The organism is Pseudomonas sp. McL0111, from assembly GCF_052567255.1.
On record NZ_CP199585.1, the window covers coordinates 737,501 to 968,186 of the forward strand.

The window sequence follows — 230,686 nt, forward strand, 5'->3', positions numbered from 1 at the left end:
TTGCTGTTGAAGGTTGGGCCGAACTGCAGGGTGTCGCCGCCGAAGCGCACGTAGAACCCGGCTTTCCACAAGGCCATGCCCGCTTCGAACGGACGCACGATGGCATCACCGTCACGACCGGCAATCTGAATGGCGCCGGCCAGACCGTAGTTGCGGATGTCGATGACGTGCCTGGAACCTTTCAGGCCATGCAGGGCATTTTCGAAATACGGCGCGACTTCGGCCACGCTCTGCACCAGGTTTTCCTTTTGCAGCAGGTCGAGTGCCGCCAGGCCAGCGGCGCAAGCCACCGGGTGCGCCGAGTAGGTGTAGCCGTGCGGGAATTCCACGGCGTATTCCGGAGTCGGCTGATTCATGAAGGTCTGGTAGATCTCGGAGCTGGCAATCACCGCGCCCATCGGGATCGCGCCGTTGGTGATTTGCTTGGCGATGCACATCAAATCCGGGGTCACGCCGAAGCTGTCGGCACCGAACATCGAACCGGTACGGCCGAAACCGGTGATCACTTCGTCGAACACCAGCAGGATGTTGTGCTGATCGCAGATTTCGCGCAGACGCTTCAGATAACCCTGCGGCGGAACCAGCACGCCAGCGGAACCGGCCATCGGTTCAACAAACACTGCGGCGATGTTCGAGGCGTCATGCAGCTCGATCAGTTTCAGTAACTCATCGGCCAGCGCGATACCGCCCTGCTCCGGCATGCCACGGGAAAACGCATTACTTGCCAGCAAGGTGTGCGGCAGGTGATCGACATCCATCATCGACTGCCCGAACAGCTTACGGTTGCCGTTGACGCCGCCGAGGCTGGTGCCGGCAATGTTCACGCCGTGGTAACCACGGGCACGGCCGATCATTTTGGTCTTGGTCGCCTGACCTTTCAGGCGCCAGTAGGCACGGACCATTTTCACCGCGGTATCAGCGCACTCGGAGCCCGAGTCGGTGAAGAACACATGGTTCAGGTTGCCCGGGGTCAGATCGGTGATTTTCTCGGCCAGTTGAAACGACAAAGGATGGCCGTACTGGAAGCCCGGCGAGTAATCGAGAGTGCCCAGTTGTTTCGAGACCGCTTCCTGAATTTCCTTACGCGTATGCCCGGCGCCGCAGGTCCACAGACCGGACAGCGAGTCGTACACCCTGCGGCCTTTGTCGTCGATCAGCCAGCTGCCTTCGGCACCAACGATCAGGCGCGGATCACGCTGAAAGTTGCGGTTGGCGGTGTAAGGCATCCAGTGCGCATCCAGTTTCAATTGGCTGGCCAGTGGCGACTTAGCGTTTTCAGGCATGTTCATCGGGCAAAACCTCGCAGGGCATAAGCATCAGGGAGATAGAAAGCGTTGTTGCAGCTAAATTGCCACGGCGATAAAGTCGGTGAAATCCAACTCTTCTAACGTTCAGTTGGACACCTGCTAAACATTGAGAATAAAAACATGAGCAGCCGCCGTCCCGATCCGCTGGCCCAGGTCAGTGACTTTGATATCCGACTTCTGCGGATTTTTCGCAGCGTGGTGGAATGCGGCGGCTTTTCCGCTGCGGAAACCGTGCTCGGCATCGGTCGCTCGGCCATCAGCCAACAGATGAGCGATCTGGAACAACGCCTTGGCTTGCGCCTGTGCCAACGCGGTCGCGCCGGTTTCTCGCTGACTGAAGAAGGTCGCGAGGTGTATCAATCGGCGTTGCAGCTATTAAGTGCGCTGGAAAGTTTTCGCACCGAGGTCAATGGCCTGCACCAGCATTTGCGCGGCGAGTTGATCATCGGCCTGACCGATAACCTCGTCACCCTGCCCCACATGCGCATCACCCACGCCTTAGCGCAATTGAAGGAACGTGGGCCGGACGTGCAGATCCAGATACGCATGATTGCTCCCAATGAAGTCGAACAAGGCGTGCTCGACGGTCGTCTGCATGTCGGCGTGGTGCCGCAGGCCAGTGCGTTGTCGGGACTGGAATATCAGCCGCTGTACAGCGAACGCTCGCTGCTTTATTGCGCGGTAGGTCATCCGCTGTTTTATGTCGATGACAAGCAACTCGACGACGAACGCCTGAACAGTCAGGACGCAATCGCGCCGACCTTCCGTTTGCCGGCGGATATTCAGGCGCATTATCAAGCGCTCAACTGCACCGCCAGCGCCTCCGACCGTGAAGGCATGGCATTTCTGATTCTCACCGGGCGCTACATCGGTTACCTGCCGGATCACTACGCCAGCCTTTGGGTGCAGCAGGGGCGTTTGCGTGCGCTCAAGGCCAGGACGCGTTTTTATGATTTGAGTCTGGCATCGGTCACGCGCAAGGGGCGGCGCCCTCATTTGGTGCTGGAAAGCTTTCTCGAAAGTTTGGCGGCGACGCGTTGAAAGCAAGATCAAAAGATCGCAGCCTGCGGCAGCTCCTACATTTGACGGTCGTACACGCTGAAAGCTGAGCAAGTGGACAGGTTTTTGCAGAGAAGGATTAACTCCGATCCTTCAACAAGAAGCCTTCAGCCATGCAGCCAGATTCCGAGCCATCAAGCGAACTGATCTACGGCCTCGACGACCGGCCAAAACCGTTCGCCGCCACCCTCGCCGCCCTGCAGCACGTACTTGCCAGTTTCGTTGGCATCATCACCCCGCCACTGGTGATCGGTTCGGCGCTGGGACTGACCGCGCACCTGCCCTACCTGATCAGCATGGCGCTGATGGTTTCCGGCGTCGGCACGTTTATTCAAGCGCGCCGACCGTTTGGCATCGGCGCCGGAATGATCTGCCTGCAAGGCACCAGTTTCGCGTTTCTCGGTGCGGTGCTCTCGGCCGGGTTTCTGGTCAAGCAGCGCGGCGGCAGCCCGGAAGACATTCTGGCGATGATCTTCGGCGTGTGCTTTTTCGGCGCCGTGGTGCAGATCGTCCTCAGTCGTTTCATTGGCCAGTTGCGGCGAGTGGTCACGCCGCTGGTCACCGGTATCGTCATCACACTGATTGGTATCAGCCTGATCAAAGTCGGCATCACTGATCTGGGCGGTGGTTTCAATGCGCCGGACTTCGGCGCACCGGGCAATCTGGCGCTGGGCCTGCTGGTGCTGCTGACGATCATTCTGCTCAACCGCTCGAACACGCCGTGGGTGCGGCTCTCGGCGATCATCATTGGGCTGGTGCTCGGCAGTCTGGCGGCGTGGTTCAGCGGCAAACTGATCCCGCAGCCATTGCCTGACTTGCCGCTGGTAAGTTTTCCGACACCGTTCAAGTTCGGATTCAGCTTCGACTGGACAGCTTTCCTGCCCGTCGCGCTGATTTATCTGATCAGCACCATCGAAACCGTTGGCGACCTTACCGCCAACTGCATGCTCGCTCGCCAACCGATCAGCGGCCCTTCTTATATAAGCCGGCTGCGCGGCGGCGTGCTGGGTGATGGCGTGAGCTGCATGATCGCCGCCACCTTCAGCGCCTTCCCCAATACCACCTTCGCCCAGAACAACGGCGTTATCCAGTTGACCGGCGTCGCCAGCCGCTACGTCGGTCTGTACATCGGCGCGATTCTGTTCTGTCTCGGCCTGTTTCCAATGATCGGCGCCGTGCTGCAACAGATCCCGAAACCGGTGCTCGGCGGCGCCACGCTGGTGATGTTCGGCAGTGTCACAGCCGCCGGGGTGCGGATTCTCGCGCAGTCGCCGCTGGATCGCCGCAGCATGCTGATCATCGCCACTTCGCTCGGTGTCGGCCTGGGCATCGCCGCGCAACCGGACCTGCTGCACCTGCTGCCAAAACTGGTGCAGAACCTGTTCGACTCGGCGATCACCAGCGGTGGCCTGACGGCGATCATCCTCTGTCTGTTGCTGCCGGAAGCGAAAACCGCACCCGCCGAAGCCCCCGCGCCACTGAACAAGGTCGAACAGGCGTAACGGTTTTCTCGCGACAGGACTTGTCGGATGTCTGTGGGTGCGCTATCAACGCATCTGGTTGCACCCACAGACAAACCCGGAAGTGCCTATGACCTTTGAAGTCCCCGCTCATGGCGGCAAGCCCGTCAGCCGCATTCGTCAGAAGAACGAAGAGACCATCATCAAAGCCGCCGAAGACGAGTTCGCCCGTCACGGATTCAAAGGCACCAGCATGAACACCATCGCCACCAAGGCCGGATTGCCCAAGGCGAATCTGCATTACTACTTCACCAACAAACTCGGTTTGTATGTGGCGGTGCTGAGCAACATCATCGAGTTGTGGGACAGCACCTTCAACACCCTCACCGCCGAGGACGATCCGGCCGAAGCGCTGAGCCGCTACATCCGCGCCAAGATGGAGTTTTCCCGTCGTCAGCCGCAGGCTTCGCGGATCTTCGCGATGGAAGTGATCAGCGGCGGCGAATGCCTGACCGAGTATTTCAATCAGGACTATCGCGCCTGGTTCCAGGGTCGGGCGGCGGTGTTTCAAGCGTGGATCGACGCCGGCAAGATGGACCCGGTTGATCCGGTGCACCTGATTTTCCTGCTGTGGGGCAGCACTCAGCATTACGCTGACTTCGCCACGCAGATCTGCCGGGTCAGCGGCCGTACCAAGCTGACCAAGCAGGACATGGAAGACGCCGGCAACAATCTGATCCGCATCATCCTCAAAGGCTGCGGCCTCACTCCTTCTCTATAAGACTTTTATGCCTTTCACCCTCAGCGGCTTTTGCGAGTTTCGCGAAGAGATCAAAAAAAGCCGCTTCATCACCTACGCCGCGCCGATTGGCAGTCCCGCCGAGGCGCAGGCGTTCTTCGAGCAGCACAGCGACTTGAACGCCTCGCACAATTGCTGGGCCTGGAAACTCGGCGATCAATACCGCAGCAACGACGACGGCGAGCCCGGAGGCACTGCCGGGCGACCGATTCTGGCGGCTATCGAGGCGCAGGATTGCGATCAGGTTGCGGTGTTGGTGATCCGTTGGTACGGCGGCATTCAACTGGGCACAGGTGGTTTGGCCCGGGCTTATGGCGGTGGTGCGAACAAGTTGCTGCAAACGGCGGCGAAGATCGAGTTGATCAGCCGAGTGCCGCTGAGTTGTGCTTGCGGGTTTGCTGAATTGGCGCTGGTGAAATTGCGCGTGGCCGAGCTTGGCGGGTTGGTGGTGGAGGAGAGTTTTACGGCCAATGGCGTGGAGTTGCGGTTGGCGGTGGGTGAAGTGCAGATCGAAGTGTTGCAGAAGCAACTGGCGGATCTGAGTCGCGGGCGGATTTTGCTTCAGCGTTAGAAGATCAAAAGATCGCAGCGTGCCGCAGTTCCTACAGGGGAGAGTATTGCAATGTTTGAGCTGCGCAGTGCTGCGATCTTTTGGGGCGGGCCGTGTTTTGCTTATTCCCGGGAGTTGCCCACATCTGCTGTGCACCCGACTGTGGATAACCTGAGCACATACCGCTGTAACCCTTCTGTCACGTGGCTTTGCGCGATTTGTTCATTTTTCGCCCAACTCACATGAATAAAGTTTAATTCTGCGTAAAAACAATCAGTTAGCGCTGTTTATCGCCATTAGAAGATAAGCCCACAGCGCTTATGCCAAGGTTTTCTGATTGCGCACAAATACTGTGGAGCAACCTGTGGATAACCCGTTCATGGCTCGCGCAGTCGCAGGTTCTGCATAGGCCGCACGCGTTTGCTCGTTTTTTGATCAATTGTTGACGGGCAAAACTGGAGCCTGATCAATACCTTTGCTCTCAATTGGTGCCGCACATCAACAGATTTTCACTTCAACAGCTCTGCGCAAGGCTCTGAGATACAAGGCCCGCAACGGTTCCTGACTCAATGGCCAGGAAATTGCTTTATCCACAGGCACAACTCCAAGCAAGTCGAGCCTGAGTCATGCCCATCCCCGATCCAACCCCGCGCCTGCAACTGCGCCACATCAGCAAACGCTACCCCGGATGCCTGGCCAACGACGCCATCGATCTGAGCATCGCGCCGGGGGAAATTCACGCACTGCTCGGTGAGAACGGCGCTGGTAAGAGCACGCTGATGAAGATCATCTACGGCGTGACCCAAGCCGACGCCGGGGAAATGCTCTGGCAGGGCCAACGGGCCAGCATCCGCAATCCAGCGCAGGCGCGGCAGTTGGGGATCGGCATGGTGTTCCAGCACTTCTCGCTGTTTGAAACACTCAGCGTGGCGCAGAACATTGCGCTGGCGATGGGCGCGAAAGCCGGCACACCGAAACAGCTTGAGCCGAAGATTCGCGAAGTCTCGCAACGCTACGGCATGGCGCTGGAACCGGAGCGACTTGTCCACAGCCTGTCGATTGGCGAGCGGCAACGGGTGGAGATCATTCGCTGCCTGATGCAGGACATCCGCCTGCTGATCCTCGATGAACCGACCTCGGTGCTGACGCCGCAAGAGGCCGATGATTTGTTCATTACCCTGCGCCGCCTCGCCAGCGAGGGCTGCAGCATTCTGTTTATCAGCCACAAGCTCGGCGAAGTCCGCGCCTTGTGCCACAGCGCCACAGTTCTGCGCGGCGGGCGGGTCACCGGGCATTGCGTGCCGGCGCAATGCAGCGATCAACAACTGGCGCAAATGATGGTCGGCGAAACCGCTGCCTTGATCGGTGAGTATCCGAAGGCCAGCGGTGGTGCGCCGTTTCTGCAAGTCAGCGGTTTGAGCTGGCACAACCCGGACCCGTTCGGGTGCTCGCTAAGCGACATCGATTTGCAGGTGCGCCGAGGCGAAATCGTCGGCATCGCTGGCGTCGCGGGCAACGGTCAGGATGAGTTGCTGGCACTGCTCAGTGGCGAACAGACCTTGCCGCGCGACAACGCCGCAATCATTCGTTTCGCTGAACAAGCCGTCGCCGATTTGCGCCCGGACGCACGGCGCAAACTGGGCCTGGCTTTTGTTCCCGCCGAACGTCTGGGCCACGGCGCGGTGCCGCAATTGAGCCTGGAGGATAACGCTCTGCTTACGGCTTTCCAACAAGGTTTGGTCAGCAAGGGCCTGATCGAACGCAGCAAAGTCGAAGCCCTCGCCCAGACGATCATCCAGCGTTTCGGGGTGAAAACGCCGGGCACGCACGCTGCTGCGCGCAGTCTGTCGGGCGGCAACTTGCAGAAATTCATTCTCGGTCGGGAAATCCTCCAGCAACCAAAACTACTGGTGGCCGCGCACCCGACCTGGGGCGTGGACGTCGGCGCTGCGGCGACCATCCACCGCGCACTGATTGCCCTGCGCGATGCCGGCGCGGCGATTCTGGTGATCTCCGAAGACCTCGACGAACTGTTCCAGATCAGCGATCGCCTCGGCGCGCTCTGTGGCGGACGCCTGTCGGCGCCGCAAAACACCAGCGACACCCGCCTGACCGATGTCGGCGGCTGGATGGCCGGCCAGTTCGGCCAGCCTCATTCATCGACCCCGGTCTGAAGCCAAGGTTACGGAGCTATGCCCATGCTGCTTTCCCTCGAACCCCGTGGCCAACAATCGCGCCTGATGCTCTGGTGCTCGCCGTTACTGGCGGCGGCGCTGACGCTTGGTTGCGGCTCGCTGCTGTTTATCGCCCTCGGTCATGATCCGCTGCAAACCCTGCACACGTTGCTGATCGCGCCGGTCAGCGATTTGTATGGCGTCTCCGAACTGCTGGTCAAAGCCTTGCCGATTCTGCTTTGCGCGTTGGGCCTGGCGGTGGCGTATCAAGCGCGAATCTGGAACATCGGCGCCGAAGGTCAATTGCTCCTCGGTGCGTTGGCCGGTAGTGCGTTGGCGGTGAACATCATCGACATGCAAAGTCGTTGGGCGTTGGTGTTGATTCTGCTCACCGGCACCCTCGCCGGCGCCGCGTGGGCGGGGCTGACGGCGTGGCTGCGTACGCGCTTTAACGCCAACGAAATCCTCACCAGCATCATGCTCAATTACATCGCGCTGAACCTGCTGTTGTTTTGCGTGCACGGACCGTTGAAGGACCCGGCCGGCTACAACTTTCCCGAGTCGGCGATGTTCGGCGACGCCAGTCGTTTGCCGCTGTTGCTGGAGGATGGCCGTGTGCATGCCGGGGTGTATTTCGCCCTGCTCGCACTGGTCGCGGTGTGGGTGTTGTTGCAGAAAAGCTTTATCGGATTCCAGATCAAGGTGCTCGGGCTGGACAAGCGTGCGGCGGGGTTTGTCGGCTTTCGCGAGAAGCGGCTGATCTGGCTGGCGCTGTTGATCAGCGGTGGATTGGCCGGGCTGGCCGGGGTCTGCGAAGTCACCGGGCCGATTGGCCAACTGGTGCCGCAGGTCTCGCCCGGGTATGGCTATGCGGCGATCACCGTGGCGTTTCTCGGGCGGCTCAATCCGATCGGAATTCTGTTCTCCAGCCTGTTGATGGCGCTGCTGTACATCGGCGGCGAGAGCGCACAAATGACTCTGAATCTGCCGCAAGCGATCACCCAGTTGTTCCAGGGAATGATGCTGTTTTTCCTGCTGGCCTGTGACGTGCTGATCCTTTATCGGCCACGCCTGAATTTGCGCTGGGTGCGCCGCACTCAAGCAACCGCCGTAACCGCTGGAGCGCTGTGATGGATATCGATCTGCTGAGCAATATTTTCTACGCCATGGTGCGTTGCGGCACGCCGCTACTGCTGGTGGCGCTGGGTGAACTGATCTGCGAGAAGAGCGGCGTGCTCAACCTCGGGCAGGAAGGGATGATGCTGTTTGGCGCGGTGATCGGTTTTATCGTCGCCCTCAACAGCGGCAACCTGTGGCTCGGCGTATTGCTGGCGATGCTGGCGGGGATGCTGCTGTCGTCGCTGTTTGCCGTGGTTGCGCTGGTGTTCAATGCCAATCAGGTGGCAACCGGGTTGGCACTGACGATTTTTGGCGTGGGTCTGTCGACGTTTGTCGGTGCGGCTTGGGTCGGTAAACCGCTGGCGGGGTTCGAGCCGTTGGCGATTCCGTATCTGAGTGAAATCCCGCTGATCGGGCGGATGCTGTTTGCCCAGGATCTGCTGGTGTATCTGTCGTTTGCGGTGTTTGCGCTGGTGGCGTGGGTGATTGTGAAAAGCCGTGTCGGGCTGATCATTCAAGCGGTCGGCGAGAATCCTGATGCGGCCAGTGCGATGGGGTTGCCGGTGCTGACCGTGCGCACCCTCGCGGTGCTGTTCGGCGGGGCGATGGCCGGACTGGCCGGGGCTTATTTGTCGCTGGCGTACACGCCGATGTGGGCGGAAAACATGACTGCCGGACGTGGCTGGATTGCGCTGGCGCTGGTGGTGTTTGCCAGTTGGCGGGTGTGGCGTTTGTTGCTCGGGGCTTATCTGTTTGGGCTCGCCAGCATCCTGCATCTGGTGGCGCAGGGGTTGGGGCTGGCGATTCCGTCGAGTCTGCTGGCGATGCTGCCGTATGTCGCGACGATTGTGGTGCTGGTGCTGTTGTCGCGGGATGCGGTGCGGACGCGGTTGTATGCGCCAGTGTCACTGGGGCAACCGTGGCAGGCAGGGCATTAAGAAGAGACCGGACTGGCCTCATCGCGAGCAGGCTCACTCCCACAGTTGACCGCATTCCCCTGTAGGAGTGAGCCTGCTCGCGATAGCTTTCTGACAGGCAACACCTGAGCAACGCCCCACGCGAGTTCAAAGAGCAGGAAAATCAGCAGTAACGCACTGGCCCCGTGCAGCAGTGCATACCCCTGCCAAGCCGCAAACAGAAACCGCGCCACCGCGTCATAACGCCCATAAACCAACTGCGGATCACGAATCCGCAGCACCGCCCAGACACACACCACCGAACCCAACAAATTCGCCATCAACATGTGCATCGGCTCGAACGCCGGCAGCTCACCGGGCAGATTCAGCGTCTGACTGATCGCCATCAAAACCCCATGCAACGCGGCAAAACTCCACGGTGTGGCAAACGCCGCCGTGACGATCAAGTCATACCAGGCACTGCCGCGCACCAGTCGGCGATACTGCGTTGAAGTCCACATCGTCCATGCTCCAGAAATTCAAAGAGCCTGCACGGTAAAGCCTGGAGTATGCTCCAGGGTCAACACCTCTTTTGAGACTCGAAATGCGCATCGGTGAATTAGCCCTGGCCAGCGCCGTCAGCCGCGACACGTTGCGCTTTTATGAGCAACGCGGACTGATCGCCGCACAACGCAGTGCCAACGGCTATCGCGACTATCCACCGGAGATGGTGCAACTGGTGCTCTACATCAAGACTGCGCAGCGCCTGGGTTTTACCCTCGGCGAAATCGGTAACAGTGTCGCCGCATTATGGAACGCGCCCGACCCGGACAACGCCGTGACGCAACTGCTGCGCGACAAGCTGCAACTGATCGAAACCCGCATGAGTGAACTCGACGCCTTGCGCCACGAGTTGCAACAACGGCTCGGTCAGGCCTGTCCATTAAATCCGTGATCCCTCTTATCAAGGAACCCATCATGTCCAAGGCAAAAAACGCACTGATCATCGGTGCTTCCCGGGGCCTGGGCCTCGGTCTGGTCAAGACGCTGCTGGCGGACGGCTGGCAAGTCACCGCCACCGTGCGCAATCCTTCGAACGCCGAGGCTCTGCAAGCGCTGGGCAAGGTGCGCATCGAAAAACTCGACATGGATGATCAACAAGCAGTCATCGCCCTGAGCCAACAGCTCAAAGGTGAAACCTTCGACCTGCTGTTCGTCAACGCCGGGGTCAAAGGGCCTGATGTGCAGACACCGGGCGGCGCGACGCTGGCCGAAGTCGGGCAACTGTTTTTCACCAATGCCGTGGCGCCGATCAATCTGGCCCAGCGTTTTATCGGGCAGATCCGCGATGGCAGCGGCGTGCTGGCGTTCATGAGTTCGGTGCTGGGCAGCGTGACCATGCCGGATGCGCCGGAGCTGGCGCTGTACAAGGCGAGCAAAGCGGCGCTGAACTCGATGACCAACAGTTTCGTCAGCCAGTTGGGCGAACAGAAACTCACCGTGCTGTCGCTGCATCCGGGTTGGGTCAAGACTGACATGGGCGGCGAAGGCGCCGAGATCGATGTCGAGACCAGCACTCGCGGTCTGATCGATCAAGTGAATGCGTATACCGGCAAAGGCGGGCATCACTTCGTCAACTACAAGGGCGAAACCATTCCCTGGTAAACACTGCATAACCCTGTAGGAGTGAGCCTGCTCGCGATAGCGGTCTGCCAGTCATTATTGATATCGACTGACACGCCGTCATCGCGAGCAGGCTCACTCCCACAAGGGTCTAGTGTTGTCTGGTCGGGTTGGGCTTGCCCGCCACTGCGTTTTGAATGAAACTTCGCACCTCGCCTCCCCGGCGACCCTGGATCAGCAGACAGGGCAACACTGAGCTGGCAACCCTGAACCCAATTTTCAGAGGAGCCGGCCACAATGCCTGCCATCCGTACCTGGTTAAAAAATCCCCTCGCCATTTTCACGGCCAACGAGCTCGATGCCCGTGGCGGTCTGGTGCTGCAAGACGGTGTGATCGTCGAAGTGCTTGGCGTCGGTCAACAACCTTCCGCGCCCTGCCAGGAAGTGTTCGATGCCCGCGAGCATGTGATCCTGCCGGGTCTGATCAACACCCATCACCACTTCTACCAAACCCTGACCCGCGCCTGGGCACCCGTGGTCAACCAGCCTTTGTTTCCATGGCTGAAAACCCTGTACCCGGTCTGGGCGCGCCTGACCCCGGAAAAACTCGCCCTCGCCACCAAAGTTGCTTTGGCCGAGCTGCTGCTGTCGGGTTGCACCACCGCCGCCGATCACCATTACCTGTTCCCGGACGGTCTGGAAAACGCCATCGACGTGCAAGTCGATGTCGTCCGTGAACTGGGCATGCGCGCCATGCTTACCCGCGGTTCGATGAGCCTCGGCGAGAAGGACGGCGGTCTGCCGCCGCAGCAAACCGTGCAAGAAGGCCAGGTGATTCTCGACGACAGCCAACGGCTGATTCACGAGTACCACGAGCGTGGCGACGGTGCGCAAATCCAGATCGCGCTGGCGCCGTGCTCGCCGTTCTCGGTGACGCCGGAAATCATGTCGGCCAGCGCCGAACTGGCGAACAAACTCGACGTACGCCTGCACACACACCTCGCAGAAACCCTCGACGAAGAAGACTTCTGCCTGCAGCGTTTTGGCCTGCGCACTGTCGATTATCTGGACAGCGTCGGCTGGCTCGGCCCGCGCACCTGGCTGGCCCACGGCATCCATTTCAACCCGGACGAAATCGCCCGTCTCGGCCAGGCCGGCACCGGCATCTGCCATTGCCCAAGCTCGAACATGCGCCTGGCCTCCGGCATTTGCCCGAGTATCGATCTGACCGATGCCGGTGCATTGTTCGGTCTGGGCGTTGACGGTTCGGCTTCCAACGATGCCTCGAACATGATCCTCGAAGCGCGTCAGGCGCTGTACATCCAGCGTCTGCGTTACGGCGCCGAGAAGATCACCCCGGAGCGCGTGTTGGGCTGGGCGACCAAGGGTTCGGCGAGTCTGTTGGGGCGTACCGACATTGGTCAGTTGGCAGTCGGCAAGCAGGCGGATCTGGCGTTGTTCAAGCTGGATGAGCTGCGCTTCTCGGGTAGCCATGATCCGATTTCGGCGCTGCTGCTGTGCGGCGCGGATCGCGCGGATCGGGTGATGATTGGCGGCAAATGGCGAGTGATTGACGGGCAGGTTGAAGGGCTGGACCTCAAAGGTCTGATCGCCGATCACAGCCAGGCTGCACGCCAGTTGATCGCCGGTACCTGATCCACCACCGATTAAACCTGTGGGAGCTAGCCCTGCTAGCGATTGCGGTGTGCCAGTAAACAGAAATGTTGCTGATATATCGCATCGCTAGCTGGGCTAGCTCCCACAGTGTTTTGTGGTGGGCCTAAAGGCCCAGCAGGGAGAGCATGATAAACGTCGCAAACAGCACGAAATGGGTCATGCCTTCGATGGCATTGGTCTCGCCGTCATTCAGGTTGATCGCACTGACGATCAGCGTGATGAAGATCATCACTGTCTGTACCGGGGTCATCGCCATCTGGAACGGCTGGCCGGTGTAGAGCGCCATCGCCTCCATCACCGGCACGGTAAGGATCACCGTCGACAACGACGCGCCCATGGCGATGTTGACCACCGACTGCATGCGGTTGGCCAGCGCTGCGCGTAATGCCGTCAGAATCTCCGGTGCCGCCGAAATCGCCGCCACCAGAATCGCCGTGATTACCGGCGGTGCGCCCGTCCCTTCCAGTCCCAGGTCGAGGGTCTTGGACATCACTTCGGCCAAGGCGCCGATCACCACCACACCGAACACCAGAATGCCGATCGACAGCCCCAGGCTTACAGGTTTTGGTTCCTGTTCGACCGGCTCTTTCTTGCGGCGTTTATCCGGATAGCTGTAACTGAAAAAGTAGCTGTGCGGCCCGACCTGCATGCGTAAAAACAACGTGTAAAGCACCACCATCGCGCCAATGGTGAACGCCGAATAAATCTTCCAGTCGGCCTCGGGAATGAACTCCGGCACCACCATCGATACGCCCATCGCGGTAAGGATCATCACGCTGTAGCTACGCGCCGAATCGTCGTTGTAGGACTGCTCGCCGTGCTTGATCCCGCCCATCAACGCGGCGAGGCCAAGGATGCCGTTGATGTCGAGCATCACCGCCGAATAGATCGTGTCGCGCACCAGCGTGGGCGAGGCCTCGTTGTTCATCATGATCGCCAGGATCACCACTTCCACCAGCACGGCGGCGAGGGTCAGGATCATCGTGCCGTATGGGTCACCGACTTTTTCCGCAAGAAGTTCGGCCTGATGGGCGACGCGCATCGAAGCGGCGACGATGAAGGCGATCAGCACCAGACCGGAAATCAGCGCGACGACCTGACCGCTGTGAAGCATCCAATGCTCCAGCGGGTAGGCCACGCACGCGGCGATCACGGCCAGCAGCAGAAAGCTTTCTTGCTTGAGGATGTTGAGCATGTCGAGCCTTTTTGCTGAAGGGAGCGAATGAGCTACTGACTGCGGGACGGCGCTAACGTTTCGTTACACCTTAGCGCACCAGTGGATGGCAGTTGATTTCAGCCATGCACTTTTATTGTCCTTCCCGGCCTCATCGCGAGCAGGCTCACTCCCACATTGGATGCGTACTCCTGTGGGAGCGAGCTTGCTCGCGAAAGCCATTACGCGGTTTCGAGCCGTTTGTTGTCCTGTTGGTCAGCAATTTGCATTGCCCCTGCCCACACACAACAAAATGGAGCTCCACTCATGCGTAAACGTCCGCTGCAAAAACTGCTGTGCGTCGCCATCGGTCTGGGCCTCAGCCTGAGCGCCAGTGCTGCCGATCCGTTGAAAGTCGGCTTCGTCTACATCGGCCCTATCGGCGATCACGGCTGGACGTATCAGCATGAGCAGGGGCGCAAGGCACTGGCCGAAAAACTCGGCGACAAGATCACCACCAACTATGTGGAAAACGTCGCCGAGGGTGCCGACGCCGAGCGGGTGATCCGCAACATGGCCAAGGACAATTACGACCTGATCTTCACCACCTCTTTCGGCTACATGAACCCGACCCTGAAAGTCGCCAAACAATTCCCCAAAGTGACCTTCGAACACGCCACCGGCTACAAGCAGGACAAGAACCTCGGCACCTATCTGGCGCGCACTTACGAGGGCCGCTACGTCGGCGGCTTCCTCGCAGCGAAGATGACCAAGACCAAAAAAATCGGCTACGTCGCCTCGTTCCCGATCCCGGAAGTGATCCGCGACATCAACGCTATCCAACTGGCCTTGAACAAGTACAACCCGGGCACCGAGATCAAAGTGGTGTGGGTCAACTCGTGGTTCGATCCGGGCAAAGAAGCCGACGCCGCCAACGCGCTGATCGATCAGGGCGTGGACGTGGTGTTCCAACACACCGACAGCCCGGCGCCGATCCAGGCCGCCGAGCGCCGTGGCGTATACGCGGTGGGTTACGCCTCGGACATGGCGCACTTCGGCCCGAAAGCGGTGCTGACTTCAATCGTCAACGACTGGGCACCGCACTACATTCAGGCGACCCAAAGCGTGATCGACCACACCTGGAAACCTCAGGATTACTGGGGCGGGCTGAAGGAAGGCACGGTTGAACTGCCGATCAGCGATCTGGTGCCGGCGCCGGTGAAAGCCGAGGCCGAGCAGATCATTGCCGACATCAAGAGCGGCGCATTCCAGCCATTCACCGGGCCGATCAAGGATCAGTCCGGCGCCGAGAAAATTCCGGCGGGCGTGAGCGCGACCACGGTAGAACTGGCGTCGATGAACTATTACGTTGAAGGCATGAAGGCCGAGATGCCGAAGTAACTTCGCTCACCACACAACCTCTGTAGGAGCTAGCCTGCTAGCGATAGCGAAGTGTCAGGCAATACATCTGCCGAATGACAGTTCGCAATCGCCAGCAGGCTGGCTCCCACAGTTGGAACTCAAGCGCATTCAAGGATTGTGTATGAATAGCCTTCCGATCATCGACATCGCCCCGCTCTACAGCGACGACCAAAACGCCTGGCCCGCCGTGGCCGCACAAATCGACCTCGCCTGCCGCGAATGGGGTTTCTTCTACATCAAGGGTCACCCGATCAGCACCGAGCGCGTTGCCGCCCTGCTCGACCACACCCAACGCTTCTTCGCCCTGCCTGCTGCCGAAAAACTCAAGATCGACATCACCCAGACCCGCCATCACCGCGGCTACGGCGCCATCGCCACCGAGCAACTCGACCCGAGCAAACCCAGCGACCTCAAGGAAACCTTCGACATGGGCCTGCACCTGCCGGCCGGGCATCCTGACGTCCTCGCGGAAAAACCGTTGCGCGGGCCCAACCGACATCCGTCGCAAACGGGTTGGGAAGCGTTGATGGAGCAGCATTACCTCGACATGCAAGCGCTGGCGCAAACCCTGTTGCGGGCTATGACCATTGCACTGGATATCGAGCGCGACTTTTTCGACAGCCGCTTCAACGACCCGGTCAGCGTACTGCGCATGATCCACTATCCACCGCGCCACACCGCCAGTTCCGCCGAGCAGCAAGGTGCCGGCGCACATACCGATTACGGTTGCATCACCTTGCTCTATCAGGACAGTGCCGGTGGCTTGCAAGTGAAGAACGTCAAAGGCCAGTGGATCGACGCGCCGCCAATTGACGGCACATTCGTGGTCAACCTCGGCGACATGATGGCGCGCTGGAGCAACGACCGTTATCGCTCGACCCCGCACAGGGTTATCAGCCCATTGGGCGTGGATCGGTACTCGATGCCGTTTTCGCCGAACCACACCCGGACACCCGCATCGAATGCCTGCCCGGATGTCAGGACGCACAGCATCCGGCGAAATATCCGATAACCACTTGCGCCGAATTCCTGCTGTCTCGCTTCGCTGATACCTACGCCTATCGGCGGGAACAGGAAGCCGTGTGATCAACCGGCTGGTCAGGTTTTGCCAATTGTTTCAGCGCGCATCTGTAGAATGGCCGCCATTGCACCTGATGAGAATTCAACAATGTACGATTGGCTCAACGCCCTGCCCAAGGCCGAACTGCACCTGCACCTCGAAGGCTCGCTGGAGCCCGAGTTGCTGTTCGCCTTGGCCGAACGCAACAAGATCGCCCTGCCGTGGAGCGACGTCGAAACCCTGCGCAAGGCGTACGCCTTCAACAATCTGCAGGAATTCCTCGACCTGTATTACCGGGGCGCCGATGTATTGCGCACCTCGCAGGATTTCTACGACCTGACCTGGGCGTACCTGCTGCGTTGCAAGGCGCAGAACGTGATTCACACCGAGCCGTTCTTCGACCCGCAGACCCACACCGACCGTGGCATTCCGTTCGAAGTGGTGCTCAACGGCATCGCCGCCGCGCTGAAGGATGGCGAGCAGCAACTGGGCATCACCAGCGGTTTGATCCTGAGCTTCCTGCGCCATTTGAGCGAAGACGAAGCACAGAAAACCCTCGATCAGGCGCTGCCGTTCCGTGATGCGTTTGTTGCTGTCGGCCTGGACAGTTCCGAGATGGGTCACCCGCCGAGCAAGTTCCAGCGCGTATTCGACCGCGCTCGCCACGAAGGCTTCCTGACCGTCGCCCACGCCGGTGAAGAAGGTCCGCCGGAGTACATCTGGGAGGCCATCGACCTGCTGAAAATCCAGCGTATCGACCATGGCGTACGCGCTATCGAAGACGAACGCCTGATGCAGCGGATCATCGACGAGCAGATCCCGCTGACCGTGTGCCCGCTGTCGAACACCAAACTCTGCGTATTCGATCACATGTCGCAGCACAACATTCTCGACATGCTCGAGCGTGGCGTGAAGGTCACGGTGAACTCGGATGACCCGGCGTATTTCGGTGGTTACGTCACCGAGAACTTCCACGCGCTGTATACCGATCTGGGCATGACCCAGGATCAGGCCAAGCGTCTGGCGCAGAACAGCCTGGATGCACGCCTGGTAAAACCTTGAAGATCAACTGAAAACTTGTGGGAGCGGGCTTGCCCGCGATAGCGGATTATCAGACGACATAGATGTTGGATCTGATGGCCACATCGCGGGCAAGCCCGCTCCCACAGGGGTCGGTGTTAACCAATAGTTTCGGTTTCAGTCAGCTCTTCCAGCGTCTTGCCCCGCGTCTCCATCCCGAACAGCCACACCACACCCGCCGCAATTGCAAAACACAACGCCCCCAAGGCGAACACCCCGCCCTGCCCGGTGATCGGGAACACCAGCCCCGTAACCAACGGCCCCAGCAACGACCCCACCCGGCCAATCGCCGAGGCGAAACCCGAGCCGGTCGCACGTGCCGACGTCGGATACAACTCCGGCGTATAGGTGTAGAGCACCGCCCACATGCCGAACAGGAAAAACTGCATCAACAGCCCCGTGCTGATCAGCAACGCAACGTTGCCGCCGAACACCGCGCTCTGTCCGTAGAGAAACGCCATCACCCCACCGCCGAGCAGAGTGACGATGCACACCGGTTTACGTCCCCATCGCTCCACCAGCCAAGCCGCCATCAGAAAACCGGGAATCCCGCCGAGGGAAATCAGCACCGTGTAATACACCGACTGCGTCACAGCGAAACCCGACTGTTGCAGCAAGGCACTGAGCCACGACGTCAGGCCATAAAACCCGAGCAAGGCGAAGAACCACAGGCTCCAGAGCATCGTCGTGCGCTGGCGGTATTGCGGCGACCAGATCTGCTTGAGCGCCGAGAAGAAATTACCCGGTGGCGTCACGGCGCGCGGCAGACGAATCGGCTCCGGCAAATCCGCGACACCGAGTGAAGCCCGGACGCGGCTTTCAATCCTGCTCAACACTTTGTCCGCCGCCTCATGCCGACCAGCCTGCTCCAGCCAGCGCGGCGATTCCGGGATGAAAAAACGGATCGCCAACACGAACACCGCCGGCACTGCCAACACCAGAAAGATGTCGCGCCAGCCAATCAGCGGCAGCAGAAAGTACGACAGCACGCCCGCTGCGACAAAACCGAGCGGCCAGAAGCCGTCCATCAACGCGATGTAGCGCCCACGACGCTTGGCCGGAATCAGCTCAGAGAGCATCGACTGCGCAATGGGGAATTCCATACCCATGCCGATCCCCAGCAAGACGCGGAACAATGTCAGCGTCTCGACCGTCTGCGCCGTCGAGCACAGGTAACTGGCCACGCCCCACAGCACGATGCTCCACTGGAACACCGGTTTGCGTCCAAAGCGGTCGGCGAGCATCCCGGACAGTGACGCGCCCAGCACCATGCCGAAAAAGCTCGAACTGGCCAGCAGCCCCGCCTGGGCGCTGCTCAGACCGAACTCGGTTTTGATCGAGCCAAGCAGGAACGTCATCATCGCCAGGTCCATGGAGTCGAAGAAGAACGCCAAGGCAATAATGATGAAAATGACTCGGTGATAGCCACTGAGCGGTAGCCGTTCCAGCCGCTCGGCCGCGCTGAAGCCTTGTGTCTGCATGCCAAATCCCCCAATCCGCTAAGTCCCTGATCGAGTGTGCGCGATAACGGCATGGCGCTTTTTCTGGATACGACCTGTTCGCACTCACAGACGACGTCGGCTTTGGGGCGGGCTCGCTGAATGCTCTATTACGCCATTTCCAGCTCGGTTTCCTTGGCGAACCGGTGGATTTCCCGTTGCCCGGCCGCCGTAAGCAGCAGCGCTCGAGAATCGTTGGGCAGCGTCAGCCATCCGGACTGCATGAACAATTGCAGCAACGCTGCGCCGAGGGAACCGCCCATGTGCGGGCGACGTTCGCTCCAGTCCGGACAGGCACAAGCCACTTGTGCCTTGCGATGCGCCAGGGCCTGAATGAACACACCGCGATTGGCCAGTTGGGTCGAGCCCTTGAGGGTGATCACCACCCGTTGCTCGACCTGCTCGATCCAGCCTGCATCGAGCAGACGTTGATAAAGATCGGCGGCCAGCGTGCCGCCCAGATGGTCATCGCAAAAACGCGCACGCAACAGTGACGACGGCGCGGCCTGGGGTTTGTTGATCGGTACGGCGCGCTTGAACACTTGGGGGATTTCCCTGGGTGCGCTGGCGATGGTCGCACTGGCAAGGGCTTCGATGGCCGCAGCGACTTCCGGCGCGGCCATTCGGAAGAAACGTTTGCGTCCACGGGATTCGACTTTCAACAGCCCGCCAGTAGCGAGGCGCCCCAGATGTGCGCTGGCCGATGACGGCGACAGCCCTGCCAGCAACGCCAGCTCCTCGGTCTGCCGGGCCGAACCATCCATCAACGCCCACATCATCGCACTGCGCTTGGGATCGGCCAGCAGCGTGGCGATCTGGCTGATGCAAGGTGCATGTTCCATGTATTCACTCCCTGTGGAATCGTATCGTCTACTGCTCGGAGATATCTTGACCAGTAATGAGTCGTCGGCCAACACGCGAAAAACACCGGGGACAGAAGCAAGGCAAGCCGCTGGTGCAGCACGCTGCGCTTCAGCGGGCGCAATGCTTCAGCGACACATTTCCAGCCCCGGAAAATTCGCTTTGAACCTGCTTTGGCCGGTAGTCGGTGCAGGCATCTGGCGGGCGCTAGTATAAGCGGGATGCCCGACGCTTCCTGCGTCAGGGCTGACACGAAGGGTGATAGTTCCTGAGTGAAATTTCGCTAATTGCCTGCGACTAATGATCGACTTTCAGGAAAGAGGGAAATTGACTACTCAGTTCAGCGCATCGGCTGGCGAGCATTTCCCTCAAAAGGTTCACTGGCTTACTCAATTGGGCGCGATGAGCGCACAGCAGATTCAGTGGAGCACGCTCGCAAAGCAGCTCCGGCAGCAACACCTTGAGGCGCCCCGCAAGGACATCGGCGGCGACATCCAGCCAGGATTTGTAGGCAATCCCCGCCCCGGCGACCGCCCATAACCGCACGACATCGGCGTCATCGCTGAAGCGGTCGCCGCTGACGGTCAGGCCAACCTCGCGTTTACCGTCGTGAAAACTCCAATGGTCGTGAACCCGGCTGCCGAGCATGTACAGCAGGCAATTGTGCTGCGCCAGTTGTTCGAGCTGACGCGGTTCGCCATGCCGCGCCAGGTACGCCGGGGATGCGCAGAGCACACGGCGGTTGTGCGCGGCAATCGGCAGCGCGACCAGGCTGGAGTCCTCCGGCTCGCCATAACGCAAAGCGATGTCCACCGGTTGGCGAAACAAGTCGGCGATGCGGTCGCCCAGCAGCAGGCGCACCGTCAATTGCGGATGTTCGCGCTGAAACTCGTCGAGCCAAGGCAGCAACAGGTTGCGACCAAAGTCCGAAGGCGCCGAGAGCTGCAAGATCCCGCTGACCTGATCCTGTGCCGTGGACAGAAATCGCCGCCCCTCATCGAGATTGCTCAACGCGGCCCGGGCATATTCGAGAAAACCTTCGCCCTCGGCGGTCAGACGCAGACTTCGGGTCGAACGCGCCAGTAAACGTGCGCCGAGTTGCTGTTCGATACGCTTCAACGCAGCGCTGGCCACGGCGGCGGACATGTCCATCACCCGTGCTGCCGCCGACAGGCTGCCCAGATCCGCCGCCCGGACAAACAACTGCAGGTCGTCAAAACGCAGCATTCTCAGCCTCGATTATCAAAAAAATATTGAAAGAGACTGCTCTTTTAGCCGGTTTTATCTTGTAGAGAAATAGCCAATCATCTGCCCCATCGAATTCATCCGCCTCTACACCCCACTTCTGGAGTCGAGCATGTCCCAGGCATTCACCGCTATCGCTACCCTGATCGCCAAACCCGGCCAGCAGGACACTCTCGAACAAGGCTTGCGCGCACTGGTTCCACCAAGCCGCGCCGAAGACGGTTGCAGTCAGTACGACCTGCATCGCGACCTGAGCGATCCGCTGACTTTTTATGTGATCGAACACTGGGCCAGCGAAGAAATTCTCCAGCTTCACAACGCCAGCGAACATTTCAAGAACTTCCAGGCCGCTGCCGGGCAGAGCATCGCCCACTTTGAGCTCAAGCGCCTGGGCGCCATTGCCTGAATCCTTCTTCTATATAGCTACGCCAATTTTTTCGGAGCACCACATGAAAGCCATCGCCTATTACGCATCCCTGCCGATCAGCGACGAAAAGTCCCTGCAGGACATCGAACTGCCGGAGCCGGTCGCCGGCCCGCGCGATCTGCTGGTCGAGGTCAAAGCGATTTCGGTCAACCCGGTCGACACAAAAGTGCGGCAGAACGTAGCGCCTGAAAATGGCGCCGCCAAAGTGCTGGGCTGGGACGTGGCAGGTGTGGTCAAGGCTGTCGGCAGCGAAGTGACGTTGTTCAAGGCTGGCGACAAGGTGTTTTACGCCGGCTCGATTGCCCGCGCTGGTGGCAACAGTGAACTGCACGTGGTCGATGAGCGCATCGTCGGTCACATGCCCAAGTCGCTGGGTTTCGCCGAAGCTGCCGCCCTGCCGTTGACCGCGATTACCGCGTGGGAATTGCTCTTCGAGCGCCTGCAAGTGCGCGAAGGCAAAACCGATGAGGGCCAGAGCCTGTTGATCGTCGGCGCTGCCGGTGGGGTCGGTTCGATCCTCACTCAATTGGCCAGCCAGTTGACCGGGCTCAAGGTGATCGGCACCGCTTCCCGCGCTCAAACCCGCGACTGGGTCAGCGAACTGGGCGCCGATCTGGTGATCGATCACAGCCAGCCGCTGAGCGAAGAACTGAAACGTGCCGGGATCGAGAGCGTGACCCATGTCGCCAGCCTGACCCAGACCGATCAGCACCTTGATCAACTGGTCGAAGCACTGGCTCCGCAGGGCAAACTGGCGTTGATCGACGATCCCAAGGCGCTCGATGTGAGCAAGCTCAAGCGCAAGAGCCTGTCGCTGCACTGGGAGTTCATGTACACCCGTTCGTTGTTCGAAACCCCGGACATGATCGAGCAGCACAAACTGCTCAACCGGGTAGCCGAGCTGATTGATGCGGGAACCTTGAAAACCACACTGGGCGAGCACTTTGGCAAAATCAATGCAGCCAACCTGCGTCGGGCGCATGAAATGCTGGAAAGCGGCAAAGCCAAGGGGAAAATTGTATTAGAAAGTTTCTAAGGATTTGACGATCCCAGCCAGCGCCAGCTCCCGCAAGGATTGGCGCTGTTTGGGTGCTTTTTGCCGTCAGTCAGATGCTTGACCGTTGTCACAATTGCGATCGTATTCGGGTCTACAATCGAAACCTCTGCGATACATCTTTTACGTTAGGGAGGTCAGCAATGAAGATCCTGATAAAAGAAGTGGCAAAGTCTCAGTGGCAAGTTCGACTCGATCAACACGCCGTGACGTTCCGCAGTGAAGCCGAGGCTCTGGCTTTCACCCGCACCCTCGAAGCGCGACTTTGCGCTCCCCATCAGATCCCCGACCGCAGCCAGCAACGCGCTGCCGGCTGAGGCTTACGCCTCGGCTTGAGCTTGTGCCAATGCCCGGGCATTTTGCAGACGCCGGGTGAGTAACGCCGCGCTCACCACCAATACACCGCACAGGCTGATGACTATTGCCATCGGCACGGCGGTGCCGTCGTGCAATACCCCAACCAGTGCCGAAGCACCGGCGGCGACGCTGAACTGCATGCAACCGAGTAGCGCCGAAGCGCTGCCGGCACGGCCTCGTTGCCCATTCATCGCGCAGGCTGCGGCGTTGGGGCTGATGCAACCAAGGCTGGCGACACAAATGAACAGTGGAATCAGCAGCGGCCACAATGCCTCAGTGTGCAGAGAGCTGACGGCCAGCAATGTCAGAGCGGCGCCCAGATAAACCCAGACCGCCCGCGCCAGCAGAAACGCCGGACCACGCTTGGCCAACAGTCGCGCGTTGACCTGCGCCACCAGAATGAACCCCGCCGCGTTGGTGCCGAACAGCCAGCCGAAATGCTCGGCCGGCACACCGTAAAGCTTGATGAAGATGAATGGCGAGCCAGCGATGTAGGCAAACATCCCGGCGATGGCGATGCCACCGGTCAGGGCATGGCCCAGATAGACCGGATCAGCCAGCAAGCGACCGTATTGGCGCAAAGCTCCCGACAATGGCTGGCGCGGCATATGCGCCGGCATACTTTCCGGCAAGCCGAGCGCCACAGCCAGACCGGCCAGGGCACTGAACCCGGTCAATACCAGAAAGATCGACTGCCAACCCGTGGTGTTGACCAGCAGACCGCCGAGCATCGGCGCCAGAATCGGTGCCAGGCCCATCACCAGCATCAATTGCGAAAAGACTTTAGCCGAACCCACCGCATCGCACTTGTCGCTGACCACTGCCCGGGAAATCACCATCCCCGCACAACCGCCCAAGGCCTGCACGAAGCGTGCGCCGATCAGCCATTCCAGGTTCGGCGCGTAGGCGCAGGCCAATGACGCAAGGGTGAACAGCGCCAGACCAACGAGCAATGGAATCCGCCGCCCGAAGCGATCCGCTACCGGGCCGTAAGCCAGTTGGCCAATCGAAAGACCGAGAAAATACGCGGCCAGCGTCATCTGCACGTGTTTCTCGTCGGTGCCGAACGCCAGCGCCATGGCCGGAAACGCTGGCAGATAAAAGTCGATCGCCAAAGGACCAAAAGCGGTCAAGGCACCGAGAATCAGAATGGTACGGAAGTTCATCAGGCATCCAGGAGTCGCGTGAGTCGGCAGCCCGACAGTCTAGCCGCGCCGGGACGCCTTGAACATTCCGATAGGTCGCTAACTATTAAAAAATCACTATGTTCCGAGACAAACCTGTGGCGAGGGAGCTTGCTCCCTCACCACAAAGGTTTATGGAGTCAGGCGAGTTTGACGGCGTAGCCTTCCTCACTGATTGCCTCAATCACTTGATCGGCACTCAGCGCACTTTCGACGCCGACCTCTTTCGCCGCCAGATCGACCCGCACGCTGGCGGCCGGGTCTTTCGCCTGCACGGCGTTGGTGATGGCTTTGACGCAGTGACCGCAGGACATGCCTTGAACGTTGAACACTTGCATGGAATGACTCCTTTGAGTGAGGTTGCCAGCACTCTGGAGCTTGCCACGATGGCAAGGTCAAGTTATGAAAGAAACTGCCGGGCTGGCATTCGGCGTCGCGCTCGGCCAAGCTGCGTGCATCAATGACTCGAACTCAGGAGATTCAGCCATGCGCTGGTCAGCTATCAGCCTGTTTGGCTTCCTCAGCCTCTTTGCCGTCCTGCCTCAGGCCAACGCGACCGGCGAGGATTACGCCGTTCTGATCATCTCGCGCGAGCGCCTCGAAGTGGCGACCTCCTGCGAAATCGGCGTGTATATCCAGGACCAGTTTGTCGGGCGCCTGCTGCAAGAGCAGACCACCGCGTTCAACCTGCCCCACGGCACAGTTTCCGTACGTCTGAAACTTGAGCCTGGTCAGGTCAAGGGTTGCGAACCGGGGATGCTGGCACCGCCGGCGCAGGAAATCTCGCTCAAGGCCGGCGACGTGGTGAAGTACCGGATTGCCTTGTCCACAAAAGGCTTGTACCTCAGACCCGCCGCCCTCGAATACTGAACATAGCCAGAACTGTGGGAGCTAGCCTGCTAGCGACGGGATGTGTCAGTCAGCATCAATGCTGAATGACTCACCGCTATCGCCAGCAGGCTGGCTCCCACATTTTTTTTGCCCTGCGACACCTTGCAGATTGGCGCTTGACCTTGCCCGCATGGCAAGGTTGATCCTGTAGGCATCTTCTACAGGGAGTAAGACCGATGTCCGATTCCATCACTTTCGATCTGCCGATAGCCGGCATGACCTGCGCCAGTTGCGCCGGGCGGGTCGAGCGCGCCTTGAGCAAAGTCAGCGGCACCCGTGCCGTCAGTGTCAATCTGGCCACCGAGCAGGCCCGCGTCGAGGCGCCCGGCGACAGCTTGCCGGCGTTGATGGAAGCCGTCGAGCGCGCCGGTTACAGCGTGCCGCAGCAGACTATCGAGTTGAGCATCGAAGGCATGACCTGCGCCTCTTGCGTGGGTCGCGTCGAGCGAGCGCTGAATAAAGTCCCAAGGGTCAAAAGCGTCAGCGTCAACCTCGCCAATGAACGCGCTCACCTCGAATTACTCGGTCAGGTCGATCCACAAACCCTGACCGACGCCGTCAGCAAGGCCGGCTACTCCGCCAGTGTCTGGCAAGCCGAAAATCCGTCAACCGACAACCAGCAACAGCGTCTGCAACGTGAACGCTGGGCGCTGATCTGCGCCATCGCCCTCGCCTTGCCGCTGGTGTTGCCGATGCTGCTGCAACCCTTCGGCATTCACTGGATGCTCCCGGCCTGGGCGCAATTTGCCCTCGCCACGCCAGTGCAATTCATCTTCGGTGCGCGGTTTTACGTGGCCGCGTGGAAAGCGGTACGTGCGGGTGCCGGCAACATGGATTTGCTGGTCGCCCTCGGCACCAGCGCCGGTTATGGCTTGAGCCTGTACGAATGGGCGACCGCCGCCGGGCGCATGCCACATCTGTATTTCGAAGCCTCGGCGGTGGTCATCGCTTTGGTGCTGCTCGGCAAATACCTGGAGAGTCGCGCCAAACGCCAGACCGCCAGCGCCATCCGCGCCCTTGAAGCTCTGCGTCCGGAACGAGCGATTCAGGTGATCGAAGGTCGCGAGCAAGACGTCGCCATCAGTGCGTTGCGCCTGGGCGATCTGGTGCTGGTCAAACCCGGCGAACGCTTCCCTGTGGACGGCGAAGTCCTCGAAGGTCAGAGCCACGCCGATGAAGCACTGATCAGCGGCGAGAGCCTGCCCGTGCCAAAACAACCCGGCGATAAAGTCACCGGCGGCGCGATCAACGGCGAAGGTCGGCTGCTGGTCAGCACCACCGCTCTCGGCGCGGAAAGCGTGCTGGCGCGGATCATTCGTCTGGTGGAAGACGCGCAGGCAGCGAAAGCACCGATTCAGAAACTGGTGGATAAAGTCAGCCAGGTCTTCGTGCCGACCGTGCTGGTGTTGGCCCTCGCCACGCTGATTGGCTGGTGGCTGTACGGCGCACCGCTGGAAACTGCACTGATCAATGCCGTCGCCGTATTAGTGATCGCGTGCCCGTGTGCCCTCGGCCTCGCCACGCCGACTGCGATCATGGCCGGTACCGGCGTCGCCGCGCGCCACGGGATTCTGATCAAGGATGCCGAAGCGCTGGAACGTGCGCATGAAGTCAGCGCTGTGGTCTTCGACAAGACTGGCACTCTGACCTCAGGTACCCCGCGTATCGCCCACTTCACCGCCCTTGATGGCGACGAAGACAACCTGCTGAAACTGGCCGGCGCGCTGCAACGCGGCAGCGAACACCCACTGGCGAAAGCGGTGCTGGACGCGGCTGCCGAACGCAATCTGCAAGTCCCCGACGTCATCGATAGCCAGTCCCTGACCGGACGCGGTATCGCCGGCACGTTAGAGGGCCGCCGATTGGCGCTGGGCAATCGGCGCATGCTCGATGAAAGCACGTTGAGTACGGGCACTCTCGCCGAGTCCGCCAACGCTTGGGAGGCTGAGGGCCGGACATTGTCGTGGCTGATCGAGCAAAGCCCCGAACCGCGCGTCCTCGGCCTGTTCGCCTTCGGCGACACTCTCAAACCCGGCGCGCTGCAAGCGGTGCAACAACTTACCGCACGCGGTATCCACAGCCATCTGCTGACCGGCGACAATCGCGGCAGCGCCAAAGTGGTCGCCGAAGCCTTGGGTATCAGCAGCGTGCACGCCGAAGTGCTGCCCGCCGACAAGGCTGCGACCGTCGCCGAACTGAAAAAAACCGGCGTAGTGGCAATGGTTGGCGACGGCATCAACGACGCCCCCGCGCTGGCCGCTGCGGACATCGGAATCGCCATGGGCGGCGGCACCGACGTCGCCATGCACGCGGCAGGGATTACGCTGATGCGCGGCGATCCACAGCTGGTGCCAGCGGCACTGGAAATCAGCCGCAAGACCTACGCGAAGATCCGCCAAAACCTGTTCTGGGCCTTCGTCTATAACCTGATCGGGATTCCGCTGGCAGCGTTCGGTTTCCTCAACCCGGTGCTGGCGGGCGCTGCGATGGCGCTCTCGAGCGTCAGCGTGGTGAGCAATGCGCTACTGTTGAAAACCTGGAAACCCAAGGATCTGGAGGAGCATCGATGAACATCGGCCAAGCAGCCCGCCAAAGTGGCCTGAGCGCAAAGATGATTCGTTATTACGAGTCGATCGGCCTGCTCAAGGCTGCGCATCGCACCGACAGCGGTTATCGGGTTTACGGCGATGATGATTTGCACACGCTGGCGTTCATCAAGCGTTCGCGGGACTTGGGCTTTTCGCTGGAGGAAGTCGGCAAGCTGCTGACGCTCTGGCAGGATCGCCAGCGGGCCAGCGCCGATGTGAAAGCCCTGGCCCGTCAGCACATCGACGAGCTGAACCAGAAGATCCGCGAACTCGGACAGTTGCGCGACACCTTGCAGGATCTGGTCGAGCACTGTCAGGGCGACCATCGCCCCGACTGCCCGATCCTCAAGGAGCTGGCGTCGGGCTGCTGCGTACAACCCGTCCGCGCCTGATGGCCAACACTTTCACCGTCAGCAGGGTCGCCAACGGAATGCCGTGGAACAGCAATACCACGGCACCCGGCGCCCACCACGCGTAAAACGGCGCGGCGATCAGCATGCCGATGCCGAATCCGGTCATTTGCAGCAGAGTCAGAAAACTGAAGATCGGCAGGCGCAAGTGCTCGGGCTCGCGCTGCAAGCGCGACATCAGACCGACTTCGGAAAACCCGTCGCCCAAGCCCGCCGGCAGTGAAAACAACAGCAGTCCGTAGAGGCTGTGCTGCTGAAACATCAGAATGAAGCCGCAGGACATCAGCATCACGCCGTAGAAAAACCGCCGCTCCAGATTGATGTTTTCCGAGCCACTCATGCGACTGGCGATCCGCGCACCGAGCAGTTTGCCGCTAGCCCATACCGCCAGCATCAGGCCGAGAGTGGTACTCGCCGAGTCCGGTGTCAGCAGCTTCGAGATAATCGGGAACCCGACGTTGTGCGCGGCACTGCCCAGCGTGTCGGCCATCGACACCGCGAGCATCGCGGCCACCACTGGCGCACTGCGCAAGCCTTGAACCAAGGCCGACCATTCGCCTCTTTCGGTATCCGCCCCGGCCTTCGCTTCAGGTGCCTTGAAGCGCAGTGGCAGGATCAGCATGGCTGCCAACAGATAGGTCAGCGCATTCAGAGCGAACACGGTTTCGAAACCAACCCCCGCCACCAGCAATCCCGAGACCAGACTGCCGCCGACCATCGCCGCCGATGACGCCGAGGTGATCCATGCGTTGGTTTTCAGCAATTGGTCGGGCTCGATCAGCCTTGGCAATTGACTGTTGAGGCCGATGGCGAACATCGAATTGCCGAAGCCCAGGCCGAAGGCAATCAGCGGCAAAATCAGCGCCTGCTGGCTGGGCGGCACGATCAGCAACAGACCGAGCACCCCGGCGCGCAATAGATCGAACGCAACCAACGGCAAACGCCCGCTCCAGCGCCGGTAGAACCGGGTGCCGATCAGACTGGCGAATATCCCCCCGCCGACACGACTGGCGAGAAAAATCCCGACGCTCATGGCGCTGTTGCTCAGCAGATAGACGTAGGTGGCCAGCGCAACCATGTTGAGGAAGGCGCCGAAATCGGAGATCAGTCGGGCGGTGATGATCAGATGGGCATTGCGCGAGGCGTTCACATTCAGTCCTTGAGTGTGCGGAGGCCGACTAGATTCCCATACGAATTTCAAGAACACCACAAATCCCTGTGGGAGCTGGCTTGCCAGCGATAGCAATGGTTCAGCCTGGCAAATATGTATTGAATTCACCGGCCTCTTCGCTGGCAAGCCAGCTCCCACAGGGACTTGTGGTTTTCAAAACATGAGGCACAAAAAAACCGGCCGAAGCCGGGTTTCTGTTAGTCGATCACTGCATCCACGGTGGTGGAGGCGGTTCTTCCGACTTGCCGTTGGGCTCGTCGTCAGCCGCACGGATCGCCTGCTTGCGCTCTTCGTCGAGACGCGCCGCTTCGATCTCGCGCAGAATCCCGCCGACATCCGCCAGCTCTTCCGGATCATCGAACTCACCGGTCAGCACGCTGGCCGGGTGCAAGGTGCCGGCTTCGTACAGCGCCCACATTTCCTTCGCGTACTTGGTCTTCTTCAACTCCGGCGCAAAACGACCGAAGTACAGAGCCATGTTGCCGACGTCACGCTCAAGCATGCTGAACGCATGGTTGTTGCCCGCCGCATCAACTGCCTGAGGCAAGTCGATGATGACCGGGCCGGTCGGTGTCAGCAGCACGTTGAACTCGGAAAGGTCACCGTGCACCAGACCGGTACACAACATCAGCACGATCTGCGAAATCAGGAACGCGTGATATTCACGGGCCTGATCCGGTTCCAGCACCACGTCGTTCAGACGCGGCGCGGCATCGCCGTATTCGTCGGCCACCAGTTCCATCAGCAGCACGCCTTCAAGGAAGTCGTACGGCTTGGGCACTCGCACCCCGGCACCCGCCAGACGAAACAGCGCCGCCACTTCGGCGTTCTGCCAGGCATCTTCGGTCTCTTTGCGACCGAACTTCGAGCCCTTGGCCATCGCCCGCGCCTGTCGGCTGTTACGGACCTTGCGACCTTCCTGATACTCGGCCGCCTGGCGGAAACTGCGTTTATTCGCCTCCTTGTAGACCTTCGCGCAACGTAACTCGTTGCCACAGCGCACCACATAAACAGCTGCTTCTTTACCACTCATGAGTGGGCGCAGCACCTCGTCGACCAGACCGTCCTCGATCAGGGGTTCAATGCGTTTTGGAGTCTTCATCAGCTTTTATTGTGGGTCCTTTATTACCAAACACGCGAATGTCACTCGTTATACGGCAATCCTCGCGTCACGGGGAGGGGTTGCCGACCTGTGAACCTGTGGATGCACACACTATGCCGGATTAATCGACGCCATTGAACGCTTGCCGGATCGCTGCGAATCATAGCCGAGCCAGTGCCAATTGTTGGCAACTGGATTGGAGGGCATTTGCGACAGGATCTGACATGCCGATGCATTCCCGGCGGGATTTTGTTCAGCGTTCGATGATGGCGGTGACACCCTGCCCCCCCGCTGCACAGATCGAAATCAACCCTCGCCCCTTCCCCGCCGCGTCCAGCAACTTCGCCATGTTCGCGACAATTCGCCCCCCCGTCGCCGCAAAAGGATGACCCGCCGCCAACGAACTGCCCTTCACATTGAGACGGCTGCGATCAATCGAGCCCAGCGGCGCATCGAGGCCCAGTCGGGTTTTGCAGTATTCAGGATCTTCCCAGGCTTTCAATGTGCATAGCACCTGGGCGGCGAACGCTTCGTGGATTTCGTAGTAATCGAAGTCCTGCAACGTCAGCCCGTTGCGTGCCAGCAAGCGTGGCACGGCATACACCGGGGCCATCAGCAGCCCTTCGGCGCCGTTGACGAAATCCACCGCCGCCGCTTCGCCGTCACGCAGATAAGCGAGGATCGGCAAGCCGCGTTCTTTCGCCCATTCTTCGCTGCCGAGCAGCACCACTGAAGCGCCATCGGTCAGCGGTGTGGAGTTGCCGGCGGTCAGCGTGCCCTTGGCGCTTTTCTCGAAGGCCGGTTTCAGCGTCGCGAGTTTTTCCAGGGTCAGGTCGGGGCGCAAATTGTTGTCGCGGGTCAGGCCGAGGAACGGTGTCATCAGGTCGTTGTGCCAGCCTTCGCTGTAGGAAGCGGCGAGTTTCTGGTGGCTTTCGAGTGCCAGTTGATCCTGGGCTTCGCGGGGGATGCTCCAGGTTTGCGCCATCAGTTCGCAGTGTTGGCCCATCGACAGCCCGGTACGGGGCTCGCCGTTGCGCGGGAATTCCGGGATCAGGTGTTTGGGGCGCAGTTGCAGGAAAGTCTTCAGTTTGTCGCCGGTGGTCTTGGCGCGGTTGGCTTGCAGGAGAATCTTGCGCAGGCCTTCGCTGACGCTGATCGGCGCATCAGAGGTGGTATCCACGCCACCGGCAATGCCGCAATCGATCTGACCGAGGGCGATTTTATTGGCCACCAGCAGCGCGGCTTCCAGACCGGTGCCGCAGGCTTGCTGGATGTCATAAGCCGGTGTGGCCGGTGACAGTCGCGAGCCGAGCACGCATTCGCGGGTCAGATTCATATCCCGTGACAATTTAAGCACCGCACCCGCCACCACTTCGCCAATGCGCAGGCCGTGCAGGTTGTAGCGTTCGATCAGGCCTTCGAGGGCGGCGGTGAGCATCACCTGATTGCTGGCGGTGGCGTACGGCCCGTTGGAGCGGGCAAAAGGGATCCGGTTACCGCCGATGATCGCGACGCGGCGCAGCTGACTCATGAAAAGCTCCTTTTCAAATAATCGAAATTCACCCAAAACCTGTGGGAGCTGGCTTGCCAGCGATAGGGCCAGCACATCCAAAATATTCAGTGGCTGACACTCCGCCATCGCTGGCAAGCCAGCTCCCACAGGTAATACATTCAGCCCAAAGACCTGCTAAATCCCAGAGGCAAACTACTCTGCTGATCAAGCGTAGGCCTTATTGCGTGGATCGAACGATTGATTGCCGTTGGTAGTCCACACTTTGAACCCCATCTTCTGGAGAGCGTTCCATGTCTGACCGCTATATCGACTTCGCCAACTCGTCCATCGGCCATCGTCTGGTCGGGGCATTGGGCCTGCCGTCGCCGGTTCGCCTGGAACGCTGGCAGGCCGGGCGCCTGCGGCCGGTGGAAGGTGCGCTGCTGATCGGCGGCGGGGCGCTGGCGCAACACGTCAGCACTTTCGCCAATCGACTGACCGATGCGATTTACCGCTACGGCGAGCAACCTGCAACCGCCACCGAATGGATTCCCGGCCACGGCCCGAAACTCAAAGCCGTGGTGTTCGATGCCAGTGATCTGCAACACACCGATCAGCTCAAGCAACTGCGCGAATTCTTCCAGCCGCTGATGAAAAACCTCGAATCCAGTGCGCATCTGGTGATTCTTGGCCGCGCGCCGGAAACTCTCAGCGAACCGTTCGCCGCCAGCGCACAACGGGCGCTCGAAGGCTTCTCGCGCTCGCTGGCCAAGGAACTGCGCAGCGGCGGCACGCTGCAATTGATCTACGTCGGTGACGACGCCGAAGATCAACTCGAAGGTCCGCTGCGGTTTTTCCTTTCGCCAAAAAGCGCATTTGTCTCGGGGCAAGTGATTCGCCTGACGTCGTGCGAAACCCCGGTGACCGACTGGACGCGGCCGCTGGCCGGACGCAAGGCGCTGGTGACAGGCGCGGCACGCGGGATCGGCGCCTCCATCGCCGAAACCCTGGCCCGCGATGGTGCCGAGGTGATCCTGCTCGACGTGCCACCGGCCAAGACCGATCTGGAAGCCCTCGCCGCACGTTTGGGCGGACGCAGCATCACCCTCGATATCTGCGCCGAAGACGCAGGTGCGCAACTGATCGAACAGTTGCCGGATGGCCTCGACATTCTGGTGCACAACGCCGGGATCACCCGCGACAAAACCCTCGCCAACATGACCCCGGAATTCTGGGACGCGGTACTGGCGGTCAATCTCAATGCGCCACAAGTGCTGACCAAAGCGCTGCTCGACAGCGGCACCCTGCATGACAACGCGCGAGTGATTTTGCTGGCCTCGATCAGCGGCATTGCCGGTAATCGTGGGCAAACCAACTACGCCGCGAGCAAGGCCGGATTGATCGGTCTGGCGCAAGCGTGGGCGCCGACGTTGCTGGAGCGTGGCATCAGCATTAATGCGGTGGCGCCGGGATTCATCGAAACGCAGATGACCGCGCACATTCCATTCGCCCTGCGTGAAGCCGGGCGACGCATGAGCTCGCTGGGCCAGGGCGGCCTGCCGCAAGACGTCGCCGAAGCCGTCGCCTGGCTGGCGCAACCGGGCACTGGCGCGTTTACCGGGCAGGCGCTGCGGGTCTGTGGACAAAGTGTTCTGGGGGCCTAGGCATGAGCATCGAATGGCACACGCTGGATCGCGAACCGAGTCTGCCCGGCTTGTATGTGCAGGCCGCCACGCGCCGCAAGATCACCGGCACCACCCTGCCCGACAGCGGTTTGCGCTGCTGGGTCGATATCGACGGCAAACGTCTGGCGAACTATCGCAAGGTCTGCGGGTTTACCGATGACGGTCTGCTGCCACCGACTTATCCGCACGTCCTGGCGTTTGCCTTGCAGATGCAGTTGCTCACGGCGAAGGAGTTTCCGTTTCCGCTGCTGGGGCTGATTCATCTGAGCAATCGCATTCGTGTGTTGCGACCGCTGGGCGGGATCACGCGGGCGCAGGTCAGCGTCCGCGTGCACAACCTGCAACCGCACCCGAAAGGCGCGACGTTCGATCTGCTGACCACGCTGGATGATCAGCTCGGGCCGTTGTGGGAAGCAGAGAGCCAGATGCTCTGTCGCGGGGTCAAACTCGACGGCGAGCCGGTCGAGCAAACCTGGGAACCGTCGCTATCGCTGAGCGAAGTAGCGCACTGGAAGGCTCCGGCGGACATTGGCCGGCAATACGCCAAGGTTGCCGGGGACTACAACCCGATTCACCTGAGTGCAGCCAGCGCGAAACTGTTCGGCTTTCCCACGGCCATCGCCCACGGGTTGTGGAACAAGGCGCGCACGCTCGCGGCGCTGGGCGAGCATCTGCCTAAAGCCAATCTTGAAATCTTTGTGCAATTCCGCAAACCGGTGCGGTTGCCGAGTGAGGTGACGTTGCTGGCGAGTGCGCCGGGGTCGAGTGGTGAACTGCGATTGATCGGTGCCGGGGATCTTGAGCATATGGTCGGGCAGTGGCAGCCAATTGCCTGAGCAACCTTAGCGGGCCTGTAAATTGTGTATATATCACTTAAGTTTTTCCGCACTGCGCGCCCTTCCCCGCAAAAAAACCAGCCTTGATTTTCAAGGCTTTTTTTTGCGCTTCTATATCTTGGGTATTAGTCGTTAGGCACTGCGCAACGCCTTATATATAAAGGCGTTAATACCAACTTGAGAATGGCGTGAACCCGGCCCCGGGACTGAGATTGGCACCACGGACGAGGCATCGGCGACGAAAGATCGGCGGGCCATCGAAGGCAACGAACGTTGCGTCAGGTGCAGGAATCTCAATCATGAAAATTCAAGTGTGGTGCAAATCGGCAACAGCTTTGGCATTGATCCTTTCCCTCGGCCTCGCCGCCGGTTGCAGCAGTGGCGGTGGCGGTCATCACAGCAGCTCCGGCAGCAGCTCGACTCCGGCAGCAGGAACCGGCGGCACTGGCGGAACAAGTGGCACTGGTGGCACCGGAGGCACAGGTGATACCGCGGGTACCGGTGGAACTGGTGGTACTGGTGGCACTGGCGGCACTGGAGGTACCGGCGGAACAACCGATCCAACCAACCCGACTGGGCCTACCGACCCCACTGGCCCGACCACACCAACCACACCTACTCCACTGGTAACGACCACATTGATACAGGATGTCGGCAAAACCGTCAGCGGTGTCGGCGACGGCGTTGGTCAGGTAGGCGACTCACTGAGCACCGTGCCGGTTGTAGGTGGTGTCGTACAAAGTGCAGTCAACACCACCGGTAACGTGGTCAGCACATTGGGTGACGGTGTGGCCAACGGCATCGGCAAACTGGGCACCACCGATAATGGCCTGGGCGTGACCGCTTCGGCAGTCGGCGGCGTGGTGACAGATGTCGGCAACGGGGTTTCCGACCTCAGCGGCAAACTTGCTACCGCTACCACTAGCGTTCCAGTGGTGGGCGGCGTGGTCACCAAAGTCGCACCGTTACTCGAAGGTGTCGGCGAAAAAGTCACCATGCTTGGCGACACCCTCAGTACTGCAACCACTACCGGGCCTCTGGGCTCAGTGACCAAAAGCGTCGGCAACGGTCTGGTGCCGGTGATTGCGATGGTTGAAAGCACCACCGACAAAGTCGGTGATGCCACAGGCCTGGGTGATCCACTCAAAGGCGTGATCCAGAAAGTCGGCGATACCGTCAACGGTGTGGGCGACAAAGTCACCGATGTCGGCAATGGCAACGCGCTGACCAATACTCTTGGCGGTGCCCTGAGCAATGCCGGCACAGCAGTCGGTAAAGCGGGCGGTCTGGTGTCCAACGGCACGAGTACAGGTAGTGGCCTGGGTGGCGGTCTCGGCGGCGGCCTGGGTGGTACTGGCCTGCTGCAAACCGTCGGCGGCGCAGTGGTCAACGTCAGTTCAGGCCTGAACGCCGGCAACACCAATGGCGTGGTGAGTGCAGGTGGTGTCGCAGGCGTATCGGCGGGCAATGTGGTTGCCTCGCTCAACACAGTTCTTGGTGGTTCCGGCACACCGATCACTGGCTCGACTGCACCGCTGGCAGCATTGGGTAATAGCTTGGGCGGTGCGCTCAACCCAGCCACCAGCGCGGTTACCAGCCTGACTCAAAACGTCGGTGCCGCAACCGGCCTCGGTACACCTGTCGCTGGCCTCACCGGTCAGGTTGGCGCCGCAGTCGGTGGTCTGGGCGGAGCAATAGCCGCAACGAATAATCCAGTAGGCACTGCGGTCGGTGGTCTCGTCAGCAACGTCGGCGGCACTGTTGCATCGGTCGGTGGTCTGGTCAACGGCGGCACCGGTACCGGCACAGGCGCAACAGGTGGTCTGGGCGGAGTACTTGGTGGTCTGACCGGCGCTCTTGGAGGCAACAAACGCTAAATTGCACCTGGCCGATTCGACGGCCTCACCTACAGCGCCTACGCTTGGTTGAGGGCGGAAGACTCCCACGAGTTTTCCGCTTTTTTTCTTGGGAAAAAAGACAGCCTCGAGCTGCGACCTGACCATGGAGTGTCCTATGCGCGTATTGGCATCCCTGCTGTGCCTCAGCCTCAGTTCCGCCGCCCTCGCCGACACCCTGCCCAGTTTCCTCAACAGCAACGAAACCATCCGCAATCTGCCGGTGCCGAACCTGCCGGCCGACGCCTATCGCCCGAACGTGGCGCCGTTGCAAGTCCCTGACCCCGGCGCAGCCGCCGCGCAACCGTTGATGATGGCGACCAAAATCAAGCTCAAGACGGTGCAGATCGAAGGCGGGACAATCTATCCGCTGAACGAACTGGCGGACAATTTCAAACCGCTGATCGGCCATGAAACCAGCCTCGCCGACCTGATCGAAGCCACTCGCAATATCACCCGTCGCTACCAGCAAGACGGCTATCTGCTGTCCTACGCCTTCCTGCCACAACAGAAATTCGATGACGGCGTGGCACGCGTGGTGCTGGTCGAAGGTTATGTGCGTGATGTGCAGATGCAGGGCGATGTTGGCCGGGTGAAAAGCCTGCTCGACAAACTGGCGGCGAAGATCCAGGCCGAACGCCCGCTGACGCGCAAGACGTTCGAGCGCTATACCACGCTGATGACGCGTATTCCCGGCGTAACGATTCAGGCCCAGGTGCCGCCACCGGGCACCACCGACGGCGCCACTACGCTAGTCGCCCAGGCCAGCCGCAAACCGTTCACCAGCACGCTGAGCACCACCGAGGACAACCGCAACGGCACCCAGGCGCTGCTCGGTGTCAGCAGCAACTCGCAGACTTCGATGGGCGAACAGCTAAGCCTCAGCGGCCTGTTTCCGCCAGGGGACGACAAAGAGCATTACTACCGTCTGGACTACAACCAGTTCCTTGATGCCGAAGGTACACAACTGGCGTTGTCCGCCTCACGCTACCGCGCCGACCCGGGCACTAACGTCCAGCTCGACAACGGCCTGGAGCTCAAACCGCACCGCGAAAACGACCGTTACTCGATCGGCGTCAGCCTGCCGCTGATTGCCTCATCCACCGAACTGCTCAACGTCGGTACGCGCTTGTATGCGGTCAACGACAAGACCCGCTACAACGTCATCGGCTACCCGCTCAGCGTCGAAGAACGCACCGACATCCGCGCCCTCGCCTTCGAAAGCGACTGGCGCAAGGTTGATGCCCGGCAATTGCGGATTATCAGCGGCGGGATCTATCAAGGCCTCGACAGCATGGGGGCGAAGACCAACAACAGCGCGATTGACCTCAACTTCTTCCGCGTGCGCCTGTCCGGTGTGCAGAGCGACAAGTTCTTCGACAACTGGCAAGGCGTGCTCTCGGGCGCGCTGTACTGGACCGACGACACGTTGCCCGACAGCGAACGCGCGGTGTTCGGCGGACAGAATTTCGGTCGCGGCTACCCCGACGATCAGGCTTCAGGCGACAAGGGTTGGGGGGTGGCTTACGAGGTCAACTACAGCTTCAATCGTGACGGCAGTTGGGTGCGCATCCTGCAACCGTATGTGGTGCTGGATCGTTCGAAATCCTGGTTCAACAAACTGCCGATTCAAGACAGCGACCTGTCCTCGGCAGCCGTCGGCTTGAGATTTGGCGATGCCAAGTATTACAACATCGCACTGGAAGCGGCGAAGCCGATGTCCGACGAAGCACTGGACACCCTCAATCGCCGTCCGCGTTACAGCATCAGTTTCAGTTATCAGTTGTAGGGTGTCAGACAGCTCCCACAGGGTCACAGAGATTCCTGTGGGAGCTGGCTTGCCAGCGATGAACGATAACGCGGTCTCAACGTCGATCAGAACGCGTAACGCACTTTCGCCGTGAAGCTGTCGGAGTCAAAACCGGTCGACGTCACATAGTTATACGAACCGCCAACGCTCCAGGCGCCCATGCGGTAATTCGCACCCAGGCCCAGTTCATAGCTGTCACGTACCGGCGTGGTGCCACGGCTGGTGAACGAATCGCCACCCAGTACAAACGATGACGTGGTCGCGACCTTGTCACCAATGAAGTCATGCCAGGCCATCAGTTTTGCCTCTGGCTCAAGACTGCCGGCGCCAACGTCGAATGCCGCCGCCAGGCGCGCACCCACCCCCATCTCACCGACTTCATAACGCTGGCTGCCGACATTCAGTGAAGCCGAACTGCCCTTCTCGCGATACGAATCCATGCCTACGTTTGCGTAACGGGCACCGACCTGCGGTTCAAGCACAACATCAGGCGCCAGTCGCAGGCTGTAACCCGCCAGTGCACTCACACCAAAAACGTCACTGTCGTAATCACCCTTGGCGCGGGTACCGGCGATGTAGCGTTTCGACTCGTTGTCGTTCCAGCCGTACATCAACGACGAATCGACAAACCAGTTGTCATGCACCCAGTTGCTGTAAACCGTCAGCGCATGGCCGGTCACTTTGGTTTTGCTGCCGAGATCGGATTTCACATCGGTATCGAGGTAGCTGTACGCCAGACCCAGGGTTGTATCGGCGTTCAACTGGCCATCGGCACCGACCGCGATCCCGTGGCTGTCGGCGTCATAACCGGCAACGCCACGGCGCTCATCCTGATTCGCGTCGCTGCTCAGCGCTTGCAGCCAGACACCTTTTCCCGGTGAGCCTGCGGTCGAGCGTGCACGGCTGGAACGATCATTGATGACACCCGAGACCAGCGTCTGACTGTTGGTGGCCGCGCGAAGCACACCACGGCTGACATCGGGGCTGAGTGTCTCGGAAAGACGCGCAAGTTCAGCATCGGTGGAAGCATTGGCGAACGCCTGGAACACCGGGTCCTGCTCGTCAATCCGCGACATCACACTGGAAAAACGCCCCACCGCCGTCGCGGCGTTACGACTGCCACCAACCGCCAGAGTGTTGTCGGCCAGCACTTGATCGGACTTGGCCGTGACCACCGTCGTGATGTCATTGCCTGCCACACCGAAACTCTTCACATCGAGCAGTGCGGAAGTAGAGGTCACAGTCAGATTGCTGCCGCCAATCAGATTCCCCGAACTGATCAAGGTGTAACGCGTACCGCCCGGGGACACCCGGAAGTCGCTGGAACGTGCCAACAATCGTAACTGCGCACCCGGCGCAATGTCGGTGGTGCCGGTTACTTTCAACACCGGCAATGCCGGATTGGTGTCGTTGCCCAGGTACATCTCCAGCACGGAATTGGATTCTTCCATGTCGAAGTCGCCGATGATCGTGGTGTGCGGTCGCACCAGGGTCAGCGTGCCTTCTTCAATCGTGACGTAGCCGGACTTGATGATCGAACCGTCGAAGGTGGCATCGCCATCGATCTTCACGCCGGACAGCCCGAGGATGTCGCCCCTCACCGTTCCGCCGAAAAAGTCGAAGTAGCTTTGGCCATCATCGACCTGAATGGCCGCCTTACCGCCCTCGATCAGACCGGTCAGTTGGTAAATGGAGAAGGGGTTGCCAGTCGCCGGTTGGCCACTGACGTGTACACCGATGGACTCGCCGGAAATCGTGCCGTAGTTGCTGAGCATTAAGCTGTTCGAGCCGGACGATCGATCAAAAGTCACTCCCTCGATGGTGAGAGCCTCGGCATCGGCACCGCTGGCTCGAATGGTACCGGCATTGTAAATCCCGCCCTTGAGCGTGGCACCGTCAAGAAACACGCCCAATGCATCCGTGCCGTTGGCGGTGACAGTGCCTGTATTACTGATCCCGTTCGTGTGGGAGTGCACCACCATCACACCGGTGGCGGTAGCGCCACTGACATCGATCAGACCGTCATTCATAACCGAACTGCCCAGCGTACTTCCCAGGATGGAAATACCCGTCGAGCTGCCGGTTGCTGCCAACCCATGAACCGAAATCGAGCCGGCGTTGATCAGACCCAGCGTGATATTGCTGTCCACTACACCGGACGCGCCGATATTCAGCCCCACACCATTCGTGGCGCCATCGATACGGATGCTGTCGTTGTTACGCAATTGCCGCGCTCTCAGCCCCATGAACTGCGCGCCATAAGTCAGGCCTGGAGCCGCAACAGGCGTAGCGTTCAAATTGCCGTGCAGGTCGACCAGATTGGTTGTGTTAAGCAGATTGCTGTTCAACGGAGCGCTGCTGATGTCGTAATTGAAATCAGCCAAAGCGGTTGAAGAGTCAAGAGCGGCGGCAGTAATGGAAAGCGCCAGCAACGAGCGGCGCAAGCGAGCAGTGTTCAATGAGATTCCCTTCCGAAACATAAAAGCAGTTTCAGCAGGGTCACATGTCAATCAGGCATCCCTACCGTCCCGCCAGAGTCATCAAGTGCGGGCGCGGGGAATTTACACGAGCCATCATTTCGACACCATTAAAATGTCAAAGAGATGGCGTCAGATATTGGTTTATTTGAAAAAGGGAAATTGCCATCGCTGGCAGGCCAGCTCCCACAAGGATTTGAGTGATCAGATCGAAATTGGTCGGCTGTCAGGTCGCCATCGCGAGCAGGCTCACTCCTACAGAAAAACAAGTCAACCTGCCCACCGCGTTGCTTTTAACCACTCACAGGATGAGCGTTAGCTCGGCTGTGCTCTTGATCTTGATCTGCAAGGTCCGTCGGCAGGCTGAGTGGAGGGATTCATTCGGGGGTGGGCGCGAAGCGCCGTTCGACGAAGTCGAACAGATCGAGAGGAGGTGCAGCGCAGCAAACCGTAGGCGATCCCCCCGGATGAGTCCCGGAGCGAAGGAACCCGAGCCACAGCGAGGGCCGAACGCCAGGACAAAGCCTTTTTGGTTACTTTTTCGGCGCCTGGAAAAAGTGACCCGCCGTAAGGGCGGAACCCTAATCAGCCATCACCCAAAAAACGGATAAACATAACGATCACCCAACCCGATGATCCTTAACCTTGGGAAACAAATTATCCAGAGTCTCCAACAACCGAACGTGATAAATCGGCTTGCGAAACAGATCCAGCACCTGCAACCGCAACATGTCACTCACATCCTCCATATCCGCATGCCCTGACGTCACGATCACCGGCAAATGCTGACGCGAAGTATGCTCACGCAACCGCTTGATCAACGACATGCCACTTTCTTCCGGCATCCGCAGATCAGTAATCACCAATGCGATATCAGGATTGCGCGTCAGATGGTGCAAGGCGAGCTTCACCGAAGTCGCAGTGAAACAGGTGAAGCCCTCACCCTCCAGCAACTCTGCCAGCTCCAGCAACGCGTCCTCTTCATCGTCAACCAGAAGCAACTGTTGGCGGGGTATCGAGGAAGCAGTCATGGGCAATACCTGAAAACTGAGAGTGGAACCGAGTGTAGCCGGACATTCGTCATGCGCGACCGAATGCGCTCAAGGCGTCTGCACCGGAGCCGTCTGCGCGGTGCCACCCAACGCCACCAGAATGTTGTTGAAAATCCCCAGCACCTTGGCGCCCACCGGCGTCACGAATATCACCACCACGACCGCCACCATCGCCACCACAATCGCGTACTCGATGGCCGACGCGGCTTCGGTGCTCGCCATGAACAACCGTGCACGCAACATCAGGTATTCAAAGAGCATGGAAGTTCTCCTTCGTACCGGTCTTCACCCCGGCAGCAGAAATCCAATGACCCGGGCAATGCCTGCGCGCGCTTTTCAGCGACCGCAAACAGGCATTGACGGAAGGGATGGATGATTCGGTTTAAGGCAGCGTCGGTCTGGTGACCGCCGTACCACCTAGAGCGGTCAGGACGTTGTTGAAGATGCCCAGAACCTTGTTGCCGACCGGTGTCACGAACACCACGACGACCACCGCGACCATCGCCACCACAATTGCGTACTCAATCGCCGATGCGCCTTCGTCACTCTTGAGGAAAAGCCGAACCCGGGCCACTAAATAGTCAAGAATCATACGAAACATACGTCTACTCCTTCGCGCCTCTGGCGCCGATGTAACGCTACAGCGGCAAGGTTCCACCGTGCTATCAAAGCATTGTCAACAAACCCCCGGTCAACAACTGTAAGAACGGATTAATCACAAAGAATTAATCCATTGGTGACTCGCAATGATTCAACTGTTAATTGGCCAAGACCCATACTTTAGTGAGTTATTTTCCTGTCAGTAATGGCGTTTTGGTGCGGATCAGCTAGCTTGGAAATAGCGAAATAGTTGCATGTTCATAGCTGCCCGCTTGCGAAATTCTCTCGTCAGGAAATGCGGTAGTCAGTGCAGCAGGAAAGGGAGAGCCGTCATGAACAGTCGCGTCACCATGGGTCTTGCAGCGGTACTTCTGCTTGGGGCAATTTTTGTCGGTTACTGGGGGCTGGTACTCAGTCGCCAACCGACGGTACCTGTTGCCCAGGCACCTGCCGCGCCGATCACCAGCGTTGATAAAACCATTGCCACCGCCGAAGACCAGACCCGCCAACCGGTGGTTGTACTGATCCACGACGTGCAGCCCTTCACCCCTCTTACCGCCGCCGATGTCGCCGTGGAAAAACTGCGCAATGCGCCCGCCGGCAGTTTGAGCAACGTCGATCAGGCCGTTGGCCGCAAACCCTGGCGGCACCTGAGTGCCGGCACCTGGCTCAACGACGAAAGCTTCGAGGCCGGTGGCGCACTGGCACGGATGATTCACAGCGATGAACGTGCGCTTACCGTAGCGGTTGACGAAGTGATCGGCGCAGCCGGGCAACTGATTCCCGGTGACTACGTCGATGTGCTGTTGTACCTGCGTCAGGACGCCAGCAACTTGCAGCAGTCAGCACAGATTGTCGTGCCCGCCATGCGTGTCCTCGGTGTCGGCGACCAATACGGCCTGACCAACGATGGTCAGCCCGCCACACCGGCCCTGAGCGGCGACGACAAGATCAAACAGGATCAACGCCGGGTCGCCGCGCGCACCGTGGTGCTGGCGGTGCCCGAGCAACTACTGAGCCGGATGATGCTCGCCACCCAGGTCGGCACCTTGCGCCTGGCGGTACGCAGCAGCGACGAGCAGCGTCTGGCCAAGTACTGGGCGGGTGAAAACCAGTCGCCAACCCATCTGGACAATGCCAACAGCCAGCTCTTCCAGTTTACTCAACTGGCCTTGGGCAGCGGCCCGAAAGCGCCGCCCACTGGAGGTGGCGTGCGGCGGGCGATGGAAGTGATTCGCGGCAATCAGATTTCCCAACAAACCCCATGACTGAGCAAGGATTCAAGTGCATGCAGAGTCGATTCCGGCCGACATTAAAACCTGTGCTCCGGGCCTTGATACTGATGGGACTGTCGATCAACGCTGCTTTTGCGGCCACCGGCAATTGCTCGGCACTCGGTCGCATGTCGCCAGTGATCGAGATTGGCCAGGGCTTCCAACAGGACATTCAATCGCCGGTGCCGATCACCCGTGTGGCGATTGGCGATCCGAAAATCGCCGACGTGCACGACACCGGCAGTTCGTCGTTTCTGCTGACGGGCGTTGCGCCCGGCGCGACCAGCCTGATGGTCTGGACTTCATGCTCAAGTGAGCCACGTCAGAGCATGGTGTTTGTTCAGGGCGCCGCCACCGCCGCCATGACCAACCTCGGCCGGGTTCCTTCGGATGACCCGACGTTGCCGTCGCAAGTACAGACCGACATCCGCTTCGTCGAAGTCAGTCGCACCAAACTCAAGGAAGCCACCGCTTCGCTGATCGGTGCCCGGGGCAACTTCCTGTTCGGCTCCCCCGGCACACTGCCGCCCATCAACGGTGTTCCACAGCCACGATTGCCGGTGGACAACTCGCTGTTCAACTTTTCGTGGATTGGCGGCAAGACCATGGCGATCATCAATGCGCTGGAAACCAGCGGCTTCGCCTACACCCTCGCGCGGCCAAGCCTGGTGGCCCTGAACGGACAGAGTGCAAGCTTCCTGGCCGGTGGTGAAATCCCGATTCCGGTACCCAGTTCCGGCAGTGACAACGTGTCCATCGAGTACAAGGAGTTCGGCATTCGCCTGACACTGACGCCGACCGTCATCAGTCACGATCGCATCTCGTTGAAGGTCGCACCGGAAGTCAGCGAACTCGACTACAGCAACGCCGTGCAGATCGCCGGCACCACCGTGCCGGCGCTGACCATCCGCCGTACTGACACCAGCGTTTCGCTGGCCGACGGCGAAAGTTTTGTCATCAGCGGATTGATCAGCACCACCAACAGTTCTGAGGTAAACAAGTTTCCGGGGCTGGGGGATATTCCGGTGCTCGGGGCATTCTTCAAGGGTTCGCAGATCAAGCGCGAAGAGCGCGAGCTGCTGATGATCGTCACTCCGCATCTGGTGCAGCCACTGGCAGCCGACGCACAACTGCCGTCGCTGCCGGGCGAAAAACTGCGCAACTACGACCCGAATTTCTATCGCATGTTCTTCCTCGAAAACGGCAACTTCGACAAGCGTAGCGGGCTGTCCCAATGAGCCAGAACCTGAGCCAGACGTTTCTTGCGATCACCCGCAACAGCACCGATCTGGAATGGCTGCAAAGCGCTCTGGCGCCGCTCGGCCAAGTGGTCAGCGCCGGCGGTGGCAGCCTCGACGAATTGCTCGCGCTGGTCGACGTGACATTCGCCAGTCTGGTGTTCGTCGGCCTCGACCGCGAGCATGTTGTCGCCCAGAGCGCACTGATCGAAGGTGCGCTGGAAGCCAAACCGATGCTGGCGATCGTCGCCCTCGGCGACGGCATGGACAATCAGCTGGTGTTGAATGCGATGCGTGCCGGCGCACGGGACTTCGTCGCCTATGGCTCACGCTCCAGCGAAGTCGCCGGGCTGGTGCGCCGCCTGAGCAAACGCCTGCCACCCGTCGCATCCAACACGCAGTTGGGCGGCCTGACCGTGATGTACGGCGTACAGAGCGGCTCGGACGGCGCGTTGCTGGCCAATCACATGGCGCTGACCGTGCAGAAAAGCGGCCAGCAAACCCTGCTGCTCGACCTGGGATTACCGCGCGGCGATAGCCTTGCCTTGCTGGGATTGGAGAGTTCGTTCCACTTCGGCGATGCCTTGCGCCACCTGCGGCGCCTCGACACCACACTGATCGACAGCGCCTTCACCAGCGCCGAAGCCGGTCTGCGGATTCTCGCTTATGCGAGCAATGACGAGCCGCTGGAAAGCACCAGCGCCGCCGAACTGTTCATGCTCCTCAGCGCGTTGCGCCAGCACTTCCAGCACATAGTGGTGAACCTCACCGGACAGAGCGACAGCGAAGCGCTGCGCACCTTTGTCAGCCACTGCGACAAGCTGCTGTGGTACACCGATCAGAATGTTCTGAACTGCCGGCGCAACCTCGCCGTGCTCAATCAGTGGCGCGAGAAAGGCATGAAACTCGATCACGCGCGCCTGCTGATCGACCGCTACCTGAGCAACGTCGCGCCGAATTCGGAAACCCTCGGCAAGACCTTCAACCTCGAAGTCATCGCCGTACTGGCGGCCAACGCCGAAGTGCGTTTGAACGCACAGAACCAAGGCGTGAGCCTGTTCGAACTGGCGCCCCGCGAGAAACTCACACAGAGCCTGCGTGCCCTCGGTGAACGCTTGGCCAAACGCTCCGAAGGCCTGGCCAAACCGAAAGCCACCTGGTTCGACCGCTTGCGAGGCACCTCATGAGCGCAGAAAAACTCTTTGGTGCAGCGCAACGTTCAGCGGTCGGCAACACAGACCACGAAGGCCTGAAACTGGTGCTGCACCGCTACATCATCGACGCCATCGAAGAGTCCGGGAAAAACCTGCTGGAAGGTTCGCGCCAGCTTCTGGCGCAATTTGTTACCGACAAAGTCGCCGAATACATCGCCCGTCTGCATCTGGCCATTTCACGCTATGAAATGGAGAGACTGGCCGAAGAAATCGTCGACGAGCTTACCGGTTTCGGCCCGCTGGAAGTATTGCTGCGCGATCAGTCGGTCACCGAAATTCTGGTCAACGGCCCGCATCGGGTGTTCATCGAGCGCGACGGTGTGCTGCATCAGAGCGACCTGCGCTTTATCGATGCACACCACGTCGAACGGGTCATGCAGCGGATTCTTGCACCACTCGGCCGGCGGCTCGACGAGTCTTCACCAATGGTCGATGCGCGCCTGCCCGACGGCAGCCGGGTCAACGCAATCATTCCGCCGATTGCCCTCGATGGCCCATGCCTGTCGATTCGAAAGTTTCGCAAGGACATGCTCAAAAGCAGCGACCTGATGGCGATGCAAACCATCGATCTGGGGATTTTCGAGTTCTTTCAGGATGCCGTCGGCAAGCGCTGCAACATCCTCATCAGCGGCGGTACCGGCACCGGCAAAACCACGTTGCTGAACATCCTCAGCCAATTGATCAATCCCCATGAACGTCTGGTGACCATCGAAGACGTTGCCGAATTGCAGCTCGGTCACCCGCACGTCGTGCGTCTGGAAACCCGGCCGCCGAATGCCGAAGGTCACGGCGAAGTGAAGGCCAGCGACCTGATCCGCAACGCCCTGCGGATGCGTCCCGACCGGATCATCCTCGGCGAGATTCGCGGCGTCGAAGTGGTCGACGTGCTCACCGCAATGAACACCGGCCACGACGGTTCGATGAGCACCGTACACGCCAACAACGCGCAGGATGCACTGCTGCGTCTGGAAACACTGGTGGGCCTGACCGGCCGCGCCATCGCCGAGCGAACTCTGCGCCAGATGATCTGCGCAGCACTCGACGTGATCATCCAGCTGACGCGCATGCCCGATGGCCGCCGCTGCGTCAGCGAAGTGGTGGAAGTGGTCGGTATTCGCGAAGACGTCTACGTCACCAACACGCTGTTCCGCCTCGACCGTCGTACCGGTTTTGGCTTCCTGCGGGAAGCGGTCAACCCGGCCGGTGACAAGTTGCGGCACGACGCACATCTGGGCTGACGGCATGGGGCATTCATCATGATTGGTCCGGTCATTCTCATCATCATTTGCCTGATCCTGCTGGGGCTGTCGATCCGCCTGTTTCTGCACGGTGTCCACAAGACCGCCAACGAGCGCGTACTCAACCGACTGGCCGCCGGCCAACCGCAACTGGTGGCGGAGAAGACCAGATGGGTAGGCCTGGAACGGATGTTTCTGCGCGCCGGACTGGGCCGCCCGACCGAACGCTTCGGACTTTGGCTAAGCCTGTGGGCCGTGGCCATCGGCCTCGGTTATCTGCTGTTCGAATGGGTCGGTTTGATCACCATGGTGCTGGCGCCGCCGCTGATTTTGCGGCTGTATATTTCCTTGCTGTATCGACGCCGGTTGAAACGCATGATCGAGCAACTGCCGCAGTTACTAGACCACACCGTGCGCAGTCTGAAGTCCGGGCGCACCCTGAGCGACGCGGTCATGGGCGGCATCGAAACAAGCGACGATCCACTGAAAGCAGCCATGGGCCGAATTCAGCGCAACGTGCAACTGGGGGTCAATCTGCCAGACGCCGTCAGCGACTTTGCCGAGCTTTATGAACAGGACGAACTGCGTATGTTTGCCCTCGGTCTGAAGGTCAACCATCGCTATGGCGGCAACGCCAGTGAGCTGCTGGAAAACCTGATCAAACTGATCCGCGAACGCGATCAGGGCGCCCGCCAACTGGCCGCGATGACCGGTGAAACACGGATGACCGCGTGGGTGCTCGGCGCTCTGCCCGTGATCGTTGTGAGCTACTTCATGCTGACCAATCCCGGCTACATGCTCGGCATGTGGCACGACTCGGGCGGCCAGACCATGTTGATCATCGCGGTGGTGTTGCAGGTGCTCGGATGCCTGGCGCTATGGCGCATGTTGCGGAGTGTCTGAATGGTCTATCTCGCCGCCCTCATGTTATTGCTTGGTGCCCTGTTGCTGGTGGTCAACCACCTGCTGACCGAACGGCGCCGGGTGCGTCAGGTGAACCAGCGGTTGCAGGGCCACCTGGTGCGCGAAAACCGCTTCGGCAACTGGTTGCGCGCATTAGGCGGCAGCCGCTTCGGCCAGCGTTCGGTGAGCATCGACAGCGAAACCCAGACCCTGCTCAGCCGCCTCGGCTGGCGCCGCGCCAGCGAACGTTCACTGTACGCCGCGTTTCAGATCGGCACTCCGCTGCTGACTTTGGGTTTGGCGATATTTCTGCAAGAAGTGTTCTTCCCGCAGGCGGCGCATCCCTGGCTGATGCCGATGCTCGCCGCCGGCGCCGGTTACCTGCTGCCCAAAAGACTGCTGGCCTACGCTGCGGGGCGTCGGCAAAAAATTATCGCGGTGGAAATCTCAACGTTCATCCCGCTGCTGCGCATCCTGTTCGAGTCGGGTATGGCGGTCGAACAAGCCTTGCGCGTGCTCAGCATCGAAGCGCAGAAACTGCTGCCGGAACTGACCAGCGAACTGCGCCTGATCCTCGCCCGTGTCGATTCGGGTCTGGAGCTTGGCCAGGAACTCAACAAAGCCTCGGTGATGCTCGCCGTAGAGGAATTCACTGACACCTGCGTGATCCTCCAGCAACTGATTCAACAGGGCGGCGGCGCGATGAAGTCGCTGCTGGCGCTCAAGCAACTGCTCGATGATCGGCGCCTGACACGGTTGCAGGAATACGTTTCGAAAATGTCGGCAAAGATGTCCGTGGTGATGATGCTGTTTTTGTTTCCAGCCTTGCTGATCGTATTGGCCGGCCCCGGCTTTACTGCAATTACCCGAGCGTTCGCAAACTGACGTGGCTCATGGAGAGCGTTTGATGAAAGTACTGATTGTTTTGGCAAGTCTGTTGATGCTTGGCGGTTGCGCCACAGGTGACCAGGCGCCGTGGACGAGCATGTTGTCACCGTCCAGTTGCAGCAAGATGACTTCGGAACAGGAACTGGCCCTGAACCTGGCCGACGACCTGGCCAACGACGGCAAACTGCACGCCAGCCTGGCCAACCTGCAAAGCCTGCCGGACAACCTCAGCGAAGTACGCCTGCGCAAAGCCAAGGTCTATCGCCTGCTCGGCCGCAGCGAAGCCGAACCACTCTATCGCAGCCTGCTCAATACCTGCCTGACTGCCGAGGCCGAACATGGCCTTGGCCAACTCTATGCCGCTCGTGGCGACAACGGCCAGGCCCAGGCGCACCTGCAACGCGCCGCACGACTGGCACCGACCGATGAGAAGATCCGCAACGACCTGGGCCTGGTCTACCTCAATCAACTGCGCCTCGAAGATGCCCGTTTCGAATTCCTCACCGCCATCGAGCTGAAGCAAAACAACCAATTGGCGACGCTCAATCTGGTGTCGTTGCTGCTGTATCAAAACAACTGGCAACAGGCCGGGGAAATCGTCAGCCGTTCAAAACTGACCCCGGAGCAATTCACCGAAGCCCAGGAACGTGCAGAAAAACTCAAGGCCCCGGTGCCGGCCAAACCGGTACACGGTAATCAGGTAGCCGTAGTCGCAGATCCGCAACCGTCGACGATCAAATAAGGAGACCGCCATGAACGCCCTTAAAGGCCTGTGCTATCTGAGTTTGCTGAGCCTGCCATTGAGCGCGATGGCCATCGACGCGGGACCCGCATCCGCGCAGCAACAGGAAACCGAAGGCTGGCTGGTCCTGCAAAGCCGCAACAAAGTCGCCTCGCCAAAACCACAAGCGTCCACCGCGACCGAACGGGAACTGGCAATGCAGCGCTGGTTGAAAAAATACAAATACGAAATCCCGGACTTCTACGACCCGGATGCGGGCGGGAAGATCGAGACCAAGAATTAGCTGAAGCATTCGCGAGCAAGCTCGCTCCCACAGGAGAATGCATTGCAACTGTGGGCGCGGGCTTGCTCGCGAAGAACGATGACGCGATAAACCCGCCGATCAGATCTGTGGATCAACCCGATCCAGCGCCCGATTCACCGCCAGCTCGGCCAGCATGACAACCTGCTGAATCGCCAGCGCCGTGCTGCGCTGCAACCCACTCAACTCACCAGCGAAATTACTCGCCAGAGCACTGGCAGAGGCCAACGATTCGTAAGCGTGGGCGAGCAGGGTTTCGGTATCGATGTTGGGTGCGACCATGAACATCGTGCTGGGATTGCTGCGTTTTTCTACATCTGGGCTCAGATAGAAATCGAGCGCGCGCTTGATCGCTTCGCGGTCTTTGATGAGCTCTTCGGCGCGGGTGATGTCGGGGGATGGGATTATGGAATCGAGGGGTGGATCGGGGATCAGTTTGTCCATGAAAACTCCTACTTGGCTGAGGAGCCATCTTTTGTCGTTTCCACACAACAAAAGGTGGCAGCTGTACGCAGGGTGGAAAACCGATAGTAGGCAACCGGCCAGACCGAAGTCTGCCCACGCACAGCCGCCGCGACACAGTTTGCAGACGAAAGAAGACGCCGACAATGATTACGGTAACGATGCAATGCAACTACTTGATACAGGTTTCCACACCCGGCCGCTGAATTGGCAGCGACAGCCAAAGACTAGAGAGCAGACGTCCGACGGACAACCTGAAAACCTTGTGGGAAGGTTCTGTAATTTATCCACACGCTTAAACATTAAAAATTGAAATACGCCCATGTAGGAGCTGCCGAAGGTTCGGGCCGCGATCGGACGATCTTTTGATCTGTTTTTAAGAGCAAGATCAAAAGATCCCAGCCTTCGGCAGCTCCTACATGGGAGTTGAGTGCTTTCGGCCAGAAATTGGTCGGCTGTCAGGCCGCCATCGCTGGCAAGCCAGCTCCCACAGGATTCGCGTACAGCCGCAGCGTTGCTCTTCACCACTCAACAGGATGAGCGTTAGCTCGGCTGCAGCTCTTGATCTGAGAGCGCCCGTCGGCAGGCTGAGTGGAGGGATTCATCCGGGGGTGGGCGCGAAGCGCCGTTCGACGAAGTCGAACAGATCGAGAGGAGGTGCAGCGCAGCAAACCGTAGGCGATCCCCCCGGATGAATCCCGGAGCGAAGGAACCCCGAGCCCCAGCGAGCGGGCCGAACGCCAGGGCACAGACCTTTGGTTACTTTGGGGCGTTTGCCAAAGTGACCCGCCGTAAGGGCGGAACCCTAATCAGCCCCACCCGCAGCAACGGATAAACACCCAAACCCCAAAAACCCTCAGTGCGCCGTAACCCGCTGCCGAGCCGCCGAAGCCCCAGGCGACAACGCAAGCGCCAACTGCGTCCGGTTATGCATATGCGTCAACCGCAAAACCTGCGACACATAAAGCTTCACTGTGTTCTCGGTAATCCCCAACTCACAGGCAATCTGATAATTGGTCTGCCCCTTCCCCACCAACCGCGCCACATCCAGCTGCCGCGGCGACAACTGATGAAAAATCTCCGGCATATCCTGCTGCTCAGTCTGAGGCGCATCACCCCCCATCACATCCCGAACAATGACCGAAGGACTACGCCGCACCCTGTCCAGATCCTGATAAATGTCATCAATCGACTCGGAAAGAAACTGCAACTTCTGATTCAAATGCCCCAACTGAACATTCTTGTGCCGCTCCTGCAACGCCACTTCCTGACGCTGCACACCTTCGAGCAACTCATCCAGATCAATCGGCTTCTGATAGTAATCGGCAATCCCGGCACGCAATGCCTTGATCACATCCTGCTTGTCGGCGCGACCGGTGAGCATGATCGCTTCGAACACCCGGCGCTTGCCGCAAATCCGTTGCAGCTCCTGCACCAGTTGAATGCCATCCAGACCCGGCATGTGCAGATCGCACAGCACCAGCCCGATCTCGAGATCTTCGCTGAAACGCTCGATAGCCTCCTGGCTGGACTCGCACGGAACACAGCGATAACCGCTGCTTTCGAGGAACTCGCACAACTCCTCGACGATCAAGGGTTGATCATCGACTACGAGGACTTTTACCGCAGATGTAGGCTTGTTCACGTGCCACTCCATGCTTAGGCCAAAGCTGACCGTTCCTGTACTGCCAGCCTTTGGCTGTATAACCCGCTCACTTTGAAAGTAGACGCACTTTCCGACTATGTACATAGGACTAGTGGCGCCTGGCGACTAGTGGATCCAATGTATCGAAAGCAATACACCCGCCAGCACGAACGGTGCAAATGGCAGCTTTTTTGACACTCCAGGTTCCAGATATCGAAGATGTTCTCTAAGTCGTTGACTCATATGCAGCCAGAGTCTTGGCGCCAGCAGCCACCAGAGCAAACTCGCGACACCCGCGCCGATAAACGCGCACAGAACAAACAGACCGTCCGTCGCAAGGCCCATAGCTGTCATTAATTTCACATCACCGGCGCCCATTCGGCCCATGAAAAACCCCGGCAGTGTCAGCGCCAACGCAATCAGACAAGCCCAGCCGCCCTCCCGCGCAGGAGCACCGAGCCAGGTAGTACCGGTCCACAGCAAATACGCCAGCGCGAGTGCGCCAGCGCCGAAGGTCAACAGGTTGGAAATTCGCCGTTGGCGGGCATCTTGCGCCGCACACAGGGCCAGCCAGGTCAGGAGGATAAAGCTCTGCATCCGGTAAAAACCGTCCGTTTTTGCTGAATGATTCTATGCTGAGAGTACGCAGTGACTGTCAGGGTAGACGCACTCATGAAAACCGGCTTTCGGAAGTCGCAAAAAGGTGCGGTAGCGATTGAGTTCGCACTGGTGTTCGTCATCTTTTTTGCAGTGTTTTACGGCTTGGTCAGCTACAGCTTGCCATTCGTGATGATGCAATCGTTCAACGAAGCCACATCTGAAGCGATACGCCGCAGCGTGGCGGTCGACCCGACGATCCCCAACTATTCAACCGTGGTGGTGAGCACCGCGAACGCCGCCCTGACCCAGCAATTGTCGTGGGTGCCGCCAGTGTTCAATCTGGTGATCGGCACAGACACCAGCGCGGTATTCGCCACGGGTGGTACCAACGGCCCGAACGGCACATTGACCGTGACGGTGAACTACCCGGTCAGCAAACTGAATCAGGTCATACCGTTTCTGGTACTGCCGGGAATCGGTAGCGTGCCCAGCCTGCCCACCACCCTGACCGCCACGTCGAGCCTGCAATTTTGACGGCGGGGGACAACCTCTTCGGGCGCCTGCTCAAACGCACGCCCACTGCGGCATTCGACCTGCCCGACGCACTCGGTTCGCCGCCAGTGGGGTTGAGCATTTTCATGGACAGCGACGGCGGCGTCCTGCAAATGGCCGGCCCTTTGCGGCATCTGTTGGTGCAACAGAAGCCACACGGTCAGCCCTTGCCGCTGAACACCTATTTACGCCCTCACAGCACACTGGCCATTCACGGTCGCCCGCTGGACTGGCAAGGGCAAATGCTCGATCTGGATTTTCCCTGCCTCGGCGAGCAGACCTTGCACCTGCGCGGCTGGGTGTTGCCCTCGGGCAATGGCTGGTTGTTGCAATTGCTCGATATAAGTGACCTGCTGCTCGAACGCCAGCAATCACGCCATCGTGAAGCCTGCCAATTGATCGCCGGGCAGATCAGCGAGCAACTGCGCGCTTGCAGCCAGAGTCGCTTGCCGGTGGTGGTCAGTGAACAATTGCAGGTGCTCGCCCAGCGCTGGCATATCCCGTGTATCGCCCTCGCGCTGCTCGATGAAGAGGAACAAGGCTGGCAGATTTATCGCCAGTTCCGCGCCCACGATGCACCGGCCTTGTGGCATGACGGCCAGCAACTGGGCACGCCACTCGACAGTCTGAACGGCAGCGCGCCGCAACGTGTAGGCGCGCATCATGGTCTTGATGAGCACACACGGGTACAGAGCCTGTTCGGCAGCTCCGACGGTTTTGCCGTGCCTTACAGCGATGATCGCGGTGTGGTGGCCTGGTTGCTGTGTGGTTTTTACCCGGCGGATCAGGCCATGTCGTATCTGGCTGATCGCGACTGGATGCTGCTCGGCGGTGCGCTGGCCGGGCCGCTGCTCGCACGCTTGCGCGAGCAACAGCATCATCAGCAAATGGAGCGTCTGGAGTCGCTGCAGTTTCTGCTCGACACCGGTTGGTGGGAAATCCTCGCCACGGGCGAGCACATTCAGTTGGCACCGTCGCTGACCACAGCCCTGCACCAGCAATCCTCAACCCTGACACTCGAAGACTGGCTGGCGCTGATCCACCCCGCCGACCGCGAAGAGCTGCGCAGCCGCTTGCATGCCCTGCAACAACACGGCGAAACCCTGAACCTGTGCGTGCGCCTGCACCAATCTTCGTCAGAGCAAGCACTGGCGTGGTATCGCGTTCAGGGACAAGTCGCCGGCTCAGGCAGTCAACGGCGACTCGTCGGCTTCATGCTCGACATCAGCGACATCAAGAACCAGCAGCAACTCGCCGCCGCTGCCCATGCGCGTCTCGATAATCTGATCGCCAGTTCGCCGGCAGTAATTTATGTGCAGCATTACGTCGAGGGTGCATTGCTCCCGACATTCTTCAGCGCCAGCCTGCAACCATTACTCGGCTGGAGCCTCGCCGATTGCGCTGCCGGCGCGCTGGTGCAGATGATCCACCCGGATGACCGCGATCTGTATTTCGAACGCACTCGCCAATTACTGCGCGAAGGCTCGGTGCGCGCACGTTATCGGCTGCGCGACAGTTCCGGGGCTTATCACTGGCTGCTTGATGAGGCCCGATTGTTACGCAACGACCTCGGCATCCCGGTGGAAGCGGTCGGCCTGTGGCTGGACGTCACCGAAGCAACGCTGGCCGCCGAACAGGTCAAGCAGAGCGAAGAACGCTATCGGATTCTGGTGGAAGATTCGCCGGCGATGATTTGTCGTTATCGCCCGGACCTGACCCTGACCTTCGGCAACAAACCGTTGGCGACTTATCTGGAATGCACTGCCGAAGAATTACCGGGGGTCGATCTGGGCAGCTGGATGTCCGATGAGCAGCGCGCCGCGTTCGTGCAGCGCCTGTCGTTGCTGACGCCTGAGTTGCCGGTGAGCACTGCGGAAATCAGCCTGCAATTGCCGGGGCGTGAACATGCGTGGTGGGTCTGGTCGGATCGCGGCGTGTTTGACGAACAGGGGCAACTGATCGAAGTGCAAGCGGTCGGCCGCGACAACACCGAAGTGCGCCGCTCGCAGCAACAACTCACGCAAAGCGCAAAAATGGCCACCCTCGGCGAGATGGCCACCGGTCTGGCCCACGAGATCAATCAGCCGCTGAACGTGATGCGCATGGCCATCGTCAACGTGCTCAAGCGCCTGGGCAACGGCGATGTGCAGATCGATTACCTGACCGACAAACTCAATCGCATCGACGCCCAGGTGCAGCGCGCGGCGAAAGTGGTCGATCACATGCGCGTGTTCGGGCGGCGTTCGGAGATCGAGCAGCAACTGTTCAACCCGGCCTCAGCCATCGAAGGCACGCTGTCGTTGCTGGCCGAAGGCATGCGCGGCAAAGGCGTGGATCTGCGCATCAGTGAGACCGGGTTTGCGGTGCAGGTGCGTGGTTATGTCGATCAGCTGGAGCAGGTGTTGATCAACCTGATGGTCAACGCCCGTGATGCGCTGCTCGGCAAACGCGAGAAGGACTCGACGTTCAAGCCATGGATATCGATCTACGCCGAGCGCGATGAGCTGAAGGTGCGGCTGTGGGTCGAGGACAATGGCGGCGGCATCGACCCGCGTTTGCTGGAGCGGATTTTTGAGCCGTTCTTCACCACCAAACCGGTGGGCGTCGGCACGGGGTTAGGGCTGTCGGTGAGCTATGGGATCATCGAGAACATGGGCGGATTGTTGAGCGTGCGCAATTCGGTGGAAGGCGCACGCTTCTGCATCGAATTGCCCATCGCGCCGGACGCTTAGATAACCAGATAAGCCTTGCCGGTCTGGCCGCAGGTCATGTTGGCGCCGACATCGACGTCCATCAGGTTGATACCCAGCAGATTGAGCAGATTGTTCAGCAACGGGTCGAGTAATGGGCTCAACAGGTTGGTGATCAGCGGCTGAAGAATCGTCGTGACTGCGCTGATCAAACCCGCCACGCCGGCCACGATGGACCCCAACGGATTGCTGCCCAGCGGTTTGTAAACAATCAGATTGATCCCCGCCAGCGTGTTTGCGAGGCTATTGACGATATTGCTGCTGGGGGCGGCAGAGATCACGCTCGGCGGCAGTTTGAGATTGGCCGGCGTAGCGAATGGGGTGCTGCTGGAATACACCAGGTCCTGAGTGTTTTGCGCGACGCTGGTATTGACCATGATCGCAATGCCCCCGGCGCCGTATTGAACATGCGTGGACTCATCGCAACTGCCGATCCCCAGAATCTTGTGACAGGTCACCGTGCCGAGATCGACCAGCGGCAGCGGTGTGACTGTCGGCTCGGCAACCGAAGAAAAGGCGTTGGTCGGGTCGATCTTGCCGACCTTGAGGTCGGCGATTGAGGTGATGGTGTGGGCTGTCAGGCTTTTGGTGCCGGTGGTTGCGGTCGTCGGGCAACTGTAATCGGTCACGTAGCTGATGGCGCCACCGGCATCCAGAGCGATGTCGATTTCCGGGGACGGCAGCAACAGTGGATCAAGTTGTTCGCAACCGGCACCGAGCAGGCAACCGACCGAGTTCAGCGTGGCGACCAGGTTCAGGCTCAGCAATGCGTTCAGGGTTGGAGTCAATGTGCCGACCAGTCCGAGTACGGCGTTGACCAGCCCGGTCACGCCGGTCAGCACTGGCAGGTTCACCGAAAGCAGCGTGCGAATCTGCGCCGTGCGCACATAGATCTGATTCGGCCCGGTGGGGTTGGCCTTGGCCAATGCCGGATCACCAATCGCGGAGAACTGCGGCGGCTCGATCACTTTGACCCGCACCGTCACATTCGCCAGCCCCAGCACGTTGATCGGTAACGTCGCCGCCACTGCGCTTTTGCTGTTGGCCAACTGGATGACACCCTGAATCAGTTGCAGCAATTGCAGGTTGGCATCCAGCCCCGCCGCTGTGGTGCCGGTCTGCAATTGCAGAATGTCACCGAGCTTGATCGGCGCCGCGTTGATCGCAGCTATTTGCAGATTGCCCAGCGCGGTCATCACATCTGCCGTCGCGCCGTTGAGTTGCACCACCGTCGCCGCTGCCTGAATCAGTTGCGTTACCGTGGCCTGGGTGTTGAGCAACTGGGTGTAATTGCCGGCGGCCACGTTGAGATTGATCGCCAGTTGGTTCAAGTAACTGAGCAGATTGACATCGGTATTGAGCAGCCCGTTCCAGCCCAGCGCCGAGAGGTTGACGCCGCCGCCGAGCAGCCCGGAAAAAACCGAGTTGAGAATGCTTGATTGAGCCGTGCTGATGTTCACCAGCGTACTGCGGATGTTCAATTGTGCGACCGTCGGTTGCGGCTTGCCCGCGACAGCAAAAGCGTTGAGCGTGGTGTTGAGACTGACCGGCGCGCCAGTGAATAACGCCTGCACACCGCCGGCAAAACTGGTGGTCACCGTACGACTGGCGACGACTTTTACGGCTACCGCCTGGGTCGCATCGACGGTAAAACTGCGCAGCCCGGTGGCCGCTGTCACTAACGTGCCGCAGGTGGTGACGAGGGTATTGTTGGTATCGACGGTAAAGCCATTGCGCACCGCACTTTGGCCTACATAAGTGGCGGCGGTCAGGCCGGGCAGGCAATTACCGCCGCGACTGATGGCTTCCAGTGCGGCGTTATCCACCACACGCTGCAACTTGCGCTGTTCAAGGTACAGCCGACCGGTATCGACCACCAGCAGCATCAACACCACCGCCAGACTTAGGGTGGCGGCCGCCATCAAGCCGATAGCCCCGCGTTGCCGGGTCGGGCTATTGAACTGCGAACGAGGCGACATGGCGCACTCCTTTGCCGGCGCACTGCCGAGCGCTACCTCCATTGGTGAGATTGAGTGTAGACGGGGCTGGTGGCTACGCGCCATTTGATGCTGCGCAAAACCCTGTGGGAGCGAGCTTGCTCGCGAAGGCGTCGTGTCAGCTAAATCCATATTGAATGACACAGCGCTTTCGCGAGCAAGCTCGCTCCCACAAGGGATGTTTGTCAGGCAAAAAAATGGGAGCCTCTTGGGCTCCCATTCCGTAAACAAACCTAGCGCGGTGGATAGTTGGAGAGGATGCGCGTCACGGTTTCGCGGATGGCGTTGCTGCGGTCGGTCGGGTTCGGCGTGCTGCTGAGCATTTGTTCATCGCTGCCGCGCCACACCAGTTTGCCGTCCTTGCCGTCGAGCAGGTCGATCTGAATGGTCGCGACCTTGTAGGTGATGTTGCGGGTTTCGTTGTACATCGGCGCGCCCCAATAACCGTTCCACGGGCCGCCCCAGCCGCCGCCGTAGTTGGTGGTCACTTGCTGCTGGCGATCCTCGACAATCAAGTAAGTCTGCACACTCAAATCACCCTTGGCGCCCGCAGCGGCGGGACGCAGGCCACGTTGATCAAGCTGATCGGTGACGGCCTGACGGATGCGTTGCTCGGTCAGGTCACTCTTGATCCGTGGATCATCGGGGCGATATTGCAGGGCGGGATCTTTCCAGCTCCAGTTGCGATAAGCGGCAAAGTCGCGGCTGGCATCGAAGTCATGATTGACCTGATTGGCCGCACAAGCGCTGAGCAGTGCAGCCATGGCGATTAAAGCGAGACGGCGGAACATGGGGTTTCTCCGGTTGAAGACATGAACCTGCGGCAGCTTCATTTGCATGAAACTAACCCGGAGGATACGCCGACATGGCCTTTTCCACAGCCTGCCGAATCGCATCGGTGCGATCGATTTCGCTGCCCTTGTTGCCGGTTTCGGCGCTGGCACTCCAGACCGGCTGCCCGGTACCGGCATCAAACAGATCTACCTGCACCACCACAACCTGCTCCTGATAAGTACGCACCACGGGCACGCTGTTGTACATCCCGTAACCCCGGCCATAACGGTCATAGCCGCTGTATCCGCCGTAGTAGCCGGAGTCGTCCTGGACCTGACGCAAACGGGTTTCCAGACGCAGATTGGCGCTGACCAACAGATCGGCCGGGCGATTGTCATGCAACGGACGCAAGCCGCGCTGGTCGAGGGCATTGCTCACCGCTTCGGCCACTTGCGCCGAATCCGCCCATGCCGTGCCCGGCGGCAGTTGTCCGTTGAGCCAGGCCCAACTGCGGTAGCGGCCATAGTCGCGTGGTGGCGCCGGATACGCACTGCGGTCAAAAGTGTTGGCCGCTTGCGGCGGAGCCGGCGGCAATGGCAGCGACTGCGCCACATACGGGTTGCTGCCCTCACAGGCGGCCAGCCCCAGACAGATCAGCAGTAACCCGGATTGAGCTTTCATGTGGTGCTCCGATCAGACCGGCCGACAGATCCAGTGCAAATAACGCCCAAGTCCGGCGAAGCTTGGGTGACGACGATGAGCAAGTTCCATCTCCAGCAAATCCACGAGTTCGGCGCGGGCCTGGAATTCCACTGGCATGTAGTCGTGGAAAACCCGTATCCCGCTCTGACTTTCGACCTGCCACATTCCTTCGAGTTGCGTCGCCAGTTCCCGCGGATCAAGCGGCATCTGCGGGGTCAGGCTCTGCTTCTCACCGGCCATGTCGTTCTTGCGCATTTTCTTGAAATGGCCTTTGAGCAGGTTGCGGTAGATCAGCGCATCACGGTTGTAGAACGCCAGCGACAGCCAGCCGCCGGGCTTGGTCAGTTGATGCAGGACCGGCAGGATCGCGTGGGGTTCGGCCAGCCATTCGAGCACGGCGTGGCAGATCACCAGATCGTACGGTTCGGTGAGCTGGCCGAGCAGTTCCTGCCAGGGCGCCTGAATGAACGTTGCGGTTTGCCCGGCTTCGGCGAAGCGCTGGCGTGCGCCTTCAAGCATCGGTTCGGCTGGCTCGCTGAAGGTCACGTCGTGCCCGCGTTCGGCCAGCCACAGCGACATGTGGCCCAGACCGCCGCCTATATCCAGCACGCGCAACGGCCGATCCGGCAGTGCCTCGGCAAGGTCGGCCTGCAATACCGCAAGGCGAATGGCACCCTTGGCGCCGCCGTAGATTTTTTCGGCGAAACGCGTCGCCAACTGATCGAAATGACGGTCGCTCATCAACTGAATCTCCGTTCACTGTCGGCGAGTTTGCTGCGCACCACTTCATTCATGTCCAGCCCCAGTTCGCTGCACAGCAGCAACAGATACAGAACGATGTCGCCGACTTCTTGCCCGGCATGCGCCAATTTGTCTGCGGGCAACTGGCGCGACTGGTCTTCGGTCAGCCACTGGAAGATCTCCACCAGCTCGGACATTTCCACGCTGGCAGCCATGGCCAGGTTTTTCGGGCTGTGAAATTGCCGCCAGTCATTGCGGTCGCGAATGGCATGCAGGCGTTCGGTCAGTTCAACAAGGTTCATCGGGCTCTCCTGAAGGGGTATAGCTTCGGGGGGAAGCCAGCCGAAGGCAAGGGTCGCCGAGGTTCTTTTATGGGCCAGTGCAAACCCTCTATAGTTGCAGGGAACTCGGCCAGCATTGTTGCGGCCCAAGGCTCAGCTCTTTCATCAGGATGCACACATGCAGGTAGAAAGCTTTTTCGAATGGCTCGGGCAGGCGCTCGGTTCGGTCATCCGTTTTATCGTCGACGGGCTCAGCGGACTGTTCAGCATTCTGAGCCACGCGGGCGGCAATTTTGTCGACGGACTGGCCAAGACGTTGGGCATGGACACGTCGATCATCAGCATCATCGCGCTGATCGTCGGGCTGATGCTGTTGTGGTCGGCGATCCGCGCCTTTATGAATGCTTCGATCATTGCCGGGATCATCTGGCTGTTGCTGGGGTTGTGGTTGTTGAGCTGGATTATTCACTGACACCACCATTCACTGTGGGAGCGAGCCTGCTCGCGAAAGCATCGTGTCAGTCAATTGAAATTTGAATGACACACCGCCTTCGCGAGCAGGCTCTCTCCCACTATTGAACCGCTGCGTGGCTCGGATCTGCCGCTACAATCCCCGCTCTCCCAAGGAGCCCGCATGTCCAACCTGATCGCCGACTGGCGCGACCGCCCGACTCACCGTCGGGTCTGGGCGCTTGCCGCCCCCATGATTCTTTCCAATATTTCTGTGCCGCTGGTGGCGCTGGTCGACAGCACCGTCATCGGTCACTTGCCGCACGCCCATCAGTTGGGCGCGGTGGCGGTCGGCGCCAGTCTGTATACCTTTCTCGCTTGGGCTATGGGCTTTCTACGGATGGGCACCACGGGCTTCGCCGCCCAGGCTGCCGGGCGCAGCGACGGTGCGGCGTTGCGGCAGATTCTGTTGCAAGGTCTGCTGCTGGCGATGGGACTGGCGCTGGTGCTCGGCACTTTGGGCGTGCCGCTGAGCGGGGTCGCGCTGCACTTCATGCAGCCGTCGGCAGAGCTTGATCAACTGACTCGCGACTTTTTCCACACGCGCCTGTTCGGCTTGCCCGCCGCGCTGGCCAGTTATGCATTGGTCGGCTGGTTTCTCGGCACCCAGAACGCCCGGGCACCGCTGGCGATTCTGCTGACCACCAACCTGATCAACATCGTTCTCAATCTGTGGTTTGTCCTCGGGCTGGACTGGGGCGTGGTCGGTTCGGCGCGTGCCTCGGTGATTGCCGAGTGGAGCGGCGCCCTCCTTGGCCTCTTGCTGACGCGCAAGGCCTTGCGCGCCTATCCGGGGCACATCGCCTGGGCCGCGCTGAAGCTGTGGCAGAGCTGGCGCCCGTTACTGGCGGTCAACCGCGACATCTTCATCCGCAGCCTCGCACTGCAATCGGTGTTTTTCCTGATCACCGTACAAGGTGCGCGGCTGGGTGATGCCACGGTCGCGGCCAATGCGCTGCTGCTCAACGGTCTGCTGCTGACCGCCCATGCGCTGGATGGTCTGGCTCACGCGGTCGAAGCGTTGTGCGGGCATGCCATCGGTGCGCGTGATCGTCTGGCCTTGCGCCGTTCCCTGGTTGTCGCCGGTGGCTGGTCGCTGCTGGCAAGTCTGGGGTTTGCCGCGCTGTTTTTGTTCGCCGGGCATCTGTTCATCGAGATGCAGACCGACATCCAGAGCGTGCGCGATACCGCGTTCATCTACCTGCCATATCTGGCCGTGCTGCCATTGATCGCGGTGTGGAGCTACTTGCTCGACGGTCTGTTCATCGGCGCCACCCGCGCCCGGGAAATGCGTAACGGCATGCTGCTGACGGTAATGCTGCTGGCGCCGTTCGCCTGGGTGCTGCAAGGGCTGGGCAACCACGGTTTGTGGATAACTTTCCTGCTGTTCATGGTGTTGCGCAGCCTGACCCTCGGCGCACTGGCCCTATGGCTGCGGCGCAACGACGGCTGGTTCAGCGGTGGCGTTCACTGAGTCAGGCGTGTGCCTGACGAACGACACCACCTGATCGAGCACTGGCGCCAGCCGCCGCAGCGGACGCGACAGGGTCGCGACCAGCGTCACATGACTGGGGCGCGAGTAATACAGGTCCTGCACGGGCACCCCGTATTCGCGCAATTTGCGCGCGAGGCCGCCGGTATTGCGTACCGGATTGACCAGATCATCCTCATTCGCCGCGATCAGCAAGGCCGGTGGCGCGCCGCGACTGACGTGGTTGATCGGCTGCGATTGCGGCGGAGAATCCGGCCAGAAAAACACCGGACGCACATCGGGATTCTTGATCGGCAGAAAATCGTAAGGCCCGGCCAGACCGATCCAACCGCTGATATCCGCCGGAGACATGCCAACCGCGCGCAGTAAATCCGCATCCAGCGCCAGCATCGCCGCGTTGTAGGCGCCGGAACTATGGCCCATCAAGTACAGGCGCTGCGGGTTGCCGGAATATTCGCGGATGTGCGCCTTGGTCCACGCCACGGCCCGGGCGCCATCTTCGAGAAACAGCGGATAACGAACCTGCGGATACAACCGATAATCCGCCAGCACCGCATAAATCCCCCGCGACGCCAGCGCCTCGCCGACAAAGGTGTAGTCCTCGCGAGCGCCACTGTTCCAGCTCCCGCCGTAGAAAAACACCACCACGGGCGCATCCTTCAGCGGATGGCGCGGCACGTAGACATCGAGCTTCTGCCGAGGATCTTCGCCATAGGCAATCCCGGCGGTTTTATCGAAAGTGCTGTCAGGCGTCAGCGCATTAAGGATTTTCACTGGCGAGCAGGCACTGACGCCGAGCAGCAAAAGCCCACCGAACACTGCCCCGAACCATTGCCGCAACGCGCCCGCCATAGGTGTCTGTTCTCTATTTCAAGGGTGATTGTTCTGCCAGTGTCGACGCAAATGCTCGAGTCGTTCTTGCTGGGTCAGACCGTCCGGCGTTTGCACCAGCAACGCCCGGGGATGCTGCAAGCGTAGCCATAACCAGTCATCCAGCACTGTCCTTTCGCTGAAACCCAGCGCCAGACCTTGTTGAGCATGTGAGGACATTCGCGTGAAGTCGGTTCCCATCGATTGGCACCAGCACCAGATATGTCGCTCCAGCACACAGGCTTGCAGGCGTTCACGTTGACGCCGGGTAAGACTTTCTTCGATGCCGAGCGGCTCGACTGTCCGCTGCGGATTGCGCAGTTGCTGCCAGCCCTGGCTGCCAATGGACCGGTCGCTCCAGGTGCCGCCGAACCAGCGCAACTGATGGATCGGGCCGAGCCAGCGACTCAACTGTTCGGCATCGCAGGCATCGAAGAAATAGCTCGCGGTCTGACGATTGTAGTAACCGAGCAAGGCGCGGTGATTGAGTCCGAATGAGACCGTGAGCATGCGCCGCAAATGTTTCAGCAATGACTGCGCCGGGACCTGGCTGCCGAGCAACAAGCCGCGCCAGGTGTGCGGATCGCTCAGACACAGTGCTGCCAATGCCGGGCAACCGCGCAAATCGACAAGTAACGGACCATTTTCACTGACCGGCTGAAACTCGGTTGCATCGAACAGCCGCCAACAAGCCACATCGGCAAAGGTTTGATGCAATGCGCTCAAGGCTTGCGGGGCTTCGGGAGCATCGAGCAACAGCCATTGCGCGTCTAGTTCGTGCGCCGCGCGGCTCATGCTGCGCCGCTCTGATCCAGCGCCGCGAGCAGTCGGCAGCTGCAAACCGCTTCCGCGCAATGGCTGTAACTGCCGCCACCAGGTAGCAGGCACAGCAGCAATAGCGGTTCGGCAGACGTGAGCCATTGTGCAAAACCGGCGCTTGCCAGCGGGTCGGGAAGCTCATGCTCCTGGTGATCGTCAATATCTTCAATGACCGCAGACTCTTGCAATACACCGCTGATCACTGGCTGATCGGGATCACCCTCAAGGAAACTCACCACCACCTCGACGCCTTCTTGCAGCGACGTCAGCGGCGTATCGGTCAGCGTCGGCGCGAGGGGCAGCCAGCAATGGCTGGCTGCGGCACCTTCGCCCTGATACAACCAGTCGAACTGCACCGCCACGGGCCGCGATTGATCGGGACGCGGCTCGTCGACTGTCACCACCCAGGCACGTTGCAGGCTGTGCATGCGCGGCCGTGCACAAGTGCTGGCCGGCAACATTGTCGGCATCTGCCCGGCGCCACAGATCCGGTTGCTGTAAGACGGCTCAAGGGACAGATCGGCGCGATGTTCGACCCGGTTCAACAGCCAGTTGCGGTTGCATTCGGCAAGCGGATGACCGGTCAACGAAAGCCACTGACCGCTGCGCAAGTTCGACAAATCTGTGTGCCCATCAGCCGTGGGGGCCTTGCTGACCGTCGATGCATCCATCTGCAATTTCCAGCGGCGAATGGCCGGGGAGTCGCCCGCACGCTCGAAGTTCGCCACATCGGCCCTCGGCATGCGGGCCGGATCATCGACGAAGACCAGGCAATGGCCGTCGCGGCCATGCTCGAAGTAATAGTGGATATGCGACTGCGCACACAGACGCTGGACAAACTGCAGATCGGACTCGCGGTATTGGGTACAAAAGGTGCGCAATGGATAGTCATCCAGCAGATCAAACCGCCGTTGCGCCTCGACAATCCCGTGCTCCTTTAGCACCTGCAGCAGAATCTGCGGCACCGAACGGCCGCTGAAAATCCGCTGGCTGAAGCGCAGCTCCAGGCAACTCAACTTCGGCGCCAACCGCACACGACACAAGCGCGAACCAAGACCATGCTCATGCTGGACAAGGCTGTGCAACTGCCCGTTCAGACCGTTTTGTGGCAAGCCGAACTGGAGGAACGCCGAGCGGTACAGCAGGCCGTCAAGATCCAGATGCGGGTCGTTGATCAACAGATCGATATCAAATGCAAAGGGCTCGCTGATGCCCTCGCTGCCGGTAAAGGCCAGCACCTCGAAGGAGTCGGGCTGACCCGCTACATCGAGACGAAACGACGGCTCGTTGACGGAATCGAACATGGGCAGATCTCTACAGGAGGGGCGGCCGAGGATTCTCGCCGAGAGGCATGGCCGAGTAGAGTGCCCAAGTACAACTTAGGAAATGACCTACGCGAAAAGCAGACCACTTCGCCAGACTTGCCAGCAAGTCAGGTCGTTTCGCAGGAAAAAACAGAAATGTCGCACCGGGTTGTCCGAAATTTCCGCAGTGTGCGGAACAATTTCAGACAACCCGATTCGGCATAGACCGTGCCTCAGGAAGACAGGTAGGAGGAGCGGGTCAGGCCCAGGCGCAACGCATCGAGGAACTGGGTGCGCTCGCTAGGGCTGATGCGGGCACTGGCGCACTTGTCGCGGTAGTGAGTCATCAGTTCTTCAGGCGACAAGTGCACGTAACGCAGCATGTCTTCGATGGTGTCATGGGTCTCGATACCGGCGTGGTACACGCTGCCGTCGGCGTTCTGGTAGATGTTCACCGAGTCGGTGTCACCGAACAGGTTGTGCATGTCGCCAAGGATTTCCTGATAGGCGCCGACCAGGAACACGCCCAGCAGATAGTCCTCGCCTTCATTCAAACCATGTACCGGCAGACTGGTTTCGATGCTCTGCTCGTCGACGTACTGGTTGATCTTGCCGTCGGAGTCGCAGGTCAGATCCTGCAACACCGCACGGCGCAGCGGCTCTTCGTCGAGACGATGCAGCGGGATGATCGGCAGTACCTGATCGATCGCCCAGGTGTCCGGCAGGCTCTGGAATACCGAGAAGTTGCAGATGTACTTGTCGGCCAGTTTGTCGTTGAGTTCGTCGAGCACCTGACGGTGCGAACGCTGACGCGCCTTCAACGAGTTGTGCAAGCGGCGGCAAACAGCGAAGTAGCACTGCTCGGCCAATGCTTTCTCGGCCAGGGTCAGTTTGCCGTCGGCGTACTGCGAAGCCACGTCGCTCATGTAGTGAGTGGCGCGCCAGTAGGTTTCGGTGACCATTTCAATGTCGGTCGGACCCAGCAGGTCCACCAGCCACTGCACGGTTTCCGGCAGGTTTTCCTTGTTCTCGATCTGCGGCACGTCGTCGTTGTGTTTCTCGACGTCGGTCACCTGCACCACCAGCATGGCGTGGTGCGCGGTCAGCGAACGGCCGCTCTCGGAGAAGATGTGCGGGTGCGGCAGGCTCTGCGCATCGCAGAACTCCTTGAGCATCCCGACCACGACACCGGCGTAATCGTCCATGTCGTAGTTGATCGAACTGGCGTTACGCGAGTGCGTACCGTCGTAGTCCACGCCCAGACCGCCACCCACGTCGATGTGATCGACCGGCAGACCGAGGTTGCGCAGTTCGCCGTAGTAACGGATCGCTTCCTTGAAGCCGTGCTGATAGTCGGCCAGGTTGGCGATCTGCGAGCCCATGTGGAAGTGCAGCAGGCGGATGCCCTGATCCAGACCGGCAGCGCGGAAACGCTCGACCACCGACAGCAACTGCGCCGCCGACAGACCGAACTTGGATTTCTCGCCACCGGTATCCGCCCACTTCGACGATGCCAGCGACGACAGACGCACGCGCAGGCCGACCTGTGGCTTGACCTTCAGCGAGGCAGCTTCTTCGATCACCAGACCGACTTCGGATTCTTTCTCGATCACGATGAACACGTTGTGGCCGAGTTTCTGCCCCATCAGTGCCAGACGGATGAACTCGCGGTCCTTGTAGCCGTTGCAGACAATGGTGCCGCCCTTCGGCGCCAGTGCCAGCACTGCCAGCAGTTCAGGCTTGGAGCCGGCTTCCAGACCGATCGAAACGTCGCGGGTGGCGATGATGTTCTCGATCACTGCTTCCTGCTGGTTGACCTTGATCGGGTACAGCGCGGTGTACTTGCTCTGGTATTCCAGACGCTCGATATTCGCATCGAACGCGCCGGTCAGTTGGCGGACACGGTCTTGCAGGATGTCGGGGAAACGCACCAGCAATGGCAAGGACAAGCCGCTTTTGCGCAGCTGGTCAACTTGCTCGAACAGGTCGATAGGCGAGCTGCTCGGACCGTTCGGACGAACTTCGACGCGACCGGCTTCATTGATCGCGAAATATCCGGCCCCCCAATGGCGAATCCCGTAAACACTGCGGCTGTCCGCAACTGTCCATTGGCTGCCATCGTCTTTACGTGTGCGTCGTACGGACATCGAAGTCCCCTATAAAGAAGTCATAGTGCGTCGCCTGATCTCAGGCCGGCGCAGTCTAAAGAATGAAAATGACGGTTCGTCAGCGGGGCGGTAGACCGCGCTGACAGCGTTGAGTTTAGAAACCGGTCATGAACAGGCTCTGTGAAAACCATGGAGACGACGCCGGATGTGCAACTGTGCAGAGCCGGATCAAGCCGCAGGTGGTTTTCACAGAGGCTGCTAGCCGCCGGACTTCTTCGCTTTGAAACCGAATTTGATCAGCTCAGCCAAGAGTAGCTCGACATGATCGCCCTGGATTTCGATGATCCCGTCTTTCAGCGCCCCGCCAGTGCCACAACGTTTCTTCAACGTTGTCGCCAGCTCCTTGAGCGGCTCCTCGGCCAGCGGCACGCCGGTGATGGTGGTCACCGTCTTGCCGCCACGACCCTTGCTCTCGCGACGTACGCGGGCAATGCCGTCTCCGGCAGGGATCACGGTTTGTTTGCAGATACAGGCGTCCACCGGTTTACTGCATTCCGGGCAATGACGACCTGCGTCGGTGGAAAATACCAGGCCACCAAGGGCGGCGAAGGATGCGGCTTTTTTGGCCACCGGCAATCCTCTTGGGAGGACAAAGACTGATCGCAACCTTGGGCAAGGTTATCGACCGCGAAGCCCCACTCAGGCAGGGGCAGCGCTACTGCACCGGACACATTGTCCAGGCGCAGCTTGAAAAGGTCGCGCAGTGTAACGGCAAAAAGCGCAATTGCTAAGAGCCAATCAGCGCCAATTTATGCCTTCTTTGCGACGTCGCTTTGCTGAGCCTTGAGATAGCGCTTCAGGGCTGCCAGAGAGTCCGGGCAATAAGGCTTCTGCTCGATTTCCAGCATGACCTGTTCGACGGGAATAAAGCGTGCTTCGAGCACCTCTTCCGGTTGCAGGATCAACGGCCCGTCCCACACCGCAGAAAACGCTGAACACCATAGGCGATTGCCGGTGTCTTCGAAAAAGAAATGGTCATGAGCGGTCAGCTCAACGCCACTGACGCCCAGTTCCTCTTCCAGCTCACGGGCCGCCGACTCGGCGTAGGTTTCAGTGGCCATCACCATGCCACCCGCCGCGACATCCCAGTAACCGGGATATATCGCCTTGCTCAACGTGCGCCGATGCACGCAAAGCTCACCGGCAGAGTTGAACAGCATGATGTAAGTGCCGCGGCCGATCAGCCCGCGTTCGCGCAAATCGGAGCGCACCAGAGCGCCGAGCAGGTTGTCCTGCTCGTCGACCCAGGCGATGTGTTCGGCATCCGAGGCGGCACGGTGCGCCGCCTCTTTGGCGTTTTGGCTCATGTATCAGCCCTGATTGAGCAGTTGACGCAAATCGATCACTGCCGCGTTAGCCCGGGAAATGTAGTTGGCCATGACCAGCGAGTGGTTGGCCAGCACGCCGAAGCCGCTGCCGTTGAGGATCATCGGACTCCAGACCGGTTCCTGCGAGGCTTCCAGCTCACGAATGATCTGGCGCACGCTGACCGTGGCGTTCTTCTTCGCCAGTACATCGGCGAAGTCGACTTCGATGGCACGCAGCAAGTGCGACAGAGCCCAGGCCTGACCACGAGCTTCATAGAAGACGTTGTCAATTTGCATCCACGGAGTCTCGACGACTTCTTCGTCAACCTGCGGCACTTCACCAACGGCTGGCACTTCAGTCTTCAGCGCCGTGTTGAGCTTGACCCGGCCGACACTCGCCGACAGGCGTTGCGACAGCGAGCCGAGACGGGTACCGACGTCGCCCAGCCAGTTGTTGAGGTTGTCGGCGCGTGCATAGAACAGTGCGTTTTTCTGCGTAGGATCAGACAGACGCGCCTGATAACGGCTCAGGGAGTTGATACCTTCCTGATACTCCGACTCGGTGGACGGCAGAATCCAGCTCTTGTTATCGAAGTTGAAACGCGGCTCGGCCTTGGCCAGATCAGCGTCTTCAGCCGATTGCGACTGCGAGCGGGCAAAGTCTTTGCGCAATGCGCGGGTCAGGTCACGCACCTGCACCAGCACGCCGTATTCCCAGCTCGGCATGTTGTCCATCCACAAGCCCGGCGGGAAGCGGTCGTTGGAAATGTAGCCGCCCGGTTTGTCCAGCAGCGTGCCAGCGACAGTCTTCAGGGTTTCGACGGTGGTGTAGCCGACGACCATCTGCTTGCCTTCTTTCTCGGCAGCGAGCTGGGCGTTTTGCGCAACCGGGAACAATGCCGGTTCTTCGCTCCAGTACCAGCCAAGACCGATGGTCACCAGCAGGTAAATGCCGACCAATGTCGCCAGCGCACGGCTGAACAAAAGCCCGCCCACATAGCTGCGAGCGGCCGACTTGGGCTCGGCGGCACGTTCAGGCGCGCTGCCCGCGCGGTTCTTCCAGTCCAGCATGGCGATATCCTTTCAATCACTTGGGTTCAACGGTTCGACCACAACCATACAACAACGTGCCGAGGCCGGGCACCCGCCATTCAATAGAAGCAGCAAATCGATGATTCCGCATTCATCCGTGATGACTCTAGGGGATTCCCTGAGTCTGCGCTCCGACAAAGTCGAATCACATCAATCAATCGAAGATTGTCCCTTGCAACCCACTGACCCGCGCCGAGCCTCGATGAAACGTCTTCGAGCATGACCATGTCCCCGGCTCACGGGGACATCCACGACGACAAGGTCAAAAACAAAACCAGTCGGTCAGAAACTGAATTGTGTCGCACCGCAGATTATTGATGCATGACACTCGTGTAAGGGAAAAGAGGTGCTAGCATAGAGCCACCAGTCGATCTCAGCATGCAGCCTAACTAGTAGTCAGGATATGACCGAGCCAGAAGACCCCAGCCGTGAGCGTCTCAAGCACCACTTTGCCCAGCGGGTAATTCATCAGGCACGTCAGATTCTTGAGATATGGCAGCGCCTGCAACGCAGTGAGTGGTCCACCGCCGACCTCGCCGAACTGAGCGAGGCCAACCTGCGCCTGCTGCGTTTTGCCGAGCGTTTCGAACAGCCCGAGCACACGCATCTGGCCCGCCACATCAGCCAGTCGCTGGAGGCGGTGGACGCCAATCGCGGACGCCTGAGCAGCGGCCTGATTACTGACCTCAATCGTTTGATGCAACGCCTGTCCCGCACCGGCCTGCGTCATGGCGACCAACTCGACCAGACCTTTCTGCCGCCCCTGCGCAAACCGATTTACGTGATGCTGCAAGACCACGACCGTGCCGAACGGCTGGCCAAGCAGTTGGAGTTCTTCGGCCTTTCGGCGCAGGCGCTGGACAGTGTCGCGGCGTTTCGTTCGTCGATGGTCGAGCGCTTGCCTGCCGCCATCGTGATGGACGTCGACTTCAGCGGTGCCGGCATCGGCCTGAAACTGGCAGCCGAAGCCCAAGTGGGTCTGGAAGAACCACTACCGCTGCTGTTTTTCAGCCTGCACGAAACCGACACCCCGACCCGTCTCGCCGCAGTGCGCGCCGGTGGCCAGGAATTCCTCACCGGCACCCTCGAAGCTTCGAGCCTGCTGGAGAAGATCGAAGTCCTGACCTGCGTCGCCCAGTACGAACCTTATAAAGTGCTGATCATTGATGACTCTCGCGCCCAGGCCTTGCACACCGAACGCCTGCTCAACAGCGCCGGGATTGTCACCCGCACCTTGATCGAACCGATTCAGGCGATGGCCGAGCTGGCGGATTTTCAGCCGGACCTGATCATCCTCGACATGTACATGCCGGCCTGCACCGGTACTGAACTGGCCAAGGTGATCCGCCACAACGACCGCTATGTCAGCGTGCCGATCATTTATCTGTCGGCCGAAGACGATCTGGACAAGCAGCTCGACGCCATGAGCGAAGGCGGTGACGACTTCCTGACCAAGCCGATCAAACCGCGACACCTTATTACCACTGTGCGCAACCGCGCCGCCCGCGCCCGCAATCTGAAAGCGCGGATGGTCCGTGACAGCCTCACCGGCCTCTACAACCACACGCATATTCTGCAATTGCTCGAAGACTGCTCGTTCCGCGCCCGTCGCGAGAACAAGCCGTTGAGCTTTGCCATGCTCGACATCGACCACTTCAAACGGGTCAACGACAGCCACGGTCATCCGATGGGCGACCGGGTGATCAAGAGCCTCGCGCTGTTCCTCAAGCAGCGCTTGCGCAAGACCGACTTCATCGGCCGTTACGGCGGCGAAGAGTTCGCCATCGTCATGCCTGACACTGATATAGATGCCGCGCACAAAGTGCTCGACGAAATCCGTCAGCGCTTTGCCGAAATCCACTATCCGGCCCAGCCGCAGGATTTGTGGTGCACCTTCAGTGCCGGCGTGGTGGAAATGCGCGATGACTGCGACAGCCTGATGATGGCCAGCCAGGCTGACGAGGCGCTGTACCGCGCGAAGGATGGTGGACGCAATCGGGTGCAGACCGCGCGCGACTCAAAGCAAAGTGCCACTTTTTCATCGGATTCCACTGATTCGGTCATAACCCTGTAACAGAACCGCAATAAATTCAGGCGCTTACCATTTCTGCCGTTGGTAGCCGTCATGCGCCTGAAGTTGCTCACCAATCTCAATACTCTCCTGCTGGTCGCCGTCTGCGTGGCCCTCGGCGCCACATTGTGGTGGTCGCAAAAAGCCCTGGAGCGCCCGTATCTGTTGATGGAGCGTTACCTGGGGCTGTCGCAGCAATTTCAGAATGACGTGGCACGCAACGTCGAGGATTACCTCACCAGCGGCGACGCTCTGCGCCTGAGCAGCGCCAGCCAGGCCATCGATGGCTTGCAAAAGGAACTCGGCGAGCTGCCGCCAGCCCTCGCTGACACTTTGCGCCCGAGCCTTTCCGGCCTCGAAGACTTCAGCAAGACCGACCTGCTGGCCGCCGGCAAACTCGCCGGCGATCCACAGGCGTTGCTGTTGCAGGCCGAGCGCGAATTGAGCGCCAGTCTCGACCAGCTCAGCACTTACGCCAACGGCAATGCCACCTACCTGACGCCACTGCTCGCCGCCTCGCAACACCTTGGGAAGCTGTCGCTGGCGCGGGACAAACTGGTCAGCAGCGGCCGTAGCGAATTGGCCGCCGACGTTGAGCGCGAAGTGACCAACATCCGCGCTCAAGCCCAAGTGATTGATGCCCTGCCCTTGCTCGGCGTGGTCGCCAGCAATGAATCAAGCAGCGATGATTTCGCCGCGATGATGGGCATCGAAAGCACGGAAAAAACCGCCGCCGAAGATGCAGGTGTCGGCCTCAAGCGTGAACTCAACAGTTTGCTCGGGCGTTACCCGGCGGAGCTGGCACGCACTCGTGAGCAGATCGAGAAACGCACCGAGCTGAGCACCGCCACCCACCTGAAAATCGCCGCCGTGCAGCAAGCCATCGCTGGCCTGGAACCGGTGGTGCGCGCCCAGCACGGGCAGATCCAAAGCGAAGTGCGACTGATGCAAGGCCTGATGATCGGCCTGATTCTGTTGATCGCGCTGCTGATCGACACCTTGCAGCGACGTCTGGCCCGTACCCTGACTAACCTCGCACCAGCGCTGTCGACCTGGGCCGAGGGTGATTTCAGTCGTGACATTCATCTGGGCAAGACCAACCGCGAACTGCATGACATCGAAGCTTCGCTCAATCGTCTGCGTGCTTATCTGGTGGATCTGGTCGGGACCATTCGCGGCAATGCCGAACAAGTGGCGGGCAGCAGCCGCACCCTCGCCGAACTGAGCAACGACTTGCACAGCGGTGCCGAGCATCAGGCCGGTGATACCGCACTGATCCGCGATTCTCTCGGTGAGCTTGAGGCAACCATTCAGCAAGTGGCCGGCGACGCGCGGCAAGCGGCCGATGCCAGCCGCCACGCCGGGCTGGCCGTCGAGCACGGGCAAACCGTGATCGGCCAGAGCCTCACCGGGCTGCACGCACTGGTGGGCGAGGTGCAAGGCAATGCGCAGATGATCGAGCATCTGGCCGAAGAGTCAGCGACCATCGGCGGCGTGCTGACGGTGATCCGCTCGATTGCCGACCAGACCAATCTGCTGGCATTGAACGCGGCTATCGAAGCGGCTCGCGCCGGGGAAATGGGTCGGGGATTTGCGGTAGTCGCCGAAGAGGTTCGCTCACTCGCACAGCGCACGGCGGGTGCGACCGCAGAAATCCAGACGCTGATTGCCGGCCTGCAAACCGCGGCTCGGCAGTCAGTGGAGGGCATGCGCGCCCAGGTCGAACACGCCGAAGCCACGGCCAATCAGGCGCAAGCGGCGGACGGCGCGCTGGATAAAATCGTCGGCGCGATTCAGACCATTTCCGATACGGCGATTCGTATTGCCGATGTCACTGCCCAGCAAAGTGGCGCGGTCAGTGAGATTCGTGATCACAGCGAGCGGATTCACCAATTGGGTGGGGATAACTTGCTGCGTATCGGCCAGGGTCGTGAACAGGGAGAGAATCTGCTGGTATTGGGCGGGCAACTGCATACCGCCGTTCAGGCCTTCCGCGTCTGACAAGTCGCCTTCGCGAGCGAGCTCGCTCCCACATTGGAATGCATACCCCTGTGGGAGCGAGCTTGCTCGCGAATGCGATAGTCCCGACACTTCAAATGACCGGATTTAATTGCTTGGTCACATATTTCGCGCAAACATCGGCCATCGTGCTGGCTATTGCATAGAACTGGACAGTCACAAAGTCTTTGCGGCATAGTCGCCGGGTTCTGAACATTGCTCACCCATAACAAGGACAACGCAGATGGCAACGCTACTGGTGCTGCACGGCCCCAACCTGAACCTGCTCGGCACCCGTGAACCGGGTACCTATGGGTCGACGACCCTGGCGCAGATCAATCAGGACCTGGAACGCCGCGCCCGCGATGCCGGTCATCATCTGCTGTACCTGCAAAGCAACGCCGAGTATGAATTGATCGACCGTATCCACGCCGCCCGCGATGAAGGTGTGGACTTCATTCTGATCAATCCAGCAGCTTTTACGCATACAAGTGTCGCATTACGTGACGCGCTGCTGGCGGTGAGCATCCCATTCATCGAAGTGCATTTGTCCAACGTGCACAAACGCGAACCTTTCCGCCATCACTCTTACTTCTCCGACGTAGCGGTGGGAGTGATCTGCGGCCTTGGCGCCAGCGGTTATCGACTGGCCCTGGAGGCTGCACTAGAGCAGCTTGAACACCAAGCTATACGCCCCTGACCGACCCTTGGGAGTTGATGATTCATGGATATCCGTAAAGTTAAGAAACTGATCGAATTGCTGGAAGAGTCCGGCATCGACGAGCTCGAGATCAAGGAAGGCGAAGAGTCCGTACGTATCAGCCGCCACAGCAAGACCCCGGCTCAGCAGTACTACGCTCCTGCGCCAATGCAAGCTCCGGCCGCCGCGCCTGTCGCTGCTCCGGCTGCTGCCGCTGCACCTGCCGCGCCTGCCGCTCCAGTGCTGAATGGCACCGTTGCCCGCTCGCCGATGGTAGGTACGTTCTACCGTAAATCTTCGCCAACCTCGCCGTCCTTCGTTGAAGTCGGCCAGACAGTGAAGAAAGGCGACACTCTGTGCATCGTCGAAGCCATGAAGATGATGAACCACATCGAAGCTGAAACCAGCGGTGTGATCGAATCCATCCTCGTCGAAGACGGCCAGCCGGTTGAGTACGACCAACCGCTGTTCACCATCGTTTGAACTGCGGAGAGCCTTTGATGACTGCGAAGTTGGAAAAAGTTCTGATCGCTAACCGCGGTGAGATCGCCCTGCGGATTCTGCGTGCCTGCAAAGAGATGGGCATCAAGACCGTCGCCGTTTACTCCAAGGCCGACAAAGAGCTGATGCACCTGGGTCTGGCAGACGAATCCGTCTGCATCGGCCCGGCTTCTGCCGCGCACTCTTATCTGCACATCCCGGCCATCATTGCAGCAGCTGAAGTGACTGGCGCTACCGCCATTCACCCGGGCTACGGCTTCCTCGCGGAAAACGCCGACTTTGCCGAACAGGTCGAGAATTCCGGTTTCGCGTTCATCGGCCCGAAAGCCGACACCATTCGCCTGATGGGCGACAAGGTATCGGCCAAGCACGCGATGATCGAAGCTGGCGTTCCAACCGTTCCCGGTTCCGACGGCCCACTGCCGGAAGACGAAGAAACGGCACTGCGCATTGGCCGTGAAGTTGGCTACCCGGTGATCATCAAAGCCGCTGGCGGCGGTGGTGGTCGCGGTATGCGCGTTGTGCATAAAGAAGAAGACCTGATCGCCTTCGCCAAGCTGACCCGCACCGAAGCCGGTGCAGCGTTCGGCAACCCGATGGTCTATCTGGAAAAATTCCTGACCAATCCGCGTCACGTGGAAGTTCAGGTGCTTTCCGATGGCCAGGGTCATGCGATCCATCTGGGCGACCGCGATTGCTCGCTGCAACGCCGCCACCAGAAAGTTCTCGAAGAAGCGCCGGCACCGGGCATCGACGAGAAGGCTCGCCAGGAAGTTCTGGCGCGCTGCGTCAAGGCTTGCATCGATATCGGTTACCGTGGCGCCGGCACTTTCGAGTTCCTGTACGAGAACGGTAGTTTCTACTTCATCGAAATGAACACCCGTGTTCAGGTGGAGCACCCGGTTTCGGAAATGGTCACTGGTATCGACATCGTCAAGGAGATGCTCAGCATCGCCGCTGGCAACAAGCTGTCGTTCACTCAGGATGACGTAGTTATCCGCGGTCACTCGCTGGAATGCCGGATCAACGCTGAAGACCCGAAAACCTTCATGCCGAGCCCGGGCACGGTCAAGCATTTCCACGCTCCAGGCGGCAACGGCGTTCGCGTCGATTCGCACCTGTACAGCGGTTATGCGGTTCCACCGAACTACGACTCGCTGATCGGCAAGCTGATCACTTACGGCGCAACCCGCGAAGAAGCCATGGCACGCATGCGTAACGCCCTGGACGAAATCGTGGTTGACGGGATCAAGACCAACATCCCGCTGCACCGTGATCTGGTTCGTGACGAAGGCTTCTGCAAAGGGGGCGTGAACATTCACTACCTCGAGCACAAGCTGGCTGGCGAGAAGCACTAAGCTTCAACCCGCACCAGACAAAGCCGCCTTCGGGCGGCTTTGTTGTTTCTGAAAGCAAAGTCAAAAGATCGCAGCCTTCGGCAGCTCCCACAGGGGATCTCATTCCAATGCAGGAGCTGCCGAAGGCTGCGATCTTTTGATCTTCAACCATGTTCGTGTTCTGCGCCGCGCTCGCGTAAACTTGCGCGCTTCTCGCAGGCCGCTAGGCTGCAATCAATATTTTTCAAAGGTGCCCGCCATGCCTTGGCTGCAAGTACGACTCGCCATCAGCCCGGAACAAGCCGAAACCTACGAAGACGCTTTCCTTGAAGTGGGCGCCGTATCGGTGACCTTCATGGACGCCGAAGATCAGCCGATCTTCGAGCCGGAACTCAACACCACCCCACTGTGGTCGCACACGCACCTGCTGGCCCTGTTCGAAGGTGGCACCGAAGCCGCCAGCGTACTGGCCCATCTGGAACTGCTGACCGGCAGCCCGCTGCCCGAGCATCACAGCGAAGTCATTGAAGACCAGGACTGGGAACGCAGCTGGATGGATGGCTTCCAGCCAATGCAGTTCGGCCAGCGCCTGTGGATCGTGCCGAGCTGGCACGCCGCACCGGAGCCTGACGCGGTCAATTTGCTGCTGGACCCGGGCCTGGCGTTCGGCACCGGCACGCACCCGACCACCGCGCTGTGCCTGGAATGGCTCGACGACCAGGATCTGAAAGACTGCAACGTGCTCGATTTCGGCTGCGGCTCGGGAATTCTCGCTATCGCCGCGCTGCTGCTCGGCGCAAAACAAGCGGTCGGCACCGACATCGACGTGCAAGCACTGGAAGCTTCGCGCGATAACGCCGGACGCAACGGCATTGCCGACGAACTGTTCCCGCTGTACCTGCCGGAAGATCTGCCGCAGGTCAAAGCCGATGTACTGGTCGCCAATATTCTGGCCGGCCCGCTGGTTTCGCTGGCTCCGCAGTTGTCGAGTCTGGTCAGGTCGGGCGGCCGTCTGGCGCTGTCGGGCATCCTTGCCGAGCAAGGTGATGAAGTCGCCGCCGCTTATGCTCAGGACTTCGATCTGGACCCGATTGCCAATCGCGATGGCTGGGTGCGCATCACCGGGCGTCGGCGCTAGAATGACCGCCTGCATAATCCGGATCGCCGCATGACCGACAGTTTCGTCACCCAGTGCCCGCATTGCCAAACCAGCTTCCGCGTCAGCCATGCTCAATTGAGCGTGGCCCGCGGGGTGGTTCGCTGCGGCTCCTGCCTGCAAGTGTTCAACGCCGCCAAACAGCTGCTTGAACAACACGCTGGCAAGGACGCGGTTGTTCCGGTGGCGCCAGCCATCGTCGAGCCGTCGCCGGTGATCGAACCGCCGCCGGTCATCGTCGAACCGCCGGTACCAGCGCCTCGCGCCATCAGCCAAAAACAATGGAGCGCCACCGAACTGGATCTGGACAGCCTGGATCTGGACGAAGAACTCGCTCGCCTCGAACAACGGGAAATCCAGCCGACTACCGAGTTTGGCCGTCAGCGCGAAGACTCCTTGAGCGCCCGACGCGACAGCCCCGACGGCGATGACCCGGTTTGGCGCGACAGCCTGTTCAGCGAGCGCGCCGATCAGCACACGCCGGAGACAGAACCGGAAATCGACGAAATCGAACCGGCAGACAGTCACCGTACCGAGCCGTCACTGACGCTCGAACCGGTGGATCTGGACGACGAACCGCCGATCCCGCAACTCCGCCTGCACGACCCGATTGATCCCGCCGCTCGCCGCGAACGCCTGTCCGCCAGCGCGGAACCCGACGACGATTTGCCGCCCATCGAAGCACCACGCAAAAAGCGTGAACGCGCAGAACCGGGAGTTCGCGCCGAAGTCCTGCAGGACCTGACTGACGACCCGTTGCAACTCGACTGGCAGAAACGCCGCTCGCCATGGGGCCGTCGCCTGCTCTGGATGACGCTGGTGTTGCTGGCCGCTGCCGGTCTCGCCGGGCAATACATCGCTTATCACTTCGACGAACTGGCGCGCCAGGACCAGTACCGCCCGTGGTTTCAGGAGTTTTGCCCGCAGATCGGCTGCACGGTGCCGTCCAAGGTGGACATCGCCAAAATCAAAAGCAGCAATCTGGTGGTGCGTAGTCATCCTGAGTTCAGCGGTGCACTGGTAGTGGATGCGATCATTTATAACCGCGCCACGTTCTCCCAGCCGTTTCCGCTGCTGGAACTGCGCTTCGCCGACCTTAACGGCAAGCTGATCGCCAGTCGTCGCTTCAAACCCGGCGAATACCTCAGCGGCGATCTCGAAGGACTGGCAGAAATGCCGCAGCAGACGCCGATCCACATCGCTCTGGACATCCTTGACCCAGGCCCAAAAGCGGTGAATTACAGCCTGAGCTTCCACTCGCCCGAGTGAGCCGCCGCAGCGTTTCAGGTTTGACGGCAGTTTTCTGACTTTGCATCCGGCAACCAAACCGCTGGCAATAACAGAATAACTGTTCAGATTTTGTTCAATTCAGCCTTTATCCAGTCATCGAGAGCGGGTATCATGCCAACCCTTTTTCGAACTCTCATGATCCGGCCCCACTTCAGGGAAGTCCTATGTCGGCGGTACGCATCGGCCCATACATATTGCAGAACGGCTTGATTCTCGCCCCGATGGCGGGGGTCACCGATCAGCCCTTTCGTCAGCTGTGCAAGCGTTTGGGCGCAGGGCTTGTAGTCTCGGAAATGGTCACCAGTGACATGAGCCTGTGGAATACCCGCAAGTCGCGCATGCGCATGATCCACGAAGGCGATCCTGAACCCCGTTCGGTGCAGATTGCCGGTGGCGATGCGCAGATGCTGGCGGATGCAGCACGGGCCAACGTCGAACTGGGCGCACAGATTATTGATATCAACATGGGTTGTCCGGCGAAAAAAGTCTGCAACAAGGCTGCCGGTTCCGCGCTGTTGAAAGATGAAGCACTGGTCACCGAGATCCTGCACGCCGTCGTGGCGGCAGTTGATGTGCCGGTGACCTTGAAGATCCGCACTGGCTGGGATCGCGACAACAAGAACGGCCTGAACGTGGCGAAGATCGCTGAGCAGGCCGGCATTACAGCGCTGGCGGTGCATGGCCGTACCCGCGCCGATCTGTACACCGGTGAAGCCGAGTACGACACGATTGCCGCGATCAAGCAGGCCGTGTCGATACCGGTGTTTGCCAATGGCGATATTGATTCGCCGGAAAAGGCCCGTTACGTGCTCGACGCGACCGGTGCCGATGGCCTGTTGGTAGGCCGGGCCGCTCAAGGGCGGCCGTGGATTTTTCGCGAGATCGATCACTTCCTGCGCACTGGCGAGAAATTGCCGGCGCCGGAGCTGGTCGAGGTGGAACGCATTCTGCTGGAACATCTGGCCGCCCTTCACACTTTCTATGGGGATGTGATGGGCGTGCGCATTGCGCGCAAGCATGTGGGCTGGTATCTCGCAACCTTGCCGGGCGCCAGGGAGTTTCGCGCCCACTTCAATCGTTTGGATGGTACGGAAACACAATGCGCCAACGTTCGGGAGTTCTTCGCCGAGCGTTACAAGAGCCTGACAGGGGACGAAAAAGGGGTGGCCGCATGACGATGATGACCGAGACTTTAGTGAGTGGAACAACACCCGTGAGCGACAACGTGAATTTGAAACAGCACCTCAATACCCCGAGCGAAGAAGGCCAGACCCTTCGCGGGAGTGTCGAGAAGGCGCTGCACAATTATTTCGCCCACCTTGAGGGCGCGTCCGTCACGGACGTGTACAACCTGGTGCTCTCCGAAGTCGAGGCTCCCCTGCTCGAAAGCGTGATGAACTACGTCAAGGGCAACCAGACCAAGGCCAGCGAGCTGCTCGGACTCAACCGAGGCACGCTGCGCAAGAAACTCAAGCAGTACGATCTGCTGTAAGCATTCAATCAAACCAGAAAGGCGCCCGCGTAAAAAACGGTCGCCTTTTTTGCTGACTTCCTTTGCTTTTGATGGAAATTGAGATGACCGACCAGACTACCCGCCTGCCGATCCGCCGCGCCTTGATCAGCGTTTCCGACAAGACCGGGATCCTCGAATTCGCCAAGGAGCTGGAAGCTCTTGGCGTCGAGATCCTCTCCACCGGCGGAACGTTCAAGCTGCTGCAAGACAACGGCGTCGCCGCAGTGGAAGTCGCGGATTACACCGGTTTCGCAGAAATGATGGACGGTCGGGTGAAAACCCTGCACCCGAAAATCCACGGCGGCATCCTCGGTCGTCGCGGTATCGACGACGCAATCATGAACGAACACGGCATCAAGCCGATCGATCTGGTAGCGGTCAACCTGTACCCGTTCGAAGCCACCATCAACAAGCTAGGTTGCGACCTGCCGACCGCCATCGAGAACATCGATATCGGCGGCCCGACCATGGTGCGTTCGGCAGCGAAAAACCATAAAGACGTGGCCATCGTAGTGAATGCCGGCGACTACGCCAGCGTCCTCGAAGGTCTCAAGGCCGGCGGCCTGACCTACGCTCAGCGTTTCGACCTGATGCTCAAGGCCTTCGAACACACCGCTGCCTACGACGGCATGATCGCCAACTACATGGGCACCGTGAACCAGGCTGCTGACACCCTCAGCACCGAAGGTCGCAGCGAATTCCCGCGCACCTTCAACAGCCAGTTCATCAAGGCCCAGGAAATGCGCTACGGCGAGAACCCGCACCAGAGCGCGGCGTTCTACGTTGAAGCCAAGCCAGCTGAAGTCGGCATCGCCACCGCGACCCAACTGCAAGGCAAAGAGCTGTCGTACAACAACGTGGCCGACACCGACGCCGCGCTGGAATGCGTGAAGAGCTTCGTCAAGCCAGCCTGCGTGATCGTCAAGCACGCCAACCCGTGCGGCGTGGCCGTTAGCCCGGACGCCGAAGGCGGTATCCGTCAGGCCTACGAACTGGCCTACGCCACCGACACCGAGTCGGCGTTCGGCGGCATCATCGCTTTCAACCGTGAACTGGATGCCGAGACCGCCAAGGCGATCGTCGAGCGTCAGTTCGTTGAAGTGATCATTGCTCCAAGCGTCAGCGAAGAAGCTCGCGCTATCGTCGCCGCCAAAGCCAACGTGCGTCTGCTGTCGTGCGGTGAATGGTCGGCTGATCGCGCCGCTGCCTGGGATTACAAGCGCGTCAACGGTGGTCTGCTGGTACAGAGCCGCGACATCGGCATGATCGGCAGCGAAGACCTGAAAGTCGTGACCAAGCGCGCTCCGACCGAACAGGAAATCAACGACCTGATCTTCGCCTGGAAAGTCGCCAAGTACGTCAAGTCCAACGCCATCGTCTACGCCAAGAACCGCCAGACCATCGGTGTCGGCGCTGGCCAGATGAGCCGCGTGAACTCGGCGCGTATCGCCGCGATCAAGGCTGAACACGCTGGCCTGCAAGTAGCCGGCTCGGTAATGGCATCGGACGCGTTCTTCCCGTTCCGCGACGGTCTGGACAACGCGGCCAAGGTCGGTATCACTGCGGTGATCCAGCCGGGCGGTTCGATGCGTGACGCAGAAGTCATCGCTGCAGCTGACGAAGCCGGCATCGCCATGGTGTTCACCGGCATGCGCCACTTCCGCCACTAAGTACACGATCCTGTGGGAGCTGGCCTGCCAGCGATTGCATCCCCTCGGTCTGATTGATGAACCGAGTCGCCTGCATCGCCGGCAGGCCAGCTCCCACAGAAAAGCAGCTCAGTGCTGCCTTCAGAATTAGCGTCATCCGAGGTTTTTGAAATGAATGTTTTGATCATTGGCAGCGGTGGCCGTGAACACGCCCTGGCCTGGAAAGTAGCCCAGGACCCACGCGTGCAGAAGGTTTTTGTTGCCCCGGGCAACGCCGGTACTGCGATTGAAGCCAAGTGCGAGAACGTCGCCATCGACGTGCTGGCCCTTGAGCAGCTTGCAGACTTCGCCGAGAAAAACGTTTCCCTGACCATCGTCGGCCCGGAAGTGCCGCTGGTGGCTGGCGTCGTCGACCTGTTCCGTACCCGTGGCCTCGACTGCTTTGGTCCGACCGCTGGCGCTGCGCAGCTGGAAGGCTCGAAAGCATTCACCAAGGATTTCCTGGCTCGCCACAAGATCCCGACTGCCGACTACCAGAACTTCACCGAGATCGAGCCGGCCCTGGCTTATCTGCGTGAAAAAGGCGCACCAATCGTGATCAAGGCCGATGGCCTGGCGGCTGGTAAAGGCGTGATCGTTGCCATGACCCTGGCCGAAGCCGAAGACGCCGTGCGCGACATGCTCGCTGGCAATGCTTTCGGTGACGCCGGTTCGCGCGTGGTAATCGAAGAATTCCTCGACGGCGAAGAAGCGTCCTTCATCGTCATGGTCGACGGCAAGAACGTGCTGCCGATGGCCACCAGCCAGGATCACAAACGTGTTGGCGACGGCGACAGCGGCCCGAACACTGGCGGCATGGGTGCTTACTCCCCTGCTCCGGTAGTCACCGCCGACGTGCACAAACGCGTGATGGATCTGGTGATCTGGCCGACCGTACGCGGCATGGCCGAGGAAGGCAACGTCTACACTGGCTTCCTGTACGCCGGGCTGATGATCGACAAGGCCGGCAATCCGAAAGTCATCGAGTTCAACTGCCGCTTCGGCGATCCTGAGACCCAACCAGTGATGCTGCGTCTGCAGTCGAGCCTGGTGTTGCTGGTCGAAGCCGCACTGGCGCAGGCGCTGGACAAGGTTGAAGCGCAATGGGACCCGCGTCCGAGCGTCGGCATCGTGCTGGCTGCCGGCGGTTACCCGGGCGACTACGCCAAGGGCGCTGCGATCAACGGTCTGGATGCTGCGGCAACTCTGGAAGGCAAAGTCTTCCACGCTGGCACCGCACTGAAGGATGGCCAGGTCGTGACGGCCGGTGGCCGGGTGCTGTGCGCCACGGCCATGGGCGCCAGCGTCGGCGAAGCTCAGCAGCAAGCCTATAAGCTTGCAGCGGCGATTGACTGGGAAGGCTGCTTCTATCGCAAGGACATTGGCTACCGCGCCATTGCCCGCGAACGTGGCGAAACTCAGGAATAAGCGACCTGTCTGCTCCGGCGGGTACTGTTAGTGCCTGCCGGGCTGTTCCGACGCTGCGCATCGTTATATTCTGGCATCAATCTACGAAGGGATTTCGCCGTGCGCTGGCTCAGGATTGCCATAAGCTTCACCGTCACGCTGTTGACCTTGCTCTGCATGCTCCCGGCCCAAGCCGCGCAAGGCAGTGGCTGGTCAGTATTGCTCGACGATCAAGGCTCCCTGCAACTGAGCGATATCCGCTCCACCCGCTACACCAATCAATTCAGCCCCATCGAACTTGACCGCCTGACCGCGGCCGAGCCCGACGGCGCATTGTGGCTGCGTTTCAAACTGGCGCCCGGCAAGCACGAACAAGTGCTGCGAGTATTCGCTCCGGACCTGTCACAACTCAATCTCTACGTGCTGGACGGCGACAAGCTGATCGAGCAGCGCACCACCGGCACCAGCCAGCCTCAGGCCGAGCGACCACTGCCCAGCAGCGACTTCATGCTGGCGCTGCCCCAAAGCGACAAACCCCTCGACGTCTATCTGCGGATGGTTTCCGAGCACCAGTTGCGCCCACATGTTGCCCTGCAATCGGCGGTAATGAGCGCGGCCAATCAAAACCAGACGCTGATCTACGGCCTGCTGTTCGGTTGTCTCGCCATGCTGATCCTGCACAGCCTGGTGCGTTACGCCTATACCCGTTCGCGCAGCAGTCTGTGGCTGGCGGTCTGTGAAGGCTTGCTGGGACTGAGTCTGTTGCTGCTGCTCAATCTCGCAGGCCCATGGCTGCCGAACTGGCATGCGATTCAGACTCCCGGCGCCTATCTGGCACTGCTGCTGACCGCCCCCGCCGGTCTGATGTTCGCTTACCGCTTCTTCGCCCCGCTCGGCCCGCATCTGCTGAACAAACTGTTACTGGGCGATATTCTGTTCATCGTGATTTGCAGCCTGTTGCTGTTGTTCGTCAACACTCTGCCACTGAACCTGATCACTTACGGTCTGGTAGCCCTCGCCGGCCTGAGCATGTTGCTGGTCGCGTTCTATCACTGGCAAAAAGGCTATCGCCCGGCGCGCGCCTTCGTTGCCGCGATGGTGGTGTTCAACATCGGCACACTGATCATTTTGCCGGCCCTGCTGGGATTGACCCTGGTCGCGCCGCAAGGCCTGATCATGACCCTGATGGCGTTCATCTGCGTCAGCGGCGTGCTGATGAGCATTGCCTTGGGCGAGCGTCAGCGCAGCATCACTGAAAGCCGCTTCAGCATCAGTCGCGACCTCGCCGCGAGCAATGCCGAGATCAACGCCAAAGCCGAATTCCTCGCCAAGATCAGCCATGAAATCCGCACGCCGATGAATGGCGTACTGGGCATGACCGAATTGCTGCTGGGCACGCCACTGTCGGTCAAACAACGCGACTACGTGCAGACGATTCACAGCGCCGGCAACGAATTGCTGAGCCTGATCAACGAAATTCTCGACATCTCGAAACTGGAATCCGGGCAGATCGAACTCGATGATGTGCAGTTCGACCTCAACGCATTGATCGACGACTGCCTGAGCATCTACCGCGCCAAAGCCGAACAACAGAACGTCGAACTGATCAGTTTCATCCAGCCGCAAGTTCCGCGCGTCATCAGCGGTGACCCGACACGTCTTCGCCAGACTCTGCTCAGTCTGCTGGAAAACGCCCTGAAGAAAACCGACGAAGGTGAAGTGCTGATCGTCGTCGCCCTCGATGAACGCAGCACCAAACCGCGCCTGCGGATCGCGGTGCAGGACAGCGGCCAGCCAATGGAGCCGGAAGAACGTGATGCACTGATGCACGCCGAACTGCACAGCAAACACTTCCTCTCCGCCAACCGCCTGGGTGGCAATCTCGGTCTGGTGATTGCTCGCCAACTGATCCGCCTGATGCACGGCGAATTCGGCATCAAGAGCGGCGCCAATCAGGGCAGCACGTTGTGGCTGACTTTGCCGCTGGACCCCGACCGTCTCGAACACCCGACCTCAGATCTCGACAGCCCGCTGCAAGGCGCTCGCGTATTGGTGGTGGACGACAACGACACTTGCCGCAAAGTGCTGGTGCAGCAATGCAGCGCCTGGGGCCTCAACGTCAGCGCCGTGCCATCGGGCAAGGAAGCACTGGCGCTGCTGCGGACCAAGGCGCATCTGCGTGACTACTTCGATGTGGTGTTGCTCGATCAGAACATGCCCGGCATGACCGGCATGCAACTGGCGGCGAAGATCAAGGAAGACCCGAGCCTGAACCACGACATCCTGCTGATCATGCTCACCGGCATCAGCAATGCGCCGAGCAAGATCATTGCGCGCAACTCGGGGATCAAACGGATTCTGGCCAAACCGGTGGCCGGCTATACGCTCAAGACCACCCTCGCCGACGAACTGAATCAGCGCAACAAAGGTCAGGTAGTGTTCCAGCCGCAAGTGATCACCCCGGCCACCGCGGCGAAAGTACCGAGCGACTTCCGCATCCTCGTTGCCGAAGACAACACGATCTCCACCAAAGTGATTCGCGGCATGCTCGGCAAACTGAACCTGCAACCGGATACCGCGAGCAACGGCGAAGAAGCCCTGCAAGCGATGAAGGCCCAGCGTTACGATCTGGTGCTGATGGATTGCGAAATGCCGATCCTCGATGGCTTCTCCGCCACCCAGCAACTACGTGCGTGGGAAGTCAGCAATCAGCGCATCCGTACGCCGATTGTGGCGCTTACCGCGCACATCCTTGCCGAGCATAAGGAACGCGCACGTCAGGCCGGCATGGATGGGCACATGGCCAAACCGGTGGAGTTGTCGCAACTGCGCGAGCTGATCGAACACTGGGTGGCCCAGCGTGATCAGCAGAATCGTACGGCCTCGACTTTCTGAGGAATCGCTTGAAAGTGACTCAAGTGCTCCAAATCAATTCACCGGCGCCTCGCTCTCAATGACCACCGCCACATTGGCCTCGAGTTTGCCCTGAACTTTCAGGGCAATGGCTTTACGTACCGGACCGTAGATGACTTCGGCCAGCTGCGCCTGATCGTAACGCATGCAAATGCTGCCCTGCATATCCGAAGCCCGATATAACTGAGCGAATGGATTAGGGCCGACTTCCAGATGGGATTGAAACTCGAGATACACACTGGTGAGCGAATTTGGCGATTGCGCCAGAACCACCAGCAAACGCGTATTGCTCAATGCTCCTACGGCCTCGAGCGACGCACCAACATGATCGCCCTGCAGATGCTTGCGAAGCATATCGATTGCCGGGTCCGCGCCCGGCACAGCTGCCAGCCGCTTCACCGCCGCCGCGATGGTTTGTCCTTCGTTCAAATTGCCATTGCCCATCGCCGCATTGATCCAGTCGACTGCTGACTCAGAACTGTCCTGGGGAGGACGCCATGTATTTTGCGCTCTTGAATGCCGTACCCAAAAATCATCCAGTACTTGCAAACAAGCGTCATACCAGTTGCGAGCCGGATTGCGCTGCACTTTCTTGTTAGCTACTAGCTGCGCCAATAACAACGAATTTATAACGTCTGTACCCATCGCAAGTCGATCAGCGTCCGAAACGATCACAACTGCACGACCGACCACCACAAAAGAATAATTACAATCCATTTAACCTCCTTGATTTTCAAGGGACGGCGAATAGTCGACCGCCCCAGTCTGGATCAATCAGATTTCGTAATCTTCGATTTTTTTCTCAACATTAAGACCCAGCTTGCCCTTGACACTTTCGCGAGCCTGATTGGCAACAAATTCGTTTTTGGCAAACATTGTTTCACCACGGTAAAGTTTGACATCACGAACGTCTACATCGGCAAACAGCACTTTGGTCGAAGTATTCTTACGCAGGAAACGCACTGCGCCCACCGCCATGATTGCCTCGCCATTCACTTCGGTACAGGTGCCGGCGGCCAGTCCACCTACACCGTTTTGCAGCAGGTTTCTTTCATAAACAGTCAACGCCGTATCGCGTTGCTTCAATGCAGCAATGGCGTCGCCCGCTACCTTGAGCATCAGCGCACTGGTTGGACCAGGCAAGGCGACACCGGCGACCACCGAAGCCAGAATTTCGAGAACCAGCTTGTCCATACGGACACTGGTTCCGGCGACATGCAAATCGCCGTAAAACTTGGACACCGGGGTCCAACCACAATTGGTCATCACTTGTCGAAACAGCTCGTAGTTCTCCTTGCCCTCATGTTGATTCGGGAACTTCTTATTGGCTACGAGGCTGGCAAACAAAAAGGCGTTCTGCGCATCCGCACGATTCTCGGCATTGAGATTACTCGTAAAAGACAGAATTCCCTCGCCAACAATAGAACCTTTGCCCGGAGCTTCAACATCGGCACCGGAAATCATAAGACCACGAGATCGAATGACATTGGACGCATCAATCTCGTACGACTCAATATTTTCAATACAAGTAGCAACGTAACTGTCGCGAATAGATTGATTATGCATAACAACTCCCTGATTAAATTTACTCGCAAGTTCCTCATGAACCTGACAATATCAACTTTAACCAAAATAGCCACTTCCAACAAACTGAAAGCTGTAACATTATCCCCACTTCCATCAACTAACAAAACAAGCTAAACGACTAACACAAGTACAATCGAACGTAAAAAAGATGTTTGAAAGGCTTCCCACGGGTAGCTGATCGACTGATAGACTCCGCCTCAACTCTCCTGTTGCGAGTTTTCACCATGCTCCACGTGTTATTCAGCGTTTACCTGAAGATGCTAGTGCTCTACAGCCCGTTCTTCGTGCTGTCTTGCTTCATTAGCCTGACCCGTGGCTACTCGCGTAAAGAGCAACGGCGCCTGGCCTGGAAAGTGGCGATTGCGACACTGGTGTCCAGTGTCCTGCTCTATCTGTTCGGACGCGTGATTTTCGACGTCTTCGGGATTACGGCGGATGCTTTTCGCATCGGCGCTGGCAGCGTGCTGTTCATATCGGCATTGGGCATGGCTCAAGGTAAACCTGCGGTACAGAGTGACAATGTGCAGCAAGACGTCACTATCGTGCCTCTGACCATTCCACTGACTGTCGGCCCCGGCACCATCGGTGCGCTGCTGGTGATGGGCGTAAGCCAGCCGCACTGGGACGACAAACTCACCGCGATCATGAGCATCGCCCTGGCCAGTTTGACTGTCGGGGTGGTGCTGTACCTGTCCAATCACATCGAACGCATTCTTGGCGATCAAGGCTTGCAGATCGTCAGCCGGTTGATGGGACTGTTTGTTTGCGCATTGGCGGCGCAGATCATCTTTACCGGGGTGAAGGGGTACCTGGTGTCCTGAGGGTAAAAAGGCTACGGATGATCAGATCCGCAGCCTTTTAGCTAATTCGTCCGAAGTCGAATCGATGCTTTACGCCTCGACAGACAACGAGATCAGCGCACCAAAGTCACTCGGGGTGTTCTCCTGCAACGCCGCCATTAACTCATCCAGATAGAGTGTCACTTCGAGATCGCCAGACAACGGGATACTGAATACCACCTGTTTTTGCGACGCCACGTTGATCGTTCCGGCATTGCGCAGGATGATGCTGCGCCCCGTGTCGGGGTCCGTCAGCAGCAGGTGCCCAGCCTCCAGCGTGACCAGCCACCGTTCCATCGGCGCCAGTTTGAGCATTAGATAACTTCGTACCGCATCGGGAAAATCAAAATCGACAATCAGGCAATCAAGCCGTGCCCAGGTTTCCTGAGTGATCGAAAAATCCGCCCCGTCCTTCGCATACCTGAGTATCAGCGTGTCTACACCGTCCGGAATCGGCGCAATCCTGCCTAGTGACTGACCGCTTTCAATCACTAATGTATTGGCTACTCGACTGACTTTTTCCACAGTCATCCATACATCGCTGAGCAATCCATCATCGCTGCGGTTGCTGAAAAGCTGCTGGCTCACCGAGTCATGCAACAACAAGGTTTGACCGTTCGCGACTCCCAGATAGCCAGGCAAGGCATTGCTTGGTGCCGTGGCATGGAGCAGGCGGCCGGCGCTGACGTCATACCATGAACAAAGATCATCAATCCGGTCCATAAACAGAAACGGAGCAGAACGCTGGCCTGTCAGCAGTTGCGCCAGCTTCTGCTCCCGCACCTCACGTGAATCCACACTTTCGAAAAACTCATTTTCCACACCGACAATTCGCGGTGGCTTGCCTTCGAACAGATCGAACAATACGTGGTCATGTGTTTTTGCACGCAAACCGGACGCGTGGGGTACTGCCCAGGCAAAGGTCCGTTGCGGCAACACCCTCTGCATAGTCGGGATCAAGTCAGCCCGGAACAGACGGGTACCCGCGCCGAATGCTTCAGACAGACTGTCTCGCCCCATGAACGCTTGTCGATAGATTCGGCCCGAAGATGAATCCAGCAGCCACACGGCCTTGTGGTCCTGAGTCGGCCTCAATAGCGTCAAAGCCTTTCCTGCCGTATCGGCGACAAGGAATTGCTGACCCAGGCACACGACATACAGAAATGTATTGCCCGACGTATCACCTATGCCCCCCACCTCCACATTCTCGGAAGACCATTTCCCGGCAGTGTTCAGGACAGCATCCCACCAACTCAATCTGGCGCTTGAATAGTACCGACGGGCGAACTGCCAGTCTTTGCTTAGACCGGCCAGACGCGACTCACCCAAAGCATTCATGTGAAACACCATGCCCCCTTCGGCAATAACAATGTACTGCTGACCCAAGCGGTTGATTAGCTGCACCCTGAGTGGCACGATTTTTTCTGCATAAGTCACAGGTATCTGATGTTGCGCACCGATGTGTTGTCGATAAAGGAGGTGATGGCTGAGGCTACGGAACAGAACCGTGTCATCTTCTGACTGTTGCGGATCCAGCAGCTCCCAATCGAAGACATCGGCCAAATCGTCCCCTGTGTCGAGAATCGGTCGAAAGACCTTGCCGTCGCTGCTACGTACCCAGACCCTGTGGAACTCTTTCAAGTCCCAGTCCATGTAATCGACGGTAATGAATCTGGACAACCCGGCACCCACAGCGCGCTCGTCATCAACACCTGGCACGGCTGGAAGCAACAAGTACCATTCGAGAAAATCGGCAACGGAGATCGACCCGCGTCGAATGTCGCGACCTTCCTGATAGCTGAGATAGCCGGACACGGAAGTAACCGAAAGCTCATCCTCTCCAATCAGATAAGTCATTTTCAGAAACCGGTTTTCGTCTAGCTCGATGCGTCGAATCACACGCAATTGGCCGTCAGGCAACTGCTGAACATCGCTAATCCAGGCCTTCAACTCTGTACGGATCAAACGGTACACGCGCTTGATCTGCCCGGTAATAACGTCCACTCGCCAGACCAACGCCTCTGAAGGACAGTAGTAATAAACATGCTGGCCAATCCTGGGTCCCATGCAAATGTCCGCCGCATACTTCGGCTCCAGCCCGCGAACCAACAGGAAAGAATCTTCACTCCGGTCGTACCAGGCGGTAGTGCGCACGCCGGTCAGAGCGTCGTGGTAATTGCGAATCACCGTTGGGCCCTCCGTCAGATGGCTGGAACGTGCGAGCTCACGCACCCGCTGGCGTGTCACCGAGCCATCTTCATCCGGGCCGGCCTCCAGCTCAGTGAGCAACAGAGTTTCGTTGGCCCAGTCCACCTGATACGAGTGCCCGTCGAGTTGCAGAAACACAACATTCTTGCCAGGCACCTGTACATTTATCGAGCCTAGTTGCAGGAGGTCGCCCTCAATTTTCACGGCTCTTTTATTCAACCAGGCTGCGCGTATTGACCAGCTCATCGCTTCGCCAGTCGAGACTTGCAAACGCAAAGACTTGACGCCCTCGGCCAGGGTTACCGAACAGTGTCCGCCGAGTGCATCAATTTCGTAAGAAAGGTGACCGTGCACTTCGCGCGGCAAGGTCGGTACATGAAGAAAACGGTGTTGCCTGCCCAGCACCACGCTGATCGTGGTTGCCACGTAATTGGGCACCATTTTTTCGATAATGTATTCGGTGGGAAACTTGTAAAAGGTGAACCAGAATTGCCGCTTGCCATGACGGTCGTGCTCAAGTGCCAATGCCGTTTCCAGGTCTTCGCGCAGCGTCGTCGAAAAAGGCAATCCGCCAAACTCATAGGCCAGGAAGCAATCCGGCAGGCTCGGCAACACAACACTTTCAACGTTCAGTTTGTCACTGAAGGCAAACTCTGCCGGCAGATCGAGCGTCTCTCGAATACTGAATGCGTGGTCGCGATCCGGGTCGATTCTGGGTGGATGCAAATCAGAGTAGTTGTCTGCGCCGAAGATTTTCTGACTGCCAAAGGTGATGAACCCGTCGCGCAGATCCAGTTGTGAATAAACGGCATGAGGGTTGGCAAAGAAGGTATCGCCCCTTACCGAATAGCCTTCAGAACGATACGCCTTGTGCACCTCATTCAAATATTTGCCAATCTGCACTGCACGCTCGGTTCTTGCGCTGAAACCTTCGACCAGTGCACCGATGCCGATAGCCAGTCCGCCCAGAATGACGCTCGCCCCGCCAAGAAACGCAGCGGCCGTACCAGCACCAGCAAGACCTGCGCCAAACGCTCCGGCACCCAATGCGAGACCCGCAGTATCGAAAGCCAACTGGGTAGCGAACACCGCGCGCTGGGTGTCATTTTCAGCATTGACCAACAGATAAATGTCGAAGCCAATGCTCACCCATTGGAGAAGATTCCCCACACCTTCATTCAATACGCTACCCAACGCGTTGCCCACCATCGCCCGGGTTGTGTTGGCCACGCGCAGACTGTCGGTGAACACATGACGCACCAGCCCCAGCAATTGCGCCGCGTCGACCACGAGTCCGTGGGCCAGTTGCGCGTAGGTGAGATAACCGTGGATACGCACCGCAGACGTCAACGCCGTCGAACCATCGGCGCTCTCCGCGCCCTTGAGCCCAAACAGCAACGCCTGAATGGCAAAACCGGTATTGAGTGTGTGAACCGCGCCGACATCGGTCGGGTCGATCACGGGCGAGCCCGCACGTCTGCCGGATAACTTCTCAAAGAAATCGCTCAGATAAGATTTGATCCCGGACAAGCGTTTGTCATCGGTCAACACCGTGCGCGTCTGTTGCAGATCCTTCGCGTTGACCAGCGTGATTTCACTGCCCCCTTGTGCGGCGGGCTTCAGGGACTCGAACACTGGAACGAAGTCGCGGGTCAGTTGGTGTTGTTCATGCAACCGATCGGTGGCGCCTTTGATGATCTGCGTCCACTTGCGGGCATCCATACTGGCGAATGCCTGACCAAGACGCGCGTTCTCCGACAGCGACCGCAGTCGCAGCTGCGAATGATGACGCCAGGGTTCTACAGGCGTCCCGCCAGCAACGGGCTCATTGCTCAGCAGGTTTCCAACGCTGACTTTGGACGGCAAGACCGTGTCGGCAATGCTCACGCCGTCGAGGTCGACGACGTCAAAAGTCGCATTGGAATCCTCTGTGACGCCATACAGTCTGGCTACCGCCTCTTCCTGAAAAAAACCCTGCAGCCCCTTTTGCAGTTCATCTATTCGACTGAACGCATACAGACCGAAGTTGGGATCGTAGAATCGATAGGATGTTTCACCTTGCACCGCGACCTTGCTCACCAGCATCGAGTGGTTATCGGTGTTGAGCAGCAAACTGCCGGCACTGTCTTTTGCGCTCAACGCCTGCATCACTGTCTCCAGATTCGCCGCCGGCCTTTTTTCGCCGAATTGCGCCATCGGGATGCCACGCAGCTCATCCAGAACATGAAGTAATGCGTGGGTTTCAGCTGTGTCGGGGGCGATGTTGGCAAGCGCCAGTTTGCCTATCAGAGTGCGCTCTGCAGCGACGCCTTTTTCCAGCGCTGCCGCCATGGCCAACGCCAATGGATAACAGCGCCGCCCCGGGTCACCCAGACCCTGTATCAGCAGCCCTTGTGGAAATTGTTTGGCTGAGCTGGCCCCGGCCAGGAAAAACCGCTCACGTACCGCATTGCCTCGCGTGAGAATCGACGCCCGTTGTTCTTTTTTAGCCACGGTTTCTACCTGGCTGACGTGTTCCTGCCATTGCCGTACGCTCATGGGTTTGGCAAATGCTTGCGCCTTCAGAGCCCGGGAGTTTTCCCCACCAGCGTCGATTTTCGAAGCACTGAACTCAAGCGGCGCCGCAGAACGTTTGAGCAACGTTTGTTCGATCGCGTCATAGCGTGCGAACAACCCCAGATCACTGGTATGTTCGGCAAGATCAACGGTGGTCTTCCAGGCGGCAGCGAATCCCTCCTGATCCAGCGTCGACGCTCCAAACAGACCGCCGAACATCACACGGTGCAGCGGACTCAACTGATCAACAGGCAACTTGCCAGACGCGATACGCGCCAACGCTTCGTTCAAGTTGCCCAGCGACTCGGCACCAGTCGATGGCGGCAGTTCGACGTTCAATTGTTGCCGAATCTGCTGACGTGTTTCGAAATCGATCGAGAACGGTGCATCGAGCGCAATATCGCCGGTCAATCTGTCATTCATCGCACGAACGAACGGTTCACCCAGACTATCCAGCAGTTGCTGCAGCACCGATGTCAGCAATACTGGCTTGCCTTCGATAACCGGCCAGCCCTGTTTGAACGTCAGGGTCTGAGCTCTGAGCAACTCATCCACGTTGCCCAGATAATGGTTTTTGTAGGCGTCATCCGCAATTCTGCTTGTTTCCAGCTCGAACCAGTCGGGCTCGGTCCTGGCGTTGTCCTTCCAGCTATGGTGGGTCTCCTCTTCAGTTGCCATATTGAAACCGTCACGCAGATCAACTCGGTCACTGAATTGTTGAAGAGCACCAGCAATCGCTTCTGCTTTGACGAAATCATTCAAACCCTGGGAAACGGCCGTCGGACCACTCATGGCAATAGCCGAATCGGCGCCGAACTTGATGCCGTCGGCATCGTAATCAGTCACGGCCTTTAGAATGTGCTGTCGAGCGACCCACTCGTCAGGGCCGTACATCTTCTTCATCTCGTCAATGATCAAACCGGAAAATGCTGCAGAATCTATCAATGAAATGTTTTTACTGCGGGCCAACTCCACCACTCGATCCAGAAATGCATAGTTATTGCGGATTTTCCCGATGATTCCGACAAGTGCCGCAGACCCGGCATGGCTACTTAACATGGCATTGGAAAGACCATTGAAAGGGCTTGCGTTTAAAGCGGCATTATTCTTGTTTCCTGCACGCAAACCATGTTCAGAAACCACGACCTCATTGAACGGCGCAAAAATATCCTGGAGCGAAGATACCGTCCTGGCGAAGTTTGTTAATACGTTCCTGACCTGTTCCGGTACTTTATGGCGAAAATCAGCATGCGACAGCCTTCGACTAGGTAGTATCTGCGGATTCTGATCGAGCAAAACTTGCATAATCCCCATGCGAGTTTCGAGATCAAAACCGGAGATATCTATGCCACCGATCTTTGCATGCAACGAAGGCAACAGATCAGCGTCAAGATAAGTACCACTTTCAAAAAGCAGCGCCTGCAACCGGGTAATATCCGAAGCGGCTGCAAGATTGCCGCGAAAAGACAGCTCGCGCTCATAAATATCGAACAATGGCTGATTGGATAATTCGGCACGGATATTCCGAAGTGCAATGCCCTTCGCACCCACATTTTCAATCGACTGTAGGTTTTTCACCTTCAGCATGTTAAGCGCAGCCTCATCTTGGCCATAAGCACTGACCAACAGGTCGATCCTTGCCTGGTCGGCACTACCACCTGCTGCAATAGCTTTTTGAATATATTCGAACATTTGCTGACGGAGCGCGCGGGCCCGCTCAACGTAAAGATTGCCAAGCGTTCCAGGCTTCATCGATGCGTGTTGAGAGGCCGCTATCGCTCCCTGAGCCTTGGCCGATTCAACGATGACCTTGTTGGTTTCATGCGCGAGTAACCCATCACTGTCGTACCAGAGATTCAGACGATACCCATCAGAGTCAGTCATCTGTTTCCAGACATTGATGTAATCCGCCTGAATGTTTCCAATACCCCCACCCACCCAGGCAAAGTGTAACTTTCGCGCAACCGGTTTGCCGGGGGATAGAAGTTGCACGACACCGGATAACCGAGCGTGGTAGTTCGCAAGTTCTCCACTGAGTTTTTTTAGTTTCACATCGGGCGCACCCGAACCAATCGATTCCACGAGCTCCTTGAGCAATCTGACCGCTGTCAGTTGTTCTGACCAATCCGACGCTACGACCGCGCCATCGTAATAACGCAACATCTGCTCTCGAGACGTGCCATCAGGAAAACTCCCTGTAATGGACGCCAGATCCGTTCGTTCAAAAACTGCTGAAAACTCACTGCCCACCGTCAATCCATGGTTCTTGCTATTCAACTGAATATCCTTTTCTCACGCGATCAAATTTGCCGAGACGGCCTTCGCTATCACGATGTTTAAAGCAACTAAAATTTTGAAAGTCGCAATTGATCGCCCTATTGCAATGCAGCAATCAATTGCGCCAACTTACAAACGTACAAAACCCACCCGGCAAACTTTCGCCCACGCTTCAGGACGGTACTGCATGCAGTAACTGCTCGAGTGTCGTCCCGGTCTGGACATTCGGAAAACTCCGCAGCCACTGCACCAATCTGGAAACCGGATAGGAATTTCGCCCTTCAAACCCGAGGAAGACCTCACCGCGCAGTACCGGATCGGTGGAACAAGCTTCGCGAAAAATCAGGCTGTGCTGGCGATCAGGATCGACGATCAGCAAATGCTCACCGGCAAACGACAGTTGTAGTTTTTCCGGTTTATCCAGCGCCCAGATCAGCTTGCCAGGGATCGCCGGGGTCTCCCCCAGCCCGTGCCGGCAATCAACGATGACCGAGTCCAGTCGCAACCACATCGCCCTGGATAGATGATATGTCACGCCTCCCTGTCCCAATCGCAGGACTAGACGGGACACGTCATCAGCGATCATCGGCAACAGGTCGCCGACCTTGTTCTGCCCTTCGACCACCAATACGTCGGCGTCGCGCCGCACATATTCAAAATGACCAATGCTGCGCATACCGGGATAGGCATATACATTCTTTTCTAGCCGCTCATGCAATAAGACATCGGTGCGCCGGGTACCCAGCAATTCACACTCGCCTGACAGATGGCTGCCAGTCACCCGTATCAGGCGTGCGTTCGCCACGTCATACCATTGCAAGGTGCCAGGTGCAGACTCCACCGAGATAAATCCGCCGTGTTCGGCGGTGTCCAGCAATGCCCGCAATGCCTCGAGCAGATGCTCTGCATGTGCGATCGTCCATTGATGGTTGACCCCGATGATTCTTTCCGTCTCCTTAGACCGAAGTTCCAGCAACACACCGTTGACCGTCGTCCCTCGCAACCCGGCCCCCGCATTCGTTACATTGGAGAATAACCAGTCAGCCCATTCAACCTGAGGCGTCGGCAAAGCGTCGGACAGCAACAGTTGGGTACCCACGCCAAACGCCGGAACGAGCCGCTGACGGTCGAGAAACTCCTGACTCCAGATCTCACCGCTTGAAAGATCGAACAGCCATACAGCCTGGTTGTCCGGTGTGCAGCCCAACAAGCGCAGCGCCTTGTTGTGTCCCGGGTCGCAGAGCAACAAGCGGTTATCCACAAACCAGGCCCCGAGGTAACCGTCACCCAGCGCATTGTGCAAACCGAGGATGGCAAAACTGTCGGCCGTGAACTGCGAGGAAATCGACTCCAGCGCCAGCCACCAATGTGTCCGACCCTTGATCCAGCGCTCACTCAGCCCTCCAAGACGCACGTCTCCCTGGGCGGTCAGGTTGAAGAATAATCCATCTTCGGTAAGCGCCAGGTAGCCGCTCTCAACCGTGACTACATCCTTGAGACCGACGGGCTGAACCCACTGATGGGCCCACTGCGAGGGCCAGCGTTCGCCACCGTCGGTCACGGTTCTTTGCAACCTGCACAGGCTTTGCGCAAGGCGATCGTAGATGAAGAACAGATCGCCTTCGTTACCTGCCGGCATGAGCATCAGATCACTCAGATTCTTGATCGAGTCGGGCCAGCCACGGGCATGTCTGGAGGAGCTGAATGGATGAATACACAAACGATCCCGGCTGCGAATCCAGACCATGTCGCGCTTGTCAGCATCAAACATCCAACAGACTGATACGTATGATGCCGGCAGCCAGTCCACCGTTGTCGTACCTGCCTGTTCCGGCATCGGCGACAGTGTCAGGTAATCACCGAGCACGGCCTGCCAGCTTTCCAGTATCTGATTGGCAAATACTTTTTCCCCCAGCTCCCGGGCCATGTCACGAGTGACCGACGTGAGAAGCAGTTGCCCCTCATGAATCAAGTAATTGAATTGCGTTACGGAACTGTCGTGGTCGACCCATTGCTGCTCTATATGAATCACCCCGGCGGCGTCCACTTCAATTCGCCGGACACTGCACTCGCCACGCTTGAGTACCAGCCGGTAACGACACTTGAGCAGACCGCTGACGGCTTCGACCTGCCAGACGAGAAAGTTTTTTGGCTCATAAAAGTAAGCAAAACCACCGCTCACTGCTGCCAATAACAGCTCATCGCTCGCAAGCACTTCTTCGTTGCGGATGTACAGAAACCGGTCTTCAGCAGCGTCATACCAAGCGGTGGTATAGCGCGGCTGTCCCTGCGGTTCGAACGGGATCAAAAAGTGATGTGTCGGCGTGTACGGCAACACCAGTCGATGCTCCTGAACCAGCGACTTGTAATGTTTGAGCAGCGACAGCTGGTTTTCTCCGGACGGAGCAGTCTTTTCGAGGACGACCAATTGGCGACGGGCATGATCGACACTGAACAGTTGCTGATCAGCCAGCCTGATCAATACTTCACGAGTACCTTTGCCCGAGAACGACACTTTCGCACCACCAATGACCAGTGTGCCGTCGGCGTTTAACAGAACATCTCGCTCACCAGCCCAGTTCGCCACCAGCACCCAGCGACACCGCCGCAAACTCGGAGCATAAAGTTCAACATCGGCCCCTCGATTGAGCATCACCGTGCAAGACGCGCCAGCACCCTGGACCCTGTAGGAAACCTTGTCCCGCCAGACAGCCGGTACATCAGGTACCACCAGCAGGCGCTCCAATGCATCCAGTTCAACCTCGATAACAGTTGCCCGATAAGATGGCGCCAGTCGATGAAGGATGTAGTGAGAGGGGAAGGAGTAGAACGAAAAGAGGAATTTCAATTGTCCATCTCGATCTTTCGATTCCAGCCTGCGGGCCGTATCGAATCCGGTGTCGTGACGCAACGTCGCGAACGGTAATGCCTTGTACTCATAGCTGTAGCACGTTTGCGGGGTACACGGCAGCACGACGGCTTGCCCGCCGGGCGGCTCGAATTTAATGCTGCCAGGCAAGCCGAGCTCGCGTTGGATACTGAGCGCCTGCTGATAATCCGGATTGAAATCCGGCACCCCGAAATGGTCACGCAGCCGATACAGTTTCGGACTGTCGAGCATGACCGTAGAGTTTTTGAAATCGAGTTTCTGCACAATCAGAGAGGGGTGCGCGACCCAGCCACCGGAAGCGTCATCGAAGTGATATCCAATGCCACGATAGGCCCGCTCAAGGTCGTCGAAAAACAGCCCCACTGCCTGCGCTTCTTCGGCGATTCTGGCAAAACCCTGGGCCAGTGCTGCTACACCGATAGCCAGTCCGCCAAGGATTACTCCGGCCCCGCCCAACACCGCACCGGCAGTCGCGGCACCCGCCGTCGCAGCGCCCAGACCACCGGCCGTCAGCGCGAGACTGGCGGTGTCGAATGCCAACTGGGTGCCAAACTGCGCCTTTTCGACCTCGTTGTCCGCTGCTGCCAATTGATAGATATCAAAGCCTACGTTCGCCAGTCCCAACACCGCCCCGACACCCTCGTTGGCAACATGCCCCAATGCTTCGCTGACCACCGGCGCGCAGGTGCGGGCAATGATTTTTTCTTCGCCAAGCCCAGTGCGAACCAGACTCACCAGACCCGCCACATCCATGACATTGCCATGCGCCAGTTGTGCATAGTTGACGTAGGCATGCAGGCGTACCGCGAGGGTCAATGTACGGTCCTCGCCTTCACGTTCACGCAGGGCATTCATCACTGCCTGAATCGTGAATCCCGTGTTGAGAGTGTGCACGCTGCCGACCTCGAATGGACCCGTTCTCGGTTTGCCGGCAAGCCTCAAAAACAGTTCCGTCAGGTAATTTTTGATTCGCAGCAGGCGATGGTCACGGCTGACCACCTGCACCAGGTGCTCCGGCTGCAACGAATCAATCATTGAAATCCGGTAGTCGCCACTGGAGGTTATCTCGAGCGTTTCAAACAAAGGCACCAAAGGCGATACCGACGTATGCGCCGCCTGCAACCCATCCGAAACATGAGCGATTTGCTGCCCCCACCAAAGGCTGTCCAGCTCCAGCAAACTGCGCCCCAGATGAGCATTACTGACCAGCGATTGTCCTCGCGCGCGGTTAAGCCGCATGCGCTCCGCCATTCCCGGCACCAGGGCGTCGGACTCCAGCAATTGCGCCACTTTGAATCCGTTGGACAAACTCCAGCCGGATACGCGTTCACCCTGCAGCTCAATCAGATCGAACGTCGGGTGGGTGTCACTACCATAGGCCGCGTAGTGTCTGGCCATGTCCTGCTGCTCGAAAAAGTGCGCCAGGGCCCGGTGGAACATGGCCGGTTTTTCGAACTCGAACACACCAAAATTAGGGTCGTAGAAATGATAAGTCGCGCGCTCGTCACTGAAGGTTTTGGCCACCAGCATGGCGTGATTGTCCGAATTGAGCATCAGCGTGCGAGTGCTGTCGTAGGCTTGCAAAGTGGCGGTGATTTGCTCAACGCCCATCCGCCCCAGCGGCGTCCCGACCTCCTGCAATTGCACGCCACGCAATTCCTCCAGTGCATCCAGGAACACGGCCGAGTCTTGCTGCTGCGGATCAATGGTCGCCAGATAGAAACGCTCACGCAATCGATGTGAAGCCGAGATGCCCTTTTCAAGCGCCGCACTCATTACCAGTGCCAGCGGGTAACAGCGGCCGCCAGCCGTATCACCGAAGCCCTGCAGCAACAGATCCTGAGGCACCAGCTTTACGCTACTGGCCTCGAACTGATCCAACACCTGGCCGACCCGTTCGATGACCTGCTCACGGTGTTCAAGCGTGGCGACCTGTTGAATGAGCGCAACATGGCGACCCCATTGAAACAGTGTGTGCGCCCGGCCAAGTGCAGCCTTCTTCAGCGTCAATGCGCTTTCTGACGACGACGCAAGTCCATCGATAGGACTCGCAAGGCCTGCCAGGAATGCCGGCGTCCGACGCTGATAGAGATGTCGTTCTATGGCCGCATACCGACCAGACGCGCCTAGCTCGCCGACACTGTTTGCGAGATTATCGAGCTCGGCAGCAAATTGCGCGAAGCTCTGGTTATCGAGTGAATGCGTCCCCAACAACTGGCCCAGCAATACCCTCTGTAGAGCGCTGATCTGGACAATGTGCAGAGAACCATCGGCAACTCGGCTCAGCAGTTCATCCAGCGGCAAATCCTCGGTGGAAGCATCACCGAGCGACGCCGGAGCTTGCAAACCGGGAGGCTGAGCCTTGATGGCTTGACGCTCATCGAAACCGAGCGGCGGTGTCGCTTCGAAATCGAGCGGTCCGTTATGACCTCGCCTCATCGCTGCGACAAAGGGCTCACCGAGCCCGTCGATCATTACTTGCAAGATCTCGGTCAACAGCACTGCCCGACCCTCGATCACCGGCCAGCCTTCCTCGAACAGTACTGTTGATTGTGTAAGCAACGGTGCGATGTCACCGCTGTACCGCGTGGTGTATTGCCCCTCCTGCCAACGCTTTTGTTCGTTGCTGACCCACTGCTGCTGATCGGTTTCGTTGTCTTTCCAGGAATGGTCCTGCTCTTCCTCGGTCATGCGATTGACCGTCCAGAGCGGCGTAATGGCTGCGTCCGTACGCAGGGCTTCGGCGTCTCTGGGGGTAAAGTGCTGACGCTCATAATCCGCCAGGCCATCACGCATCGCACCGGGACCGGTCAGGTAGATAGTCCATTCACTTTGCGGGCGAATGCCATCACCGAAATAGCCAGCGACCGCTCCAGACAGATAGCTGGCGGCCACATCCTCTTCCATGGACAACTCAGCGAAGGGGCCGATATTTTTTTCAAGCACCTCGCGCGACAGCAGCGACATGGCGTCGGCGTCATGCAATGCAATACCGCGTTTCGCTGCCAGTCGAGCGGTGTCATCGATCACTTGATAATTGAAACGATAACGCTCGATCACGGTTTTCAGCATCGCCGACCCGGAATGCGCCATCAAATAGGCATTGCTCAGCGAATTTTGCTCCGCCACAGCGCGCAGCGCCTGAGGGCGGGCCAGACGCTCTGCCGGCGCCTGAAATACCTGTCCCAGCGCTGGCTGGTTTTTGGCAAATATTTCAAGTGCGCCCCTGTGTTCTTGAGGAATCTGCGCCAGGTAATCCTTGTATTGACCACGCAGCGCCTGACGGCCGGGCATCCAGTGCGGATTGTGATCCAGCAGCAGTTGCAAAACACCCAGTCGCGCGTCGCCGCCAAATTCGCTGATATCGACATCGCCCAGGGTCTTGACCAGTGGCGGCAGGTTATCGACATCGGCATAACTGCCGCCCTCACCGAACAGGGCTTCGACTCGCACGACATCGGATGCCGCAGCCAGATTGCCGCTCAGCCTGGTCTCGCGATCATAAACAGCCTGCAATGTCAGCGGCTCGCTCACGCCATGAAGGTCGCGCAACTGTAGATCCCCACCTGCCAGCTCCAACAGACTGCGATGGTTTTGCTCAATCTGTTGTTCCAGCTGCGCGGCGTCCTGACCATAAGCCCGGCTCAGTAAATCCACCCGGGCTTCATCAGCCGACCGTCCCTTGTCCACTGCAGCATTGATGTGCATGAACATCTGTTGCTTCAAAGCAATCGCTCGCTCTTCGTAAAGAGCGCCCAATTCCGACTCCGAAGTGCTGGTGACACCGCCATGCAACATCGCATCAGCCTTCGCCGCCTCTACGATTGACTTATTGGCTTGCCACACCAATAACGCATCACTGTCATACCAGAGATTAAGTTGGTAACCCTGCCCGTTGAGTACTTGCTTCCACAGATTGATGTAGTCGCGCTGAATCGCCCCCATGCCACCACCAAGCCAGACGAAGTGCAGACTCTTCGGAACTTGTGTCGCAATGGCCTTATTGAAGGCGATACTATTTTGAAGTCGCGTTTCAAACGCTTCGACCTGATTGCGGATCTGCGCCAGACCGCTGATCCCGGAGAGAACCTTATCAACGCCCCGGCGTACACGGCTTGTATCGACTAGTTGCCCCAGCGCTTGTCTCAACAGGGCCAATGGCTCGATCAACCGATGGGAATCGAGTGAGCCAATACAGGCAAAGTAATAGCGCAGAACCACTTGATATGAATCGCTGTCTCGATGAAGTAACAATGCTTGCTCAAGATCTGCCTGCTTGAACAAGCTTATAAAGTTGACGTAGCCACTAGCGTTTCGACGATCTGCATCCTGCATGACAGTTGATTCCCTTTATCCTGACAACACCACGGGTAACCGCGGCACCTACACGCAAGACAAAGCTAACAACTGGAGGATTCGACATCAAACAAGAACACTTTCAACAAGTGTCAAACAACATATAAAAAAACAATCGACAAATGCTGCAACAGCTATCAACAGTAACTAATAATTTCAGATTAAAACATGCTGTTTGGCGAAGAGGCGCAAACACACAACTCCAACTCGAAGACACCCAAGCGAAGATTCAAAATAAATCAGACCGAATGTAAGCAGTGAAATAGTTCCGACGTGACAGAGACAGAGATCCCACAAACGCCGTCGACAAATCCGATGCGGCCAAATCCGGACCATGACAGTCCGGCAGGCCGATGGCGGCCCTTGAGGCCGCCATCAATCACGACTGCGGTTTTTCGCCGTACCAGCGCGGCGTGTACACCCATTCGCCACCGTCAGGCTTGGCGAAAGTGCACGTGGTCGAGGAACCGATCAGCACCATCGTGCGCATGTCCACCTGATCCGGCGTCAGTTGGCCCAGCGTAGTCACGCGCAAGGTCTGCCCCGGACGCCCGATGTCACGCCCAAGCACCACCGGCGTTGCGCCTGTGCGATGCCGCGCAACGATCTCTAGCGCCTGGCCCAATTGCCATGGCCGAGCGCGCGAGATCGGGTTGTAGAAGGCCAGCGCCAGATCGGCTTCGGAGGCCAGATCCAGACGTTTTTCGATGATCGACCATGGTTTGAGGTTGTCCGACAGCGACATCACGCAGAAGTCATGACCCAGCGGCGCACCCGCCTGGGCGGCGGTAGCGAGCGAAGCCGAAACACCCGGCAGAATTTCCAGATCGACGCTGTGCCAGGCCGGATCGGTGGATTCGTGCAATGCCTCAAGCACCGCCGCCGCCATGGCGAACACGCCGGGATCACCAGACGAAACGACGATCACCGAACGCCCTGCGGCCGCCAGCCGGAAGGCGTGACGGGCACGCTGCATCTCTTCGCGATTGTCGGTGCAATGCTGCACCTGATCGTCGCGGAAAGGACCGGCCATTTTCACGTAGGTTTCATAGCCGAGCACATCGGTGGCCCGCGCCAGTTCGGCTTTCACCGCTGGCACCATCAGTTCAGCAGCGCCCGGACCGAGGCCAATCACCGCCAGACGACCACGCGCACGACCGATTTGCGATACGTCGAGCGGTTGTTCGGCAACGGCGATCGCCAAGCCATTTGTCTCGACGATTGATGCCTGCGGCAGTGCCTGACGAGCCAGTGCAGCGAGGTCATTTTGCGCCGCGACAAATCGCAGCGGCACGTCCAACTCAAGCGCGGCTTCACGCAAATTTGCAGAGGCCATGTCAGTGTCGGCCGCCACCAGACAGGCAAGCGATTGCACCACAACTCGCGCTTGCTGCAAGGCTGCACGAATGGCATTCGGCAGATCCGCCACCTCGGCGCTCACCGCAACCGCAACACTGCGCGGGTAGATCAACAATTCGTTGGCACTCGCCTCGCGCTCGGCGCTGCCGACGTGGATCGAGCGCTGCGCCTGTGGATCTTCCGGCAACTGCGCCTGAGCCAGCCACGGCGCCGCGCCTTCGATGCGCACGCTGTGCCCGGCCAGCAGATCGGAAACGAAGCGCTTGCCCGATTCGAGATCGCCGAGGGTGTAACCTGCGGGAGGATTGAGCAGGCAGGTGCCGAAGCGCAATTCACCGCTGGTGGTGATCGCGGCGGCAACCTGCAACGCGTCACCGATTTCCCGGGCCATGACGTTTACCCCGCCCAGTCCGCCAAGCAACGGCACCACCGCGCTGCCGTCTTCGGCAACGGCCAGCACGGGTGGCTCGGCACCTTTTTCCAGCAACAGCGGCGCCAGTGTGCGGATGACGATGCCGGCCGCGCACAGGGCAATGATCGGCGTGTCTTGCAGATACAACTCGCGCAGAGTCGTACCGAATTCCTGATAGCTGCGATCAGCGCCCTCGACCCGACCGGCGAGGCCGTGGATCAACGCAGCGGGGTACACCTGCTGAATGCATCGTGCAGTAGCCAGGCTGCCCTGGCCGAGGATGACGATAGCGGGAATGGATTGAGTCATCAGCCCTGCCACCGTTCGCCCGGGACAATGATCAGCGAGAAGTACGGCGAGGACATCGGTTCGACCTGATCCAGCGGCACGATCTTCTGGTTGGCCATGGTCGCGCGTTCGACATACAGCGCACGCTCGGCCAGGCCGAGTTCTTCCAGCACCTGACGCACCTTGGGAAAGTTACGTCCCAGCTTCATGATGACTGCGGCGTCGGCATCCGCCAGACGTCGTTTCAGATCGTCATGCGGCAACACGCCCGAAAGCACTGACAGGCTCTGGTTGCGATACACCAGCGGCGCACCCAGCACCGAAGCGCCCCCGAGCATCGAGCACACGCCCGGTACCACTTGCGCTTCGTAGCGCGTCGAGAGGCGGTCGTGCAGATACATGTAGGAACCGTAGAAGAACGGATCTCCTTCACAGATCACCGCCACGTCGCGACCAGCATCCAGATGCGCAGCCACTTCTTCGGCAGCGTCATCGTAGAAATCGCTGATCACCTGTTCGTAGGACAATGGCGCCGGCAGCACTTCGGTGGTTACCGGATACACCAGCGGCAGCAGGTTCTGCGCGTCTTGCAGGTGCGCTTCGATAATGCCGAAGGCGTTGCCCTTTTTGCCCTTGGCAACGAAGTACGCCACTACCGGCGATTCGCGCAGCAGGCGCAGCGCCTTGACGGTAATCAGTTCCGGATCACCGGGGCCGACGCCGAGGCCGATCAAACGTCCTTTGGCCTGCATCATTCGATCTCCGTGGCGAGCGCATTCACAGCGGCGGCAGCCATGGCGCTACCGCCGAGCCGGCCCTGCATGATCACGAAAGGCACGCCACGGCTGTCAGCCGCCAGCGCTGCCTTGGACTCCGCCGCGCCGACGAAACCGACCGGAAAACCGAGGATCAATGCCGGTTTCGGAGCGCCGGCGTCGAGCATTTCCAGCAAATAGAACAGTGCGGTCGGCGCGTTGCCGATCACCACGACACTGCCTTCCAGATGTGGGCGCCACAGTTCCAGCGCAGCGGCGGAACGCGTGTTGCCCAGCTCACGGGCGAGGTCCGGCACGCTCTCGTCGCGCAGGGTGCAGATCACCTGATTGTCAGCCGGCAAGCGCGTACGGGTCACGCCTTCGGAGACCATCCGTGCATCACACAGAATCGGCGCGCCGGCAGCCAGCGCATCACGCCCGGCCTTGCCCGCACCTTCGGAGAATTGCAGACCGTCAATGGCATCGACCATGCCGCAGGCGTGGATCACCCGCACCGCAAGTTTTTCCAGGTCGGCGGGAATTCGCGACAGGTTGGCTTCAGCGCGAATGATCGCGAAGGAGTTGCGATAGATCTCCTGACCGTCGCGGATGTAATCAAGCATCAAGGGGGCTCCGTGAGCGGGCGTCGAGCAGGGTCGCGACCGCTTCAATAGTCAGATTGTGTGCATGCAACGCGCCGAAACCCGGCTGCGCGGCATCGCGAAAATAGAGGTCGTAACGGCCGGGACTGACCGCCAGCAACGTCACCGGGGCACGGTGCGCGGCAGCGCAGGAACGCGAGCAGCCGGACAGGTGCACGCTTTGGCCTGTTTGCAGCAATGTCGCCAGATGACGCGCATCTTGTTTGGTATCGGCCAGGCCTTTGCCGCAGCCACTGGAACCGGTGCAGGCGATCAGGCGTGAGAGCGGTTCGGCGGCTTGAGTCAGCAGCTTGAGTTGTTCCAGCCCATTCAGCACTGCGGCTGCGTCGCTGGTCTTCACGTTCGGCAGCAACAGACTCTGCCATGGCGTGAAGCGCAGGCTGCCGTCGCCGAACTGCAGCGCCAGTTGCGCGGCACCACGCAGCATCGATGGATCAAGACGACCGAGCGGCGGCACTGCGCCAACGTACAGCAGACCTTCTGTGTTTTGCGGATGAGCGCCGATGTGCAAATCGTCTGCCGCCGAAGTGCGCTGCCAACCACTGACTGCTTTTACCGGCACGCGCGCGCGCAACTGTTCAAGAAACGCCAGCCTCGGCAATTCATCGAGTAAATGGCGCATCCGCGCCTGCTCCGGGCGAGCAAGATCAAGGAATAATTCCAGCACCGCGACCACCAATGCATGGGCATCTTCCAGTGTAACGGCGCCCAGTGCTCGATCCGTCGGGCAACCCGCCAGACCAAACCCCAGCAATACCTCACCGTCACGTTCGAACGCCGACAACCACAGGTCATGCGGATGTTCGAGCATCGCCAGCGCTTCGCCGCCATCCAGTTGCACGGCGAACTTGGCGCTCAACTCATGGAACCGAGGGTGACTTTGCAGGGTGTCGAGGATTTGCTCGGCGAGCGCGCGGGTATCGAAAAGCATCTGCCGGTCGAGCCCGGCAGTCGGGCTGAGCATCAGGTTACGCACATCATCGCCTGCCACCGTTCGCGGCCCGAGTCCGGCAGCCAGCAGGCTGTCGATCAACGCTGCGGACTGCTCGCCGATGCCCCGAATCTGCAGATTGGCGCGGTTGGTGGCCTCGATCGCGCCACCGGCAAAGCGCTCGGCGGCATCGGCCACTGCGCCGGCCTGATCAGCGGTGATCGAACCACCATTGAGCTTGATCCGACAGATACCGCCGTCCAGTGCCTGGACGATACGCAACAACCCCGGACAGGCCGAGGGGCGTAAAGCGGTGGACATCGGGCGTTCGTTCAAGGGATGACCGGCTGGCTGGCAGCGCTGTGAGGAGCGAAAGGTCGCCATTATGCCTGCTTTGCCCGAGTGCATGAAAATGCCTGCCGGTCGGAATCTGTGATCCGGGAGGTTGCGAAGCACAACGACCTCATCCCCACAGCACAAGTTACAACTCAATATCGTCAAAGCTGAAGAGGACGTCTTTCAGTGCTGCCTTCACACTGGATTGACGCGCATCCATCACGCGACGGGAAATCACTACTTTTCGGGCCAGGACATCCAGTTGATTCATTGCTTGCGATATATCCCAAAAAAAGTATTCGGTGTTCATACTCATCTTCATGAACCTGACGTTAGTAACCACCACTTCCAGGTCACCCTTTGCGTTGTAACTGACCGGCATTATCTTGAAGTCGAACGCTTTGCCACTTACCCCTTTGATTTTTCGCAGCAAATCTGCATCGTTTTCAAGTGCCTTCAATCCAAGACTGACGCCGTCGATCTGCTCACGAGTCAGAAGAGGACTTGCCAGCGTCGACCATATATCCCGAACGCTGCCGCGGAACTGTGCCTGTACATACTCGATCGGAGGGTAATCGCGGCTCCAGCCATGGGACCAGAGTACGTCGGTAAAAAAATCGGTCCAGCGCCCGGGCTGGGTTTCACTGTTATACGTAATATCCGCGTGATGCTGCGCCAGACAAGTACAATTCAATACGAACTGATAATCCTCATACAACTGTTCTTGAACCCAAACCAATAAAACATCGCCTACAAGGGTTGCATTATGAACCATATCACTCCTCCTTAAATTAAAATCCATATTAGTTATATTAACCACGCAAAGATCAAAACCATCACCTGCGTACAAGTAATCGATTCAAGAGACTATCGAACCAAGAACCAAACTAACAAACAACATCAAACAACAATAAAATTTTCAACCACATTAGATTTCAACAGCCGATCTTGTTCAGGAATGCGCTGCGCCAGACAACAGAAGCCGCGCTATCATGCGGCCCTTGAACATGAGTACGAGATAAGGAACGGCATGGCACCCTGGCTGACGGTTGTGGGAATTGGTGAAGACGGCTTCAAGGGCCTGGGCAAAAATGCCCGGCATGCCCTGCTGCGCGCCTCGCGAATCATCGGCGGCCAGCGCCAACTGGACTTGCTGCCGGTATGCATTCGCGGCGAACGCCAGCTGTGGCCAAGCCCGTTTTCGCTCGCGCCGGTACTTGAATACCGTGGCGAAGCGGTATGTGTACTGGCCAGCGGTGATCCGATGTTTTATGGCGTCGGTGCCAGTCTTTCCCGACAAGTGCCGGGCGCCGAAATGCTGATTCTGCCCGTAGCGTCCTCCTGCTCCCTGGCCGCCGCACGCATGGGCTGGCCGTTGCAGGATGTGACGATTCTGTCGCTGGTGGCCCGACCACTGGCAGCGCTCAACGCCCAGTTATTCGGCGGCGTCCGGTTATTGCTGCTGAGTAATGATGGGCACAGTCCCGCCGCAGTCGCAGCGCTGCTACGTGATCGAGGTTTTGGTGGCAGTCGAATCAGCGTTCTGGAGCATTTGGGTGGCGCTGCCGAGCGGCGTATCGACAGCACCGCCAATGAGTGGGACGCCACCGAAGTTGCCGACCTCAACATGATCGCCATCGAATGCCGGGCCGACGTGGACGCACCGCGCCTGTCACGTCTGGCCGGGCTGCCCGACAGCGCTTTCAAGCATGATGGCCAACTGACCAAACGCGACGTGCGTGCCATCACCCTCGCCCGTCTCGCACCGACTCCCGGTGAACTGCTGTGGGACGTCGGCGCTGGCAGCGGCTCGATTGGTATCGAATGGATGCGCGCGCATCCGGGTTGCCGCGCACTGGCAATTGAAGCCGACGACGGTCGTCAGCAGTTGATTGAGCACAACCGCGACGCATTGGGCGTTCCCGGTCTGCAACTGATTCGCGGCAGCGCACCGCAGGCGCTCGCCGGGCTGGAGCGCCCGGACGCGATTTTCATTGGCGGCGGCGTGACCCGTGAAGGCGTGCTCGACACTTGCTGGGCGCAGCTCAAGCCCGGCGGCCGACTGGTCGCCAACGCCGTGACCCTGCAAAGCGAAACCACTCTGATGAACTGGCGCGAACGCCACGGCGGTGAACTGACGCGCATTCATGTTGCGCAGGCGCAGCCGCTGGGCGAGTTCGACACCTGGCGTCAGGCGTTGCCGATCACCTTGCTGGATCTGGTCAAACCCCTCGATGCGTGACGAAACCGCTGAACAACCCGCCCCGCTGCGCAGCGGCCTGACCACGGGCAGTTGCGCCACCGCCACCAGCCTCGCCGCCGCACGCCTGTTGCTCGCAGGCACCCCGGCGGATGCGGTGCAGATCGTCTTGCCCAAGGGCAAACAAGTACAGATGCGTCTGGAGTTCTGCCGGTTGACCGACGACGGTGCCGAGGCAGGGACGATCAAGGACGCCGGTGATGACCCTGACGTAACCCACGGCGCACTGCTCTATTCGCGAGTGCGGTTGAATGCCGAGCCGGGGATTCATTTCAACGCCGGTCTGGGTGTCGGCACCGTGACCCGACCGGGGCTGGTGCTGGGTGTCGGTGAGCCGGCGATCAACCCGGTGCCACGCAAAATGATCAGCGACCACCTGCGCCTGCTCGCCGAAGAAACCGGCTATGCCGGTGGTTTCGAAGTCACAGTCAACGTGGAGGGCGGTGAAGCGCTGGCATTGAAAACCATGAACCCGCGCCTGGGCATTCTCGGCGGCCTGTCGATTCTGGGCACCAGCGGCATCGTCCGGCCGTTTTCCTGCGCGGCTTACATCGCCTCGATCCATCAGGGTATCGACGTCGCTAAAACCAACGGTTATCTGCACATCGCCGCGTGCACCGGCAATGCCAGCGAAGACACCATGCGTGGGGTCTATAACCTGCCGGAAATCGCCCTGATCGAGATGGGCGACTTCGTCGGCGCGGTGCTCAAACATTTGCGCAAAGTGCCTGTGGATAAACTCAGTCTGTGTGGCGGGTTTGGCAAGATCAGCAAACTCGCGGCCGGACATATGGATCTGCACAGCCGCCATTCGAGCATCGACCTGCCGCAACTTGCCGAATGGGCAGCGGCAATTGGCGCTGACGAGCATTTACAGCAGGCCATTCGTGAGGCCAACACCAGCCAGCAGGCACTGGCCATGGCCAGTGCGGCGGGCATCGCCCTCGGTGACGAGGTCTGTCGCCACGCCCTGAATTTTGCTCGCAGCGTGGTCCCGGCGCAGGTGCAGGTCGAGGTCTTTGCGATTGATCGACAGGGTGGCATCGTCGGCCATGCCGGAGGTTTTGCATGAAGCGGATTCTATTGCTCGGCGGTGTGACCGAAGCATTGGCCATCGCCCGCACGCTTGGGCCGGAACACATTTACAGCCTCGCCGGAGTTGGTCGGGTGCCGACTGATCTGACCTGTCAGGTGCGGGTCGGCGGTTACGGTGGCGCCGAAGGTCTGGCGCGATTCATCCGTGATGAACGCATCGACCTGCTGCTCGACGCCACTCACCCCTACGCCGCACAAATCAGCCAGAACGCCGCCAGCGCCGCGCACCTCACCGGAATCCCCTGCTGGGCCCTGCGCCGACCGGCGTGGCAAGCACAGGCCGGCGACGACTGGCGTGAAGTCAGCGACTGGGCTGAACTGATCAACGCTCTCAAGCCGTTCCGCCGACCGCTCTTCACCCTCGGTCGCGAACCGCTGCAACACCTGAACGAAATCCCCGCCGATCAGTTCTGGACCCTGCGCGCCCTCGACGTTTACCCCGGCAACGAACGCTGCGAAGTCATCGGCGCCCGGGGGCCGTTTCTGCTGGAGGATGAACGCGCACTGTTCGAACGCCGACAGATCGACGTGCTGATCAGCAAAAACAGCGGCAGCACTGCGACCGAGCCGAAACTGGAAGTGGCCCGCGAACGCGGGGTGCCCGTCATTATCTTGAAGCGCCCGGTATTGGCGGCGGTTGATCAGGAGTTTGGATCAATTGGGGAAGTCATCGCCGCACTGGCGAGCGGTCGTCAATCCTGAAACGTCGAAACCTTGATTCCGCTTTCGCGGGCAAGCCCGCTCCCACAATGATCTATGCAGTACATAGAATTTGTGTACACCGCAAAACCTGTGGGAGCGGGTTTGCCCGCGAAGGCGTCCGCATTGCCTGTCTATGAGTAGAGTCCTACAACTAGATCAGACGCTACCCACCGCAACATAAAGAATCACCGACTTTTTGTGTCAATTGCCTGGTTTACTCTCACGGCCTTTGAGTCCAAGGGCGCACATTTCCTAATGACCGAACAATTCACGCGTTTCGACGCTGCCGAATTTCTGAAAACACCCGAAGACATGGCTGCTTATCTGGACGCTTGCTTTGACGAAGACGGCGGTGATGGAGTCCTTATCCGTGCAGCACTCAATGACATAGCCCGAGCTAAAGGCATGACCCAAGTGGCGCGTGATGCAGGTCTAGGTCGCGAAAGTCTTTACAAAGCACTTGGCAGCACTGGCAATCCTGAATTCGCAACTATCATGAAAGTCATGAAAGCACTGGGTTTGAGATTGCATGCCGTCGCGATTTGATTGATCTGCGACACCAAACCGCACGACGCTTTTTTACTTATCGGCCCTGATCAGGCTAAATAGCCGCGCCTGATCGCCCACCCAATGGATCTGTCCCATGAACCGACAACGGCTAGCATTTGCCTGGATCGCCTGCTTTGCAGTGCTGTTCAACATGCTCGCCATGCCGATGACGGGAGCGATGGCGCAGGCGGCCACATCACCGGCAGAACAATTGCTGTGGAGCAGTTTCTGCACCGGCAGCGGGACGAAGCTGGTGGCGATCAACATCGGCATCACCGATCAGAAAGCCCCGTCAAACGACACCCATTCCAACATGCAGCATTGCTGGTGCTGCTCGGGTTCAGCGCCATTGGTGGCGTTGCCGGGGCATGTGCCGCAGCTGTATTTCGCTCGATTTGAAAGCAATCACAGTGTCGCGCCCGCCTCACTGGAAACGCCCACACCGCGCCAGCAATGGCCCAGCCTCAACCCCCGCGCCTCGCCTCTGGTTTGATTTGTTCTCGCAATTGACCTGCGTTTCAAATCGTTCTGGAGAACTGCCATGTTGAAAAAACTCATCGTCCTCGCTGCGTTGCTGCTGCCTGTGGGCTTCGCCCATGCCCACGAATACAAGGCCGGCGAGCTGGAAATCGCCCACCCGTGGTCGCAGGAGCTACCGCCCAATGCGCCGACCGTTGCTGCCTACTTCGTCATTGAAAATCCGGGTAAAACCGACGACCGCCTGCTCAGTGTCGACTCGCCGATCTCCGGCGAAGCGCAGTTGCACGAGCATGTGATGCAGGGTGACCTGATGAAGATGCAACAGGTGCCGAGCGTCGTGGTTCCTGCTGGCGGCAAGGTGACGTTCGCGCCGATGGCCTACCACGTGATGCTGCTTGATCTGAAGGATCGCAGCCTGCTCAGCGACGGCAAACGCTTCCCGCTGACCCTGCACTTCGAGAAGGCCGGGAATGTCATCGTGGAAGTCTCGGTGCAGAAGAAACCTGCGCAAGCCGCCCAGGCGCACGATCACGCTCAATAACCGATCCGGCTGACCCCGCCCGTGCGCCCGCAAAGCGCCAGGGCATCCGGCCGATACCGCCAGACAGAGACGCTGACTCGCGGTAGCTGGATCGCCCTGTTCGCCATGTTGATGATCTTCATCGGCCCGCTGATTTCTCAGTCGATGCCGATGGGCCAACACGCCTCGACTTCCATGCCGATGAGCATGGACATGTCGATGGACATGCCGGGCATGGATCATGGAGGGCATGACGCCAAGCCCTCCGCCGAACACTGCCCGCCGCAATCCTCGCAGCATGTGCTGTGGGAAAAATGCGGTTATTGCAGTCTGTTGTTCAACTGCCCGGCGCTGACCGGCGGCGGTACTTTCGCCAGCTTCAGCATCGCCCACGTAAACACCTTTACCCCACCCTCCCCGCACTTGGGCCATGCTCGGCAAACCTTCTTCCCCGGCGCCCGCACCCGCGCCCCGCCCATCCCAGCGTAAGCATCCACCTCTGATTGCACACGGTTGAGAAGACAGCTTCAGGCTGCCGGCCGTGTCGTTTACGACTGTTTGATGGAAATTGTCATGTCCAGGTTTTCTGTTGTCCCACGCTCGGGCTCTGCCCAGGCGACCTTTGCCCTGAACGAATCGCGCATTCGTTTCTCGCACGCGACTGCCGTCCTTTGCGGCGTACTGCTGTCCCCGCTGGTACTGGCCGATGAACACGCCGGCCACAATGAAGAACTGAGTCCGACGGTGATCACCGCCATCGCGCCGAGTTCGCCACTGACCATCGTCACCAATCCGAAGGACCCACGCCAACCGGTGCCGGCCAGCGATGGCGGCGATTATCTGAAAACCATTCCCGGCTTCGCCTTGGTACGCAACGGTGGCACCAATGGCGATCCGGTGCTGCGCGGGATGTTCGGCTCGCGGCTGAATATCCTCACCAACGGCAGCATGTTGCTCGGCGCCTGCCCGGGGCGAATGGACGCGCCGACCTCGTACATTTCACCGGAAACCTACGACAAACTGACGGTGATCAAAGGCCCGCAAACCGTGCTCTGGGGCCCGGGCGCATCAGCCGGCACGGTGTTGTTCGACCGTGAACCGGAAAGCTTCGGCGAGCTCGGCACCCGGGTGAACGCCAGTGTATTGGCCGGCTCCAACGGCCGCTTCGACAAGGTCGTCGATGCCGCTGCCGGTGGCCCGTTGGGTTACGTGCGAGTGATCGGCAACACCGCGCACTCCGACGATTATCGCGACGGCAACAACGACACCGTTCCTTCGCGCTACGACAAATGGAACGGCGACATCGCAGTCGGCTGGACCCCGGACGCCGATACGCTGATCGAGTTGACCGCTGGCAAGGGCGATGGCGAAGCGCGTTATGCCGGGCGCGGCATGGACGGCTCGCAGTTCCTGCGCGAAAGCCTCGGCCTGCGTTTCGAGAAATCCAACATCACCGATGTACTGGAGAAACTCGAAGCGCAGGTCTACTACAACTACGCCGACCATGTGATGGACAACTACACCCTGCGCACCCCGTCCGGCACCGGAATGATGTCGGGGCCGATGGCGTCCAACGTCGACCGCCGCACCCTCGGCGCGCGGATCAAAGCGACCTGGCGCTGGGCCGATATCCAGTTGATCACCGGCCTCGACGCGCAGACCAACGAGCATCGCCAGCGCAGCGGCATGGGCATCGACACCTACAAGGATCAGCCGTACACCAAGGACGCCGACTTCCATAACTACGGCGTGTTCAGCGAAATGACCTGGTACGCCGCTGACCGTGATCGCCTGATCACGGGTGCGCGAGTCGATCGCGCTTCGGCCAAGGATTACCGGCAGACCACCGGTTCCGGAATGATGTCTGCGCCGAACCCGACCGCCGACGACACCCGCGCCGACACTCTGCCAAGTGGCTTCGTGCGTTACGAACATGATCTGGCGGACAGCCCGACCACGCTCTACGCCGGTCTCGGCCACGTGCAGCGTTTCCCGGATTACTGGGAACTGTTTTCGCCGAAGTCAGGCCCTGCCGGGTCGCTGAATGCTTTCGACTCGATCAAACCGGAAAAGACCACCCAGTTCGATTTCGGCGTGAACTACAAGAGCGCCGATCTCGAAGCCTGGGCCTCGGGCTACATCGGTGTAGTGCGCGATTACATCCTGTTCGACTACACGCCAACCATGATGGGCATGAGCACTTCGCGCGCTGAAAACATCGACGCACGCATCATGGGCGGCGAACTCGGTGCCGCCTACAACCTCACCAGTAACTGGAAAGCCGACGCGACCCTGGCCTACGCCTGGGGCAAGAACAGCAGCGACGGCAAAGCCCTGCCGCAAATGCCGCCGCTGGATGCACGTTTCGGCCTGACCTACAGCGAAGACAACTGGAGCGCCGGCGCCTTGTGGCGGGTGGTCGCCGCGCAAAACCGTATCGACCAGAACAAGGGCAACGTGGTCGGCAAGGACTACGACAAGAGCGGCGGCTTTGGCGTGTTCTCGCTCAACGGTGCCTATCGCATCAACAAGAACTGGAAGGTCAGTACCGGCGTCGACAACCTGTTCGGCAAGGCTTACGCCGAGCACCTGAACCTGGCGGGCAACGCCGGTTTCGGCTACCCGGCCAACGACCCGCAAGCGATCAATGAACCGGGGCGCACGCTCTGGACCAAGGTCGATATGAGTTTCTAAAAGCATCGCCAGCAGGCTGGCTCCCACCAGGATCAATACCTTCCATGTGGGAGCCAGCCTGCTGGCGATCGGTTGCGCAGCAACCGCAAAAGACAACTAAAAGATCCAAGCCAAGCGGAGCAAACGTGATGCAAAAGCCCAAAGCGAATTTCTACAACCTGGCGTGGCGCTGGCATTTTTATGCCGGGCTGTTCGTTGCGCCATTCATGGTGATGCTGGCCCTGACCGGCACCGTCTATCTGTTCAAACCGCAACTCGATCAACTGATGTACAGCAGCCTGCTCAACGTCCCCGCCGGACATCACACAGTGCCGGCCGACGACTTGCTGCAACGGGTGAAAAACGCTTATCCACAAGGCCAGATCACCCAGTACCTGCCGCCCGTGGAAGCCGGACGCAGTACGCAATTCGTGGTGAAGAATGCCGGTCATGAACTGAACGTGTTCATCGATCCGTACCACGGCGACATCCTCGGCGAGCAAGATGCCAAGCAGAATCTGCAAGCCATCGCCCGGGCGATTCACGGCGAGTTGATGATCGGCACCGTCGGTGACCGGCTCATCGAACTCGCCGCTGGTTGGGGTGTGGTGTTGGTGGTGTCCGGAGTATTTCTCTGGTGGCCACGCGGTCAGGCCGCGGGGATTCTCTGGCCGCGCCTGAACAGTCGCGGGCGCGTGTTGTGGCGTGATCTGCACGCGGTCACCGGGTTCTGGGGCGCAGCGTTGTTGCTGGTGATGTTGCTCAGCGGCATGACCTGGACCGGATTCTGGGGCAAGCAATACGCGCAGGTGTGGAACGTGTTCCCGGCAGCGATGTGGAACAACGTGCCGACCTCCGACGTCGAGGCCGGCAGCCTGAATAACGCCGCTCGCCAGACTGTGCCATGGGCGATGGAAAACACGCCGATGCCGATGTCCGGCGATCACGCCGAACACATGGCTCACGGCGGTGCGCACTCCGGCCCTGCGGCACCTACCATCAGCCTGCAAGATGTGCAGAACATCGCCACTGAGCGCAAGGTCGAGCGCGGTTACAGCATCACTCTGCCGACCACCGCCACCGGCGTGTTCACCATCGCAGTGTTTGCCGATGACCCACGCAACGACGCCACCCTGCACGTCGATCAGTACACCGGCAAAGTGCTCGCCGACGTGCGTTTCGAACAGTACGGCGCCGTTGCCCGGGCCACGGAAATCGGCGTGATGCTGCACGAAGGCAAGATGTTCGGCACGCTGAACCAGATCATCGTGCTGTTGATCTGCCTGATGATTCTGCTCAGCGCCGTCAGTGGTGTGGTGATCTGGTGGAAGCGTCGCCCGCAAGGCAAATTCGGCGTACCACCGCTGCGACATGATCTGCCGAAATGGAAAACCGGCGTGCTGATCATGCTCGCGCTGGCAGTGATTTTTCCGCTGGTGGGCGCTTCGCTGGTGGTCGTCTGGTTGCTGGATCGACTGCTGTTGTCGCGTCTGGGCAAACAACATGAATCCGCCTCAACTTCGTCATGAGACAGGCGAGATGCGCTATCTAGAGGGCTCTATAAACTGCCGGGCTTATAATCCGGTATTTTTTAGTGTTACTGTATAACGCTAGCTTGCCATTCTGCCCGCAGCCAAAAGCCGCGGGCTTTTCTTTTGAAGAAGTGATGCATCGCCCGAATGAACAAGTACCTCTTGTCCAGCCTTTGCCTGTTCGCCGTGAACACCGCGCAAGCCGAAACGGTTCCTCTGACGCTGCCCACCGGCACCATCAGCGCGCAGGCCGTCGATGATGAAACCGTCAGTCTGACCACGCCGACCACCGCCGGCTCGCGCCTGAACCTGACCGCGATGGAAACCCCGGCCAGCGTCGAAAGCCTCAGCGGCGAGCAAGTCCGTGCCCGTGGTGATCGCAGCGTGCAGGACGCGGTATCGCGCAGCACCGGCATCAGCCGCACCGGTACGCCGGGCGATGGCGGTACATCGTTGCAGGCACGCGGTTTTACCGGGCAGAGTTCGGTGATGCAGTTGTATGACGGCAATCGCATGTACACCGGCATGGGCACAGTGACTTTCCCGGTCGACACCTGGTCGGTAGAGCGCGTCGATGTACTGCGCGGTCCTGCCTCGGTGCTGTACGGCGAAGGCGCGACCGGCGCGGTGGTCAACGTGATCCCGAAGAAGCCGTTCAGCGGCGAGATCGAAAACCATCTACGAGTTGGTTACGGCTCCTATGACAGCCAGCAACAGGCGTTCGACAGCGGCGGTTCGCTGACCGACACCCTGAGCTATCGACTCAATCTCAATCGCCTGCGCAGCAATGGCTGGATTGATCGCGGTGACTCTTCCAGCGACTTCATCAGCGCGGCTTTGCGCTGGCAAGCCACCGACGATCTGGCGTTCACCCTGGCCCATGATTATGGCGATCAGCGCCCGCAGAACTACTTCGGCACGCCGCTGATCAACGACCATCTCAAGGACAGCCTGCGCGACAAGAATTACAACGTGCGCGACGACAAGCAGCACTACAACGATCAATGGACGCGCCTGACCAGCGACTGGCAGATCAACGACGCCGTCAGCGCCAGCAACGAGCTGTACTACCTCAAGGCGCAACGGCGCTGGCAGAACGCCGAGAACTACAACTTTGATCGCGATAGCCAGCAGCTCAGCCGCAGCGGTTACTTCGGTATCGGTCATCAGCAGGAACAGGTCGGCGACCGTCAGACCTTCACCTTCAAGCACTCGCTGTTCGGCCTCGACAGCCAGACCGTGACCGGTGTCGAGTACAACCGCATCCGTTTCCAGCTCGACAGCAACTCGCCGTTCAACGACGTGCTGCCCAACGGCCAGCCGCTGGATCTGAATCACCCGCAACCGGGGTATTTCGAGAGTGCCAATCCGTATCGCGATCAGTTCGACAGCAGCACAAAACAGATGTCGGTGTTCGCTGAAAACCGTACGCAACTGAGTGAGCGCTGGTCGCTGGTCACCGGCGTGCGACGTGATTATGTGCATGTGGATCGCACCGATCTGACCGACAACAACCAGAGCGACAAGACCCTCACTGGCAACAACTGGAAGGCCGGGCTGGTGTTTGCGCTTACACCACAGACTTCGTTCTACGGTCAGGTGGCGACCAGCACCGATGGCGTCGGCGGCCTGATTTCCCTGAGCCCGAGCCAGCAACAATATGATTTGTCGACGGCGCGTCAGACTGAAATCGGCATGAAGCAATTGTTCTGGGATCAGCGCGGCGAGTTCACGCTGGCGGCGTATCGCATCGTCAAAAAGAAGCTGCTGACTGATGACCCGGGCAACCCGACGCTCAAGCAACAGGTCGGCCAGCAATCGTCCAACGGCCTCGAAGCCAGCCTCGATCTGCAACTGCCGCACGCCTGGCAACTGCAAGCCAACGCGGCAATCGTCAAAGCCAAATACGATGATTTTTCCGCAGTAGTGAACGGCCAGACCCTGTCGTACAACGGCAATCGCCCGGTGGACGTGCCACGCCGCACGGCCAATCTGTGGCTGAACAAAGCCATCACCGATGACCTGAAGGCCCGCGCCGGGGTGCGTTATGTCGACGCGCGTTATGCCGACATGGCCAACCGCAACGAGCTGCCGAGTTACACCGTGGTCGATGCAACGCTGTCGTGGAAAGCCTTGCGCAACACCACGCTGGGTTTGCAGGTGAACAATCTGTTTGACCGCCAGTACGCGCAAAGCCAATACAATGAGGGCCAGCAATGGATGCTCGGAGAACCGCGCTCGTTCTTCGTCACGGCTGATTACACCTTTTGATCCTCTGGCCTCTTCGCGGGCAAGCCCGCTCCCACAGGGATTGCGCAAAACCTGTGGGAGCGGGCTTGCCCGCGAAGGCGTCATCAGCAGCAACAGAAATTTCAGAGTAGAAGCATGACCTCGCTGACCCTCACCAACCTCACCTGGTCCCCACTGGGCCACGGCCACTGCCATCACCAGTTCCAGCTGCGTGATGCATCGTTGCACGTGGCTGCCGGTGAGTTTGTCGGGCTGATCGGGCCCAACGGCAGCGGCAAGACCAGTCTGTTGCGCTGTGCCTACCGCTTCAGTCAGCCGGCAAACGGCGAGGTCAAACTCGATCATTACAACGTCTGGAAACAGTCCTCACGCTGGTGCGCGCAACGTATCGCGGTGGTGTTGCAGGAGTTTCCCGACGCCTTCGGTCTGACCGTCGAAGAAGTCGTCGCCATGGGCCGCACACCGCACAAAGGCCTGTTCGACGGCGACACTCTTGAAGACCGCAACCTCGCCACCCAGGCGCTTAAATCTGTCGGTCTCGACGGCTTCGAAGACCACGCCTTCGCCACCCTTTCCGGCGGGGAAAAACAGCGAGTGATTCTCGCCCGCGCCCTGACCCAGCAACCGCAACTGTTGATCCTCGACGAGCCGACCAACCACCTCGACCCGCGCTATCAACTGGAGCTGCTGCAACTGGTCAAACGCCTGAAAACCGGCACCCTCGCCAGCATCCATGACCTGAACCTGGCCGCCGCCTTCTGTGACCGTTTGTACGTGATCAATCACGGGCAAATCGTCGCCAGCGGCACCCCGCAACAAGTGCTGACCCGCGAAATGTTGCGCGAGGTCTTCGGCGTCGATGCATTGATCGACTCACATCCCCTCCACGGCTACCCGCGAATCACCTGGATAACCCGACCATGACTGTGCGTTCCCTGCTGTGCTTCGTTCTGTTGCTGGGCAGCGCCCAGGCGTTTGCCGAAGCCACGAAATACCCGCTGACCATCCAAAGCTGCAACCGCGAAGTGACCTTCAAGGAAGCACCGAAACATGCGGTCAGCCACGACATCAACATGACGCAGATGATGCTCGCCCTCGGCCTCAAATCGCGTATGGCCGGCTACAGCGGCGTGAGTGGCTGGAAGTCGGTGACGCCTGAAATGCAATCGCTGCTCGACGGCTTGCCAGAGCTGGCGGCGAAATATCCGTCGGTGGAAACCCTGCTCAATGCCAACGTCGATTTCTTCTTCGCCGGTTGGGATTACGGCATGCGCGTGGGCGGCGATCTCACGCCGCAAACCCTGCAACCGCTGGGCATCAATGTGTATGAGCTGACCGAATCCTGCGCCTTCGTGATGAGGCGCCCGGCCGCCACGCTCGAAGACACTTACAACGACCTGCGTAACCTCGGCAAAATCTTCGACGTACAGGATCGCGCCAACGCGCTGATCGCCGACATGCAGGCGCAAGTTGCCGAGGTGCGCAAAGACCTGCCCGCCGACAAGCCACGGGTGTTTCTGTATGACAGCGGCGAAGACCGCGCCATGACTTCAGGCCGCCTCGGCATGCCGCAAGCGCTGATTGATGCAGCGGGCGGGCGCAACATTCTCGACGACGTCGAAGCGAGCTGGACGCGGGTCAACTGGGAAACCGTGGTCGAGCACAATCCGCAGGTGATCGTGATCGTCGACTACAGCGAAATCACTGCCGAGCAGAAGATCCGGTTCCTGCTCGACAACAAGGCTCTGCAATCGGTGGACGCGATCAAGAACCAGCGCTTTATCGTCATCCCTTACGTGCAGGCCACGCCCGGGATCGACAATGTGCTGGCAGTGGAAACCCTGGCCAAAGGATTCCACGGCGAATGATCGACCGTCGCTATGCCCTTCTGCTGATCGCTCTCGGCGCCGTGTTGCTGGTGTCGTGCGTGGTGTCGCTCGGCTTCGGTCCGGCGCGAGTGCCGGTGGACGTGGTGTGGCGGATTCTGTTGCACAAGCTGCTCGGTCTCGGCGAGGTGAACTGGAGCGCCGGGCAGGAACATATCGTCTGGCTGATCCGCGTGCCGCGCATGTTGCTCGGTGCCTTGGTCGGCGCCGGATTGGCATTGATCGGCGCAGTGCTGCAAGCGGTGACGCGTAACCCGTTGGCCGATCCGCACCTGCTCGGCGTGACCTCCGGCGCCACCCTCGGCGCGGTGATCGTGGTGCTGCATGTCGGCCAGATCATCGGTCTGCTGACCTTGCCGATTGCAGCGTTTATCGGCGCGTTGCTGAGCATGCTGATGGTGTTGATGATCGCCAATCGTCACGGCCGGCTCGACAGTGATCGTCTGTTGCTGTGCGGTGTGGCGGTGTCGTTCGTGATGATGGCGATTGCCAATCTGTTGCTGTTCATGGGCGATCACCGGGCAAGCTCGGCGGTGATGTTCTGGATGCTCGGCGGCCTCGGCCTGGCGCGTTGGGAGCTACTGGCGATTCCTGCCGCCAGCGTGTTGCTGGGCCTGATTCTGCTGGTGGGCATGGCACGTCCGTTGAACGCGCTGATGGCTGGCGAGCAGACCGCCGTGACCCTCGGCCTGAATGCCCGTGCGGTGCGGTTGCGCGTATTTGTGATTGCATCACTGATGACCGGGGTGCTGGTCTCGATCAGCGGCTCGATCGGTTTTGTCGGGTTGATGGTGCCGCACATCGCGCGGCGACTGGTCGGCGCCGAGCATCGTCGATTGCTGCCGGCGTGCGTGCTGCTCGGCAGCATATTTCTGGTCTGGGTCGATGTCGCCGCACGCACAATGATTGCCCCCGAAGACCTGCCTATCGGCGTCGCCACCGCCGCAATCGGCGGCCTGTTCTTCATCGGCCTGATGCGCCGCCGCTGATCTCTGTCCCGCAAACAACATAAACCCTGTGGGAGCGGGCTTGCCCGCGAAGACGGCGGCAGATCAAACATCTTCCGTGACTGACTCACCGCTTTCGCGGGCAAGCCCGCTCCCACAGGGGGCAGTGCGGCTCATGGCATCTGCGCCCCAATCTGGCGCATGCCAGTGCACCAGCGCATGCAATGCGTCCTCTCGTGGTGCGCTGCAAAATGCAGCGACCGCTCTAACACGACATTTTCCTGCCCAAAGCCGACCCGGCACACCGCTTGCTATAGACCCTTCAGTCGTCCGCATCTGCCAACCATAAAAAACTTTAACGTTCATGGAGATCGCACAATGAAGCGTCGCAGTTTGATCAAGGCTTTCACACTCACGGCATCCATTGCCGCTATGGGCATGACCTGGACTGTCCAGGCTGCCGAAACCATCAAGGTGGGTATTCTGCATTCGTTGTCCGGGACCATGGCGATCTCCGAAACATCGCTCAAAGACATGGCACTGATGACCATCGACGAGATCAACGCCAAGGGCGGCGTCAACGGCAAGATGCTCGAGCCGGTGGTGGTCGACCCGGCGTCGAACTGGCCGTTGTTCGCGGAAAAGGGCCGGCAGTTGCTGACTCAGGACAAGGTCGCTGTGGTGTTTGGTTGCTGGACGTCGGTGTCGCGTAAATCGGTGTTGCCGGTGTTCGAAGAACTCAACGGCTTGCTGTTCTACCCGGTGCAATACGAAGGCGAAGAGATGTCGCCGAACGTGTTCTACACCGGCGCCGCGCCTAACCAACAGGCGATCCCGGCGGTTGAATACCTGATGAGTGAAGAAGGCGGCAGCGCCAAGCGCTACTTCCTGCTCGGCACCGACTACGTCTACCCGCGCACCACCAACAAGATCCTGCGCTCGTTCCTGCATTCCAAAGGCGTGGCCGACAAGGACATCGAAGAGGTCTACACGCCGTTCGGTCACAGCGACTATCAAACCATTGTCGCCAACATCAAGAAATTCTCGGCTGGCGGCAAGACTGCGGTGATCTCCACGGTCAACGGCGACTCCAACGTGCCATTCTATAAAGAGCTGGCCAACCAGGGTCTGAAAGCCACCGACGTTCCGGTGGTCGCGTTCTCCGTGGGCGAAGAAGAACTGCGTGGCATCGACACCAAACCGCTGGTGGGCAACCTCGCGGCATGGAACTACTTCGAGTCGGTCGATAACCCGACCAACAAGAAATTCGTCGCTGACTGGAAAGCCTACGCGAAGAAACACAACCTGCCGGGCGCTGACAAAGCGGTGACCAACGACCCGATGGAAGCCACTTACGTCGGCATCCACATGTGGGCGCAAGCGGCCGAGAAAGCCAAATCCACCGACGTCGACAAAGTCCGCGAAGCCCTCGCCGGCCAGACCTTTGCCGCGCCGTCGGGTTACACCCTGACCATGGACAAGACCAATCACCACCTGCACAAACCAGTGATGATCGGCGAGATCCAGGCGGACGGTCAGTTCAACGTGGTGTGGCAGACCGAAGGCCCGATCCGCGCCCAGCCGTGGAGCCCGTTTATCGATGGCAACGACAAGAAGCCGGATTATGCGGTGAAGAGCAACTGAGCCATTGGGTGTCGGGCCCGATGAACTCTGTGGCCCGACCAAATCCCCTGTAGGGGCGAGCCTTTGTGGTGAGGGGATTTATCCCCGTTCGGCTGCGTAGCAGTCGCGAAACCGGTCGACGCGATCTATCTGATAAACCGCGAACGCTGGGTTTGGGGCTGCTTTGCAACCCATCGGGGATAAATCCCCTCGCCACAAAGCTCACTCCCCCAATGTCCGCGTCAAGGCGACTGATTATGCCCACTGCCCTCTACCGCTTCATCCTCGCCATCGCGCTGCTCCTGCCGATGGCCTCCCACGCCGGCGACGCCGAAGACTTCGTCGCGGCCAATCCCATGCAACAAGCCAAACTGTTGGAAGCCTGGGCCGCGCAGCCCGATCCGGCCCGTGTCGAACTGATCAACGCTCTGCAACAAGGCGAATTGACCATCGACGGCCAGCCAAAAGTCCTGCGTCTGAACAACCGCCTGCGGGGTCTAATCGACACCGCCATGGCCAGCCAGCAACTGCTCGACGCCGACGCCAAAATCCGTCTGAATGCCGCGCAGCAATTGCAGAAAAGCGCGAAACCCGCGCAGCTGAAATTCCTCGACCAGCAACTCGCTGGCGAAAAAGATGAAAGCGTCCACGCTGCTCTGAGCCTGGCGCTGGCCAATCTGCAACTGGTCGATACCGACCCGGCCGTGCGTCTGGCTGCCGTGCGTCTGCTCGGTGAAACCGGTGATCCGCTGGCCCGCACCCGCCTCGAAAATCTGCTGCAACCCGGCGTCGAAGCCGATGACAACGTGCGCACTGCCGCCGAAACCAGCCTGGCCCAGGTCAAGCGCAAACTGCTGATCGGCGAAATACTCGGTCAGGCATTCAGCGGCATGTCCCTCGGTTCGATCCTGCTGCTCGCGGCACTCGGTCTGGCAATCACTTTCGGCCTGCTCGGCGTGATCAACATGGCCCACGGCGAGATGCTGATGCTCGGCGCTTACTCGACCTATGTGGTGCAGTTGATGTTCCAGCGTTATGCACCGCAGGCCATCGAGTTCTATCCGCTGATCGCGCTGCCGGTGGCATTTTTCGTCACGGCCGCCATCGGCATGGCGCTGGAGCGCACGGTGATTCGCCATCTCTATGGCCGACCGCTGGAAACCCTTCTCGCCACCTGGGGCATCAGCCTGATGCTGATTCAACTGGTGCGGCTGGTGTTCGGTGCGCAGAACGTTGAAGTAGCCAACCCGGCGTGGTTGTCCGGCGGGATTCAGGTGTTGCCGAACCTGGTGCTGCCGTACAACCGCATCGTGATCATCGCTTTCGCCTTGTTTGTGGTCGTCCTCACCTGGCTGCTGCTGAACAAAACCCGCCTCGGCCTCAACGTCCGCGCCGTCACCCAGAACCGCAACATGGCCGCCTGCTGCGGCGTGCCGACCGGGCGCGTGGACATGCTCGCCTTCGGCCTCGGTTCGGGTATCGCCGGACTTGGCGGTGTGGCGCTGAGTCAGATCGGCAACGTCGGCCCGGACCTCGGGCAGAGCTACATCATCGACTCGTTCCTGGTGGTGGTACTCGGCGGCGTCGGTCAACTGGCCGGCAGCGTGCTCGCCGCGTTCGGCCTCGGTATCGCCAACAAGATTCTTGAACCGCAGATCGGTGCGGTGCTCGGCAAAATCCTGATCCTCGCGCTGATCATTCTGTTTATCCAGAAACGTCCGCAAGGCCTCTTCGCATTGAAAGGACGGGTGATCGACTGATGAACCAGCCTCTACTCGTTACGGCCACGCAAAAGGCCGGCCCGAAAATAACCATAGCCGTCGGCGCGGTAATTCTCGCGCTGCTGATCGCCCTGCCGCTGCTGTCTCTCTTGCCCGCCGACAATTCCCTGCAAGTCTCGGCCTACACCCTGACGCTGGTCGGCAAGATTCTTTGCTACGCCATCGTCGCACTGGCGCTGGATCTGGTCTGGGGTTACGCCGGCCTGTTGTCCCTCGGCCACGGTCTGTTCTTCGCCCTCGGCGGTTATGCGATGGGCATGTACTTGATGCGTCAGGCTGCCGGCGATGGCTTGCCGGCGTTCATGACCTTTCTGTCGTGGACTGAATTGCCGTGGTACTGGAGCGGCACCAGCAGTTTTGTCTGGTCTATGTGCCTGGTGGTGTTGGCGCCGGGATTGCTGGCGTTGGTGTTCGGTTTCTTCGCCTTCCGTTCACGGATCAAAGGCGTGTATTTCTCGATCATGACCCAGGCCCTGACCTTCGCCGGCATGCTCCTGTTTTTCCGCAACGAAACCGGCTTCGGCGGCAACAACGGCTTCACCAACTTCCGCACGATTCTCGGCTTTGGCATCACTGAACCGGGGACTCGTGCGGTGCTGTTTCTGGCGACCGTACTGTTGTTGGTGGCGAGCCTGTACATCGGCTGGCGTCTGGCGCGCAGCAAGTTCGGCCGAGTGCTGACCGCGCTGCGTGACGCGGAAAACCGCCTGATGTTCTGCGGCTACGACCCACGTGGTTTCAAGCTGTTCGTCTGGGTATTGAGCGCAGTGTTGTGCGGCCTCGCGGGGGCGCTGTACGTGCCGCAAGTGGGGATTATCAATCCCAGCGAAATGTCACCGACCAACTCTATCGAAGCGGCGGTCTGGGTCGCTCTAGGAGGGCGCGGCACGCTGATCGGGCCGTTACTCGGTGCCGGCGTAGTCAACGGCATGAAGAGCTGGTTCACCGTGGCCTTCCCCGAATACTGGCTGTTCTTCCTCGGCGCGCTGTTCATCGTCGTGACCCTGTACCTGCCCAAAGGCGTGATCGGCCTGCTGAAGAAACGAGGTGAATCATGAGAGTCACTGCGAGCGCTGAATTCATGCTTGAGCCGGCGTTTTTCCCGGTCGAACCGAACAAAGACGCCGGCACCAGCCGCGACTCGATTGGCCTCGGCCAACGCGTCGGCCCGGGCCTCGACACGCGCCACGGCACGATCCTGACCCTGGAAGACATCAGCGTCAGCTTCGACGGTTTCAAGGCACTGAATGATCTGAACCTGTACATCGGCGTCGGCGAACTGCGCTGCATCATCGGCCCCAACGGCGCGGGCAAGACCACGCTGATGGACGTGATCACCGGTAAGACCCGGCCCAGTCACGGCAAGGCCTGGTTCGGCGAGACGCTCGACTTGACGCAGATGAGCGAGGTGCAGATTGCTCAGGCCGGCATCGGCCGCAAGTTTCAGAAGCCCGCCGTATTCGAAGCCCTTAGCGTGTTTGAAAATCTCGAACTGGCGCAGAAAACCGACAAGTCGGTGTGGGCCAGTTTGCGCGCACGGCTGAGCGGCGAGCAGAAGGATCGCATCAGCGAGGTGCTGGAAACCATTCGCCTGACCAGCTCGGTCAATCGCCCTGCGGGATTGTTGTCCCACGGGCAGAAGCAGTTTCTGGAAATAGGCATGTTGCTGATGCAAGACCCGCAATTGCTGCTGCTCGACGAACCGGTGGCGGGCATGACCGACGCCGAAACCGAGTTCACCGCTGAACTGTTCAAGAGCCTCGCCGGCAAGCACTCGCTGATGGTGGTCGAGCACGACATGGGCTTCGTCGGCTCGATTGCCGACCACGTCACCGTGCTGCATCAGGGCAGCGTGCTGGCGGAAGGGTCGCTGGAACAGGTGCAGGAAAACGAACGGGTGATCGAGGTCTACCTCGGCCGCTAAGGCTTACGACCTCGGTCACTGTGGGAGCTGGCTTGCCAGCGATAGCGGTGGGTCAATCGACATCATTGCCGGATGTGCCGCCCCCATCGCTGGCAAGCCAGCTCCCACAGGGTTCTGTGTGAAATTCAAGGAATCTGAACATGCTGCAAGTCGACAAGCTGCACCAATACTACGGCGGTAGCCACATCCTGCGCGGCCTGAGCTTTGACGTGAAGGTCGGCGAAGTCACCTGCCTGCTGGGCCGTAACGGCGTGGGCAAGACCACTCTGCTCAAGTGCCTGATGGGCCTGTTGCCGGCCAAGGAAGGTGTGGTCAATTGGGAAGGCAAACCGATCACCGGGTTCAAGCCGCACCAGCGCGTTCACGCCGGTATCGCCTATGTGCCGCAGGGCCGCGAGATCTTCGGGCGCCTGACCGTGGAAGAAAATCTGCTGATGGGTCTGTCACGTTTTCCCGGCAGCGAAGCGAAAGAAGTTCCAAGTTTCATCTACGAACTGTTCCCGGTGCTGCTACAAATGAAGCAGCGGCGCGGCGGCGATCTGTCCGGTGGTCAACAACAGCAGTTGGCAATTGGCCGCGCATTGGCCAGCCGCCCGCGCTTGCTGATCCTCGACGAACCCACCGAAGGCATTCAGCCATCGGTGATCAAGGAGATCGGCGCAGTGATCAAGAAGCTTGCAGCCCGAGGCGACATGGCGATTCTGCTGGTGGAGCAGTTTTACGACTTTGCTGCCGAACTGGCCGATCAATATCTGGTGATGTCCCGGGGCGAAATCGTCCAGCAGGGGCGCGGAGAAAACATGGAAGCCGAGGGTGTGCGTGGGCTGGTGACAATCTAAGACGACGGTTTAATCTGTAGCCTGCTAACGATAATTAAAAAACATGAATTTACCTTTGAACACTGCCCTGTTTACCCCGAGCTGGCACGCCGAGCTGGAACTCGCCTACGCGCGTTTCGGCGATTGCACGCGCCCGGTTCTGCGTCGCCATCGCGGCCCGCTGCGCGTGCAAAAACATCTGTACGCCGAAGGGCCGCAAGTCTGCCAGCACATCATCGTCCACCCGCCGGGCGGGATTGCCGGCGGCGACCGGCTCGACATCAGCGCTCGCGTCGAAAGCGATGCCTGGGCACAGATCACCAGCCCCGGCGCCGCCAAGTGGTATCGCGCAGCCGGGCCGGCGTATCAGAAGCTGGATTTGAAAGTCGCCGCTGGCGCGACCCTCGAATGGCTGCCGCAGGAAACCATCGTTTACAGCGCTGCTCAGGCGGAACTGACGACTTCGATTGATCTGGAAGGCGATGCCCGGCTGTTTTACTGGGACGTTGTCGCGCTGGGACGACCGGCCAGTGGTGAGCGATTCGACCTCGGGCATTTTCAGTCGCACCTGGATATCCGCCGCGATGGCCGCTTGCTGTGGCATGAACGCCAGCGCATCGTCGGCGATGACGGTTTGCTCGATTCGCCGATTGGTCTGGATGGAAAACCGGTGTTTGCAACGCTGCTGGTGACCGGTGAAATTGATGCAGATCTGCTGGAGCGCTGCCGCTCGTTGAGCCATGAGGTGCGCGGCGACCTGACCCAGTTGCCGGGACTTTTGATCGCCCGTTGCCTGGCCAGTGAAGCGTTGCTCGCCCGTGCCTGGCTGATCGATTTATGGCGCCTGCTGCGCCCGGCGTTGCTTGGCCGCGAAGCCATGTCCCCACGAATCTGGAACACCTGAAATGCAATTCTCTGTAGGAGTGAGCCTGCTCGCGATGACGGCGTGTCAGTCGACACACGTGCCGAATATCAGTCCGATATCGCGAGCAGGCTCACTCCTACAAAGGGATGTGTTTACAGCGCCGAATACATTTTTTATCTGCCCTGATGGATACCCACAATGGATCTGACCCCACGCGAAAAAGACAAGCTGCTGATCTTCACCGCCGGCCTGGTTGCCGAGCGGCGTTTGGCCCGTGGCGTGAAACTCAATTACCCGGAAGCCATGGCCTACATCTCGGCGGCGCTGCTCGAAGGCGCCCGTGACGGCCAGACCGTCGCCGATCTGATGCACTACGGCACCACCCTGCTCAGCCGTGAACAAGTGATGGAAGGCATCCCGGAAATGATCCCGGAGATTCAGGTCGAAGCGACGTTTCCCGACGGCACCAAACTGGTCACCGTCCACCAACCGATCGTCTGAGGCCGCGCCATGACTTACATCATTCGCGATGCACTGCACGCCGATCTGCCGGCGATCCGCGACATCTACAACGACGCCGTGCTCAACACCACGGCGATCTGGAACGAAGCCCCGGTCGACCTCGGCAATCGTCAGGCGTGGTTCAGCGCCCGCCAGTCTCAGGCCTACCCGATTCTGGTGATCGTCGATGCCGACAATGGCGTGCTCGGCTACGCTTCATTTGGTGACTGGCGACCGTTCGACGGCTTTCGTCACACCGTCGAACACTCGGTCTACGTGCGCAGCGATCAGCGCGGCAACGGTCTCGGCCCGCAACTGATGAGTGTGCTGATCGAACGGGCAAAAAGCTGCGACAAGCATGTGATGGTCGCCGCCATCGAAAGCGGTAATGCCGCCTCGATCCGCCTGCATGAGCGCGCCGGTTTTGTCATCAGCGGACAGATGCCGCAGGTGGGCACCAAGTTCGGCCGCTGGCTCGACCTGACCTTCATGCAACTGACCCTCAATCCTGGCGCGGAGCCGCCGAACGCCAACAAGGAGTGAACTTCGATGAACGTCGCCCAACTGCGCCGCGTCAATGCTGAAAGTTTTGCCCACTATCGTCAGGGCCTGATCGATCTGCTGCTCGACGCGGTGGGTTATGGCGCCAGCGTCGGCTTCATGGCCGACCTTGATGCCGCTCAGGCCCGCGCGTATTTCGATGAGGTTCAGGACAACCTGAACAAGGGCAACGTGCTGCTGTGGGTGGTGGTCAAGGACGAAGAAGTACAAGCCAGTGCGCAATTGGGCTTGTGCCAGAAGGCCAACGGCCTGAACCGCGCCGAAGTGCAGAAGCTGCTGGTGCGTGAACAGGCGCGGCGGCGCGGCTTGGGTCAGCAATTGATGAGTGCGCTGGAACTGTCTGCCCGCCAGTACAAGCGCGGCATGCTTTACCTCGACACCGAGGCCGGCTCCCCCGCCGAAGACTTCTACAAGGCCCTGGGTTACACCCGCGCCGGGGAAATCCCCGACTACGCTTGCGACCCGAGCGGCACTTACCGGGCCACCGCCCTCTACTACAAGATTCTGCAAGGAGCCCAGTGATGATTCCCGGTGAATACCAGATCCAGCCCGGCGACATCGAACTCAACGTCGGCCGCCGCACTGTCAGCCTGAAAGTGGCCAACAGCGGTGACCGGCCGATTCAGGTCGGTTCGCACTATCACTTTTTCGAGACCAACGACGCCCTGACCTTCGACCGCGCCGCCAGCCGTGGCATGCGCCTGAACATTGCGGCCGGCACCGCCGTGCGCTTCGAGCCGGGGCAAAGCCGCGAAGTCGAACTGGTGGATTACGCCGGGCATCGCCGGGTGTTCGGCTTTGCCGGGCGGGTCATGGGCGACCTCGACTGACCCGCACAACCGTGTGGCGAGGGGATTTATCCCCGTTCGGCCGCGCAGTCGCCCAACAGTCACCGCCTTCTACCTGACAAACCTCATTTGCTGAATGGCGGGTGCTTCGCACCCGAACGGGGATAAATCCCCTCGCCACAATAAATTTGTGCAAGGAAATGAAATGAAGATTTCCCGTCAAGCTTACGCCGACATGTTCGGCCCGACCGTCGGTGACAAGGTGCGCCTGGCCGACACCGAGCTGTGGATCGAAGTCGAAAAAGACTTCACCACCTACGGCGAAGAAGTGAAATTCGGTGGCGGCAAAGTCATCCGCGACGGTCAGGGCCAAAGCCAACTGCTCGCCGCCGAGGTGGTCGACACGCTGATCACCAACGCGCTGATCATCGACCACTGGGGCATCGTCAAAGCCGACGTCGGCCTCAAGGACGGACGCATTGCCGCCATCGGCAAGGCCGGCAACCCGGACGTGCAACCCAATGTGAATATCGCCATCGGCGCCAGCACCGAAGTGATTGCCGGCGAAGGCATGATCCTCACTGCCGGCGGCATCGACACGCACATTCACTTCATCTGCCCGCAGCAGATCGAAGAAGCGCTGATGAGCGGCGTGACTACCATGATCGGCGGCGGCACTGGCCCGGCCACCGGCACCAACGCGACCACCTGCACTTCGGGCCCGTGGCATCTGGCGCGGATGCTCCAGGCCGCCGACGCGTTCCCGATGAACATCGGCCTGACTGGCAAGGGCAACGCCAGCCTGCCAGAGCCGTTGATCGAGCAGGTCAAGGCCGGCGCTATCGGCCTCAAGCTGCATGAAGACTGGGGCACCACCCCGGCGAGCATCGACAATTGCCTTAGCGTCGCCGACCAGTACGACGTGCAGGTGGCGATCCACACCGACACCCTCAACGAGTCGGGGTTCGTCGAAACCACCCTCGGCGCGTTCAAGGGCCGCACCATCCACACCTATCACACCGAAGGTGCCGGTGGCGGCCACGCGCCGGACATCATCAAGGCCTGCGGTTTTGCCAACGTGCTGCCAAGTTCGACCAACCCGACGCGGCCGTTCACACGCAACACCATCGACGAACACCTCGACATGCTGATGGTCTGCCACCACCTCGACCCGAGCATCGCCGAAGACGTTGCCTTCGCTGAAAGCCGCATCCGCCGCGAAACCATTGCTGCCGAAGACATCCTCCATGACCTCGGTGCGTTCTCGATGATCAGCTCCGACAGTCAGGCCATGGGCCGCGTTGGCGAAGTCATCACCCGCACCTGGCAGACCGCCGACAAGATGAAAAAGCAGCGCGGCCCGCTGCCTCAGGATGGCGAAGGCAACGACAACTTCCGCGCCAAACGCTACATCGCCAAGTACACCATCAACCCGGCGATCACTCATGGCATCAGCCATGAAGTCGGTTCGATCGAAGTCGGCAAATGGGCGGATCTGGTGCTCTGGCGTCCGGCGTTTTTCGGCGTCAAACCGACGTTGATCCTCAAGGGCGGAGCGATTGCCGCAAGCCTGATGGGCGACGCCAACGCCTCGATCCCGACCCCGCAACCGGTGCACTACCGCCCGATGTTCGCCAGTTACGGCGGCTCGTTGCACGCCACCAGCCTGACGTTTATCAGTCAGGCGGCGCAGGAGGCCGGGTTGCCCGAAGCGCTGGGGCTGAAAAAGAAAATCGCCGTGGTCAAAGGCTGCCGCGAGGTGCAGAAGACCGATTTGATTCACAACGACTATCTGCCGAACATCGACGTCGATCCGCAGACCTATCAGGTCAAGGCAGACGGCGTGCTGCTGTGGTGCGAGCCGGCGGAAACCTTGCCGATGGCGCAACGCTATTTTCTGTTCTGATTACAGCAGTGGATGGGTGAGGGAGCTTGCTCCCTCACCCACAGATTCATTCACATCAATGGTCATGTAATTCCCGCCAAAGAGACTAGTATTCGAGTCGCCACCTCACGATTCACGTCCAGGTAACCACTCATGGGCCTTTCCGAGTTCATCGTGTCCAACGCTGACCTTATCGTCGACGATTGGGAACAATTTGCTCAAACCATCACCCCCGCTGCCGATTTCCTCGACAGCCCGGCGTTGCGCGATCACGCCCGCGCAATCCTGCTGGCCGCCGCCCGCGACATGCACAAACCGCAGACGCCCGGCGAGCAAGCCGCCAAGGCCCGCGGCGAGGGCCCGGAAAAGACCCCAAGCCTCGACGAAGCCGGCGCCAGTCATGGTGAACTGCGCCATACCGTGGGTTTTGATCTGGTGCAGATGACCTCGGAGTTCCGTCATTTGCGCGCCTGCGTGATTCGCCGCTGGGTCGCCAGTCTGACGTCACCGGACATGGCTTGCTTCCAGGAAATGATCCGCTTCAACGAAGCCATTGATGAAGCCCTCGCCGAATCGACCGCAGCGTATGCCGAGCAGGTCAATCGCTCGCGGGATATCTTCCTCGCGATCCTCGGCCACGACCTGCGTGCGCCGCTGCAAGCGGTGAGCATGTCGACGGAAATTCTCCTGCGCAAAGCCGCACTCGAAGGTGATGCGCTGACCTGCGCGATCAGCATCAAGCGCGGTGCAAGGCATATGGCGGCGATGGTCAGCGATTTGCTGGAGCTGGTGCGCAGCCGTCTCGGCAAGAGTCTGCCTATTGATCCGGCGCCGATGGACTTGACCATTGCTGCCCGCAAAGCCATTGCGCTGGCCAGTGCGGCACATCCGGCGCGCGATCCGACGCTGACGATCACCGGGGATACCCGTGGTGTGTGGGATGCGGGCCGTCTGGATCAGTTGCTGCAAAACCTGATCGGCAATGCCTTGCAGCATGGCTCGAACCAGCGTGCCGTTGCATTGACTCTGCGGGGCGAGCCCGACAGTGTGCGGCTCACGGTGCATAACGATGGGGCGCCGATCCCCGAGGAAAGTCTGGGGACGATTTTCGATCCGCTGGTGCGCAGCGCCAATGAAGAACTCGGCCAGCCGACGACCAGCCTGGGTCTGGGCCTGTTTATCGTCAGGGAAGTGGTGAATGCCCATGGCGGGACGATTGAAGTCAGCTCGAACGCGACTGACGGGACACTGTTTAGCGTGGTGTTGCCGAGAAAGGCTTAGCAGGAAAACCAGGGGGGAATCCATCGCTGGCAGGCCAGCTCCCACAGGAACGTCGTCGAATGCAGAATGGGTGAACGACGCTAAACCTTGTGGGAGCTGGCTTGCCAGCGATGAGGCCAGCAAATACAACCGAGAAACTACTCGACGACCAGTCGCCCCAGCCGCTGCTTGAGCATCTGGTTTTCAGCCCGCAGTTCTTGCACTTCTTCCAGCAGATTCAGCGCCAGCGCCACACCTTCCCACTCCAGCTCCAGATCGCGCCGCAGCTTGGCGGCGCGTTTGGCCAGGGCCAGTTCGTAGTCGGTGAAGCGCCACTCCCACAGGAACGTCGTCGAATGCAGAATGGGTGAACGACGCTAAACCTTGTGGGAGCTGGCTTGCCAGCGATGAGGCCAGCAAATACAACCGAGAAACTACTCGACGACCAGTCGCCCCAGCCGCTGCTTGAGCATCTGGTTTTCAGCCCGCAGTTCTTGCACTTCTTCCAGCAGATTCAGCGCCAGCGCCACACCTTCCCACTCCAGCTCCAGATCGCGCCGCAGCTTGGCGGCGCGTTTGGCCAGGGCCAGTTCGTAGTCGGTGAAGCGCCATTCCCGGGGCAGCGCGCCCTGAGGTTCGAGGATGCCGTGCTCGACGATTTCGATCACGTAGACGTCCGACAAATCGGCCGCCTCACAGAATTCTGCCATGTCCAGTTGAACGATCAGGGGGCTGCTCATAGGGGCTACTCCGTCGTCTGATTCAGAAGTTCTCTCGCGGATTGAAGGCGGCTTTCTTCGCCAGTTCCTGCCACAGCGCCTTGACCTCATCGTCAGCGGCTTTCGGCATCACGGCCTTGAGCTGCACGAACAGGTAACCGCGCTCACCGGCCTTGTTCTGCAAGCCATGACCCTTGGCACGCATGCGCTGGCCGTTCTGGCTGCCGGCCGGGACCTTGAGATTGATCTTGCCGGTCAGCGTCGGCACCGCCACTTCGGTGCCCAGCGCCAGCTCCCACGGTGCCAGTGGCAACGTGATGATCAGGTTCTCGCCTTCAACATCGAATTTCGGGTGCGGCGCAAACCGAATGGTCAGGTACAGATCGCCATTCGCTCCACCACCGATGCCCGGCGCGCCCTGGCCTTTGAGGCGAATACGCTCGCCGTCGGTGACACCGGCCGGAATCTTCACGTTCAGGCTCTTGCTGGTGTTGCTGACGTGCTGGCCTGCCGCGTTGTATTGCGGCACCTGGAAGCTGACTTTTTTCGATTCGTTCGAAAGCGTCTCTTCAAGGAAGATCGGCAGTTCCATTTCCACGTCTTGTCCCCGCCGCCCTGCGCTACGCGATTGCCGACCATCGCCGCCACCGAAACCGGGGCCGCGATTGCCGAAGATCGAACTGAAAAAGTCCGAGAAGTCACCGGTGTCCTGGCCACCGCCACCACCGCCAAAACCACCACGGCTCTGCCAGCCCGGCGGCCCCTGGAACGGCTGACCGTGCTGACCATAGCGGCGCAGCTCGTCGTATTCGGCACGTTTATCGGCGCTTTTCAGCGCTTCATAGGCTTCCGAGGCATCCTTGAACTTGGCCTCGGCGTCTTTTTCCTTGCTGACATCGGGGTGGTACTTGCGCGCCAGCTTGCGATAGGCGGCCTTGATCGCCTTGTCGTCAGCTGTCGGCTCCACGCCGAGTATCTTGTAATAGTCTTTGAAGTCCATTGAAGGAGTCACCATCCGTTATCGGTTTCGCGCCTTGGCCAGCATGCGCCGATTCGCGCAAGCCGGGTTGACCGATCTCATGTTTGTGACCGGGTGGCGCAGCAGAAGTTTATCGGCAGTGGACGGCGGTTCTTGCGACCGCCGGTATGTCTGCCGGCCCATGCCAGCAAGTTTGGGGCGAAAGCCGGAGTTTCAAGCAAGCTTAGTCGCGAAATAGCAGATGATCGGCCTTCGAATCTGTCGCGCTCTGACATACACTGCGCGGCCGTTTTTTTGACCGGAACCGAAAGACATGAAAGACGCCTCTCCAGCCCGTGCCTGCGGCATCGACTTCGGCACGTCCAACTCCACTGTCGGCTGGCTGCGCCCCGGCGTGGAAACGATGATCGCGCTGGAAGACGACAAGATCACCCTGCCGTCGGTGGTGTTCTTCAACATCGAAGAACGCCGTCCGGTGTACGGCCGTCTGGCGCTGCACGAGTACCTGGAAGGCTACGAAGGCCGGCTGATGCGCTCGCTGAAGAGCCTGCTGGGTTCCAAGCTGATCAAGCACGACACCAGCGTTCTCGGCACCGCGATGCCGTTCAAGGACTTGCTCGGTCTGTTCATCGGCCAACTGAAGAACCGCGCCGAAGCTACCGCCGGTCGGGAGTTCGAGGAAGTGGTACTCGGTCGTCCGGTGTTCTTCGTCGATGACGATGAACTGGCGGACCAGGAGGCCGAAAACACCCTGGTCGACGTGGCCCGCGCCATCGGCTTCAAGGAAGTGTCGTTCCAGTACGAACCGATTGCCGCCGCATTCGACTACGAGTCGACCATCGAAAAGGAAGAACTGGTACTGATCGTCGACATCGGTGGTGGTACTTCCGACTTCTCGCTGGTGCGCCTGTCGCCTGAGCGCCGCCAGCATGACAACCGTCACGATGACATCCTCGCCACCGGCGGTGTGCACATCGGCGGTACCGACTTCGACAAACAACTGAGCCTGCAAGGCCTGATGCCGCTGTTCGGTTACGGCAGCCGCATGAAAAGCGGCGCCTACATGCCGACCAGCCACCACATGAACCTGGCGACCTGGCACACCATCAACTCGGTGTACTCGCAGAAGTCGAGCCTGGCACTGGGCAGCATGCGTTACGACATCGAGGACACTGGCGGTATCGACCGTCTGTTCAAGCTGATCGAGCAGCGCGCCGGCCACTGGCTGGCGATGGAAGTCGAAGAAACCAAGATCCAGTTGACCCACAGCGACAGCCGCCATGTGCCGCTAGACCGGATCGAAGCCGGGTTGAGCGTGGAACTGACCCGTGCCCTGTTCGAATCGGCCATCGACGCACTGCTGGAGCGGGTACGCGGCAGCGTCACACAGATGCTGAGCGACGCCAACGTGGCGGTGGATCAAGTCGATACGGTGTTCTTCACCGGCGGTTCGAGCGGCATCCCGGCGCTGCGCAACGGCGTCTCGGCCATGCTGCCGAACGCCCGGCATGTCGAAGGCAACATCTTCGGCAGCATCGGCAGCGGTCTGGCGATTGAAGCGATGAAGCGCTACGGCTCGATGGCCTGAATCCAAAGTTTATGGTTGATAAGCTTTTGTGGTGAGGGGATTTATCCCCGTTGGCCTGCGCAGCAGGCCCTGCTGTTAAAGAGCGGGGGCCGCTTCGCGCCCCAACGGGGATAAATCCCCTCGCCACAAGTAGATCACCTGCCAAAAAGACTGACTACACCATCCCGCCCAGCTTCAACTCGCTCTTCAGATATGCGTAATAAATCGGCCCTGCCACCACTCCCGGCAGGCCGAACGCGGCCTCGAACACCAGCATCGCCAGCAGCAACTCCCACGACTTGGCACTGATCTGCCCGCCGACGATGCGCGCGTTGAGGAAGTATTCGAGCTTGTGGATAAAGATCAGATAACCCAGCGCCGCCACCGCCACCCAGATCGACAGCGACAGGCCGACGATGGTGATCAGCGTGTTCGACATCAGGTTGCCGATCACTGGCAGCAGACCGAGCAGGAAGGTCAGCACGATCAGGGTCTTGGTCAGCGGCAGCTTGATGCCGAACATCGGCAGGATCACCGCGAGGAAGATCGCGGTGAAGAAGGTGTTGAGCAGGGAAATCTTGATCTGGGCGAAGACGATGTTGCGGAACGCTTGCACCAGCAGGTGCAGTCGATCAAACAGCGCAGCGGCCAGTGGTTTGCGTTTGGTCAGGTCCGGCACCCGCTGCAAGGCGATGATCGCCCCCAGCACCATGCCGATCAGCAGCGTGACGAACATGTGCGCCGCGTCCTTGCCCACCAGTTGCAGGTCGGACAGGTGCTTGCTCAGCCATTCACCGATAGCCACGCGAAATTCGGCGGCACTGGCCGGTAGATAGGCGTCAAGAAATGGCGGCAATTGCCCGCGAGCGCGATCAACCACGCCCATGAATTTGTCGAGGGATGCCCCGGGGTTTTCTGCTTCGTGCAGCAGGAAACTGATGGCTCCGGCGAAGATCAACGCCAGCACACTCACCACCAGCGTGCCGAGCAGCGCCACCGCCAGCCAGCGCGCGCGCCGGCCTTCGATCAGCCGTTGCAGTTGCGGGGTGAGCATATTGACCAGCTCGTACACCAGCAATCCGGCCAACAGACTGGGCAACAACCGCAGAGGCAGCACCAACAGCAAACCACCGAAAATGATGATGCAACTGACCCAGAACACTACATGACGCTCAGAAAACGTTGGCATACAGCCTCAAAACGAACGGCGTAAAAGGATTGGCAGTCTGCCAGCGATCCGGGGTGAGCACTAGGAATTGTGCTGGTCGACCTTGGTCGCATGCTTGAGTCGAAGAATGGCTGACCTTTCGGGCCCATCGCTGGCAAGCCAGCTACCACAGGGATTGCGTCGTGCACAAAATCTGCGAACTTGCCAAAACCCTGTGGGAGCGGGCTTGCCCGCGATGAGGCCCGTCCGGTCACCACAGGGACGAGGTGATTACTTTTTCTTCAGGCAATCACTCATGAACGTCTTGCGCGCATCGCCGGCCAGGGCTTTGGTTTTCGCGTCGGCGTTACAGGTTTTCATTTTTTCCTGCTGCGGGGTCAGGACCTTGGCATCGTTCGCCGCAGGTGCTGCCTTCAGGCAAGTGCTCATGAAGGTCTTGCGCTCGTCGCCCTTGAGGCTCTTGGCGCTAGCGTCGGCATTGCAGGTGGTCATTTTGTTTTGTTGCGCCGTGGCGGCGAAACCCTGGGAACACAGGAGCAGACCGATCATCAACAAAGGGACACGCAACATCTTCATGGAGTTTTCTCCTTGTCGCCGCACCGATGGATGCGGCCTCTGCTGGAGTGTAGCCAAATCTTGTTACACCTTCCTGCCTTCGAGATGGCTGCGTCGATACTGCTCAGGCGTACACCCGGCCTGACGCGCAAACATGGCGATAAACGCCGAGCCGCTGCTGTAACCCAGATCAAAAGCGATTTCCTGCACGCTGCGCGGTGTTTCCAGCAACTCGATGGCCGCGAGGTAGCGTAGACGCTGGCGCCATTCGCCGAAACTCATCCCCAGTTCGCGCACAAACTGCCGAGCCAAAGTGCGCTCGCTGACATGCACCTGCGCCGCCCAATACGCCAGTGGCTGGTTGTCGCCGGGCTCGGCCTGCAACGCTTCGAGAATCGCCAGCAAGCCGGGATTGCTCGCGTACGGCAGATAACATTCATGCACCGGCGCCTGTTGCAGTTGATCGACCAGCACCTGGGCCAATCGTTGATCGGCGTCGAGTTCGGGGATCTTCACGTCGCGGGCGGCGAAGTCCTTGAGAATCGCCTTGAGGATATCGCTGATCGCCAGTGTGCAGGCCCGCGCCGGCAAATTTGCACACACCTTGGGATCAAGGCACACCGCCCGATAATTGACCGGTTGATGGCTGTAGAAACTGTGCTCGATCTGCGGTGGCACCCACACCGCGTATTGCGGCGGCGACATGAAGCGGCTGCCGTCGACGTCCATATGCAGCACGCCGTGCGCCGCGTACTCAAGCGTGCCCCACGGATGGCGGTGCGGTGCGGCGAATTCGTGGGCATTGAAGTCGGCATAGCGGAAGTACACCGCCGATGGCAGCTCGCTGAAATCCAGCAGATCGATGTGTTTACTGTTCATGCTGTCCGGTTTCAGAGGCAGGTTGTCCGGTTCGAAGTATAGGGCTGTATCCAGACAAGGGATAATCACGCTTCATCAACGTACTGGTTTCAACTCATGCAATACGCGTTTCCCCTGCTGGCGATTTTTATCTGGGCCGGCAACACGGTGATCAACAAACTGGCAGTCGGGGCGATTTTCCCCGCCGAGATCGGTTTCTACCGCTGGCTGCTCGCCGGTCTGCTGTTCACGCCGTTCATGCTCAAATCCGTGATCGCCCACTGGCCGCAGATCCGCCCGAACCTCGGCAAGATCTTCGTGCTCGGCGTGCTCGGCATGGCGGTGTATCAAAGCCTCGCTTATTTCGCCGCGACCCTGACCACCGCCACCAACATGGGCATCATCCTGTCGCTGATGCCGCTGATGTCGCTGGCCATGGCGATCATCAGCCTCGGCCAGCGCCTGACTGCCGGCGCATTGGTTGGCGCAGTGCTGTCGTTTGCCGGCGTGCTGGTGGTGGTGTCGTCCGGCAGCCTCGGTGCGCTGCTGCAACACGGGGTCAATCTGGGTGATGCGATGATGCTGATCGCGACCCTGGCCTACGCGATCTATAGCACCTTGCTGAAAAAATGGCAGCTGCGCCTGCCGCCGCTGGTGCTCCTGTATTTGCAGGTATTGGTGGCGATTGTGGTGTTGTTTCCGCTGTTTGCCGCTTCAGAGAAAACCGGTTTGACCGCGCAGAACATTCCGCTGGTGCTGTATGCGTGCCTGCTGGCTTCGATGGTTGCGCCGCTGGCGTGGATGCAGGCCGTGGTGCGACTGGGGCCGAGCCGGACGACGCTGTTTTTCAATCTGCTGCCGGTGATTACCGCGCTGATTGCGGCGGCGGTGCTGCATGAGCAGTTGGCGATGTATCACCTGGTTGGCGGGTTGCTGACATTGGGCGGGGTGATTTTGTCGGAGCGCTGGACGACGGTGTTGGGCCGCAAGCTCAGCGTGGCCTGATCGGGCCTCATCGCTGGCAAGCCAGCTCCCACAGGTTTTGTGTCGAACACAGGTTTTGTGAACAACCTGAATTTCTGTGGGAGCTGGCTTGCCAGCGATGAACGATAACTCAGTTCAGCGGTTAAACGCCCTCAGCCTCCAGCCGCGCCGCATGCTCGACAAACAGCTGCACCGGATCTGCCCCCTTCCCCACCAGCCCCAGTGACTGATTGACGATGTCGAAGTGATCCATTGGATAGTCGTCGCCAATCACCGTGCCCAGATGCGAGCTGTAGCGCCCGACCATCCCGTCGCACTGCCCCGGCTCACGCACGAACGTTCGGGCAAATAACCGACAACTGCGATTGGTCCCGTCAAACAGATTCCCACCCCGATCAGTCTTGCCCGGCTGTAACGTCCCCGACCACGAGTAATAACGTACCCCATTGACCTCTTCCGGCCCCTGCCCGCCCCACGTCTCGGGCAAGCCCTGTGGATAACGCTGATTGAACAGCGCCACGCCTTCAGTCGTCAGCGATTGATGTGAGGCATGAATGTCCGCTACAAATTTCGGTCCGTGATAACCGGTTTCCATCACGCCCATCAGCCAGCCGATAAAACGCAGCAGCACTTCAAGGATTCGCCCTTTTGCGCTGTTTGCCGGGTAGTGTTTTTCCAGGTGATCGGCCAGTTCCGAACCGTGATTCGGCCCGGCCACCGAGGTCACCGACGCCACTAGATCTGGACGCTTGGCCGCCGCGTAACGTGCAGTCAGCGAGCCCTGGCTATGGCCGATCAGGTTGACCTTGGCGGCGCCGGTCTCGCGCAGAATCTCGTCGATCCGCGCCAGCAATTGCTCGCCACGGACTTCGGTCGAATTGAGCGGCGCCACCTGCACCGCGATCACCGTTGCACCGGTTCGGCGCAACGCCTTGATGATTCCGTACCAATACGGATACAGCACCAGCCGCACAAACCCGAGCATGCCCGGCACCAGCACCAGCGGATAACGTGTCGACATGGGCAAACATCCTTGTGGTCGGTAAGTGGATGCAAGGCGTGCAAAACGCCCGCCAAGCATCCCCGCTGAACATGACAACTCGATGAGCAGTCTAGATCAGCGCTGTTTCGGCACTCCGGGCAGCACCGCCCCTGCGCATAGGCGTAAAACCGATAAAACTTTTTGCGTCGCCCGAGACTCACAACTTGGGTAAGCGATCACGCCTGTAGAGCGTGGCGCCCATTGGATTAGCCTCCTGGAGATCGAAATGAGCGACGACCTGCATTTATCAGATGTCAAAACCCTGCGTGAACGCGCTCGGCAACACGTCGAAAACGGCGCGGTGACCGAAAGCTACAGCGCCAACCGTGAGGAGGTGCTGCGCTTGCTGAATGAGTCGCTGGCCACCGAACTGGTTTGCGTGCTGCGTTACAAGCGTCACTACTTCATGGCCAACGGCCTGAAAGCCAACGTGGCCGCTGACGAATTCCTCGAACACGCGACCCAGGAAGCCGAGCACGCCGACCGTCTGGCCGAGCGCATCGTCCAACTGGGCGGCGAGCCTGAATTCAATCCGGACATGCTGTCGAAAATGTCCCACGCCCAATATGTGGCCGGGAACACCTTGAAAGAAATGGTTTACGAGGACCTGGTTGCCGAGCGGATTGCGATCGACAGCTACCGCGAGATCATTCAGTACATCGGCGACAAAGACTCGACTACCCGACGCATCTTCGAAGACATCCTGGCGCAGGAAGAAGAGCATGCCGATGACATGGCGGACATTCTGAAAGACTTGTAACCCGCTCAATATCGCTATCGCGAGCAGGCTCACTCCCACAGGATTTGCGCTGTACCTGTAGGAGTGAGCCTGCTCGCGATTGCCCTTATTTTGTAGGTTTGACGGTTACCGGTGCCTTGCCCGCCTTCATCTGTTCCAGCAACGGCGCACACTGATTCGGCTCGCCGCCGCTCGGTGCCACCAGCGCCAGCAACCCGGCCGCCGGTGCCGCAATCACCCCCAGCGCCACCATCCCCGCGCCACGCAGCAGCAACGGCACCGCCTTGACCCCGGCGTCCGGCTTGATGAACTTGCCGCGTACATACAGCGGCGAACGCAACGAAATCAGACGCCAGCCCTTGGATTCCGGGGTCACCGTCAGATCCAGTTGCTCGGTCGCCATGTTCGCCGTGCCATCGATATAGATGATCGCGTTCTCGGTATCGAACACAAACAGCCGCGTCGACGCCAGACCGGTCTTGATATCGAAGTCCGCCGCCGCGCAGTTGATCTTCACTTCCTTGTCGCCAAAGATTTTGCCGACCACGTAGTTACCGACGTTGAGCCCCGCCAGCTCCATCAGCTCGCGGCTGATCGCACCGTCGTTGATGATCATTTTCAGCGTGCCGTTGGCACCACCGAGCAACTTCGCCACCGAGTTGCCGCGACCGCTGATATCGGCGTCGCCATTCAGCTCGCCGAAACTGGTTTTCATCGGTTCGAAGGTCGGGAACAGTTCCTTGAGTTTGAACTTGCGCGCCGTCAGTTTCGCGCGGCCTTCCAGCGGCTCAGTGCGGCCATTAAGGCGAATCTGCGCATCCAGATTGCCTCCGGCCACGCCGAAGCGCAGCGGCTCAAGGCTGAGTTCGCCGTCATTGAGTTTCAGGTGGGTATAGAGGTCGGTGAACGGCAGCTTCTCGCTGTGGACGATGCGCTTGCCGGTGAACTCGACATCGGCGTCCATCTCGCGCCAGCGGTCAGTCTTGAACTCTTCCACCGGCAGCACTTTGTCCGCCGGCTGCTTGCTCTCGCCGCCGCGAGCCTTTTGCTTGTCATTCGAGTCAGCGCCGATCAACGGTGCGAGGTCGGCGAACAACAGTTGATTGGAGAGCAATGCGCCACTGAGTTTTGGCCGTGGCTGACTGGCGACGTAGGACAGATCACCATGAATGTCGCTGCTGCCGATCTTGCCGTTGAACTGCTCATAACGGAATTGCGCGCCTGCGGGATCATGCAGCTTGGCGATCAGGTGACCGTCGGTGGCGTACGGCGGCGTGTCCGGCAGGGTCACGCCGGTCAGCGGGTAGAGATTGCCGAGGCTGGCGCCGGCCAGCTTCAGGCGCAGATCGAGCGCGCCAAGGTTCATCGGATCGGTCAGGGTGCCGGCGAGTTCGATACTGGTCGCGCCGATCTTCGCTTGCGCCTGCAACGGGAACGGCTTGCTCGCATCCTGCAACGCCAATAGCCCGCCGATCTTGCCCTGCGCGGTGAGGTTCTGGCCGTGGTATTGGCCTTTGACCTTGAGTCCAAACGCATAATCCTGCGGCGCGCCACCTTTGTCCTGCGCGGTCTTCGCGGCTTTTTCGCCGACGATTTCGCTGAACGGAATCGGTTTGCCCAGCGGATCGATCAGCACATCAAGGTTGGTCTTGAGCGTCTGGTCATCAAGGGTGACGTGGCCCTTGTCGAACTTGATCGCGCCGATATCCACCACCCAGCTCGACGGTTCGGCATTCGGGTCCTTGGGATCGAACTTGAAGGTCCAGTTGGCGCGGCCATCGGCCAGACGCTGCAGGTCGGCGTTCGGCTCCGTCAGGTCGATACGTGGAATCACCACGCGTTGCGCCAGCAAAGCCAGCGGCGATATACGCAGTTCGACGCGCTTGAGGCTGACCATCTGCGGTTTTTTCGACCAGTCCGGATTACCCAGGCTCAAATCCTCGGCGACCACATGGGGCCACGGCACCCACGCACGCCAGCCGCCCTCGTCCGGCTCGCGCTGCCAGATCACCGCGAGGTTGCCATTAATGGCGAACGGTCGATGCAGTTCTTCCGAGACTTTGGCGTTGAGCGGCGGTTTGATCCGGTTCCAGTCGAAGAACACGATGACCAGCACCAGCACGGCCAGCAGAAGAATGAGGGTGGCGAAGGTCCAGCTGAAGATTTTCCCGGTGCGCGTCATGCACAAAGCTCCTGATGACGACCGCACGCCGACATCGCGACGCACAGCTGAAACGGCGGGCCAATGCGGCCCTCTTGAAGTCTACGACTGGCAAACAGTCCGCAGGTTTAATCGAATCGAAGATTCTGGCGCAAAAAATCGGGCAAATACTGACCGATCAGTCGAACAGCGTTACCGGCCCCCGCACTTTTGCGAGGCGCAAGTGAGTCGAAAATACCCACCTCGGTGCAAAACCGCCCGCCTGAAAGGCGCGATCTAGAGCCTCCCGCGAGAACAATCAATTCTGTTGATTATTACCATTGTGTTTATGAACTTTTATATCGACTTATCGAGAGTAGCATTGCCCTCGTACCCACTTTATCGCCCTCCCAAGGAGCAACCCATCATGAAACGCCAATTACTGCTCAGCCTTACCCTGTCGATGCTAGCCAGCACTGCTTTCGCCCTGCCAGCTGCCGACCAAGCCACTCCACAAGTCAAATCGAACCACTCGGTGTTCAGCCAGACCGTAGCTGCTGACGGTGGCGACCGCACTCCACAAGGTCAAACCCTGGCCGAAGGCGGTAACGATCGCCTGAAAGAAAAAGGCCTGATCACTCAGGATGGCTACGACAAAACCCCACAAGGTCAATTTGTAGCTGAAGGTGGCCGTGATCGCCTGGAAGAAAAAGGTCTGGTGCAAGACGGTTCCGATCGCACCCCACAAGGTCAGACTCTGGCTTCTGACGGCAGCGACCGCACCCCACAAGGCCAAACTCTGGCATCCGACGGTAGCGACCGCACCCCACAAGGCCAAACCCTGGCTTCCGACGGTAGCGACCGTACTCCACAAGGCCAAACCCTTGCTGAAGGTGGTGGTGACCGTGTGATCGAACGCAACAGCGCTTTGAGCTAAGCCCATGGCGGCCTGGAAAAAAAGCCCAATCAGCAGATTGGGCTTTTGACTTTTCAGCCTTCGTATAGATAGAAGAAAGCGTATTTCCCCGCAACATTCCCCCACTGCCGTTCGACGCCGATAAAGCCGATTTGCTAGAGTGCGGCGCTTGTCTTGCCTAAGAAAACGCCCAAGCGATGCTGCCCCGCGCCGAACAGAAACAACAGACCCGTAACGCCCTGATGGACGCTGCCCGCCATCTGATGGAGAGCGGCCGAGGATTCGGCAGCCTGAGCCTGCGTGAAGTCAGCAAAACCGCCGGCATCGTGCCGACCGGTTTCTACCGGCATTTCACCGATATGGATGAACTCGGCCTGGTGCTGGTCAGTGAAGTCGGCCAGACCTTCCGCGAAACCATCCGCCTGGTACGCCACAACGAATTTGTCATGGGCGGCATCATTGATGCGTCGGTGCGAATCTTCCTCGACGTGGTCAGCGCCAACCGTTCGCAATTCCTGTTCCTCGCTCGCGAGCAGTACGGCGGCTCGCTGCCGGTGCGACTGGCGATTGGTCGTTTGCGTGAAAACATCAGTTCCGACCTCGCCGCCGATCTATCGCTGATGCCCAAACTTCAGCATCTGGATATCGCCGGCCTGAGCGTGATGGCCGATCTGATCGTCAAATCGGTGTTCGCCACCCTGCCGGACATCATCGACCCGCCCGCCGAAGCGCTGCCCGAACATCTGACGCCCCAGGCGAAGATCACCCAGCAATTGCGCTTTATCTTTATCGGGCTCAAGCACTGGCAAGGGCTGGGCAGTACCGAGTAATCCCCTCTTCCCAAACACCTAGAACTCCCTGTGGGAGCGAGCTTGCTCGCGAAAGCGGCGTGTCATTCAGCAATGATGTTGATTGATACAGCGCTTTCGCGAGCAAGCTCGCTCCCACATTGGTCATGCGTCAAAGCCTCTATTTGGTGCATGTAAAAATCTTCACGCACCAAACCATCGCAAAATTCCGCAACATCTTGAAACATCCACTACGCTCCGACAGGGATTTCCTACATCTCGTCCGATTGGCAAGCCCCTTGCTCTAGCCTGAGTATTGTCCACTGCTGGAAGTTTTCCGATGCTGGTGATTCATCGCAGAATCGACCCTCAACCCGTCTGGGTCGCCGAGTTGCACCTGACCTTCGAAGCACGGAGCAAAAGCCGTTTGCGCTGTTTCAGTGCTGACAGTGAAGACGTCGGGTTGTTTTTGGAGCGCGGTCAGCCTCCGCTGTATGACGGAGAATTCTTACAGGCTGAAGACGGACGTATCGTCCGGGTCTGCGCCCGCCCCGAACAACTGCTGCACGTCACCTGCGCCAACTCCTTCGAACTGACCCGCGCTGCCTATCACCTCGGCAACCGCCACGTTGCCCTGCAAGTCGGTGACGGCTGGCTGCGACTGCTCGACGATTACGTGCTCAAAGCCATGCTTGAACAGCTCGGTGCGCACGTCGAAGCCATCGAAGCCCCGTTCCAGCCGGAACACGGCGCCTACGGCGGCGGCCATCACCATTCGCGGCACGGCGACGAGGACTTCAACTACGCGCCGAAACTGCACCAGTTCGGCGTGCGTCTGTGAATCCGGCCTGGGCGCTGTTGCGCCTGGCCAGTCCGCAGTTGCCGATTGGCGGCTACAGCTATTCGCAAGGTCTGGAAATGGCTGTGGATAACGGCCGAGTGAACAATGCAGACGCCGCCCGCCGCTGGATCAGCGATCAGTTGCTGCTCAACCTCGCCCGCTTCGAAGCACCTTTGCTGCTCGCTCATTGTCAGGCGGCGGCGGATGAGAACTGGGAAGAACTGCGGCAAATCTGCGAAAGCCATCGTGCCAGCCGTGAGACCCGGGAGCTACATCTGGAAAGTCGGCAAATGGGCTACTCGTTGCAGCAGTTGCTCAACGGTTTGCCAGAGCTCGACGCAGCGGCCCGCAGCTTTCTTGAACAATCCGCCGAGCCACATCTGGCCCTCGGCTGGGCACTGGCCGCCCGCGCTTGGCAAATCAGCCCGCAAGATGCCCTCGCCGCATGGCTGTGGAGCTGGCTGGAAAACCAGCTCGCGGTCCTGATGAAAACCCTGCCGCTGGGCCAACAAGCCGCCCAACGCCTGACCAGCGAATTGCTGCCGCTGCTGCAACAGGCTCAGCAGGACGCAACCCGCATCAACCCCGAACACATTGGCAGCGCCGCATTCGGCCTGTCCTTGGCGTGTATGGCCCACGAGCGCCAATACAGCCGTCTGTTCCGTTCCTAGGGCCTTTCATTTTGGAGAATCACATGAACGCACAACCTCTGCGCGTCGGCATCGGTGGCCCGGTCGGGTCCGGCAAAACCGCGTTGACCCTGGCCCTGTGCCTGGCGCTGCGCGAGCGCTACAACCTGGCCGTGGTCACCAACGACATCTACACCCGCGAAGACGCTGACTTTCTGGTGCGCAACGAAGCGTTGGCGCCGGAACGCATCATTGGCGTGGAAACCGGTGGCTGCCCGCACACGGCGATCCGCGAAGACGCCTCGATCAACCTCGAAGCGGTGGATCAATTAAATCGGCGTTTCCCAGGGCTGGATCTGATTCTGGTGGAGTCCGGTGGCGACAACCTCTCGGCGACCTTCAGCCCGGAACTATCCGACCTGACCATCTACGTGATCGACGTTTCCGCTGGCGACAAGCTGCCACGCAAGGGCGGGCCGGGGATCTGCAAATCCGATCTGTTGGTGATCAACAAGATCGACCTCGCGCCGCTGGTCGGTGCCTCGCTGGAAATGATGGATAGCGACACCAAGCGCATGCGCAACGGCAAGCCCTTCGTGTTCAGCAACCAGAAAACCGGCCAGGGCCTTGAAGAAATCATCGCCTTCATCGAACGCCAGGGCTTGCTCAACGCAGCCTGACTTATTGACCAACAAGGAAGCTTATCCATGACACTCAAACGCATTTTTGGCGCTCTCGCGCTGCTCCTGACTCCGGCACTGGCCTTCGCGCACCCGGGGCATGGCGACAGTGGCCTGGTGGCAGGTATCAGCCACCCGATTGGCGGTCTCGACCACTTGCTGGCGATGGTCGCCGTTGGCCTGTGGGCCGCGCAGCAAAAAGGTGCCGCGCGCTGGGCGCTGCCATGCACGTTTGTCGGCACCATGTTGATCGGCGGCATGCTCGGCTTTGAAGGGCTGCAATTGCCGGCGCTGGAGAGCGGGATCGCGGCATCGGTATTGGCGCTGGGTCTGGCGGTAGCGCTGGCGGTGCGTCCGCCGCTGGTGATGGCGGTGGCGGCGACCGCGCTGTTTGCGCTGTTCCATGGCGTGGCGCATGGTCTGGAATTGCCAGACATGTCGAGCCCTTGGGCGTATGCCGCAGGGTTCGTGATGGCGACTGCTGCGCTGCATGCGGCGGGTTATGGCGTGGTGCGCGTGTTGCCTCAGGCAGCGGCGCCGCTGGTGCGTCTGGCGGGTGCAGCGTCGGCAGTGACTGGCGCGTGGTTGCTCGCCGGTTGATCTCGATTGTTCAGACTTGCCCCTTCGCGAGCAAGCTCGCTCCCACATTGGAATGTACCCTCCTGCAAGAGTGAACTTGCTCCCACATTGGAATGTACCCTCCTGCAAGAGTGAACTTGCTCCCACATTGGAATGTACCCTCCTGCAAGAGTGAACTTGCTCCCACATTGGAATGCACCCTCCTGCAAGAGTGAACTTGCTCCCACATTGGAATGCACCCTCTTGCAAGAGTGAACTTGCTCCCACATTGGAATGCATACTTCTGTGGGAGCGAGCTTGCTCGCGAAGGCGTCTGATCAGACTCCGCGTCTCTCAAGCCATCCTCTCTGCTACCATGTCGCGCAATCGCCCCAGCCGTGACGACGTCCGCCCATGCCCCATGCTTCTCGCTCCAAATCCCTGCCTGAATTGACCGCCCTGTTCGGCGAAGTGCAACAGCACTTTGTGAACGTGATCGTGCCGCTCTGGCAAGGCCCGGGCTGGAATGCCGACATGGCGCTGCCCTACGAGGCGCTCGACGCCGCGCACCAACCATTGCCACCGCAACGCTATCGGGCGATGGCCTGCGCACGGCAGTTGTATCTGTTCTCCAGCCTGATCGGGGTTGTGGATAACGCCGAAGTCCGCGCCGCTGCACTGTTCCGCTCGTTGCAACGGCACTTCCACGATGCGGAGCACGGCGGCTGGTTTTACAGCATCGATCCGCAGGGCAAACCGCTGGATCAGCGCAAGGATCTCTACACCCACGCTTTCATCCTGTTCGCCTGTGCCCATTACTGGGAAAAGTCCGGCGAACCGCTGGTGGAATCGACCCTCAACGCGGCTTTCGAAGTTATCGCTCGACGCTTCGCCACTGGCGACGGTCTCTACGAATCCTGCCTTGAGCGCGACTGGGCAACGTTGCAAACCGGCCCGCTGCAAAACCCGTTGATGCATCTGGCCGAAGCGTTGCTCGCGACGCTTTCAGTGCGTCCAGACGCCACGGTGCAGCAAGCGCTCAGCGACTTATGCACAGCCATGCACAAACGCTTCGTCGATCCGCAGCACGGCGTGTTGATGGAGAAACCGCTGGGCGCTGTGGATAACTGGTATGAGCCGGGGCATCAGTTCGAATGGTATTTCTTGCTCGAATCGTCGCCATTGTTGCGCGGTTCGAAGCTGCATGCGGCGCTGGATCGCGCGTTTGAGTTCACCGAGCAGTTCGGCGTGGAACAGCCATCCGGCGCGGTGCGAGCGATGCTGGATCTGCAACTGGACAGACGCCCGAAAGATTCGACCCAACGCATCTGGGCTCAGGCTGAATACCTGCGAGCGCTGACTTTGCGCGCCGACAGCGAAACCGTGGTGCTGCGCCAGTTGCAGGCGTTGCAGCAGCGCTTCCTGCACGCAGGTGGCTGGTATGAATGCCGGGATGAAGCGGGTGAAGTAAGCCGCAAGGATATGCCGTCGACCACGCCTTATCATCTTGCGACCTGCTACAGCGGCCTGGCCGAATATCTGCGCTGACTGCTTGAACTCGTGACGAGGGGATTTATCCCCGTTGGGTTGCGCAGCAGCCCCGCTTTTTGGGGTCGCTTCGCGGCCCAACGGGGATAAATCCCCTCGCCACAAAATCACCTCGCCACAGATTCAAAGTTGAATCAGGCAATCCACTTCTTGTCCCCGGTAAAGCTGATCGTCAGCCAGCGCGCCGCATCAGGTTTACCGAGTTTCAGAGAAATCTCCTCGCGCAACGCGTCCAGCTGCCCGATGTTTTCCAGCCGGTAATCCACCGGCAACACCACATGAATCTCGATAAACCGTGCCCGCCCATGCTTCTGCACATAGGACACGTAGTCGTCGAAACCATGCTCGACCTTCGCCGCCTCCATCACCTGGCGCACTTGATCATCGAGCTTGTCCGGAGCAATCCCCAGTACATCACGCAGCGCCGGGCGCAGAATCTTGAACGCTGGCGGCAACATGGTCAGCGCCAGCACGATCAGGATCAACGGATCGACATAAGCCGCCCACTGATCAAAGCCCTGGGCCTTGAGCAACAGCGCCGCAAGGAAACTTATCAACAGACCGACCGACAGCATCGCGTCCACCAGCCAACTGATGTTGTCGAACTGGATCAGGCTGGACTTGAGCTTGCGATTGCGCCGCCGCACGTAGAAGAAGTAAGCGAACTCGACGACGGTAAACACCGCCGCATAAATGATCACCAGTCCCAGCTCGATCTCGCGACCGCCGTTGATGATGCCGAACACACCGTTGAGAAACGCATAGATGGCGATCAGCAGCAGGAAACTGCCTTCGATCAACAGCACCATCGGCTCCAGATGCCAGAAACCGAACTGAAAGCGCTGATTGCTTTCCTTGGCGATCAGCTTGGCAGTGATCAGCATCAGGACTTTGATGAAAGTTGCGATCAGCGAGAAAAAACCATCGAACAGGATGGATTGCGAACCAGAAATAAAACCGGTGACGATCCCGGCGATCGACACCGCGAACATCAGAATGGTTGATTGTTTGAGCAGCGACTGCTCACCTCGGTTACTCACTTTGACTCCTCGAAAAACCCGAAAACCGCAGGGCACGGTGGGGTTGTTGAGAGAGGAGTTTACCTTATAGCCCTGTTTTGGCCGATTTGACCTAATCGCCAGCAGGCTGGCTCCCACAGTCGAACTCATTCCAATGTGGGAGCCAGCCTGCTGGCGATTAGCTTCAGCGCGGTGTCAGGCCTTGTTACGCTCGATGGCAAACCCGGCCCAGGTCTGGCTCACCGGCATCAGTTCCAGACTGTTGATGTTGATGTGCGCCGGCGCATTCATCACCCAGAAGATGGTGTCAGCAATGTCCTGCGGCTGGATCGGCTCGGCGCCCGCGTAAGTAGCGTCATAGCGTGCCTGATCACCGGCAAAGCGCACCAGCGAGAACTCGCTTTCACACAGGCCCGGTTCGATGTTGCTGACCCGCACGCCGGTGCCCTGCAAATCGCAGCGCAGGTTCAGCGAGAATTGTTTGACGAAGGCCTTGGTCGCACCATAGATGTGGCTGCCCGGGTATGGATAGTTACCAGCGATGGAACCCAGGTTGACGATGCCGGCGCCACGGCCATGGGCGATCAGCCGTGGCAGCAGCAGGCGAGTGGCGTACATCAGGCCTTTGACGTTGGTGTCGACCATGGTGTCCCAGTCGTCGAGGTCGCATTTCGGCGCAGGATCGACGCCCAGCGCCAGCCCGGCATTGTTGATCAGGCCCCGCAGCTTGGCGAAGGATGGCGGCAGATTGTCAATCGCCTCTTCCATCGCCTTGCGATCACGCACATCGAGCACCAGGCCGTGCACTTCGGTCTGCTTCGACAGCTCGGCGCACAGCGCATTGAGGCGTTCTTCACGACGACCGGTCAGCACCAGTTTCCAGCCAGCCTCGGCAAAACGACGGGCACAGGCTTCACCAAAACCGGATGTAGCGCCGGTGATAAACAGGGTGTTGGACATCGTGTTCTCCTTGCTTCGGCCGCAGGGGCAGCCCTTGGAATGGACAGTCAGCAGGCAGCATGCCCGGCCCGGCATTCACGGGCAACTCCCTTGAGCTGTACAAAAATCGACCAACTGTACCAACACCATAGCCACCGTGGCCTGTAGCCATGTGCGCGCATGTTATCCACAGTCCCTTCCACAGTTTCCGGGGGCAAGTGGAAAAGCGCAAAGCCGCGCCACACAAGGCTTTGCGGGCGAAATAGAAAGTTTTTTGCTTGACCCTGAACTGGCACATGTGCGGGACAAGGCATTTTGCACGACCGGGCGGTCACCACAGTGATTGCGCGAGGCCAGCAATTACGGCGCTTAGCGCAGTCTTTCCAGAGTTTAATCACAGACTTATCCACAGGCTTGATGACTGGAAATCGCCTGCTTCAGACAGCCCAGAAAAAGGTTGACAACTATGTCTGTCGCTCCTGCGAAAACGCCTGATCAAAAAATAATCACACCGCTACAAGCCACGGTTTAAAAGGCCTCCAGCCAGCTACTCCCACGTTATTCACAGCCAGCTCCACAGCAAACGGGGACAAGTCAAAACTGTGGAAAAACAGCCATTTGCAGCGTCTATATGTCGCGCTTTGACAGGTTGGTGAATTTGTTTTCCACAATTCTGAAAATTGCACAGATCCATGTAGGAGTGAGCCTGCTCGCGATTGCGGTTGTTCATTCAACTCTGAAGCTGACTGATACAACGCGATCGCGAGCAGGCTCACTCCCACAAGGAATTTAGCTCAGCCCTGAATGTAAAAAAGCCCCGGGACTCGCGTCACCGGGGCTCAATGTATCTGTGGAAAACTCAGTGCCCGCCCAGATAAGCGTTACGCACCTCCTCGTTCACCAGCAACTCCTTGCCGGTACCGGTCAGGCGAATTTCACCGTTGACCATCACATACGCCCGGTCAGACAGTTTCAGCGCATGGTTGGCGTTCTGCTCGACCAGAAAAATGGTCATGCCGGTTTTCGCCAGTTCACGCAGGGTCGCGAAGATCTGTTTCACCACGATCGGCGCCAGGCCCAGGCTCGGTTCATCGAGCAGCAACAGCTTGGGCCGGCTCATCAGCGCCCGGGCGATAGCGAGCATCTGCTGTTCGCCACCGGACATGGTCATCGCCCGCTGGGTGCGCCGCTCTTCGAGCCGCGGAAACAGCTCGAACATGCGCTGCATGTCTTCCTTGGCGTACTTGTCGCCAATCGGGATGGTGCCCATCAGCAGGTTTTCCTCGACGGTCATGTCGGGGAATACCCGCCGCCCTTCAGGCGACTGCGCAATGCCGTTGGAGGCGATGTAGTGCGAAGACTTCTGGGTGATATCCACACCCTGATAGAGAATCTGCCCGCTCGCCGCCCGTGGCTGACCGAAAATCGACATCAGCAATGTCGACTTGCCGGCACCGTTGGAGCCGATCAGGCTGACGGTTTCACCTTCGTTGATCTGCAGTGAAACACCCTTGAGGGCCTGAATCGGCCCGTAGAACACGTCCAGATCCTTCAATTCGAGGATGGGTTGGCTCATAGCACCACTTCCTCTTCATCCGCGCCCAGATAGGCGGCAATCACTTTTGGATCGTGCCGGATAGCTTCAGGGCCACCCTCGGCGATGACGATGCCGTGGTCCAGCACCACGATGTGGTCGGAAATGCTCATTACCATGCCCATGTCGTGTTCGATCAGCACCACGGTCAGATCGTGTTCGTCGCGCAGCAGACGGATCATCGCGCTCAGCGCTTCGGTTTCCTGAGGGTTGAGGCCGGCAGCCGGCTCGTCGAGGCAGATGATCTGCGGCCGCGTGCACATGGCCCGGGCAATCTCCAGACGCCGTTGCTGGCCGTAAGACAGTTCACCGGCGAGCCGGTTGGCGCAGTCCACCAGATCGACCACTTCGAGCCAGTAGAACGCGCAGTCCAGCGCATCGCTTTCAGCCTTGCGGTAACCCTTGGTATTGAGGATGCCGGCGAGCATGTTGCGGTTGACCCACATGTGCTGGGCCACCAGCAGGTTTTCCAGCACCGACATTTCCTTGAACAGGCGAATGTTCTGGAAGGTACGGGCCAGACCTGCACGGTTTACCAAATGCGTGCCACCGAACATTTTGTAGTACAGACGGCTGAGGAAGCTTTTCGGCGAGACGAAATCGGTCGGTTTGAACGATTCGCCGAGCAACTGGATGACGTTGGTCTGCTGCCCGCGCACATTGAGTTCAATCTTGCCGCCCGAGGCTTTGTAGAAGCCGGTCAGGCAGTTGAACACCGTGGTCTTGCCGGCGCCGTTAGGGCCGATCAGGGCGAAGATCGAGTTGCGTTTGACGTTGAGGCTGACATCGCTCAGCGCCTTGATCCCGCCAAAATGCATCATCAACTTTTCAACAGAGAGTACGACTTCACTCATGGCGCAGTCCTCTCATAGTGAATGGCACCTTTGCGTGGTTTGACCCCGGTGCGGCTGATGCGGATCAGCCCTCGTGGTCGCCAGATCATCATCAACACCATGAGGATGCCGAACAGCAGCACGCGATATTCGGCGAAGCCGCGCAGCAGTTCCGGGGCGACAGTCAGCACAAACGCCGCAATCACAACGCCGATGGTCGAACCCATGCCGCCGAGTACAACGATGGCGAGAATCAGCGCCGACTCGAAGAAGGTGAACGAGGTCGGGTTGACGAAGCCTTGATAAGTGGCGAAAAACACCCCGGCCAGACCCGCTGTGGACGCACCGATGGTGAACGCCGACAGCTTGACCAATACGTGATTGAGGCCCATCGAGCGGCAGGCGATTTCATCTTCACGCAAGGCTTCCCAGGCGCGACCAACCGGCATCTTCACCAGACGATGCTTGATGTACAGCACGGCCAGCACCACCAGGAACAACACCGCGTAGATGAAGTAATACTTCACGTCCGGGTTATAGGCGATGCCAAAGAACTCGTGAAACGGCACCCCGCCATCCTTCGCCCGCTTGCCGAACTCCAGACCGAAGAACGTCGGCAGTGGCGCTGGCATGCCGTTCGGGCCACCGGTCAAGGACAGCCAGTTGTTGAGGATCAACCGGATGATTTCACCGAAGCCGAGGGTCACGATGGCCAGATAGTCACCGTGCAGGCGCAGCACCGGGAACCCGAGGATGCACCCGGCCAATCCGGCCGTGATCGCCGCCAGCGGCAGTACCGTCCAGAAGCCCAGCCCGAGGTATTGATAACCGAGCGCCAGACCGTAGGCACCGATGGCGTAGAACGCCACGTAACCAAGGTCGAGAAGGCCGGCCAGACCGACCACGATGTTCAGACCCAACCCCAACAGCACGTAAATCAACCCGAGGATGACCACGCCCAGCAGGTAGGAGTTGGAAAAGAACGGCACCGCGATTGCCAGCACAATCAGCAGCGGGATGATCCAGCGCAGGCTTGATTTGTGATCGGCGGGCAGCACATGCACGCCGGAACCGGTGCTCTCGAATCCGTCGAGAATCTTCAGGCCACGTGGCGTTTGCAGGAACAGGCTGAGTAAAAACCGGCCAATCATGACGATGCCGATGATCCACGCCACGCGGGTCGGTTGAAGGTTGAAGCTGTAACCCTCAAGCACGACGCCGACAATCGGGCCGAAGACGATCAGGGCAATCAGGCCGGCAAGGATCGACTCAACCAGGCTTTTTTTGACATCAATGGTTTTTTTGGTGGTTGAAGACATCGTTTACACCTTCGACACAAGAGGACGGCCCAGCAGGCCCTGAGGCCGGAAGACCAGAACAAGTACGAGCAGCGAGAAGCTGAACACGTCTTTGTAGTCGGAGTTGACCAGGCCCGAGAACAGCGACTCGGAGATCCCGAGGATGATCCCGCCAAGCATCGCCCCAGGCAGGGAGCCGATGCCGCCGAGCACCGCAGCGGTGAACGCCTTGATGCCGATGACGAAGCCTGCGTAGAAGTCGAACGTGCCGTAGTTCATGGTGATCAGCACGCCGGCCAGCGCTGCCATGGCTGCACCGATGATGAACACATAGGAAATCACCCGGTCGGTGTTGATCCCGAGGATCGAGGCCATCTTGCGGTCTTGCTGGGTAGCGCGGCACATGCGGCCGAGCTTGGTGTACTTGATCACGTAGGTCAGCAGGCCCATGCCGAGGAATGCGGCGACCAGAATGAAGATCTTGGTGTAGGTGAGCTGGACGAAACCGGTACCGATATCGATGCGCCAGGCACCGGTGAGCAGCGTTGGAACACCCTGTTGGCGGGCGCCCTGGCTGATCTGGGCATAGTTTTGCAGAATCAGGGAGATACCGATGGCGCTGATCAGCGGAGCCAGTCGGGTGGAGTTGCGCAGTGGTCGGTAAGCGATGCGTTCGATGACCCAGCCATACACCCCGGTGACGATGATGGTGAAGACCAGCGTGCCGAGCATCAACAGCGGGAAGGATTCAATACCGAAGTAAGCCAGCAGAGCCAGACTGATTGCCGCGAGGTAAGCGGAAATCATGTAAACCTCGCCGTGGGCGAAGTTGATCATGCCGATGATGCCATAGACCATTGTGTAGCCGATGGCGATCAGGCCATAGACCGACCCGAGAGTCAGACCATTGACCAGTTGCTGCAGGAAAATACCATCCATAACGCAATCTCACGCAATGAGAGCCTGCACACCGCAGGGCATGCGGCTCTTCTAAGGAAAATACAGATTTACGTCGGAGCAATGTCAGCCACGATCAGAAAGGCCCGCCACGATCCCTGTGGGAGCTGGCTTGCCAGCGATAGCGGTAGATCATTCAACAAAGTTGTCGATTGTCCGGCCGTCATCGCGGGCAAGCCCGCTCCCACAGGGATATGTAGCGTTCAACTGATCGCGTCAGCCCTTACTTCTGTTTTTCCAGCTGGTGGTATTTGCCGGTCGCGTCCCACTGGTAAACCACGTAGTCGGAGACTTTCAGGTCGCCTTTGGCGTCCCAGGTCTTCTCGCCCATCACGGTTTTAACCGGGTTGGCTTTCAGCCATTTGGCAGCGTCTTCGCCCTTGTTCGACTTGGCGCCGTTGAAGCCGGCAGCCAGGGCCTGGATCGAAGCGTAGGCGTACAGGGTGTAGCCTTCAGGCTCGGTGCCAGCCTTGCGGAATGCGTCCACTACAGTCTTGCTTTCCGGCAGCAGGCGCGGGTCGGCGCCGAAGGTCATCAGCACGCCGTCGACGTATTGCGGGCCACCAGCGGTGGTCACCAGTTCGTCGGTCACGATGCCGTCATCGGACATGAATTTCACGTCTTTCAGGCCTTCGGTACGCAGTTGTTTAACCAGTGGACCGGCTTCCGGGTGCAGGCCGCCGAAGTAGACCACGTCGGCACCTGCCGCACGGATTTTGGTGACCAGAGCGCTGAAGTCTTTCTCGCCACGGGTCAGACCTTCGTAGATCACCGGGGTCACGCCACGCTTGATCAACTGGGCCTTGGTTGCATCCGCCAGGCCTTGGCCGTAGGTGTCCTTGTCGTGGATGACCGCGACTTTCTTGCCCTTGAGCACGTCGACGATGTAGTCGCCGGCCACAATGCCTTGCTGGTCGTCACGTCCGCACATACGGAACATTGCGCTCAGACCGCGCTCGGTGACCTGCGGATTGGTCGAACCCGGGGTGATCGCGATGATCCCGGCTTCGTCGTAGATTTCCGACGCTGGAATGGTGGAAGAAGAGCAGAAGTGACCGACCACGCCGGCAACTTTCTGGTTGGTGAGGTCCTTGGCAACCGTCACCGCCTGTTTCGGTTCGCAGGCGTCATCGCCCTTGACCAGTACGATTTTTTCCCCGTTGACGCCGCCTGCCGCGTTGACCGCATCAGCCGCTGCCTGTGCACCCTTCATGTACTGCTCGCCAAATGCCGCGTTGGCGCCAGTCATTGGACCCGCTACACCGATTTTGACATCAGCCTGAGCAAACGCAGAAACACCCAACGCAGCAGCTACTGCGAGGGCCAGAAAGCCTTTCTTGTAAAACGTCTGGGACATGAGGTGGTGCTCCAAGGTTTTTTTTAGTTGGCACTGCGACTTCATTTCACTGAGTGCTCAGAGCAAGCGCCGTGCCATCGGTTTTTTATTCTTCAAAAAGTCGCTGCCTTGTTGTTATTTCGACTGTTTCGATCCCATTTTTATTGGGCGTGCAACCGTCTAAACCGCGGAAGGTGAAACCGTTTATTTTTTCAGGCGCAACCCGCTTGCGCCATCATTGCAACCGCGGCACCAAACGACGTGCAACCAGCCTGTAACAGCCCGCGTCACCGAACTGCACACTGCTGGTGCGGGACTGCTACAACCCGCACCATTACAGGCTAGTCGCTGCATCGAAAAGCGTCGCCTCCGGCAACATATTTCAACACTCAGATGACGATCCGCAGGCACTGGCCCGCGTGATACAGCGAGAACCCGGCCTCGTACAGGCAACTGCGCAAGCCCACGCCCGCCAGGGGCTGCATCGGTGCAAGCGGAATCGGCAAAGCCTGAGGATCGCCGTTACACAGATAGTCGGCGAAGGCTTTGCCGACCACGGTGCCAGTGGTCACGCCGCGCCCGTTGTAGCCGGTGACGGCCACTATTCCGGGGGCCGGTTCGAACAGCCGCATCAGGTGATCGGGGGTAAAAGCAATGCGCCCGGTCCAGGTGCATTCCCATTCGACGGGTTTCAGATTGGGGAAGTAATGCTGCTGCACCCGGTCAGCCCAGGCCTTGAGAAACCACACCGGTTTCTGATTGCCGTTGCCGAGACTGCCCAGCAACAGCCGACCTTCTTTATCGCGACGGATGCTGCTGAGCACTTGCCGGGTATCCCACGAGCCCTGCCCGCCCGGCAGAATTTCCTGCGCAGCGTCTTCGGTCAGCGGCACCGAGGCGACCTGATAGTAATAACCCGGGAAGAAGTTGCGTTTGAGTTCGGTCCAGTCGCCTTCGGTGTAGGCGTTCGACGCGATGACCACTTTCTCGGCGAGCACTGCACCGTGCTCGGTCTGCACCGACCATTGCTGGCCCTGGCGTTCCAGTCGGGTGACCGGGGAATGGTCGAACATCTGCCCGCCGAGCGCTTTGACCGCATTGGCCAGCCCGGTGGTGTAGGCCATCGGATTGAGCGTTCCGGCGCGGCGATCAAGCAACGCAGCAGCGATCTTTTGCGTGCCGGTGGCTTGTTCGCAAGCCTTGCCGGTCAGTAGCTCGACCGGCGCACCGCGGCGTTTCCATTGTTCTTCGCGACTGCGCAGATCGGCCTTGCCCTTGGCGTTGTGCGCCATATGCAGCGTGCCTTCGCGGCGCAACTGGCAATCGATCTTGTACTTGTCCACAAGGCTGAACACCAGCGCCGGCGCCGCCCCGAGCATGCGATTGAGCTGACTGCCGACCGCTTCGCCGAATCCGGCTTCGATCTCGTCGGGCGGAATCCACATCCCGGCGTTCACCAGCCCGACGTTGCGCCCGGAACCGCCGTGCCCAGCTCGATGAGCCTCCAGCACGCAGACGCTTTTACCCTGTTCCAGCAAATGCGCCGCCGCCGACAACCCGGTGAACCCGGCGCCGATCACGCAGACATCAACTTTGACCTCGCCCCTGAGCGCCGCGTTATCGGGCCTTTGCGGCGTCAGTTTTTCCCACAGACATTCTTCGCGTAACGGCATTGCCAGACTCCAACAGAAACCTAACAAACACACAGTTCAAAGCAGGAGAGCTCTTGTGGCGAGGGGATTTATCCCCGTCGGGTCGCGCAGCGGCCCTGAAAACCTCAACAGCGACGACTGCTGCGCAGCCGAACGGGGATAAATCCCCTCACCACAAAAGCCCGCTCCAACATGGGTTCTCCATCGACGATGGGATCAGTCGAACGTAATACCCTGGGCCAACGGCAGTTCCAGCGAGTAGTTCACCGTATTGGTCTGCCGACGCATGTATCCACGCCACGCATCGGAGCCCGACTCACGGCCGCCGCCAGTCTCTTTCTCGCCACCAAACGCGCCGCCGATCTCTGCGCCGCTCGGGCCGATGTTGACGTTGGCGATGCCACAGTCACTGCCGATTGCCGACATGAACTGCTCGGCCTCGCGCACGTCAGTGGTGAAGATGCACGACGACAGGCCTTGCGGTACCGCGTTGTTCAACCGCAGCGCTTCCTGGAAGTCGCTGTAACCGACCACGTACAGAATCGGTGCGAATGTCTCGCTGCACACCACGTCGCTCTGTTCAGGCATTTCAACGATGGCCGGCGAAACGTAGTAGGCGTTAGGGAATTGATCTTCGAGTTGACGCTTGCCACCGAACACCCGGCCGCCCTCGCTCAATGCCTGCTCCAGCGCATCCTGCATGTTTTCGAAGCTGTGCTTGTCGATCAGTGGACCGACCAGATTGCCTTCCAGCGGATGGCCGATACGCACTTTCGCGTAGGCAGCCTTGAGGCGAGTGACGATCTCTTCCTTCACCGACTCATGCGCAATCAGCCGACGCAGCGTGGTGCAACGCTGACCGGCAGTGCCGACGGCGCTGAACAGAATGGCGCGTACCGCCATGTCCAGATCGGCGCTTGGGCCGAGGATCATCGCGTTGTTACCGCCCAGTTCGAGAATGCTGCGGGCAAAACGTGCGGCGACTTTCGGTGCCACTTCGCGACCCATACGGGTGCTGCCAGTGGCACTGATCAACGCCACACGCGGGTCATCGACCAGTGCTTCGCCAGCGTCGCGGCCGCCGATAATCACTTGGCAAAGGTTTGCCGGAGCATCGGTGAAGTTCTTCACCACGCGATCAAACAATGCCTGACAGGCCAGCGCGGTCAGCGGGGTTTTCTCCGACGGTTTCCACACCACCGGGTTGCCGCAGACCAGCGCCAGCGTGGTGTTCCATGCCCACACCGCCACCGGAAAGTTGAAGGCGCTGATCACGCCGACCACGCCCAGCGGGTGCCAGGTTTCACGCATGTGGTGACCCGGACGCTCGGAGGCGATGGTCAAACCGTACAGTTGACGGGAAAGACCGACGGCGAAGTCGCAGATATCGATCATCTCCTGCACTTCACCGAGACCTTCCTGCGTGATCTTGCCGGCCTCCCAGGAAACCAGTTCACCGAGATCGGTCTTGTACTCGCGCAGCACTTCACCAAACTGACGCACCAGCTCGCCGCGACGCGGGGCCGGTACTTTGCGCCATTGTTCGAACGCATGATCTGCGCGACTGATGTGTTGCTCGACTTCGGCCGGGCCTTCCCAGTTCACGGCGGCAATGCGGCTGCCATCGATGGGCGAATGCACCGGCACTTTGCCGTTCTGATAAAGGGCCGGGTTCACACCAAGACGATCAAGCAATGCGGCAACCATGGGTCACTCCTCAAGCAAAAAACTGAATGTGTGCGGCCGCTTTTTCACGACCGGGCAGGCCTTTAGTTGTAGCGTCCCAAGGGCAAGGCAACAAACGACCTTTACGCGAGATATCATTCCGTTTATTCATGCTGAGCATAGAAAGACAAGAAAAAGGGCTTACCCATGCTGAACAAACGCCACTTGCCGTCGATCACCGCGTTGCAGTGCTTCGAGGCCGTGACCCGGCACCTGAGTTTCACCCGGGCCGCCGAAGAACTGAACCTGACCCAGAGCGCCGTCAGCAAGCAGGTCGCGCAGCTGGAGGAATTGTTGCAGCACTTGTTATTCCTGCGGGTGCGCCGTCGCTTGCAGATGACCCCGGCTGGCGATTTGTACCTGGTGGAAGTGCGAAAAATTCTCACGCAGGTGGAAATGTCCACGCATTACCTGCGTTCCTACGGCGGCGAGACGGAAGTCCTGCGCGTATCAACGCCCTCGACCTTCGGCGCCCGCTGGCTGGTGCCGCGCCTCAAAGGCTGGCGCCTGCGCCATCCGTCGATCCATCTCGATCTGTGCAACGAACAGGAAGCCGATGACCTGCTGCAAGGTCGCAGTGATCTGGCGTTCTATTTCGGCCAGGGATCACGTCCCGGCACCGAATGCCTGAAGCTGTTCGGCGAAGAGCTGGTGCCGGTATGCGCACCGGGCAGCCTGCCAGACCAGCCGTTCACCGACCCGACGCAACTGACGGATCTGGTGCTGCTGCAAAACGCCTCACGCCCGCAGGCTTGGCATGACTGGTTTGACAGTCAGGGCTACCAGACCGAACACAGCTACCACGGCCCGCGTTTCGAGACCTTTTATATGTGCATCCGCGCCGCGCAAGTGGGTTGCGGCGTGGCGCTGTTACCACGGTTTCTGGTGGAGGAAGAACTGGCCGACGGCAAACTGGTCATTCCCTGGCAGCATGCAATGCCCAGCAGCGACGCCTATTACCTGGCGTATCCGGAACATGCGGCGGAAGTGCCGAAGGTGCGGGACTTCGTCAAATGGATGCTGGAGCAGATCGATACCCCGGATCAGCAACTCTAACCCCTGTGGCGAGGGGATTTATCCCCGTTCGGCTGCGCAGCAGTCGTCGCTCTCAAGATTTCCGGGGCCGCTGCGCGACCCAACGGGGATAAATCCCCTCGCCACAATTGACCTCATCGATCGCAGAAATTGCTGGCAATCCCCACCATTGATATGCGCCACTAGCACCATTGATTGATACCGCGCCCTGTCGCGGCGTACCTGGAGACCCGTTTATGAGCGAGAGTGTGTTTGCCGATCGCATCGTGCAGAACCTGCTCGACACCGACTTCTACAAACTGACGATGATGCAGGCGGTGCTGCACAACTACCCCAACGTCGAAGTCGAATGGGAGTTCCGTTGCCGTAACGCCGAGGATCTGCGTCCGTATCTGGCGGAAATCCGCTATCAGGTCGAACGCCTCGCCGATTTGAGCCTGAGCGCTGATCAACTAAGTTTTCTCGAGCGCATCAGCTTCCTCAAACCGGACTTCCTGCGCTTTCTCGGCCTGTTCCGTTTCAACATGCGCTACCTGCACACCGGTATCGAAAACGGCGAGCTGTTCATCCGTCTGCGTGGGCCGTGGTTGCATGTGATCCTCTACGAAGTGCCGCTGCTGGCGATTGTCAGCGAAGTGCGCAACCGCTATCGCTACCGCGAAACCGTTCTGGAGCAGGCCCGCGAGCAGCTCTATCGCAAGTTCGACTGGCTGACGGCCAATGCCTCGGCGGATGAACTGGCGGAATTGCAGGTGGCCGATTTCGGCACCCGTCGCCGGTTTTCGTACCGGGTACAGGAAGAAGTGGTCAACGTGCTCAAGCACGATTTCCCCGGGCGTTTTGTCGGCACCAGCAACGTGCACCTGTCCCGCGAGCTGGACATGAAACCGCTGGGCACCATGGCCCATGAATGGATCATGGCGCACCAGCAACTCGGCCCGCGCCTGATCGACAGCCAGATCGCCGCGCTCGACTGCTGGGTTCGTGAATATCGCGGCCTGCTGGGCATCGCGCTCACCGACTGCATCACCACCGATGCGTTCCTCGGCGATTTCGATCTGTTCTTCGCCAAGCTGTTCGACGGTTTGCGCCACGACTCCGGGGACCCGGTGGCCTGGGGCGAAAAATGCATCGCGCATTATCACAAGCTCGGCATCGACCCGATGAGCAAGACCCTGGTGTTCTCCGACAGCCTGACCCTGCCCAGGTCGCTGGAAATATTCCGCGCACTGCACGACCGGATCAACGTGAGCTTTGGCATCGGTACCAACCTGACCTGTGACATTCCGGGTGTTGAACCGATGAGCATCGTGCTTAAAATGACCGCCTGCAACGGCCAACCGGTGGCGAAGATCTCCGACGAGCCCGGCAAGACCCACTGCAAAGATCCGAATTTCGTCGCTTACTTGCGACACGTTTTCCAGGTTCCTGCCGTTTCCAGTCTATCTAGCAAGGAGTGAATTCATGCAAGCCGTACAGCGTGAGATTGCTGAACAGCTCAAGGTGCAACCGCCGTTTGCCGACTACAAGGCCCTTGAGGCTGAAGTCGCCCGGCGTATCACTTTTATCCAGGATTGCCTGGTCAATTCCGGGCTCAAGACGCTGGTGCTGGGCATCAGTGGCGGTGTCGATTCGCTGACCGCCGGCCTGTTGGCCCAGCGCGCCATGCGTGAGTTGCGCGACCAAACCGGCGACAGCAGCTACAAGTTCATCGCCGTGCGCCTGCCGTACGAAACCCAGTTCGATGAACACGACGCCCAGGCCTCGGTGGATTTCATCGCCCCGGACGAGCGCCACACCGTCAACATTGGCCCGGCGGTGAAATCCCTGGCGGGTGAAGTCGCGGCGTTCGAAGGCAAGCATGCGGTGTCGGTGGATTTCGTCCTCGGCAATACCAAGGCGCGGATGCGCATGGTTGCTCAGTACACCATCGCCGGCGCGGCGCATGGCCTGGTGATCGGCACCGACCACGCGGCGGAAGCGGTGATGGGTTTCTTCACCAAGTTCGGTGACGGTGCCTGCGACCTCGCGCCACTCAGCGGTCTGGTGAAAAATCAGGTGAGAGCGATTGCCCGCAGCTTCGGCGCCCCGGAATCACTGGTGGAAAAGATCCCGACTGCGGATCTGGAAGACCTGTCACCGGGTAAACCGGACGAAGCCTCCCACGGCGTGACCTACGCCGAGATCGACGCGTTCCTACACGGCGAGCCGGTGCGTCAGGAAGCGTTCGACATCATCGTTGCGACGTATAACAAGACGCATCACAAGCGTGTGATGCCGTTTGCGCCTTGATCGGTGATTGAATGAAAAAGCCCGCTGAGGAGTGATCCTCAGCGGGCTTTTCTTTGGCCGACACATCGGTTGATGCTGATGGCCTCTTCGCGGGCAAGCCACGCTCCCACAGGGTTTCAGGTGTTCACAAAATTGTGCCTGACAAAGAACCCGTGGGAGCGTGGCTTGCTCGCGAAGAACGATGACGCGGTGTGCCTGATTACTTGACTGTAATCGTGCCTTTCATCATCGAGATGTGGCCCGGGAACGAGCAGAAGAAGCCGTAGCCGCCGTCTGCAATCTTCGCCACGTCGAAGGTCAGCGAATCGGTTTCCTTGGCGCCGATGATCTTGGTGTGAGCGATGATGCGTGCGTCACCTTCCGGCAGGTAATTCTTGTCGATACCGGCGGCCAGGCCAGCGGTAGCGATTGGCTGCATGTCAGCTTCTTTGCTGATCACCAGGTTATGGCCCATGACGTTCTTCGGAAGGTTGCCGGAGTGGGTCAGCTCAACGGTGAAAGTCTTGCAGCTCTTGTCGATCACGATATCCTTGGTGTTGAAGGACATCTGATCGGTGGAGTCAACGGTGGTTTTGCACTCGGCAGCCATCAATTGGCTGCTGGCCAGCGCCAGCAGGGATACCGCAACAACTTTGGAAAACATGGTGAATCTCCAAGGCAGGGTTAACAAAAACACTAATGGTGGAAAGACTGCCTGAAATCTTCGCAAGTTCCTATGACTTGAGTCAAAAATTGTATACAACTTTCAGGCTATGACACTCATCGAAACAATCTACCGGCCAAATCGTCAGCTCGACCCTATGATCGGCGCATCCCATTGATACGGAGTGCCTGTCATGTTCTTTAACGGTTTTATGTGCAGTCTGCTCGCCGCCTACGCCTGTGGTGCCAGCGGCACCTGTGAAACGCCAAAGAGCGAAGCCTGACCTTTAATCAAGGCCTGCCAGCCGTTACCCTGTCGGTCTGATCGACCCAGGAGCAAGGCATGTCTTTAACATCCGTTTGTGTATTTTGCGGCGCCAACGCCGGCACTGATCCGGCTTACACCGAGGCCGCCATTGCCCTCGGCCGCGCCTTGGCCGAACGCAAGCTGACGCTGGTCTACGGCGGTGGCGCCGTGGGTCTGATGGGCATTGTCGCCGACGCCGCACTGGCTGCCGGCGGCGAAGTGATCGGGATCATTCCGCAAAGCCTGATGGACAAGGAAATCGGCCACAAAAACCTGACCCGCCTCGAAGTGGTCGATGGCATGCACGCGCGCAAGGCACGCATGGCTGAACTCAGCGATGCGTTCATCGCCCTGCCCGGCGGCCTCGGCACGCTGGAAGAACTGTTTGAAGTCTGGACCTGGGGCCAACTCGGTTACCACGGAAAACCGCTGGGTTTGCTGGAAGTGAATGGTTTTTACAGCAAACTCACGGCTTTTCTCGACCATATCGTCGGCGAAGGCTTCGTTCGCGCGCCACACCGTGACATGCTGCAAGTGAGCGAATCGCCGCAGACGCTGCTGGACTCTCTCGACAATTGGCGGCCAACCGTCACGCCGAAGTGGGTCGATCAAAAACCCGGCTAACGGCCGAGCACCGATACAGGGCAGAATACGCGCCGCTCAACCTCACCTTCGACCCAAGAGGATCGCCCATGGCCAAACCCAATTACTCCTTCGCCAAACGTCAACGAGACCTGGCAAAGGAGCAGAAGAAAGAGGAAAAGCTTCAGCGCAAGAAACAAATGGCTGAAGAAACGGCACTGAACCCTGATGGTGAAGTGGCGGCAGATGATGAAACTGAAGTTGATACCGATGTAGAAGCACCGAAAGATCAGGCACCTGACGCCTGAGCCCCACCGGGTTTGATCATCGAATCAGGCCCAGCGGATTTGTGACAGGGCTGGCAGTTTCACTGCCGGCCCTCACTAATCCTTCAGCAACTCCCCATTTCCTGAGGCATCACGGTGACCCGTACTTCGGGATCGTGAGACCCGCCCCCCAGAATCACCCCACGCAACGGCGACACATCGGAAAAATCCCGGCCCCAGGCCAGGGTGATGTGTTCCAGTGCCGGTTGCACATTGTTGGTCGGATCGAAATCCACCCAGCCCAGCACCGGACAAAACACCGAAACCCACGCATGCGACGCATCGGCGCCGATCAACCGTGGCTGGCCCGGTGGCGGCTGGGTCAACAGATAGCCGCTGATGTAGCGCGCCGCCAGCCCTCGCGAGCGCACGCAGGCGAGCATCAAATGGGCGAAGTCCTGACAAACCCCACGCCGACGCTCCAGCACCTCGACCAGCGGCGTCGCCACTTGCGTCGCCTCGGCATCGAAGGTGAACTCGCTGAAGATTTTCTGCATCAATTCCTGTACCCCGAGCAGCAAAGGCTTGCCCGGCGGGAAGCAGCTTTCGGAGAACTCGACGAAGCTGCCCTTCAAATGCACGTACGGCGACTGGAAACGGTAGCGGCACGCCTCCAGCAGTTCGGCCGATAGCGGCTGACTGGAATAGGTCAACGCGTCACGCGTCAGCTCCCAGGCCGGCGACAGATTGAAATCCAGCAGCGGTCGCGCCAGCACCTCGACTGTGAGCCGGGCGTTGACCTGCAATTCATCGTGGGGACGCTCGAACGCCAAGCGCGTCTGCGGATTACCGAACACATCCTGCTCATCGCGTCGTGCGGTCGGCTCCGGGCTGATCAGTAATTGCTGCTCGGTACAGCGCTGCCAGGCGCACTCTCGCGGCCACAGATGCGCCAGTTGCTGCGCCAGCGAAACCGGGCTGTCGTAGTGATAACAAGTGTCGTGGAGGATCTGGTAACGGGCGCTCATCAGACCGACACCGTGCGCTGGCTAACATCATCCACATGCGCGAAATGCCGCAGTGCCAGCCGATCCGACACTTGACTGCTGGCATCGGCGATCTCTTGCAGCAGATCCGCCAACCCATCAAGCGCCGAACGAACGCTCGCCTCGCCGAACAGCGGGTTCTCCAGGCAACCCAGATCGAAACGCGCGAGCCGCTCGACCAGTTGCGGCAAGCCGGCCTCCCGAGGCACGCCGAAATCATCGTTCAAACGCTTCAACGTGCGCGTCACCAGTTTCAGCTGGAACAACACCGCGTGCGGGTTTTGCTCATCCAGCAACAACAGATCCAGCACCGGAATCAACTGTGCCACCGCCAGATAACGCGAGCGGTAGGTGATGCTGCTGTTACCCAGTTCCAGCAACCACTCCAGCCCGGCCTGATCGAACGCGCCAGCTCCGCGCAAAAATGCCGCGAGACTGCCACTGAGGAATTGCAGGCGCTCGATACGGCGACCGATCATCAGAAAACGCCAGCCTTCGTCGCGGGTCATGTCGTCCAGGGCAAACCCCGACAATGCCGCCAGCGACATCACCAGCCGGTTGAGGAAATCCAGCAACTCGCCGAAATCAGGTTCTTCGGTGTCCAGTTCCATCGCTTCGCGTTGCAACTCCACCAGCGCCTGCCAGTTTTCCCGGGAGAGTTTGCCGCGCACTTGCGAAGCAGCCCACTGCAATCGCTGCAAGTTCGAGCGCAGGCTGAACGACCAGTCTTCGCCCAGCAGCGCGGCGAGCAAACGCTCCGGCAACTCGCCCTCGTCCGGCAGCAGCATCAAGCGCTCACCGAGATCGACGGCAGCCTGCAAGGCTTGCGGATCATCGCCATCGACATAACGTGCAAGCATGATTCGCAGCAGCCGCGCACTGTCATCGCAGCGCTCGCAGTAACGCCCGAACCAGAACAGGTTTTCCACTACCCGCGACGGCAAATACGGGTCACGCCGAACCAGGTCGTGCACACCGACATTGCGCTGGGTCTTCCATTGTTCGCCGCTCGGCGCACGTTCACCGAGCACCCAAGTGTCTTTGCTCGCGCCACCGCGCTGCATCGACACTACTTCTGCATCCGCTTCGGCGGCGACCCGGGTCAAACCACCGGGCAGCACCCGATAGCCATCGTGGCTGGCCACGGCGTACACACGCATGCCGATCGCCCGTGGTTGCAGTTGCCCGTCCTCAGCCTGCCAGACTGGCGCCTGAGACAACTGCGCGAGTTCTTGCGCAACATAGGCGTAAGGCCGCGCCTGCATGCGCGCGGCGAGTTCCTGACGCTGTTTTTCACTCAGATCACGACCGAACACAGGCGCAAAGCTTTGCGAGGGAAATGCCGGTTTGATCAACAGTTCAGGCAGTTTTTCCAGCGCCTGAGCCAGCACTGGCGCTTCGCCGCACCACCAGGTGGCGATGGACGGCAGAATCAACTCCTCACCGAACAGGTACTGATTGATCTTCGGCAGAAAGCCCAGCAACCCCGGCGACTCCAGCACACCGCTGCCCAGCGCATTGGTCACCAGCACCCGCCCCTGACGCACGGCTTCGAGCAATCCGGGAACGCCCAGCGCCGAGTCTGTGCGCAACTCCAGCGGATCGCAGAAGTCATCGTCGAGCCGGCGCATGATCGCGTGTACCCGGCGCAGACCGCTGAGGGTTTTCAGGTACACGGTCGCATTGCGCACCGTCAGATCGCCGCCCTCGACCAGCGGATAGCCCAGTTGTCGCGCCAGATACAGATGCTCGAAATAGCTTTCGTTGAAACGGCCCGGCGTCAGCAGTACCACCAGTGGCGCGTCTTCATCGTGCGGTGCCTGACGGGCGAGGGTTTCCTGCAAGGTGCGGAAGAATCCGGCCAGATGTTGCACCTTCAGATCGCGGTACAACTCGGGAAACGCCCGGGAAACGATGGTGCGGTTTTCCAGCGCATAACCCGCACCGGATGGCGCCTGAGTCCGATCCGCCGTAACCCACCAGCGCCCGTCCGGAGTCCGCGCCAGATCCACTGCATACAAATGCAGAAAGGCGCCTTCGGGTGGCGAAATCCCCTGGCAGGGCCAGAGAAAATTGTTGTGACCAAATACCAGCTCTGCCGGCAACAGGCCTTCGCTGATCAGCTTCTGCGGGCCGTACAGATCCGCCAGCACCGCGTTGAGCAGTCGTGCCCGCTGGGCAATGCCCGCCGATAATTGCTGCCACTCGTCCGCCGCAATCACATGTGGCAACAGGTCCAGTTCCCACGGGCGGTCAGCGCCCTTGGGGTCGGCATAGACGTTGTAAGTGATGCCGTTTTCCTGAATCTGCCGAGCCAGCAATGCCTGGCGCTGCACCAGTTGCGCCGGGGTGCTGCGCTGCAATTGGTCGAACAACCGGCGCCAGTGCGGGCGTACGGCACCGCTGTCGTCGAGCAGTTCGTGATAGGTGCCCGCCGTGAGCGGGTAACGGTCTAGCAGGTCAGGCATGGAAAGCTCGGCAGACAGCAGGGAACGGTCAGACTAACGCAGGCACATGACGCCCGGATATACGAAAAATCCGAGCGTCGCGTAGGACCTAAAAGCGTCGCAAATCGATTGTCATCGGTAGCTCGTCGTTGATTTCCACAATGGGTATAGGAAGTTTCCCCGGCGTGTGTCCGATACGGAAAAAACGCGCCATCCGCCGACTCTCGGCTTCATTGGCGTTCACCGGCAAGGTCTCGTAATTGCGCCCGCCCGGATGCGCGACGTGGTACTGACAGCCGCCCAGCGAGCGCTCCATCCAGGTATCGAGCAGGTCGAACACCAGCGGTGCGTGTACCGGGATGGTCGGTTGCAGACAGTTGGCCGGTTGCCAGGCGCGAAAGCGCACGCCGGCAACGAACTCGCCAACTCGCCCGGTGGGTTGCAGCGGCACCGCGACGCCATTGCAGGTCAGCAAATAGCGTTGCGGCGGCAGGCCGTTGAGCTTGACCTGCAAACGCTCCAGCGACGAATCGACGTAACGCACCGTCCCACCTGCCGTGCCCTCCTCGCCCAGCACATGCCAGGGCTCCAGCGCCTGACGCAGTTCCAGTTCGATACCGTTGACCGCGTAGTCGCCGACCTTGGGAAAACGAAACTCCAGATGCGCCGCGAACCACTCGGCGCGCAGTGGATAACCGGCGCTGTTGAGTTCGACGATGACGTCGGCAAAGTCCTGTTCGATAAAGTGCGGCAGCATGAAGCGATCGTGCAGTTCGGTACCCCAACGCACCAGCTTCGACGGCGCGTAAGGCTCGCGCCAGAAACGTGCGACCAACGCCCGCAGCAACAATTGCTGCGCGAGGCTCATGCGCGCATGCGGTGGCATTTCAAAGGCGCGCAACTCCAGCAACCCGAGACGGCCGGTGGCACCGTCCGGCGAATACAGTTTGTCGATGCAGAATTCGGCGCGGTGCGTATTGCCGGTGACGTCGATCAGCAGATTGCGCAGCAATCGATCCACCAGCCACGGCGCGCACTCCTCGCCCGGTTCCGGCATCTGCGCAAAGGCGATTTCCAGTTCATACAAGGCATCGTTGCGCGCCTCATCGACTCGCGGCGCTTGCGATGTCGGGCCGATGAACAAACCGGAAAACAGGTACGACAGCGACGGATGGTTGTGCCAATAGCTGATCAGACTGCGCAGCAGATCCGGGCGGCGCAAAAACGGTGAGTCGGCCGGCGTCGCGCCACCGAGCACAAAATGGTTGCCGCCACCCGTGCCGGTATGTCGTCCATCGATCATGAATTTTTCGGTGGTCAGTCGATTTTGTCGCGCCTGCTCATAGAGAAACTCGGTGCGTTCGACCAGCTCATCCCAGGTCGCAGACGGCTGCACGTTGACCTCGATCACTCCCGGGTCCGGGGTAATGCGGAAGTTGCTGATTCGCGGATCACTCGGCGGCTCGTAACCTTCCAGCAGCACCGGGCAATGCAGTTCTTCAGCTGTGGCCTCGATGGCAGCCACCAGCTCCAGATAATCCTCGACCCGCTCCAGCGGCGGCATGAACAGGTACAAACGGCCGTCCCGCGCTTCGGCGCAGAACGCGGTGCGGGTCAGCCAGTCGGCGGACTCGTCGACCTTCGGCACGCGCTCGTCCACAGGCGCTGCGTCATCGTGCTTGCCCAGTTGCGCGGCGTCCGGCAGCTCGGCGAAATCCTGATTCGGATCGACCGGGTGGATAAACGGATACTCGGCTGCCTTGACCCAAGGCTGCGAGCCCAGCGGCAGGCGATAACCCAGCGGCGAATCACCGGGCACCAACCGGCAATGTTCATCACGCAGATACCAGCGCCCGCTCTGCCATTGATCGCCCTTGGCGGTGCGTGCCAGCGGCAGCACCTGACCGATCACTTTATCCAGGCCCTGACTGAAGACCTTGCGCAGGCGTGCACGCTCCAGCGGTTCTTCGAGACGCGAGTCTTCGGCGCTGACATTGCTCGGCAACGCGCCCTCACGCCAGAGGTAATAGAAATTGTCTTCGTAGGCGGGAAACACAAAGCGTGTAGGTAACTTCAGGCGTTCGGCGACACTCGCCAGAAAGCGTCCGGCCATTGCTCCATCGATTCCATAATCCTGCTGCTCATCGGCGATCAACGCGCTGTTCTGCCAGATCGGCACACCGTCGCGCCGCCAGTAGCAGTTGAGCGACCAGCGCGGTAGCTGCTCGCCGGGGTACCACTTGCCCTGCCCGAAATGCACAAGCCCCTTGGGCGCGTAATGCTTGCGCATGCGCTGGAACAGTTCGGCGGAGAGTCGGCGCTTGTCCGGCCCGAGGGCGGCGGTGTTCCATTCGGCGCCATCAGGGTCGTCGATGGAGACGAAGGTCGGCTCGCCGCCCATGGTCAGGCGTACATCGCCTTCCAGCAGGTCGGCATCGATCTGCCGGCCCAGCGCCTGAATCGCCAGCCATTGCTCCTCGGTGTAGGGCTGAGTGACGCGTGGCGCCTCCCAGATCCGCTCCACCGACATTTCGTGGGTGAACTGGCATTCGCAAGGTTCAACCAAGCCGCTGATCGGCGCCGCCGAGGACGGATCGGGACTACAGGCCAACGGGATATGCCCTTCACCGGCAAACAGCCCGGAGGTGGCGTCGAGGCCGATCCAGCCGGCACCCGGCAGATAGACCTCGCACCACGCATGCAGATCGGTGAAGTCGACGTCGGTGCCGGACGGACCGTCGAGGCTTTTGACGTCGGCGGTCAGTTGAATCAGATAACCGGAGACGAAGCGCGCCGCCAGCCCGAGGTTGCGCAGCAGTTGCACCAGCAACCACGCCGAATCGCGGCAGGAACCGGAAGCGTGTTCCAGCGTGTGCTCGGGGGTTTGCACCCCGGGCTCCATGCGGATCAGGTAACCGATGTCTTCGCTCAAGCGCTGATTGAGCGCCACCAGAAAGTCCACCGCCGGCAGCGGCGTGCGGTCGATGGCGTCCAGATAAGCTTTGAACTTTGGTGTCAGCGGCAGCGTTTCGAGGTACGGCGCCAACTCCTTGCGCTCATCGGCGGCGTAGGCGAAGGGAATTTTCTCGGCGTAGGGCTCGAGGAAAAAGTCGAATGGGTTGAACACCGCCATCTCGGCCAGTAGATCGACCTCAATGCGTAGTTCGTCGGTTTTTTCCGGAAACACCAGCCGCGCCAGATAATTGCCCTGCGGGTCTTGCTGCCAGTTGATGAAATGCTGCTCGGGCGAGACTTTCAGCGCATACGACAGAATCCGCGTGCGGCTGTGGGCGGCCGGGCGCAGGCGAACGATCTGCGGGCCGAGTTCGACAGCGCGGTCGTAGCGGTAATGCGTGACGTGATGCAATGCGACATGAATCGACACGGCGTGCCTCCTGCGAGCCCTAAGCGTATTCGAAAGCGCGCAAGACTTATGCCATGCAGAGGCTTGGGCGCTTTCCCGGAATGCTTAAGGCAGTACAGCACCAAAACCGCGCAGTGCGGGGAAATGGTTTGGCACAGTTGCACGCAAATGTTGCGGCCTGCTGTTTGAGGGTTACCTGCGCTGGCCCCTTCGCTGGCAAGCCAGCTCCCACAGTAATCTTCAGTGTGTCTGGTTTTGTGAGCGACAAATAACCCTGTGGGAGCGGGCTTGCCCGCGAAGGGGCCAATGGCATCAACACATTCCCCAAGCCTGGAAACGCAAAACGCCAACCCTAAGGTTGGCGTTCTGTTTACATCACCCGCTATTTAGCGCGGAACGACTGGCTTGCGCGTCGGTTTCGGGCCTTTGCCCTTCGCCGCGTCCTTGCGTTCCTTGGCCGCCTGCTGGTTACGGGCGAATGCCGCAGCCTTGGCTTGCTCACGCTTGTCCCAAGGATTACCACCATCACTGGCACGCGGTGGCAGACCGGTGTGCTGAGTGAGAATCTTGGTGGTCTTCTCTTTACCTTCTTTCGCCACTTTGTGGCTACCGGCCGGTGTCGAGTTCTTGCGACGGGCGCTCTGGTAGCTGTCGGTGCTCGGCTGGTGCGCCGGGATCAGTTGATCCTTACCCGAACCGATCAGGTCGCTACGACCCATGCGCTCCAGGGCTTCGCGCAGGATCGGCCAGCCTTTCGGATCGTGATAGCGCAGGAACGCCTTGTGCAGACGACGCTGGTCTTCACTCTTGACGATGGTTACCGCGTCACTCTTGTAGGTGACCTTGCGCAGCGGGTTCTTGCCCGAGTGATACATCGCGGTGGCGGTGGCCATCGGCGACGGGTAGAACGCCTGCACCTGATCGGCGCGGAAGCCGTTGCCCTTGAGCCACAAGGCCAGGTTCATCATGTCTTCATCGGTGGTGCCCGGGTGGGCGGCGATGAAGTAAGGAATCAGGTACTGCTCCTTGCCTGCTTCCTTGGTGTACTTCTCGAACATGCGCTTGAACTTGTCATAGCTGCCGATGCCCGGTTTCATCATCTGGTTGAGCGGACCTTCCTCGGTGTGTTCCGGGGCGATCTTCAGGTAACCACCGACGTGGTGGGTCACTAGCTCTTTGACGTACTCCGGCGACTCGACCGCGAGGTCGTAACGCAGGCCGGAAGCAATCAGGATTTTCTTCACACCCGGCAGCGCACGGGCACTGCGGTACAGTTGAATCAGCGACGAGTGGTCGGTGTTCAGGTTCGGACAGATGCCCGGGAATACGCAGGACGGCTTGCGGCACGCGGATTCGATTTCCGGCGTTTTGCAGGCGATACGGTACATGTTCGCGGTCGGGCCGCCGAGGTCGGAGATGACGCCGGTGAAACCTGGCACCTTGTCGCGGATCTCTTCGATTTCGCGAATGATCGACTCTTCGGAACGGTTTTGGATGATCCGGCCTTCGTGCTCGGTGATCGAGCAGAAAGTGCAGCCACCGAAGCAGCCACGCATGATATTCACCGAGAAGCGGATCATGTCGTAGGCCGGAATCTTTTCCTTGCCGTACGCAGGATGCGGAACACGTGCGTAAGGCATGCCGAACACGTAGTCCATTTCTTCGGTGGTCATCGGAATCGGCGGCGGGTTGAACCAGACGTCGACTTCGCCATGCTTCTGCACCAGCGCACGGGCGTTGCCCGGGTTGGTTTCGAGGTGCAGCACGCGGTTGGCGTGGGCATACAGAACCGCATCGCCACGAACCTTTTCAACCGACGGCAGACGAATCACAGTCTTGTCGCGGGTCATTCTCGGGCTGGCCAGGATCTGCACGACCTTGGCTTCCTCCGGATCGTCAACCGGACCCTTTTCCTGCTCGATGGCGCAGGCCTGAGTGTCCTGGGTGTTTACGTACGGGTTGATGATCTTGTCGACTTTGCCCGGACGGTCGATACGCGTGGAATCGACTTCATACCAGCCTTGCGGCGTGTCGCGACGAATGAACGCGGTACCGCGCACATCGGTGATGTCTTCGATCTTGTGACCGTAGGACAGACGCTGAGCGACTTCGACGATTGCGCGTTCGGCGTTGCCGTACAGCAGAATGTCGGCGCTGGCGTCGATCAGGATCGAGTTACGCACGCGATCCTGCCAGTAGTCGTAGTGCGCGATGCGGCGCAACGAGGCTTCGATGCCGCCGAGCACGATGGGTACGTGCTTGTAGGCTTCCTTGCAGCGCTGGCTGTAAACCAGACTCGCGCGGTCCGGACGCTTGCCGGCCATACCGCCCGGTGTGTAAGCGTCGTCGGAACGGATTTTCTTGTCCGCGGTGTAGCGGTTGATCATCGAGTCCATGTTGCCGGCCGCGACGCCGAAGAACAGGTTCGGCTCGCCGAGCTTCATGAAATCGTCTTTGGACTGCCAGTTAGGCTGGGCAATGATCCCGACGCGGAAGCCCTGGGACTCCAGCAGCCGGCCGATGATCGCCATGCCGAACGACGGGTGATCGACGTAGGCATCACCGGTGACGATGATGATGTCGCAGGAATCCCAGCCAAGCTGATCCATCTCCTCCCTGCTCATTGGCAGGAATGGCGCTGGCCCGAAACATTCGGCCCAGTACTTTGGATAGTCAAATAACGGCTTGGCTGCTTGCATGTCGATAACCGGTGTTGGCTTTCATTGAATTTCGCGGGCGCGGAATATAGCACAAATTTTGACCAATTCCGACGGCTATGGTCGGAAATTGCGCCGATCCCATTCGCGAGCAAGCTCGCTCCCACAGGAGACCGCATTCCAATGTGGGAGCGAGCTTGCTCGCGAAGGCGTCAGATCAGTCGATGAGCAGATTACTCGTCATCGTCGAAGTTGTAGCTGCCCGGCGCAAGGTTCTCGAATCGGGTGTATTTACCGATGAACGCCAGACGGATAAAGCCGATTGGCCCGTTCCGCTGCTTGCCGATGATGATCTCGGCAATGCCTTTGTGCTCGGTCTCCGGGTGATATACCTCGTCCCGGTACACGAACATGATGACGTCGGCATCCTGCTCGATCGCTCCGGATTCCCGGAGGTCAGAGTTGATTGGCCGCTTGTTCGGTCGTTGCTCCAGGGAACGGTTGAGCTGGGACAGTGCAACCACCGGGCAGTTGAATTCCTTGGCCAGGGCTTTCAAGGAACGCGAGATTTCGGAAATCTCGTTGGTCCGGTTGTCGCCGCCGGAACCTGGAATCTGCATCAATTGCAGGTAGTCGATCATGATCAGGCCGATGTCACCGTGCTCACGCGCCAGACGCCGGGTACGCGCACGCATTTCCGACGGACTGATGCCGGCGGTATCGTCGATGAACAGCTTGCGGTCATTGAGCAGATTGACCGCCGACGTCAGGCGCGGCCAGTCGTCGTCTTCCAGTTGGCCGGAACGCACCTTGGTCTGGTCGATGCGTCCGAGGGAAGAAAGCATACGCATGATCAACGATTCGCCTGGCATCTCGAGGGAATACACCAGCACCGCTTTGTCGCTGCGCAGTACGGCGTTTTCCACCAGGTTCATGGCGAAGGTGGTTTTACCCATCGATGGACGGCCGGCGACGATGATCAGGTCGGACGGTTGCAAGCCGCTGGTTTTCTCGTCGAGGTCGGTGTAACCGGTGGACAGACCGGTGATGGCGTTGTCGGTGTTGAACAAGGTGTCGATGCGGTCGATGGCCTTGGTCAACAACTCATTCACGCCCACCGGACCGCCGGTTTTCGGACGCGCCTCGGCAATCGCGAAGATCTGCCGCTCGGCTTCGTCGAGAATTTCCTCGGCGGTGCGGCCTTCCGGATTGAAAGCGCTGTCGGCGATCTCCGTGCTGATGCCGATCAGTTGGCGCAGCGTCGCACGCTGGCGGACGATTTGCGCATAGGCCTTGATGTTGGCGACGGACGGCGTGTTTTTCGCCAGTTCACCAAGGTAACCGAGGCCGCCGACCTGGGACGTCTGACCTTCCTTGTCCAGTTGCTCGGACAGGGTGACGACGTCGATCGGCATGTTCTGATCGGCCAGTTTGGCGATCGCGCGGAAAATCAGGCGGTGGTCATGTCGATAGAAATCGCCGTCGGAGACTTGATCGAGCACGCGTTCCCAGGCGTTGTTGTCCAGCATCAGACCACCGAGTACAGCCTGTTCGGCCTCGATGGAATGCGGTGGCACCTTGAGGGACGCGGTTTGCAGATCGTATTGCTCAGGAGCAGAGATATCGTTCATGGCCACTTGGTTTGATCAGGAAAAAACAGGGATTACAGAAAGACAAAGGGCACGACCTGTAAACAGGATCGTGCCCGATGTTAACCGTCTGACGGGCAAGCCGCCAGCCGATCAGGTGTTACTTAAGCTGCTACCACGACAACGCGTACGGTGGCTTCAACTTCGGCGTGCAGATGCACAGCCACGTCGAATTCACCTACGTTGCGGATGGTGCCGTTCGGCAGACGAACTTCGCTTTTCGCAACTTCAACGCCGGAGGCGGTCAGTGCGTCAGCGATGTCGTGAGTACCGATCGAACCGAACAGCTTGCCTTCGTCGCCAGCGGTGGCAGTGATAGTCACTTCCAGCTCGGCCAGTTGGGCAGCACGGCTTTCAGCCGATGCTTTACGGTCTGCGGCAGCTTTTTCCAGCTCAGCACGACGCTCTTCGAACGCAGCCAGGTTGGCAGCGGTCGCAGCGGTAGCTTTGCCGAAAGGCAGCAGGTAGTTACGGCCGTAACCGGCCTTAACGTTTACTTTGTCGCCCAGGTTGCCCAGATTGGCGATTTTTTCCAGAAGGATCAGTTGCATGTGGAAATCCTCTAACTTTTAACCTTCACCGTTCGCGTTATCGGTGTCTTTCGACACATGACGACCGCGAAAATCAATCAGGCTGTCGACAATGGCCAGGACCACTAGCAACGGATAGATCAGCTGCATGAACAGCAACAGCGTTACGTACAACCCCACCAGCCAGAAACCGGCCAGTCGCTTCTGCCCGACCAGCCCGTGAATCAGGGCCAGTCCGGCGAACACCAGCGGTACACTGCACAACGGCGTCAACATGGCCATCTGTGCACCGAGATTCGGGCCCAGAAGCATCAACGCCAGCAGTAACATCGCCGGCCCCAGCGGGATTCGGATGGCGCGAAACTCGCGACCAAAACCACCCGGGTTGTACAACAACGCCTGCCAATAACGCCCGACAATCAGGCTCAGCACGCTGACGATCTGCAACAGTGCCGCAATCAGTCCGGTCAGAACCGGTGCTATCAGGGACGCGAAACGCGCTTGCTCATCGACCGACAATTGCTTGTAGGTTTCACCAAGAAGCGCTGGCATGACCTTTATCAAGGCCTGCGCGAGCATCTCGATCTGGGCCGCAAACGCGCCCCCGAGCACCACTGAAAACACCAGTCCCACCGCCACGCTGACCAGCAGCGTGCGAACCCAGGACTCGCTTGCGCGCAATACCAACGCAAGCCCCGAAGAACCCAGCAGCACCAGAAGTGCCCGTGGGTCATCGGCATACAACCACCAGATCAATGCCGGCAGCAGTCCCAGAGAGAGAACGCCAAGGGCGTCCTTCAATCCGCGCCGCAGAAGCACAAAGCTCCCGGCGGCAGCACCCAACCAATACAACAACGGCAATGTTGCACATCCAGCCACTACAAGAGTGGCCTGCATGCGGCCGCGCATGATGAACTCAGCTAAGGCACGCATGCATTCAATCCTTTGCTACTTGTCGACTGCCCGGTCTCAGCGGCCGTGGCTGTCGGTGTAGGCCAGCAGGGCCAGGAAGCGGGCGCGCTTGATAGCGGTGGCCAGCTGACGCTGATAACGAGCTTTGGTACCGGTGATGCGGCTTGGAACGATTTTGCCGGTCTCGGATACGTAGGCTTTCAGAGTGTTGAGATCTTTGTAATCGATCTCTTTCACGTCTTCAGCGGTGAAGCGGCAGAATTTACGACGACGGAAGAAACGTGCCATTTGATAGGCTCCTTAAAAGGTCCGTGGATTACTCGTCAGCGTTATCGCTGTTGTCGCTGTCATCACTATCAGCGCTTTCGGCGCCTTCGTGCTCAGGACGGTCGCGACGCTCACGGCGCTCACTGCGGTTTTCTTCAGCCTTGAGCATCTCGGATTGGCCGGTAACGGCTTCTTCGCGACGGATGACCAGGTTACGGATCACTGCATCGTTGTAGCGGAAGTTGTCTTCCAGCTCGGCCAGAGCCTTGCCAGTGCATTCAACGTTCAGCATCACGTAGTGAGCCTTGTGAACATTGTTGATTGCGTAGGCCAGTTGACGACGGCCCCAATCTTCCAGACGGTGGATTTTGCCGCCGTCTTCTTCGATCAGCTTGGTGTAACGCTCAACCATGCCGCCGACTTGCTCGCTTTGATCCGGGTGGACCAAAAAGATGATTTCGTAATGACGCATGAATGCTCCTTACGGGTTGTAGCCTGCCGTTCAAAAACGGTCAGACAAGGAGTGAATGACACTTATGGACTTGCTGGCGATGGGCACCTCGGTGCCTGCCGTCACAGCAAGGGGCGCAATTGTAGAGAAGGGACTGCGGAGGCGCAAGGCAATTGGTGATTATTTGAACAACACCAGACTTCGCCCTGACACATGACACTGTGGGAGCGAGCCTGCTCGCGATTGGCCTCCACATTCAGCAATGATGCTGAATGTTACTGCGCCATCGCGAGCAAGCTCGCTCCCACATTTGAATCGCGTTCGGGTCAGGACTTCTTGGCAGAAGCCTTGGCTTTCGCACCGCGCTGACGCTGCGCTTCGAACAGGCACACGCCAGTTGCCACGGAAACGTTGAGGCTGCTGACGCTACCGGCCATCGGCAGGTTCACCAGATAGTCGCAATGTTCACGAGTCAGGCGACGCATGCCTTTGCCTTCAGCGCCCATGATCAGGATGGTCGGGCCAGTCAGGTCCTGGTCATAGATGCTGACCTCGGCCTCACCCGCCGTGCCGACAACCCACAAACCGCGTTGCTGGAGTTTTTCCAGGGTGCGCGCCAGGTTGGTCACCGCCACCAACGGAATCACTTCCGCCGCGCCGCAAGCCACCTTACGCACGACTGGCGTCAGGGTAGCGGATTTGTCTTTCGGCACGATCACTGCCAGCGCACCGGCAGCATCCGCCGAACGCAGGCAAGCGCCGAGGTTGTGCGGGTCGGTCACACCGTCGAGCACCAACAGCAACGGTGCACCTTCGGTACGATCGAGCAATTCGTCGAGCATTGCCTCGCCCCAGACCTGGCTCGGACTTACATCCGCCACCACGCCCTGATGCACGCCTTCAACCCAGGCATCCATTTCGCGACGTTCGGCCTGACCGACCTGGACACGATTCTCGTTGGCCAGTTCGATCAAGGTCTGCACGCGCGGATCGTTGCGGCTTTCAGCCAGCCAGATCTGCTTGACGCGTTTCGGGTGATGACGCAGCAACGCTTCTACTGCGTGAACGCCGTAGATTTTTTCCAACTGACTCATGACTTCGCCTTCGGTTTACGTGCCCCGCCACTTTTGGCTGGAGCAGAACCCGCTTTTGGCGGGCCTTTACGGTGTTTGCTCGGTTTTGCTGGCTTGCTGCCGGAGGCCTTTTCAGGCGCCGACCGCCCGGTCTTTCCCCCAGGCGCCGCTTTACCACCGCTTTTGGCATCGGCCAGCAAGGCCTTCTTCATTTCGCGGCTTTTACGCAGCTCGGCGTTTTTTGCCACGGCATCGCTCGGGCGGTAAGCCTCGGGAGCTTTTTCCTTGGCAGGACGACGACCAGCGGCTTTTGCCGGCGCCGGCTCTGCTGCAGATTTCGCTGCGGTTTTCGCCGCAGGTGCCGAGGTTTCAGCGCCGCGCTTTTTACGACCGATTGGCGCGCTGATGGTCTTTTCAGCCATCTCGAAGTCGATCTTGCGTTCGTCGAGATCGACACGCATGACCCGCACTTCAACGGTATCGCCAAGACGGAAGCTACGACCGGTACGCTCACCGGCCAGGCGGTGATGCACAGGATCGAAGTGGTAGTAGTCGCCCGGCAGCGCGGTGACGTGCACCAGACCTTCGACATAAATGTCGGTCAGCTCGACGAACAGACCAAAACCGGTCACGGCAGTGATCACACCCGGGAACGACTCGCCCACGCGATCTTTCATGAACTCGCACTTGAGCCAGTTCACTACGTCGCGGGTCGCTTCGTCGGCACGGCGCTCGCTCATCGAGCACTGCTCGCCGAGCTGCTCCAGCGCCGCTTCGTCGTACGGATAGATACGCGCTTTCGGAATGGTCATCGCGCCGGCACGACGAACGTGCGGGGTGTCCTGTTTCGAATGGATCACGCTGCGGATTGCGCGGTGCGTGAGCAAGTCCGGGTAACGACGGATCGGCGAGGTGAAGTGGGTATAGGCTTCGTAATTCAGGCCGAAGTGGCCGTCGTTTTCAGCGCTGTACACCGCTTGGCTCAACGAACGCAGCATGACGGTCTGGATCAGATGGAAATCCGGACGGTCCTTGATGCTCGCCAGCAGTGCCTGATAGTCCTTCGGCGACGGGCCATCCTTGCCTTTATGCAGGGACAGACCAAGCTCACCAAGGAAGGCGCGCAGTTTTTCCAGACGCTCCGGCGGCGGACCGGCGTGAACGCGGTACAGCGCAGGGATTTCGTGCTTTTTCAGGAACTCTGCGGTGGCCACGTTGGCCGCCAGCATGCATTCCTCGATCAGCTTGTGCGCGTCGTTACGGGTGGTCGGGCGGATTTCGGCAATCTTGCGCTCGGTACCGAAGATGATTCGGGTTTCCTGCGTTTCGAAATCGATCGCGCCACGCACGTGACGAGCGGCCAGCAACACTTTGTACAGCGCATAGAGCTGCTTGAGGTGCGGCACGACGTCGGTGTATTCGCCACGCAATTTGCGCGCTTCGGTGGCTTTCGGTGTTTCCAGCATCGCACTGACCTTGTTGTAGGTCAGACGAGCGTGGGAATGGATCACCGCTTCATAGAAGCAGTAGTCAGTCATTTCGCCGGATTTGGAGATGGTCATCTCGCAAACCATGGCCAGACGATCAACCTGCGGGTTCAGCGAGCACAGGCCGTTGGACAGTTGCTCAGGCAACATCGGCACTACGCGCTCGGGGAAGTACACCGAGTTGCCGCGAACCTGAGCCTCGTTGTCCAGCGCCGAACCGATTTTCACGTAGCTGGAGACGTCGGCAATCGCCACGTACAACTTCCAGCCGCCGGAGAACAGGCGCAGTTTGCCTGGCTTGGCTTCGCAGTAGACCGCGTCATCGAAGTCGCGGGCATCTTCGCCGTCGATGGTGACGAACGGCAGATGACGCAGGTCGATGCGCTTCTCTTTGTCTTTGTCTTCGACTTCCGGCTTCAGCTTGGCCGCTTCTTTCAGAACGGCCTCAGGCCAAACGTGCGGGATATCGTAGGTGCGCAGGGCAACGTCGATTTCCATGCCCGGCGCCATGTAATTGCCGACAACTTCGACAATATCGCCCTGAGGCTGGAAGCGCGGGGTCGGCCAGTGAGTGATCTTCACTTCAACGAATTGGCCGATCTGGGCATTGGCGTTGCGGCCCGGGGTGACCAGCACTTCTTGCTGGATCTTCGGGTTGTCGGCAACGACGAAACCGATGCCGCCCTCTTCAAAGTAGCGACCAACAATGGTTTCGTGGGCACGGGACACGACTTCGACGATCACGCCTTCACGGCGACCGCGACGGTCAAGACCGGAAACCCGCGCCAGTGCACGGTCACCGTCAAACACCAGACGCATTTGCGCCGGGCTCATGAACAGGTCGTCGGAACCGTCGTCCGGCACCAGGAAACCGAAGCCGTCACGGTGACCGCTGATGCGGCCGAGGATCAGGTCGAGTTTATCCACCGGCGCGTACGTACCACGGCGAGTGTAAATAAGCTGAGCGTCGCGCTCCATGGCACGCAGGCGGCGGCGCAGGGCTTCGACCTGGTCTTCTGTGGTCAGACCAAATTCTTCGACCAGTTGCTCGCGGGCAGCTGGCGAACCCCGATCAGCAAGGTGCTGAAGGATCAGTTCGCGGCTGGGAATAGGGTTTTCATATTTTTCCGCTTCACGAGCGGCCTCGGGATCGAGGGACTGCCAATCGGCCATTAGAGAGTTTTCACCTTGTCTATATGCGGGTTAGTTTGGCATAGGCGCCATCAAACGGGAAATTTCAGACTATAAAGGCCCATCTAAAGCTCTGTATCGACGTTTCACAGCCGTTTTAAAGACCGCTGGTAAAAAAAATCATTTTTTTGCGCGACGGGGGTTTACAGTTAAAAACACGCTCCGTATAGTGCGCGCCATCGACGACGCACAAACGTTGCCGATGCTGCCCAGATGGTGAAATTGGTAGACACGCCAGCTTCAGGTGCTGGTGACCTTACGGTCGTGGAAGTTCGAGTCTTCTTCTGGGCACCAATTTAGAGTTTGAGACTAGATCAGTTTCAAGACTCACACAAAACCCGCGAAAGCGGGTTTTTTGCATTCTAAGGAACGCTTTTGTTAAAACTGATTTATTAATATTAAATCAGGGGTTTACAGATCAAAAAGCGCTCCGTATAGTGCGCCACATCAACAGCGGCAACGCTAGCGATGAATGCCCAGATGGTGAAATTGGTAGACACGCCAGCTTCAGGTGCTGGTGACCTTACGGTCGTGGAAGTTCGAGTCTTCTTCTGGGCACCAATTCAAATTCAAGGTTACGACCCTGGATTTCACAAAAACCCGCGAAAGCGGGTTTTTGCGTTTCTGCCTTCCAGAAACTCAAAGACCCCCCATCTCCTGTGGCACAGTCCATCACTAACAAATCCCGACCCTCCTTGGGGCGCATCTGAGAAACAATATCGTTTATCATTGTTGCAAGTTTTTGCAATGCGACAGTGAGGAACCCTGCGAATGATGTTTCGAAATACCCTGCGCCGCGGCTTGACCTTCACCCTGCTCGGCCTGGCACTCGCCACTCCCCTCTCCCAGGCTGCCGATACGGTTTCCCTGACTCTCTACAACGGTCAGCACAAGGAAGTCGGCGACGCGATCGCCAAAGCCTTCGAAGCCAAGACCGGTATTCACGTCAACGTACGTAAAGGCAGCAGCAATCAGCTCGCCAGTCAGATCGTCGAAGAAGGCGACCGCTCCCCTGCCGACGTGATCTACACCGAAGAATCCCCGCCCCTGAACAAACTCGGCGAACAGGGTCTGCTGGCCAAGGCCGATGATGCGACGCTCGCCGTTCTGCCGAAGGAATATGTCGCCGGCAATGGCACCTGGATCGGCGTGACTGCGCGGGTTCGCGTGGTCGCTTTCAACCCGAAACTGGTCGACGAAAAAGATCTGCCGAAATCGGTCTTGGAATTCTCCGATCCAAAATGGCAAGGCAAGGTCGGTTTCGTACCCACCAGCGGTGCCTTTCAGGAACAAGCAGTAGCGATCATCAAGATGCACGGGCGTGATGCCGCCGAAGAATGGCTGACCGGCCTGCGCGCCTTCGGCAAAACCTACAGCAACAACATGGTTGCGCTCAAAGCAGTGGAAAACGGCGAAGTCGCCACCGTACTGGTGAACAATTATTACTGGTTCGCCCTGCAACGCGAGAAAGGCAAACTGGACTCCAAACTGCATTACTTCACCGGCGGCGACGTCGGCGGGCTGATCACCGTGTCCAGTGCTGCGGTGCTGAAATCCAGCAAACACCCGAAAGAAGCTCAGCAATTCCTCGCCTACATGGCCAGCGAAGAAGGCCAGCGCGTGATCACTCAGACCACCGCCGAATATCCGCTACACAAAGGCATGGAATCGGATCGCGGGCTCAAGCCGTTCAGCGAACTGGAAGCACCGAAAGTCACTCCAGCCGACCTCGGCAATGCCGAAGAAGCGCTGGATCTGGAACGTGAAGTTGGCTTGAACTGATGACGGCATCGTTATCCGCCCCCGCCAAGCGCGGGGGTTACCTGCCACGGCGCAAGCGACCGTCGATCTGGCTGATACTCCCGGTTTTGCTACTGGTGGTATTGAGCCTGTTGCCGCTGGTCTACGTCGGATTGAAAGCCTGGCAGGCCGGCTGGGCCGAAGCGCTGCACTTGTTGTGGCGCCCGTATGTGTTCGGCCTGCTGCGCAACACGCTCGCCTTGATGGTTGGCGTAACGCTGACGTGCGGCGTGATCGGCCTGTCGCTGGCCTGGTTGCTGGAACGCAGCAATCTGCCGGGACGGCGCCTGTGGGGCGTGATTCTGTGCCTGCCGTTCGCGGTGCCGGCGTTCGTCAGCAGCTTCACCTGGGTGTCGTTGAGCGCACAGTTCGAAGGCCTCGGCGGGGCGATTCTGGTGATGAGCCTGTCGAAGTACCCGCTGATCTTTTTGCCGGTTGCGGCGACCCTGCGCAATCTCGACCCGTCTCTTGAAGAGTCGGCACGTACCTTGGGGCAGAACCGCTGGGGCGTGTTCTTCCGCGTCACCCTGCCCCTGCTCTGGCCATCGTTGCTGGCCGGCTCGCTGCTGATTGCCCTGCACATGCTGGTGGAATTCGGCGCACTGTCGATCATCGGCCTGCAAACCTTCACTACCGCGATCTACCAGCAATTCGAACTGGAATTCAGCAACGCCAACGCGGCGATGCTGTCTGCCGTGTTGCTGGCGCTGTGTCTTGTGTTGCTATGGCTGGAGCTGCGGGTTCGCGGCAAAGGTCGTCATGTGCGGATTGGCCAAGGCGCGGCGCGTCGGGCCGAACAAGTGAAGCTGGGGCAATGGGCGCCTGCCGGTCAGCTGTATTGCCTGACGCTGGCGATTATCGGCAGCGGGATTCCGCTGGGCATGCTGGCGTACTGGCTGGCGGTGGGTTCGTCCGCAGCGTTCCCGGTCGCAGCGATTACCGAAGCATTGCTGTCGTCGCTGGCGCTGTCGCTGGGTGGGGCGGCGCTGTGTCTGGTGCTGGCGGTGCCGGTCGGCTTGCTGGTGGTTCGCTACAAAGGACAACTGGCGATCTGGGCTGAGCGCTTGCCGTACCTGCTGCATGCACTGCCAGGATTGGTGATTGCGCTGACGCTGGTGTATTTCGCCCTGCATTACGTTCCGGTGCTGTATCAGACTTCGGCGCTGTTGCTGATCGCTTATGCGCTGCTGTTTTTGCCTTTGGCTCAGGCGCCGATTCGTACGGCACTGAACAAGGCCGCACCGCAACTGGAAGAGGCTGCGCGCACGCTTGGCGCTTCGTCGTTCACCGCGTTTTGCCGAGTGACGCTGCCGATTATCTTCCCGGCACTGGGGGCTGCGTTTGCGCTGGTGTTCCTCGATGCAATGAAGGAGCTGACCGCGACGCTGCTGCTGAGTCCGACCGGGCTGAACACGCTGGCGACCGAGGTTTGGGCGCATACCGCGAACGTCGAGTTTGCGGCGGCGGCGCCTTATGCGGCATTGTTGATTGTGGTGTCGGGGTTGCCGGTTTATCTGCTTACAACGCGGATGTATCTGAGTCGCTGAGAGCGCTTTCGCGAGCAGGCTCGCTCCCACATGAGACCGCGGTCAAAAGTGGGAGCGAGCCTGCTCGCGAAGAGGCCAGCCGAGACCATATCAGGCCCGGAACTGCCCCAAGCTTGCTTTCAACTGCGCCGCCAAGCCATCCAGCACCTTGCCGCTGGCCGTGGTTTCCACCACCGCCTGAGCGGCTTTCTCGGCCTGCGCATGAATCGTCTGAACCCGCCCACGTACCGCCTGCGCCCCTTGCGCCTGATGCGCTGCAGCCTGAGTCGCCAGACCAATCGCCGCATGCACCTGCTCGACCGACGCCTGCACCGATTGCTGCAACCGCGCACTGTCACGCAACACCAGCAAACCTTCACTGGCCTGACGCCCGGCCTGCCCGATGGCCTCAACCGCTTCACGCGCGCCCTGTTGTAACGCGACGATGTGCGCCTGAATATCGCCCGTAGAGCTTTGCGTCTTGCTCGCCAGCGCTCGTACTTCGTCCGCGACTACCGCGAAGCCACGCCCGGTTTCACCCGCCCTCGCCGCCTCAATGGCTGCGTTGAGCGCCAGCAGGTTGGTTTGCTCGGCGATGCCGTGAATCACCGTCAGCACCACTTCAATCTGCTCACTTTGCTGCGCCAACCGCTCGATGACTTTCGACCCGGTATCGACCTGCCCGGCCAGCGCCTCGATCAGGCTGCCAACCTTGGCTGACGTGCGAGTGTTCTCGTCGGTGGCCTGACGAATATCGACCACCTGCTTCAGCGCAGCCTGCATCGCATGACTTTCCGACTGCGCCTCGTCCGCCATTTGCGAGAGTGCACGCAGGCTTTCCGCGACTTCATCACGCTGCATCCCGGCCGCCGCATCGGCGCCGGCATTGCGCAGGGTCATGGCGCCGATTTCCACACCGGTACGCTGCGCCACATCACCCGCCTCACGCACAATCGGCTGCAACTTATCCACGAAGCGATTGACCGCCGAGGCCATGTCGCCGATCTCGTCCTTGCTGTTGATTTGCACACGCTTGGTCAGGTCGCCCTCGCCCGCCGCGAGATCGTCCATTGCTGCGTTGAGCATCTTCAAGCGATTGACTACGCGATGGCCGAGCACCACCGCCAGCAACAGCAATACGCCGCAACCGACCAGCGCCAGACCCATGCCGATCCGCCAGCGCAATGTCGCCGCCGCATCCTGCACAGTGCTGGTGGTATTGGCCTTCATTTCGGCGGCCGTAGATTGCGCCGATTGCAGGCGCGCGCGCATCGCCGTGGCGCTGTCGGCAGCTGCACCCTTGAGGCTGTCGCCGACCAGTTGATCGCTGCTGGCAATCAATGCCGAGAAGCGCTGATCGAGCGCCGCCAAATCGGTTTCCACCGAAGCCGTGGAAACGCCCATCAGCACTTTGCCGATTTCCACGCCATTGGGATTGATCGAGGCTTCGAGGTAGTAGACCGAGGGATCGTGCTTCGCCGCATCCAGCACTTTATCCAACGCGCGCTCGCCCTGACCCTTTTCCAGTAGGGCCTTGTTGATCGGGTTTTCGCGATTGAGATAGCGCGTCAGATGTTGCCCGGTGGCGTCGTCGTAGACCACGAACAACACGTTGGGATTACGCTGGGCGCGTCGAGCGAATTCGGACAGGGTCGGAACGTCGCTGTCCCACATGGCGCGGGGCGCGACCGAGGCCAGCAACTGGGCCATGTCATTGGCCGAGTCCTTGAGGTCTTTTTCCAGAGTCGCCCGCAGTTGCGCCTGCTCGTCTTTCAAACGCGAGGACAGGCCAGCAGTAAGGCGCTGCCGCGTACTCGACGACAAACTGTCGAGGCTCGACGTGACTTCACGCCCGGCCTGCTCCAGTTCGCCCGAGAGCTTCTGGCTGTCAGCGCCCAGGCGAGTGCCGAGATCGGCTTCCAGTGCGGTGACCGTGCTCCTTGTCAGGGCAACGGCTACCAGCACCTGCACCAAAAGGGCGATACCAAGGGTAACGAATACGGGGCGCAATAAACGGCTTTGTAACAGTGAGAGAACGGCCGACACTGTGAATACCTCTACTTCTGACGCCATTAATTTGATGGCACTCTTGTAGGAAGATTCACAGCAAAGGTCATGCCGTCCAACAGGCATAAACGACAAAGGCCCCGATTAAGGGGCCTTTGTTTTTTACATCAACGACTTATCAAGCAAACGGATGGCGCAGAACGATGGTTTCGTTGCGATCCGGGCCCGTCGAAATAATGTCGATCGGCGCGCCGATCAACTCTTCAACGCGTTTGATGTAGGCACGAGCGTTAGCTGGCAGCTCTTCCAGGGTCTTGGCGCCGACGGTCGATTCGGTCCAGCCTGGCACTTCTTCGTACACAGGCTGCAGGCCCACGTAGCTGTCAGCGTCAGTCGGAGCGACGTCCTTGCCTTCTGCATCTTTGTAGCCGACGCAGATGTTGATGGTTTTCAGACCATCGAGTACGTCCAGCTTGGTCAGGCAGATGCCCGAGATGCTGTTCACATCGATAGCGCGACGCAGGATAACTGCGTCGAACCAGCCGCAACGACGTGCGCGGCCGGTAGTAGCGCCGAACTCGTGACCTTGTTTGGCCAGGTGCGCGCCGACTTCGTCGAACAGCTCAGTCGGGAATGGACCCGAACCTACGCGAGTGGTGTAAGCCTTGGTGATGCCGAGGATGTAATCCAGGAACATCGGGCCAACACCCGAACCGGTAGCAACGCCGCCAGCGGTGGTGTTGGAGCTGGTCACGTACGGGTAGGTACCGTGATCGATGTCCAGCAGGGAACCCTGGGCACCTTCGAACATGATGTCTTTGCCAGCGCGACGCAGGTCGTGCAGCTCGGCAGTCACGTCCAGCATCAGCGGCTTGAGCAGCTCTGCGTATTCCTTGCACTCGGCCAGGGTCTTGTCGTAGTCGATGGCTGGCTCTTTGTAATAACCGACCAGCATGAAGTTGTGGTATTCCACCAATTCACGCAGCTTGTCTTCAAAGCGCGGCATGTTGAGCAGATCGCCAACACGCAGGCCACGACGTGCAACCTTGTCTTCGTACGCCGGGCCGATGCCGCGACCGGTAGTACCGATCTTCAGCTCGCCACGGGCCTTTTCACGGGCCTGGTCCAGCGCTACGTGGAAGGACAGGATCAGCGGGCAGGACGGGCTGATACGCAGGCGCTCACGCACCGGTACGCCTTTCTCTTCCAGCTTGGTGATCTCGCGCAGCAGGGCGTCAGGTGCAACCACCACGCCGTTACCGATCAGGCACTGCACGCCTTCGCGCAGCACGCCCGACGGAATCAGGTGCAAGACGGTTTTTTCGCCGTCGATCACCAGGGTGTGACCAGCGTTGTGGCCACCCTGGTAGCGCACTACGGCGGCAGCATGTTCGGTCAGCAGATCAACGATCTTGCCTTTGCCCTCATCACCCCATTGGGTGCCCAGGACTACGACATTCTTACCCATAACACTTGTCCTCATTCGCGCAAACTTGGTGCCGGCGATGGCCGGCAGGAAAACTCAAGAAGCCAGTGGCGATACTTGCCAAAGCCCGTTCTGCTGAATCAATTGCCGGTCGCAGTCCGCATCACGGGCGGCGGCCAAAGGTTGTCCAGGCAAAGCCTGAACGACACGCTGACCCTCACTGCGCAACTGGCAAACCTGCTGCCAGAGTGCCGCATCCGTACTGTCAGGCATCCAGATACCGCCAGACGGTAGCTCGATCTCAGCACGCCCCAGGGTCACCAGGGTTTTCAAATCGGTAGAGAAGCCGGTCGCCGGACGAGCGCGACCGAAGTCGGCGCCGATGTCGTCGTAGCGACCGCCCTGAGCGATGGACTGACCAACGCCCGGCACAAACACCGCGAACACCACACCGGTGTGGTAGTGGTAGCCGCGCAACTCGCCCAGATCAAAGTACAGCGGCAGCGCCGGGAAGCGCGCCGACAGACGCTCGGCGATTGCCAGCAAATCTTCCAGTGCCGCCAGTACCGGCGCCGGCGCATTGGCCAGACGCTCGCGGGCAGCGCTCAACACTTCACGCCCGCCACACAGGTCAACCAGCGCACGCAGCATGCCGGACAGATCGGCCGGCAGGCCTTCGGTCAAGGTAATGACCTCGTCGATAGCCTTGCGTTGCAACGCGTCGAACAACTGCTGCTCGACTTCGCCCGACAGACCGGCCGCCTGGGCCAGACTACGGTAGATGCCGACGTGCCCCAGATCCATGTGCACATCCGGCACATCGGCCAGTTGCAGCATGGCCAGCATCAGGCTGATCACTTCAACGTCGCTGGTCGGACTGGCGTCGCCGTACAACTCGGCACCCAACTGAATCGGGCTGCGCGAGGACGACAAGGCACGCGGCTGAGCGTGCAGCACGCTGCCGGCGTAGCACAGACGGCTCGGCCCTTCGCGACGCAGGGTGTGCGCATCAATGCGCGCCACTTGCGGCGTGATGTCGGCACGGAAACCCATCTGCCGGCCCGATTGCGGGTCGATGACCTTGAAGGTACGCAGATCCAGGTCCTGGCCCGCGCCGGTCAGCAGGGATTCCAGGTACTCGATATGGGGAGTCACGACAAACTCGTAACCCCAGCTCTGGAACAGATCCAACACCTGACGACGCGCAACTTCAATGCGCGCCGCTTCCGGTGGCAGTACTTCTTCGATGCCATCTGGCAGCAGCCAGCGGTCTACCGTTGCCATTACGCCATTCCCCTTTGATCCGGGCGGCCAGCACTAGGGCGAGCCTTGAGTGAAGCAGAAAATGATCGGTCCGTTCAAAACGCACGCGCATGAACGACGCAGCGAAAGGCCTGTTACCGGCTTCGCCCATCACTTTCCTCGAAAAACTGTCGGGCCATTCAACCCGATGCCTGCAACAAAAAACAGCAATCAAACGTGCAGACGCAAAAAAGCCGGGAATTTCCCGGCTGCCGCATCATACACACGTTTTCCCAAAGGATCACCCCGCCCGAGGTTTTAGCCGCCGGGCGGAATGATTCAGGTCAACGCTGCATCAAGGCTTGGACTTTTCCAGGTAACGGAAGAAGTCGCTGCTTGGGTCGAGGACCATGACGTCGGTTTTGTTCGCGAAGCTTTCACGGTAGGCACGCAGGCTACGGTAGAAACCGTAGAACTCCTGATCCTGGCCGTAGGCCTTGGAGTAGATCGCAGCGGCCTGGGCATCACCATCACCGCGAACCTCTTCAGATTCACGATAGGCTTCAGCCAGCAGCACGCGGCGTTGACGATCGGCGTCGGCACGGATGCCTTCTGCCAGCTCGTTACCCTTGGCGCGGTGCTCGCGAGCTTCACGCTCACGCTCGGTGCTCATACGCTCGAACACGCTGCGGTTAACTTCTTTCGGCAAATCGATAGCCTTGACCCGGACATCGACAACTTCGATACCCAGCTCTTTTTCTGCCATCGAGTTCAGCGAAGCGGTGATGTCAGCCATCAGCGCATCACGCTCACCCGACACAACTTCGTGCAGGGTGCGCTTGCCGAACTGGTCACGCAGGCCCGATTCCAGACGACGCGACAAGCGCTCGTCGGCAATCTGCTTGAGGCCGGAAGTCGCGGTGTAGAAGCGCTCGGCATCTTTCACGCGCCACTTGGCGTAGGCATCGACCATCACGGCTTTCTTTTCCAGGGTCAGGAAGCGCTGTGTCGGTGCATCCAGCGTCATCAGACGTGCGTCAAATTTACGCACCTGGTTAACGTAAGGCACTTTCACATGCAGACCCGGCTGAACATCCGCCTGAACCACACGACCGAATTGCAGCAACACCGCACGCTCGGTCTGAGCCACGATGTAGAAGCAGTTCCAGCCAACCAGTAACACAACGACGCCAACAATCAGGGCGATCAGCGATTTATTGCTCATCAGCGGGTCTCCCTTGTGCGCGTCTGCGGCAGGTCAGTGACATGCGGCGCGACGTCCGTGTTGTTGCTGGCAGCGGCCGAACCGGTTACCGGCGCATTGCCGCCCGAACCGTTCTGGATCATTTTGTCCAACGGCAGGTACAACAGGTTGCTCTGGCCGTTTTTGTTGCCGGTCACGAGAACCTTGCTGGTGTTGCTGAAGACTTCCTGCATGGTGTCCAGATACAGACGCTGGCGGGTGACTTCAGGTGCCTTGCGATACTCGGCGACCAGTTTGGTGAAGCGATCAGCCTCACCCTTGGCGCGCGAGACGGTTTCGTCACGGTAGCCGTTGGCATCTTCAATGATGCGCTGGGCCTGACCACGGGCTTCCGGCACGACGCCGTTGGCGTAGGTTTCAGCCTGGTTGCGCGAACGCTGCTCGTCTTCACGGGCGCGGATCACGTCATCAAAGGCTTCCTGTACTTCACGCGGTGCAGCGGCGTTCTGTACGTTGACCTGAGTAACGGTGATACCGGTGCGATAAGTGTCGAGGAAGCGTTGCAGACGCTCCTTGATTTCGCTGGCCATCAGCTCACGACCTTCGGTCAGCACCTGGTCCATGGCGGTAGAACCCACCACGTGGCGCAGCGCACTGTCGGTCGCATGTTGCAGGCTGATTTCCGGCTGGTCGACGTTCAGCACGAAGTCCTGCAGGTTGCTGATCTTGTACTGCACGGTCAGCGGCACTTCGACGATGTTCTCGTCTTCGGTCAGCATCTGGCCCTGCTTGGTGTACGCACGCTCACGCGTTACGTTTTCCATGTACTTCTTGTCGATCGGCGGGAAGTAGATGTTCAGACCCGGGCCGACAGTCTCGTAGTACTTACCGAAGCGCAGCACTACGGCTTGCTCCTGCTCGTCCACTACGTATACCGCGCTGTACAGCCAGACAGCCGCCAGCACAACGAGGACGATGCCGAGCAGGCCGCCGAAGCCACCACTGCTCTTGCCCGAACCACCGCCGTCATCACCACGTTTCTTACCACCACCGAACAACCCGTTCAGGCTTTCCTGCAGCTTTCGGAAGGCCTCGTCGAGATCTGGTGGCCCCTTGCGGTCGCCGTTATTGCGGCGCTTGCCACCCCAAGGATCCTGATTGTTCGAGTTGCCACCCGGCTCATTCCAAGCCATAGCGCTCTCCATCTGATAAAGCAAAGACGCACCCACGGCGCGCCGACCAATGCTACAGAATGCCTGCCGTTGCGGCACAACCGCTTTTTCAGGCTTTTATTGCAAAGTGTGTTGCTCGATGAATTCCATCGGCTGCAATCCTTCGCGGCTTACCAGTCGATTCAACTCGATCCGGGGCAAACGAACGGCCAGCAAACTGATGCCTTCTTCGTCGTGCTCTTCTTTCTGTACCGCACCGAGTTCGAAAAACTGCGCACGCAGTCGAGCGAATCGTTGCGGCAAGCGCAATGTCCCTACAAACAAATCACTGCCCAGCAACTCGGCGATGGCTTGTTCAAGCAATTCCAGACCGCTGCCATCCTTCGCCGACAACCAGACCCGTTGCGGTTTGCCATCGGCATCACGCTGGATTTGTGGCTCAACGCCTTCAAGCAAATCGAGTTTGTTGTATACCTCGAGGATCGGCAAGTCCTGGGCTCCAATCTCGCCCAGCACCACCATCACCTGCTCGATCTGCAACATGCGATCCGGTTCGGCCGCATCGATCACGTGCAACAGCAGGTCGGAATTGCTCGACTCTTCGAGCGTAGACCGAAATGCCTCGACCAGCTTGTGCGGCAAGTGGCGAATGAACCCCACGGTGTCCGCCAGGACAATCGGCCCAAGGTCGTCAATGTCGAGACGGCGCAGGGTCGGGTCCAGCGTGGCGAACAACTGGTCAGCCGCGTACACGTCGGACTTGGTCACGTTATTGAACAGCGTGGATTTGCCGGCGTTGGTATAGCCCACCAGAGACACGGTAGGAATATCCGCACGGGAACGACCGCGACGCGATTGCTCGCGCTGGCTGCGCACTTTTTCCAGGCGACCCTTGATCTGACGCAGGCGAACCCGCAACAGACGACGGTCGGTTTCCAGCTGGGTTTCACCCGGACCACGCATGCCGATACCGCCACCTTGACGCTCAAGGTGAGTCCAGCCACGAACCAGCCGGGTGCTCATGTGATCAAGCTGAGCCAGTTCTACCTGGAGCTTGCCCTCATGGGTACGGGCGCGTTGGGCGAAAATATCGAGAATCAGACCGGTACGGTCGATCACGCGACACTCGAAAACACGTTCGAGGTTACGTTCCTGACTGGGCGTGAGGATGTGATTGAAAATCACCAGATCGGCCTTTTCGGCATGGACCAGATCGCGAAGTTCTTCGACCTTGCCGCTGCCGATCAGGAATTTGGCGGTTGGCCGATGACGCGGTACGTTAAAAAACGCAACGGTCTCGGCACCCGCCGAATTAGCCAGTTCCTGAAACTCCTGCGGATCTTCGCGCGCCTCAGGGTCCTGTCCATCCAAGTGAACGAGGATTACTCGCTCACCACCACCGTGGCGCTCAAAGAACAAAGGAGACTCCTATCAGGCGTTACCTGGCTCAGCGTCCGCTTGTTCGCCATCAGCTGCGCTTGGCAGACGAATTGGACGAACTGGAACGACTGTCGAGATAGCGTGCTTGTAAACCATCTGGCTGACGGTGTTTTTCAGCAGGATAACGAACTGGTCGAACGACTCGATCGTGCCTTGCAGTTTGATACCGTTGACCAGATAGATGGAAACCCCAACTTTCTCTTTACGTAAAGTATTCAAGTAAGGGTCTTGTAGCGAATGCCCTTTTGACATGTGCCGCACTCCTTTAAGGATTCAATAATAAAAATAGGTAAACAGATGGCTTTGGCCGTCACACCCCCAAGGATAGACGGCAATTGCAAGGACTCAGCTCAATATGGAGATGGTCCCAAGGTATTTCAAGGCGCGTGACAGATTGTCGCTGTCCAGGCTGTCGAGCCAGTGTAAGTCTGCCCAACTGCGCAGCCAGGTGAACTGGCGCTTCGCCAATTGGCGCGTGGCAATGATGCCGCGCTCCTGCATTTCGGCTGACGTCAGCTTGCCATCCAGATATTCCCAGACTTGGCGGTAGCCTACCGCACGTATAGACGGCAACCCGGGATGCAGGTCACTTCTATTACGCAGGGCTACGACCTCGTCGATGAATCCCTGTTCCAACATAATTGTGAATCTTTGTTTAATGCGCTCATGCAGTACCTGGCGATTTGCCGGAGCAATGGCCAAGTTCGCGACAGTATAGGGCAATTGTTGCTGCCCCGAAGCGGCTGCTTCAGTACTTTGCGCAGATTGTTGCAGGCGCAGGGCGGTCATGCTCTGCCCGCTCACCCGATAGACTTCCAGCGCACGACTCAGACGCTGCGGATCGTTGGGGTGAATGCGCGCCGCCGAGACCGGGTCAATGATCGCCAATTGATCGTGCAGGGCTTGCCAGCCAAGGCGTGCAGCCTCGTCCTCGATCTGCGCCCGCACTTCGGGATCGGCCGCCGGCATCTCTGCCAGACCTTCGACCAAAGCCTTGTAATAGAGCATCGTGCCGCCCACCAGCAGCGGAATATTCCCCCGCGCAGTGACTTCGGCCATCGCTTGCAGCGCATCACGGCGAAAATCGGCGGCCGAATACGCCTCTACCGGATCAAGAATATCGATCAGCGCGTGCGGATGTTCGGCCAGAATTTCTTTGGACGGTTTGGCGGTGCCGATGTCCATGCCGCGATAGACCAGCGCCGAATCGACGCTGATCAGCTCACAGGGCAGCACTTTGGTCAGTTCGATGGCCAGATCGGTCTTGCCCGCAGCGGTCGGGCCCATCAGAAAAATCGCTGGAGGAAGCTGGCTCATCAACGACCGCGCAGGAACAGTTTGTCCAGATCGTCCAGGCCCAGTTGGGTCCAGGTCGGTCGGCCATGGTTGCATTGACCGCTGCGCTCGGTGTTTTCCATGTCGCGCAGCAGGCCGTTCATTTCCGGCAGGGCCAGGCGCCGGTTGGCGCGAATTGCGCCGTGGCAGGCCATGGTGCCGAGCAGTTCGTTCAGGTGGGCCTGAATCCGGTCGCTGGTGCCGTATTCCATCAAGTCTGACAAAACATCACCGACCAGCCGATTGGCTTCGGCTTGCTTGAGCAACGCCGGAATCTGGCGGATGGCCAGGGTTTCCGGACCCAGACGCTGCAACTCAAAGCCCAGGCGCTGGAACCATGCCGCGTGCTCCTCGGCACAATCGGCCTCACGCTGACTGACTGCCAGCGATTCCGGCACCAGCAACGGCTGGCCGCTCAGACCTTCGCTGGCCATGGCGATTTTCAGACGCTCATACATGATCCGCTCGTGGGCGGCATGCATGTCCACCAGCACCAGACCCTGAGCGTTCTCGGACAGAATGTAGATGCCCTTGAGCTGCGCCAGTGCATAACCGAGTGGCGGAATGTCTTCCTGCCCGGCCGGCAGCGCATTGGCGTTGGCTTCCGGCAGTGGCGCGAAGAACTCGCGATACGCAGCTTGAGCCTCAGCGGCCGGCGGCATGCCCGACTGCGGGCGCGGCGAGTATTGATACTGATAGCTGCCGCCAGCGCTGGCACCCGACGAGGTATTGAACGCCGGTTGCGCCTGCGGCTGCTCCAGCAGGGCATTGGCCGCCAGACGCATTTCACCTTGCGGACCGAATTCGCCGGCATCGATGCCGGTTGGGCGGACGATGGCAGTGGTGACAGAGCCGGCCAGCTGATCTTCCGGACGCACATCGCCCAGCGCCCGATGCAGCGTTCCGTAAAGGAAGTCGTGCACCATGCGCCCGTCACGGAAGCGCACTTCGTGTTTGGTCGGGTGAACGTTGACGTCCACCGCCGACGGATCAACTTCGAAAAACAGTGCAAACGTCGGATGACGGCCATTGAACAGCACGTCGCGATACGCCTGACGCACCGCGTGGGCCACCAGTTTGTCGCGCACCGCCCGGCCATTCACAAAGAAATACTGCAAATCCGCCTGACTGCGGTTGAACGTCGGCAAACCGACCCAGCCCCACAGGTGCAGGCCATTGCGCTCTATCTCGATCGGCAGCGCCTGTTCAAGAAAACCAGCCCCGCAAATCGCCGCCACACGCCGGGCACGGGCCGCGTCATCGTGGGCTTCGTGCAGGCTGAGGATAGTCTTGCCGTTGTGGCGCAGATGGAAAGCCACGTCGAAACGTGCCAGCGCCAGACGCTTGATCACTTCTTGCAGATGATCGAATTCGGTTTTTTCAGTCTTGAGAAACTTGCGTCGCGCCGGGGTATTGAAGAACAGGTCGCGCACTTCCACCGAGGTACCGACCGGATGCGCAGCCGGTTGCACCCGGGGCGCCATATCGCGGCCTTCGGTCTCGACCTGCCACGCCTGATCGGCATCACGGGTACGCGAAGTCAGGGTCAGACGCGCCACGGAGCTGATCGACGCCAGCGCCTCACCGCGGAAACCGAGGCTCATCACCTGTTCGAGGTCTTCCAGATTGCGAATCTTGCTGGTGGCGTGGCGGGCCAGCGCCAACGGCAGGTCGTCGGCGGAAATGCCGCTGCCATCGTCACGCACCCGCAGCAGCTTGACGCCGCCTTGCTCGACATCGACGTCGATGCGTTTGGCACCGGAATCGAGGCTGTTTTCCAACAGTTCCTTGATCACCGACGCCGGGCGCTCGACCACTTCACCGGCGGCGATCTGGTTCGCCAGCCGAGGGCTGAGCAGTTCGATACGGGCCGTGTTCAGCACTTGATTCATTCTTTGGACGCCAGTTCGGTGCCAGGAATGGTCAGGTGCTGACCGATCTTCAGCTCATCACTGCTGAGATTGTTGGCGCTGCGCAGCGTGGCCGCCGAGACCTGATAACGCACGGCGATCATCGCCAGCGTCTCACCCGGGCTTACCCGGTGATCACGTGGGCCCTGGGCGATCTTGCCCGAATCACGCAACCAGGCAATGTAAGTGCCCGGTGGCGGGTTCTGCTGGAAGAACTGGCGCACGCCACTGCTGATCGAACGCGCCAGCGCTTGCTGGTGGCTCGATGCCGAGAGTTTCGACGCTTCGTTGGCATTCGAGATAAACCCGGTTTCAACGAGGATCGACGGAATGTCCGGCGACTTCAACACCATGAAGCCCGCCTGTTCCACGCGCTGTTTGTGCAGCGGGGTCACGCGACCAATGTTGGTCAGGACTTTCTGGCCAACGTTGAGGCTGGAGGTCAGCGACGCGGTCATCGACAGGTCGAGCAGTACGCCAGCGAGCATGCGGTCCTTGTCATCGAGGCTGACGTTGCCGGCACCACCGATCAAGTCGGAACGGTTTTCGCTGTCGGCCAACCAACGCGCGGTTTCCGAGGTCGCGCCACGATCAGACAGGGCAAACACCGAGGCACCGAACGCAGCCGCCGATGGCGCGGCGTCGGCGTGGATCGACACGAACAGATCCGCGCCCTTCTTGCGGGCGATTTCGGTACGGCCACGCAGCGGGATGAAGTAGTCGCCGGTACGCGTCAGTTCGGCGCGGAAGCCTTTCATGCCGTTGACCTGACGCTGCAATTCGCGAGCGATCTGCAGCACCACGTCTTTCTCACGCTGACCACGCGAACCCGATGCGCCCGGGTCTTCGCCACCGTGACCGGCGTCGATCACCACAATGATGTCGCGCTTGCCGGCCGGGGCTGGTGGCAGCTTGATCGCAGGTTCTGTCGGGGTGACCGGCACCGCAGGCAGGGTCGCGACCGACGGCGTCGGCGCAGGCGGCGGTGCGGCATCAGCGGCGTTGTCGAACAGATCGACCACCAGACGGTTGCCATACTGCGCGTTCGGCGCCAGCGAGAAGCTTTTCGGGGTGACGGCTTTTTTCAGGTCGATGACCACCCGCAGGTCGGTCGGCGTGCGCTGAGCAGAGCGCATCGCGGTGATCGGCGTGTTCGCCGTCGAGACTTTCAGCGGCGCCCCGAGGGTCGCGCCGTTGATGTCGATCACCAGCCGATCCGGAGCGGTCAGGGTGAAAACGCTGTGCTGCACCGGGCCGCTCAGGTCGAAGACCAGTCGCGTGTTATCCGGTGCCCGCCACAGGCGCACGCTGTTGACCTTTGTATCGGCCACAGCGTTGACGGTCACTGCCATCAACATCAGTCCAGCGGCAGCCACCAACGCGCGAAAGCGCATACCTAACCCCATCATTTAATTGGATTCCAATGCCAAAGCGGCACACCAGGCCTCGCCACGCGAGCTCTGGGACAAAATTTTCAGCGAACGCCCGCTGTCTTGCGGGCTAATGGTAATGGTCAGGTCAGGCTTTGGCAAAAAGCCTGCACCTTTATCGGGCCATTCGATCAGGCACAGCGCATCGTCTTCGAAGTAATCGCGGATGCCGAGGTACTCCAGCTCCTCCGGATCGACCAGTCGATACAGGTCGAAGTGGAAGGCGCGGATATCACCGATCTCGTAGGGTTCGACCAACGTGAACGTCGGACTTTTCACTGCGCCGACATGCCCCAGGCCACGAATGATGCCTCGCGACAGGGTGGTTTTGCCCATACCGAGGTTGCCCTCAAGGAAAATCAGGCCATGGCCTTGGGTAACGCCGGCGATCCGTGCGCCAAAGTCGCTCATGGCCTGTTCATCGGCCAGGTACAGGGTTACTTCAGACACGGTGCAAGCTCCTCCAACAACTGACGAATGGCTGGAATCAGATCACTGGCCGCCAGCCCACGGCCGAATTTCCCTTGTTGCGCCCCGGCATTGGCGTGTAGCCAGACCGCCAGACATGCGGCATCGAAGCCGTTCATGTGTTGCGCCAGCAAAGCGCCGACCAATCCTGCCAGCACATCGCCGAGACCCGCAGTCGCCATGGCCGGATGGCCTTGGTGACACAGCGCCAGACGTCCGTCGGGGTGTGCGATCAGACTGCCGGCGCCTTTCAGCACCACCACAGCCGAATATTTTTTGTTCAACGCCCGTGCAGCGGCCGGACGATCCGCCTGAACCTCGGCAGTGCTGATCCCCAACAAACGCGCAGCCTCACCCGGATGCGGCGTGATCACGCAATCCTTCGGCAGACTGACGAAGCCGCTCGCCAGCAGATTCAATGCGTCGGCGTCCCAGACTTGCGGCAACGACGCATTGGCCGCAGCCGACAACAGCGCCCGTCCCCAACTCGCCTGCCCCAGTCCCGGACCTGCGACCAATACCGAAACCTTTTCCAGCAAACCCATCAACTGATTGGCCGATGACGTACCTAGCGCCATGACTTCCGGCACCCGGGCCAGCGCCGCCGGGACATGCTCCGGGCGCGTCGCCAGCGAAACCATGCCCGCGCCGCTGCGCAAAGCGCTTTCAGTACTCAGCAGAATAGCCCCGCCGAAACCATGATCGCCGCCGATCAGCAGCAAATGGCCGAACCGCCCCTTGTGCGCCGTCGGTGCACGAGCGGCCAGGCGCGGCAGGTTCGCTGTCGTGAGGCGTCGGGCACTGACGGGGATTTCGTTGTAGATCTCGGCGCTGGCTTGCAGATCATTGAACACCAACTCGCCGACATGATCTGCCGCCTCGCCAGTGAACAGGCCCAGCTTCAAGCCGATGAAGGTAACCGTGAGATCGGCACGCACTGCGACACCCAGCACATGCCCGGTATCGGCGCACAGCCCGGAAGGGATATCCACCGCTGCCACGGGCAGGCCGCTGGCGTTAAGTTGGTTGATGGCGCTGACGTAAGGCTCGCGCACATCACCGCTAAGGCCGGTGCCGAGCAAGGCATCAAGAACCACGCCGCGCAGTTCGCTGTGTGCGCTCCAGCTCTGTATGGCAACGCCTTCGGTCAGCGCCTGCGCATGGGCCAGCGCCGCGTCACCCTGCAGTCGCTGCGGTTCGCCGACCGCCAGAACCTGCACCGCCCAACCTGCACGCTGTGCCAGCGCAGCCACTAGATAACCGTCGCCTGCGTTGTTGCCGTGGCCGGCGAGCACCGTCAGTTCCTGCGCATCGGGCCATTGCCGCACCAGCGCCCGCCACGTCGCATGCGCTGCGCGCTGCATCAATTCGAAGCCCGGCGTGCCGGCGGCAATCAACCGTGCGTCGAGCGCACGCACCTGCGCGGCGCAGTACAGCGCGTCGGGTAATTCATCTTTCGTGTGCGGCATGCGTCTTCGGGCTCCGATGTCTGGCAGAATTATACGCACCTCAGCTCCGGTTTCTCTCGTCTCATGCCTGCTATTACTACAGACCTCCCCGCCCTCGCCCAATCCATCAAGGATTGGGGCCGCGAGCTGGGCTTTCAGCAAGTCGGCATCAGCGGTCTGGACCTCGCCGAGCATGAACAGCATCTCGAGCGCTGGCTCGAAGCGGGCTACCACGGCGAAATGGATTACATGGGCGCCCATGGCAGCAAACGCTCGCATCCGGAAGAACTCGTGCCGGGCACTTTGCGCGTGGTTTCCCTGCGCATGGACTACCTGCCGGGCGATACCGAAATGGCCAAACGTCTGGCGCAACCGGAAAAAGCTTACGTCTCGCGTTATGCCTTGGGCCGCGATTACCACAAATTGATCCGTAAACGCGTTCAACAATTGGCGGACAAGATTCAGGCCGAGATCGGCCCGTTCGGTTTCCGCGCCTTCGTCGACAGCGCCCCGGTGCTGGAAAAAGCCATCGCCGAACAGGCGGGGCTCGGCTGGATCGGCAAAAACACTCTGGTATTGAACCGCAAGGCTGGCAGCTATTTCTTCCTCAGCGAACTGTTCGTCGATCTGCCGCTGCCAGTGGATGACCCGCACAGCACCGAACACTGCGGCCGCTGCACCGCTTGTCTGGATATCTGCCCGACCAACGCCTTCGTCGGGCCCTACGTGCTGGACGCGCGACGCTGCATTTCTTACCTGACCATCGAACTGAAAAACGCCATCCCCGAAGACCTGCGACCGTTGATCGGCAATCGCGTGTTCGGTTGCGATGACTGCCAGATCGTCTGCCCATGGAACCGTTTCGCCAAGCCATCCGGGGAAAGCGACTTCAAACCGCGCCACAACCTCGACAACGCCGAACTGGCCGAGCTGTTCATGTGGGATGAGGACAAATTCCTCAGCAGCACCGAAGGCTCACCGCTGCGCCGCGCCGGTTACGAGCGCTGGTTGCGCAATCTGGCGGTGGGGCTGGGCAATGCACCGTCGAGCATTCCAGTGCTGGAAGCGCTCAAGTCACGCCGTGATTACCCATCCGAACTGGTCCGCGAGCATGTCAAGTGGGCACTGAAACAACACGGTCAAGCGTAGGGGATCGCGTCAAGGCGCGTCGTTATAGACGAACTTGGGCATTTCCCAGTGGAAGCGGATGGCGAGCAAGCGCAGCAGGAAGCCGCCGAACAGGGTGATCAATATCGCCTGTTCGCTTGGCACGTTCAGATAGAGGCACAGCATGTAGCACCACGCGGCGGCGAACGAGACGCTGGCGTAGAGTTCGCGGCGGAAGATCAGCGGGATGTCGTTGCAGAAGATGTCGCGCAGGATGCCGCCGAAAACCCCGGTGATCACACCGCTGACCGAAGCCACCAGCATGCCGTGGCCCATTTCCAGTGCGGTCATGCAGCCGATCAGGGTGAACGCCACCAGCCCGACGGCGTCGAGCACCAGAAACAGCGAGCGCAGGTGTCGCATCCAGCGTGCAGTGAATACGGTGAACATCGCCGCGACCGAGGTCAGCACCAGGTATTCCGGGTGTTTGACCCAGGTCAGCGGGTAATGCCCGAGCAGCACATCGCGCACCGAACCGCCGCCCAACGCCGTGACGCAGGCGATCAACACCACGCCGAACCAGTCCATGCCACGCCGGCCAGCAGATAGCGCGCCAGTCATGGCTTCAGCGGTAATGGCAATCAGATAGAGCATCAGCAACATGGTGGCGATCCTGGCAGGAAGGCGCGCAGTCTAGCCATTTCGGTGCAGCACCAAAAGAGGGCGGTGCCATTACAGTTTACTCGGTGAACGCGATACCTGTGGCGAGGGGATTTATCCCCGTTCGGCTGCGCAGCAGTCGCAAAACCTGCACACGCGGTCTTTGCGTTGTAATGCAGGGGGATCGCTTCGCAATCCAACGGGGATAAATCCCCTCGCCACAAAAGCCATCACCCACCGAATCCGAACTCAGAACTTGATGAAGTGCTTGCGGTAGTGCTGCAGCTCGGCGATGGATTCGCGGATGTCGTCCAGCGCCAAATGCGTGCTGCCCTTCTTGAAGCTGTCGCGCACATCCGGAGCCCAGCGTGCCGCCAGCTCTTTGAGCGTGGACACGTCGAGGTTGCGGTAGTGGAAGTAGCTTTCCAGGGATTTCATGTGCGTATAAAGGAAGCGGCGATCCTGGCAGATGCTGTTGCCGCAGATCGGCGACTTGCCCTTCGGTACCCACTTCTCGAGAAACGTGATGGTTTCGGCTTCGGCTTCAGCCATGCTCACGCGGCTGTCGCGCACGCGCTGGGTCAGGCCAGAGTTGCCGTGGGTGCGGGTGTTCCACTCGTCCATGCGCGCGAGGACTTCGTCGCTATGGTGAATGGCGATCACCGGGCCTTCGGCCAGGGTGTTCAGGTCACTGTCGGTGACGATAGTGGCCATTTCGATGATGACGTCGTTATCAGGATCAAGACCGGTCATTTCCAGGTCGATCCAGATCAGATTCTGCGGGTTTTGCATATTTCGGCTCCTGAGCAATGCTGCGCAGTTTAGCCTAGGCCGGTGGCCGGGCGTGCTAAACTCGCGGCCGTTTTACCTAATCGCTGCATTATTCATACGGAACACCCATGGCCAAACGCCAACTCAATCGTCGTCAAAACTGGCGCATCGAAAAGATTCAGGGCGAACGCGCTGCACGCGCCGCCAAACGCGAGTCCTCGGCTGTCGAAGCCCTCGAGGGCGGCGATCTGGGCCCGGAACAGACCGGCCTGGTAATCGCTCACTTCGGCGTACAGGTCGAAGTCGAAGCGCTGGATGGCGAACTGGCCGGCCAGGTCTTCCGTTGCCATTTGCGCGCCAACCTGCCCGCGCTGGTGACCGGCGATCAGGTGGTCTGGCGTGCCGGCAATCAGGGCATCGGTGTGATCGTCGCGCAACTGCCGCGCAACACCGAACTCTGTCGCCCGGACAGCCGTGGCCAGCTCAAGCCAGTGGCCGCCAACGTCGACATGATCGTCATCGTCTTCGCGCCGCTGCCCGAGCCGCATGCCAACCTGATCGACCGCTATCTGGTCGCAGCCGAGCACGCCGGCATTCGCCCGTTGCTGCTGCTGAACAAATTCGACCTGATCGACGAGCAGAACGCCCCGGCGCTCAACGCGTTGCTGGCGGTCTATCGCACGCTGGGTTATCCGGTGCTGGAAGTCTCAGCGCACCACGGCAACGGCATGGAACAGCTGCAACAGCAGCTCGACGGGCGCATCAGCGTATTCGTCGGCCAGTCCGGTGTCGGCAAGTCGTCGCTGGTCAACAGCCTGCTGCCGGAAGTCGAAACCCGCGTCGGCCCACTGTCCGAGTTGTCTGGCCAGGGCACTCACACCACCACGACCGCGCGGCTGTTCCACTTCCCGGGCGGCGGCGAACTGATCGACTCCCCGGGTATCCGTGAGTTCGGTCTGGGCCACGTCAGCCGCGCCGACGTTGAAGCCGGTTTCATCGAGTTCAACGACCTGCTCGGCACCTGCCGCTTCCGCGACTGCAAACACGACCGCGAACCGGGTTGTGCATTGCTCAAGGCTTTGGAAGATGGCCGCGTGCAGCAGCAGCGAATGAACAGCTACCGCTCGATCATCGCCAGCTTGCCTGAAAGCAGCTACTAAACAGACGCATCGGCATCCCCGACTCAACGGGGCTGCCGATTGTCGTACGCAGCCCTACAAAATCCCGCTCGCCTTAAACGTCAGATCATTCTGTAGGGTCGATTCCTGCCTGTTTGCAGGACATTTCTATTTCACTCCGCAGGTCTTGTGAGCCCCGTCCAGAGGCCTACATTCGGTTCCTCTTCGCACTTTCGCGATATCGGGGAACCCTCATGCAAACCTACCATTTGTTCATCAGCCACTCGTGGAACTACTCAGACACCCACGACAATCTGGTTCGTCTGCTCACCGCGCATCCGACTTTCACCTTCAAGAATTTTTCGGTGCCACCGCACAATCCAATCGTCGGCGCGCAAACCGACAAGCAGTTGGCAGAAGCCATCGAAAACAAGATTCGCCCTTGCTCAGCGGTGCTGATCATGGCCGGCATGTATTCGACTTACAGCAAGTGGATCAACAAGGAAATCGAGATCGCCAAACGCATGGGCAAGGTGATCATCGCCGTCAAGCCGTTCGGCGCCGAGCGGATTTCCACCGTGGTCCGTGACGCCGCTCACGCCGAGTGCGCATGGAACACCAACAGCATCGTCGCTGCGATTCGACTGCATACGGCGGTGTGATCATGCGTAAAGGTCTGTTTATCGGCATCAACCATTACGAACATGTTTCGCCTCTGAGCGGCTGTAACAACGACGCAATGGCCATGGCTTCGGTACTGGAGCGCCACGCCAACGGCCGCCCGAATTTCAGCAGCAAAGTGCTGACCTCATCCGAAGAACGCCTGACGCTCAACACCATGAAACAGCATATTCAGAGCCTGTTTTCCGGTGATTGCGATGTGGCGCTGCTGTACTTCGCCGGCCATGGTCAGTTCGACACCAGCATCGATGAGGGGCTGCTGATCCCACAGGATTTCAAACATGGCGGCGAAGGCATCCGCATCAGCGATATTTTGCAGTGGGCGGACCAGGCACCGCACATCAAGAACAAGATCATCATTCTCGATTGCTGCCAGTCCGGCGCCGCCGCTGCCATGCGCGGTTTGCGCGGCGGTAACAGCGTGATCGGCGAAGGCATGACCATTCTCACCGCCTGCAAAAAGGAACAGGTCGCCCTCGAAAGCCGTGGCCATGGCGTGTTCACCGATTTGCTGTTGCAAGCGCTGCACGGCGGCGCCGCCAACGTGCTGGGCAAGGTCACGCCGGGCAGCGTGTATTCGTTCGTCGACAATGCGCTGGGTGCGTGGGAACAGCGGCCGGTGTTCAAGACCAACGTTTCGCAGTTCGTGCCACTGCGCGAGGTCGCCCCACTGATCGCCGAGGAAACCCTGCGCAAACTCAAGGACTGGTTCCCCGATCCGGGCTACGTGTTCAGGCTCGATCCGAGCTACGAACCCACCGAAGCCTCGTTCGATCCCGATCACGGCGATATCTTCAAACAACTGCAAATGTGCAACCGCCACAGCCTGATCGAACCAGTGGACGCCGAGCACATGTATTACGCCGCCCTCCACTCCACCGGCTGCCGCCTCACGGCGCTCGGCGCCTATTACCGCGAACTCGCTATCAAAGGACATTTCTGATGCCAGTCTTTATCAGCTACCGCCACATGGATCGCGCCCGGGCCATTGCCATCAACAGCCGCCTGATGCAGGCCAACATCAAAACCTACCTCGACGTGCTGGACGCCGAATCGCAGACCACCGACGACATCACCGGGGTCATCACTCGCAACATCAGTGAATGCACGCACTTGCTCGCGGTGGTCTCGGAGAAGACTGCGCTGTCGTGGTGGGTGCCGTTCGAGATTGGCGAGGCGACCATCACCAATCGGCGGATCTGCTCATTCAAGACCGGGCCGACGGAGTTGCCGCTGTATCTGGATAAATGGCCGAAGTTGAGTAACGAGAAGGATCTGGAGTTCTTCATCGATGCGTATCGCAGCGAAGGGACGACCAAGCGCTCGATGTTGCTGGATTCGGTGACAGGTACTCAGTCGAACCGTAGCGCGAACAAGAGCAATGCAGATCAGTTCCATGAGGCGCTTAAGAATCGGGTTCATCGCGGCTTTTGAAGCCAAGGGCAAACCAACCGATCACTCACAAAAAAGCCGACATCGCTGTCGGCTTTTTCGTAGGTCACTGCCTCGGCGCGGGGGCCGGGGCAGTTGCCGGTGGAGCTGCCGGCGCAGGCGCTGGGGCGGGTGCCGCAGCCCCGGGTGTCGCCGGTTTTGGCGCCGCGTCATCAAACAGATTCAAGCGCTCGCGCAACTCGTGCGCAGGCACCGGCTGCTGATCCGCCGGCAATGCATTCGGATCGACCGGCGTCGCCGGAGCGGCGCCGTTTTCACCTTCAACGGCAGGCTTGGCCGGATCGGCACCCTGCGAACCTTCGATGGCCGCTTGCGCCTTTTTGGTCAGCACGACGATGTCGATACGGCGGTTGACCGGGTTGAACGGGTTCTCCTTGTCGAACAGTGCCGACGAGGCGTAACCCACCACCCGCGCCACTTGCGAGTCCGGATAACTACCTGCCACCAGCGCACGCCGGGCGGCGTTGGCACGGTTGGCCGAAAGCTCCCAGTTGCCGAAATCGCCGCTGCCGGTATACGGTTTGGCATCGGTGTGGCCGCTGATGCTGATCTTGTTCGGCACCGCTTTGATGGTGTCGGCCATGGCCAGCAGGATGTCTTCGAAATACGGCTTCAGACGCGCAGAACCGGAGTCGAACATCGGACGGTTTTCGGCGTCCATGATCTGGATGCGCAAGCCGTTCGGAGTGATCTCGAACAGGATCTGATCCTTGAACTTCTGCAGTTGCGGGTTCTCGTCGACCTTGTTCTGCAATTCCTGCAGCAGCAGTTCCAGACGTTCCTTCTCGACCTGCTCGGCCATGCCTTCGACTTGATCGGTGTCGACCGTGACCTTGTCCGGTTGCGGCTGCGACTTCACCTCAGGGTTGAGGGTGTTTTCCGGTGCGAGGGTCGGTGTACCGCCCAGGTCGATGATGTACGGCGTACCGCTTTCGGAGAAACCGACCGGGTCCTTGAAGTAACCGGCGATGGCGATCTTCTGTTCCGGCGTGGCGGTGGACAGCAGCCACAACACCAGGAAGAACGCCATCATCGCCGTGGCGAAGTCGGCAAACGCGATTTTCCACGCGCCACCGTGATGCCCACCGGCGATGCGCTTGACGCGCTTGATGATTATCGGCTGGTTATTTTCCATGACTTAGCGACCGCGAACTGCTTGTTCCAGCTCGGCGAAGCTTGGACGGTGCGCCGGGTACAGAACCTTGCGCCCGAATTCCACGGCCAGCGATGGCGGCATGCCGGAGGCCGAAGCCACCAGCGAGGCCTTGATGGCTTCGTAGACGTTCAGTTCTTCCTTGGCATCGTGGGCCAGGGAGTGCGCCAGCGGACCGAAGAAACCGTAGGCCGCGAGAATACCGAAGAAGGTACCGACCAGTGCCGCACCCACGTGCAGGCCGATGGACTTCTGATCGCCTTCACCCAGCGAAGCCATGGTCACCACGATACCCAATACCGCCGCGACGATACCGAAACCGGGCATGGCATCGGCGATGCCGTTGACCGCGTGCGATGGATGTTCAAGGTCTTCTTTGAGGCTATAGAGCTCCATGTCGAACAGACCTTCCAGCTCGTGCGGAGCCATGTTGCCGGAGGACATGATGCGCAGGTAATCACAGATGAACGCAGTCATGCGCTCGTCTTTGAGCACGGCCGGGTACTTGGCGAAAATCGGGCTCGCAGCGGCATCCTCAATGTCGCCCTCGATGGCCATCATGCCTTCGCGGCGGCTCTTGTTGAGGATCTCGTAGATCAGGCCCAGCACTTCAAGATAGAAGGTGTGGCTGAAGCGCGAACTGAACATGCTCAGGGATTTCTTGAGCACGTGCATCGTCATGTAGCCGGGGTTGGCCTGCAGGAATGCACCGAGTGCGGCACCACCGATGATCAACACCTCGAAGGGCTGGATCAGGGCGGCAATCTTGCCGTGGGAAAGCACGTATCCGCCGAGCACGCTCGCGAATACGACGATGATGCCGATAATTTTAGCCATAGGTAGGAAAGTACTTATTGAGTCGGGTTCAAGGTCATATTCGGAAGTTAAAAAATCTCTTCTTCTACTTATCGGCAAAACTGCGCCAGACTATAGCCAGTTCAGGCGAAAAGCCAATTTAGCCCGTGCCGGGCGCGTCTACAGCAGATGAAGATCCCGTCCAGACATGGCTAATGAAACGAACGTTCCACACGCAAACCCGACCACACTCGACGGCTGGGTGAAGCTGCTCGACAGCGTTCGACTGCCGGTGCCGCAAGAGGCGCACGACAAAGTCTGTCGGGCGATCCGCGACAATCGCAGCTCGCTGCGCGATATCGCCGACCTGATGCAGGAAAGCCCGGCGCTGGCCTTGAGCATCATCCGTGAGGCCAATCGTCACACCCACGCGAGCATGGCCGAACCTGCGGAAAACCTTGAGGTGGCGATCAATCGCCTGGGCCTCGCCCGCACCGAAGAACTGCTCGCACGCCTGCCGGCCGAACCGCAGATGCAGATCCCCAAGGCCCTGCGCCAACTGCAAATGATCAGCCAGCACGCCACGCAACAGGCCAATGGTTTCTTCGCCAGCCGCCTCGCACGCCTGTGGCAGGACATTCATTGGGGCAGCCTGCTGTTTCTGTCGCCGCTGTGGCCGCTGGCGCTGACCTATCCGAAGTTGCTCGAAGAGTGGGAACTGCGGGTGATTCACAAGGGTGAATCGGCACGCGACGTCGAGAAACAACTGTTCGGAGTACGCCTGCTGAAAATCGCTCAGGCGTTGGTCGAAGTCTGGCGTCTGCCGATCTGGGTGCAACAGGGCTATAAACTGTTGCTCAGCGAACAACGCGAACTGGTCAAAGTGCTGCGCATCGCCCGCGACAGCGAACACCCGTTGCGCCAGCAAAATCGCCTCGATGATGACCCGACCTTGCGCCGCTGGCTCAATCAACCGGCCAACACCGTGCTACTGGCCAACGGTCTGGCGCTGTCGGCGCAACAGGCCTGGGACAGCCCGCACAGTGAACGCTGGCAGTACCTGACCAGCCTTTATCTGCAAATCCCGATGGAAGAGGTGCAGCAACAGTTGCACCAACAGGCTGCCAACAGTGCGCGCCAACACGCCATGCCGGATTTGTGGCACCCGGCGGTTTCGCTGTTGTGGCCGTGGGGCACCCACCGTTTGCCGGCCGGGATGCTTCCGGCGGCGGCGCCGACTGCAGAGGATCTGGCGAAATGGCGCCAACAGTGCGCTGAGTTGCTGGCCGAGCCGAGCCGCTTCACCAACGCCATGTCCCTGACCGTCGCCGCCCGCGACGCGCTGATCGCCAGCGGTATGGGCCGAGTGATGATCCTGATGGCCGACCGCACTCACGCCAATCTGCGCGCGCATCAAACCAGCGGCTTACCGAAAGAGGCGGCGGGACTCAATTTTGTCGTCAGTCAGAGCAAAGTCCTGCAACGCCTGCTCGCGCAACAGGCGCAGGTGCGGATCAGCCCGGAAAACAACGCGCAATTCTCGGCCTTGCTGCCGGCGGGCCTGCGCACGCTGTTCCGTGGCGAGCATGTGTTTCTGCGCTCGCTGGTGAATAACGGGCGAGTGATCATGATCGTCGTAGCCGATCAGGGCGGCGGACCTTTCGCCGACATCACCGTGCAAGCCTTCGGCAAAACCGCGCAGTGCATCGAAAAAGCGCTGCACAGCTTTAGCAGCCGCGGCCAGTGAGGCTGCGCTACAATCCTCCCCTTTGTGCTCTGGAGACCTCACATGTCTGACTTCTCTGGCTTGCCGCTCGTCATCGAACCGAGCGACCTGCTCCCTCGGCTCGAGGCCCGCGATCTGATTCTGGTGGATCTGACCAGCGCTGCCCGCTATACCGAGGGACACATCCCCGGCGCACGTTTCGTCGACCCGAAACGCACTCAGTTGGGGCAAGCGCCCGCGCCGGGTCTGCTGCCGGGCAAAGAAAAACTCGAAGAGCTGTTCGGTGAACTGGGCCATCACAAAGACGCGGTTTACGTCGTTTATGACGACGAAGGTGGCGGCTGGGCCGGGCGTTTCATCTGGCTGCTCGACGTGATCGGTCACGATAAATATCACTACATCGATGGTGGTTTGCCGGCTTGGCTGGCGGAAGGTTCACCGATGTCGATCCAGATTCCCCCGGCAGTCGGCGGCCCGGTGGCCCTGACCCTGCACGATGAGCCAACCGCTACCCGCGAGTATCTGCAAAGCCGTCTCGGCGCTGCGGATCTGGCGATCTGGGATGCACGCGGCCCGCTGGAATACTCCGGCGAGAAAGTGCTGGCGGCCAAGGGTGGCCACATTCCCGGCGCGGTCAATTTCGAATGGACCGCGGGCATGGATCAGGCGCGTCAGTTGCGCATTCGCAGCGACATGCCGCAAATCCTTGAACAACTGGGCATCACCAAGGACAAGGAAATCATTACTCACTGCCAGACCCATCACCGGTCGGGCTTCACTTATCTGGTGGCCAAAGCCCTCGGTTATCCGCGGGTCAAGGGCTACGCCGGTTCCTGGGGCGAATGGGGCAACCACCCTGACACGCCTGTAGAGATTTAAGGTTTTTTAAGGACAACCCATGAAAGATCGTCTGTTTATCATCAGCCAGTACCTGCTGCCTCATCACCTGCTGTCGCGCCTTGCCGGCTGCATTGCCGAGTGCCGCGTGCGCTGGTTCAAGAATGCCTTCACCCAGTGGTTCGCCAAGCGTTATCAGGTGGATATGTCGCAGGCACTGGTCGAAGACCTGACCGCTTACGAGCACTTCAACGCCTTCTTCACTCGTGCATTGAAAGATGGCGCACGTCCGCTGGACCAGACCCCGGGCGCGATCCTCAGCCCGGCCGACGGTGCGGTCAGCCAGCTCGGCCCGATCGAACACGGTCGCGTGTTCCAGGCCAAGGGCCACAGCTTCAGCGTGCTGGAATTGCTCGGCGGCGACGCGGCGAATGCCGCACCGTTCATGGGCGGCGATTTCGCCACCATTTACCTGTCGCCGAAGGATTACCACCGCGTACACATGCCGCTGGCCGGTACCCTGCGCGAGATGGTCTACATCCCGGGCCGGATCTTCTCGGTCAACCAGACCACCGCCGAAAACGTGCCGGAGCTGTTCGCTCGTAACGAGCGTGTGGCGTGCATTTTCGACACAGAGCGCGGGCCGATGGCCGTTGTGCTGGTTGGCGCGATGATCGTCGCTTCGATTGAAACCGTGTGGGCCGGTCTGGTCACGCCACCGAAGCGCGAACTGAAAACCTTCCGCTACGACGAAGCTGCACGTGCGCCGATCCACCTGGAAAAAGGCGCCGAACTGGGCCGCTTCAAGCTGGGTTCGACCGCCGTCGTGCTGTTCGGGCCGGATCAGGTGAAATGGGCTGAAGAACTGGTCGCCGGTTCGCCAGTGCAGATGGGCCAAGGCCTGGCGCTGCCAACAGCCTGATCCACCCGCACTCCCCTTTAGGAGCTGTCGCAGGCTGCGATCTTTTGACTTTGTTTTTGAAGATCAAAAGATCGCAGCCTGCGGCAACTCCTACAGGGATGCAGGCCGAACGCAGCACAGCATTTGCTGCTATGGTTTTTGGCATGAGCCAGACCATCTCCCCTCCGCTTCTTCGCGCCACGACCCCGACTCAATCGCGTCTGTCTTTCTGCGAAGCCACCCCGCGCGACCTCAAGCGCTGGATCGCCGGCCTGCCCAAGGCCAACATCGGCGAAACCGCCCGCCTGTTGTACCAAGGTCTCGGCGAACTCAACCAACTGCTCACGCCCAGCGACAATCGTCTGCATCTGCTGGAACTGCTGCGGCCCGAGGTTTATTTCGTCTGCCAGCATCTGGAACGGCATTTTCTGCATCAGTCGATTATGCTCGACGAGCGCTCGCGCAAGATCAGCAACCTGTGTCAGGCCCTGCAAACTCAACTGGCGGTTGGCTACAAACAGATCGTCCTGCGCATTGCGCCCAAGTACAGCAAGGATCGCGCGTCGCTGCTCAGCCAGGCCTTGCAACGCGCCGCCCATGCCCTCAAAGGTCAGTTGGTGCGCGCCACCCAGCTATACAACCCGGCGCCGGAACACTTGTGGTTTGAATTGCATCAGTTGTATCGCAGCGCCTGCGAACTACAGCTGCAACATCGCCGCGTACACGATGATCTGGCGAGCCTGACCAACGGACTGAGCCTTGAGCAGACTTATCTCGCCGCGCTGTTACTGGGCAGCGCCCGCTGCAATCAATTGCGCCAGAACCAGATCGCCCGACTGGCCGAGGTGCTGGAAGCGTGGAGTGGCTGGCTCATGCTGCATCCCGGCAAAGCGGATGACGGTCTGTTCGCGATCTCGCCGCAACTGGATGCCGGTCCGCGCTATCGCAACATGTTTCGCAGTGAGCAAAAACCCGGCCTGCTGGGGTTCGACCCGCAGCCGCTGGTGAATGCCATTGAAGCGCACCTGCTGCGCCAGGAAACATCGGCGCCACTGCCGGTGCCGGCCGGTTTGAGTCTGGATACCCTGCAGCATCTGCATGCGAGTTGGGGCCAGGCCGCCGAACGCAGTTTTCAACGGACGGTCGGCGACGGCAGCCTCACGGTTTGCGTCGGCATGAGCGCCCTGCACTTCTATCTCGGCGGTGAACGCACGTTCAGCGAACTGCTCAAGCATCCCGGCGCTCGGGCAGCAAATTTCAGCAGCGCAGTGGCCAAGACTGAAAAGGACAGCTGGAGCCAGGCATTCGATGCCGCACCGCAAAACACGTCCGAGCAATTCTTGCCCTATGAGGAAATTCAGTACGAACATCTGGCCGATGACGAAGACAACGCCGACAGCCCGCCGCACTATCCGACCTATACCTTGCCGGTGATCAACCACAGCCCCGGCGGTTATTGCCTGGCGTGGCCGACGGAAGTGCCTGCGGAGTTACAGGCCGGTGAAATGCTCGGGATACAGGACAGCACCCAGCAGGGCTGGAGCATTGCGGTGGTGCGCTGGATTCGTCAGGTGCGCGACGCGGGTACGCAAATGGGCATCGAACTGGTCGCACCGCATGCGCAGCCCTGTGGCTTGCAACTGGTGCGCTCGCGGGATGATCACAGCCATTACTTGCGCGGATTATTGCTGCCGCAGATCAGTGCGATTGATCTGCCGGCGACTTTGCTGGCACCACGTTTGCCGTTTCAGGAAGGCAGTAAAGTGCTGATCAACACCCACGGCGAAGAACGCCGCGCCGGCCTGGATCGGCGGGTGGCGAGTACGCACAGCTTTAATCAGTTTGCTTATCGCCCGCTGGAGTCGACGCAGAATGGCGGGAGCGAGGAGGATTTTGACTCGTTGTGGAAGTCGCTTTGAATATACAGAGAAACCTGTGGCGAGGGAGCTTGCTCCCGCTGGACTGCGCAGCAGGCCCATGCTTTTTAAAAGAGGGGCCGCTTCGCGACCCAGCGGGAGCAAGCTCCCTCGCCACAAAGGCCTACTTCAGTCTCAGAGCTGTCCATCGCGATCGCGGAAGCCCAGCAGATACAGCACGCCATCCAGCCCAAGGGTGGAGATCGCCTGTTTCGCCGACTGTTTGACCAGAGGTTTGGCACGGAACGCCACACCCAGACCGGCAATTGCCAGCATCGGCAAGTCATTCGCGCCATCACCGACCGCGATGGTCTGCTCCAGACGCAAACCTTCCTTATGTGCCAATTCCCTCAGCAGATCAGCCTTGCGCTGCGCATCAACTATCGGCTCGACCGCGACGCCGGTGCACTTGCCATCGACCACTTCCAGCTCGTTGGCGAACACATAGTCGATGCCAAGCTTGGCCTGCAATTGCTTGGCGAAATAGGTGAAGCCGCCCGACAGGATCGCCGTCTTGTAACCCAGACGTTTGAGTTCGGCGAACAAGGTTTCGGCGCCTTCGGTCAGGCGCAGCGAAGCGCCAATCGAATCCAGAACGCTGACATCCAGGCCCTTGAGCAGCGCCAGACGTTCCTTGAAGCTGGCACGGAAATCCAGCTCGCCGGACATCGCCCGCTCGGTGATGGCCGAAACCTGGTCACCTACACCGGCAGCCTTGGCCAGTTCATCGATGACTTCGGCCTCGATCAGCGTCGAGTCCATGTCGAACACCGCCAGACGACGGTTGCGACGGAACAGCGAATCTTCCTGAAAGGCGATGTCGACGTTGAGTTCCTGCGCGACGCTGAGGAATTCGGCACGCAGCGCCTGCGGATCGGCCGCTTCGCCACGCACGGAAAACTCGATGCAGCCCTTGCCCTTGTCGGCCGGAGTGTCCAGCGGCATACGACCCGACAGACGGTCGATGTGGTCGATGTTCAAACCGTATTTGGCGGTAATCGAACTGACCGCCTGCAATTGGCCGGCAGTCACTTTGCGGGTCAGCAGGGTGACGATGTGGCGTTTTTTGCCCTGATTGCCCACCCATTGCTGGTAATCCTCTTCGGACACCGGGGTGAAACGCACCTGCTGATCAAGCTCGTAACCCTTGAACAGGATGTCCTTGAGCACGGATTTGCCTTGCTCGGTGTCGGGGATTTCAACCAGGATGCCGAACGACAGGGTGTCGTGGATCACCGCCTGACCGATATCGAGAATGTTCACGCCACCCTGGGCCAGAACACCGGTAATGGCCGCCGTCAGACCCGGACGGTCGACTCCCGTGATGTTAATCAGGACGATTTCGCGCAACGCGCACCCCCGCAGCTGGAAAAAAACCGCATTCTACCCACTTTCAGTGACCATCGGGCACCGCGAGCGCTTTGCCGGTCTAGGGCCTGTCGCTATACTGCGCGTCAACTTCACGGACAAAAGAGCCGAGCTCAGTGAACCGGCCCACGCCTGTTAAAACCGATAACTTCTTCCTGCTGATCTTCCGTGCACTGCGCCATCGCCGTGTACCGATTGCATTGCGCATTGCCAGTCATAACGTGATCCTGGTCGCCTTGGCGTTGGTCATCTATGCCGGCGTGATGGGCTTGCAGTTCAAGCAGGCCATGCACGAGCAGGCCGATGCGCTGGGCGAAAGCCTGACCACGCAGACCGCCACCTCCGCCACTGAACTGCTGGTGTCCAACGACATCCTCAGCCTCAACGTGCTGCTCAACAACCTGACCAAGAACAAACTGGTGGCCCACGCGGCTATCTATAGCGTGGATAACCGCATCCTCGCCGAATCCGGTCAGCGCCCCAAGCACAGCCTGTTGGGCGAAGCCGAAGGCATGTATGAGAGCAAGATCACTTTCCAGGACGTGACTGCCGGGCAACTGCGCATCAGCCTGGATATGGATCAGTTCCAGCAGCCGATGACCATCAGCCTGCAAAGCATGGGCATCCTCAGTGCGATTCTGTTGGCGCTGTCGCTGGCCCTGAGCCTGCGTCTGGGCCGGCACATCTCCACACCGCTGCTGCAATTGCGCGTCTGGCTGCGCCGGATCGACGAGTACACGCCAGGCATCGAACGTCAGGACGAAATCGGCGATCTGGCACGCCAGCTGCACGCCAGCTACGCCCCGGAACCTGCTCCAGAACCCGAGCCTGAGCCGGAACCCGAGTTCGAAGACGAAGACGCCGATCCGGAGTTCGAAGTGCGCAACCTGCGCGATCCGAGCTTCGATGAGAGCCGTCCGGTAGCGGCGCAAAAACCGGCACCACGCCGCGTGGTCAGCACCGTCGAAGACGATGAGGACGACGACGCGTTTGCCGATCTGCGTGATGAGTCGATGGACCAAGCCCCGCAACCGGTAATCCGCAAGGCTACACCAAGCGTGCCGCAACACACGGCGGTGCTGGCGGTGCAACTGGGCTCGCAAGAGCAACTGCGTCGTTTGCCGCGCGCACGTCTGGATGAGTTGCAGGAGCGTTATCGCGACTGCCTCGAACAGGCTGCTTCGTTGTATCAGGGCGAAATAGAGACGCTGAACGATGGCAGCAGTTTGTTGCTGTTCCACACCGAAGACTGCGGCGACGACTACCTGACCAACGCCATCTGCTGCGGCGAGCTGCTTCGCGCATTGGGCCATCAGTTGCAGATCGAAGTCGCTGACAGCGGCATCACCCTGCAATTGCAGCTGGGTCTGACCCTTGGCGACGAACTGTTTGGCCTGAGCCAGATTGATCTGCTGCTGACCGACTCCGCCCAGGATGCACTGGCGCTGTCGCAGCACAGCCGCAATCTGCTGCTGGTGGAGCGCAAGATCAGCGATGACTCGCTGATTCGCCAGCGTGCACGTATCCGGCCGATTGCCAGCCCTGAGGGTGCTTGCTGCGTCGAACGTTTGATGGAGCCTTATCCGTCGATGCTTGAGCGGCAACTGGCGCGGATGCATGAGCGCCGGGCGTAAGCTTTAGCCCAGCTGTAAAAAAGCCCGCAGACGAGTGATTGTCTGCGGGCTTTTTGTTGCCTGTCCCGGCCTCTTCGCGAGCAGGCTCACTCCCACAATGGCTTGATCGAGCCCCCCTGTGGGAGCGGGCTTGCCCGCGAAGAGGCCCGCAGCCACACAACAGATCTCCAGCCCACCAGATACAACAAAGCCCGCACAAGGCGGGCTCTGTCTTGACTCGATCCAGGCTTAGAAGCGGAACACTTCCATATCGGTTCGAATCGGTGATGCCATCGGAATCTTCGGCTGCTTGTCCGCTTCCACCGCCGGCGCTGCCGGTTTCGGGGCCGACTTGCGCGGTGCCTCAGCCACAGGCGGCTGATTGGCCAATGGCTTGAGCGCTACCGACAATTGCTCGGACAGACGCTGTAACAAAATCCCCTGTGCCTGAACCTGCGAAGCCGTACTACCGGCATGCAGCTCTTGCAGGTGGATGATGCGGTTATCACGTACCTGACCACGACGGTCGATCAAACGCCATTGCGCATCGAGAATCGCCGGTTGTTTCTCGCCGGAATCCAGACGCGTGATGGTCAGCAATACCTGCACATCCGGGTTGAACCCCAAAGTCGCCGGTGCCAGCACTACGCGCTGGCTGTCCAGATGACCGGCAACCTGACGCAGCAGCAACTGATCGATATCCGACGAAAGGCTGCCAGCCCAACGACCATCGGTCGATGCTTGCAGGCTGCCATCGGGTTGACGTTGCAGCAGGGTCTCACGCTGGAGGTAATCGGCTACGACTACCGGGCCCAGCAAAACCGCCATGCCAGCGCTTTGCGCAGGCTGAACCGGACTTCCGCTGTCCAGTTGATACAGCGACACCGGCTGGTGAACGCTGCAACCCGCCAGGCCAAGAACGCCAGCGAGCAACAAAATAAGAGGAAGGCGCAGAGCAGTCATCATCCCGTCCAGGTGGCCGCCACAAGGCTGACCACAGTGAAAATACTCAATAAATATGAAGAACGCTCGGCCACGCCGGCGCTTGAAAGGCCATATCATCCGTGAATATGCGTTCCGACTCCAGCGCCAAAGCGTCGATCTACGCGTTAAATCGTGGATCGAGCTCTCTAGGACGCCTAATTGAGGTTTTCGACGAGCAGCGCATCCACCCGCTGGAAGCCACGCGGGAGTTTATTCCCGCGACGTCCACGCTCACCTTTGTAGTGTTCGAGGTCGTCGGCTTTCAGTGACAAGGTGCGTTTTCCGGCCTGCAACACCAAGGTGGCGCCTTCCGGAATGACCGCGATGTCCGTGACATATTCTTCGCGACTGGCCACACGCTCACCGGAAATACCGATGATCTTGTTGCCTTTGCCCTTACCCAATTGTGGCAGATCGCTGATCTTAAAGATCAGCAGGCGACCTTCGGTCGTGACCGACGCCAGCCAGTTCTGCTCGCGGTCGGTGACCGGACGCGGCGCGATCACCTTGGCGTTGTTCGGCAGGCTCAACAGGGCTTTACCGGCCTTGTTCTTGGCTTGCAGGTCTTCACCCTTGACCACGAAACCGTAACCGGCGTCGGAGGCGATGACGTACAGCGCATCGTCTTCCGGCATCAGCACGCATTCGAACGTCGCACCCGGCGGCGGCGTCAGACGACCGGTCAACGGCTCGCCCTGGCCACGGGCCGACGGCAAGGTATGCGCGGGTACCGAATAACTGCGGCCGGTGGAGTCGATAAATACCGCAAACTGGTTGGAGCGCCCCGCTGCCGAGGTCTTGAAGCCGTCGCCAGCCTTGTATGAAAGGCCGGTGGCGTCGATCTCGTGACCTTTGGCCGAACGAATCCAGCCTTTTTCCGACAGTACGACAGTCACTTTCTCGTTCGGCAGCAGGTCGTGCTCGGTCAAAGCCTTGGCTTCGGTGCGCTCGACGATTGGCGACCGACGGTCATCACCGTAGGTTTCTGCGTCTTTGATCAGCTCGCTGCGAACCAGTTTTTTCAGTTTGGTTTCGCTGCCCAGCAAGGCTTGCAGCTTGGCTTGTTCCTTGAGCAACTCGTCCTGCTCGTCGCGCAGCTTCATTTCTTCCAGTCGCGCCAACTGACGCAGACGGGTGTCGAGAATGTAGTCGGCCTGGATTTCGCTCAGGGCGAAGCGCTCGATCAGCTTGGCTTTCGGGTGTTCCTCGGTGCGGATGATGTGAATCACTTCATCCAGGTTGAGGTAGGCGATCAACAAACCGTCCAACAGGTGCAGGCGACGCTCGACCTTGTCGAGGCGGAATTGCAGGCGGCGACGCACGGTCTGCACGCGGAATTCCAGCCATTCCACCAGCAGCGCACGCAGGTTTTTCAGCTGCGGCTTGCCGTCCAGGCCGATGATGTTGACGTTGACCCGGTAGGTCGACTCCAACTCGGTGCTGGCGAACAGATGCTGCATCAGCGCTTCGTGATCGACGCGGCTATTGACCGGAATGATCACGATCCGGCACGGGTTTTCGTGGTCGGATTCGTCACGCAGATCGGCGATCTGCGGCGCTTTCGACGGTTTGGCCTGCATCAGCGCAGCGATCTGCTCCAGCACTTTGGCCCCGGAGACCTGATGCGGCAGCGCGGTGACAATGATGTCGCCGTCTTCGACGTGGTACACGGCGCGCATGCGCACCGAGCCCTTGCCGGTTTCGTACATTTTCAGCAGGTCGGCGCGGGGCGTGATGATTTCCGCTTCGGTCGGATAATCCGGGCCCTGAATATGTTCGCAAAGCTGTTCAATCGTGGCTTTCGGCTCATCGAGCAGACGCACGCAAGCGCTGGCGACTTCGCGCAGGTTGTGCGGCGGTACGTCGGTGGCCATGCCCACGGCGATGCCGGTGGTGCCGTTGAGCAAGATATTCGGCAGGCGCGCCGGCAAAACCAGCGGTTCCTGCAGGGTACCGTCGAAGTTCGGGCCCCAGTCCGCGGTGCCTTGGCCCAGCTCGCTGAGCAGCACTTCGGAATAACGCGACAGGCGTGCTTCGGTGTAACGCATGGCAGCGAAGGACTTGGGATCATCCGGCGCACCCCAGTTGCCCTGGCCGTCGACCAGCGTGTAGCGATAGCTGAACGGCTGAGCCATCAACACCATCGCTTCATAGCACGCCGAATCGCCGTGCGGGTGGAACTTGCCGAGCACATCGCCGACGGTACGCGCCGACTTCTTGTGCTTGGAATCAGCGTCCAGCCCCAACTCGCTCATCGCATAGATGATGCGCCGCTGTACCGGTTTCAGACCGTCGCCGATATGCGGCAAGGCACGGTCCATGATCACGTACATGGAGTAGTTGAGGTAGGCACTTTCGGTGAAGTCAGCCAGCGATCGGCGTTCTACGCCATCTAAGCTGTCTGCAAGGATGTCGCTCATGCGGGCCTCATCAGTTCGTTGTCTGGCGCAGCAGCATGGTGCCGCCGCGCTGGGTAAATTCAAGTTTGTTCAGGGCGCTCATGCCGAGCAGCACCTGATCGCCATGCAGCCCCGGCGCCACCAGTGCGCGGACGTCCCGCAGCACGATGTCGCCCAGTTGCAGGCGGTCAATTTTTGTACGGTAACCCTGGCTCAGGCCATTGGCCGTGCTCAGGGTCACACCGAAACCTTGTTCCAGCTTCAAGCGCTTGGCCAGTTCTGCCGGGATCGCCACATCAGTCGCGCCGGTGTCGAGCATAAACTCCACCGGTTCGCCGTTGATCTGACCGCTGGCGACAAAATGCCCTTGGGCATTGCCGGCCAGTTTGACTTCGATCACCCCGTCGCGCTGTTCCGAACTGACCACCACGTTCGGATTCTGCTGACGTTCTTCCCACTGGCCGAAAAATCGCGTGGCCAGAAACAGCCCCGCGCACCACGCCAGAATCAACAGTACCCGACCGGCGCGTTTGCCCGGCGGCTGCTGGCTCACGGCCTGGCGCTCCAGCCACCCTCAGGAGCGGCGAAGCGCCAGACAATCGGGCGCTTCTCGCCGTCAGCACGGGCGCCGTCGTTGTTGTCGAGGCCAATCCACGCGCCGTCGGCATCCACCACCAACGCTTCAGCCAAGCCGAAAGCCTGCGAGTAACGTCGCTGTGGCTGCAAGGCCTCGTCGGCGAACGACCAGCACTGTTCGACCTTGGCCGTCACCGCATCGCGGCGGCAGATCTGGTATGCGTTTCGCTCAAGGGTGAACAGCTTGCCGTTGAACAGCGAAAGATCGGCGAAGTCACGAGTCACCGGACGAGCATCGGGAAACTGCGATGGCTGCATTTCGACTCCGGCTTCGCTGAGCAGCACACAACCGCCGTCGCAATCCCAGACCGTTTGTTGACGTTTGATTTTCAGCAGGCCGCGACGCTCACGTTCGGCGGCCAACCAGATCTGGTCGCCCGCCGGATTGACTGTCAGACCTTCGAACAGGGCGTTGAAGTGCAGCAACATGCCGCTGGCTCGCGCTTCGCGGACCAGCATCGGCGAAATCTTCAGCCACGATGCCGTACCTTCCGGCGACACCTGCAACACCGACGCATGGGCTTCACTGACGATGTAGCGGTTGCCGGCGCTGTCGCAGGTGATGCCCTCGAAATCCAGATCGCCACCACGAACGAAGGACGCTGCCCAGGTGCGAGACTTCAACCCCCAAGGCAGCCCGCTGTCCGGCACGGGCGGTGCATCAATGCGCACGGTTTCGGCTTTCCAGACAGGGTCGCGAATGTCGAGGCGGTAAATCTGATCATCGTCTCGGTCAGAGACGGTCCACAGATCCTTGCCACACATCGCCAGCCCGGACAGATTACCGCCGCGCATGCCCTCGACCGGATGCTCGGACAATAGTCGCAGCTCCGGTACCGGCTCGGCCGATACCGTCAGTGAAGTCAGCAGTAACGCCCCCGCCAAGGCCCAGCCAAACCGCATCAGGCCAACACCTCGGCGAGGTTGCCTTTGGATTCGAGCCAGGTCTTGCGGTCACCGGCGCGTTTCTTCGCCAGCAGCATGTCCATCATTTCCGATGTTGCGGCGAAGTCTTCACCGAGCGTCAGTTGCACCAGACGACGGGTGTTCGGGTCCATGGTGGTTTCACGCAACTGCGGCGGGTTCATTTCACCCAGACCTTTGAATCGGGTGACCTGTGGCTTGCCGCGTTTCTTCTCGGCCACCAGACGGTCGAGAATCCCGTCGCGTTCGGCTTCGTCGAGGGCGTAGTAAATCTCTTTGCCGAGGTCGATCCGGTACAGCGGCGGCATCGCCACGTAGACGTGACCGGCCTCGACCAGCGGGCGGAAATGCTGGACGAACAACGCACAGAGCAAGGTCGCAATGTGCAGACCGTCGGAGTCGGCGTCGGCGAGGATGCAGATCTTGCCGTAGCGCAACTGGCTCATGTCCGCCGCGCCCGGATCAACCCCGATGGCCACGGCGATGTTGTGCACTTCCTGACTGGCCAGCACTTCGCTGCCGTCGACTTCCCAGGTGTTGAGGATCTTGCCGCGCAACGGCAGGATCGCCTGGAATTCCTTGTCCCGCGCTTGCTTGGCGGAACCACCAGCGGAATCACCTTCGACCAGGAACAGTTCGGAACGCATCGGGTCCTGCCCGGCGCAGTCAGCCAGTTTGCCCGGTAATGCCGGGCCCTGCGTGACGCGTTTACGCTCGACTTTCTTGCTCGCCTTGAGGCGACGGCCAGCGTTGTTGATCGCCAGTTCCGCCAGCGCCAGACCGGTTTCCGGGTTGGCGTTGAGCCACAGGCTGAAGGCGTCCTTGACCACACCGGAAACAAACGCCGCCGCTTCACGCGACGACAGCCGTTCTTTGGTCTGGCCGGAGAATTGCGGTTCCTGCATTTTCATCGACAGGACGAACGCGATCCGCTCCCAGACGTCTTCCGGTGCCAGCTTCACACCGCGTGGCAGCAGGCTGCGGAATTCGCAGAATTCGCGCATGGCGTCGAGCAAGCCCTGACGCAGACCGTTGACGTGGGTACCGCCCTGCGCGGTCGGGATCAGGTTGACGTAGCTTTCCTGCACCGCGTCGCCACCTTCCGGCAGCCACAACAGCGCCCAGTCCACGGCTTCCTTGTTGCCGGCAAAAACACCGCAGAACGGCTCATTCGGCAGGCGTTCGAATTCACTGACCGCATCTACCAGATACGAGCGCAGGCCGTCTTCGTAATGCCACTCGACTTTTTCGCCAGTGCTTTTGTCTTCAAAGCTGACCAGCAGCCCCGGGCACAACACAGCCTTGGCCTTGAGCACGTGCTTGAGGCGGCTGATGGAGAATTTTGGTGAATCGAAATATTTCGGGTCCGGCGCGAAGTACACGCTGGTGCCGGTGTTGCGCTTGCCGACGGTGCCGACGATTTCCAGTTCCGAGGCTTTATAGCCATCGTTGAAGGTCATCTGGTATTCGTTGCCATCACGCTTGACGCGCACACGGACTTCGGTCGACAAGGCGTTGACCACCGAAATACCCACACCGTGCAGACCGCCGGAGAACTGGTAGTTCTTGTTGGAGAACTTGCCGCCCGCGTGGAGCTTGGTGAGGATCAGTTCGACGCCCGACACACCCTCTTCCGGGTGGATGTCGACCGGCATGCCGCGGCCGTCATCGCTGACTTCCAGCGAGTGGTCGGCGTGCAGGATGACCTGCACCGATTTGGCGTGGCCGGCCAAGGCTTCGTCGACGCTGTTGTCGATGACTTCCTGCGCCAGGTGGTTCGGCCGACTGGTGTCGGTGTACATGCCGGGGCGTTTGCGCACCGGGTCGAGGCCCGAGAGGACTTCGATGGCGTCGGCGTTATAAGAGCTAGCGCTGGGAGTGGCCATAGGGTCTCGTCGTCAGAAATTCATGAAATAGGGGCAAGACTTCACAGTGCGGTGAAGTCGATTGCCTGATACACATCGGCGCCAATGCCGGCAAAACTCAACAACGCCGGCAATTGCCCGGTAAACCCCTGGAAACTATGGTCGCCGCCGGCCTGAATGCGCAAGGCACAGGCCCGGTAATACTGCTGGGCGTGGCGATAGTCCAGTGTTTCATCACCGGTCTGCAACCACACCTGATAACGCTGCGCATCCTGAGGCGCCGGCACTTCCAGTTCGGCTAGGGCCGTTACGTGGTCGTGGGTCAATTCCCAGGTCTCATCGGTATACAGGTTTTTCTGCGTCCCCAGGTATCCGTCGAACATCCGGTGCGGACTGACGGCCGGGTTGACCAGCAGGGCTTTCAGGCCATGGCGCTCGGCCAGGTGAGTCGCATAGTAGCCGCCGAGTGAGCTTCCCACCAGCAGCGGCCGGCCCAGCTCGGTAATCGCCTGTTCCAACTGACCGATGGCTTCCCGCGGATGGTGATGCAGGGCCGGGACACGCAGTTGATCGCTCAAACCCAGCCGTTCCATCACCTCGACCAGCTGACAGGCCTTTTTCGAGGCCGGAGCGCTGTTGAAACCGTGGATATAGAGGATCGAACCGGACATTGGAGCTCCCTGGCTGTCGGCGAAAGAAAGCGGAGTTTACAGGGAGTCAGGGGAATCGTGGGGGTTTGTGCGGACGCCTTCGCAAGCAAGCTCGCTCCCACAGGGGAATGCATTCCAATCAATGTGGGAGCGAGCTTGTTCGCGAAGAGGCCAGTGACGTCTCAGTAGCCGTTGGAACCGTAATCGACGCTGAATTCGAAGTCGGTCACGCGCTCGACACCGGTTTCCAGCCGTCCATCCGGCAACAACCGCAACCAGCGATACCCGGGCGCCTGCTCGCCGACCTTGAAGTCTTCACTGCCCGGTTCGAACTGGATGCAGGTCGATGGCGAGGCAATCAGCCGCACGCCGTTGCGTAATTGGTCGATTTCCTGATGCACATGCCCCCACAGCACCGCTCGGGCCTGTGGAAAACGATCCAGCACCTCAAAAAAAGCTTCCGGATTACGTAAGCCGATCGGTTCCATCCACGCGCAACCGATCGACACCGGATGATGGTGGAAGCACACCAGATGATGACGTTCCGGCGCTTCGCTCAACGAACGCGCGAGCAACTGCAACTGTTCGTCCTGCAAATACCCAGGCACCGAGCCGGGCACTGCCGAGTCGAGCAAGGTCACGCGCCAGTTGCCGATATCGACCACCGACTCCAGCAGCGAACTCTGCACCGCTGCGACCGCCATGATCTGCGGTTCGTCATGGTTGCCGGGAATCCAGCGTGCCGGCGCATCCAGTTGCGCGGTCATCTGGCGAAACAGTTGATACGACTCCAGCGTGCCGTCCTGGGACAAGTCACCCGTGGCGAGGATCAAATCGATCTGCGGTTGCTGCCCGCGCACCAGTTCGATGACCTTTTGCAGGCTGTCGCGGGTGTTCATGCCCAGCAACGAACCGTCCGCTTCGGCGAACAAATGGCTATCGGAGATTTGCACCAGCAACGCCGCGTCGGCGGTGGTCAATGTCGATGCGCTCGGCAAGGCGTTCTCCTGGGCGAATCACGGGATCGGATAAGTCGCGCAATTATGCTGGGCGATCACTGAAAGGGGAAACCCGGGAACCGGACACAGTTCACACTCGCAGCGATACAAACGCTATCGAACCGCCGCGTATTCGTGACCACAAGCCAGGCAATGGCTCAACCACTCCCCGAGAAACAGATTGAGCTGGGCCTTTTCGTCCGGCTGATACATCGAGGCGTTCGGGTAAGGATAGATGCCGCGAAAGCGTCTTGCATGTTCGGCGCTGACCACTTCGGCCATGCGCGCATCGTGATAGACCTGCACTTCGAGTTGCGGCACCGGCAGCCACGGCAGGCTGTGTTCCTGGCGCACCTGCAACGTCGTGGTGTACGGGCAGGCTTGAAGCACTTCAAGGGCCAGCACGCCGAGCATTTGCTCGCCCTGGGTCACGGCGATGCGCCGTGCCTCGGGTTCGTTGCGCATGTCCGGCAGCAGTCGCATCAGGCGCGCATAGTTGGCCTCGCAGGCGGCTTGCAGCCCCACGAGGTCGACCCGATAACGATCGCGCAGCTTGTTTACGACCATAACCCCCTCACTTCGGCGCGGTTCAGCGCCAGCCACTGCAAAGCGATAATGCTCGCCGCGTTGGCAATTCGTCCGTCACGTACGGCCTGCAAGGCATCTTCGAACGCCCAGACCGTGACGCGGATATCTTCTGCCTCTTCCTCCAGCCCGTGCAGGCCGCCAACACCGGAAGTTTCGCAACGCCCCAGATACAAATGCACAAATTCGTTGCTGCCGCCCGGCGACGGGAAATATTTGGTCATCGGCCACAAAGCCTTGATGTCCAGCCCAGCTTCCTCCTGCGCCTCGCGGTGAGCAACTTCTTCCGGTTGTTCATCCTTGTCGATCAGACCAGCGACCAGTTCGACCAGCCATGGATTGTCGGTCTTGCCCATGGCGCCGATGCGAAACTGCTCGATCAGTACCACTTCGTCGCGCTGCGGATCGTAAGGCAGCATGCACACCGCATCGTGACGCAGGAACACTTCACGATTGATCTCGCGACTCATGCCGCCATCGAACAGTTCATGGCGCAGATGAATGCGGTCGAGCTTGTAGAAGCCCTCGTAGCATCGTTCGCGCTTTACGATATCGACGGTGCTCGGCGTGGCATTGGCAAAATCAGTCATGGGCATCCTCTTTACTGCAAATCCATTACGCGGTTGCTTTTGGTGACTTGCAACCTCGACTTCGCGCCATCCTAACGCGCCCGCGATGTTTGATGCAGCCCCTCTTTACCGTCAGCGGGATGGACGGTGGAGGAGAAACCCACTCTAATTAGCTTAGTGGCGAACTGACTGCTTCGGCGAGAGTCGAAGCGGATAACTTTTTGCCTTCCCCTGTTTCAGAAAGGACGCCCATGTCGCTTTTCAAAATTGCCTCCGTGGCTGCCATCGCCCTGACGCTGGGCGCCTGCGCCAACCTGTTCCAGCCCAACTACCGCACGCCGCTGGAAACCACCCGCGACGCTTCGGAAACCCTGAAACCTGGTTGCGCCAACCCTGACTGCCCGCTGGTCAACATCGACACCGTGCACTTCGCGGCAGAGCCTGCGCTGGACGGCGTCATCGAAAGACGCCTGCTGCAAATGACCCGCAGCGAGCCGAATGCCCCCGTCGCGCCAACGCTGGCGGCCTATCGCGAGCAATTCCTGCGCAATGCCGGCCCGCGCAACAGCAGCTACCTGCAAGCGAAAGTACGCGAGCAGCATGACGGCTTGGTGATTGTCGAACTATCGAGTTATCTGGACACTGGCGGCGCGCATGGCACCCCGGGTCGCGGCTTCATCAACTATTCGCGCCAGCAGCACAAAGTGCTGACGCTGTCGGACATGTTGCTGCCGGGTCAGGAAGACGCGTTCTGGAAAGCCGCACAAGTGGCGCACAACAGCTGGTTGATCAGCACCAAGCTCGATCAGGAAGCGGATTTCGTGAAGAGCTGGCCGTTCGTCAAAACCCCGAACGTGGCGCTGACCTACGGTGCCGTGGTCCTCAAGTACGACGTGAGCACCATCGCGCCTTACGCGCTGGGCCACGTCGAACTGAAAATCCCTTACCCGCGCCTGAACGGTATCCTCAAGCCCGAGCTGTTTCCCGGCCGTAACTAAAGGCCCGGCCGAGCACTAACTGCAACAGCCCTGCCAGCACCAGCGCCGGCAGGGTCGCGCCGACATCCGGATACAGATTCGCCAGCAAATGATAGGTGCTGACCCCACCAAGCCAGGCCAGCAGCGCCGGCCAGCGCAATGCGGCCGAGGCCACCTGAGCGCTACGTTTGCGCAGGATGAAGTGATCCACCAGCACCACGCCGAACAACGGCGCAAACACCGAGCCGATCAGCAGCAGGAAATTCTGGTATTGCGCCAGTGGCGCCAGCAGCGCGATCAGGGTGCAGATCACACCGATGGCCAAGGCCAGATGCTCGACTTTCAAGCGCAACAGAATCCCGCTGGAAACCGCCGCCGAGTGAATGTCGGCGAAAGCGTTTTCCGACTCATCGAGCAGAATCAGCAGCAGCGGAATCCCCAGACCGGCGCCAGCCAAAGCCAGCAGCAGCGCATTGACTTCACCGCTCGGCGCGAACGCCAGGGTGTACGCAACGCCGAGGC

The 230,686-nt window shown here is 59.7% G+C and carries 195 protein-coding genes, 2 tRNA genes and 2 pseudogenes (2 of these 199 cut by a window edge); 103 read left to right on the plus strand and 96 right to left on the minus strand.

Features of this window, described 5'->3' with window-relative positions; genetic code table 11:
* Window positions 1-1,289: the 5' portion of an aspartate aminotransferase family protein gene (locus ACTWLJ_RS03445; RefSeq protein ID WP_401216121.1), read on the minus strand. The gene continues 61 nt to the left of window position 1, outside the view; only the first 1,289 of its 1,350 coding nucleotides appear in the window; it begins with the start codon at window positions 1,287-1,289; the stop codon falls past the left edge of the window.
* A 138-nt stretch (window positions 1,290-1,427) separates the two neighbouring features.
* On the opposite strand from ACTWLJ_RS03445, the gene ACTWLJ_RS03450 reads away from it, so the two are divergent.
* The 7 genes from ACTWLJ_RS03450 to ACTWLJ_RS03480 all read left to right on the plus strand — a co-directional run bounded on the left by ACTWLJ_RS03450 (window position 1,428) and on the right by ACTWLJ_RS03480 (window position 9,406).
* On the plus strand, window positions 1,428-2,348 hold the full coding sequence (locus ACTWLJ_RS03450) for a LysR family transcriptional regulator (RefSeq protein ID WP_445179874.1): 921 nt from the start codon (window positions 1,428-1,430) through the stop codon (window positions 2,346-2,348).
* Between the two features lie 131 nt (window positions 2,349-2,479).
* Window positions 2,480-3,868, plus strand: coding sequence for a uracil-xanthine permease family protein (locus ACTWLJ_RS03455; RefSeq protein WP_445179875.1), 1,389 nt, complete (start codon window positions 2,480-2,482; stop codon window positions 3,866-3,868).
* An 88-nt stretch (window positions 3,869-3,956) separates the two neighbouring features.
* A complete protein-coding gene (locus ACTWLJ_RS03460; RefSeq protein WP_445179876.1) occupies window positions 3,957-4,607 on the plus strand; it encodes a TetR/AcrR family transcriptional regulator in 651 nt (216 codons plus the stop codon).
* 7 nt (window positions 4,608-4,614) lie between these two features.
* The gene (locus ACTWLJ_RS03465; RefSeq protein ID WP_445179877.1) at window positions 4,615-5,196 is read left to right on the plus strand and encodes an IMPACT family protein; all 582 of its coding nucleotides are present in this window, start codon (window positions 4,615-4,617) and stop codon (window positions 5,194-5,196) included.
* Between the two features lie 605 nt (window positions 5,197-5,801).
* On the plus strand, window positions 5,802-7,349 hold the full coding sequence (locus ACTWLJ_RS03470) for an ABC transporter ATP-binding protein (protein ID WP_445179878.1): 1,548 nt from the start codon (window positions 5,802-5,804) through the stop codon (window positions 7,347-7,349).
* Window positions 7,350-7,373: 24 nt separating this feature from the next.
* On the plus strand, window positions 7,374-8,480 hold the full coding sequence (locus tag ACTWLJ_RS03475) for an ABC transporter permease (RefSeq protein WP_445179879.1): 1,107 nt from the start codon (window positions 7,374-7,376) through the stop codon (window positions 8,478-8,480).
* Window positions 8,480-9,406, plus strand: coding sequence for an ABC transporter permease (locus ACTWLJ_RS03480; protein WP_401216115.1), 927 nt, complete (start codon window positions 8,480-8,482; stop codon window positions 9,404-9,406). Before ACTWLJ_RS03475 ends, ACTWLJ_RS03480 begins: the two co-directional genes overlap by 1 nt.
* Here ACTWLJ_RS03480 and ACTWLJ_RS03485 read toward each other — a convergent pair.
* Window positions 9,403-9,885 (minus strand): hypothetical protein, encoded by a 483-nt coding sequence (locus ACTWLJ_RS03485; protein WP_445179880.1) that lies wholly within the window; start codon window positions 9,883-9,885, stop codon window positions 9,403-9,405. The genes ACTWLJ_RS03480 and ACTWLJ_RS03485 overlap by 4 nt on opposite strands.
* 83 nt (window positions 9,886-9,968) lie before the next feature.
* Between ACTWLJ_RS03485 and ACTWLJ_RS03490 the strand changes: the two genes are divergently transcribed.
* The 3 genes from ACTWLJ_RS03490 (at window position 9,969) to ACTWLJ_RS03500 (ending at window position 12,643) form a co-directional block, all read left to right on the plus strand.
* Window positions 9,969-10,319 (plus strand): MerR family transcriptional regulator, encoded by a 351-nt coding sequence (locus ACTWLJ_RS03490; protein WP_445179881.1) that lies wholly within the window; start codon window positions 9,969-9,971, stop codon window positions 10,317-10,319.
* Window positions 10,320-10,342: 23 nt separating this feature from the next.
* Window positions 10,343-11,029: an SDR family oxidoreductase gene (locus ACTWLJ_RS03495; protein ID WP_401216112.1), complete on the plus strand. Its 687-nt coding sequence runs from the start codon at window positions 10,343-10,345 to the stop codon at window positions 11,027-11,029.
* Window positions 11,030-11,284: 255 nt separating this feature from the next.
* Window positions 11,285-12,643, plus strand: a complete 1,359-nt coding sequence (locus ACTWLJ_RS03500) for an 8-oxoguanine deaminase (RefSeq protein WP_401216111.1) — start codon at window positions 11,285-11,287, stop codon at window positions 12,641-12,643.
* Window positions 12,644-12,767: 124 nt separating this feature from the next.
* Here the strand turns inward: ACTWLJ_RS03500 and ACTWLJ_RS03505 are convergent, their stop codons facing one another.
* Window positions 12,768-13,859 (minus strand): calcium:proton antiporter, encoded by a 1,092-nt coding sequence (locus tag ACTWLJ_RS03505; protein ID WP_401216110.1) that lies wholly within the window; start codon window positions 13,857-13,859, stop codon window positions 12,768-12,770.
* 285 nt (window positions 13,860-14,144) lie between these two features.
* Between ACTWLJ_RS03505 and ACTWLJ_RS03510 the strand changes: the two genes are divergently transcribed.
* The 3 genes and pseudogenes from ACTWLJ_RS03510 (at window position 14,145) to ACTWLJ_RS03520 (ending at window position 17,361) form a co-directional block, all read left to right on the plus strand.
* Window positions 14,145-15,218 (plus strand): BMP family ABC transporter substrate-binding protein, encoded by a 1,074-nt coding sequence (locus tag ACTWLJ_RS03510; RefSeq protein ID WP_445179882.1) that lies wholly within the window; start codon window positions 14,145-14,147, stop codon window positions 15,216-15,218.
* 142 nt (window positions 15,219-15,360) lie between these two features.
* A pseudogene (locus ACTWLJ_RS03515) lies at window positions 15,361-16,325 on the plus strand (2-oxoglutarate and iron-dependent oxygenase domain-containing protein).
* 82 nt (window positions 16,326-16,407) lie between these two features.
* Complete coding sequence (locus ACTWLJ_RS03520; RefSeq protein WP_084319122.1) at window positions 16,408-17,361, plus strand: adenosine deaminase; 954 nt, start codon at window positions 16,408-16,410, stop codon at window positions 17,359-17,361.
* 116 nt (window positions 17,362-17,477) lie between these two features.
* Here the strand turns inward: ACTWLJ_RS03520 and ACTWLJ_RS03525 are convergent, their stop codons facing one another.
* The 3 genes from ACTWLJ_RS03525 to ACTWLJ_RS03535 form a co-directional block, all read right to left on the minus strand.
* Entirely contained in the window at window positions 17,478-18,860 is a 1,383-nt protein-coding gene (locus ACTWLJ_RS03525) for an MFS transporter (protein ID WP_445179883.1), read from the minus strand.
* A gap of 128 nt (window positions 18,861-18,988) precedes the next feature.
* Window positions 18,989-19,720, minus strand: a complete 732-nt coding sequence (locus tag ACTWLJ_RS03530) for an ArsR/SmtB family transcription factor (RefSeq protein WP_445179884.1) — start codon at window positions 19,718-19,720, stop codon at window positions 18,989-18,991.
* Between the two features lie 316 nt (window positions 19,721-20,036).
* Window positions 20,037-20,966, minus strand: coding sequence for a LysR family transcriptional regulator (locus ACTWLJ_RS03535; protein ID WP_401216104.1), 930 nt, complete (start codon window positions 20,964-20,966; stop codon window positions 20,037-20,039).
* A 130-nt stretch (window positions 20,967-21,096) separates the two neighbouring features.
* Here ACTWLJ_RS03535 and ACTWLJ_RS03540 point away from each other — a divergent pair, with 130 nt between their 5' ends.
* From ACTWLJ_RS03540 to ACTWLJ_RS03550, 3 genes are all read left to right on the plus strand, one after another.
* Window positions 21,097-21,390, plus strand: coding sequence for a putative quinol monooxygenase (locus tag ACTWLJ_RS03540; protein WP_401216103.1), 294 nt, complete (start codon window positions 21,097-21,099; stop codon window positions 21,388-21,390).
* 43 nt (window positions 21,391-21,433) lie between these two features.
* The gene (locus tag ACTWLJ_RS03545) at window positions 21,434-22,447 is read left to right on the plus strand and encodes a zinc-binding alcohol dehydrogenase family protein (protein WP_445179885.1); all 1,014 of its coding nucleotides are present in this window, start codon (window positions 21,434-21,436) and stop codon (window positions 22,445-22,447) included.
* 161 nt (window positions 22,448-22,608) lie between these two features.
* Entirely contained in the window at window positions 22,609-22,782 is a 174-nt protein-coding gene (locus ACTWLJ_RS03550) for a hypothetical protein (protein WP_007914687.1), read from the plus strand.
* Window positions 22,783-22,785: 3 nt separating this feature from the next.
* On the opposite strand, the gene ACTWLJ_RS03555 is transcribed toward ACTWLJ_RS03550, so the two are convergent.
* Together ACTWLJ_RS03555 and ACTWLJ_RS03560 are read right to left on the minus strand one after the other, a co-directional pair.
* Complete coding sequence (locus ACTWLJ_RS03555) at window positions 22,786-23,988, minus strand: multidrug effflux MFS transporter (RefSeq protein ID WP_445179886.1); 1,203 nt, start codon at window positions 23,986-23,988, stop codon at window positions 22,786-22,788.
* Between the two features lie 158 nt (window positions 23,989-24,146).
* Complete coding sequence (locus tag ACTWLJ_RS03560) at window positions 24,147-24,344, minus strand: cation transporter (protein ID WP_401216100.1); 198 nt, start codon at window positions 24,342-24,344, stop codon at window positions 24,147-24,149.
* Between the two features lie 148 nt (window positions 24,345-24,492).
* On the opposite strand from ACTWLJ_RS03560, the gene ACTWLJ_RS03565 reads away from it, so the two are divergent.
* The 3 genes from ACTWLJ_RS03565 (at window position 24,493) to cueR (ending at window position 27,877) form a co-directional block, all read left to right on the plus strand.
* On the plus strand, window positions 24,493-24,876 hold the full coding sequence (locus ACTWLJ_RS03565; protein ID WP_401216099.1) for a hypothetical protein: 384 nt from the start codon (window positions 24,493-24,495) through the stop codon (window positions 24,874-24,876).
* Window positions 24,877-25,073: 197 nt separating this feature from the next.
* Window positions 25,074-27,467: a heavy metal translocating P-type ATPase gene (locus ACTWLJ_RS03570; protein ID WP_445179887.1), complete on the plus strand. Its 2,394-nt coding sequence runs from the start codon at window positions 25,074-25,076 to the stop codon at window positions 27,465-27,467.
* The gene (gene cueR / locus ACTWLJ_RS03575) at window positions 27,464-27,877 is read left to right on the plus strand and encodes a Cu(I)-responsive transcriptional regulator (RefSeq protein WP_445179888.1); all 414 of its coding nucleotides are present in this window, start codon (window positions 27,464-27,466) and stop codon (window positions 27,875-27,877) included. The genes ACTWLJ_RS03570 and cueR overlap by 4 nt, the downstream gene beginning before the upstream one ends.
* Here the strand turns inward: cueR and ACTWLJ_RS03580 are convergent.
* The 3 genes from ACTWLJ_RS03580 to ACTWLJ_RS03590 form a co-directional block, all read right to left on the minus strand.
* Window positions 27,831-29,045: an MFS transporter gene (locus tag ACTWLJ_RS03580; protein WP_445179889.1), complete on the minus strand. Its 1,215-nt coding sequence runs from the start codon at window positions 29,043-29,045 to the stop codon at window positions 27,831-27,833. The genes cueR and ACTWLJ_RS03580 overlap by 47 nt on opposite strands.
* Window positions 29,046-29,271: 226 nt before the next feature.
* Window positions 29,272-30,168 (minus strand): PA4780 family RIO1-like protein kinase, encoded by an 897-nt coding sequence (locus ACTWLJ_RS03585; protein WP_401216095.1) that lies wholly within the window; start codon window positions 30,166-30,168, stop codon window positions 29,272-29,274.
* A gap of 253 nt (window positions 30,169-30,421) precedes the next feature.
* Entirely contained in the window at window positions 30,422-31,699 is a 1,278-nt protein-coding gene (locus ACTWLJ_RS03590) for an acetyl-CoA C-acetyltransferase (protein WP_445179890.1), read from the minus strand.
* Between the two features lie 272 nt (window positions 31,700-31,971).
* Between ACTWLJ_RS03590 and ACTWLJ_RS03595 the strand changes: the two genes are divergently transcribed.
* The 4 genes from ACTWLJ_RS03595 to ACTWLJ_RS03610 all read left to right on the plus strand — a co-directional run bounded on the left by ACTWLJ_RS03595 (window position 31,972) and on the right by ACTWLJ_RS03610 (window position 37,865).
* Window positions 31,972-33,324 (plus strand): 3-oxoacyl-ACP reductase, encoded by a 1,353-nt coding sequence (locus tag ACTWLJ_RS03595; RefSeq protein ID WP_445179891.1) that lies wholly within the window; start codon window positions 31,972-31,974, stop codon window positions 33,322-33,324.
* A 2-nt stretch (window positions 33,325-33,326) separates the two neighbouring features.
* A complete protein-coding gene (locus ACTWLJ_RS03600) occupies window positions 33,327-34,181 on the plus strand; it encodes a MaoC family dehydratase (protein ID WP_445179892.1) in 855 nt (284 codons plus the stop codon).
* Window positions 34,182-34,480: 299 nt separating this feature from the next.
* On the plus strand, window positions 34,481-36,058 hold the full coding sequence (locus ACTWLJ_RS03605) for a collagen-like triple helix repeat-containing protein (protein ID WP_445179893.1): 1,578 nt from the start codon (window positions 34,481-34,483) through the stop codon (window positions 36,056-36,058).
* Between the two features lie 136 nt (window positions 36,059-36,194).
* Window positions 36,195-37,865, plus strand: coding sequence for a ShlB/FhaC/HecB family hemolysin secretion/activation protein (locus tag ACTWLJ_RS03610; RefSeq protein ID WP_445179894.1), 1,671 nt, complete (start codon window positions 36,195-36,197; stop codon window positions 37,863-37,865).
* A gap of 86 nt (window positions 37,866-37,951) precedes the next feature.
* Here the strand turns inward: ACTWLJ_RS03610 and ACTWLJ_RS03615 are convergent, their stop codons facing one another.
* From ACTWLJ_RS03615 to ACTWLJ_RS03630, 4 genes are all read right to left on the minus strand, one after another.
* Window positions 37,952-40,345: an autotransporter outer membrane beta-barrel domain-containing protein gene (locus ACTWLJ_RS03615; protein ID WP_445179895.1), complete on the minus strand. Its 2,394-nt coding sequence runs from the start codon at window positions 40,343-40,345 to the stop codon at window positions 37,952-37,954.
* A gap of 638 nt (window positions 40,346-40,983) precedes the next feature.
* Window positions 40,984-41,394 carry a response regulator gene (locus tag ACTWLJ_RS03620; RefSeq protein ID WP_445179896.1) on the minus strand — a complete coding sequence of 137 codons (411 nt, stop codon included), beginning with the start codon at window positions 41,392-41,394 and terminating at the stop codon, window positions 40,984-40,986.
* Window positions 41,395-41,463: 69 nt separating this feature from the next.
* Window positions 41,464-41,676, minus strand: coding sequence for a Flp family type IVb pilin (locus ACTWLJ_RS03625; protein ID WP_445179897.1), 213 nt, complete (start codon window positions 41,674-41,676; stop codon window positions 41,464-41,466).
* A gap of 121 nt (window positions 41,677-41,797) precedes the next feature.
* On the minus strand, window positions 41,798-42,007 hold the full coding sequence (locus tag ACTWLJ_RS03630) for a Flp family type IVb pilin (RefSeq protein WP_401216124.1): 210 nt from the start codon (window positions 42,005-42,007) through the stop codon (window positions 41,798-41,800).
* 340 nt (window positions 42,008-42,347) lie between these two features.
* Here ACTWLJ_RS03630 and cpaB point away from each other — a divergent pair, with 340 nt between their 5' ends.
* The 8 genes from cpaB to ACTWLJ_RS03670 are packed head-to-tail and all read left to right on the plus strand — an operon-like array spanning window position 42,348 to window position 49,795.
* Window positions 42,348-43,283: a Flp pilus assembly protein CpaB gene (gene cpaB, locus ACTWLJ_RS03635; RefSeq protein ID WP_445179898.1), complete on the plus strand. Its 936-nt coding sequence runs from the start codon at window positions 42,348-42,350 to the stop codon at window positions 43,281-43,283.
* Between the two features lie 20 nt (window positions 43,284-43,303).
* Window positions 43,304-44,527: a type II and III secretion system protein family protein gene (locus ACTWLJ_RS03640; RefSeq protein WP_445179899.1), complete on the plus strand. Its 1,224-nt coding sequence runs from the start codon at window positions 43,304-43,306 to the stop codon at window positions 44,525-44,527.
* Window positions 44,524-45,714, plus strand: coding sequence for an AAA family ATPase (locus ACTWLJ_RS03645; RefSeq protein ID WP_445179900.1), 1,191 nt, complete (start codon window positions 44,524-44,526; stop codon window positions 45,712-45,714). The genes ACTWLJ_RS03640 and ACTWLJ_RS03645 overlap by 4 nt, the downstream gene beginning before the upstream one ends.
* Entirely contained in the window at window positions 45,711-46,979 is a 1,269-nt protein-coding gene (locus tag ACTWLJ_RS03650; RefSeq protein ID WP_401216083.1) for a CpaF family protein, read from the plus strand. Before ACTWLJ_RS03645 ends, ACTWLJ_RS03650 begins: the two co-directional genes overlap by 4 nt.
* 18 nt (window positions 46,980-46,997) lie before the next feature.
* On the plus strand, window positions 46,998-47,882 hold the full coding sequence (locus tag ACTWLJ_RS03655; protein WP_445179901.1) for a type II secretion system F family protein: 885 nt from the start codon (window positions 46,998-47,000) through the stop codon (window positions 47,880-47,882).
* Window positions 47,883-48,767, plus strand: a complete 885-nt coding sequence (locus ACTWLJ_RS03660; RefSeq protein ID WP_401216081.1) for a type II secretion system F family protein — start codon at window positions 47,883-47,885, stop codon at window positions 48,765-48,767.
* Between the two features lie 22 nt (window positions 48,768-48,789).
* A complete protein-coding gene (locus ACTWLJ_RS03665) occupies window positions 48,790-49,512 on the plus strand; it encodes a hypothetical protein (RefSeq protein WP_401216080.1) in 723 nt (240 codons plus the stop codon).
* A gap of 10 nt (window positions 49,513-49,522) precedes the next feature.
* The gene (locus ACTWLJ_RS03670) at window positions 49,523-49,795 is read left to right on the plus strand and encodes a DUF3613 domain-containing protein (RefSeq protein ID WP_401216079.1); all 273 of its coding nucleotides are present in this window, start codon (window positions 49,523-49,525) and stop codon (window positions 49,793-49,795) included.
* Window positions 49,796-49,894: 99 nt separating this feature from the next.
* On the opposite strand, the gene ACTWLJ_RS03675 is transcribed toward ACTWLJ_RS03670, so the two are convergent.
* From ACTWLJ_RS03675 to ACTWLJ_RS03685, 3 genes are all read right to left on the minus strand, one after another.
* Window positions 49,895-50,257, minus strand: a complete 363-nt coding sequence (locus ACTWLJ_RS03675; protein ID WP_445179902.1) for a DUF6124 family protein — start codon at window positions 50,255-50,257, stop codon at window positions 49,895-49,897.
* 874 nt (window positions 50,258-51,131) lie between these two features.
* Window positions 51,132-51,920, minus strand: a complete 789-nt coding sequence (locus ACTWLJ_RS03680; protein ID WP_401216077.1) for a response regulator transcription factor — start codon at window positions 51,918-51,920, stop codon at window positions 51,132-51,134.
* 126 nt (window positions 51,921-52,046) lie between these two features.
* Complete coding sequence (locus tag ACTWLJ_RS03685) at window positions 52,047-52,517, minus strand: prepilin peptidase (protein ID WP_445179903.1); 471 nt, start codon at window positions 52,515-52,517, stop codon at window positions 52,047-52,049.
* Window positions 52,518-52,592: 75 nt separating this feature from the next.
* Here ACTWLJ_RS03685 and ACTWLJ_RS03690 point away from each other — a divergent pair, with 75 nt between their 5' ends.
* Both ACTWLJ_RS03690 and ACTWLJ_RS03695 read left to right on the plus strand, forming a co-directional pair.
* Complete coding sequence (locus ACTWLJ_RS03690) at window positions 52,593-53,054, plus strand: TadE/TadG family type IV pilus assembly protein (RefSeq protein ID WP_445179904.1); 462 nt, start codon at window positions 52,593-52,595, stop codon at window positions 53,052-53,054.
* Window positions 53,051-55,804 carry an ATP-binding protein gene (locus ACTWLJ_RS03695; RefSeq protein WP_445179905.1) on the plus strand — a complete coding sequence of 918 codons (2,754 nt, stop codon included), beginning with the start codon at window positions 53,051-53,053 and terminating at the stop codon, window positions 55,802-55,804. Before ACTWLJ_RS03690 ends, ACTWLJ_RS03695 begins: the two co-directional genes overlap by 4 nt.
* Here the strand turns inward: ACTWLJ_RS03695 and ACTWLJ_RS03700 are convergent.
* The 5 genes from ACTWLJ_RS03700 to ACTWLJ_RS03720 form a co-directional block, all read right to left on the minus strand.
* Complete coding sequence (locus ACTWLJ_RS03700; RefSeq protein ID WP_445179906.1) at window positions 55,801-57,801, minus strand: pilus assembly protein TadG-related protein; 2,001 nt, start codon at window positions 57,799-57,801, stop codon at window positions 55,801-55,803. The genes ACTWLJ_RS03695 and ACTWLJ_RS03700 overlap by 4 nt on opposite strands.
* Window positions 57,802-58,052: 251 nt before the next feature.
* Window positions 58,053-58,610: a DUF4136 domain-containing protein gene (locus ACTWLJ_RS03705; protein WP_401216072.1), complete on the minus strand. Its 558-nt coding sequence runs from the start codon at window positions 58,608-58,610 to the stop codon at window positions 58,053-58,055.
* A 52-nt stretch (window positions 58,611-58,662) separates the two neighbouring features.
* Window positions 58,663-59,274, minus strand: coding sequence for a DUF4136 domain-containing protein (locus ACTWLJ_RS03710; protein WP_445179907.1), 612 nt, complete (start codon window positions 59,272-59,274; stop codon window positions 58,663-58,665).
* A 12-nt stretch (window positions 59,275-59,286) separates the two neighbouring features.
* The gene (locus ACTWLJ_RS03715; protein ID WP_401216070.1) at window positions 59,287-60,036 is read right to left on the minus strand and encodes a methyltransferase domain-containing protein; all 750 of its coding nucleotides are present in this window, start codon (window positions 60,034-60,036) and stop codon (window positions 59,287-59,289) included.
* Complete coding sequence (locus tag ACTWLJ_RS03720; RefSeq protein WP_007951009.1) at window positions 60,036-60,338, minus strand: MazG-like family protein; 303 nt, start codon at window positions 60,336-60,338, stop codon at window positions 60,036-60,038. Before ACTWLJ_RS03720 ends, ACTWLJ_RS03715 begins: the two co-directional genes overlap by 1 nt.
* A 157-nt stretch (window positions 60,339-60,495) precedes the next feature.
* Here ACTWLJ_RS03720 and ACTWLJ_RS03725 point away from each other — a divergent pair, with 157 nt between their 5' ends.
* Window positions 60,496-60,789, plus strand: a complete 294-nt coding sequence (locus ACTWLJ_RS03725) for a hypothetical protein (RefSeq protein WP_401216069.1) — start codon at window positions 60,496-60,498, stop codon at window positions 60,787-60,789.
* 162 nt (window positions 60,790-60,951) lie between these two features.
* Window positions 60,952-62,301 (plus strand): MATE family efflux transporter, encoded by a 1,350-nt coding sequence (locus ACTWLJ_RS03730; RefSeq protein ID WP_445179908.1) that lies wholly within the window; start codon window positions 60,952-60,954, stop codon window positions 62,299-62,301.
* Here the strand turns inward: ACTWLJ_RS03730 and ACTWLJ_RS03735 are convergent.
* The 7 genes from ACTWLJ_RS03735 to ACTWLJ_RS03765 form a co-directional block, all read right to left on the minus strand.
* Window positions 62,254-63,171, minus strand: coding sequence for an alpha/beta hydrolase (locus ACTWLJ_RS03735; protein ID WP_445179909.1), 918 nt, complete (start codon window positions 63,169-63,171; stop codon window positions 62,254-62,256). The genes ACTWLJ_RS03730 and ACTWLJ_RS03735 overlap by 48 nt on opposite strands.
* Window positions 63,172-63,189: 18 nt before the next feature.
* On the minus strand, window positions 63,190-63,984 hold the full coding sequence (locus tag ACTWLJ_RS03740; RefSeq protein ID WP_445179910.1) for a DUF4123 domain-containing protein: 795 nt from the start codon (window positions 63,982-63,984) through the stop codon (window positions 63,190-63,192).
* Entirely contained in the window at window positions 63,981-65,312 is a 1,332-nt protein-coding gene (locus ACTWLJ_RS03745; protein WP_445179911.1) for a type VI secretion system Vgr family protein, read from the minus strand. Before ACTWLJ_RS03745 ends, ACTWLJ_RS03740 begins: the two co-directional genes overlap by 4 nt.
* Before the next feature lie 233 nt (window positions 65,313-65,545).
* A complete protein-coding gene (gene speA, locus ACTWLJ_RS03750; protein ID WP_445179912.1) occupies window positions 65,546-67,459 on the minus strand; it encodes an arginine decarboxylase in 1,914 nt (637 codons plus the stop codon).
* A 219-nt stretch (window positions 67,460-67,678) separates the two neighbouring features.
* Window positions 67,679-68,050, minus strand: a complete 372-nt coding sequence (locus ACTWLJ_RS03755; RefSeq protein WP_445179913.1) for a translation initiation factor Sui1 — start codon at window positions 68,048-68,050, stop codon at window positions 67,679-67,681.
* A 179-nt stretch (window positions 68,051-68,229) separates the two neighbouring features.
* Complete coding sequence (locus tag ACTWLJ_RS03760; RefSeq protein WP_401216062.1) at window positions 68,230-68,787, minus strand: NUDIX hydrolase; 558 nt, start codon at window positions 68,785-68,787, stop codon at window positions 68,230-68,232.
* A gap of 3 nt (window positions 68,788-68,790) precedes the next feature.
* Window positions 68,791-69,858: a DUF2333 family protein gene (locus ACTWLJ_RS03765; protein ID WP_445179914.1), complete on the minus strand. Its 1,068-nt coding sequence runs from the start codon at window positions 69,856-69,858 to the stop codon at window positions 68,791-68,793.
* A 424-nt stretch (window positions 69,859-70,282) separates the two neighbouring features.
* Here ACTWLJ_RS03765 and gcbA point away from each other — a divergent pair, with 424 nt between their 5' ends.
* The 12 genes from gcbA (at window position 70,283) to ACTWLJ_RS03825 (ending at window position 86,435) form a co-directional block, all read left to right on the plus strand.
* Window positions 70,283-71,953: a diguanylate cyclase GcbA gene (gene gcbA / locus ACTWLJ_RS03770; RefSeq protein ID WP_401216060.1), complete on the plus strand. Its 1,671-nt coding sequence runs from the start codon at window positions 70,283-70,285 to the stop codon at window positions 71,951-71,953.
* 51 nt (window positions 71,954-72,004) lie between these two features.
* Window positions 72,005-73,951 carry a methyl-accepting chemotaxis protein gene (locus tag ACTWLJ_RS03775; protein WP_445179915.1) on the plus strand — a complete coding sequence of 649 codons (1,947 nt, stop codon included), beginning with the start codon at window positions 72,005-72,007 and terminating at the stop codon, window positions 73,949-73,951.
* Between the two features lie 241 nt (window positions 73,952-74,192).
* Complete coding sequence (gene aroQ, locus ACTWLJ_RS03780) at window positions 74,193-74,648, plus strand: type II 3-dehydroquinate dehydratase (RefSeq protein WP_445179916.1); 456 nt, start codon at window positions 74,193-74,195, stop codon at window positions 74,646-74,648.
* Window positions 74,649-74,672: 24 nt separating this feature from the next.
* On the plus strand, window positions 74,673-75,131 hold the full coding sequence (gene accB, locus ACTWLJ_RS03785; RefSeq protein WP_445179917.1) for an acetyl-CoA carboxylase biotin carboxyl carrier protein: 459 nt from the start codon (window positions 74,673-74,675) through the stop codon (window positions 75,129-75,131).
* Between the two features lie 17 nt (window positions 75,132-75,148).
* Window positions 75,149-76,507, plus strand: a complete 1,359-nt coding sequence (gene accC, locus ACTWLJ_RS03790) for an acetyl-CoA carboxylase biotin carboxylase subunit (protein ID WP_445179918.1) — start codon at window positions 75,149-75,151, stop codon at window positions 76,505-76,507.
* 238 nt (window positions 76,508-76,745) lie between these two features.
* A complete protein-coding gene (gene prmA, locus ACTWLJ_RS03795) occupies window positions 76,746-77,624 on the plus strand; it encodes a 50S ribosomal protein L11 methyltransferase (RefSeq protein ID WP_445179919.1) in 879 nt (292 codons plus the stop codon).
* A gap of 30 nt (window positions 77,625-77,654) precedes the next feature.
* Window positions 77,655-78,911 carry a DUF3426 domain-containing protein gene (locus ACTWLJ_RS03800; protein ID WP_445179920.1) on the plus strand — a complete coding sequence of 419 codons (1,257 nt, stop codon included), beginning with the start codon at window positions 77,655-77,657 and terminating at the stop codon, window positions 78,909-78,911.
* Between the two features lie 185 nt (window positions 78,912-79,096).
* Window positions 79,097-80,107 (plus strand): tRNA dihydrouridine synthase DusB, encoded by a 1,011-nt coding sequence (dusB, locus tag ACTWLJ_RS03805; RefSeq protein WP_401216056.1) that lies wholly within the window; start codon window positions 79,097-79,099, stop codon window positions 80,105-80,107.
* Complete coding sequence (gene fis / locus ACTWLJ_RS03810) at window positions 80,104-80,424, plus strand: DNA-binding transcriptional regulator Fis (RefSeq protein ID WP_002555375.1); 321 nt, start codon at window positions 80,104-80,106, stop codon at window positions 80,422-80,424. Before dusB ends, fis begins: the two co-directional genes overlap by 4 nt.
* An 83-nt stretch (window positions 80,425-80,507) precedes the next feature.
* The gene (gene purH / locus ACTWLJ_RS03815; RefSeq protein ID WP_445179921.1) at window positions 80,508-82,115 is read left to right on the plus strand and encodes a bifunctional phosphoribosylaminoimidazolecarboxamide formyltransferase/IMP cyclohydrolase; all 1,608 of its coding nucleotides are present in this window, start codon (window positions 80,508-80,510) and stop codon (window positions 82,113-82,115) included.
* A gap of 150 nt (window positions 82,116-82,265) precedes the next feature.
* Window positions 82,266-83,561 carry a phosphoribosylamine--glycine ligase gene (gene purD, locus ACTWLJ_RS03820; protein WP_445179922.1) on the plus strand — a complete coding sequence of 432 codons (1,296 nt, stop codon included), beginning with the start codon at window positions 82,266-82,268 and terminating at the stop codon, window positions 83,559-83,561.
* Window positions 83,562-83,660: 99 nt separating this feature from the next.
* Window positions 83,661-86,435: a response regulator gene (locus ACTWLJ_RS03825; RefSeq protein WP_445179923.1), complete on the plus strand. Its 2,775-nt coding sequence runs from the start codon at window positions 83,661-83,663 to the stop codon at window positions 86,433-86,435.
* Between the two features lie 33 nt (window positions 86,436-86,468).
* Here ACTWLJ_RS03825 and ACTWLJ_RS03830 read toward each other — a convergent pair whose 3' ends face one another.
* Window positions 86,469-87,170 carry a hypothetical protein gene (locus tag ACTWLJ_RS03830; protein ID WP_445179924.1) on the minus strand — a complete coding sequence of 234 codons (702 nt, stop codon included), beginning with the start codon at window positions 87,168-87,170 and terminating at the stop codon, window positions 86,469-86,471.
* Window positions 87,171-87,227: 57 nt separating this feature from the next.
* On the minus strand, window positions 87,228-88,019 hold the full coding sequence (locus tag ACTWLJ_RS03835) for a hypothetical protein (protein ID WP_445179925.1): 792 nt from the start codon (window positions 88,017-88,019) through the stop codon (window positions 87,228-87,230).
* Window positions 88,020-88,264: 245 nt separating this feature from the next.
* On the opposite strand from ACTWLJ_RS03835, the gene ACTWLJ_RS03840 reads away from it, so the two are divergent.
* A complete protein-coding gene (locus ACTWLJ_RS03840; RefSeq protein WP_401214878.1) occupies window positions 88,265-88,861 on the plus strand; it encodes a MarC family protein in 597 nt (198 codons plus the stop codon).
* 69 nt (window positions 88,862-88,930) lie between these two features.
* On the opposite strand, the gene ACTWLJ_RS03845 is transcribed toward ACTWLJ_RS03840, so the two are convergent.
* The 7 genes from ACTWLJ_RS03845 to ACTWLJ_RS03875 form a co-directional block, all read right to left on the minus strand.
* Complete coding sequence (locus ACTWLJ_RS03845) at window positions 88,931-95,920, minus strand: TcdA/TcdB pore-forming domain-containing protein (protein ID WP_445179926.1); 6,990 nt, start codon at window positions 95,918-95,920, stop codon at window positions 88,931-88,933.
* Between the two features lie 172 nt (window positions 95,921-96,092).
* The gene (locus ACTWLJ_RS03850) at window positions 96,093-103,145 is read right to left on the minus strand and encodes a TcdA/TcdB pore-forming domain-containing protein (RefSeq protein ID WP_445179927.1); all 7,053 of its coding nucleotides are present in this window, start codon (window positions 103,143-103,145) and stop codon (window positions 96,093-96,095) included.
* Between the two features lie 400 nt (window positions 103,146-103,545).
* A complete protein-coding gene (gene cobJ / locus ACTWLJ_RS03855; protein ID WP_445179928.1) occupies window positions 103,546-105,246 on the minus strand; it encodes a precorrin-3B C(17)-methyltransferase in 1,701 nt (566 codons plus the stop codon).
* A complete protein-coding gene (locus tag ACTWLJ_RS03860; RefSeq protein ID WP_445179929.1) occupies window positions 105,246-105,980 on the minus strand; it encodes a precorrin-2 C(20)-methyltransferase in 735 nt (244 codons plus the stop codon). Before ACTWLJ_RS03860 ends, cobJ begins: the two co-directional genes overlap by 1 nt.
* Complete coding sequence (locus ACTWLJ_RS03865; protein ID WP_401214867.1) at window positions 105,977-106,603, minus strand: precorrin-8X methylmutase; 627 nt, start codon at window positions 106,601-106,603, stop codon at window positions 105,977-105,979. Before ACTWLJ_RS03865 ends, ACTWLJ_RS03860 begins: the two co-directional genes overlap by 4 nt.
* On the minus strand, window positions 106,596-107,894 hold the full coding sequence (gene cobG, locus ACTWLJ_RS03870; protein ID WP_445179930.1) for a precorrin-3B synthase: 1,299 nt from the start codon (window positions 107,892-107,894) through the stop codon (window positions 106,596-106,598). Before cobG ends, ACTWLJ_RS03865 begins: the two co-directional genes overlap by 8 nt.
* 160 nt (window positions 107,895-108,054) lie before the next feature.
* Complete coding sequence (locus tag ACTWLJ_RS03875; RefSeq protein ID WP_445179931.1) at window positions 108,055-108,684, minus strand: hypothetical protein; 630 nt, start codon at window positions 108,682-108,684, stop codon at window positions 108,055-108,057.
* Between the two features lie 255 nt (window positions 108,685-108,939).
* Here ACTWLJ_RS03875 and cbiE point away from each other — a divergent pair, with 255 nt between their 5' ends.
* The 25 genes from cbiE to ACTWLJ_RS04000 all read left to right on the plus strand — a co-directional run bounded on the left by cbiE (window position 108,940) and on the right by ACTWLJ_RS04000 (window position 134,830).
* Entirely contained in the window at window positions 108,940-110,151 is a 1,212-nt protein-coding gene (gene cbiE / locus ACTWLJ_RS03880) for a precorrin-6y C5,15-methyltransferase (decarboxylating) subunit CbiE (RefSeq protein ID WP_445179932.1), read from the plus strand.
* Entirely contained in the window at window positions 110,144-111,241 is a 1,098-nt protein-coding gene (locus ACTWLJ_RS03885; protein ID WP_445179933.1) for a cobalt-precorrin-5B (C(1))-methyltransferase, read from the plus strand. The genes cbiE and ACTWLJ_RS03885 overlap by 8 nt, the downstream gene beginning before the upstream one ends.
* A complete protein-coding gene (locus tag ACTWLJ_RS03890; protein ID WP_445179934.1) occupies window positions 111,238-111,966 on the plus strand; it encodes a cobalt-precorrin-6A reductase in 729 nt (242 codons plus the stop codon). Before ACTWLJ_RS03885 ends, ACTWLJ_RS03890 begins: the two co-directional genes overlap by 4 nt.
* A 255-nt stretch (window positions 111,967-112,221) precedes the next feature.
* Window positions 112,222-112,512 carry an addiction module antidote protein gene (locus ACTWLJ_RS03895; RefSeq protein WP_445179935.1) on the plus strand — a complete coding sequence of 97 codons (291 nt, stop codon included), beginning with the start codon at window positions 112,222-112,224 and terminating at the stop codon, window positions 112,510-112,512.
* Window positions 112,513-112,609: 97 nt separating this feature from the next.
* On the plus strand, window positions 112,610-113,008 hold the full coding sequence (locus ACTWLJ_RS03900) for a DUF2946 domain-containing protein (RefSeq protein ID WP_445179936.1): 399 nt from the start codon (window positions 112,610-112,612) through the stop codon (window positions 113,006-113,008).
* Window positions 113,009-113,056: 48 nt separating this feature from the next.
* Window positions 113,057-113,536, plus strand: a complete 480-nt coding sequence (locus ACTWLJ_RS03905) for a copper chaperone PCu(A)C (RefSeq protein WP_445179937.1) — start codon at window positions 113,057-113,059, stop codon at window positions 113,534-113,536.
* A gap of 21 nt (window positions 113,537-113,557) precedes the next feature.
* Window positions 113,558-114,004 (plus strand): DUF2946 domain-containing protein, encoded by a 447-nt coding sequence (locus ACTWLJ_RS03910; RefSeq protein ID WP_445179938.1) that lies wholly within the window; start codon window positions 113,558-113,560, stop codon window positions 114,002-114,004.
* A gap of 84 nt (window positions 114,005-114,088) precedes the next feature.
* A complete protein-coding gene (locus ACTWLJ_RS03915; protein ID WP_445179939.1) occupies window positions 114,089-116,209 on the plus strand; it encodes a TonB-dependent copper receptor in 2,121 nt (706 codons plus the stop codon).
* 128 nt (window positions 116,210-116,337) lie between these two features.
* A complete protein-coding gene (locus ACTWLJ_RS03920; RefSeq protein ID WP_445179940.1) occupies window positions 116,338-117,717 on the plus strand; it encodes a PepSY-associated TM helix domain-containing protein in 1,380 nt (459 codons plus the stop codon).
* 150 nt (window positions 117,718-117,867) lie between these two features.
* Window positions 117,868-119,991 (plus strand): TonB-dependent receptor, encoded by a 2,124-nt coding sequence (locus ACTWLJ_RS03925; RefSeq protein ID WP_445179941.1) that lies wholly within the window; start codon window positions 117,868-117,870, stop codon window positions 119,989-119,991.
* A 114-nt stretch (window positions 119,992-120,105) separates the two neighbouring features.
* Entirely contained in the window at window positions 120,106-120,894 is a 789-nt protein-coding gene (locus tag ACTWLJ_RS03930) for an ABC transporter ATP-binding protein (protein WP_445179942.1), read from the plus strand.
* The gene (locus ACTWLJ_RS03935; RefSeq protein ID WP_445179943.1) at window positions 120,891-121,838 is read left to right on the plus strand and encodes an ABC transporter substrate-binding protein; all 948 of its coding nucleotides are present in this window, start codon (window positions 120,891-120,893) and stop codon (window positions 121,836-121,838) included. Before ACTWLJ_RS03930 ends, ACTWLJ_RS03935 begins: the two co-directional genes overlap by 4 nt.
* Window positions 121,835-122,845: a FecCD family ABC transporter permease gene (locus ACTWLJ_RS03940; protein ID WP_445179944.1), complete on the plus strand. Its 1,011-nt coding sequence runs from the start codon at window positions 121,835-121,837 to the stop codon at window positions 122,843-122,845. Before ACTWLJ_RS03935 ends, ACTWLJ_RS03940 begins: the two co-directional genes overlap by 4 nt.
* Before the next feature lie 336 nt (window positions 122,846-123,181).
* Window positions 123,182-124,447: an urea ABC transporter substrate-binding protein gene (gene urtA / locus ACTWLJ_RS03945; protein WP_401214816.1), complete on the plus strand. Its 1,266-nt coding sequence runs from the start codon at window positions 123,182-123,184 to the stop codon at window positions 124,445-124,447.
* A gap of 236 nt (window positions 124,448-124,683) precedes the next feature.
* Window positions 124,684-126,186, plus strand: a complete 1,503-nt coding sequence (gene urtB / locus ACTWLJ_RS03950) for an urea ABC transporter permease subunit UrtB (protein WP_445179945.1) — start codon at window positions 124,684-124,686, stop codon at window positions 126,184-126,186.
* Window positions 126,186-127,265 (plus strand): urea ABC transporter permease subunit UrtC, encoded by a 1,080-nt coding sequence (urtC, locus tag ACTWLJ_RS03955; protein WP_445179946.1) that lies wholly within the window; start codon window positions 126,186-126,188, stop codon window positions 127,263-127,265. Before urtB ends, urtC begins: the two co-directional genes overlap by 1 nt.
* On the plus strand, window positions 127,262-128,131 hold the full coding sequence (urtD, locus tag ACTWLJ_RS03960; protein WP_445179947.1) for an urea ABC transporter ATP-binding protein UrtD: 870 nt from the start codon (window positions 127,262-127,264) through the stop codon (window positions 128,129-128,131). Before urtC ends, urtD begins: the two co-directional genes overlap by 4 nt.
* 140 nt (window positions 128,132-128,271) lie before the next feature.
* A complete protein-coding gene (gene urtE / locus ACTWLJ_RS03965) occupies window positions 128,272-128,970 on the plus strand; it encodes an urea ABC transporter ATP-binding subunit UrtE (protein ID WP_401214805.1) in 699 nt (232 codons plus the stop codon).
* A 43-nt stretch (window positions 128,971-129,013) separates the two neighbouring features.
* A complete protein-coding gene (locus ACTWLJ_RS03970) occupies window positions 129,014-129,853 on the plus strand; it encodes an urease accessory protein UreD (RefSeq protein ID WP_445179948.1) in 840 nt (279 codons plus the stop codon).
* 159 nt (window positions 129,854-130,012) lie between these two features.
* Window positions 130,013-130,315: an urease subunit gamma gene (locus tag ACTWLJ_RS03975; protein ID WP_401214799.1), complete on the plus strand. Its 303-nt coding sequence runs from the start codon at window positions 130,013-130,015 to the stop codon at window positions 130,313-130,315.
* 9 nt (window positions 130,316-130,324) lie between these two features.
* On the plus strand, window positions 130,325-130,858 hold the full coding sequence (locus ACTWLJ_RS03980; RefSeq protein WP_445179949.1) for a GNAT family N-acetyltransferase: 534 nt from the start codon (window positions 130,325-130,327) through the stop codon (window positions 130,856-130,858).
* A 6-nt stretch (window positions 130,859-130,864) separates the two neighbouring features.
* A complete protein-coding gene (locus ACTWLJ_RS03985; RefSeq protein ID WP_445179950.1) occupies window positions 130,865-131,398 on the plus strand; it encodes a GNAT family N-acetyltransferase in 534 nt (177 codons plus the stop codon).
* Window positions 131,398-131,706, plus strand: coding sequence for an urease subunit beta (locus tag ACTWLJ_RS03990; protein ID WP_445179951.1), 309 nt, complete (start codon window positions 131,398-131,400; stop codon window positions 131,704-131,706). The genes ACTWLJ_RS03985 and ACTWLJ_RS03990 overlap by 1 nt, the downstream gene beginning before the upstream one ends.
* A 163-nt stretch (window positions 131,707-131,869) precedes the next feature.
* On the plus strand, window positions 131,870-133,570 hold the full coding sequence (ureC, locus tag ACTWLJ_RS03995; protein ID WP_401214787.1) for an urease subunit alpha: 1,701 nt from the start codon (window positions 131,870-131,872) through the stop codon (window positions 133,568-133,570).
* A 132-nt stretch (window positions 133,571-133,702) separates the two neighbouring features.
* Window positions 133,703-134,830, plus strand: a complete 1,128-nt coding sequence (locus tag ACTWLJ_RS04000; RefSeq protein ID WP_445179952.1) for a sensor histidine kinase — start codon at window positions 133,703-133,705, stop codon at window positions 134,828-134,830.
* Between the two features lie 137 nt (window positions 134,831-134,967).
* Here the strand turns inward: ACTWLJ_RS04000 and ACTWLJ_RS04005 are convergent.
* The 3 genes and pseudogenes from ACTWLJ_RS04005 to ACTWLJ_RS04015 all read right to left on the minus strand — a co-directional run.
* A pseudogene (locus ACTWLJ_RS04005) lies at window positions 134,968-135,147 on the minus strand (chaperone modulator CbpM); the annotation flags it as partial.
* A gap of 96 nt (window positions 135,148-135,243) precedes the next feature.
* Complete coding sequence (locus tag ACTWLJ_RS04010; protein ID WP_401214781.1) at window positions 135,244-135,549, minus strand: chaperone modulator CbpM; 306 nt, start codon at window positions 135,547-135,549, stop codon at window positions 135,244-135,246.
* A gap of 22 nt (window positions 135,550-135,571) precedes the next feature.
* Complete coding sequence (locus ACTWLJ_RS04015) at window positions 135,572-136,528, minus strand: DnaJ C-terminal domain-containing protein (RefSeq protein ID WP_445179953.1); 957 nt, start codon at window positions 136,526-136,528, stop codon at window positions 135,572-135,574.
* A gap of 292 nt (window positions 136,529-136,820) precedes the next feature.
* Between ACTWLJ_RS04015 and ACTWLJ_RS04020 the strand changes: the two genes are divergently transcribed.
* Window positions 136,821-138,095 carry an Hsp70 family protein gene (locus ACTWLJ_RS04020; protein ID WP_445179954.1) on the plus strand — a complete coding sequence of 425 codons (1,275 nt, stop codon included), beginning with the start codon at window positions 136,821-136,823 and terminating at the stop codon, window positions 138,093-138,095.
* A gap of 154 nt (window positions 138,096-138,249) precedes the next feature.
* Here the strand turns inward: ACTWLJ_RS04020 and ACTWLJ_RS04025 are convergent, their stop codons facing one another.
* The 3 genes from ACTWLJ_RS04025 to ACTWLJ_RS04035 all read right to left on the minus strand — a co-directional run bounded on the left by ACTWLJ_RS04025 (window position 138,250) and on the right by ACTWLJ_RS04035 (window position 140,676).
* Window positions 138,250-139,263 carry an AI-2E family transporter gene (locus ACTWLJ_RS04025; protein WP_401214773.1) on the minus strand — a complete coding sequence of 338 codons (1,014 nt, stop codon included), beginning with the start codon at window positions 139,261-139,263 and terminating at the stop codon, window positions 138,250-138,252.
* Window positions 139,264-139,512: 249 nt separating this feature from the next.
* Window positions 139,513-139,818: a PsiF family protein gene (locus ACTWLJ_RS04030; protein ID WP_401214771.1), complete on the minus strand. Its 306-nt coding sequence runs from the start codon at window positions 139,816-139,818 to the stop codon at window positions 139,513-139,515.
* A 63-nt stretch (window positions 139,819-139,881) separates the two neighbouring features.
* Window positions 139,882-140,676, minus strand: coding sequence for an AraC family transcriptional regulator (locus ACTWLJ_RS04035; protein WP_445179955.1), 795 nt, complete (start codon window positions 140,674-140,676; stop codon window positions 139,882-139,884).
* A gap of 96 nt (window positions 140,677-140,772) precedes the next feature.
* On the opposite strand from ACTWLJ_RS04035, the gene ACTWLJ_RS04040 reads away from it, so the two are divergent.
* The gene (locus ACTWLJ_RS04040) at window positions 140,773-141,660 is read left to right on the plus strand and encodes a DMT family transporter (protein WP_445179956.1); all 888 of its coding nucleotides are present in this window, start codon (window positions 140,773-140,775) and stop codon (window positions 141,658-141,660) included.
* Window positions 141,661-141,781: 121 nt separating this feature from the next.
* On the opposite strand, the gene ACTWLJ_RS04045 is transcribed toward ACTWLJ_RS04040, so the two are convergent.
* Window positions 141,782-142,660 carry a lipase family alpha/beta hydrolase gene (locus tag ACTWLJ_RS04045; RefSeq protein WP_445179957.1) on the minus strand — a complete coding sequence of 293 codons (879 nt, stop codon included), beginning with the start codon at window positions 142,658-142,660 and terminating at the stop codon, window positions 141,782-141,784.
* 247 nt (window positions 142,661-142,907) lie between these two features.
* Between ACTWLJ_RS04045 and ACTWLJ_RS04050 the strand changes: the two genes are divergently transcribed.
* Window positions 142,908-143,441 carry a ferritin-like domain-containing protein gene (locus ACTWLJ_RS04050; protein ID WP_401214761.1) on the plus strand — a complete coding sequence of 178 codons (534 nt, stop codon included), beginning with the start codon at window positions 142,908-142,910 and terminating at the stop codon, window positions 143,439-143,441.
* A gap of 85 nt (window positions 143,442-143,526) precedes the next feature.
* Here the strand turns inward: ACTWLJ_RS04050 and ACTWLJ_RS04055 are convergent, their stop codons facing one another.
* Entirely contained in the window at window positions 143,527-145,602 is a 2,076-nt protein-coding gene (locus ACTWLJ_RS04055; protein ID WP_445179958.1) for an AsmA family protein, read from the minus strand.
* A 385-nt stretch (window positions 145,603-145,987) separates the two neighbouring features.
* Between ACTWLJ_RS04055 and ACTWLJ_RS04060 the strand changes: the two genes are divergently transcribed.
* Together ACTWLJ_RS04060 and ACTWLJ_RS04065 are read left to right on the plus strand one after the other, a co-directional pair.
* Window positions 145,988-146,497 carry a hypothetical protein gene (locus ACTWLJ_RS04060; RefSeq protein WP_401214756.1) on the plus strand — a complete coding sequence of 170 codons (510 nt, stop codon included), beginning with the start codon at window positions 145,988-145,990 and terminating at the stop codon, window positions 146,495-146,497.
* Between the two features lie 176 nt (window positions 146,498-146,673).
* Complete coding sequence (locus tag ACTWLJ_RS04065; RefSeq protein ID WP_401214753.1) at window positions 146,674-147,306, plus strand: TetR family transcriptional regulator; 633 nt, start codon at window positions 146,674-146,676, stop codon at window positions 147,304-147,306.
* Between the two features lie 62 nt (window positions 147,307-147,368).
* Here the strand turns inward: ACTWLJ_RS04065 and ACTWLJ_RS04070 are convergent, their stop codons facing one another.
* A complete protein-coding gene (locus tag ACTWLJ_RS04070; protein WP_445179959.1) occupies window positions 147,369-147,512 on the minus strand; it encodes a hypothetical protein in 144 nt (47 codons plus the stop codon).
* Between the two features lie 92 nt (window positions 147,513-147,604).
* On the opposite strand from ACTWLJ_RS04070, the gene ureE reads away from it, so the two are divergent.
* From ureE to ACTWLJ_RS04095, 5 genes are all read left to right on the plus strand, one after another.
* Window positions 147,605-148,105: an urease accessory protein UreE gene (ureE, locus tag ACTWLJ_RS04075; protein WP_445179960.1), complete on the plus strand. Its 501-nt coding sequence runs from the start codon at window positions 147,605-147,607 to the stop codon at window positions 148,103-148,105.
* Window positions 148,102-148,776, plus strand: a complete 675-nt coding sequence (locus ACTWLJ_RS04080) for an urease accessory protein UreF (protein WP_401214748.1) — start codon at window positions 148,102-148,104, stop codon at window positions 148,774-148,776. Before ureE ends, ACTWLJ_RS04080 begins: the two co-directional genes overlap by 4 nt.
* Window positions 148,777-148,799: 23 nt before the next feature.
* On the plus strand, window positions 148,800-149,414 hold the full coding sequence (ureG, locus tag ACTWLJ_RS04085; protein WP_401214745.1) for an urease accessory protein UreG: 615 nt from the start codon (window positions 148,800-148,802) through the stop codon (window positions 149,412-149,414).
* Between the two features lie 27 nt (window positions 149,415-149,441).
* Entirely contained in the window at window positions 149,442-150,014 is a 573-nt protein-coding gene (locus ACTWLJ_RS04090) for a HupE/UreJ family protein (protein WP_445179961.1), read from the plus strand.
* Between the two features lie 372 nt (window positions 150,015-150,386).
* Window positions 150,387-151,520, plus strand: a complete 1,134-nt coding sequence (locus ACTWLJ_RS04095) for an AGE family epimerase/isomerase (protein ID WP_445179962.1) — start codon at window positions 150,387-150,389, stop codon at window positions 151,518-151,520.
* Between the two features lie 134 nt (window positions 151,521-151,654).
* Here ACTWLJ_RS04095 and ACTWLJ_RS04100 read toward each other — a convergent pair whose 3' ends face one another.
* The 9 genes from ACTWLJ_RS04100 to amaB all read right to left on the minus strand — a co-directional run bounded on the left by ACTWLJ_RS04100 (window position 151,655) and on the right by amaB (window position 162,855).
* Entirely contained in the window at window positions 151,655-152,560 is a 906-nt protein-coding gene (locus tag ACTWLJ_RS04100; RefSeq protein ID WP_445179963.1) for a cation diffusion facilitator family transporter, read from the minus strand.
* A 174-nt stretch (window positions 152,561-152,734) separates the two neighbouring features.
* Window positions 152,735-153,499: an SDR family oxidoreductase gene (locus ACTWLJ_RS04105; RefSeq protein WP_401214733.1), complete on the minus strand. Its 765-nt coding sequence runs from the start codon at window positions 153,497-153,499 to the stop codon at window positions 152,735-152,737.
* Window positions 153,500-154,337: 838 nt separating this feature from the next.
* Window positions 154,338-155,054 carry an ABC transporter ATP-binding protein gene (locus tag ACTWLJ_RS04110; protein ID WP_401214731.1) on the minus strand — a complete coding sequence of 239 codons (717 nt, stop codon included), beginning with the start codon at window positions 155,052-155,054 and terminating at the stop codon, window positions 154,338-154,340.
* Window positions 155,051-155,926, minus strand: a complete 876-nt coding sequence (locus ACTWLJ_RS04115; RefSeq protein ID WP_445179964.1) for an ATP-binding cassette domain-containing protein — start codon at window positions 155,924-155,926, stop codon at window positions 155,051-155,053. The genes ACTWLJ_RS04110 and ACTWLJ_RS04115 overlap by 4 nt, the downstream gene beginning before the upstream one ends.
* Window positions 155,923-157,224 carry a high-affinity branched-chain amino acid ABC transporter permease LivM gene (gene livM, locus ACTWLJ_RS04120; protein WP_401214727.1) on the minus strand — a complete coding sequence of 434 codons (1,302 nt, stop codon included), beginning with the start codon at window positions 157,222-157,224 and terminating at the stop codon, window positions 155,923-155,925. The genes ACTWLJ_RS04115 and livM overlap by 4 nt, the downstream gene beginning before the upstream one ends.
* Window positions 157,225-157,227: 3 nt before the next feature.
* Complete coding sequence (locus tag ACTWLJ_RS04125) at window positions 157,228-158,142, minus strand: ABC transporter permease subunit (RefSeq protein WP_401214725.1); 915 nt, start codon at window positions 158,140-158,142, stop codon at window positions 157,228-157,230.
* A 241-nt stretch (window positions 158,143-158,383) separates the two neighbouring features.
* Window positions 158,384-159,517 carry a branched-chain amino acid ABC transporter substrate-binding protein gene (locus ACTWLJ_RS04130; RefSeq protein WP_401214723.1) on the minus strand — a complete coding sequence of 378 codons (1,134 nt, stop codon included), beginning with the start codon at window positions 159,515-159,517 and terminating at the stop codon, window positions 158,384-158,386.
* A gap of 368 nt (window positions 159,518-159,885) precedes the next feature.
* Window positions 159,886-161,169: an L-pipecolate oxidase gene (gene amaA, locus ACTWLJ_RS04135; protein ID WP_445179965.1), complete on the minus strand. Its 1,284-nt coding sequence runs from the start codon at window positions 161,167-161,169 to the stop codon at window positions 159,886-159,888.
* 195 nt (window positions 161,170-161,364) lie between these two features.
* Window positions 161,365-162,855 (minus strand): L-piperidine-6-carboxylate dehydrogenase, encoded by a 1,491-nt coding sequence (gene amaB / locus ACTWLJ_RS04140; protein WP_445179966.1) that lies wholly within the window; start codon window positions 162,853-162,855, stop codon window positions 161,365-161,367.
* Between the two features lie 165 nt (window positions 162,856-163,020).
* On the opposite strand from amaB, the gene ACTWLJ_RS04145 reads away from it, so the two are divergent.
* The 3 genes from ACTWLJ_RS04145 (at window position 163,021) to nadE (ending at window position 166,200) form a co-directional block, all read left to right on the plus strand.
* The gene (locus ACTWLJ_RS04145; protein WP_445179967.1) at window positions 163,021-163,929 is read left to right on the plus strand and encodes a LysR family transcriptional regulator; all 909 of its coding nucleotides are present in this window, start codon (window positions 163,021-163,023) and stop codon (window positions 163,927-163,929) included.
* Between the two features lie 215 nt (window positions 163,930-164,144).
* Window positions 164,145-165,368, plus strand: coding sequence for a nicotinate phosphoribosyltransferase (gene pncB / locus ACTWLJ_RS04150; RefSeq protein WP_445179968.1), 1,224 nt, complete (start codon window positions 164,145-164,147; stop codon window positions 165,366-165,368).
* 4 nt (window positions 165,369-165,372) lie between these two features.
* Window positions 165,373-166,200, plus strand: coding sequence for an ammonia-dependent NAD(+) synthetase (nadE, locus tag ACTWLJ_RS04155; RefSeq protein WP_445179969.1), 828 nt, complete (start codon window positions 165,373-165,375; stop codon window positions 166,198-166,200).
* Window positions 166,201-166,399: 199 nt separating this feature from the next.
* Here the strand turns inward: nadE and azu are convergent, their stop codons facing one another.
* On the minus strand, window positions 166,400-166,843 hold the full coding sequence (gene azu / locus ACTWLJ_RS04160; RefSeq protein ID WP_445179970.1) for an azurin: 444 nt from the start codon (window positions 166,841-166,843) through the stop codon (window positions 166,400-166,402).
* A gap of 342 nt (window positions 166,844-167,185) precedes the next feature.
* On the opposite strand from azu, the gene ACTWLJ_RS04165 reads away from it, so the two are divergent.
* Window positions 167,186-167,773: an LOG family protein gene (locus ACTWLJ_RS04165; protein WP_445179971.1), complete on the plus strand. Its 588-nt coding sequence runs from the start codon at window positions 167,186-167,188 to the stop codon at window positions 167,771-167,773.
* A gap of 68 nt (window positions 167,774-167,841) precedes the next feature.
* Window positions 167,842-168,039: a hypothetical protein gene (locus tag ACTWLJ_RS04170; RefSeq protein WP_401214701.1), complete on the plus strand. Its 198-nt coding sequence runs from the start codon at window positions 167,842-167,844 to the stop codon at window positions 168,037-168,039.
* 83 nt (window positions 168,040-168,122) lie between these two features.
* On the opposite strand, the gene ACTWLJ_RS04175 is transcribed toward ACTWLJ_RS04170, so the two are convergent.
* From ACTWLJ_RS04175 to rnr, 11 genes are all read right to left on the minus strand, one after another.
* On the minus strand, window positions 168,123-169,025 hold the full coding sequence (locus ACTWLJ_RS04175) for a transglutaminase family protein (RefSeq protein WP_445179972.1): 903 nt from the start codon (window positions 169,023-169,025) through the stop codon (window positions 168,123-168,125).
* Window positions 169,025-171,511 (minus strand): circularly permuted type 2 ATP-grasp protein, encoded by a 2,487-nt coding sequence (locus ACTWLJ_RS04180; protein ID WP_445179973.1) that lies wholly within the window; start codon window positions 171,509-171,511, stop codon window positions 169,025-169,027. Before ACTWLJ_RS04180 ends, ACTWLJ_RS04175 begins: the two co-directional genes overlap by 1 nt.
* 88 nt (window positions 171,512-171,599) lie before the next feature.
* Window positions 171,600-174,875: a transglutaminase family protein gene (locus ACTWLJ_RS04185; protein ID WP_445179974.1), complete on the minus strand. Its 3,276-nt coding sequence runs from the start codon at window positions 174,873-174,875 to the stop codon at window positions 171,600-171,602.
* 365 nt (window positions 174,876-175,240) lie between these two features.
* Window positions 175,241-177,553 (minus strand): YgiQ family radical SAM protein, encoded by a 2,313-nt coding sequence (locus ACTWLJ_RS04190; protein ID WP_445179975.1) that lies wholly within the window; start codon window positions 177,551-177,553, stop codon window positions 175,241-175,243.
* 191 nt (window positions 177,554-177,744) lie between these two features.
* On the minus strand, window positions 177,745-179,142 hold the full coding sequence (dnaB, locus tag ACTWLJ_RS04195; protein ID WP_445179976.1) for a replicative DNA helicase: 1,398 nt from the start codon (window positions 179,140-179,142) through the stop codon (window positions 177,745-177,747).
* 122 nt (window positions 179,143-179,264) lie between these two features.
* Window positions 179,265-179,711, minus strand: coding sequence for a 50S ribosomal protein L9 (rplI, locus tag ACTWLJ_RS04200; protein WP_003186385.1), 447 nt, complete (start codon window positions 179,709-179,711; stop codon window positions 179,265-179,267).
* Between the two features lie 18 nt (window positions 179,712-179,729).
* Complete coding sequence (locus ACTWLJ_RS04205) at window positions 179,730-180,623, minus strand: hypothetical protein (protein WP_401214686.1); 894 nt, start codon at window positions 180,621-180,623, stop codon at window positions 179,730-179,732.
* A gap of 36 nt (window positions 180,624-180,659) precedes the next feature.
* Entirely contained in the window at window positions 180,660-180,890 is a 231-nt protein-coding gene (gene rpsR / locus ACTWLJ_RS04210) for a 30S ribosomal protein S18 (protein WP_002551829.1), read from the minus strand.
* 28 nt (window positions 180,891-180,918) lie between these two features.
* Window positions 180,919-181,341: a 30S ribosomal protein S6 gene (gene rpsF, locus ACTWLJ_RS04215; protein WP_003217491.1), complete on the minus strand. Its 423-nt coding sequence runs from the start codon at window positions 181,339-181,341 to the stop codon at window positions 180,919-180,921.
* A gap of 305 nt (window positions 181,342-181,646) precedes the next feature.
* A complete protein-coding gene (gene rlmB, locus ACTWLJ_RS04220; RefSeq protein ID WP_123530785.1) occupies window positions 181,647-182,414 on the minus strand; it encodes a 23S rRNA (guanosine(2251)-2'-O)-methyltransferase RlmB in 768 nt (255 codons plus the stop codon).
* Window positions 182,411-185,053: a ribonuclease R gene (rnr, locus tag ACTWLJ_RS04225; protein ID WP_445179977.1), complete on the minus strand. Its 2,643-nt coding sequence runs from the start codon at window positions 185,051-185,053 to the stop codon at window positions 182,411-182,413. Before rnr ends, rlmB begins: the two co-directional genes overlap by 4 nt.
* Window positions 185,054-185,278: 225 nt before the next feature.
* Here rnr and ACTWLJ_RS04230 point away from each other — a divergent pair.
* From ACTWLJ_RS04230 to ACTWLJ_RS04245, 4 genes are all read left to right on the plus strand, one after another.
* Window positions 185,279-185,365: transfer RNA gene (locus tag ACTWLJ_RS04230), tRNA-Leu, on the plus strand.
* Window positions 185,366-185,545: 180 nt separating this feature from the next.
* Window positions 185,546-185,632 (plus strand) — tRNA-Leu (locus tag ACTWLJ_RS04235).
* Window positions 185,633-185,842: 210 nt separating this feature from the next.
* Window positions 185,843-186,853 carry an iron ABC transporter substrate-binding protein gene (locus ACTWLJ_RS04240; protein WP_445179978.1) on the plus strand — a complete coding sequence of 337 codons (1,011 nt, stop codon included), beginning with the start codon at window positions 185,843-185,845 and terminating at the stop codon, window positions 186,851-186,853.
* Complete coding sequence (locus ACTWLJ_RS04245; protein ID WP_445179979.1) at window positions 186,853-188,418, plus strand: ABC transporter permease; 1,566 nt, start codon at window positions 186,853-186,855, stop codon at window positions 188,416-188,418. Before ACTWLJ_RS04240 ends, ACTWLJ_RS04245 begins: the two co-directional genes overlap by 1 nt.
* 90 nt (window positions 188,419-188,508) lie before the next feature.
* On the opposite strand, the gene ACTWLJ_RS04250 is transcribed toward ACTWLJ_RS04245, so the two are convergent.
* The 12 genes from ACTWLJ_RS04250 to ACTWLJ_RS04305 form a co-directional block, all read right to left on the minus strand.
* On the minus strand, window positions 188,509-190,443 hold the full coding sequence (locus ACTWLJ_RS04250) for a methyl-accepting chemotaxis protein (RefSeq protein ID WP_445179980.1): 1,935 nt from the start codon (window positions 190,441-190,443) through the stop codon (window positions 188,509-188,511).
* Between the two features lie 139 nt (window positions 190,444-190,582).
* Window positions 190,583-191,872, minus strand: a complete 1,290-nt coding sequence (locus tag ACTWLJ_RS04255; protein WP_445179981.1) for an adenylosuccinate synthase — start codon at window positions 191,870-191,872, stop codon at window positions 190,583-190,585.
* A 54-nt stretch (window positions 191,873-191,926) separates the two neighbouring features.
* Entirely contained in the window at window positions 191,927-193,114 is a 1,188-nt protein-coding gene (locus ACTWLJ_RS04260) for an ATP phosphoribosyltransferase regulatory subunit (RefSeq protein ID WP_445179982.1), read from the minus strand.
* Window positions 193,115-193,427: 313 nt separating this feature from the next.
* Window positions 193,428-194,297, minus strand: a complete 870-nt coding sequence (hflC, locus tag ACTWLJ_RS04265) for a protease modulator HflC (protein ID WP_401216125.1) — start codon at window positions 194,295-194,297, stop codon at window positions 193,428-193,430.
* Complete coding sequence (hflK, locus tag ACTWLJ_RS04270; RefSeq protein WP_445179983.1) at window positions 194,297-195,469, minus strand: FtsH protease activity modulator HflK; 1,173 nt, start codon at window positions 195,467-195,469, stop codon at window positions 194,297-194,299. Before hflK ends, hflC begins: the two co-directional genes overlap by 1 nt.
* A gap of 96 nt (window positions 195,470-195,565) precedes the next feature.
* Window positions 195,566-196,867, minus strand: coding sequence for a ribosome rescue GTPase HflX (gene hflX, locus ACTWLJ_RS04275; protein WP_401216128.1), 1,302 nt, complete (start codon window positions 196,865-196,867; stop codon window positions 195,566-195,568).
* Window positions 196,868-196,879: 12 nt separating this feature from the next.
* Complete coding sequence (gene hfq, locus ACTWLJ_RS04280; RefSeq protein WP_401216129.1) at window positions 196,880-197,140, minus strand: RNA chaperone Hfq; 261 nt, start codon at window positions 197,138-197,140, stop codon at window positions 196,880-196,882.
* 93 nt (window positions 197,141-197,233) lie between these two features.
* On the minus strand, window positions 197,234-198,205 hold the full coding sequence (gene miaA / locus ACTWLJ_RS04285; protein WP_445179984.1) for a tRNA (adenosine(37)-N6)-dimethylallyltransferase MiaA: 972 nt from the start codon (window positions 198,203-198,205) through the stop codon (window positions 197,234-197,236).
* Window positions 198,205-200,115 carry a DNA mismatch repair endonuclease MutL gene (mutL, locus tag ACTWLJ_RS04290; RefSeq protein WP_445179985.1) on the minus strand — a complete coding sequence of 637 codons (1,911 nt, stop codon included), beginning with the start codon at window positions 200,113-200,115 and terminating at the stop codon, window positions 198,205-198,207. Before mutL ends, miaA begins: the two co-directional genes overlap by 1 nt.
* Window positions 200,112-201,491: an N-acetylmuramoyl-L-alanine amidase gene (locus ACTWLJ_RS04295; RefSeq protein ID WP_401216187.1), complete on the minus strand. Its 1,380-nt coding sequence runs from the start codon at window positions 201,489-201,491 to the stop codon at window positions 200,112-200,114. Before ACTWLJ_RS04295 ends, mutL begins: the two co-directional genes overlap by 4 nt.
* Before the next feature lie 51 nt (window positions 201,492-201,542).
* Window positions 201,543-202,013 carry a tRNA (adenosine(37)-N6)-threonylcarbamoyltransferase complex ATPase subunit type 1 TsaE gene (gene tsaE / locus ACTWLJ_RS04300; RefSeq protein ID WP_445179986.1) on the minus strand — a complete coding sequence of 157 codons (471 nt, stop codon included), beginning with the start codon at window positions 202,011-202,013 and terminating at the stop codon, window positions 201,543-201,545.
* Entirely contained in the window at window positions 202,001-203,500 is a 1,500-nt protein-coding gene (locus tag ACTWLJ_RS04305; RefSeq protein WP_445179987.1) for an NAD(P)H-hydrate dehydratase, read from the minus strand. Before ACTWLJ_RS04305 ends, tsaE begins: the two co-directional genes overlap by 13 nt.
* A 63-nt stretch (window positions 203,501-203,563) precedes the next feature.
* Between ACTWLJ_RS04305 and queG the strand changes: the two genes are divergently transcribed.
* Window positions 203,564-204,628, plus strand: coding sequence for a tRNA epoxyqueuosine(34) reductase QueG (queG, locus tag ACTWLJ_RS04310; protein ID WP_445179988.1), 1,065 nt, complete (start codon window positions 203,564-203,566; stop codon window positions 204,626-204,628).
* Window positions 204,629-204,637: 9 nt separating this feature from the next.
* Here the strand turns inward: queG and ACTWLJ_RS04315 are convergent, their stop codons facing one another.
* Both ACTWLJ_RS04315 and orn read right to left on the minus strand, forming a co-directional pair.
* Window positions 204,638-205,249 (minus strand): trimeric intracellular cation channel family protein, encoded by a 612-nt coding sequence (locus ACTWLJ_RS04315; protein ID WP_095120635.1) that lies wholly within the window; start codon window positions 205,247-205,249, stop codon window positions 204,638-204,640.
* A 246-nt stretch (window positions 205,250-205,495) separates the two neighbouring features.
* A complete protein-coding gene (gene orn / locus ACTWLJ_RS04320; protein WP_445179989.1) occupies window positions 205,496-206,038 on the minus strand; it encodes an oligoribonuclease in 543 nt (180 codons plus the stop codon).
* A 107-nt stretch (window positions 206,039-206,145) separates the two neighbouring features.
* Between orn and rsgA the strand changes: the two genes are divergently transcribed.
* The 4 genes from rsgA (at window position 206,146) to ACTWLJ_RS04340 (ending at window position 209,250) form a co-directional block, all read left to right on the plus strand.
* Window positions 206,146-207,177 carry a small ribosomal subunit biogenesis GTPase RsgA gene (rsgA, locus tag ACTWLJ_RS04325; protein ID WP_401216136.1) on the plus strand — a complete coding sequence of 344 codons (1,032 nt, stop codon included), beginning with the start codon at window positions 206,146-206,148 and terminating at the stop codon, window positions 207,175-207,177.
* Between the two features lie 212 nt (window positions 207,178-207,389).
* Window positions 207,390-207,797, plus strand: coding sequence for a TIR domain-containing protein (locus tag ACTWLJ_RS04330; protein ID WP_401216137.1), 408 nt, complete (start codon window positions 207,390-207,392; stop codon window positions 207,795-207,797).
* 2 nt (window positions 207,798-207,799) lie between these two features.
* Window positions 207,800-208,759, plus strand: coding sequence for a caspase family protein (locus tag ACTWLJ_RS04335; protein ID WP_401216138.1), 960 nt, complete (start codon window positions 207,800-207,802; stop codon window positions 208,757-208,759).
* On the plus strand, window positions 208,759-209,250 hold the full coding sequence (locus tag ACTWLJ_RS04340) for a toll/interleukin-1 receptor domain-containing protein (protein WP_445179990.1): 492 nt from the start codon (window positions 208,759-208,761) through the stop codon (window positions 209,248-209,250). Before ACTWLJ_RS04335 ends, ACTWLJ_RS04340 begins: the two co-directional genes overlap by 1 nt.
* A 64-nt stretch (window positions 209,251-209,314) precedes the next feature.
* Here the strand turns inward: ACTWLJ_RS04340 and motB are convergent, their stop codons facing one another.
* Window positions 209,315-210,403 (minus strand): flagellar motor protein MotB, encoded by a 1,089-nt coding sequence (gene motB / locus ACTWLJ_RS04345; RefSeq protein ID WP_445179991.1) that lies wholly within the window; start codon window positions 210,401-210,403, stop codon window positions 209,315-209,317.
* Between the two features lie 3 nt (window positions 210,404-210,406).
* Entirely contained in the window at window positions 210,407-211,258 is an 852-nt protein-coding gene (gene motA / locus ACTWLJ_RS04350; protein WP_007915795.1) for a flagellar motor stator protein MotA, read from the minus strand.
* 166 nt (window positions 211,259-211,424) lie between these two features.
* Between motA and ACTWLJ_RS04355 the strand changes: the two genes are divergently transcribed.
* The 4 genes from ACTWLJ_RS04355 to ACTWLJ_RS04370 all read left to right on the plus strand — a co-directional run bounded on the left by ACTWLJ_RS04355 (window position 211,425) and on the right by ACTWLJ_RS04370 (window position 216,599).
* On the plus strand, window positions 211,425-212,963 hold the full coding sequence (locus ACTWLJ_RS04355) for an HDOD domain-containing protein (RefSeq protein WP_445179992.1): 1,539 nt from the start codon (window positions 211,425-211,427) through the stop codon (window positions 212,961-212,963).
* 42 nt (window positions 212,964-213,005) lie between these two features.
* The gene (locus ACTWLJ_RS04360; protein WP_445179993.1) at window positions 213,006-213,821 is read left to right on the plus strand and encodes a rhodanese-like domain-containing protein; all 816 of its coding nucleotides are present in this window, start codon (window positions 213,006-213,008) and stop codon (window positions 213,819-213,821) included.
* A gap of 19 nt (window positions 213,822-213,840) precedes the next feature.
* Window positions 213,841-214,701, plus strand: a complete 861-nt coding sequence (asd, locus tag ACTWLJ_RS04365; protein ID WP_445179994.1) for an archaetidylserine decarboxylase — start codon at window positions 213,841-213,843, stop codon at window positions 214,699-214,701.
* A gap of 143 nt (window positions 214,702-214,844) precedes the next feature.
* Window positions 214,845-216,599 (plus strand): molecular chaperone, encoded by a 1,755-nt coding sequence (locus tag ACTWLJ_RS04370; RefSeq protein WP_445179995.1) that lies wholly within the window; start codon window positions 214,845-214,847, stop codon window positions 216,597-216,599.
* 132 nt (window positions 216,600-216,731) lie between these two features.
* Here ACTWLJ_RS04370 and serB read toward each other — a convergent pair whose 3' ends face one another.
* Window positions 216,732-217,946, minus strand: a complete 1,215-nt coding sequence (serB, locus tag ACTWLJ_RS04375) for a phosphoserine phosphatase SerB (protein ID WP_401216145.1) — start codon at window positions 217,944-217,946, stop codon at window positions 216,732-216,734.
* Window positions 217,947-218,080: 134 nt separating this feature from the next.
* On the opposite strand from serB, the gene ACTWLJ_RS04380 reads away from it, so the two are divergent.
* Window positions 218,081-219,598 (plus strand): AhpA/YtjB family protein, encoded by a 1,518-nt coding sequence (locus ACTWLJ_RS04380; RefSeq protein ID WP_445179996.1) that lies wholly within the window; start codon window positions 218,081-218,083, stop codon window positions 219,596-219,598.
* A 228-nt stretch (window positions 219,599-219,826) separates the two neighbouring features.
* Here ACTWLJ_RS04380 and ACTWLJ_RS04385 read toward each other — a convergent pair whose 3' ends face one another.
* From ACTWLJ_RS04385 to ACTWLJ_RS04425, 9 genes are all read right to left on the minus strand, one after another.
* Complete coding sequence (locus ACTWLJ_RS04385) at window positions 219,827-220,540, minus strand: PqiC family protein (protein ID WP_445179997.1); 714 nt, start codon at window positions 220,538-220,540, stop codon at window positions 219,827-219,829.
* Between the two features lie 176 nt (window positions 220,541-220,716).
* The gene (parC, locus tag ACTWLJ_RS04390) at window positions 220,717-222,981 is read right to left on the minus strand and encodes a DNA topoisomerase IV subunit A (RefSeq protein WP_445179998.1); all 2,265 of its coding nucleotides are present in this window, start codon (window positions 222,979-222,981) and stop codon (window positions 220,717-220,719) included.
* A gap of 10 nt (window positions 222,982-222,991) precedes the next feature.
* Window positions 222,992-223,513, minus strand: a complete 522-nt coding sequence (locus tag ACTWLJ_RS04395; RefSeq protein ID WP_445179999.1) for a retropepsin-like aspartic protease family protein — start codon at window positions 223,511-223,513, stop codon at window positions 222,992-222,994.
* On the minus strand, window positions 223,510-224,499 hold the full coding sequence (locus tag ACTWLJ_RS04400; RefSeq protein ID WP_445180000.1) for an esterase-like activity of phytase family protein: 990 nt from the start codon (window positions 224,497-224,499) through the stop codon (window positions 223,510-223,512). Before ACTWLJ_RS04400 ends, ACTWLJ_RS04395 begins: the two co-directional genes overlap by 4 nt.
* On the minus strand, window positions 224,499-226,406 hold the full coding sequence (gene parE / locus ACTWLJ_RS04405) for a DNA topoisomerase IV subunit B (protein WP_401216151.1): 1,908 nt from the start codon (window positions 226,404-226,406) through the stop codon (window positions 224,499-224,501). The genes ACTWLJ_RS04400 and parE overlap by 1 nt, the downstream gene beginning before the upstream one ends.
* Before the next feature lie 41 nt (window positions 226,407-226,447).
* Window positions 226,448-227,056, minus strand: coding sequence for a YqiA/YcfP family alpha/beta fold hydrolase (locus ACTWLJ_RS04410; RefSeq protein WP_445180001.1), 609 nt, complete (start codon window positions 227,054-227,056; stop codon window positions 226,448-226,450).
* A 161-nt stretch (window positions 227,057-227,217) separates the two neighbouring features.
* Window positions 227,218-228,033, minus strand: a complete 816-nt coding sequence (cpdA, locus tag ACTWLJ_RS04415) for a 3',5'-cyclic-AMP phosphodiesterase (RefSeq protein WP_445180002.1) — start codon at window positions 228,031-228,033, stop codon at window positions 227,218-227,220.
* A 114-nt stretch (window positions 228,034-228,147) separates the two neighbouring features.
* Window positions 228,148-228,600, minus strand: a complete 453-nt coding sequence (locus ACTWLJ_RS04420; protein ID WP_401216154.1) for a DUF1249 domain-containing protein — start codon at window positions 228,598-228,600, stop codon at window positions 228,148-228,150.
* Window positions 228,591-229,208, minus strand: coding sequence for an NUDIX domain-containing protein (locus ACTWLJ_RS04425; protein ID WP_445180003.1), 618 nt, complete (start codon window positions 229,206-229,208; stop codon window positions 228,591-228,593). The genes ACTWLJ_RS04420 and ACTWLJ_RS04425 overlap by 10 nt, the downstream gene beginning before the upstream one ends.
* 230 nt (window positions 229,209-229,438) lie before the next feature.
* Here ACTWLJ_RS04425 and ACTWLJ_RS04430 point away from each other — a divergent pair, with 230 nt between their 5' ends.
* Window positions 229,439-230,185, plus strand: a complete 747-nt coding sequence (locus tag ACTWLJ_RS04430; protein ID WP_445180004.1) for an RsiV family protein — start codon at window positions 229,439-229,441, stop codon at window positions 230,183-230,185.
* Here the strand turns inward: ACTWLJ_RS04430 and cytX are convergent.
* Window positions 230,154-230,686, minus strand: partial view of a putative hydroxymethylpyrimidine transporter CytX gene (gene cytX / locus ACTWLJ_RS04435; RefSeq protein ID WP_401216157.1) — the 3' portion only. Its footprint extends 760 nt past the window's final position; 533 of the gene's 1,293 nt are visible here — the last part of the coding sequence; its start codon lies beyond the right edge, outside the window — the gene reads right to left on this strand; its stop codon occupies window positions 230,154-230,156. The two genes, ACTWLJ_RS04430 and cytX, sit on opposite strands and share 32 nt — an antisense overlap.

Bases quoted from the DNA above. Each gene is read 5' to 3' on its own strand.
- ACTWLJ_RS03450 (WP_445179874.1), top strand. From the start codon at position 1,428: ATGAGCAGCCGCCGTCCCGATCCGCTGGCCCAGGTCAGTGACTTTGAT.
- ACTWLJ_RS03455 (WP_445179875.1), top strand. From the start codon at position 2,480: ATGCAGCCAGATTCCGAGCCATCAAGCGAACTGATCTACGGCCTCGAC.
- ACTWLJ_RS03460 (WP_445179876.1), top strand. From the start codon at position 3,957: ATGACCTTTGAAGTCCCCGCTCATGGCGGCAAGCCCGTCAGCCGCATT.
- ACTWLJ_RS03465 (WP_445179877.1), top strand. From the start codon at position 4,615: ATGCCTTTCACCCTCAGCGGCTTTTGCGAGTTTCGCGAAGAGATCAAA.
- ACTWLJ_RS03470 (WP_445179878.1), top strand. From the start codon at position 5,802: ATGCCCATCCCCGATCCAACCCCGCGCCTGCAACTGCGCCACATCAGC.
- ACTWLJ_RS03475 (WP_445179879.1), top strand. From the start codon at position 7,374: ATGCTGCTTTCCCTCGAACCCCGTGGCCAACAATCGCGCCTGATGCTC.
- ACTWLJ_RS03480 (WP_401216115.1), top strand. From the start codon at position 8,480: ATGGATATCGATCTGCTGAGCAATATTTTCTACGCCATGGTGCGTTGC.
- ACTWLJ_RS03485 (WP_445179880.1), bottom strand. From the start codon at position 9,885: ATGTGGACTTCAACGCAGTATCGCCGACTGGTGCGCGGCAGTGCCTGG.
- ACTWLJ_RS03490 (WP_445179881.1), top strand. From the start codon at position 9,969: ATGCGCATCGGTGAATTAGCCCTGGCCAGCGCCGTCAGCCGCGACACG.
- ACTWLJ_RS03495 (WP_401216112.1), top strand. From the start codon at position 10,343: ATGTCCAAGGCAAAAAACGCACTGATCATCGGTGCTTCCCGGGGCCTG.
- ACTWLJ_RS03500 (WP_401216111.1), top strand. From the start codon at position 11,285: ATGCCTGCCATCCGTACCTGGTTAAAAAATCCCCTCGCCATTTTCACG.
- ACTWLJ_RS03505 (WP_401216110.1), bottom strand. From the start codon at position 13,859: ATGCTCAACATCCTCAAGCAAGAAAGCTTTCTGCTGCTGGCCGTGATC.
- ACTWLJ_RS03510 (WP_445179882.1), top strand. From the start codon at position 14,145: ATGCGTAAACGTCCGCTGCAAAAACTGCTGTGCGTCGCCATCGGTCTG.
- ACTWLJ_RS03520 (WP_084319122.1), top strand. From the start codon at position 16,408: ATGTACGATTGGCTCAACGCCCTGCCCAAGGCCGAACTGCACCTGCAC.
- ACTWLJ_RS03525 (WP_445179883.1), bottom strand. From the start codon at position 18,860: ATGCAGACACAAGGCTTCAGCGCGGCCGAGCGGCTGGAACGGCTACCG.
- ACTWLJ_RS03530 (WP_445179884.1), bottom strand. From the start codon at position 19,720: ATGGAACATGCACCTTGCATCAGCCAGATCGCCACGCTGCTGGCCGAT.
- ACTWLJ_RS03535 (WP_401216104.1), bottom strand. From the start codon at position 20,966: ATGCTGCGTTTTGACGACCTGCAGTTGTTTGTCCGGGCGGCGGATCTG.
- ACTWLJ_RS03540 (WP_401216103.1), top strand. From the start codon at position 21,097: ATGTCCCAGGCATTCACCGCTATCGCTACCCTGATCGCCAAACCCGGC.
- ACTWLJ_RS03545 (WP_445179885.1), top strand. From the start codon at position 21,434: ATGAAAGCCATCGCCTATTACGCATCCCTGCCGATCAGCGACGAAAAG.
- ACTWLJ_RS03550 (WP_007914687.1), top strand. From the start codon at position 22,609: ATGAAGATCCTGATAAAAGAAGTGGCAAAGTCTCAGTGGCAAGTTCGA.
- ACTWLJ_RS03555 (WP_445179886.1), bottom strand. From the start codon at position 23,988: ATGAACTTCCGTACCATTCTGATTCTCGGTGCCTTGACCGCTTTTGGT.
- ACTWLJ_RS03560 (WP_401216100.1), bottom strand. From the start codon at position 24,344: ATGCAAGTGTTCAACGTTCAAGGCATGTCCTGCGGTCACTGCGTCAAA.
- ACTWLJ_RS03565 (WP_401216099.1), top strand. From the start codon at position 24,493: ATGCGCTGGTCAGCTATCAGCCTGTTTGGCTTCCTCAGCCTCTTTGCC.
- ACTWLJ_RS03570 (WP_445179887.1), top strand. From the start codon at position 25,074: ATGTCCGATTCCATCACTTTCGATCTGCCGATAGCCGGCATGACCTGC.
- cueR (WP_445179888.1), top strand. From the start codon at position 27,464: ATGAACATCGGCCAAGCAGCCCGCCAAAGTGGCCTGAGCGCAAAGATG.
- ACTWLJ_RS03585 (WP_401216095.1), bottom strand. From the start codon at position 30,168: ATGAAGACTCCAAAACGCATTGAACCCCTGATCGAGGACGGTCTGGTC.
- ACTWLJ_RS03590 (WP_445179890.1), bottom strand. From the start codon at position 31,699: ATGAGTCAGCTGCGCCGCGTCGCGATCATCGGCGGTAACCGGATCCCT.
- ACTWLJ_RS03595 (WP_445179891.1), top strand. From the start codon at position 31,972: ATGTCTGACCGCTATATCGACTTCGCCAACTCGTCCATCGGCCATCGT.
- ACTWLJ_RS03600 (WP_445179892.1), top strand. From the start codon at position 33,327: ATGAGCATCGAATGGCACACGCTGGATCGCGAACCGAGTCTGCCCGGC.
- ACTWLJ_RS03605 (WP_445179893.1), top strand. From the start codon at position 34,481: ATGAAAATTCAAGTGTGGTGCAAATCGGCAACAGCTTTGGCATTGATC.
- ACTWLJ_RS03610 (WP_445179894.1), top strand. From the start codon at position 36,195: ATGCGCGTATTGGCATCCCTGCTGTGCCTCAGCCTCAGTTCCGCCGCC.
- ACTWLJ_RS03620 (WP_445179896.1), bottom strand. From the start codon at position 41,394: ATGACTGCTTCCTCGATACCCCGCCAACAGTTGCTTCTGGTTGACGAT.
- ACTWLJ_RS03625 (WP_445179897.1), bottom strand. From the start codon at position 41,676: ATGCTCTTTGAATACCTGATGTTGCGTGCACGGTTGTTCATGGCGAGC.
- ACTWLJ_RS03630 (WP_401216124.1), bottom strand. From the start codon at position 42,007: ATGATTCTTGACTATTTAGTGGCCCGGGTTCGGCTTTTCCTCAAGAGT.
- cpaB (WP_445179898.1), top strand. From the start codon at position 42,348: ATGAACAGTCGCGTCACCATGGGTCTTGCAGCGGTACTTCTGCTTGGG.
- ACTWLJ_RS03640 (WP_445179899.1), top strand. From the start codon at position 43,304: ATGCAGAGTCGATTCCGGCCGACATTAAAACCTGTGCTCCGGGCCTTG.
- ACTWLJ_RS03645 (WP_445179900.1), top strand. From the start codon at position 44,524: ATGAGCCAGAACCTGAGCCAGACGTTTCTTGCGATCACCCGCAACAGC.
- ACTWLJ_RS03650 (WP_401216083.1), top strand. From the start codon at position 45,711: ATGAGCGCAGAAAAACTCTTTGGTGCAGCGCAACGTTCAGCGGTCGGC.
- ACTWLJ_RS03655 (WP_445179901.1), top strand. From the start codon at position 46,998: ATGATTGGTCCGGTCATTCTCATCATCATTTGCCTGATCCTGCTGGGG.
- ACTWLJ_RS03660 (WP_401216081.1), top strand. From the start codon at position 47,883: ATGGTCTATCTCGCCGCCCTCATGTTATTGCTTGGTGCCCTGTTGCTG.
- ACTWLJ_RS03665 (WP_401216080.1), top strand. From the start codon at position 48,790: ATGAAAGTACTGATTGTTTTGGCAAGTCTGTTGATGCTTGGCGGTTGC.
- ACTWLJ_RS03670 (WP_401216079.1), top strand. From the start codon at position 49,523: ATGAACGCCCTTAAAGGCCTGTGCTATCTGAGTTTGCTGAGCCTGCCA.
- ACTWLJ_RS03675 (WP_445179902.1), bottom strand. From the start codon at position 50,257: ATGGACAAACTGATCCCCGATCCACCCCTCGATTCCATAATCCCATCC.
- ACTWLJ_RS03685 (WP_445179903.1), bottom strand. From the start codon at position 52,517: ATGCAGAGCTTTATCCTCCTGACCTGGCTGGCCCTGTGTGCGGCGCAA.
- ACTWLJ_RS03690 (WP_445179904.1), top strand. From the start codon at position 52,593: ATGAAAACCGGCTTTCGGAAGTCGCAAAAAGGTGCGGTAGCGATTGAG.
- ACTWLJ_RS03700 (WP_445179906.1), bottom strand. From the start codon at position 57,801: ATGTCGCCTCGTTCGCAGTTCAATAGCCCGACCCGGCAACGCGGGGCT.
- ACTWLJ_RS03705 (WP_401216072.1), bottom strand. From the start codon at position 58,610: ATGTTCCGCCGTCTCGCTTTAATCGCCATGGCTGCACTGCTCAGCGCT.
- ACTWLJ_RS03710 (WP_445179907.1), bottom strand. From the start codon at position 59,274: ATGAAAGCTCAATCCGGGTTACTGCTGATCTGTCTGGGGCTGGCCGCC.
- ACTWLJ_RS03715 (WP_401216070.1), bottom strand. From the start codon at position 60,036: ATGAGCGACCGTCATTTCGATCAGTTGGCGACGCGTTTCGCCGAAAAA.
- ACTWLJ_RS03720 (WP_007951009.1), bottom strand. From the start codon at position 60,338: ATGAACCTTGTTGAACTGACCGAACGCCTGCATGCCATTCGCGACCGC.
- ACTWLJ_RS03725 (WP_401216069.1), top strand. From the start codon at position 60,496: ATGCAGGTAGAAAGCTTTTTCGAATGGCTCGGGCAGGCGCTCGGTTCG.
- ACTWLJ_RS03730 (WP_445179908.1), top strand. From the start codon at position 60,952: ATGTCCAACCTGATCGCCGACTGGCGCGACCGCCCGACTCACCGTCGG.
- ACTWLJ_RS03735 (WP_445179909.1), bottom strand. From the start codon at position 63,171: ATGGCGGGCGCGTTGCGGCAATGGTTCGGGGCAGTGTTCGGTGGGCTT.
- ACTWLJ_RS03740 (WP_445179910.1), bottom strand. From the start codon at position 63,984: ATGAGCCGCGCGGCGCACGAACTAGACGCGCAATGGCTGTTGCTCGAT.
- ACTWLJ_RS03745 (WP_445179911.1), bottom strand. From the start codon at position 65,312: ATGTTCGATTCCGTCAACGAGCCGTCGTTTCGTCTCGATGTAGCGGGT.
- speA (WP_445179912.1), bottom strand. From the start codon at position 67,459: ATGTCCGTACGACGCACACGTAAAGACGATGGCAGCCAATGGACAGTT.
- ACTWLJ_RS03760 (WP_401216062.1), bottom strand. From the start codon at position 68,787: ATGAGCCAAAACGCCAAAGAGGCGGCGCACCGTGCCGCCTCGGATGCC.
- ACTWLJ_RS03765 (WP_445179914.1), bottom strand. From the start codon at position 69,858: ATGCTGGACTGGAAGAACCGCGCGGGCAGCGCGCCTGAACGTGCCGCC.
- gcbA (WP_401216060.1), top strand. From the start codon at position 70,283: ATGACCGAGCCAGAAGACCCCAGCCGTGAGCGTCTCAAGCACCACTTT.
- ACTWLJ_RS03775 (WP_445179915.1), top strand. From the start codon at position 72,005: ATGCGCCTGAAGTTGCTCACCAATCTCAATACTCTCCTGCTGGTCGCC.
- aroQ (WP_445179916.1), top strand. From the start codon at position 74,193: ATGGCAACGCTACTGGTGCTGCACGGCCCCAACCTGAACCTGCTCGGC.
- accB (WP_445179917.1), top strand. From the start codon at position 74,673: ATGGATATCCGTAAAGTTAAGAAACTGATCGAATTGCTGGAAGAGTCC.
- accC (WP_445179918.1), top strand. From the start codon at position 75,149: ATGACTGCGAAGTTGGAAAAAGTTCTGATCGCTAACCGCGGTGAGATC.
- prmA (WP_445179919.1), top strand. From the start codon at position 76,746: ATGCCTTGGCTGCAAGTACGACTCGCCATCAGCCCGGAACAAGCCGAA.
- ACTWLJ_RS03800 (WP_445179920.1), top strand. From the start codon at position 77,655: ATGACCGACAGTTTCGTCACCCAGTGCCCGCATTGCCAAACCAGCTTC.
- dusB (WP_401216056.1), top strand. From the start codon at position 79,097: ATGTCGGCGGTACGCATCGGCCCATACATATTGCAGAACGGCTTGATT.
- fis (WP_002555375.1), top strand. From the start codon at position 80,104: ATGACGATGATGACCGAGACTTTAGTGAGTGGAACAACACCCGTGAGC.
- purH (WP_445179921.1), top strand. From the start codon at position 80,508: ATGACCGACCAGACTACCCGCCTGCCGATCCGCCGCGCCTTGATCAGC.
- purD (WP_445179922.1), top strand. From the start codon at position 82,266: ATGAATGTTTTGATCATTGGCAGCGGTGGCCGTGAACACGCCCTGGCC.
- ACTWLJ_RS03830 (WP_445179924.1), bottom strand. From the start codon at position 87,170: ATGGATTGTAATTATTCTTTTGTGGTGGTCGGTCGTGCAGTTGTGATC.
- ACTWLJ_RS03835 (WP_445179925.1), bottom strand. From the start codon at position 88,019: ATGCATAATCAATCTATTCGCGACAGTTACGTTGCTACTTGTATTGAA.
- ACTWLJ_RS03840 (WP_401214878.1), top strand. From the start codon at position 88,265: ATGCTCCACGTGTTATTCAGCGTTTACCTGAAGATGCTAGTGCTCTAC.
- ACTWLJ_RS03850 (WP_445179927.1), bottom strand. From the start codon at position 103,145: ATGCAGGATGCAGATCGTCGAAACGCTAGTGGCTACGTCAACTTTATA.
- cobJ (WP_445179928.1), bottom strand. From the start codon at position 105,246: ATGACTCAATCCATTCCCGCTATCGTCATCCTCGGCCAGGGCAGCCTG.
- ACTWLJ_RS03860 (WP_445179929.1), bottom strand. From the start codon at position 105,980: ATGATGCAGGCCAAAGGACGTTTGATCGGCCTCGGCGTCGGCCCCGGT.
- ACTWLJ_RS03865 (WP_401214867.1), bottom strand. From the start codon at position 106,603: ATGCTTGATTACATCCGCGACGGTCAGGAGATCTATCGCAACTCCTTC.
- cobG (WP_445179930.1), bottom strand. From the start codon at position 107,894: ATGTCCACCGCTTTACGCCCCTCGGCCTGTCCGGGGTTGTTGCGTATC.
- ACTWLJ_RS03875 (WP_445179931.1), bottom strand. From the start codon at position 108,684: ATGGTTCATAATGCAACCCTTGTAGGCGATGTTTTATTGGTTTGGGTT.
- cbiE (WP_445179932.1), top strand. From the start codon at position 108,940: ATGGCACCCTGGCTGACGGTTGTGGGAATTGGTGAAGACGGCTTCAAG.
- ACTWLJ_RS03885 (WP_445179933.1), top strand. From the start codon at position 110,144: ATGCGTGACGAAACCGCTGAACAACCCGCCCCGCTGCGCAGCGGCCTG.
- ACTWLJ_RS03890 (WP_445179934.1), top strand. From the start codon at position 111,238: ATGAAGCGGATTCTATTGCTCGGCGGTGTGACCGAAGCATTGGCCATC.
- ACTWLJ_RS03895 (WP_445179935.1), top strand. From the start codon at position 112,222: ATGACCGAACAATTCACGCGTTTCGACGCTGCCGAATTTCTGAAAACA.
- ACTWLJ_RS03900 (WP_445179936.1), top strand. From the start codon at position 112,610: ATGAACCGACAACGGCTAGCATTTGCCTGGATCGCCTGCTTTGCAGTG.
- ACTWLJ_RS03905 (WP_445179937.1), top strand. From the start codon at position 113,057: ATGTTGAAAAAACTCATCGTCCTCGCTGCGTTGCTGCTGCCTGTGGGC.
- ACTWLJ_RS03915 (WP_445179939.1), top strand. From the start codon at position 114,089: ATGTCCAGGTTTTCTGTTGTCCCACGCTCGGGCTCTGCCCAGGCGACC.
- ACTWLJ_RS03920 (WP_445179940.1), top strand. From the start codon at position 116,338: ATGCAAAAGCCCAAAGCGAATTTCTACAACCTGGCGTGGCGCTGGCAT.
- ACTWLJ_RS03925 (WP_445179941.1), top strand. From the start codon at position 117,868: ATGAACAAGTACCTCTTGTCCAGCCTTTGCCTGTTCGCCGTGAACACC.
- ACTWLJ_RS03930 (WP_445179942.1), top strand. From the start codon at position 120,106: ATGACCTCGCTGACCCTCACCAACCTCACCTGGTCCCCACTGGGCCAC.
- ACTWLJ_RS03935 (WP_445179943.1), top strand. From the start codon at position 120,891: ATGACTGTGCGTTCCCTGCTGTGCTTCGTTCTGTTGCTGGGCAGCGCC.
- ACTWLJ_RS03940 (WP_445179944.1), top strand. From the start codon at position 121,835: ATGATCGACCGTCGCTATGCCCTTCTGCTGATCGCTCTCGGCGCCGTG.
- urtA (WP_401214816.1), top strand. From the start codon at position 123,182: ATGAAGCGTCGCAGTTTGATCAAGGCTTTCACACTCACGGCATCCATT.
- urtB (WP_445179945.1), top strand. From the start codon at position 124,684: ATGCCCACTGCCCTCTACCGCTTCATCCTCGCCATCGCGCTGCTCCTG.
- urtC (WP_445179946.1), top strand. From the start codon at position 126,186: ATGAACCAGCCTCTACTCGTTACGGCCACGCAAAAGGCCGGCCCGAAA.
- urtD (WP_445179947.1), top strand. From the start codon at position 127,262: ATGAGAGTCACTGCGAGCGCTGAATTCATGCTTGAGCCGGCGTTTTTC.
- urtE (WP_401214805.1), top strand. From the start codon at position 128,272: ATGCTGCAAGTCGACAAGCTGCACCAATACTACGGCGGTAGCCACATC.
- ACTWLJ_RS03970 (WP_445179948.1), top strand. From the start codon at position 129,014: ATGAATTTACCTTTGAACACTGCCCTGTTTACCCCGAGCTGGCACGCC.
- ACTWLJ_RS03975 (WP_401214799.1), top strand. From the start codon at position 130,013: ATGGATCTGACCCCACGCGAAAAAGACAAGCTGCTGATCTTCACCGCC.
- ACTWLJ_RS03980 (WP_445179949.1), top strand. From the start codon at position 130,325: ATGACTTACATCATTCGCGATGCACTGCACGCCGATCTGCCGGCGATC.
- ACTWLJ_RS03985 (WP_445179950.1), top strand. From the start codon at position 130,865: ATGAACGTCGCCCAACTGCGCCGCGTCAATGCTGAAAGTTTTGCCCAC.
- ACTWLJ_RS03990 (WP_445179951.1), top strand. From the start codon at position 131,398: ATGATTCCCGGTGAATACCAGATCCAGCCCGGCGACATCGAACTCAAC.
- ureC (WP_401214787.1), top strand. From the start codon at position 131,870: ATGAAGATTTCCCGTCAAGCTTACGCCGACATGTTCGGCCCGACCGTC.
- ACTWLJ_RS04000 (WP_445179952.1), top strand. From the start codon at position 133,703: ATGGGCCTTTCCGAGTTCATCGTGTCCAACGCTGACCTTATCGTCGAC.
- ACTWLJ_RS04010 (WP_401214781.1), bottom strand. From the start codon at position 135,549: ATGAGCAGCCCCCTGATCGTTCAACTGGACATGGCAGAATTCTGTGAG.
- ACTWLJ_RS04015 (WP_445179953.1), bottom strand. From the start codon at position 136,528: ATGGACTTCAAAGACTATTACAAGATACTCGGCGTGGAGCCGACAGCT.
- ACTWLJ_RS04020 (WP_445179954.1), top strand. From the start codon at position 136,821: ATGAAAGACGCCTCTCCAGCCCGTGCCTGCGGCATCGACTTCGGCACG.
- ACTWLJ_RS04025 (WP_401214773.1), bottom strand. From the start codon at position 139,263: ATGCCAACGTTTTCTGAGCGTCATGTAGTGTTCTGGGTCAGTTGCATC.
- ACTWLJ_RS04030 (WP_401214771.1), bottom strand. From the start codon at position 139,818: ATGAAGATGTTGCGTGTCCCTTTGTTGATGATCGGTCTGCTCCTGTGT.
- ACTWLJ_RS04035 (WP_445179955.1), bottom strand. From the start codon at position 140,676: ATGAACAGTAAACACATCGATCTGCTGGATTTCAGCGAGCTGCCATCG.
- ACTWLJ_RS04040 (WP_445179956.1), top strand. From the start codon at position 140,773: ATGCAATACGCGTTTCCCCTGCTGGCGATTTTTATCTGGGCCGGCAAC.
- ACTWLJ_RS04045 (WP_445179957.1), bottom strand. From the start codon at position 142,660: ATGTCGACACGTTATCCGCTGGTGCTGGTGCCGGGCATGCTCGGGTTT.
- ACTWLJ_RS04050 (WP_401214761.1), top strand. From the start codon at position 142,908: ATGAGCGACGACCTGCATTTATCAGATGTCAAAACCCTGCGTGAACGC.
- ACTWLJ_RS04055 (WP_445179958.1), bottom strand. From the start codon at position 145,602: ATGACGCGCACCGGGAAAATCTTCAGCTGGACCTTCGCCACCCTCATT.
- ACTWLJ_RS04060 (WP_401214756.1), top strand. From the start codon at position 145,988: ATGAAACGCCAATTACTGCTCAGCCTTACCCTGTCGATGCTAGCCAGC.
- ACTWLJ_RS04065 (WP_401214753.1), top strand. From the start codon at position 146,674: ATGCTGCCCCGCGCCGAACAGAAACAACAGACCCGTAACGCCCTGATG.
- ACTWLJ_RS04070 (WP_445179959.1), bottom strand. From the start codon at position 147,512: ATGTTTCAAGATGTTGCGGAATTTTGCGATGGTTTGGTGCGTGAAGAT.
- ureE (WP_445179960.1), top strand. From the start codon at position 147,605: ATGCTGGTGATTCATCGCAGAATCGACCCTCAACCCGTCTGGGTCGCC.
- ureG (WP_401214745.1), top strand. From the start codon at position 148,800: ATGAACGCACAACCTCTGCGCGTCGGCATCGGTGGCCCGGTCGGGTCC.
- ACTWLJ_RS04090 (WP_445179961.1), top strand. From the start codon at position 149,442: ATGACACTCAAACGCATTTTTGGCGCTCTCGCGCTGCTCCTGACTCCG.
- ACTWLJ_RS04095 (WP_445179962.1), top strand. From the start codon at position 150,387: ATGCCCCATGCTTCTCGCTCCAAATCCCTGCCTGAATTGACCGCCCTG.
- ACTWLJ_RS04105 (WP_401214733.1), bottom strand. From the start codon at position 153,499: ATGTCCAACACCCTGTTTATCACCGGCGCTACATCCGGTTTTGGTGAA.
- ACTWLJ_RS04110 (WP_401214731.1), bottom strand. From the start codon at position 155,054: ATGAGCCAACCCATCCTCGAATTGAAGGATCTGGACGTGTTCTACGGG.
- ACTWLJ_RS04115 (WP_445179964.1), bottom strand. From the start codon at position 155,926: ATGAGTGAAGTCGTACTCTCTGTTGAAAAGTTGATGATGCATTTTGGC.
- livM (WP_401214727.1), bottom strand. From the start codon at position 157,224: ATGTCTTCAACCACCAAAAAAACCATTGATGTCAAAAAAAGCCTGGTT.
- ACTWLJ_RS04125 (WP_401214725.1), bottom strand. From the start codon at position 158,142: ATGGATGGTATTTTCCTGCAGCAACTGGTCAATGGTCTGACTCTCGGG.
- ACTWLJ_RS04130 (WP_401214723.1), bottom strand. From the start codon at position 159,517: ATGTCCCAGACGTTTTACAAGAAAGGCTTTCTGGCCCTCGCAGTAGCT.
- amaA (WP_445179965.1), bottom strand. From the start codon at position 161,169: ATGCCGTTACGCGAAGAATGTCTGTGGGAAAAACTGACGCCGCAAAGG.
- amaB (WP_445179966.1), bottom strand. From the start codon at position 162,855: ATGGTTGCCGCATTGCTTGATCGTCTTGGTGTGAACCCGGCCCTTTAT.
- ACTWLJ_RS04145 (WP_445179967.1), top strand. From the start codon at position 163,021: ATGCTGAACAAACGCCACTTGCCGTCGATCACCGCGTTGCAGTGCTTC.
- pncB (WP_445179968.1), top strand. From the start codon at position 164,145: ATGAGCGAGAGTGTGTTTGCCGATCGCATCGTGCAGAACCTGCTCGAC.
- nadE (WP_445179969.1), top strand. From the start codon at position 165,373: ATGCAAGCCGTACAGCGTGAGATTGCTGAACAGCTCAAGGTGCAACCG.
- azu (WP_445179970.1), bottom strand. From the start codon at position 166,843: ATGTTTTCCAAAGTTGTTGCGGTATCCCTGCTGGCGCTGGCCAGCAGC.
- ACTWLJ_RS04165 (WP_445179971.1), top strand. From the start codon at position 167,186: ATGTCTTTAACATCCGTTTGTGTATTTTGCGGCGCCAACGCCGGCACT.
- ACTWLJ_RS04170 (WP_401214701.1), top strand. From the start codon at position 167,842: ATGGCCAAACCCAATTACTCCTTCGCCAAACGTCAACGAGACCTGGCA.
- ACTWLJ_RS04175 (WP_445179972.1), bottom strand. From the start codon at position 169,025: ATGAGCGCCCGTTACCAGATCCTCCACGACACTTGTTATCACTACGAC.
- ACTWLJ_RS04180 (WP_445179973.1), bottom strand. From the start codon at position 171,511: ATGCCTGACCTGCTAGACCGTTACCCGCTCACGGCGGGCACCTATCAC.
- ACTWLJ_RS04190 (WP_445179975.1), bottom strand. From the start codon at position 177,553: ATGCAAGCAGCCAAGCCGTTATTTGACTATCCAAAGTACTGGGCCGAA.
- dnaB (WP_445179976.1), bottom strand. From the start codon at position 179,142: ATGAACGATATCTCTGCTCCTGAGCAATACGATCTGCAAACCGCGTCC.
- rplI (WP_003186385.1), bottom strand. From the start codon at position 179,711: ATGCAACTGATCCTTCTGGAAAAAATCGCCAATCTGGGCAACCTGGGC.
- ACTWLJ_RS04205 (WP_401214686.1), bottom strand. From the start codon at position 180,623: ATGCGTGCCTTAGCTGAGTTCATCATGCGCGGCCGCATGCAGGCCACT.
- rpsR (WP_002551829.1), bottom strand. From the start codon at position 180,890: ATGGCACGTTTCTTCCGTCGTCGTAAATTCTGCCGCTTCACCGCTGAA.
- rpsF (WP_003217491.1), bottom strand. From the start codon at position 181,341: ATGCGTCATTACGAAATCATCTTTTTGGTCCACCCGGATCAAAGCGAG.
- rlmB (WP_123530785.1), bottom strand. From the start codon at position 182,414: ATGAGTCAGTTGGAAAAAATCTACGGCGTTCACGCAGTAGAAGCGTTG.
- rnr (WP_445179977.1), bottom strand. From the start codon at position 185,053: ATGGCCGATTGGCAGTCCCTCGATCCCGAGGCCGCTCGTGAAGCGGAA.
- ACTWLJ_RS04240 (WP_445179978.1), top strand. From the start codon at position 185,843: ATGATGTTTCGAAATACCCTGCGCCGCGGCTTGACCTTCACCCTGCTC.
- ACTWLJ_RS04245 (WP_445179979.1), top strand. From the start codon at position 186,853: ATGACGGCATCGTTATCCGCCCCCGCCAAGCGCGGGGGTTACCTGCCA.
- ACTWLJ_RS04255 (WP_445179981.1), bottom strand. From the start codon at position 191,872: ATGGGTAAGAATGTCGTAGTCCTGGGCACCCAATGGGGTGATGAGGGC.
- ACTWLJ_RS04260 (WP_445179982.1), bottom strand. From the start codon at position 193,114: ATGGCAACGGTAGACCGCTGGCTGCTGCCAGATGGCATCGAAGAAGTA.
- hflC (WP_401216125.1), bottom strand. From the start codon at position 194,297: ATGAGCAATAAATCGCTGATCGCCCTGATTGTTGGCGTCGTTGTGTTA.
- hflK (WP_445179983.1), bottom strand. From the start codon at position 195,469: ATGGCTTGGAATGAGCCGGGTGGCAACTCGAACAATCAGGATCCTTGG.
- hfq (WP_401216129.1), bottom strand. From the start codon at position 197,140: ATGTCAAAAGGGCATTCGCTACAAGACCCTTACTTGAATACTTTACGT.
- miaA (WP_445179984.1), bottom strand. From the start codon at position 198,205: ATGAGCCAGCTTCCTCCAGCGATTTTTCTGATGGGCCCGACCGCTGCG.
- mutL (WP_445179985.1), bottom strand. From the start codon at position 200,115: ATGAATCAAGTGCTGAACACGGCCCGTATCGAACTGCTCAGCCCTCGG.
- ACTWLJ_RS04295 (WP_401216187.1), bottom strand. From the start codon at position 201,491: ATGTTGATGGCAGTGACCGTCAACGCTGTGGCCGATACAAAGGTCAAC.
- ACTWLJ_RS04305 (WP_445179987.1), bottom strand. From the start codon at position 203,500: ATGCCGCACACGAAAGATGAATTACCCGACGCGCTGTACTGCGCCGCG.
- queG (WP_445179988.1), top strand. From the start codon at position 203,564: ATGCCTGCTATTACTACAGACCTCCCCGCCCTCGCCCAATCCATCAAG.
- ACTWLJ_RS04315 (WP_095120635.1), bottom strand. From the start codon at position 205,249: ATGTTGCTGATGCTCTATCTGATTGCCATTACCGCTGAAGCCATGACT.
- orn (WP_445179989.1), bottom strand. From the start codon at position 206,038: ATGCAAAACCCGCAGAATCTGATCTGGATCGACCTGGAAATGACCGGT.
- rsgA (WP_401216136.1), top strand. From the start codon at position 206,146: ATGGCCAAACGCCAACTCAATCGTCGTCAAAACTGGCGCATCGAAAAG.
- ACTWLJ_RS04330 (WP_401216137.1), top strand. From the start codon at position 207,390: ATGCAAACCTACCATTTGTTCATCAGCCACTCGTGGAACTACTCAGAC.
- ACTWLJ_RS04335 (WP_401216138.1), top strand. From the start codon at position 207,800: ATGCGTAAAGGTCTGTTTATCGGCATCAACCATTACGAACATGTTTCG.
- ACTWLJ_RS04340 (WP_445179990.1), top strand. From the start codon at position 208,759: ATGCCAGTCTTTATCAGCTACCGCCACATGGATCGCGCCCGGGCCATT.
- motB (WP_445179991.1), bottom strand. From the start codon at position 210,403: ATGGAAAATAACCAGCCGATAATCATCAAGCGCGTCAAGCGCATCGCC.
- motA (WP_007915795.1), bottom strand. From the start codon at position 211,258: ATGGCTAAAATTATCGGCATCATCGTCGTATTCGCGAGCGTGCTCGGC.
- ACTWLJ_RS04355 (WP_445179992.1), top strand. From the start codon at position 211,425: ATGGCTAATGAAACGAACGTTCCACACGCAAACCCGACCACACTCGAC.
- ACTWLJ_RS04360 (WP_445179993.1), top strand. From the start codon at position 213,006: ATGTCTGACTTCTCTGGCTTGCCGCTCGTCATCGAACCGAGCGACCTG.
- asd (WP_445179994.1), top strand. From the start codon at position 213,841: ATGAAAGATCGTCTGTTTATCATCAGCCAGTACCTGCTGCCTCATCAC.
- ACTWLJ_RS04370 (WP_445179995.1), top strand. From the start codon at position 214,845: ATGAGCCAGACCATCTCCCCTCCGCTTCTTCGCGCCACGACCCCGACT.
- ACTWLJ_RS04385 (WP_445179997.1), bottom strand. From the start codon at position 220,540: ATGACTGCTCTGCGCCTTCCTCTTATTTTGTTGCTCGCTGGCGTTCTT.
- parC (WP_445179998.1), bottom strand. From the start codon at position 222,981: ATGAGCGACATCCTTGCAGACAGCTTAGATGGCGTAGAACGCCGATCG.
- ACTWLJ_RS04400 (WP_445180000.1), bottom strand. From the start codon at position 224,499: ATGCGGTTTGGCTGGGCCTTGGCGGGGGCGTTACTGCTGACTTCACTG.
- parE (WP_401216151.1), bottom strand. From the start codon at position 226,406: ATGGCCACTCCCAGCGCTAGCTCTTATAACGCCGACGCCATCGAAGTC.
- ACTWLJ_RS04410 (WP_445180001.1), bottom strand. From the start codon at position 227,056: ATGTCCGGTTCGATCCTCTATATCCACGGTTTCAACAGCGCTCCGGCC.
- ACTWLJ_RS04420 (WP_401216154.1), bottom strand. From the start codon at position 228,600: ATGGTCGTAAACAAGCTGCGCGATCGTTATCGGGTCGACCTCGTGGGG.
- ACTWLJ_RS04425 (WP_445180003.1), bottom strand. From the start codon at position 229,208: ATGACTGATTTTGCCAATGCCACGCCGAGCACCGTCGATATCGTAAAG.
- ACTWLJ_RS04430 (WP_445180004.1), top strand. From the start codon at position 229,439: ATGTCGCTTTTCAAAATTGCCTCCGTGGCTGCCATCGCCCTGACGCTG.